The 230686-nt window shown below is 49.3% G+C and carries 247 protein-coding genes, 10 tRNA genes, 1 other RNA gene, 3 pseudogenes, 1 riboswitch and 1 other annotated feature (2 of these 263 only partly in view); of the genes and pseudogenes, 213 read left to right on the top strand and 48 right to left on the bottom strand.

What is annotated here, in order from left to right; translation table 11 throughout:
- The 8 genes and pseudogenes from B8987_RS20195 to ispF form a co-directional block, all read left to right on the top strand.
- Positions 1–8 (top strand): annotated as a pseudogene (locus tag B8987_RS20195) (hypothetical protein) (its annotated part extends 88 nt beyond the left edge of the window); the annotation flags it as partial.
- A gap of 6 nt (positions 9–14) precedes the next feature.
- Positions 15–581, top strand: coding sequence for an AAA family ATPase (locus B8987_RS04390; protein ID WP_051351123.1), 567 nt, complete (start codon positions 15–17; stop codon positions 579–581).
- Between the two features lie 108 nt (positions 582–689).
- Entirely contained in the window at positions 690–1307 is a 618-nt protein-coding gene (locus B8987_RS04385; RefSeq protein ID WP_139793462.1) for a hypothetical protein, read from the top strand.
- Positions 1308–1350: 43 nt separating this feature from the next.
- On the top strand, positions 1351–2043 hold the full coding sequence (locus B8987_RS04380; RefSeq protein WP_084660905.1) for a S16 family serine protease: 693 nt from the start codon (positions 1351–1353) through the stop codon (positions 2041–2043).
- Between the two features lie 195 nt (positions 2044–2238).
- Positions 2239–3252: a DNA integrity scanning diadenylate cyclase DisA gene (disA, locus tag B8987_RS04375; RefSeq protein WP_051351125.1), complete on the top strand. Its 1014-nt coding sequence runs from the start codon at positions 2239–2241 to the stop codon at positions 3250–3252.
- 203 nt (positions 3253–3455) lie between these two features.
- Positions 3456–4553 (top strand): PIN/TRAM domain-containing protein, encoded by a 1098-nt coding sequence (locus tag B8987_RS04370; protein ID WP_084660904.1) that lies wholly within the window; start codon positions 3456–3458, stop codon positions 4551–4553.
- Between the two features lie 106 nt (positions 4554–4659).
- Complete coding sequence (ispD, locus tag B8987_RS04365; RefSeq protein ID WP_037913081.1) at positions 4660–5358, top strand: 2-C-methyl-D-erythritol 4-phosphate cytidylyltransferase; 699 nt, start codon at positions 4660–4662, stop codon at positions 5356–5358.
- Positions 5351–5830, top strand: a complete 480-nt coding sequence (gene ispF, locus B8987_RS04360) for a 2-C-methyl-D-erythritol 2,4-cyclodiphosphate synthase (protein WP_028962677.1) — start codon at positions 5351–5353, stop codon at positions 5828–5830. The genes ispD and ispF overlap by 8 nt, the downstream gene beginning before the upstream one ends.
- On the opposite strand, the gene B8987_RS04355 is transcribed toward ispF, so the two are convergent.
- Complete coding sequence (locus tag B8987_RS04355; protein WP_176213146.1) at positions 5813–6490, bottom strand: N-acetylmuramoyl-L-alanine amidase family protein; 678 nt, start codon at positions 6488–6490, stop codon at positions 5813–5815. The genes ispF and B8987_RS04355 overlap by 18 nt on opposite strands.
- 220 nt (positions 6491–6710) lie before the next feature.
- Positions 6711–7898 (bottom strand): NHL repeat-containing protein, encoded by a 1188-nt coding sequence (locus B8987_RS04350; RefSeq protein ID WP_028962678.1) that lies wholly within the window; start codon positions 7896–7898, stop codon positions 6711–6713.
- A gap of 372 nt (positions 7899–8270) precedes the next feature.
- On the opposite strand from B8987_RS04350, the gene cysS reads away from it, so the two are divergent.
- From cysS to sigH, 3 genes are all read left to right on the top strand, one after another.
- Positions 8271–9683, top strand: a complete 1413-nt coding sequence (cysS, locus tag B8987_RS04345; protein WP_084660902.1) for a cysteine--tRNA ligase — start codon at positions 8271–8273, stop codon at positions 9681–9683.
- Positions 9622–10482, top strand: a complete 861-nt coding sequence (rlmB, locus tag B8987_RS04340; protein WP_051351126.1) for a 23S rRNA (guanosine(2251)-2'-O)-methyltransferase RlmB — start codon at positions 9622–9624, stop codon at positions 10480–10482. The genes cysS and rlmB overlap by 62 nt, the downstream gene beginning before the upstream one ends.
- A 209-nt stretch (positions 10483–10691) precedes the next feature.
- Positions 10692–11345, top strand: coding sequence for an RNA polymerase sporulation sigma factor SigH (gene sigH, locus B8987_RS04335; RefSeq protein ID WP_037913168.1), 654 nt, complete (start codon positions 10692–10694; stop codon positions 11343–11345).
- 47 nt (positions 11346–11392) lie between these two features.
- Here the strand turns inward: sigH and B8987_RS04330 are convergent, their stop codons facing one another.
- The 3 genes from B8987_RS04330 to B8987_RS04320 are packed head-to-tail and all read right to left on the bottom strand — an operon-like array spanning position 11393 to position 15647.
- Positions 11393–13513 carry a transglutaminase TgpA family protein gene (locus B8987_RS04330; RefSeq protein ID WP_084660901.1) on the bottom strand — a complete coding sequence of 707 codons (2121 nt, stop codon included), beginning with the start codon at positions 13511–13513 and terminating at the stop codon, positions 11393–11395.
- A gap of 26 nt (positions 13514–13539) precedes the next feature.
- Positions 13540–14655: a DUF58 domain-containing protein gene (locus B8987_RS04325; RefSeq protein WP_028962683.1), complete on the bottom strand. Its 1116-nt coding sequence runs from the start codon at positions 14653–14655 to the stop codon at positions 13540–13542.
- On the bottom strand, positions 14652–15647 hold the full coding sequence (locus tag B8987_RS04320; protein ID WP_084660900.1) for an AAA family ATPase: 996 nt from the start codon (positions 15645–15647) through the stop codon (positions 14652–14654). The genes B8987_RS04325 and B8987_RS04320 overlap by 4 nt, the downstream gene beginning before the upstream one ends.
- Positions 15648–15901: 254 nt before the next feature.
- On the opposite strand from B8987_RS04320, the gene B8987_RS04315 reads away from it, so the two are divergent.
- A tRNA-Thr gene (locus tag B8987_RS04315) sits at positions 15902–15977 on the top strand.
- A gap of 224 nt (positions 15978–16201) precedes the next feature.
- On the opposite strand, the gene B8987_RS04310 is transcribed toward B8987_RS04315, so the two are convergent.
- Positions 16202–16606, bottom strand: coding sequence for a hypothetical protein (locus tag B8987_RS04310; RefSeq protein WP_084660899.1), 405 nt, complete (start codon positions 16604–16606; stop codon positions 16202–16204).
- A gap of 376 nt (positions 16607–16982) precedes the next feature.
- Between B8987_RS04310 and B8987_RS04300 the strand changes: the two genes are divergently transcribed.
- From B8987_RS04300 to B8987_RS04285, 4 genes are all read left to right on the top strand, one after another.
- Complete coding sequence (locus B8987_RS04300; RefSeq protein WP_084660898.1) at positions 16983–18284, top strand: transposase; 1302 nt, start codon at positions 16983–16985, stop codon at positions 18282–18284.
- Positions 18285–18551: 267 nt separating this feature from the next.
- A tRNA-Tyr gene (locus B8987_RS04295) sits at positions 18552–18637 on the top strand.
- Position 18638: 1 nt separating this feature from the next.
- Positions 18639–18715: transfer RNA gene (locus B8987_RS04290), tRNA-Met, on the top strand.
- A 2-nt stretch (positions 18716–18717) separates the two neighbouring features.
- Positions 18718–18793: transfer RNA gene (locus tag B8987_RS04285), tRNA-Thr, on the top strand.
- A 7-nt stretch (positions 18794–18800) separates the two neighbouring features.
- Here B8987_RS04285 and B8987_RS04280 read toward each other — a convergent pair.
- Positions 18801–19169, bottom strand: coding sequence for a YidH family protein (locus tag B8987_RS04280; protein ID WP_020376727.1), 369 nt, complete (start codon positions 19167–19169; stop codon positions 18801–18803).
- Between B8987_RS04280 and B8987_RS04275 the strand changes: the two genes are divergently transcribed.
- The 8 genes from B8987_RS04275 (at position 19140) to B8987_RS04240 (ending at position 25672) form a co-directional block, all read left to right on the top strand.
- Entirely contained in the window at positions 19140–20039 is a 900-nt protein-coding gene (locus B8987_RS04275; RefSeq protein ID WP_084660897.1) for a DNA-methyltransferase, read from the top strand. The genes B8987_RS04280 and B8987_RS04275 overlap by 30 nt on opposite strands.
- A gap of 203 nt (positions 20040–20242) precedes the next feature.
- Positions 20243–20548 (top strand): hypothetical protein, encoded by a 306-nt coding sequence (locus tag B8987_RS04270; protein ID WP_139793461.1) that lies wholly within the window; start codon positions 20243–20245, stop codon positions 20546–20548.
- A gap of 67 nt (positions 20549–20615) precedes the next feature.
- On the top strand, positions 20616–21251 hold the full coding sequence (locus B8987_RS04265) for a cupredoxin domain-containing protein (RefSeq protein WP_028962689.1): 636 nt from the start codon (positions 20616–20618) through the stop codon (positions 21249–21251).
- Between the two features lie 44 nt (positions 21252–21295).
- Positions 21296–22108, top strand: a complete 813-nt coding sequence (locus B8987_RS04260) for a cytochrome c oxidase subunit II (protein WP_020376723.1) — start codon at positions 21296–21298, stop codon at positions 22106–22108.
- 44 nt (positions 22109–22152) lie between these two features.
- On the top strand, positions 22153–24024 hold the full coding sequence (locus B8987_RS04255; RefSeq protein WP_028962690.1) for a cytochrome c oxidase subunit I: 1872 nt from the start codon (positions 22153–22155) through the stop codon (positions 24022–24024).
- 15 nt (positions 24025–24039) lie between these two features.
- The gene (locus B8987_RS04250) at positions 24040–24585 is read left to right on the top strand and encodes a cytochrome c oxidase subunit 3 family protein (RefSeq protein ID WP_020376721.1); all 546 of its coding nucleotides are present in this window, start codon (positions 24040–24042) and stop codon (positions 24583–24585) included.
- Positions 24586–24617: 32 nt separating this feature from the next.
- On the top strand, positions 24618–24827 hold the full coding sequence (locus tag B8987_RS04245) for a hypothetical protein (RefSeq protein WP_028962691.1): 210 nt from the start codon (positions 24618–24620) through the stop codon (positions 24825–24827).
- Positions 24824–25672, top strand: a complete 849-nt coding sequence (locus tag B8987_RS04240) for a hypothetical protein (RefSeq protein ID WP_028962692.1) — start codon at positions 24824–24826, stop codon at positions 25670–25672. Before B8987_RS04245 ends, B8987_RS04240 begins: the two co-directional genes overlap by 4 nt.
- 55 nt (positions 25673–25727) lie before the next feature.
- Here B8987_RS04240 and B8987_RS04235 read toward each other — a convergent pair whose 3' ends face one another.
- Positions 25728–26210, bottom strand: coding sequence for a c-type cytochrome (locus tag B8987_RS04235; protein ID WP_020376718.1), 483 nt, complete (start codon positions 26208–26210; stop codon positions 25728–25730).
- A gap of 186 nt (positions 26211–26396) precedes the next feature.
- Here B8987_RS04235 and B8987_RS04230 point away from each other — a divergent pair, with 186 nt between their 5' ends.
- On the top strand, positions 26397–26762 hold the full coding sequence (locus B8987_RS04230; RefSeq protein ID WP_028962693.1) for a hypothetical protein: 366 nt from the start codon (positions 26397–26399) through the stop codon (positions 26760–26762).
- Here B8987_RS04230 and B8987_RS04225 read toward each other — a convergent pair.
- Complete coding sequence (locus B8987_RS04225; protein ID WP_028962694.1) at positions 26744–27130, bottom strand: DUF2231 domain-containing protein; 387 nt, start codon at positions 27128–27130, stop codon at positions 26744–26746. The genes B8987_RS04230 and B8987_RS04225 overlap by 19 nt on opposite strands.
- 300 nt (positions 27131–27430) lie before the next feature.
- Here B8987_RS04225 and rpe point away from each other — a divergent pair, with 300 nt between their 5' ends.
- The 3 genes from rpe to B8987_RS04210 all read left to right on the top strand — a co-directional run bounded on the left by rpe (position 27431) and on the right by B8987_RS04210 (position 29906).
- Positions 27431–28120, top strand: coding sequence for a ribulose-phosphate 3-epimerase (gene rpe / locus B8987_RS04220; RefSeq protein ID WP_101494350.1), 690 nt, complete (start codon positions 27431–27433; stop codon positions 28118–28120).
- A gap of 114 nt (positions 28121–28234) precedes the next feature.
- Positions 28235–29155: a CbbX protein gene (gene cbbX / locus B8987_RS04215; RefSeq protein ID WP_051005478.1), complete on the top strand. Its 921-nt coding sequence runs from the start codon at positions 28235–28237 to the stop codon at positions 29153–29155.
- A gap of 79 nt (positions 29156–29234) precedes the next feature.
- Complete coding sequence (locus B8987_RS04210) at positions 29235–29906, top strand: MFS transporter (protein ID WP_176213145.1); 672 nt, start codon at positions 29235–29237, stop codon at positions 29904–29906.
- A gap of 29 nt (positions 29907–29935) precedes the next feature.
- On the opposite strand, the gene B8987_RS04205 is transcribed toward B8987_RS04210, so the two are convergent.
- Positions 29936–30091 (bottom strand): transposase, encoded by a 156-nt coding sequence (locus B8987_RS04205; RefSeq protein WP_176213144.1) that lies wholly within the window; start codon positions 30089–30091, stop codon positions 29936–29938.
- A gap of 282 nt (positions 30092–30373) precedes the next feature.
- On the opposite strand from B8987_RS04205, the gene rpmG reads away from it, so the two are divergent.
- The 57 genes from rpmG (at position 30374) to B8987_RS03925 (ending at position 70570) form a co-directional block, all read left to right on the top strand.
- Positions 30374–30523: a 50S ribosomal protein L33 gene (gene rpmG, locus B8987_RS04200; RefSeq protein WP_076006950.1), complete on the top strand. Its 150-nt coding sequence runs from the start codon at positions 30374–30376 to the stop codon at positions 30521–30523.
- Between the two features lie 26 nt (positions 30524–30549).
- Complete coding sequence (secE, locus tag B8987_RS04195) at positions 30550–30765, top strand: preprotein translocase subunit SecE (protein ID WP_037913087.1); 216 nt, start codon at positions 30550–30552, stop codon at positions 30763–30765.
- 72 nt (positions 30766–30837) lie between these two features.
- Positions 30838–31368 (top strand): transcription termination/antitermination protein NusG, encoded by a 531-nt coding sequence (gene nusG, locus B8987_RS04190; protein WP_084660895.1) that lies wholly within the window; start codon positions 30838–30840, stop codon positions 31366–31368.
- 16 nt (positions 31369–31384) lie between these two features.
- The gene (gene rplK, locus B8987_RS04185) at positions 31385–31810 is read left to right on the top strand and encodes a 50S ribosomal protein L11 (protein WP_020376710.1); all 426 of its coding nucleotides are present in this window, start codon (positions 31385–31387) and stop codon (positions 31808–31810) included.
- 62 nt (positions 31811–31872) lie between these two features.
- A complete protein-coding gene (rplA, locus tag B8987_RS04180; RefSeq protein ID WP_020376709.1) occupies positions 31873–32580 on the top strand; it encodes a 50S ribosomal protein L1 in 708 nt (235 codons plus the stop codon).
- Between the two features lie 206 nt (positions 32581–32786).
- On the top strand, positions 32787–32963 hold the full coding sequence (locus B8987_RS19575; protein WP_020376708.1) for a hypothetical protein: 177 nt from the start codon (positions 32787–32789) through the stop codon (positions 32961–32963).
- 191 nt (positions 32964–33154) lie between these two features.
- Positions 33155–33289: a sequence feature (ribosomal protein L10 leader region), on the top strand.
- Positions 33290–33308: 19 nt separating this feature from the next.
- On the top strand, positions 33309–33830 hold the full coding sequence (gene rplJ, locus B8987_RS04175) for a 50S ribosomal protein L10 (protein WP_020376707.1): 522 nt from the start codon (positions 33309–33311) through the stop codon (positions 33828–33830).
- A 28-nt stretch (positions 33831–33858) separates the two neighbouring features.
- Positions 33859–34245 carry a 50S ribosomal protein L7/L12 gene (rplL, locus tag B8987_RS04170; RefSeq protein ID WP_020376706.1) on the top strand — a complete coding sequence of 129 codons (387 nt, stop codon included), beginning with the start codon at positions 33859–33861 and terminating at the stop codon, positions 34243–34245.
- A gap of 187 nt (positions 34246–34432) precedes the next feature.
- On the top strand, positions 34433–38077 hold the full coding sequence (gene rpoB / locus B8987_RS04165) for a DNA-directed RNA polymerase subunit beta (protein ID WP_028962698.1): 3645 nt from the start codon (positions 34433–34435) through the stop codon (positions 38075–38077).
- Positions 38078–38097: 20 nt separating this feature from the next.
- On the top strand, positions 38098–41571 hold the full coding sequence (gene rpoC / locus B8987_RS04160) for a DNA-directed RNA polymerase subunit beta' (RefSeq protein WP_028962699.1): 3474 nt from the start codon (positions 38098–38100) through the stop codon (positions 41569–41571).
- Between the two features lie 93 nt (positions 41572–41664).
- Positions 41665–41931 (top strand): ribosomal L7Ae/L30e/S12e/Gadd45 family protein, encoded by a 267-nt coding sequence (locus B8987_RS04155; RefSeq protein WP_020376703.1) that lies wholly within the window; start codon positions 41665–41667, stop codon positions 41929–41931.
- A 16-nt stretch (positions 41932–41947) separates the two neighbouring features.
- Positions 41948–42334 (top strand): 30S ribosomal protein S12, encoded by a 387-nt coding sequence (gene rpsL / locus B8987_RS04150; protein ID WP_020376702.1) that lies wholly within the window; start codon positions 41948–41950, stop codon positions 42332–42334.
- A gap of 20 nt (positions 42335–42354) precedes the next feature.
- Entirely contained in the window at positions 42355–42825 is a 471-nt protein-coding gene (gene rpsG, locus B8987_RS04145) for a 30S ribosomal protein S7 (protein ID WP_020376701.1), read from the top strand.
- A 35-nt stretch (positions 42826–42860) separates the two neighbouring features.
- Positions 42861–44936 (top strand): elongation factor G, encoded by a 2076-nt coding sequence (fusA, locus tag B8987_RS04140; RefSeq protein ID WP_020376700.1) that lies wholly within the window; start codon positions 42861–42863, stop codon positions 44934–44936.
- Between the two features lie 40 nt (positions 44937–44976).
- Positions 44977–46179 (top strand): elongation factor Tu, encoded by a 1203-nt coding sequence (gene tuf, locus B8987_RS04135; protein ID WP_028962700.1) that lies wholly within the window; start codon positions 44977–44979, stop codon positions 46177–46179.
- Between the two features lie 18 nt (positions 46180–46197).
- Positions 46198–46506 carry a 30S ribosomal protein S10 gene (rpsJ, locus tag B8987_RS04130; RefSeq protein WP_020376698.1) on the top strand — a complete coding sequence of 103 codons (309 nt, stop codon included), beginning with the start codon at positions 46198–46200 and terminating at the stop codon, positions 46504–46506.
- 13 nt (positions 46507–46519) lie between these two features.
- On the top strand, positions 46520–47170 hold the full coding sequence (gene rplC / locus B8987_RS04125) for a 50S ribosomal protein L3 (RefSeq protein WP_084660894.1): 651 nt from the start codon (positions 46520–46522) through the stop codon (positions 47168–47170).
- Between the two features lie 2 nt (positions 47171–47172).
- A complete protein-coding gene (gene rplD / locus B8987_RS04120) occupies positions 47173–47799 on the top strand; it encodes a 50S ribosomal protein L4 (RefSeq protein WP_020376696.1) in 627 nt (208 codons plus the stop codon).
- A complete protein-coding gene (gene rplW, locus B8987_RS04115; RefSeq protein ID WP_020376695.1) occupies positions 47796–48083 on the top strand; it encodes a 50S ribosomal protein L23 in 288 nt (95 codons plus the stop codon). The genes rplD and rplW overlap by 4 nt, the downstream gene beginning before the upstream one ends.
- Positions 48084–48101: 18 nt before the next feature.
- Positions 48102–48938, top strand: coding sequence for a 50S ribosomal protein L2 (rplB, locus tag B8987_RS04110; RefSeq protein WP_020376694.1), 837 nt, complete (start codon positions 48102–48104; stop codon positions 48936–48938).
- A 3-nt stretch (positions 48939–48941) separates the two neighbouring features.
- A complete protein-coding gene (rpsS, locus tag B8987_RS04105; protein ID WP_020376693.1) occupies positions 48942–49226 on the top strand; it encodes a 30S ribosomal protein S19 in 285 nt (94 codons plus the stop codon).
- A 13-nt stretch (positions 49227–49239) separates the two neighbouring features.
- Entirely contained in the window at positions 49240–49593 is a 354-nt protein-coding gene (rplV, locus tag B8987_RS04100) for a 50S ribosomal protein L22 (RefSeq protein ID WP_020376692.1), read from the top strand.
- Between the two features lie 9 nt (positions 49594–49602).
- Positions 49603–50280 carry a 30S ribosomal protein S3 gene (rpsC, locus tag B8987_RS04095; protein WP_020376691.1) on the top strand — a complete coding sequence of 226 codons (678 nt, stop codon included), beginning with the start codon at positions 49603–49605 and terminating at the stop codon, positions 50278–50280.
- A 1-nt stretch (position 50281) separates the two neighbouring features.
- Positions 50282–50716 (top strand): 50S ribosomal protein L16, encoded by a 435-nt coding sequence (gene rplP, locus B8987_RS04090; protein WP_020376690.1) that lies wholly within the window; start codon positions 50282–50284, stop codon positions 50714–50716.
- The gene (gene rpmC, locus B8987_RS04085) at positions 50706–50909 is read left to right on the top strand and encodes a 50S ribosomal protein L29 (RefSeq protein WP_026040841.1); all 204 of its coding nucleotides are present in this window, start codon (positions 50706–50708) and stop codon (positions 50907–50909) included. The genes rplP and rpmC overlap by 11 nt, the downstream gene beginning before the upstream one ends.
- Positions 50910–50924: 15 nt before the next feature.
- The gene (rpsQ, locus tag B8987_RS04080; protein ID WP_028962703.1) at positions 50925–51194 is read left to right on the top strand and encodes a 30S ribosomal protein S17; all 270 of its coding nucleotides are present in this window, start codon (positions 50925–50927) and stop codon (positions 51192–51194) included.
- A gap of 35 nt (positions 51195–51229) precedes the next feature.
- A complete protein-coding gene (gene rplN / locus B8987_RS04075) occupies positions 51230–51601 on the top strand; it encodes a 50S ribosomal protein L14 (RefSeq protein ID WP_020376687.1) in 372 nt (123 codons plus the stop codon).
- A 32-nt stretch (positions 51602–51633) separates the two neighbouring features.
- Positions 51634–51945: a 50S ribosomal protein L24 gene (gene rplX / locus B8987_RS04070; protein WP_020376686.1), complete on the top strand. Its 312-nt coding sequence runs from the start codon at positions 51634–51636 to the stop codon at positions 51943–51945.
- A 29-nt stretch (positions 51946–51974) separates the two neighbouring features.
- A complete protein-coding gene (gene rplE, locus B8987_RS04065) occupies positions 51975–52529 on the top strand; it encodes a 50S ribosomal protein L5 (RefSeq protein WP_020376685.1) in 555 nt (184 codons plus the stop codon).
- Positions 52530–52539: 10 nt separating this feature from the next.
- A complete protein-coding gene (locus B8987_RS04060; protein ID WP_076006947.1) occupies positions 52540–52725 on the top strand; it encodes a type Z 30S ribosomal protein S14 in 186 nt (61 codons plus the stop codon).
- Between the two features lie 11 nt (positions 52726–52736).
- Positions 52737–53135: a 30S ribosomal protein S8 gene (gene rpsH, locus B8987_RS04055; RefSeq protein WP_026040840.1), complete on the top strand. Its 399-nt coding sequence runs from the start codon at positions 52737–52739 to the stop codon at positions 53133–53135.
- A gap of 27 nt (positions 53136–53162) precedes the next feature.
- The gene (rplF, locus tag B8987_RS04050) at positions 53163–53702 is read left to right on the top strand and encodes a 50S ribosomal protein L6 (protein ID WP_084660893.1); all 540 of its coding nucleotides are present in this window, start codon (positions 53163–53165) and stop codon (positions 53700–53702) included.
- Between the two features lie 10 nt (positions 53703–53712).
- Positions 53713–54078: a 50S ribosomal protein L18 gene (gene rplR / locus B8987_RS04045; RefSeq protein ID WP_020376682.1), complete on the top strand. Its 366-nt coding sequence runs from the start codon at positions 53713–53715 to the stop codon at positions 54076–54078.
- 17 nt (positions 54079–54095) lie between these two features.
- On the top strand, positions 54096–54629 hold the full coding sequence (rpsE, locus tag B8987_RS04040; RefSeq protein WP_020376681.1) for a 30S ribosomal protein S5: 534 nt from the start codon (positions 54096–54098) through the stop codon (positions 54627–54629).
- Positions 54622–54825 carry a 50S ribosomal protein L30 gene (gene rpmD, locus B8987_RS04035; RefSeq protein ID WP_020376680.1) on the top strand — a complete coding sequence of 68 codons (204 nt, stop codon included), beginning with the start codon at positions 54622–54624 and terminating at the stop codon, positions 54823–54825. The genes rpsE and rpmD overlap by 8 nt, the downstream gene beginning before the upstream one ends.
- Positions 54822–55259 (top strand): 50S ribosomal protein L15, encoded by a 438-nt coding sequence (gene rplO / locus B8987_RS04030; protein ID WP_028962704.1) that lies wholly within the window; start codon positions 54822–54824, stop codon positions 55257–55259. The genes rpmD and rplO overlap by 4 nt, the downstream gene beginning before the upstream one ends.
- 1 nt (position 55260) lies before the next feature.
- On the top strand, positions 55261–56541 hold the full coding sequence (gene secY, locus B8987_RS04025; RefSeq protein ID WP_084660892.1) for a preprotein translocase subunit SecY: 1281 nt from the start codon (positions 55261–55263) through the stop codon (positions 56539–56541).
- 13 nt (positions 56542–56554) lie between these two features.
- Positions 56555–57208 (top strand): adenylate kinase, encoded by a 654-nt coding sequence (locus B8987_RS04020; RefSeq protein ID WP_028962706.1) that lies wholly within the window; start codon positions 56555–56557, stop codon positions 57206–57208.
- Positions 57201–57953, top strand: coding sequence for a type I methionyl aminopeptidase (gene map / locus B8987_RS04015; protein WP_028962707.1), 753 nt, complete (start codon positions 57201–57203; stop codon positions 57951–57953). Before B8987_RS04020 ends, map begins: the two co-directional genes overlap by 8 nt.
- A 105-nt stretch (positions 57954–58058) precedes the next feature.
- Positions 58059–58277 carry a translation initiation factor IF-1 gene (gene infA / locus B8987_RS04010; protein ID WP_020376675.1) on the top strand — a complete coding sequence of 73 codons (219 nt, stop codon included), beginning with the start codon at positions 58059–58061 and terminating at the stop codon, positions 58275–58277.
- 24 nt (positions 58278–58301) lie between these two features.
- Positions 58302–58415, top strand: a complete 114-nt coding sequence (gene rpmJ / locus B8987_RS04005) for a 50S ribosomal protein L36 (RefSeq protein WP_020376674.1) — start codon at positions 58302–58304, stop codon at positions 58413–58415.
- A 28-nt stretch (positions 58416–58443) separates the two neighbouring features.
- Positions 58444–58815: a 30S ribosomal protein S13 gene (rpsM, locus tag B8987_RS04000; protein WP_020376673.1), complete on the top strand. Its 372-nt coding sequence runs from the start codon at positions 58444–58446 to the stop codon at positions 58813–58815.
- A gap of 34 nt (positions 58816–58849) precedes the next feature.
- On the top strand, positions 58850–59245 hold the full coding sequence (gene rpsK / locus B8987_RS03995; protein ID WP_020376672.1) for a 30S ribosomal protein S11: 396 nt from the start codon (positions 58850–58852) through the stop codon (positions 59243–59245).
- 24 nt (positions 59246–59269) lie between these two features.
- Positions 59270–59893, top strand: a complete 624-nt coding sequence (gene rpsD / locus B8987_RS03990) for a 30S ribosomal protein S4 (protein WP_028962708.1) — start codon at positions 59270–59272, stop codon at positions 59891–59893.
- A gap of 51 nt (positions 59894–59944) precedes the next feature.
- Positions 59945–60892, top strand: a complete 948-nt coding sequence (locus B8987_RS03985; protein WP_026040838.1) for a DNA-directed RNA polymerase subunit alpha — start codon at positions 59945–59947, stop codon at positions 60890–60892.
- A 30-nt stretch (positions 60893–60922) separates the two neighbouring features.
- On the top strand, positions 60923–61258 hold the full coding sequence (rplQ, locus tag B8987_RS03980; RefSeq protein ID WP_242823820.1) for a 50S ribosomal protein L17: 336 nt from the start codon (positions 60923–60925) through the stop codon (positions 61256–61258).
- A gap of 5 nt (positions 61259–61263) precedes the next feature.
- Complete coding sequence (locus B8987_RS03975) at positions 61264–62040, top strand: energy-coupling factor ABC transporter ATP-binding protein (protein WP_084660891.1); 777 nt, start codon at positions 61264–61266, stop codon at positions 62038–62040.
- A complete protein-coding gene (locus B8987_RS03970; RefSeq protein ID WP_084660890.1) occupies positions 62028–62798 on the top strand; it encodes an ATP-binding cassette domain-containing protein in 771 nt (256 codons plus the stop codon). Before B8987_RS03975 ends, B8987_RS03970 begins: the two co-directional genes overlap by 13 nt.
- Positions 62777–63469, top strand: coding sequence for an energy-coupling factor transporter transmembrane component T family protein (locus tag B8987_RS03965; RefSeq protein ID WP_084660889.1), 693 nt, complete (start codon positions 62777–62779; stop codon positions 63467–63469). The genes B8987_RS03970 and B8987_RS03965 overlap by 22 nt, the downstream gene beginning before the upstream one ends.
- 1 nt (position 63470) lies before the next feature.
- Positions 63471–64214, top strand: coding sequence for a tRNA pseudouridine(38-40) synthase TruA (gene truA / locus B8987_RS03960; RefSeq protein WP_084660888.1), 744 nt, complete (start codon positions 63471–63473; stop codon positions 64212–64214).
- A gap of 21 nt (positions 64215–64235) precedes the next feature.
- On the top strand, positions 64236–65147 hold the full coding sequence (locus tag B8987_RS03955; protein ID WP_084660887.1) for a proline dehydrogenase family protein: 912 nt from the start codon (positions 64236–64238) through the stop codon (positions 65145–65147).
- 115 nt (positions 65148–65262) lie between these two features.
- Positions 65263–65676 (top strand): MarR family winged helix-turn-helix transcriptional regulator, encoded by a 414-nt coding sequence (locus tag B8987_RS03950; protein WP_076006941.1) that lies wholly within the window; start codon positions 65263–65265, stop codon positions 65674–65676.
- Positions 65677–65698: 22 nt separating this feature from the next.
- Positions 65699–66676, top strand: a complete 978-nt coding sequence (locus tag B8987_RS03945; protein WP_139793459.1) for a hypothetical protein — start codon at positions 65699–65701, stop codon at positions 66674–66676.
- A 4-nt stretch (positions 66677–66680) separates the two neighbouring features.
- Positions 66681–67301, top strand: coding sequence for a biotin/lipoyl-containing protein (locus B8987_RS03940; protein ID WP_176213143.1), 621 nt, complete (start codon positions 66681–66683; stop codon positions 67299–67301).
- Positions 67302–67338: 37 nt separating this feature from the next.
- Complete coding sequence (locus B8987_RS03935; RefSeq protein ID WP_084660885.1) at positions 67339–68898, top strand: DHA2 family efflux MFS transporter permease subunit; 1560 nt, start codon at positions 67339–67341, stop codon at positions 68896–68898.
- A 68-nt stretch (positions 68899–68966) separates the two neighbouring features.
- Positions 68967–69662 carry a biotin/lipoyl-containing protein gene (locus tag B8987_RS03930; protein WP_076006937.1) on the top strand — a complete coding sequence of 232 codons (696 nt, stop codon included), beginning with the start codon at positions 68967–68969 and terminating at the stop codon, positions 69660–69662.
- Between the two features lie 50 nt (positions 69663–69712).
- On the top strand, positions 69713–70570 hold the full coding sequence (locus B8987_RS03925; RefSeq protein ID WP_084660884.1) for a complex I NDUFA9 subunit family protein: 858 nt from the start codon (positions 69713–69715) through the stop codon (positions 70568–70570).
- Here the strand turns inward: B8987_RS03925 and B8987_RS03920 are convergent.
- Positions 70567–71415 (bottom strand): methyltransferase domain-containing protein, encoded by an 849-nt coding sequence (locus B8987_RS03920; protein WP_176213142.1) that lies wholly within the window; start codon positions 71413–71415, stop codon positions 70567–70569. The genes B8987_RS03925 and B8987_RS03920 overlap by 4 nt on opposite strands.
- 186 nt (positions 71416–71601) lie before the next feature.
- A complete protein-coding gene (locus B8987_RS03915; protein WP_028962720.1) occupies positions 71602–72027 on the bottom strand; it encodes a hypothetical protein in 426 nt (141 codons plus the stop codon).
- Positions 72028–72608: 581 nt separating this feature from the next.
- On the opposite strand from B8987_RS03915, the gene rplM reads away from it, so the two are divergent.
- The gene (gene rplM, locus B8987_RS03910; protein ID WP_028962721.1) at positions 72609–73043 is read left to right on the top strand and encodes a 50S ribosomal protein L13; all 435 of its coding nucleotides are present in this window, start codon (positions 72609–72611) and stop codon (positions 73041–73043) included.
- Positions 73043–73435: a 30S ribosomal protein S9 gene (gene rpsI / locus B8987_RS03905; RefSeq protein ID WP_020376653.1), complete on the top strand. Its 393-nt coding sequence runs from the start codon at positions 73043–73045 to the stop codon at positions 73433–73435. The genes rplM and rpsI overlap by 1 nt, the downstream gene beginning before the upstream one ends.
- A 99-nt stretch (positions 73436–73534) precedes the next feature.
- Here rpsI and B8987_RS03900 read toward each other — a convergent pair whose 3' ends face one another.
- Complete coding sequence (locus B8987_RS03900; protein WP_081700451.1) at positions 73535–74857, bottom strand: tetratricopeptide repeat protein; 1323 nt, start codon at positions 74855–74857, stop codon at positions 73535–73537.
- A gap of 319 nt (positions 74858–75176) precedes the next feature.
- Here B8987_RS03900 and B8987_RS03895 point away from each other — a divergent pair, with 319 nt between their 5' ends.
- The 6 genes and pseudogenes from B8987_RS03895 to B8987_RS03870 form a co-directional block, all read left to right on the top strand.
- Complete coding sequence (locus B8987_RS03895; protein ID WP_028962722.1) at positions 75177–75920, top strand: N-acetylmuramoyl-L-alanine amidase family protein; 744 nt, start codon at positions 75177–75179, stop codon at positions 75918–75920.
- A gap of 638 nt (positions 75921–76558) precedes the next feature.
- Complete coding sequence (rocF, locus tag B8987_RS03890; RefSeq protein WP_026040837.1) at positions 76559–77458, top strand: arginase; 900 nt, start codon at positions 76559–76561, stop codon at positions 77456–77458.
- A 91-nt stretch (positions 77459–77549) separates the two neighbouring features.
- Entirely contained in the window at positions 77550–78683 is a 1134-nt protein-coding gene (locus tag B8987_RS03885) for a M20 metallopeptidase family protein (protein WP_037913093.1), read from the top strand.
- A gap of 276 nt (positions 78684–78959) precedes the next feature.
- A complete protein-coding gene (gene argF, locus B8987_RS03880) occupies positions 78960–79919 on the top strand; it encodes an ornithine carbamoyltransferase (RefSeq protein WP_051351131.1) in 960 nt (319 codons plus the stop codon).
- Between the two features lie 424 nt (positions 79920–80343).
- Entirely contained in the window at positions 80344–80829 is a 486-nt protein-coding gene (locus tag B8987_RS03875; RefSeq protein ID WP_051351132.1) for a Fur family transcriptional regulator, read from the top strand.
- A 41-nt stretch (positions 80830–80870) separates the two neighbouring features.
- Positions 80871–81179 (top strand): annotated as a pseudogene (locus B8987_RS03870) (arsenate reductase family protein); the annotation flags it as partial.
- Here B8987_RS03870 and B8987_RS03865 read toward each other — a convergent pair.
- From B8987_RS03865 to B8987_RS03840, 6 genes are all read right to left on the bottom strand, one after another.
- Complete coding sequence (locus B8987_RS03865; protein WP_084660882.1) at positions 81176–82012, bottom strand: serine hydrolase; 837 nt, start codon at positions 82010–82012, stop codon at positions 81176–81178. The pseudogene B8987_RS03870 and the gene B8987_RS03865 overlap by 4 nt on opposite strands.
- Before the next feature lie 292 nt (positions 82013–82304).
- Entirely contained in the window at positions 82305–83552 is a 1248-nt protein-coding gene (locus tag B8987_RS03860; protein ID WP_084660881.1) for a molybdopterin molybdotransferase MoeA, read from the bottom strand.
- 41 nt (positions 83553–83593) lie between these two features.
- Positions 83594–84121, bottom strand: coding sequence for a molybdopterin-guanine dinucleotide biosynthesis protein B (locus tag B8987_RS03855; protein ID WP_028962726.1), 528 nt, complete (start codon positions 84119–84121; stop codon positions 83594–83596).
- 2 nt (positions 84122–84123) lie between these two features.
- Positions 84124–84699, bottom strand: a complete 576-nt coding sequence (mobA, locus tag B8987_RS03850; RefSeq protein ID WP_028962727.1) for a molybdenum cofactor guanylyltransferase — start codon at positions 84697–84699, stop codon at positions 84124–84126.
- Positions 84700–84740: 41 nt separating this feature from the next.
- Positions 84741–85655, bottom strand: a complete 915-nt coding sequence (locus B8987_RS03845; protein ID WP_084660880.1) for a DMT family transporter — start codon at positions 85653–85655, stop codon at positions 84741–84743.
- A complete protein-coding gene (locus B8987_RS03840; protein ID WP_026040833.1) occupies positions 85642–86493 on the bottom strand; it encodes a SirB1 family protein in 852 nt (283 codons plus the stop codon). The genes B8987_RS03845 and B8987_RS03840 overlap by 14 nt, the downstream gene beginning before the upstream one ends.
- Positions 86494–87297: 804 nt before the next feature.
- Here B8987_RS03840 and B8987_RS03835 point away from each other — a divergent pair.
- Entirely contained in the window at positions 87298–87891 is a 594-nt protein-coding gene (locus B8987_RS03835; protein ID WP_028962729.1) for a hypothetical protein, read from the top strand.
- Between the two features lie 253 nt (positions 87892–88144).
- Positions 88145–88714 (top strand): NUDIX hydrolase, encoded by a 570-nt coding sequence (locus B8987_RS03830; RefSeq protein ID WP_028962730.1) that lies wholly within the window; start codon positions 88145–88147, stop codon positions 88712–88714.
- Positions 88715–89074: 360 nt separating this feature from the next.
- Here B8987_RS03830 and B8987_RS03820 read toward each other — a convergent pair whose 3' ends face one another.
- Both B8987_RS03820 and B8987_RS03815 read right to left on the bottom strand, forming a co-directional pair.
- A complete protein-coding gene (locus B8987_RS03820) occupies positions 89075–89500 on the bottom strand; it encodes a hypothetical protein (protein ID WP_084660878.1) in 426 nt (141 codons plus the stop codon).
- The gene (locus B8987_RS03815; protein ID WP_028962732.1) at positions 89497–89766 is read right to left on the bottom strand and encodes a YtxH domain-containing protein; all 270 of its coding nucleotides are present in this window, start codon (positions 89764–89766) and stop codon (positions 89497–89499) included. Before B8987_RS03815 ends, B8987_RS03820 begins: the two co-directional genes overlap by 4 nt.
- A 375-nt stretch (positions 89767–90141) precedes the next feature.
- Here B8987_RS03815 and B8987_RS03810 point away from each other — a divergent pair, with 375 nt between their 5' ends.
- From B8987_RS03810 to B8987_RS03780, 7 genes are all read left to right on the top strand, one after another.
- Complete coding sequence (locus B8987_RS03810; RefSeq protein ID WP_028962733.1) at positions 90142–91272, top strand: glycosyltransferase family 4 protein; 1131 nt, start codon at positions 90142–90144, stop codon at positions 91270–91272.
- Entirely contained in the window at positions 91269–91694 is a 426-nt protein-coding gene (locus B8987_RS03805; RefSeq protein ID WP_020376631.1) for a GtrA family protein, read from the top strand. Before B8987_RS03810 ends, B8987_RS03805 begins: the two co-directional genes overlap by 4 nt.
- A 242-nt stretch (positions 91695–91936) precedes the next feature.
- A riboswitch (cyclic di-AMP (ydaO/yuaA leader) is annotated at positions 91937–92076 on the top strand.
- A gap of 9 nt (positions 92077–92085) precedes the next feature.
- Positions 92086–93210 (top strand): peptidoglycan-binding protein, encoded by a 1125-nt coding sequence (locus tag B8987_RS03800; protein ID WP_028962734.1) that lies wholly within the window; start codon positions 92086–92088, stop codon positions 93208–93210.
- A 139-nt stretch (positions 93211–93349) separates the two neighbouring features.
- Positions 93350–93688, top strand: coding sequence for an Mpo1-like protein (locus B8987_RS03795; protein ID WP_020376629.1), 339 nt, complete (start codon positions 93350–93352; stop codon positions 93686–93688).
- Between the two features lie 76 nt (positions 93689–93764).
- On the top strand, positions 93765–94271 hold the full coding sequence (locus B8987_RS03790; protein WP_028962735.1) for a hypothetical protein: 507 nt from the start codon (positions 93765–93767) through the stop codon (positions 94269–94271).
- A gap of 58 nt (positions 94272–94329) precedes the next feature.
- Complete coding sequence (locus B8987_RS03785; RefSeq protein ID WP_242823810.1) at positions 94330–95490, top strand: trans-sulfuration enzyme family protein; 1161 nt, start codon at positions 94330–94332, stop codon at positions 95488–95490.
- 105 nt (positions 95491–95595) lie between these two features.
- On the top strand, positions 95596–97005 hold the full coding sequence (locus tag B8987_RS03780) for an aldehyde dehydrogenase family protein (protein WP_084660877.1): 1410 nt from the start codon (positions 95596–95598) through the stop codon (positions 97003–97005).
- Here the strand turns inward: B8987_RS03780 and B8987_RS03775 are convergent.
- Positions 96980–98137: a pyridoxal phosphate-dependent aminotransferase gene (locus B8987_RS03775; RefSeq protein ID WP_051351136.1), complete on the bottom strand. Its 1158-nt coding sequence runs from the start codon at positions 98135–98137 to the stop codon at positions 96980–96982. The two genes, B8987_RS03780 and B8987_RS03775, sit on opposite strands and share 26 nt — an antisense overlap.
- A gap of 141 nt (positions 98138–98278) precedes the next feature.
- Here B8987_RS03775 and B8987_RS03770 point away from each other — a divergent pair, with 141 nt between their 5' ends.
- Positions 98279–100417 (top strand): RecQ family ATP-dependent DNA helicase, encoded by a 2139-nt coding sequence (locus B8987_RS03770; protein WP_084660876.1) that lies wholly within the window; start codon positions 98279–98281, stop codon positions 100415–100417.
- On the opposite strand, the gene B8987_RS03765 is transcribed toward B8987_RS03770, so the two are convergent.
- The 4 genes from B8987_RS03765 to B8987_RS03750 all read right to left on the bottom strand — a co-directional run bounded on the left by B8987_RS03765 (position 100388) and on the right by B8987_RS03750 (position 106099).
- Entirely contained in the window at positions 100388–101446 is a 1059-nt protein-coding gene (locus B8987_RS03765) for a tetraprenyl-beta-curcumene synthase family protein (RefSeq protein WP_037913097.1), read from the bottom strand. The genes B8987_RS03770 and B8987_RS03765 overlap by 30 nt on opposite strands.
- 346 nt (positions 101447–101792) lie before the next feature.
- Positions 101793–105008, bottom strand: coding sequence for a S41 family peptidase (locus tag B8987_RS03760; protein ID WP_084660875.1), 3216 nt, complete (start codon positions 105006–105008; stop codon positions 101793–101795).
- A 147-nt stretch (positions 105009–105155) separates the two neighbouring features.
- Positions 105156–105758: a pyroglutamyl-peptidase I gene (locus tag B8987_RS03755; RefSeq protein ID WP_176213139.1), complete on the bottom strand. Its 603-nt coding sequence runs from the start codon at positions 105756–105758 to the stop codon at positions 105156–105158.
- A gap of 146 nt (positions 105759–105904) precedes the next feature.
- Complete coding sequence (locus B8987_RS03750; protein ID WP_020376620.1) at positions 105905–106099, bottom strand: hypothetical protein; 195 nt, start codon at positions 106097–106099, stop codon at positions 105905–105907.
- Positions 106100–106431: 332 nt separating this feature from the next.
- On the opposite strand from B8987_RS03750, the gene B8987_RS03745 reads away from it, so the two are divergent.
- The 4 genes from B8987_RS03745 (at position 106432) to B8987_RS03730 (ending at position 110158) form a co-directional block, all read left to right on the top strand.
- Positions 106432–106725 carry a metal-sensitive transcriptional regulator gene (locus B8987_RS03745; RefSeq protein ID WP_020376619.1) on the top strand — a complete coding sequence of 98 codons (294 nt, stop codon included), beginning with the start codon at positions 106432–106434 and terminating at the stop codon, positions 106723–106725.
- Between the two features lie 66 nt (positions 106726–106791).
- Entirely contained in the window at positions 106792–108351 is a 1560-nt protein-coding gene (locus B8987_RS03740) for a CAP domain-containing protein (protein WP_084660873.1), read from the top strand.
- Positions 108352–108356: 5 nt separating this feature from the next.
- Complete coding sequence (locus B8987_RS03735) at positions 108357–109199, top strand: alpha/beta fold hydrolase (protein ID WP_084660872.1); 843 nt, start codon at positions 108357–108359, stop codon at positions 109197–109199.
- Between the two features lie 5 nt (positions 109200–109204).
- A complete protein-coding gene (locus B8987_RS03730) occupies positions 109205–110158 on the top strand; it encodes an alpha/beta hydrolase (protein WP_242823821.1) in 954 nt (317 codons plus the stop codon).
- Between the two features lie 136 nt (positions 110159–110294).
- Here B8987_RS03730 and B8987_RS20190 read toward each other — a convergent pair.
- Both B8987_RS20190 and B8987_RS03720 read right to left on the bottom strand, forming a co-directional pair.
- Positions 110295–110522 (bottom strand): annotated as a pseudogene (locus B8987_RS20190) (zinc ribbon domain-containing protein); the annotation flags it as partial.
- Positions 110523–110682: 160 nt separating this feature from the next.
- A complete protein-coding gene (locus B8987_RS03720) occupies positions 110683–112698 on the bottom strand; it encodes a S9 family peptidase (protein ID WP_084660870.1) in 2016 nt (671 codons plus the stop codon).
- A gap of 322 nt (positions 112699–113020) precedes the next feature.
- Here B8987_RS03720 and B8987_RS03715 point away from each other — a divergent pair, with 322 nt between their 5' ends.
- The 21 genes from B8987_RS03715 to rnr all read left to right on the top strand — a co-directional run bounded on the left by B8987_RS03715 (position 113021) and on the right by rnr (position 134996).
- Positions 113021–113500 carry an NUDIX hydrolase gene (locus tag B8987_RS03715; RefSeq protein WP_084660869.1) on the top strand — a complete coding sequence of 160 codons (480 nt, stop codon included), beginning with the start codon at positions 113021–113023 and terminating at the stop codon, positions 113498–113500.
- A gap of 15 nt (positions 113501–113515) precedes the next feature.
- Positions 113516–114256, top strand: coding sequence for a GNAT family N-acetyltransferase (locus B8987_RS03710; RefSeq protein ID WP_051351142.1), 741 nt, complete (start codon positions 113516–113518; stop codon positions 114254–114256).
- Positions 114247–115440 (top strand): o-succinylbenzoate synthase, encoded by a 1194-nt coding sequence (menC, locus tag B8987_RS03705; protein ID WP_084660868.1) that lies wholly within the window; start codon positions 114247–114249, stop codon positions 115438–115440. The genes B8987_RS03710 and menC overlap by 10 nt, the downstream gene beginning before the upstream one ends.
- On the top strand, positions 115424–116551 hold the full coding sequence (locus tag B8987_RS03700) for a M20 family metallopeptidase (RefSeq protein ID WP_028962743.1): 1128 nt from the start codon (positions 115424–115426) through the stop codon (positions 116549–116551). Before menC ends, B8987_RS03700 begins: the two co-directional genes overlap by 17 nt.
- A 281-nt stretch (positions 116552–116832) precedes the next feature.
- The gene (locus tag B8987_RS03695; RefSeq protein ID WP_037913101.1) at positions 116833–117744 is read left to right on the top strand and encodes an Asp23/Gls24 family envelope stress response protein; all 912 of its coding nucleotides are present in this window, start codon (positions 116833–116835) and stop codon (positions 117742–117744) included.
- Positions 117716–118411 carry a response regulator gene (locus B8987_RS03690; protein ID WP_028962744.1) on the top strand — a complete coding sequence of 232 codons (696 nt, stop codon included), beginning with the start codon at positions 117716–117718 and terminating at the stop codon, positions 118409–118411. Before B8987_RS03695 ends, B8987_RS03690 begins: the two co-directional genes overlap by 29 nt.
- Positions 118408–119790 (top strand): ATP-binding protein, encoded by a 1383-nt coding sequence (locus B8987_RS03685; protein WP_084660867.1) that lies wholly within the window; start codon positions 118408–118410, stop codon positions 119788–119790. Before B8987_RS03690 ends, B8987_RS03685 begins: the two co-directional genes overlap by 4 nt.
- Positions 119790–120617, top strand: a complete 828-nt coding sequence (locus B8987_RS03680; RefSeq protein WP_084660866.1) for a substrate-binding domain-containing protein — start codon at positions 119790–119792, stop codon at positions 120615–120617. The genes B8987_RS03685 and B8987_RS03680 overlap by 1 nt, the downstream gene beginning before the upstream one ends.
- The gene (locus tag B8987_RS03675) at positions 120614–121462 is read left to right on the top strand and encodes a PstC family ABC transporter permease (protein WP_051351144.1); all 849 of its coding nucleotides are present in this window, start codon (positions 120614–120616) and stop codon (positions 121460–121462) included. The genes B8987_RS03680 and B8987_RS03675 overlap by 4 nt, the downstream gene beginning before the upstream one ends.
- Entirely contained in the window at positions 121455–122318 is an 864-nt protein-coding gene (locus B8987_RS03670; RefSeq protein WP_084660865.1) for a PstA family ABC transporter permease, read from the top strand. The genes B8987_RS03675 and B8987_RS03670 overlap by 8 nt, the downstream gene beginning before the upstream one ends.
- A gap of 45 nt (positions 122319–122363) precedes the next feature.
- Entirely contained in the window at positions 122364–123140 is a 777-nt protein-coding gene (gene pstB, locus B8987_RS03665) for a phosphate ABC transporter ATP-binding protein PstB (RefSeq protein ID WP_084660864.1), read from the top strand.
- A 33-nt stretch (positions 123141–123173) separates the two neighbouring features.
- Entirely contained in the window at positions 123174–123830 is a 657-nt protein-coding gene (gene phoU, locus B8987_RS03660) for a phosphate signaling complex protein PhoU (protein WP_028962750.1), read from the top strand.
- A gap of 133 nt (positions 123831–123963) precedes the next feature.
- Entirely contained in the window at positions 123964–124971 is a 1008-nt protein-coding gene (gene gap, locus B8987_RS03655; RefSeq protein WP_028962751.1) for a type I glyceraldehyde-3-phosphate dehydrogenase, read from the top strand.
- A 1-nt stretch (position 124972) separates the two neighbouring features.
- Positions 124973–126175, top strand: coding sequence for a phosphoglycerate kinase (locus B8987_RS03650; RefSeq protein WP_028962752.1), 1203 nt, complete (start codon positions 124973–124975; stop codon positions 126173–126175).
- A 3-nt stretch (positions 126176–126178) separates the two neighbouring features.
- On the top strand, positions 126179–126943 hold the full coding sequence (tpiA, locus tag B8987_RS03645) for a triose-phosphate isomerase (RefSeq protein WP_242940615.1): 765 nt from the start codon (positions 126179–126181) through the stop codon (positions 126941–126943).
- A gap of 55 nt (positions 126944–126998) precedes the next feature.
- On the top strand, positions 126999–128525 hold the full coding sequence (gene gpmI / locus B8987_RS03640; RefSeq protein ID WP_242940685.1) for a 2,3-bisphosphoglycerate-independent phosphoglycerate mutase: 1527 nt from the start codon (positions 126999–127001) through the stop codon (positions 128523–128525).
- Between the two features lie 6 nt (positions 128526–128531).
- Positions 128532–129803: a phosphopyruvate hydratase gene (eno, locus tag B8987_RS03635; protein ID WP_028962755.1), complete on the top strand. Its 1272-nt coding sequence runs from the start codon at positions 128532–128534 to the stop codon at positions 129801–129803.
- Positions 129800–130810, top strand: a complete 1011-nt coding sequence (locus B8987_RS03630) for an HAD family hydrolase (RefSeq protein WP_084660862.1) — start codon at positions 129800–129802, stop codon at positions 130808–130810. The genes eno and B8987_RS03630 overlap by 4 nt, the downstream gene beginning before the upstream one ends.
- A gap of 175 nt (positions 130811–130985) precedes the next feature.
- Complete coding sequence (locus tag B8987_RS03625; protein WP_028962757.1) at positions 130986–132302, top strand: MFS transporter; 1317 nt, start codon at positions 130986–130988, stop codon at positions 132300–132302.
- A gap of 135 nt (positions 132303–132437) precedes the next feature.
- The gene (gene secG / locus B8987_RS03620) at positions 132438–132668 is read left to right on the top strand and encodes a preprotein translocase subunit SecG (RefSeq protein WP_020376594.1); all 231 of its coding nucleotides are present in this window, start codon (positions 132438–132440) and stop codon (positions 132666–132668) included.
- Positions 132669–132806: 138 nt separating this feature from the next.
- Entirely contained in the window at positions 132807–134996 is a 2190-nt protein-coding gene (gene rnr / locus B8987_RS03615) for a ribonuclease R (RefSeq protein WP_084660861.1), read from the top strand.
- Here rnr and B8987_RS03610 read toward each other — a convergent pair.
- Positions 134993–135868 carry a hypothetical protein gene (locus tag B8987_RS03610; protein ID WP_084660860.1) on the bottom strand — a complete coding sequence of 292 codons (876 nt, stop codon included), beginning with the start codon at positions 135866–135868 and terminating at the stop codon, positions 134993–134995. The two genes, rnr and B8987_RS03610, sit on opposite strands and share 4 nt — an antisense overlap.
- 142 nt (positions 135869–136010) lie before the next feature.
- Here B8987_RS03610 and B8987_RS03605 point away from each other — a divergent pair, with 142 nt between their 5' ends.
- The 20 genes from B8987_RS03605 (at position 136011) to yihA (ending at position 149193) form a co-directional block, all read left to right on the top strand.
- Positions 136011–136409, top strand: a complete 399-nt coding sequence (locus B8987_RS03605) for a hypothetical protein (RefSeq protein ID WP_028962760.1) — start codon at positions 136011–136013, stop codon at positions 136407–136409.
- Positions 136410–136652: 243 nt separating this feature from the next.
- The gene (smpB, locus tag B8987_RS03600; protein WP_020376585.1) at positions 136653–137114 is read left to right on the top strand and encodes an SsrA-binding protein SmpB; all 462 of its coding nucleotides are present in this window, start codon (positions 136653–136655) and stop codon (positions 137112–137114) included.
- 25 nt (positions 137115–137139) lie between these two features.
- Positions 137140–137495: a transfer-messenger RNA gene (ssrA, locus tag B8987_RS03595) on the top strand.
- Positions 137496–137562: 67 nt separating this feature from the next.
- A complete protein-coding gene (gene rph / locus B8987_RS03590) occupies positions 137563–138297 on the top strand; it encodes a ribonuclease PH (RefSeq protein WP_026040828.1) in 735 nt (244 codons plus the stop codon).
- Entirely contained in the window at positions 138290–138889 is a 600-nt protein-coding gene (locus tag B8987_RS03585) for a non-canonical purine NTP pyrophosphatase (RefSeq protein WP_020376583.1), read from the top strand. Before rph ends, B8987_RS03585 begins: the two co-directional genes overlap by 8 nt.
- Positions 138889–139380 carry a YfcE family phosphodiesterase gene (locus B8987_RS03580; RefSeq protein WP_020376582.1) on the top strand — a complete coding sequence of 164 codons (492 nt, stop codon included), beginning with the start codon at positions 138889–138891 and terminating at the stop codon, positions 139378–139380. Before B8987_RS03585 ends, B8987_RS03580 begins: the two co-directional genes overlap by 1 nt.
- A gap of 42 nt (positions 139381–139422) precedes the next feature.
- Positions 139423–140142, top strand: coding sequence for a COG4280 domain-containing protein (locus B8987_RS03575; protein WP_020376581.1), 720 nt, complete (start codon positions 139423–139425; stop codon positions 140140–140142).
- Complete coding sequence (locus B8987_RS03570; protein ID WP_020376580.1) at positions 140139–140324, top strand: hypothetical protein; 186 nt, start codon at positions 140139–140141, stop codon at positions 140322–140324. Before B8987_RS03575 ends, B8987_RS03570 begins: the two co-directional genes overlap by 4 nt.
- Positions 140325–140385: 61 nt before the next feature.
- Positions 140386–140462 (top strand) — tRNA-Pro (locus tag B8987_RS03565).
- A 9-nt stretch (positions 140463–140471) separates the two neighbouring features.
- Positions 140472–140548: transfer RNA gene (locus tag B8987_RS03560), tRNA-Arg, on the top strand.
- A gap of 16 nt (positions 140549–140564) precedes the next feature.
- Positions 140565–140641 (top strand) — tRNA-His (locus tag B8987_RS03555).
- A 34-nt stretch (positions 140642–140675) separates the two neighbouring features.
- Positions 140676–140751 (top strand) — tRNA-Arg (locus B8987_RS03550).
- 1 nt (position 140752) lies between these two features.
- Positions 140753–140836 (top strand) — tRNA-Leu (locus B8987_RS03545).
- A 6-nt stretch (positions 140837–140842) separates the two neighbouring features.
- A tRNA-Gly gene (locus tag B8987_RS03540) sits at positions 140843–140917 on the top strand.
- Positions 140918–141025: 108 nt separating this feature from the next.
- Entirely contained in the window at positions 141026–142342 is a 1317-nt protein-coding gene (tig, locus tag B8987_RS03535) for a trigger factor (protein ID WP_084660858.1), read from the top strand.
- The gene (locus tag B8987_RS03530; protein WP_020376578.1) at positions 142339–142965 is read left to right on the top strand and encodes an ATP-dependent Clp protease proteolytic subunit; all 627 of its coding nucleotides are present in this window, start codon (positions 142339–142341) and stop codon (positions 142963–142965) included. Before tig ends, B8987_RS03530 begins: the two co-directional genes overlap by 4 nt.
- Before the next feature lie 49 nt (positions 142966–143014).
- On the top strand, positions 143015–144286 hold the full coding sequence (clpX, locus tag B8987_RS03525; RefSeq protein WP_020376577.1) for an ATP-dependent Clp protease ATP-binding subunit ClpX: 1272 nt from the start codon (positions 143015–143017) through the stop codon (positions 144284–144286).
- A gap of 211 nt (positions 144287–144497) precedes the next feature.
- On the top strand, positions 144498–146186 hold the full coding sequence (lonB, locus tag B8987_RS03520; protein ID WP_084660857.1) for an ATP-dependent protease LonB: 1689 nt from the start codon (positions 144498–144500) through the stop codon (positions 146184–146186).
- Positions 146187–146291: 105 nt separating this feature from the next.
- On the top strand, positions 146292–148637 hold the full coding sequence (gene lon / locus B8987_RS03515) for an endopeptidase La (protein WP_242940614.1): 2346 nt from the start codon (positions 146292–146294) through the stop codon (positions 148635–148637).
- The gene (gene yihA / locus B8987_RS03510; RefSeq protein ID WP_028962765.1) at positions 148621–149193 is read left to right on the top strand and encodes a ribosome biogenesis GTP-binding protein YihA/YsxC; all 573 of its coding nucleotides are present in this window, start codon (positions 148621–148623) and stop codon (positions 149191–149193) included. Before lon ends, yihA begins: the two co-directional genes overlap by 17 nt.
- On the opposite strand, the gene B8987_RS03505 is transcribed toward yihA, so the two are convergent.
- The gene (locus B8987_RS03505; protein WP_028962766.1) at positions 149183–149782 is read right to left on the bottom strand and encodes a histidine phosphatase family protein; all 600 of its coding nucleotides are present in this window, start codon (positions 149780–149782) and stop codon (positions 149183–149185) included. The two genes, yihA and B8987_RS03505, sit on opposite strands and share 11 nt — an antisense overlap.
- A 2-nt stretch (positions 149783–149784) precedes the next feature.
- Positions 149785–150135: a hypothetical protein gene (locus B8987_RS03500; RefSeq protein WP_028962767.1), complete on the bottom strand. Its 351-nt coding sequence runs from the start codon at positions 150133–150135 to the stop codon at positions 149785–149787.
- Positions 150136–150370: 235 nt separating this feature from the next.
- Here B8987_RS03500 and B8987_RS03495 point away from each other — a divergent pair, with 235 nt between their 5' ends.
- The gene (locus B8987_RS03495) at positions 150371–150907 is read left to right on the top strand and encodes a GNAT family N-acetyltransferase (protein WP_020376570.1); all 537 of its coding nucleotides are present in this window, start codon (positions 150371–150373) and stop codon (positions 150905–150907) included.
- On the opposite strand, the gene B8987_RS03490 is transcribed toward B8987_RS03495, so the two are convergent.
- A complete protein-coding gene (locus B8987_RS03490; RefSeq protein ID WP_028962768.1) occupies positions 150883–151788 on the bottom strand; it encodes a hypothetical protein in 906 nt (301 codons plus the stop codon). The genes B8987_RS03495 and B8987_RS03490 overlap by 25 nt on opposite strands.
- 167 nt (positions 151789–151955) lie before the next feature.
- Here B8987_RS03490 and B8987_RS03485 point away from each other — a divergent pair, with 167 nt between their 5' ends.
- From B8987_RS03485 to B8987_RS03415, 15 genes are all read left to right on the top strand, one after another.
- A complete protein-coding gene (locus tag B8987_RS03485) occupies positions 151956–152222 on the top strand; it encodes a co-chaperone GroES (protein ID WP_020376568.1) in 267 nt (88 codons plus the stop codon).
- A 370-nt stretch (positions 152223–152592) separates the two neighbouring features.
- Positions 152593–155262 carry a valine--tRNA ligase gene (locus tag B8987_RS03480; protein ID WP_084660855.1) on the top strand — a complete coding sequence of 890 codons (2670 nt, stop codon included), beginning with the start codon at positions 152593–152595 and terminating at the stop codon, positions 155260–155262.
- Positions 155259–156512 carry a bifunctional folylpolyglutamate synthase/dihydrofolate synthase gene (locus B8987_RS03475; protein ID WP_020376565.1) on the top strand — a complete coding sequence of 418 codons (1254 nt, stop codon included), beginning with the start codon at positions 155259–155261 and terminating at the stop codon, positions 156510–156512. The genes B8987_RS03480 and B8987_RS03475 overlap by 4 nt, the downstream gene beginning before the upstream one ends.
- 142 nt (positions 156513–156654) lie before the next feature.
- Complete coding sequence (locus B8987_RS03470; protein ID WP_020376564.1) at positions 156655–156918, top strand: DUF4321 domain-containing protein; 264 nt, start codon at positions 156655–156657, stop codon at positions 156916–156918.
- A complete protein-coding gene (locus B8987_RS03465) occupies positions 156919–157500 on the top strand; it encodes a Maf family protein (RefSeq protein WP_020376563.1) in 582 nt (193 codons plus the stop codon). It begins immediately after the preceding gene.
- Complete coding sequence (gene radC, locus B8987_RS03460; protein WP_020376562.1) at positions 157497–158171, top strand: RadC family protein; 675 nt, start codon at positions 157497–157499, stop codon at positions 158169–158171. The genes B8987_RS03465 and radC overlap by 4 nt, the downstream gene beginning before the upstream one ends.
- A 54-nt stretch (positions 158172–158225) precedes the next feature.
- Positions 158226–159260 carry a rod shape-determining protein gene (locus B8987_RS03455; RefSeq protein WP_020376561.1) on the top strand — a complete coding sequence of 345 codons (1035 nt, stop codon included), beginning with the start codon at positions 158226–158228 and terminating at the stop codon, positions 159258–159260.
- Between the two features lie 23 nt (positions 159261–159283).
- A complete protein-coding gene (gene mreC / locus B8987_RS03450; RefSeq protein ID WP_020376560.1) occupies positions 159284–160153 on the top strand; it encodes a rod shape-determining protein MreC in 870 nt (289 codons plus the stop codon).
- Positions 160153–160668, top strand: a complete 516-nt coding sequence (mreD, locus tag B8987_RS03445; protein ID WP_028962771.1) for a rod shape-determining protein MreD — start codon at positions 160153–160155, stop codon at positions 160666–160668. The genes mreC and mreD overlap by 1 nt, the downstream gene beginning before the upstream one ends.
- 383 nt (positions 160669–161051) lie before the next feature.
- Complete coding sequence (gene minC, locus B8987_RS03440) at positions 161052–161636, top strand: septum site-determining protein MinC (RefSeq protein WP_020376558.1); 585 nt, start codon at positions 161052–161054, stop codon at positions 161634–161636.
- Between the two features lie 16 nt (positions 161637–161652).
- A complete protein-coding gene (gene minD, locus B8987_RS03435; RefSeq protein ID WP_020376557.1) occupies positions 161653–162450 on the top strand; it encodes a septum site-determining protein MinD in 798 nt (265 codons plus the stop codon).
- A 17-nt stretch (positions 162451–162467) separates the two neighbouring features.
- Positions 162468–162734, top strand: a complete 267-nt coding sequence (gene minE / locus B8987_RS03430; protein WP_020376556.1) for a cell division topological specificity factor MinE — start codon at positions 162468–162470, stop codon at positions 162732–162734.
- Positions 162735–163218: 484 nt separating this feature from the next.
- A complete protein-coding gene (gene rodA, locus B8987_RS03425) occupies positions 163219–164394 on the top strand; it encodes a rod shape-determining protein RodA (RefSeq protein WP_020376555.1) in 1176 nt (391 codons plus the stop codon).
- A gap of 22 nt (positions 164395–164416) precedes the next feature.
- Positions 164417–165040, top strand: a complete 624-nt coding sequence (locus B8987_RS03420) for an undecaprenyl-diphosphatase (RefSeq protein ID WP_020376554.1) — start codon at positions 164417–164419, stop codon at positions 165038–165040.
- Between the two features lie 44 nt (positions 165041–165084).
- Positions 165085–165246: a hypothetical protein gene (locus B8987_RS03415; protein WP_207651506.1), complete on the top strand. Its 162-nt coding sequence runs from the start codon at positions 165085–165087 to the stop codon at positions 165244–165246.
- 14 nt (positions 165247–165260) lie between these two features.
- Here the strand turns inward: B8987_RS03415 and B8987_RS03410 are convergent, their stop codons facing one another.
- Positions 165261–165521, bottom strand: a complete 261-nt coding sequence (locus B8987_RS03410; RefSeq protein WP_020376552.1) for a hypothetical protein — start codon at positions 165519–165521, stop codon at positions 165261–165263.
- A 158-nt stretch (positions 165522–165679) separates the two neighbouring features.
- Here B8987_RS03410 and B8987_RS03405 point away from each other — a divergent pair, with 158 nt between their 5' ends.
- From B8987_RS03405 to B8987_RS03340, 15 genes are all read left to right on the top strand, one after another.
- Positions 165680–166249, top strand: coding sequence for a hypothetical protein (locus tag B8987_RS03405; RefSeq protein ID WP_020376551.1), 570 nt, complete (start codon positions 165680–165682; stop codon positions 166247–166249).
- Between the two features lie 19 nt (positions 166250–166268).
- Positions 166269–167135, top strand: a complete 867-nt coding sequence (locus B8987_RS03400; protein ID WP_020376550.1) for a site-2 protease family protein — start codon at positions 166269–166271, stop codon at positions 167133–167135.
- Between the two features lie 110 nt (positions 167136–167245).
- Complete coding sequence (locus B8987_RS03395) at positions 167246–169162, top strand: Rne/Rng family ribonuclease (RefSeq protein WP_020376549.1); 1917 nt, start codon at positions 167246–167248, stop codon at positions 169160–169162.
- A gap of 23 nt (positions 169163–169185) precedes the next feature.
- The gene (gene rplU, locus B8987_RS03390) at positions 169186–169554 is read left to right on the top strand and encodes a 50S ribosomal protein L21 (RefSeq protein ID WP_020376548.1); all 369 of its coding nucleotides are present in this window, start codon (positions 169186–169188) and stop codon (positions 169552–169554) included.
- Positions 169555–169559: 5 nt separating this feature from the next.
- Positions 169560–169907 (top strand): ribosomal-processing cysteine protease Prp, encoded by a 348-nt coding sequence (locus tag B8987_RS03385; RefSeq protein WP_020376547.1) that lies wholly within the window; start codon positions 169560–169562, stop codon positions 169905–169907.
- 1 nt (position 169908) lies between these two features.
- Entirely contained in the window at positions 169909–170187 is a 279-nt protein-coding gene (gene rpmA, locus B8987_RS03380; RefSeq protein ID WP_020376546.1) for a 50S ribosomal protein L27, read from the top strand.
- A gap of 25 nt (positions 170188–170212) precedes the next feature.
- Positions 170213–170812 carry a Spo0B domain-containing protein gene (locus B8987_RS03375; RefSeq protein WP_020376545.1) on the top strand — a complete coding sequence of 200 codons (600 nt, stop codon included), beginning with the start codon at positions 170213–170215 and terminating at the stop codon, positions 170810–170812.
- A gap of 15 nt (positions 170813–170827) precedes the next feature.
- Complete coding sequence (gene obgE, locus B8987_RS03370; protein ID WP_020376544.1) at positions 170828–172093, top strand: GTPase ObgE; 1266 nt, start codon at positions 170828–170830, stop codon at positions 172091–172093.
- An 80-nt stretch (positions 172094–172173) separates the two neighbouring features.
- Positions 172174–172797 (top strand): nicotinate-nucleotide adenylyltransferase, encoded by a 624-nt coding sequence (gene nadD / locus B8987_RS03365; protein WP_026040824.1) that lies wholly within the window; start codon positions 172174–172176, stop codon positions 172795–172797.
- A gap of 154 nt (positions 172798–172951) precedes the next feature.
- Positions 172952–173209, top strand: a complete 258-nt coding sequence (locus tag B8987_RS03360) for an RNA recognition motif domain-containing protein (RefSeq protein ID WP_020376542.1) — start codon at positions 172952–172954, stop codon at positions 173207–173209.
- Between the two features lie 103 nt (positions 173210–173312).
- Positions 173313–173858, top strand: a complete 546-nt coding sequence (gene yqeK / locus B8987_RS03355; RefSeq protein ID WP_020376541.1) for a bis(5'-nucleosyl)-tetraphosphatase (symmetrical) YqeK — start codon at positions 173313–173315, stop codon at positions 173856–173858.
- Positions 173859–174003: 145 nt separating this feature from the next.
- Positions 174004–174357 carry a ribosome silencing factor gene (rsfS, locus tag B8987_RS03350; protein WP_026040823.1) on the top strand — a complete coding sequence of 118 codons (354 nt, stop codon included), beginning with the start codon at positions 174004–174006 and terminating at the stop codon, positions 174355–174357.
- A gap of 53 nt (positions 174358–174410) precedes the next feature.
- The gene (locus tag B8987_RS03345; RefSeq protein WP_020376539.1) at positions 174411–175391 is read left to right on the top strand and encodes a hypothetical protein; all 981 of its coding nucleotides are present in this window, start codon (positions 174411–174413) and stop codon (positions 175389–175391) included.
- A complete protein-coding gene (locus B8987_RS19570; protein ID WP_020376538.1) occupies positions 175388–175531 on the top strand; it encodes a hypothetical protein in 144 nt (47 codons plus the stop codon). The genes B8987_RS03345 and B8987_RS19570 overlap by 4 nt, the downstream gene beginning before the upstream one ends.
- Before the next feature lie 15 nt (positions 175532–175546).
- Positions 175547–177376 (top strand): APC family permease, encoded by a 1830-nt coding sequence (locus tag B8987_RS03340; RefSeq protein ID WP_020376537.1) that lies wholly within the window; start codon positions 175547–175549, stop codon positions 177374–177376.
- A 118-nt stretch (positions 177377–177494) separates the two neighbouring features.
- On the opposite strand, the gene B8987_RS03335 is transcribed toward B8987_RS03340, so the two are convergent.
- Positions 177495–179291 (bottom strand): thioredoxin domain-containing protein, encoded by a 1797-nt coding sequence (locus B8987_RS03335; RefSeq protein WP_020376536.1) that lies wholly within the window; start codon positions 179289–179291, stop codon positions 177495–177497.
- Between the two features lie 92 nt (positions 179292–179383).
- Between B8987_RS03335 and B8987_RS03330 the strand changes: the two genes are divergently transcribed.
- Together B8987_RS03330 and B8987_RS03325 are read left to right on the top strand one after the other, a co-directional pair.
- On the top strand, positions 179384–180109 hold the full coding sequence (locus B8987_RS03330) for an SDR family NAD(P)-dependent oxidoreductase (protein WP_020376535.1): 726 nt from the start codon (positions 179384–179386) through the stop codon (positions 180107–180109).
- Positions 180110–180141: 32 nt separating this feature from the next.
- Entirely contained in the window at positions 180142–182151 is a 2010-nt protein-coding gene (locus tag B8987_RS03325) for a chloride channel protein (RefSeq protein ID WP_020376534.1), read from the top strand.
- Here B8987_RS03325 and B8987_RS03320 read toward each other — a convergent pair.
- On the bottom strand, positions 182148–185357 hold the full coding sequence (locus B8987_RS03320) for an EAL domain-containing protein (RefSeq protein ID WP_084660854.1): 3210 nt from the start codon (positions 185355–185357) through the stop codon (positions 182148–182150). The genes B8987_RS03325 and B8987_RS03320 overlap by 4 nt on opposite strands.
- Before the next feature lie 400 nt (positions 185358–185757).
- On the opposite strand from B8987_RS03320, the gene leuS reads away from it, so the two are divergent.
- Positions 185758–188229, top strand: a complete 2472-nt coding sequence (gene leuS / locus B8987_RS03315; protein ID WP_020376532.1) for a leucine--tRNA ligase — start codon at positions 185758–185760, stop codon at positions 188227–188229.
- Positions 188226–188498, top strand: coding sequence for a hypothetical protein (locus B8987_RS03310; RefSeq protein WP_020376531.1), 273 nt, complete (start codon positions 188226–188228; stop codon positions 188496–188498). Before leuS ends, B8987_RS03310 begins: the two co-directional genes overlap by 4 nt.
- Positions 188499–188522: 24 nt before the next feature.
- On the opposite strand, the gene B8987_RS03305 is transcribed toward B8987_RS03310, so the two are convergent.
- Genes B8987_RS03305 through B8987_RS03295 form a run of 3 tightly spaced genes read right to left on the bottom strand, consistent with a single transcriptional unit; the run spans position 188523 to position 192062 of the window.
- Positions 188523–188930, bottom strand: a complete 408-nt coding sequence (locus B8987_RS03305; RefSeq protein ID WP_020376530.1) for an Hsp20/alpha crystallin family protein — start codon at positions 188928–188930, stop codon at positions 188523–188525.
- A 35-nt stretch (positions 188931–188965) separates the two neighbouring features.
- Complete coding sequence (locus B8987_RS03300; protein ID WP_020376529.1) at positions 188966–190339, bottom strand: ABC transporter ATP-binding protein; 1374 nt, start codon at positions 190337–190339, stop codon at positions 188966–188968.
- Positions 190340–190352: 13 nt separating this feature from the next.
- Complete coding sequence (locus B8987_RS03295) at positions 190353–192062, bottom strand: ABC transporter permease (RefSeq protein ID WP_020376528.1); 1710 nt, start codon at positions 192060–192062, stop codon at positions 190353–190355.
- Between the two features lie 197 nt (positions 192063–192259).
- Between B8987_RS03295 and B8987_RS03290 the strand changes: the two genes are divergently transcribed.
- On the top strand, positions 192260–193510 hold the full coding sequence (locus B8987_RS03290) for a sensor histidine kinase (RefSeq protein ID WP_020376527.1): 1251 nt from the start codon (positions 192260–192262) through the stop codon (positions 193508–193510).
- On the opposite strand, the gene B8987_RS03285 is transcribed toward B8987_RS03290, so the two are convergent.
- Genes B8987_RS03285 through B8987_RS03275 form a run of 3 tightly spaced genes read right to left on the bottom strand, consistent with a single transcriptional unit; the run spans position 193511 to position 197682 of the window.
- Positions 193511–194677: a GerAB/ArcD/ProY family transporter gene (locus B8987_RS03285; RefSeq protein WP_020376526.1), complete on the bottom strand. Its 1167-nt coding sequence runs from the start codon at positions 194675–194677 to the stop codon at positions 193511–193513.
- A 55-nt stretch (positions 194678–194732) separates the two neighbouring features.
- Positions 194733–195869, bottom strand: a complete 1137-nt coding sequence (locus B8987_RS03280; RefSeq protein ID WP_020376525.1) for a Ger(x)C family spore germination protein — start codon at positions 195867–195869, stop codon at positions 194733–194735.
- A complete protein-coding gene (locus B8987_RS03275; RefSeq protein ID WP_020376524.1) occupies positions 195856–197682 on the bottom strand; it encodes a spore germination protein in 1827 nt (608 codons plus the stop codon). The genes B8987_RS03280 and B8987_RS03275 overlap by 14 nt, the downstream gene beginning before the upstream one ends.
- A gap of 105 nt (positions 197683–197787) precedes the next feature.
- Here B8987_RS03275 and holA point away from each other — a divergent pair, with 105 nt between their 5' ends.
- Positions 197788–198768 carry a DNA polymerase III subunit delta gene (gene holA / locus B8987_RS03270; protein WP_157782430.1) on the top strand — a complete coding sequence of 327 codons (981 nt, stop codon included), beginning with the start codon at positions 197788–197790 and terminating at the stop codon, positions 198766–198768.
- Between the two features lie 31 nt (positions 198769–198799).
- Here the strand turns inward: holA and rpsT are convergent, their stop codons facing one another.
- A complete protein-coding gene (rpsT, locus tag B8987_RS03265) occupies positions 198800–199075 on the bottom strand; it encodes a 30S ribosomal protein S20 (protein ID WP_020376522.1) in 276 nt (91 codons plus the stop codon).
- 171 nt (positions 199076–199246) lie between these two features.
- On the opposite strand from rpsT, the gene spoIIP reads away from it, so the two are divergent.
- Positions 199247–200500, top strand: a complete 1254-nt coding sequence (gene spoIIP, locus B8987_RS03260) for a stage II sporulation protein P (protein ID WP_020376521.1) — start codon at positions 199247–199249, stop codon at positions 200498–200500.
- A gap of 52 nt (positions 200501–200552) precedes the next feature.
- Here the strand turns inward: spoIIP and fdhD are convergent, their stop codons facing one another.
- Positions 200553–201380 (bottom strand): formate dehydrogenase accessory sulfurtransferase FdhD, encoded by an 828-nt coding sequence (gene fdhD, locus B8987_RS03255; RefSeq protein WP_020376520.1) that lies wholly within the window; start codon positions 201378–201380, stop codon positions 200553–200555.
- A 127-nt stretch (positions 201381–201507) separates the two neighbouring features.
- On the opposite strand from fdhD, the gene B8987_RS03250 reads away from it, so the two are divergent.
- Positions 201508–201771, top strand: a complete 264-nt coding sequence (locus B8987_RS03250) for a hypothetical protein (RefSeq protein WP_020376519.1) — start codon at positions 201508–201510, stop codon at positions 201769–201771.
- Between the two features lie 272 nt (positions 201772–202043).
- Here the strand turns inward: B8987_RS03250 and B8987_RS03240 are convergent, their stop codons facing one another.
- Positions 202044–202760, bottom strand: a complete 717-nt coding sequence (locus B8987_RS03240) for an HAD family hydrolase (protein WP_020376517.1) — start codon at positions 202758–202760, stop codon at positions 202044–202046.
- Between the two features lie 398 nt (positions 202761–203158).
- Entirely contained in the window at positions 203159–203911 is a 753-nt protein-coding gene (locus B8987_RS03230) for a ferritin family protein (protein WP_020376515.1), read from the bottom strand.
- A 173-nt stretch (positions 203912–204084) separates the two neighbouring features.
- On the opposite strand from B8987_RS03230, the gene B8987_RS03225 reads away from it, so the two are divergent.
- On the top strand, positions 204085–204513 hold the full coding sequence (locus tag B8987_RS03225) for a DoxX family membrane protein (RefSeq protein WP_020376514.1): 429 nt from the start codon (positions 204085–204087) through the stop codon (positions 204511–204513).
- An 82-nt stretch (positions 204514–204595) separates the two neighbouring features.
- On the opposite strand, the gene B8987_RS03220 is transcribed toward B8987_RS03225, so the two are convergent.
- On the bottom strand, positions 204596–205480 hold the full coding sequence (locus B8987_RS03220; protein ID WP_020376513.1) for a hypothetical protein: 885 nt from the start codon (positions 205478–205480) through the stop codon (positions 204596–204598).
- A 216-nt stretch (positions 205481–205696) separates the two neighbouring features.
- On the opposite strand from B8987_RS03220, the gene B8987_RS03215 reads away from it, so the two are divergent.
- The 11 genes from B8987_RS03215 (at position 205697) to B8987_RS03165 (ending at position 215877) form a co-directional block, all read left to right on the top strand.
- On the top strand, positions 205697–206095 hold the full coding sequence (locus B8987_RS03215) for a carbohydrate-binding protein (protein ID WP_020376512.1): 399 nt from the start codon (positions 205697–205699) through the stop codon (positions 206093–206095).
- 140 nt (positions 206096–206235) lie between these two features.
- A complete protein-coding gene (lepA, locus tag B8987_RS03210; protein ID WP_020376511.1) occupies positions 206236–208035 on the top strand; it encodes a translation elongation factor 4 in 1800 nt (599 codons plus the stop codon).
- Positions 208032–209201, top strand: a complete 1170-nt coding sequence (gene hemW, locus B8987_RS03205; RefSeq protein WP_020376510.1) for a radical SAM family heme chaperone HemW — start codon at positions 208032–208034, stop codon at positions 209199–209201. The genes lepA and hemW overlap by 4 nt, the downstream gene beginning before the upstream one ends.
- Before the next feature lie 89 nt (positions 209202–209290).
- A complete protein-coding gene (gene hrcA / locus B8987_RS03200) occupies positions 209291–210304 on the top strand; it encodes a heat-inducible transcriptional repressor HrcA (protein ID WP_020376509.1) in 1014 nt (337 codons plus the stop codon).
- Between the two features lie 89 nt (positions 210305–210393).
- Positions 210394–211029 carry a nucleotide exchange factor GrpE gene (grpE, locus tag B8987_RS03195; protein ID WP_020376508.1) on the top strand — a complete coding sequence of 212 codons (636 nt, stop codon included), beginning with the start codon at positions 210394–210396 and terminating at the stop codon, positions 211027–211029.
- A 47-nt stretch (positions 211030–211076) separates the two neighbouring features.
- On the top strand, positions 211077–212195 hold the full coding sequence (dnaJ, locus tag B8987_RS03190) for a molecular chaperone DnaJ (protein ID WP_020376507.1): 1119 nt from the start codon (positions 211077–211079) through the stop codon (positions 212193–212195).
- On the top strand, positions 212179–213084 hold the full coding sequence (locus tag B8987_RS03185; RefSeq protein WP_020376506.1) for a 50S ribosomal protein L11 methyltransferase: 906 nt from the start codon (positions 212179–212181) through the stop codon (positions 213082–213084). The genes dnaJ and B8987_RS03185 overlap by 17 nt, the downstream gene beginning before the upstream one ends.
- The gene (locus B8987_RS03180) at positions 213081–213812 is read left to right on the top strand and encodes an RsmE family RNA methyltransferase (RefSeq protein ID WP_020376505.1); all 732 of its coding nucleotides are present in this window, start codon (positions 213081–213083) and stop codon (positions 213810–213812) included. Before B8987_RS03185 ends, B8987_RS03180 begins: the two co-directional genes overlap by 4 nt.
- 368 nt (positions 213813–214180) lie before the next feature.
- Positions 214181–214357, top strand: coding sequence for a 30S ribosomal protein S21 (gene rpsU, locus B8987_RS03175; protein ID WP_020376503.1), 177 nt, complete (start codon positions 214181–214183; stop codon positions 214355–214357).
- Between the two features lie 28 nt (positions 214358–214385).
- Positions 214386–214835: a GatB/YqeY domain-containing protein gene (locus B8987_RS03170; protein ID WP_020376502.1), complete on the top strand. Its 450-nt coding sequence runs from the start codon at positions 214386–214388 to the stop codon at positions 214833–214835.
- A 7-nt stretch (positions 214836–214842) separates the two neighbouring features.
- Positions 214843–215877, top strand: a complete 1035-nt coding sequence (locus tag B8987_RS03165; RefSeq protein WP_139793457.1) for a hypothetical protein — start codon at positions 214843–214845, stop codon at positions 215875–215877.
- A 31-nt stretch (positions 215878–215908) separates the two neighbouring features.
- Here B8987_RS03165 and B8987_RS03160 read toward each other — a convergent pair whose 3' ends face one another.
- Entirely contained in the window at positions 215909–216580 is a 672-nt protein-coding gene (locus tag B8987_RS03160; RefSeq protein ID WP_020376500.1) for a hypothetical protein, read from the bottom strand.
- A complete protein-coding gene (locus B8987_RS03155) occupies positions 216577–217419 on the bottom strand; it encodes a hypothetical protein (protein ID WP_020376499.1) in 843 nt (280 codons plus the stop codon). The genes B8987_RS03160 and B8987_RS03155 overlap by 4 nt, the downstream gene beginning before the upstream one ends.
- A gap of 205 nt (positions 217420–217624) precedes the next feature.
- Here B8987_RS03155 and yqfC point away from each other — a divergent pair, with 205 nt between their 5' ends.
- The 14 genes in view from yqfC to ppdK are tightly spaced (at most 39 nt apart) and all read left to right on the top strand, a layout consistent with a single transcriptional unit that may run on beyond the window.
- Positions 217625–217906 (top strand): sporulation protein YqfC, encoded by a 282-nt coding sequence (yqfC, locus tag B8987_RS03150; protein WP_020376498.1) that lies wholly within the window; start codon positions 217625–217627, stop codon positions 217904–217906.
- Positions 217903–219105: a sporulation protein YqfD gene (locus B8987_RS03145; protein WP_020376497.1), complete on the top strand. Its 1203-nt coding sequence runs from the start codon at positions 217903–217905 to the stop codon at positions 219103–219105. The genes yqfC and B8987_RS03145 overlap by 4 nt, the downstream gene beginning before the upstream one ends.
- A 39-nt stretch (positions 219106–219144) precedes the next feature.
- Entirely contained in the window at positions 219145–220128 is a 984-nt protein-coding gene (locus tag B8987_RS03140; protein ID WP_020376496.1) for a PhoH family protein, read from the top strand.
- Entirely contained in the window at positions 220112–222319 is a 2208-nt protein-coding gene (locus B8987_RS03135) for an HD family phosphohydrolase (protein ID WP_020376495.1), read from the top strand. The genes B8987_RS03140 and B8987_RS03135 overlap by 17 nt, the downstream gene beginning before the upstream one ends.
- Entirely contained in the window at positions 222234–222683 is a 450-nt protein-coding gene (gene ybeY, locus B8987_RS03130; protein WP_020376494.1) for an rRNA maturation RNase YbeY, read from the top strand. The genes B8987_RS03135 and ybeY overlap by 86 nt, the downstream gene beginning before the upstream one ends.
- Positions 222670–223167 carry a diacylglycerol kinase family protein gene (locus B8987_RS03125; protein WP_020376493.1) on the top strand — a complete coding sequence of 166 codons (498 nt, stop codon included), beginning with the start codon at positions 222670–222672 and terminating at the stop codon, positions 223165–223167. The genes ybeY and B8987_RS03125 overlap by 14 nt, the downstream gene beginning before the upstream one ends.
- 39 nt (positions 223168–223206) lie before the next feature.
- On the top strand, positions 223207–224484 hold the full coding sequence (locus B8987_RS03120) for a hemolysin family protein (protein WP_040767916.1): 1278 nt from the start codon (positions 223207–223209) through the stop codon (positions 224482–224484).
- A gap of 25 nt (positions 224485–224509) precedes the next feature.
- Positions 224510–224914 (top strand): cytidine deaminase, encoded by a 405-nt coding sequence (locus B8987_RS03115; RefSeq protein ID WP_020376491.1) that lies wholly within the window; start codon positions 224510–224512, stop codon positions 224912–224914.
- Between the two features lie 15 nt (positions 224915–224929).
- Positions 224930–225820, top strand: coding sequence for a GTPase Era (gene era, locus B8987_RS03110; RefSeq protein ID WP_020376490.1), 891 nt, complete (start codon positions 224930–224932; stop codon positions 225818–225820).
- A 1-nt stretch (position 225821) separates the two neighbouring features.
- Positions 225822–226622: a DNA repair protein RecO gene (recO, locus tag B8987_RS03105; protein ID WP_020376489.1), complete on the top strand. Its 801-nt coding sequence runs from the start codon at positions 225822–225824 to the stop codon at positions 226620–226622.
- On the top strand, positions 226619–227491 hold the full coding sequence (gene glyQ, locus B8987_RS03100; RefSeq protein WP_020376488.1) for a glycine--tRNA ligase subunit alpha: 873 nt from the start codon (positions 226619–226621) through the stop codon (positions 227489–227491). Before recO ends, glyQ begins: the two co-directional genes overlap by 4 nt.
- Positions 227488–229545 carry a glycine--tRNA ligase subunit beta gene (gene glyS, locus B8987_RS03095; protein ID WP_020376487.1) on the top strand — a complete coding sequence of 686 codons (2058 nt, stop codon included), beginning with the start codon at positions 227488–227490 and terminating at the stop codon, positions 229543–229545. Before glyQ ends, glyS begins: the two co-directional genes overlap by 4 nt.
- A gap of 10 nt (positions 229546–229555) precedes the next feature.
- Complete coding sequence (locus tag B8987_RS03090) at positions 229556–230368, top strand: pyruvate, water dikinase regulatory protein (protein ID WP_020376486.1); 813 nt, start codon at positions 229556–229558, stop codon at positions 230366–230368.
- A 2-nt stretch (positions 230369–230370) separates the two neighbouring features.
- A protein-coding gene (gene ppdK, locus B8987_RS03085; RefSeq protein WP_020376485.1) for a pyruvate, phosphate dikinase crosses the window boundary here: on the top strand, positions 230371–230686 show its start. It continues 2321 nt past the right edge of the window; the window shows 316 of its 2637 coding nt (coding positions 1–316); the start codon lies at positions 230371–230373; the stop codon falls past the right edge of the window.

The following is a 230686-nucleotide window of genomic DNA, read 5'->3' as shown; positions in this document are numbered from 1 at the left end:
GGGGATATAACACGATGGAACAAGAGATTGTCACCAAAAATTCTAAACCGTCGGCCCTTACTGCTGGGGACGGCCCCATCCCTATCGGGGCCGTGCAGTCTGAGCATGTTGAACGGATCTCTACGGGCATTGCTGAAGTCGATCGGGTGTTAGGGGGAGGCATGGTTCCCAACGGATATTTCTTGCTCGGGGGCGATCCTGGCATTGGTAAATCGACCTTGTTGCTTCAAATCGCCTCATTTGTGAGTCGCACGGGACCGGTCCTCTATATTACGGCAGAAGAATCTCAAGGTCAGACCCGCATTCGTGCCCAGCGTCTGGGGGATTTGCCTGATCGTCTTTATATTATGGCCGAAGGGAATATCGAGCGTATCGAACAGGCAATCCGGGCGCAGAAATGGCAATTGGTGGTCGTAGATTCGTTACAAACCGTTTATGATCCCGAGATCGAGTCCGCTCCTGGCAGTGTGGGACAAGTTCGGGGGATTGCCGCTCGCTTAATGCGATTGGCTAAAGAAGTCTGTCCCATTTTCTTAGTGGGACATGTGAATAAAGAAGGGTCAAAGCGGCCCGCGGCTTAAGGAAACTTAGGTCGAGTTACTGAGCTATATGCATGAAACATCGGGAGTGACGCGCGAGAGCCCGTCACAGCGATCAACGTGCAGGAAACAAAGAAAGCGGCGAATACTTTGGATCCTCAGAGACAATATGCTCAGCTCCTCACGTTATGGGCACAAGGTAATAAGATTCTTCGGCGTCAAACTAATGGCCAACCAGATGCCAGAGTGCTGCAAAGTTGGAAACTTGGGCAGAGTATGGCGAGCCATGGTATCGAGGTTCTTCCCCTGAGGCTCGAACCCGCTATTTTCTTATTGGCTCCTACACCAACGGATGCATTATGGTGTGTTTTGGTGGATAGAGATTATGGGATGCATAATTCTCAATTGTTTCGACGTATGCTGTGGTTGGACCATAAAGAAAAACCGGCCCTGCATGCGGGTCCCATTTGGTCTATATCTGAAAATTTGGCCAAAAAGTTGGGCGTGATGCAGTGGAAGATCTTATGCCAGTGGATGGATAGAGCGTGCGATGATGTGGAATGGCCAGAAAATTGGCAAGCCATTACGGTATTGGCCGGATTATCACACCAACCGCAATTAATTGGGCAGGCACCGGCTCAAGACTGGTTCGGTTTGTCGCAACTCTGGCGGCATCAAGGGACATGGCAACGGGTTCACCTGCAAAAAGATTACCCGTGGCTTCAATACGATCCGGTGCCGAAAAAATATCTCTGGCCGTGCTCCTAACGAAGGATGAAGACAGTGTCCAATTGCGCTAGCAGGTCCCCGCGTGGTCGAACATTTGGTGGATGTCGTGTTAATGTTCGAAGGCGACCGTCAACAAATGTTTCGGGTCCTTCGGGGCATCAAAAATCGTTTCGGATCTACGAGTGAACTGGGATTGTTTGCGATGGAAGGTGAGGGATTGGTCGGGGTTGAAGATCCTTCCCGATTACTGCTGGAAGAGAGACCCGTAGACCGCCCTGGGTCCATCGTAGTGGCGGCATTTGAAGGAACACGACCGCTTATGGTGGAAGTGCAAGCTTTGTTGGTGAGAAGTTTTGGGACCCCTAGGCGAGTTGTATCGGGCATGGATCCTCACCGCGTGGCCCTCGTCCTAGCAGTGATCGAACGGCATTTAGGGATAAAGATGTCGGAAATGGATGCCTATTTTAAGGTAACGGGCGGCATATCGCTAGATGACCCGGCGCTGGATTTGGGTGTGCTGGTGGCGGCGTTGTCCTCCTTTACGGGCAAAGCTGTGTCTTGTGAATGGGCAGTATGCGGTGAAGTGGGATTAACCGGGGAAATCCGCCGGGTGCCCCGGTTAGCGGAGCGGGTTAAGGAGGCCATGGGATTAGGTTTTACCCGAGTCTTGGTCCCTGGTGCGGTGTCCTCTGTTCAACCCGGTCTCGTTACGGTAGCAGCAACCCAGGTGAGTGAGGTTGTATCCCGATTAGGGCTCGAATTGTCAGAGGAATAAGTCGGTCAACCCCCGCTCTTAAGGTCTTAGGTTGCAAATAATCCCAGTAACCAGCCTTAGGGATCTGAGGATGCTCTGTGATTTCTGATTCTGGTACCGGCAGCACGGGTTAGCAGCTGTTGCAAGCACGTATGCACTAAGAAAGGAGCGAAGGCGGCTTTTTCTCCGCCCGCAAGGGCGGAGTCCCCGCCGACTATGATGGACGATCCGCTTCTGGAAGTGTTATCCCGAATTGCGCCGGGTACGGCTCTTCGGGAAGCGATAGACAATATTATTCGCGCGCGAACGGGTGCATTAATTATTATTGGCGGAGAACCAGAGATTGATGAAGATTGCGAAGGAGGATTTCGCCTCGATGTCCCTTTTCACCATGAATTTGTCTATGAGCTAGCGAAAATGGATGGGGCCATTCTCCTTGACCAAGACATCCATCGAATTCGTAAAGCGAATGTGGAGCTCATCCCCAAAAAATATGCCACATCAGCCGAAACGGGCATGCGTCACCGTACCGCGGAGCGCATAGCTAAAACGCGCAATGCTACGGTCATTGCGGTGTCGGAAAGACGAAGTATTGTCACGATTTACAAAGGACAATCCCGTTATGTTCTGCATGATTTAAGTTATATTTTGACGAAAGCGACGAGTGCCTTGGCCTCTTTAAGCCGGTATGATCGGTTATTTCGGAGCGCGGTGAGGCGCCTTGCCGAAAGTGAGGCCGAAGAAGCTGTTCCCTTAGTCGATGTCATCGAGGCTTTGCGGCGAGGATATATTGCCTTGAGCATTCGTCAAGAAATTAATCGATATGTGGTAGAGTTAGGGCGGGACGGTCATCTTATTGATTTGCAATTAGAAGAGTACCCCGATATTTTCCGCGATTGGATAGGGATTTGGAAAGATTATCAGGCTGAAAATATGCCCGTTCCCAATCCGGTGATACTCGATGCCGCATCATGGTCCCAGGAAATGTGGGCGAATCGTTTAGGTTATGATCAGTTGGACTACCGGATAGAGCCGCGTGGATACCGTCTACTACATACTATTCGACTGCCGGATGATGTCATTGAGATATTAATGCAAGAATATCGTACATTATCCGAAATGCGACAGGCTTCGCTAGACGACTTCAGCCAAATTTCAGGAATCGGATCCCAAAGAGCGCGAACTATCTGGGCTGCACTGCATGAGACATATAGCGATGCAAATTTTTAGGCACCGGACTGACCGGTGCCTTTTTGCCAAATTCTTTGCTTTTTCTCATCTATTCGGTGCTATGATATTACTCACGGAGGTATTGAATTTGTTTTCTGCACTTGTAAATTAGGGTATTTATTCCACACCTCCGGGAAAAACTAGAAATTGGGATGACAAACATCTTATGGGTCATCTGATTATGTCAGGGGGAGGTGGCAGATATGGGAAGAACTGTGCGCCAAATTCTCACGATCTTTGGGGGAGTACTCGGGATTGCGGGCGTATTCCAAAATCTTCATGCCTTAAAGGCGCTACCATATCTGAATGGACTAGGACCAGACCGCGGAGCCATTTTACTGGGCATTGGTCTCATTGGAGGCGGTTTGATTGCTTATATTTTGGGCCCTTGGCTGATTAATGGAGCCAGTAAGACAATGGAGTGGGGCGAAAGTCGGTTACAAAAAACGCCCACACAAGATTTATTGTCTGGCTCCGTCGGGTTGATTGTTGGGCTCTTAATTGCGTTTCTTTTAACGTCCGAATTAAATGGACTAGGCCTCGTTGGGGTTTTGATTCGTATTGCGATAAGCGTTGGGTTTGGTTATGTCGGACTTAGGGTATCCATTCGGAAAAAGGACGAACTGATGCGTCCGCAAAGCTGGTTGCCGCGGGTGAAACACCGTGTGAATGACAGCGTGAAACCGAAAATCCTCGACACGTCTGTGATTATTGATGGACGTATCGCAGATATTTGCCAAACCGGATTTCTCGAAGGTCCCTTGGTCATTCCCGGATTTGTCCTTGAAGAATTAAGACATATTGCCGACTCCGCCGATGTCTTAAAGCGTAATCGTGGGCGCCGGGGACTTGATATTCTCAACCACATTCAAAAAGAGTTAAAGACACAGGTACAAGTTTATGAACGTGATGTCGATCCCAGTTTGGAAGTTGACTCTAAACTGCTCAAACTGGCAAAAATCTTGGACGGCAAAGTGATTACGAACGATTTTAATCTCAACAAGGTGGCCGAACTTCAAGGCGTTCCGGTTCTCAACATTAACGAACTCGCCAATGCAGTAAAGCCGGTCGTTTTACCAGGAGAAGAAATGGTTGTGCACGTAATCAAAGACGGAAAAGAGTCGGGCCAAGGTATTGGATATTTGGACGATGGAACGATGATTGTAGTGGATGGGGGCCGTAAGTTTATTGGCCAAACGGTTACGGTGATTGTGACCTCAGTTTTACAAACAGCTGCAGGCCGGATGATATTTGCCAAACTCAAGTCCGCTTTAGGGGCTGTTGAACTGAGTGAAGCGTAAGCGACAGTTTTTCGTTCAAAGCCCGGCTAATGCCGGGCTTTTTCCTGTACAATAGCATCATGTGACAGGGGCGGACGATGTGAATCCCAGCTATTAGGGGTGTTCTGTGAAAAGTTTTGGCATATTGTTGGCGGCAGGCCAAAGTCGCCGCATGGGGGCTTTAGGTCCTAAATTATGGTTAATGGTGGGAGGGCGTCCTGCCTTTGCCTGGAGCCTGTGGCACTTTGCGGTTAAGGGTGAATTTGATGGGGGCGTAGTGGTGGCGCGTCCCGAAGATTTTGAGCGGATTGAGCACTGGTTCAACCAGTTTGGGTTAACACACTGGCGGTTGACGACGGGATCCACAGAACGTTATTTATCCGTACAACAAGGCCTTGCGGCACTTAAAGGGTTAGCCCAAGATCAGGACGTTGTCTTAATTCACGATGCGGCACGGATTTTGGTTCCCTTTGCGGTGATTGACCGGGTACGACATGCTGCATTTCAACAAGGAGCGGCAATGCCCGCACTGCCAGTGACCGATACCGTCAAAGGAGTCGTGGAAACACCCTCGGGAGTTGAAGTGATAAAAACCATTCCCCGGAGTCAATTGCGCCTCGCCCAAACTCCTCAAGGGTTTCACTACCGTATGATTCGTCAAGCTCATGAAGCCTGGCAACAAGGCGTGCCAACGGATGATGCGGAGGTCGTCGAACATTTTGGACACCGGGTCATGGTCGTACCAGGAGATCATGATAACCGCAAACTTACGACGCCGGATGATTTGAGCTGGTTTGAATGGAGGTTACAACAAATCCATGACTAATCGCATCGGACAAGGCATTGATGTGCACCCCTTAGTGGCTAACCGTCCCTTAATCTTAGGAGGGGTGCATATTCCCTTTGAGAAGGGCCTAGAAGGTGATACGGATGGGGATGTCCTGACCCATGCCTACATGGATGCCATATTGGGCGCTTTAGCAATGGGGGATTTAGGCACGTATTTTCATGCGGAGGATCCGGATGTCAAAGGGGCCTCATCGGTGGCATTAATGGCACGCGTTGTGGAGATGATGGCTCATGCACATTATCAAGTGATTTCGGCTGATTTGACTATCGTGGCCCAGCGTCCCAAAGTAGCGCCCTATATCCAGGCGATTCGCCAAAATTTAAGCCGGGCCAGCGGTTGTCCATTGGATTACTTTTCCGTGAAAGCGACAACCACCGATCATTTGGGAGCCTTGGGTCGTGAAGAAGGCATTTTAGCATTAGCAACCGTCTTATTGGCCCCGGTTTAAATACTGCATAATCCCTTCCGCAATGGCTGCTGCTAATTGACTTTGATATTGGGAATTGATAAGTCGGGATGTGTCCAAGGAATGCGTCAGGAAACCCACCTCAACATTGATGGCAGGGACTCCGACTTCTTGGAGGACGAGTTGCCGAATAGGGCGGGGAGTAATGACTTTGCCCGTGACTCGTGCCAAGGCGTTGGAGACCTGTGAGGCTAATTCCCATGATGATACGGATCCAGAAGCGTAATAGACGATTGGACCTTGTGCGATGCCACTTGGTTCGGCGTTGGTATGAATAGAAACAAAGATGGTGGCATGCCACTGGCGCGCTAAATAGGCGCGGTACCGTAAATCGCGCACATTATGAAAAGGAGGGGCACTAGGAGCCCGGTCGCTTGTCCGGGTCATATACACATGAATCTGTCTCTGGCGTAAAAGAGTGGATAAGAGAAGACCTATACTGAGATTAATATTTTTTTCATAGACTCCTTGGGCTCCAATGGCTCCAGGATCTTGACCTCCGTGGCCGGGGTCAATGACCACGATGGGGGTGGGAGTTATGGCTGGGCTTACGGGAAGTTGATAGCAGGTGATGAGGAACGCTCCCAGCAAGCCGACAATTGCAAGCCATCCAGAAATTTTGTGGGCGACATTCAAGAGCATCCGCCTCTTTCTCTTGGTTCTGACCCACATTATGTGATTGTGCGAGAAATTAGACATTTTTCCATGAAAACTGAGGCCAGAAAGTCTTGGCAAGCCTACCTGTTGTGGTAGCCAGCTCTGGCTAAGGTCCGCAAGTCGCGATCATCACTTTTGTCCAGAGCTGTGATAGCCATCTTGAGTTTTCTTTGCAACCCAAGCATCTCCTGCCCGTGGTCATCAATTAGGGAGAGGTTGGCTGAGGTGTGCTCTGTGCCAAGCTTCGGGGCGTTTCAGCGCGAAAATATGCCTGGCCGATATCTGTTCCATAACCGATTTCTAGGACATGATGAGGACCCATAGCGATATGGGGAATCGGAGGCCAGTCAGGAGGGGTATTCGAGCCATGTTGACTCCATGTGGAGGCTGGAGCGGGATAGGACAGTTTAGGCCATGACCACTGTTTTATCGCGTGGTGTGGCAACCACAGTGTCAAATGATGGACGGATGCTAACCACAGACCGTCATGGTCCGCTGTTTCTGCGGCAATAGGACTGAGGGACAAATGGGCAATCCACTGAATTTGTTGGTGTTGAATGAGGCCAATATTGCCGTTTGCATCCACGATCCATAGGCCTGAACGAAATTGCCCCATACTGACAAAGAAGTCTCCCGTCGGCGCCTGCGCTTCTGGGGTCCATTGATTATCTTGGGTGTTCAGTTCCCAAAGGGTATTCGCACTCAGAAGCCAGACATGCTGGGAACTATGCCCAAAGGCAATGGCGACGGGTGTGGCGTTACTGGGAAGAGGATAAGACTGCATCTGTTTCGTATTCACGTTCATAATCCGAACGAGCTGCGTTCCTTGAAAAGAGGTGTAGACAGAAGCTGTGTAGGGATTGCGATGTACAGTGGGTCCAGGAATGGCATAATCGCCGGGGACAAAGCGATTCTCATTGGTCCATCCTCCCACATATCCCCAGTGACGATACCACACCGTGTGGGCTCCGCTGACGATTAAATCGACAGCTCCCCAGTATGCCGACTGGCTCAGACTTAAATTGGAGGCTGATAAGCCCGAATGACTCGGAAAATATGGTGTCCAAGGGACGGTGCGCCATAGGTTTTGACCCGATTGCGGATTATACCAGCCAATTACCGTGCTATCCCCGAGGGGATTACTCGTTCCGTAATAGATACGTCCATCTGGTCCAGCTAGCACCGAAGAAATGGCCGTTCCTTCGTCCAAAAGCACTTCGGGTCCAACAGAAACCGGATGCCACTGAATTACCGGCATACTGACATATCGCGTGGCGCGGCTCGCGGTTTGGATAGGCTTTTTTGGCGGTTGGGATGAGGTGGCGTGACATCCGCTAAGGAGGATTGCCGAAGCCAGGATTAGACTATACTGCACATATTGCCGTATGTTCAAAAGACTGTCCCGCCTTCCTGCTGGTCAGTGGTGCGATCATTGCGGAAATCTCTATGTCATAATCCCGATTCAAGACCGGTTATAAGAGGTAGACCACACACGTCTTTAGAATGAACTTGAAGTTGATGGTGGTCATGTCGAATTCACAATGATATCAGATTTCGACACCTATTATAATCCCATTTTAAAAGAAGTGATGATTAAGCACCAAGTTTTAAGGACGTTCCCTATCGCTTAAAAGCTCGGCGAGGGTATGATTGTTGTCTATCTGGTGGATACTTTTGGGAAAGCGAGATTGACGCGGTTAGCAAGTTTTCCTAAAATGCGAGCATGATGCTGGGATGAAATGCGATTAGGAGAAAGGATCGGCCCATGATTCAAATTTATGATAGCTTGACCCGAACAAAACGCCCCTTCGTGCCTCTCCATGAAGGTGAGGTGTCGATTTATGTATGTGGGGTAACACCATATGCCGAAGCCCACGTGGGGCATGCTAGGCCTGCTGTCGTCTGGGATGTGATTAAACGGCACTTTATGCGCCGTGGTTATATTGTCCGCCATGTCCAAAATTTTACCGACATTGATGATAAAATTGTCAACCAATCTCAAAGCGAGAAGGTCCAAGCCAGTCAATTGGCCGCGAAATATATGGAACAGTACAATCAATTGATGCAACAATTGCATGTGCTGCCTCCAGATTTTGCTCCCCGGGTAACAGAAAATATTGCGGAAATTATTACGTTCATTCAGGGACTGATTGACCGGCAAAAGGCTTACGTTGTTGGCCATGATGTCTATTTTTCTGTGAATACCGATGAAAACTATGGACAGCTTTCTGGCAGGCGGATAGAAGAACTTTATCAAGGGGTTCGGGTCGAGGTTCATGAAGGAAAACATGATCCCGCAGATTTCGCGCTATGGAAAAGTGCCCCAAGAGACGAACCCGGTTGGGAGAGCCCATGGGGATATGGCCGGCCGGGATGGCACATTGAATGCTCCACCATGGCTTCGCGATATCTCGGTCGTCAATTCGATTTGCATGGCGGCGGCATGGACTTAATTTTTCCCCATCATGAGAATGAACGCGCTCAATCCCAAGGGCTATATGATTGTGAACCGGCACAGTTTTGGGTCCATAATGGGCTGATTACACAAAATGCCGTGAAAATGTCCAAATCCTTAGGTAATGGTCTTAGCCTCCAGGAGATCATTCACAACGTGGATCCTCTGGTGTTACGAACATATTTGCTCAGTGTTCATTACCGGACCCCGTTAGATTTTAGTTTACAAGGACTTGAAGAATGGGGACGAGGACTTCAGCGTATTTGGCGTCTATGGGAGGAGGCTAAAGATGCTCCCGCTCCAAGCGAATGGATTGACGCGCCGTGGGCCAAGCGACTGCGAACATTTGAGTCGAACTTTTTGAGTTTTTTGGATGATGACTTTAATACGGCACGGGCTTTTGCCGAGATTTTTGATATGGTTCACAATGCCTATCAAGGGATTGAACAAAACCACCGGGCTTATGCCTTAGGATGGGCACGTCATAACCTGGTTCAAGCCAACATGATTTTAGATTTTCTGCCGGCCCTTGCTACTGACCATCAGGGTGTGAACGACTTGGCCACACGCTTAATGGCTATTCGCGAGCAAGCCCGGAAAAATCGCGATTATGTCCAGGCGGATCAAATCCGTAATTTACTAATAAAGGCGGGATATTACATTGAAGACACGCCCACGGGACCGCGGATCATTTTCGCGGCGGAAAATGGCCAAACCCGCTAATCAACGCGAAGGCGTCCGTAAAAATACCGGGAGTCTGGAAGCTATTGCGCCGGCGACAGCAAATGAGTCTGTCATTGTGGGACGGCATCCAGTTCTTGAAGCGTTGCGCGCGGGGCGTTCCTTGCAACGGTTGTGGGTCCAAAATCAGCTGGCCGAAGGCAGCCTCAAAGAAATTCTCGGGATCGCCCGGGAAAAAGGTGTCGTGATTCATGAAGTGCCGCGGGCTAAATTGGACGAATTGGCTGGGGATCTGAATCATCAAGGAGTGGTGGGATTAATCAGTGTCGCACCGCTTGCGACGTTAGATGATGTGTATGCTTTGGTCACGGCTCGGGGATTTGACGCGTTTTTGATTGTGCTAGATCAAATTCAGGATCCACAAAATTTGGGAGCTATTATTCGTGTGGCCAATGCCGCTGGAGCGGATGCGGTGATTATGCCGAGCCGTAATAGCGCACCATTGACGCCTGCCGTGCGTAAAGCCTCAGCCGGGGCTACCGAATATGTTCCTGTGGCCGTTGTGTCCAACTTGGCGCAAACCATTGAGACCATCAAAAAGTGGGGAATCTTTGTTTATGCTGCGGATCCCCAAGGTGAGATCTTGTACACCCAGGCGAATTATCATGGTCCCACCGCGATCGTAATCGGAGCCGAAGGGCAAGGGATTCGCCCCTTAGTGAAAAAACGCTGTGATCAAACCGTGAGATTGCCCATGGTGGGCCAAGTGGCCTCGTTGAATGCGGCCACCGCATGCGCGGTCTTGGCTTTCGAAGTGGTACGACAGCGACAAGCACCCTAATCGTGTCATATTTTTTATGAATGTGGACAAAAAACGCAAAAGTTACACGTTTCGCCGTCAGAAGACTTGACGGCGATTTTCGTGCCTCGCTATAATGAGGCAGACATTAGCCGAAGTGAAGTTTCTTTAACATATTGTTATAGAATATTCTGATTTCTTTAGGCCTTGGTGATGGAGGCGATGTGAGTGTGTTAGGCCCCTCGTACGAAATGCCGAACGGCTTTGATAACATGACCGATGAAGATATCGTTCAAGATGCCCGCGAAGGCAGCGCGGATGCGCTCGAATATGTGATTCAAAAATATCGGAATTTTGTTCGTGCCAAGGCTCGCTCATATTTCTTAATTGGGGCGGACCGTGAAGATATTGTGCAAGAAGGCATGATTGGATTATATAAAGCCATTCGCGATTTTCGCAGTGACAAGCTGTCATCCTTTCGAGCATTTGCGGAATTATGTATTACCCGCCAAATAATTACCGCCATTAAAACGGCAACACGGCAGAAGCACATTCCATTGAATTCGTACGTGTCTTTGAACAAACCGATTTATGAAGAAGATTCTGACCGCACCTTATATGATGTTGTATCCACGGCCAAAGTGGCAGATCCTGAAGAAATGATTATTCACCGGGAAGAATTCGGAGATATCGAAGAAAAAATGGGTGAAATTTTAAGCGATCTGGAATGGAAAGTTCTTATGGCCTATCTTGACGGCCGGTCCTACCAGGAAATTGCTGTGGATTTAAGACGGCATGTGAAATCCATAGACAATGCATTACAACGTGTTAAACGGAAATTAGAACGGTATTTAGATGGGCGGCAAGTTCTCTTATTCCCTTCATCATCGTCGCGGGATATGTAACGCGATGAAAAAAGACCAGCACTCGCTAAAGGGTGCTGGTCTTCTTTTTATGATGCTTGTGATCTGGAGGAGGACTTTTTAATGGCAAAGCGCAGTCTCTTCCATAGATGTTGCGCTTGGTGAGCGTCGTCCAAGGACCATGAGTCGGGACCATATAGGCCGCGCTCGAGATATTGAACTAATTGCCGGCTTTCCCGTACATCGCTGGTCATCTCAGCCTGCCACAGAGCTAACCATTCTCGCGGTGTGAGGGTCTTGGTGGGGACACGCATCCTAAAGTGGGTCCACCATTTGATTTGACGCCACAAACTTACCGCTTGGGACTGTGGTTCGCGTGCTAGCCAGTATTTGCGTTTACGGATGCCAAACACCGCTATGAGGATAACCAGAGGTAAAAGGAGGAAACCCAAGATGTTTCTCACGGGCAAGAATCTACGGGAAGGGTGAACCCGGTGGGCGCTTTTTGCCGTAGGCGTTTTGAGTATGTGCTCACTGACCCCGGGGGGCGGATTGTAGTGGACTTTCGGCACGGCCAAAGTGACTGGAATGGATAGGGACGTTTGTGACGATGATGATGAAGAGGTTTTGGGAACAGACAGATCAGGAATGTTAAACCCAGGAGTCGGATCAATGGGAATCCAGCCAAAGGGTGCGATGTAAATTTGAGCCCATGAATGCGCATCGATGGCCCGGACTAAATAGCCATGATCATGGGCGTTATACTGGCCTGGGGCATATCCCGCGACCCACCGGGCCGGTATACCAATGCTGCGCGCCATCATGATGAACGCAGTGGAAAATTGGTCGCAATACCCGACTTTATCGTTAAACAAGAAATGGTTCACAACATTGTGTTGCGTCGGGGTGACGTGAAACGAATAGCCATAATGCGTGTCGAGATAATGTTTGATGTCTAAAGCGGCTTGCCATGGCCCTGAAGCGTGTTGGGTAATCTGATTGGCTAATTGACCAACTCGCGGGGAAAGATTACTGGGAATTTGTAAGTCTTGAGACAATGGCGGCGTGGGATATTCTCCAAAGGTGACATGATTGAGTAACGCGGCATTGAAATGGGGAATGATACTGGTGACGCGGTACGTAGAGATGGCGTTTGACACAAAATGTTCTTTATTAGGATACAGCACCAGGGATGATGGCGTATAACCAAAGGATAAGGGGACACCGGGATAGAACAGCGTGCGAAAAGGATGGCCGTTTACCGCTTGAAACGTTATGGTGTCGGTTGTGGTGGAGACTTCAGACGTATCAAAGGGAAGGCTAAATAACGGGATACCTGAATCTTCGGGGGTGATTTGCACGGCATTGGATCCGGGATTAGTCCATTCTTTGCCGGTAAACGTGTTGAAAATCTCTGCTTGCCAATAATGCGGCGATTTTGAATGGACAATCATCACGGGATTATAATTGGGCACAATCGAATGTCCGATATGATTGATGCCTTCTGAATATCCAGTTGTGGCACCTGTGCCCGTAAGAAATCGGAGGTCTTGGAGATTTCCCCCTAAAAACCCTAAACTGGCATGACCAGGACGCGGTGTTCCAGCCCATCCTAAACTCAACGGCACGAATATTGTGAGAGCGGCAACAACACTGGCCATGATGCTGGATGATCCCTGACGGGACAACGGCGCTAAAACATGGTGAGAAGACAACAATAATAAGCCAATGGCCGCATAGGCAAAAAGGGGGTGTTCCGCGGGCAGTTGCCAGAACACATGGTTAACCGCCAAAGCGGCAATACCGATGACCAAAAGGGTTGCAATGCGCCGGGAGTTATTGGCTTGACGAAACACATGCCAACCCAAAAGCGCCCCGATTAATAGTAAAGGGGTCGCAATATGGGCAGAGATTTGGTTCCAATTAGTGAAGGACAACTGGTGCAAAACCAGAACCGAACGCGAAAAGGTGATAAAGACATGGCGTAAGCTAGGCAATGATGCCCATTCGAGAGTGAGTTCGGCAACCATCATGACTATCCATGTCGTCCAGCGCAAAATCCACGAGGACCATAAATCCCCAAACGATAACCATAGGGGCGTCAGGGCTAATAAGGCGGCATCATGAAAACCGCCCCCATGCGTATAAGGCCAAAAGAGCGCGCTCATCCAAATTCCTCGTAATACAATTTGACTTTTATGGGATATCACGTGGATCCTCCTTTCGCACCACTCTTCTAATGGGATAGACCATACGCCTGCCGATGTAAGCGGTGTTCCAAATAGAACGACAAGTCCTCGAGCTGGTCTAATTCCTCGCCCACGCGAATCACGGGACCGGCATCAGATAAGGCAGGATGATTTCCGCGCATCGTAATCCACAAAGGGATGGCATCGTCGGGAATAAATGTCATAGAATTATAAGAATTGGGATGAAAACGGGGCAGGGCAGCCAGGTAATTGAGGATGGTTTCGTAATGTGTGCGTCCTGTACCAATGCCAATGCGTTGGTCCCCATCTCCAACCCAAAGAAATCCTAGAGGCTGAGTATAACGCGCTGCGACATCCGTTAATGACGCAGCAATCTGTATAGCCAACTCCCATTCTCTTTCCGTCTGAAATGCCTGCATATCATCCAATATAATCCGGATTTGAGGCTGAGTGGTGGGTTCAAATTGTTTGACCTTGAACTGACCGGTACGGGCGGTGGTTCGCCAATGAATTTGAGCCAGCCGATCACCACTGACATAATCGCGGATACCTAAAAGCAAACTGGTATCTTCAGAGATGCGGCGTGACATTTCCGTATTGCCGGCCCATTGTTGAAAAACATGTCCCAGATGTGTTAAAGCTGTGGTCTGAGGCCAGATAATCATCGACATGGGATCATTGGTCGCAAGTCGAGACTTTTCCCAAAGCCCTAACACATCGCCGGTCGCGATTCTAGGAGCCTTGAGTGTGTAAATGCCGCGCGGTACGTGTGCCAATTGGTAACGCACTGTCACAGTTCGTTTGGGCCACAAAGCCACAACAAAATGGGGATCGTGATCAGCATGTAAAGTTGCTGGCAAAGAATCCGTGACAGCGACCCATGCCCACGGCCACCACGTGTTTGCCTGGATCCTTAACTCAATGGTTACACTATCCCCTTCTGTAGCTAGATTAGGTCTAATGTGCCGTTCGATACGGACGCGATGTAAGGGGAATAAGACTTGGATGAGCGTTATGACGGCTAATAATTGAGTGGCATCCCAGATATGATAGGCTAAATAGCCCCCTTCAAAATAGGCAAAAGCCCATGCTGCCCCAATTGCCGCCATTACCACGACAATACGCCACGATATCTTTTTCATCGTTCCCGACGCTCGCGGTCCGGAATGGGTACTTGTTGAAGAATATCGTGAACGAGGTCTTCGATAACGGTGGTTTGTTGGTGGCGATTGCCTCCTTTAAGAATCAGGCGGTGTGCGATGATATCAGGAAACAGGACACGGATATCGTCGGGGATCACAAATTCCCTTCCGTGGATAAAGGCCCATGCTTGAGCTGCCCGTTGGAGAGCGATGGCGGCTCGAGGACTCATGCCTAAATAAATCCGGGGATGCTCACGGGTTTTGAGGGCTAATTGGGCTATATATTGCCGAATCGAAGGCGATAGGTAAACATTCGGTATGTGTTCCATGAGTGTCATAACCCTCTCATGTGACAACACCGGACGGATGGTGCTAAGAGGATGGCTATGCGTTACACGTTCTAACATTTGTGTTTCTTCTTCAATGGTTGGATATCCCAGATTAAGACGAAATAGAAAACGATCTAATTGGCTTTCCGGAAGCGGAAACGTTCCTTCGTATTCAATGGGATTTTCCGTAGCAATCACCATGAAAGGAGGGGCCAGGGGATGGGCAACGCCATCCACGGTCACTTGCCGCTCTTCCATCACTTCTAATAAAGCACTTTGTGTACGCGGAGAGGTCCGGTTGACTTCATCCGCCAACAAGAGATTGGTAAAAACGGGTCCCGGTTGAAAAATAAAAGCACCCTGGGCTGGATTATAAATACTCACTCCGGTGACATCCGTGGGTAATAAGTCCGGGGTGAATTGAATGCGAGCATAATGTAAATCTAAGGTGGCCGCCAAGGCTTTGGCTAAAGTGGTTTTGCCGACGCCTGGTACATCATCTAATAGCACATGCCCTTGTGCGAGCATGGCACACAAGAGTTTGGTAATCGTGCTGCGTTTCCCAACAATGACGCGTTCGATATTATCAATAACGGGCTGCAATTCTTCATGAATTGTTTCGTCATTGGAAAAATTTGAAGTGCGTCCGGGTGATTGTTTCACGAGAGGGACTCCTTCCTCCATACCGTCATGCCGTTTGAGCTGATCAGAATACTGACGACGAGTTCTGTATTCATCAAAAAGACCTTACCCATTATGATACAATAATGGCTTGTCTCCATTGGCTAGTAAACTGATGACCTCGCCCGTTTTTTTGGAATTCTTCAGAGATCCCAAAAAACCATCAAGTTTTGCTGCGTGGCCCAAGGACTTGAAATCCAAAGGTACCATATGATAATATTAAACACGCTAAAAATGCTGGCGTAGCTCAATTGGCAGAGCAACTGATTTGTAATCAGTAGGTTGAAGGTTCAAGTCCTTTCGCCAGCTCCATCGTAATCTATAACTTTCAAGAATTAACTTGAAGGTTTTTTATTTTGTAAAGAAATAGTGATAGTGGGCATTGTAGAGCATCCTTAGCCTTAGCAAAGCAACCACTCCATCGTGAGAGGGAATGGCCGCTTCGCACACATCCTAGATAGAGCTCTGGTAAGAATATGTCCTCTGAGAGTATCGGCATGATGATTCTATGTCTCATATATTGATGCTATCATGAGTTAGGGACGGGAATACCGCCAAATAGCATAGGCCTTGGGGGATTCGGGACGAAAACTGCCAGAAGGCAACAGACTCCAATAACTCCACATGGTTCGATTGTTGACCCGGATTCCAAAGCGATAGTTACCACGACGACGTTGGCGTTTTCGTTCGGGTTCGTTTTCCACCCAATAGACTTCACAACCCACAAATTGTCCACCTTGTGACTCGGCAAAATGATCAAGCTGGTTCCGAAAATCCTGAGGAATCTTGAGGGCATTATCACAGGGTTGCCAATGATTTCGTTGCATGAGAAATAAATAGGCGCCCATAATGAGACCTAATAAGAGGAAAACCGAAAGCGCGATAAAAAATAGCCACATCCAGGTACGCCAAAACTTATACCAAAACCAATACCGGCTCATGAAAGTCCTCCTTAATGGCAAAAGGCGTGGAGCAATCCCGCCACATCCATTAATTCGCCATGCGTTGGGACATTCCTTCTCATTGGCCCTAAGGAACCGAGGACAGTACTATGGCAAATTTTTATACCGAGGCATTTGCGCTGTCTTGAAACCGTAGAGGGGCGCGGGATTCGCAGAGGCTCATAAAGAATTTCCCCCATTCATGGACGGAGGAATGCGGCTTTTCGGTTCCCGGTCGGCCGCCGGCGGCCGATTTGACCCCACCCGCGGCACACCGTGCCGCGATCCCCGAAACCCGCAAAACCCTAAGAAAAACGGGCCGAGCTCTGGTAAAATTGAAGTACCAACCACAATTTTCCGAAAGGAGCTCTCCCGTATGGCTATCATACCACAACTTTCTCTCTTTTCGTGGCAAGATCTCGAAGAATTAGGCGACCTCGAACGCCTCGTGCTCGTCCTCGAGACGGTCCCGGATGAAACCCTCATGGCCCACCTGGAAGCCGCCCGTGGGCATGGGCGGAATGCGTACCCGGTCCGGGCGATGTGGAATTCGGTGTTGGCCGGGGTGGTTTTCCAACACCCCAGCATCGAGAGCCTTCGCCGAGAACTGGCCCGCAATGCGCAACTGCGCATGCTGTGCGGGTTCCGCAACGCGGCCGTCCCGCCCGCGTCGGCCTACACCCGATTTCTGCATCGTCTGATGGCCGAACAGGATACCGTGGACGGGATGTTTGAGCAGCTGGTGGATGACCTCGCCGCCGTGCTCCCGAATTTCGGTCAGCGCTTGGCCATGGACAGCAAGGGTATCTCGTCGCGGGCCGTGCGGCCCGCCAAAAACCCCACCGCCGATGGGCGCCGGGACGTCGATGCCGATTTTGGACGGAAGGAATACCGCGGTGTGCATGAGGACGGGACTACCTGGACCAAAGTGGTCAAGTGGTTCGGGTATAAGCTGCACCTGGTGGTGGATTCGACGTACGAATTGCCGGTGGCGTGGGAGGTGACGAAAGCGTCGGTGTCCGATGTGACCCGGGCGATGCCCATGTTGGATCATCTGCACCATCGCCACGGGGTGCTGCTGTCCCGTGCCGTCCTTTTAACGGCCGACCGGGGCTATGATGATACCAAATTGATCGCCGCCTGCTGGGATAGCTACCAGATTAAGCCGGTGATCGATATCCGGAATATGTGGCGGGACCCGGATGCCACGCGAGTGCTACCGGGCCATTCGACGGTGACCTACAATTATCGTGGCGACGTCTTTTGTCAGGATCCGGTCACGGGTCAGGTTCACACCATGAGTAACGGCGGATTCGAAGTCAGGCGCCAACGTCTCAAAAAGCGGTGCCCCGCCCGCTTTGCGGGCGTGTCCTGCCGGGGTCAAGACACCTGCCCCGTCGTCCAGGGCCTGCGCATTCCCTTACAGACCGATCGGCGGATTTTTACGCCCATGGACCGGGCCAGTTATCAATGGAAGCGCGAGTATGCCCATCGCACGGCGGTGGAACGGGTGAACAGTCGGTTGGATGTGTCGTTCGGGTTGGAACTCCATACCATTCGGGGGCTAAAGAAAATGCAACTCCGCTGCGGGTTGGCCCTCATCGTGATGTTGGCGATGGCGCTCGGGCGGATACGGCAACGGCAACCGGAGCGGATGCGCCGCCTCGTGGGGTCGTGAACCCCACCCCCATTCATCGAAATCCCGGAACGGCCCGTCGGGCCGCTGCTTCGGCGTCGATTCATCCTGTTCCGCCATAATTGAGGCCCATTCACCCTCTGGGATCTGCGTGACAAACGGCTGTGGAGTCGCCGCAGATTGACTGAAATCGGCTACAGCGGAAAAAACTCATACCAAATAGGGCTTGCATTTTCATGATGAGGTCCGTAAAATAGTAAAGGCACCGACGAAATGAATGACTGGTGCCGAACAAGTTAATAGGTTAATGGATGGGTGCCCGAGTGGTTAAAGGGGGCGGTCTGTAAAATCGCTGGCTAGCGCCTACGTTGGTTCGAATCCAACCCCATCCACCACCGCGGGGTAGAGCAGCCAGGTAGCTCGTCGGGCTCATAACCCGGAGGTCACAGGTTCAAATCCTGTCCCCGCAACCATTGCTCACGTAGCTCAGTAGGTAGAGCACGTCCTTGGTAAGGACGAGGTCACCGGTTCAATCCCGGTCGTGAGCTCCATTTTATGTCAACTACCTGATGTGTTGGTTAAATAAATGAAAACTCCCACACCAATAAGAATCATAACAATCCCCGTAAGTAAAGAAAATCGTATATCGGTGAGTGGATTACCTTGGTGTAACCGCAAAAAGTTCTTTCGAAATTGCCATGTCGCAAAAATCATGATGATAACTCCACCGGCCACGAGAACAAGGCCTAAAATACCATGTTCGGCTGGACGGTGAACACGAATTTGCAAAAACAGGTTAAATTTCGAAACGACAAATCCAAATGCCATCAGCGATATACCTGTACGCAGCCACGACAAAAATGTGCGCTCGTTCGCCAGTATTTCACGCGGGTCCGGGTGCTTAGCGATCGGATTACCTCCTCCCATCCTTCTTATCAGCAAACTCCTTATGTGATTATGCGTGGTTCTGCAAAAGAACAATTAAATTGGCTCGCGGCTCATGGATTTGCTAGCCGGTTTCAACTGATTTATTGGGATCCTCCATTTTTTTCTGGCCGGCAACAGACGGCTCCTCGCGGATCATTTGCTGACAGCTGGCCATCTTTGCCCGTGTATTTAGATTTCATTCGGCAGCATTTTGCTCTTATTATGCCCTTTTTAGCGCCCACGGGCTTTTTTGTACTGCACTGCGACTATCATGCCAGTCATTATCTGAAAGTATTAGGTGATGAGTTCATGGGTTATGACAATTTTCGTAATGAAGTCGTTTGGCATTATACCGGACGCCGCATTAAGGCCTCACACCGCGTCAATAGCAAGCATGATGTGCTCTTAATTTGGGCTAAATCGGAGAAATCGCGGATGATGCCTGTCTATGATCCATGGGACCGCGACTATTATGTGCGTATGAAAAAACAGCAAATCCACAAGGATCTAGATGGGCGGGAATGGATTTGGGGACATAAGGGGAAGGGACAATCCCATGCTTACCGTATTTATCTGGATGATGTGATCGAAAAAGGGCGTGCGATAGATAGCGTTTGGGACATACCTATTATTAATACCTCAGCGAAAGAACGTACAGGTTATCCGACGCAAAAGCCTCTTCAATTATTAGAGAGATTGGTGTTGCTCTTAACCCGACCAGGGGACTGGGTGGGCGATTTGATGGCCGGGTCGGGAACGACCGGGGTTGCGGCCTGGACCCTAAAGCGTCCGGTTTGGCTCGGGGACAACAATCCTGACGCCGTGGCCATTATGCGTCAGCGTATGAAAGCTCTCACCAACCTCACATAAGGGCAATATGCATTAAGCCGCTAGCGCGGCTTTTTTTTTATTGCCAAAAAAGTATAGAAGTCATCAATTCCACACATACCACCTCGTGGGAAGGCGACTCATGCTTTCAACAAGAGACCAAGGCAGCTGGGAAACGTAGGGGAGGCGGGGGAGAAATGGCGGAAAAAATTGGATCAATAACTTGGCAAAAGGGAGGAGATGTTATGAAAGGAAAATTACGACGAGTCATCGGAGTTATGGCGACATTGATGGCGATGGGAATGACTAGCCAGGCTGTAGCAGCCAATGTTCCTACTACGGTTCGAGCCTCGGAGTCCAAGGTTATTATTCGGGCCGATAGTGCCGCCACTTATGCCGTCCAAGGAGGACACGTGGTGAGTCTTGTCCCTTCAACGAACCACCAGGGGCGAACCTTTTTTACCATTGGAGTCCAAAAAGGGACGCATCTTTATCAAGTCGTCGTTGATCCGGTGACAGATCAGGTCCTAGCGGTAACCCAAATGCATTAACAGCAGTCCTTTAAGACACTGTGTTTTAGGTGTGTCTGAAGGGCTCGTATGGCACGAAGGAAAGGTGATGGATGTGGAAAATCACGAACCCACTGGTATTTTGCAGCAACAGTGGAATAGACGACAAGTGATTTGGGGCGGAGTCGGAGTCACGGCAGCCGCGTTAATTTCACTCTTTGCCAAGCCGCAGATTGTCAGTTTGGCGCGAAATCTTGTGGGATCCCCGGTCAGTTCAGGAAAAATCAACCTATATCAATTCGATTATTACTACATTCCCAACTATATGACGTGGCGAGTAGGAGACAAGCTTGAAGTTACTTTGCAAAACCAAAGTCACACCCATTGGCATGAATGGACCATCGGGCGAAAGCTGAATATGGATTATTTTCAAGGATTTGGCTACATGGATGCCGATGCCTGGGCGATTGATTTTTGGGATGGCGTTGATGTGACCTTGAGTGACCCCTATAAAATCGACAACTTTGTTCCGAATAAGGCCCATGTGACCTATGTGGGACCGAAAGGTCCTTACCAAATTACAACGGGCGGCGATTTTAGTCCCACTTTGCAACCCGGTGGCAGTTTGAAATTAACGTTTACGGTGCCCAACAAACCAGGACTTTGGCACTTCGGGTGTTTTGTCCAGGAGTTCATTCACTACCGTGATGGCATGCAGGGTTTAATCAATATTCTGCCGGCATGAGACCGTGTTAGCACGCATGTGCGGCGTTGAAAGGAGGCAGTACGGTGGGAGATGCTATTGTTTTCGTCGTGATTTGGGGAATCCTCACGACACTGGGAGAAATCTGGTTTCGATCTATTCGCGCCCATTCCATGTATTACACCATATCCAACCAGGGCAGTATCGCTTTAAGCGCCTTTAACTTTTTGTCTTCTTGGCTGATGCCCATATTCATCTTTGTGGCTTTGATGGTCATTTACACGTTAATTCGTTTTCGGGCCCCCACTAATGAACCCAAACCAAGTTTGGTGCAAGCCATGCGTAACAAATGGTACATCTTTTTCTGGGTGGCCGCGAGTTTTCTGTTAAATATTATGTTCTGGCTGCATCCGACCTCTGTTGACCTCGAAGCCATGTTTACCAACTGGCGACAAGAAAAAAAGCAGAATCCATTAATTGTCAATGTGACAGCAAGACAATGGGAATGGATTTTTAGCTATCCCCAATATGGGATTAAACAAGCGGTTAATGCCCAGGGCCTGGATGAAATGGAATTACCGGTGAACCGGCCCGTTGAGTTCTTTTTAAGAAGTTATGACCCTTTCCATACCTATGATGTCTACGCTGGCGTGATCCATAGTTTTTGGATTCCCGCGTTTGGCATTAAAGAAGATGTGATTCCCGGAGAAACTCGCACCGAATTTTTAGTTCCCAATCACGTGGCCAATTTCAAGACGAGTCCCCTAGTCCGGGTGCAATGTGCCGAGGTCTGTGGTCCCGGACATCCCTATATGGAAGCGCCGGTCTCCGTGGTGACCCAAAAGCAGTTTGCCCAGTGGATTGCGTATCAAAAGAAACTCCAGGCGAGTGGCGTTTAAACACCAACATGATTGATTAGGTCTTGTTTACGGGAGGAAGAAGAATGGAACAACGTATTGCACAAGCCGAGCCTCGCAACCATCCGCAACCCAAAGTCTTACGGATGGCGCCTGTGTTACGAGGGCTTATCTGGGCCACGATAGGTTTTGTGGTATTTGACCTTTTTACGGTGGCGGTTGATCCCTACCGTGGAAATCCCTTAGTGACAGAGCCGTCCGCAGTGATCGGTTGGGTTGGTGGGTTATTAGGTTGGCTCCTTGGTGTGGGCGGCTATGAAGAAATGATTTTGCCGCTATTTGGCTCTCCGAGCACGTGGGTTGAGCCTAAAGATTGGCGTCGGTATTTTGGATTAAGTACCAATCATAAAGTCATTGGCATTCAGTACCTCTTTTCCTCCAGTTCAATCTTTCTGATTGCGGGTCTTGATGCCATGGCTATGAGATATGAGCTGATGCAACCGTCCATGCATTTCTTTACTTATGTGGGCCAATATTTGACGGCGGTCGGAATTCATGGATCGCTCATGATGTTTGGGGTAGGAACTGTGGCCATGATTTCGGGGTTAGGCAATTACTTTGTGCCTCTAATGATTGGCGCAAAACGGACTGTCTTTTCCCGGTTATCGGGTATTGGTCATTGGCTCTTACCGGCCGGAGCTCTGACCTTGATCGCTAGTCCGCTCTTAGGCTATTGGGATACCGGGTGGCGAGGATATGAGCCTCTAGCCAGTCAAGATCCGGGCGGTATGGTGTATTACTATCTCGGGATCTTTGCGATGACTTTTTCCACGATTTTATCGGCTGTCAATTTGTCTGCCACGATTATCTTTCACCGCGCGAAAGGAATGACATGGGCCCGCTTGCCCTTGTTTGTGTGGGGTATTCTCACGGTCTCCCTGCTCAATTTAATTTGGCAACCGGAAATCGAAATGACATTTGTGATGGCGTTACTGGATAAGCTGATTCCTTTCCACTTCTGGGACGCTTTAGGCAGTCCTGAAACCTACTTGAGCATGTTCTGGTTGTTTGGTCATCCTGAAGTTTACATTATCGTGCTTCCGGCTTTTGCCATGTGGAACGAAATCATTCCGGTCATGGCGCAGAAAAACTTATTTGCCCGGGACTGGGCCATTATCGGGTTGATTTTCGTGATGATGTTAAGTGGGCTGGTTTGGGCGCACCACATGTTTACCAATATGCGCAACAGTGAAATGTTTCCCTTTGCGTTCTTTACCGAGATGATTTCTATTCCCACCGGATTTTCGTTTATGGCTGCAATTGGAACATTATGGAAAGCTAGACTGCGTTTAACTACCCCTTCGCTGTTGGTTTTGATGAGTTTGTTCAACTTCGTGGTTGGCGGATTGACGGGAGTTTATTTGGCAGACCCGCCGGTGAATTTGCAAGTACACGATACGTTCTTTGTTATCGCGCATTTCCATTACACCATCATTGGCGGCATGATTTTCACATGGATTGCGTCGATGTATTATTGGCTGCCGAAGTTTTCTGGACGCATGTATAACGAAACCTGGGGCAAGCTGTTAGCGATCTGGATTTTCATCGGGTTCAATGGGACGTTTGGTCAAATGTTTCTTTTGGGACTGGACGGAATGAACCGCTGGGTACCGGCTTATCCACCGTATTTAAAACCGGTGAACTACGAAGTCTCTCTCTTTGCTTTCTTCCTCGGGGCAGGCTTTATTGCCCATGCGATTCACATAATCTGGGCTTGGCGCAATGGTCCTAAAGCCCCGGAAAATCCTTGGCATTCTCGGACACTGGAATGGTTGACGACCTCTCCGCCGCCCGAAAATAACTTTGACGGAGAAGTCGAAGTGGTACGGGGATTCTATCGCTATGACCATGACGAACCCTCGGCATATTTGGTGAAGGATGCATCCGAATCACAATAAGGAGGAGAAGCCTTTATGGCAGCAACGTATGTGAAAGATCGGGAATTAGCGGCGTACCGTTGGGGATTGCGAATATTTTTGGTCAGTCAATCGGTGCCGTTCATCCTAATCTTTGCGGACTGGTACATGTTTGATGGGTATTATGTCAGTCCCAAAGTTAACGGCTGGTTAGGGGCCGCTGAAATTCTGCTGGATTTGTTATCAGGGCTTATCGCGTGGCAGGCCGTTGTGGCTATCCGTCACAATCGACTCATGGACATGGTTCAGGGATTTCGCCGTGCGGCCGTATTAGGGAGCTTGCAACTGTTTATCTTGGCTTATCAATGGGGGACGCGGTTTATTCCCCCGGGCACCCGTTATGGAGAGGTGTATTTTACCTTAACAGGTGTCTCCGGTTTTTATGAACTCGTGGGCATTTTTGTCTTAATTGCCATCAGTTTTCGGGCGGCACGGGTTCAGTTTACCGATGAATATCACTGGGATGCTGATGCTGCTTTATATTTTTGGATCTTTCAAATGGTTGGCAGCTTGTTGTCCTATTTGTTTCTGTATTGGATTTAAGACGCTATCCCCATTGATGAGGAGGTTGTACTATGGGATTTTTTCCTTACCTACCTATTCGGATACCGTATAGTCCCGGTATTGCACACTGGTGGGATCCATTTTGGTGGCTTTTTCAGATTATCGTGATGACTGTCCTGCTTATATCGTTTCGAAAAGTGGCCTTGCGTATCGATGATCAATTTGATGATCCGAAACCAAAGCCCCCGGGACATAAACATAAACCGGGATCGAACTCGTGAACATTTCGCAAAATCGTCAGATAATCTCGCCGATGATCTGGTCGCAAGGACCCGACAGACCCCCGCTAACACGATTTTCTTGGGGATTTGTCGCCGTCCTTTGGTCTATTAGTGTATTAATAGCCATAAGACATTATCCGTTGTCCCGGTGGTGGCCTACCCTGGCAAACATGTTGTGGGCTTGGGCAGAATCTCTTGTTAGCATGATATTAGTGATGTTAGCGTCGTATACGCCTTTGCCACGAAAACTCTTGGCGATTGCCATCGGGGGACAAGCTGTGGCCACGCTGTCTTTGTGGCCCTCGAGTCCTTTGATGGCCCAGCTGAGTTTAGGGATGTTTAATATAACGGCTATTCTTACCCTGCGATACCCGGGACGGCGGCGCGGGGGTGCCATTGCGGCGAGTCTTCTTGGGATCGTCAGCTCCTATGCAGGTCTGATGATAGGACGTCATCATATAGGGTTTGCGGAAATGTTGCTTTTGTTGGTGATTCCGGGGCTTTGGGCACAATCCTATATCCACGACATGTATTTTCTGTGGCACAGCCAGTACTGCCAAAAAATCCAAACAACTTTTCCGCGTGAAGAAGAGCGGTTGAAAGCCCGCATGTTAATGTGGTCAGTTCTCACCGCGCTCGTGGGTTTATTGCCTTATTATGTGGATCCCTTGAAACGTGAGTATTTGCTGGAAAGTTTACTGTTAGGCGCCGTCTATCTCATCAGTAACGGGCTTAGTCTCATCACGCCGTTTCCTCGCCGCATTATTCATCTCAAATGGTTAGAGCACATTGACCAGGCGTATTTGGTTGGCATTGTGGCGTTGTTTATCAATCAATTGGGATAAAGAAAAAGGCCCGTACACGCTTTAGCGTAATGGGCCTTTTAGCATAGCGGAATGATTATTTGCCTTCAGCAATATGCCAAACGTATTGTGATACTGTGGTGGCGTCTTTGGCATCCAGACTTCCCGGATGATTAGCCGGCATATGTGTGGCAATAAAGGTCTTCAGTTTGGCGACATCCCCGAAGGTGGACACCACACCACTCGGAGCGGCTAGTCTTGGAGCCCCGGTGGTTCCAATACCCTGGGGTCCATGACAAGACGCGCAATCTCTTTGAAAGACAATGGCACCCGCTTTTACGGCTTGAGGATTTTGCGGCGTTTTGGTGGCTGCCGACACTTTCTTAGCCCGTGACCGGTTGGTTTTGTGATCCAACAAGGGATTACGGGTATTATTCACGTCGGTCACACCCTGGGGTTGTTGCCCTTCTTTTCCCCGAGGAACATTGTTGTTGGGTCCACCTGCTCCATAAAGACCACATCCTGCGGTGAACGTGACGAATGCCATCAAAGCAATCCATGTCTTGGGGCTTTTTAGCATGATCGGTCCTTGCCTCCTCTCTTGGTTGAATGGGTTGGTGACTAATGGCTGCGGTTTAGGCAATAACCTGCTATCTGTGGTGTAGGAATAGCGTGCCGCAAAATTTTTTGGCTATACCTCATGGAGCCGGATAAAGAAAGAATGAGAGAGTCACACTATCTACAAGAAGATAAGGAGGGACCGTTTATGAATTGGAAGGGAGCCATAGCCCGTTTCATTATGACCTTAATGTTATTAGAGATTTTTCGCTATACCTTAAGTTTGTTTCCCGGCATCTCTTTGTCCGAGGCCGTCATCATTGCGCTGTTTGTCGCCGGTATTGGCTATTTAGTTGATGAAATGTTTGGGGGATATATTTCTCCACCCGGTCGTGGTTTTATCGGGTTTATTGTGACAACGACCGTGGTCAGCATTTACTTTACTCACTATGTCTACCCGATTGTCCATACTTTTGCTTATGTTTTTGATTCGATTGCCATTGGTGTCTTAGTAGGTTTAGCTGACGCATTGTTTGGCCGGGCTTATCAAAAAAGTCAGCGGACAAAAGCATAGACCATTAAGCCACCTAAAGTACCAATAGCGACAATTAAAAGACTCGCGGCGATCCAAATCACTGTGGTGATCACCGGATCGGGTTCATGGTCGTGGGTGAGGTAAAGATACAGCACACATCCCATCCAAAGACTGGCTAAACGCATATGCCAGGTTAACAGACGATCGGGAGGAGTTAATTGCGGTTGCGCTGCCACAAGACCCGAAACGATCGCAAGTAAGCCAAAGATGATGCTAAGCAATAATCCCATGCGAATGAAGCTTGGCGGAACCTGGTTGCTAAAGTTCCGGGCGACCGCGGTCAAGAGAAACAAAACAATGGGGAAATGGATTATCGCTGGATGAAAATGTTGAATTAGCCAGGCCATAGATCGTTGTCCTCCTTATACGAGGATATAATTTGTGGACACGTCAACCGGATCCCCGGTAAAGAAATGCTGCGTTACCGCGAAATAACCATGCGAGGCCTTTGGGTCATATATACTTGTCTTAGGGTATGAATAGACTTCGTCGTCGTTGAGGGGAAATGGGAGGGCGTTCGGTAAGTCGATATGACATTTGACCGCTAGAACTCTTGACACCGGATCTAATTTACTTGATAATTAGTGAGAAAATTCACAAGGTTACATCGCTGTAGGGTGGCTTTGTTATGTGAGAAGGGGGATATGATGAGGAATTCGCTAATTGCTCCATCTATTTTGTCCGCGAATTTTGCTCATTTGGGCCGAGAAGTACAAGATGTTCTAGCGGGCGGCGCGGACTGGATTCATATCGATGTGATGGACGGCCAATTTGTTCCCAACATCACCATGGGTCCTGTGGTTGTGGAGTCTTTACGCAAGGATACAACGGCACATCTTGATGTCCATCTCATGATTGTGAAACCAGAGCAATATATCCCCGATTTTTTAAAGGCAGGAGCCGACAGCATATCGATTCATTATGAGGCCACACCCCATGTGCAACGGGCCTTAGACATGATCCGCAGTGCTGGAAAAAAAGCGGGTTTAGCCCTGACGCCATCGACACCCATCCAGGTGGTGGAAAATGTCTTACCGGACTTGGACTATGTCCTCGTAATGACCGTAAATCCGGGTTTTGGTGGGCAAAAATATATTCCTCTTATGACAGAAAAAGTTCGAAATCTTCGACATTTGTTGGACACTTCCGGATATTCGCAGATTCTCATTGAGGTCGATGGAGGCATCAATCAGAACACGGCAGAAGCAGTAAGCCAAGCAGGCGCGGAAATTCTTGTCGTCGGCAGTGCGATTTTTGGGCAGCCTGACCGCAAACATGTGATTGCACAAATTCGTGAACAAGCCGAGCATGGCATGCGTCAATTGCAAACCCATTAGTCGCAATCTGCGTGAGAGCTCTATTTATCTCATCATCAGTCATTCCACGGAAACGTTACTATTAGCAAGGGAGGGAAGCGCGTCCGTGCCTTAATGGGCGGGCGGCACAAAATCATGACACAAGACGCCGCAAATATTCAACAAGAACCGTTCTTGGATTTCGATACGGTCCTCGGGGAATCCAAAGTCATGGACATTTTGGCTCAATTAGACCGTGAATTAATAGGATTAAAGCCTGTTAAGACCCGCATTCGCGAAATTGCGGCCCTACTGCTGGTTGATAAAATGAGAAAACAACTCGAATTGTCCTCGCAAACTCCGTCTCTTCACATGTCCTTTACAGGCAATCCGGGAACCGGAAAAACGACCGTGGCTATGCGGATGGCAGAAATTTTGCATCGGCTCGGATATGTTCGCAAAGGCCATATGGTGGCTGTCACCCGCGATGACTTAGTAGGGCAATATATCGGTCACACAGCCCCTAAGACCAAAGAAGTCTTGAAACGTGCCATGGGTGGCGTGTTATTTATTGATGAAGCCTATTACCTATACCGCGAGGAAAACGAACGCGACTATGGGCAAGAAACGATTGAAATTTTGTTGCAGGTGATGGAAAATCAGCGGGATGATTTGGTCGTGATTCTTGCCGGATATAAAGATCGGATGGATCGCTTCTTCAAATCCAATCCGGGAATGCGTTCTCGTATTGCCCATCATATTGATTTCCCTGATTATACAGCAGATGAATTGTTGCTCATTGCCGAACTCATGTTAGCGGAACAGCATTACCGGTTAAGTCAAGAAGCTCGTGAGGCTTTCCGCTCCTATCTAGACCGTCGAATGGCGATGCCCAATTTCGCTAATGCTCGCAGTGTACGTAATGCCCTGGACCGCGCACGATTAAGACAAGCTAATCGTTTATTTGCCAAAGGTGGTCGCCTGACGAAAGACGACTTGATGACGATTGAGGCCGAAGATATTTTGGCAAGCCGTGTCTTTACCGGATTACCCGATCAAGATCACGTTTCAGCTTAACGCGATGAAATAGAGTCCTTCTTGCCTGTGTCGACAAGAAGGACTCTATTTTTATGGGGATGGGTCGAGGAGAGAGACCGTGAATTTCTTAACGTTTATTGGGAGTGAGTTTGTATCATCTATTGGCAACGGCGTTTATCGCGTAGCCTTGAACTGGATTCTTGTTACGCGCTATGGAACGGTAAGGGTCCTGGCCATGGTTCAGTTTTTGAGCCTGTTGTTTGGCGCCATCGTGCAGATGTGGTCGGGTGCGCTCATAGATCGGTACAACGGAAAGCGTGTCCTTGTGCTCACCAATTTGATCTTGGGCGTGGTGGCGGGGATTTTTGCATGGGATGCAGAGATGCGTCCGAGTGAGTTTTCGACAAAGGTTGCATTGATTTGTGTTGTGCTTATTGGGGCAGTGGGCGCCACGGTGGAACCCGCATTTTTTTCACTGGTTATGCGGGTACAAGACAAACCGGATACCGATACGGCGAATTCGTGGATATTGGGAAGCTATGGGCTTAGCGGGATTCTCGGTCCGATAATTGGCGGTGTTTTTACCGTGACTCAAGGGGCTTGGTTGGGATTTGCTGTGGACGCCATGAGTTTCGTTGTGGCTGCGGGACTCATGGCACTCGTGAGCGTGAATCAACAGGATTATAATAAAAAAATCCTGTCCAAGCTGACGGACAAAATCCGTGGTGTTGGACATGGGAAACCACGACAATACGACGAATCTTCACGGTTGAACACAATGCCCGCTTGACCCCTTCTTAGGCGATAGCCAAGAGGGGGTCAAGCGGGCGGCGGCCTCTTGGCCGCCTTGCGGGGTTTTTCTTGCGTCCCTTGGGCTTCGACGTAACGTTTCACCGTCTCCAGCGAGGATTCACCGACGCTCCCGACATAATATGCGCGATGCCAGAAGTATGGCTTCCAATAGAATTTCGCCATGACGGTGAACGCCTTCCATTCGGTATGGATCATATTTGCTACGACGTGGATCATTGTTTCAACGTCGTTATTATTGACGCGCAAGACTTTGCCAAGTGGATCTGCCGCATTTTAGGTTCGTCAATCGAAAATTCCTCGTGTGTAATGTGTTTAAATGAACAAAACGGCCAACCATACGTGTTTTCAATTTGGCCTACAACCCAAGAAGGCCGGCGGCATATTTCATTGACAGCATCATGGTGATATGATAAAATCCTTGCGCATGAGTGGGAGGTAAGCAACATGCGAACAATTATTACTTTGGCGTGTTCAGATTGCAAACGGCGCAATTACACGACCACAAAGAACAAGAAAAATGATCCCAACCGGCTTGAGCGTCGCAAATATTGCCGGTGGTGTCGCACCCATACCATTCACCGTGAGACTCGGTAGGTTTTGGTTTCACAGAAATGGGGAAAATGATGGAAGCTAAGGGCAAAGCCACAGTATCCAATCGTGACCGTTCCCGAAAATATTTGCGGGAAGTGCGATCTGAATTAAAGAAAGTGGTATGGCCAACACCGCGACAAACCTTGTCCTACACAGGATTCGTGGTGTCGTTTTCAATAGTGGTGGCGCTTATTATCTCAGGGCTAGATGCGCTATTTAATCTTGGGCTCAATTTCATTCGCTAGTACAAGCGCCTTGGAGGCCTTACCCTGACGCCGGCTTGGCGCATTTTTTTGTGTGGGAAGGCGGCTGGTACAGTGGAGAAGAACTGGTATGTGATTCACACGTATTCGGGATATGAGAATAAGGTCAAAGCCAATCTCGAGAAACGTGTGGAATCCATGAATATGGAAGACAAGATCTTTCGAGTCATTGTGCCCATGGAAGAAGAACTGGAAGTTAAAGATGGCAAGAAGAAGCTTGTCAAAAAGAAGGTTTTTCCGGGTTATGTGATGGTCGAAATGATTATGACCGATGACTCGTGGTATGTGGTGCGCAATACACCGGGTGTGACGGGCTTTGTCGGCTCGGGTGCAAGACCGATACCTCTTTTAGAGCATGAGGTGCATATGATCTTGGGTAGCGACCTATCCGGAGTGCCGGAATTACCTAAGATTAATTTAGCGGTTGGACAAGAAGTGACCGTCAGAGAAGGGCCCTTTGAAGGTTTTTCAGGACGCATCGAAGAAATTTTCCAGGATCGCGGTAAGGTGCGCTTGACCGTGTCAATGTTTGGACGCGAAACACCTCTCGAGGTGGATTTTGGTCAAGTCGCCGAAATGGAGTAAGAAATGAGGGAAAACAGTGCCAAAGAAAGTTAGTGCCGTGATAAAACTTCAGATTCCTGCGGGGAAAGCGACGCCTGCACCGCCTGTTGGTCCTGCTTTAGGTCAACACGGTGTCAACATTATGGCCTTTGTTAAAGACTATAATGAGCGAACGCAAGGACAAGTGGGGATGATCATCCCTGTCGAAATTACTGTCTATGAAGACCGGTCATTTACATTTGTCACCAAAACACCCCCAGCTTCTGTGTTAATTAAAAAAGCCTTGGGTTTGGAAACGGCATCGTCAAATCCCAACACGAAAAAGGTTGGGACGTTAACACGTGACAAAGTGCGAGAAATCGCAGAAACCAAAATGCCAGACTTGAACGCCACGACGATCGAAGCAGCCATGCGTATGATTGAAGGAACTGCCCGGAGCATGGGTGTCGATATTGTTGACTAATTAAGTGGATGAAAAGCTTGGTGGGAGGTCATCGGACCGTTTAACCACAAGGAGGTTTTAGAATGAAGCCAGGAAAACGTTATTCCGAGTTGGCAGCGAAAGTTGAAAAAGGACGTCTTTACGATGCTCGGGATGCTGTACAATTGGCCAAAGAAACAGCCAAGGCCAAATTTGATGAGACAGTTGAAGTGGCTATTCGTTTGGGCGTTGACCCTAGGCACTCGGACCAGGTCGTGCGAGGAGCCGTAGTATTGCCGCATGGTATTGGGAAAACCCAAAAAGTCGTTGTCTTTGCTAAAGGAGAAAAGGCTCGGGAAGCTGAAGAGGCGGGGGCTGATGTGGTCGGAGCCGAAGAGCTGGCCGAACGCATTCAGTCCGGTTGGACAGACTTCGATGTCGCCGTAGCTACGCCCGATATGATGGCGTTGGTGGGGCGGCTAGGAAAGATTCTTGGACCCAAAGGACTTATGCCGAACCCGAAAACCGGTACCGTGACCTTTGATGTGGCCAATGCCGTTAAAGAAATCAAGGCTGGTAAGATCGAATTTCGTACGGAAAAGGCGGGAATTGTTCACGCTCCCATTGGCAAGGCCAGTTTTTCTGTGGAAGCTCTTGAAGAAAATCTTGCCGCCTTGGTGGATGCGCTCAATAAGGCGCGTCCGGCTGCCGCCAAAGGAGTGTATTTACGCTCCATTACCATTTCGACGACGATGGGTCCAGGAATTCATGTGAATCCGCAGTCAGCCCAGCGTACGGTTCAAGCAGTTTAATTGTTCTCATCAAAGCTGTAGCGTTTTTGCGCTACAGCTTTTTTGCATTGCTTTCGCGGTTTTGATAAAATATCAAGTACAACAGCTAAAGTCGGAATTTTCATCATAACTTCTCAACGTTGTTCATGGTCACTAGACCATGCTCTTCTTAACGCAGAGGGATCTGGTTTGGGCAATTGAAGCGATGCTTCAAGGAGGCGGTCCAAGTGCGTAACCTCATTAAACTCTGTATTGCGTTAGCTTCCATTCTGGTGATCGTTGCCGGAGGCAAGATGGAACACTTTCATTACTTGACCAAAGGCATGTTGCTCGTATCGACGGGAATTATCACATTAAGCGTCGTGACAGGCGCTAATACGATGGTGGACCGCCGCGAAATATAACTTCCTGGCCAAGAGGCGGTGGGCATTATTGCCCACCGCCTCTTGGCGAGCTGGGCTCATTGACGATTATAGTCAAAGAATGCGATTTAATTGGATAGGGCTGTAGTTTGGAGTTATCCGGTTAAGATAGCAAGGAAATGTCGCCGGTATCATGACTTTTATTTACTGCCTTGATTTCCTGACCTATTCATGATACAGTGATTCGCGAGCCCAAGACAGTGGGTGCCTTTACGGCTTAATACTCCCACTTAGGTAGAATTTTGGAGATGTTTGTTTCGTTAACAGATCCTCTCACCGTTCTTGGGTGGAGGTATTTTTTTGTAGTTTTTGCTAGGAGGTGATGGAATGCCAACACCGCAAAAAGCTCAAATCATCGAAGAAACGCGTGAGGAACTCGAAGGCTCGTCCTCGGCGGTTTTAGCCAATTACCGCGGATTAACCGTACAACAGCTCAATCAATTACGTGAGAACTTACGTAAGGGTGGCGTAACCCTCCGGGTTATCAAAAATACGCTCATTAAGCGTGCGGCTGATGAAGTGGGAATTGAAGGATTGGAACCGTATCTTGAGGGACCAACGGCCGTGGCGTTCTCTCATGATGATCCAGTAGCTGCGGCAAAGTTGATGACACAAGCAGCGCGCGAATTTCGCAAAATCGAGATTAAGGCCGGAATTTTGGGGAAACGTGCCATTGCGGCTCAAGAAGTGCGGAATTTGGCTGAACTGCCGTCCCGCGAAGTGTTGTTAGGCAAGTTGGTTGGTACATTAAATGCACCTATTCAGCAATTGGTTTGGGTGTTAAATGCGCCATTGACCAATTTGGCACGGGCTTTGGATCAGATTCGGCAACAAAAGGAACAGGCTTAAGCCTTACTGAAACAAGGAGGATGAAATCATGGCGAAGGTTGAAGAAATTATTGCAAGCGTAAAAGAGATGAATGTGTTAGAATTATCTCAGTTAGTGAAGGCCTTGGAAGAAGAATTCGGTGTAACCGCAGCGGCTCCGGTTGCTGTTGCCGCAGCTCCGGCAGCGGGTGGAGCAGCAGCACCAGCTCAAGAAGAAGCTGAGCAAACCGAATTTGATGTCATTCTAACCTCGGCTGGTGACAAAAAAGTCCAGGTTATTAAGGCAGTCCGCGAATTAACAGGATTGTCGCTGACGGAAGCTAAAGCCCTTGTGGATGGAGCACCCAAGCCAGTTAAGGAGAAGATTTCGAAAGCGGATGCCGAAGCAGCCAAAGCGAAATTGGAAGAAGCAGGAGCTACTGCTCAGATCAAATAAGGTTCCGACGAGTCGGCTGTAAAATAGCCCTCCCTAAGGTTAATGATTATGTTGACCTTTGGGTGGGCTTGTGATATTATTTTTAATTGCCATATTTTATAAGCCAATTCATACCAACGATGATGACGCATAACACGACTCGCGCCACCTATTGGGACTTAAATCAGGAACAAGGAGCTGACTGTGAATGGCTTATCCTCTCCAAACCGAGCACCCGCAGCGGGTGTCCTTTGCACGTATTAATGAAGTGCTTGACATGCCCAACCTGATTGAGATACAGCAAAACTCGTATCAATGGTTTTTGCGGGAAGGTTTGCGCGAAATGTTTCGGGATATCTCCCCTATCCAAGATTTTACCGGTAACCTCATTTTAGAGTTTGTCGATTACAATTTGAAGACCCCAAAATATTCGGTCGAGGAGTGTAAAGCTCGAGACGTCACTTATGCGGCACCGCTTCACGTGCGTGTGCGGCTGATCAATAAAGAGACCGGTGAAGTCAAAGAACAAGATGTTTTTATGGGCGATTTTCCCCTGATGACGGACAAGGGCACCTTTATCATTAATGGTGCTGAACGAGTCATAGTCAGTCAGCTTGTCCGTTCGCCAGGAGTCTATTTTGGCGAACAAATCGATCCCTCTGGGAAAAAACTGTACTTTGCAACGATGATTCCTAATCGGGGCGCGTGGTTAGAGTTTGAATCCGACGCTAATGATGTGTTATCGGTCCGCATTGACCGGACACGTAAACTTCCTGCCACGATCTTGCTGCGAGCTTTGGGCTTTGGTACCGATGCTCAAATTCTTGAAGCTGTCGGGGATGATGAACGCATTCGGACGACACTATCCAAAGATGCGGCTAAGACCCAAGAAGAAGCGCTCATTGAAATTTACAAACGGTTGCGTCCCGGTGAGCCACCGACGGTGGAAAGTGCTCAAAGTTTGCTACAGTCGCTGTTTTTTGATGCTAAACGTTATGATCTGGCGAGTGTAGGACGTTACAAATTTAATAAGAAACTTTCATTACGGCGCCGCATTGTGGGAACGACTGCTCTTGAGACGGTTGTTCACCCCGAAACCGGCGAAATTTTGGTTCGCGAAGGCGATCATATCGACCGGGACCAGGCGTCAGCCTTAGATCAGGCGCAAATTAAGACGATTCGGGTTGCATTGCCCAACGGTGAAGAGGTCATGGTGGTTTCAAATGGCCAACCAGACATGGGCTTAAAAACCATAACCCGGGAAGATATTATTGCCTGTTTCAATTACCTGACCAATCTTTTTGAAGGCATTGGTACGACTGACGACATCGACCATTTAGGAAATCGCCGTCTAAGGTCGGTTGGGGAATTGTTGCAGAACCAATTCCGAGTCGGTTTAAGCCGAATGGAGCGCGTGGTTCGGGAACGGATGACGATTCAAGATATCGAATCCATTACGCCTCAAGCGCTTATCAATATTCGTCCAGTCGTAGCGGCTGTGAAGGAATTCTTTGGCTCATCACAACTTTCACAGTTTATGGACCAGACCAATCCCTTAGCCGAATTGACTCATAAACGGCGCTTGTCTGCTTTGGGACCGGGGGGATTGTCTCGTGAACGGGCAGGGTTCGAAGTACGAGACGTGCACCACTCTCACTATGGACGGATGTGTCCGATTGAAACGCCTGAGGGTCCTAATATTGGACTGATTGGCTCGTTGTCCACCTTTGCCCGGATTAACGAATACGGTTTTATTGAGACGCCTTACCGGAAAGTGGATAAAGAACGGGGAGTCGTCACCAATGAAATTGTCTACCTGACCGCGGATGAAGAAGACGACATGGTTATTGCCCAGGCCAATGAACCGCTGACCGAGGATGGCCATTTCGTGGCACCCCGGGTTACAGTGCGTTCTCGCCATGAGATTTTAGAGGAAACCCCTGATCGGGTCGACTATATGGATGTGTCGCCGAAACAAGTGGTCTCGATTGCGACCGCTTTGATCCCCTTCCTGGAGCATGATGATGCGAACCGTGCGCTCATGGGAGCCAACATGCAGCGTCAAGCGGTACCTTTGCTCGTGACAGATTCTCCGGTCGTGGGAACAGGGATGGAAGCCAAAGCGGCGCGCGATTCAGGTGTTGTCAGTATTAGCGAAAAAGATGGTGTGGTAGACCGCGTACAAGCGGATAAGATTGTCGTACGCAATGATGATCATACCGTGTCCACCTACAAATTGTTGAAATTTACGCGGTCCAACCAGGGGACATGTATCAATCAAAAGCCCATTGTCCGTAAAGGAGAACGCGTCCACGCTGGACAAATTATCGCAGACGGTCCATCGACTGATCACGGAGAGTTGGCATTAGGTCGGAACGTCTTAGTAGCCTTCATGCCATGGGAAGGGTATAACTACGAAGACGCTATCTTGCTTAGCGAGAAGCTCGTCAAGGAAGACGTATTTACGTCCATCCACATTGAGGAATACGAATGTGACGCCAGAGACACCAAGCTGGGGCCCGAAGAAATTACCCGGGACATTCCTAACGTGGGTGAAGAAGTGCTCAAAGACCTGGATGATCGGGGAATTATCCGTATCGGGGCGGAAGTGCGACCAGGAGATGTGTTGGTTGGCAAAGTGACTCCCAAGGGGGAAACGGAACTGACCGCAGAAGAGCGGCTGTTACGTGCCATTTTTGGTGAAAAAGCTCGAGAAGTGCGTGATACCTCATTGCGCGTACCTCACGGCGAATCAGGAATCGTTGTGGACGTGAAGGTCTTTACACGTGAACAAGGTGACGAATTGTCTCCTGGAGTCAATCAATTAGTGCAAGTTTACATTGCGCAAAAGAGGAAGATCTCCGAGGGAGACAAAATGGCCGGCCGTCACGGGAACAAAGGGGTTATCTCACGCATTTTGCCCGAAGAGGATATGCCGTTCTTGCCCGATGGGACTCCGGTGGAAATTGTTCTCAATCCCTTGGGAGTGCCGAGCCGCATGAACATTGGACAGGTTCTGGAAACCCATTTGGGATGGGCTGCTAAGGCCTTAGGGATTAAAGTCGCGACCCCGGTATTTGATGGGGCCCGGGAAGAGGACTTGACCCGGATGTTTGAAGAAGCGCATCTTCCTCCGTCAGGGAAAACCGTTCTTTATGATGGTCGAACGGGAGAACCCTTTGATAATGAAGTGACCGTCGGGATTGTTTACATGCTGAAACTGGCTCACTTAGTAGATGACAAAATCCATGCACGTTCTACCGGGCCTTACTCACTGGTCACCCAACAACCTTTGGGAGGAAAAGCGCAGTTTGGCGGTCAGCGCTTCGGTGAGATGGAGGTTTGGGCGTTAGAAGCATATGGAGCGGCCTATACCTTGCAAGAATTGCTTACGGTTAAGTCTGACGATGTGGTCGGTCGTGTCAAAACGTACGAAGCGATTGTAAAAGGAGAAAATGTCCCTGAGCCGGGAGTGCCTGAGTCGTTTAAGGTGCTGATTAAAGAACTGCAGTCGCTGGGACTGGATGTCAAGATTCTGAATGAGCATGAAGAAGAAATTGAGATTCGGGAGCTTGACGATGAACCAGCCAACGAGGCGAGAACCTTTGATCTGCTCCCTGAGGGCATTGACGAGGCCGAAGGTCAAGAACTTCATCGCTTGATGGAAGACACCCAAGGCGGCTCGCCGGAAGAATTTGAGCCAGGCAGAGGGATGAATTTCGATCAGGAAGCGGAAAATGCGTATGCCATTTTACGCCGGGGATCGGAAGACACCTCGTTTGACGAGCCCATCGATGATGATAGCGAGGATACTGATGACCTTGATGGCGACGACGACGGCGAGGACTACTAATCCGGGAGGGATTCAATTCGATGTTAGACGTTAACCATTTTGACTCCATGCGGATTGCTTTAGCCTCTCCGGAACAAATCCGGGAATGGTCTAAAGGCGAAGTAAAGAAACCGGAGACAATCAATTACCGCACCTTAAAACCCGAACGCGAAGGGTTGTTCTGCGAAAAAATATTTGGACCGACAAAAGATTGGGAATGTCACTGTGGTAAGTACAAGCGCGTCCGTTATAAAGGCGTTGTCTGTGATCGCTGCGGTGTTGAAGTAACACGGTCCAAAGTGCGCCGTGAACGCATGGGGCACATTGAATTAGCGGCTCCGGTTTCGCACATCTGGTATTTCAAAGGAATTCCTTCCCGGATGGGATTAATTCTCGATATGTCTCCCCGGGCCTTGGAAAAAGTCCTTTATTTTGCTGCGTATGTGGTAATTGAACCCGGGACTACGCCCTTGATGAAAAAACAGTTATTAGTGGAATCCGAGTACCGCGAATACCGGGAGAAATATGGTGGGCATTTCCGTGCCGGCATGGGCGCCGAGGCCATTAAAGAGTTATTGATGGAACTCGATTTGGAAGAACTGGCGCAAGAACTCCGAGGTGAGTTAAATAGCTCGTCCGGTCAACGCCGAGTGCGGGCTATTAGGCGCCTGGAAGTGGTCGAAGCATTTCGGCAATCGGGAAACCGTCCAGAATGGATGATCTTGGACGTTATTCCGGTGATTCCGCCTGACCTGCGTCCTATGGTTCAACTCGATGGAGGACGATTCGCGACGTCTGACCTCAATGATTTGTACCGGCGGGTGATTAATCGCAATAACCGCCTCAAACGGTTATTAGATTTAGGAGCACCGGATATCATTGTCCGCAACGAGAAACGGATGTTACAAGAAGCGGTTGACGCGCTTATTGATAACGGTCGCAGGGGCCGACCCGTGACCGGTCCTGGTAATCGTCCGTTGAAATCGCTATCAGATATGCTGAAAGGAAAACAAGGGCGATTTCGTCAGAACTTGTTGGGTAAACGTGTTGACTACTCGGGTCGTTCCGTGATTGTGGTCGGGCCGAAATTGAAAATGCATCAGTGCGGATTGCCCAAAGAAATGGCCCTGGAACTGTTCAAACCCTTTGTCATGAAGAAGCTCGTGAACGAAGGGTATGCTCACAACATTAAATCCGCAAAACGTATGGTTGAACGTGTGCGTCCCGAAGTATGGGATGTTTTGGAAGATGTGATCAAAGAACATCCCGTGTTGTTAAACCGCGCACCGACCTTGCACCGTTTAGGGATTCAAGCCTTCGAGCCCGTGTTGGTCGAAGGACGGGCTATTCAGATTCACCCGCTTGTCTGTACGGCCTATAACGCAGACTTTGATGGAGACCAGATGGCGGTGCACGTGCCCCTGTCGGCAGAAGCTCAGTCTGAAGCGCGGGTGTTAATGCTATCAACCCAAAACATTTTGAATCCTAAAGATGGGCAGCCCGTCGTGACCCCAACTCAGGACATGGTATTGGGCTCGTATTATCTTACGATGGACAAAGAGAACGCCAAAGGGGAAGGGATGGTATTAGCCGACCTTCAAGAAGGTGAAATGGCGTATGCGGAAGGTGTTTTGGATCTCCATGCCCGGGTTACCATGCGCTATGATGGCGAACGCCGCACCTCTACCTTAGGACGGTTTCTCTATAATGATGCCTTGCCGAAAGAGCTGCGGTTTATCGATCAGACCATTGGGCGAAAACAATTGGCGAAGATCGTGGCGGATATGTTCCGGATGTACGGTAATGACGTGACCGCGCAGACGCTTGACCGCATTAAAGCATTAGGTTTCCAATATGCGACCAAGGCTGGCGTGACGATCTCCGTCTCTGACATCGTCATTCCCGAAGCCAAGAAACAGATTTTGCAAGAAGCCGAGCAAGAGGTTATGCAGGTTACCCGCCAGTATCGCCGCGGTTTGATCACGGCTGACGAGCGCTATGAACGGGTTATTGGGATTTGGACTCGGGCCAAGGAACGGGTTACGCAAGCCTTAATGGATACTTTGGATCGCAACAATTCGGTCTACATGATGGCGACGTCTGGTGCCCGTGGTAATGTGCAGCAGATTTCGCAGTTAGCGGGCATGCGGGGATTAATGGCCGATCCATCAGGACGGATCATTGAGTTGCCCATCCGAGCCAATTTCCGCGAAGGATTGACCGTGCTGGAATATTTTACGTCGACTCACGGTGCCAGAAAAGGACTCGCGGACACGGCCTTACGTACCGCAGACTCAGGGTATCTGACCCGGCGATTGGTCGATGTCGCTCAGGACGTGATTGTCCGTGAAGTCGATTGTGGAACGACGCAAGGAACCTTAGTCCGGGAAATTAAAGATGGTGGCCAGGTTATCGAAAGTCTGTATGACCGCCTAGTGGGACGAGTGGTGCCCGAGGATGTCTATCATCCTCAAACTGGCGAGATTATTGCGCATGCCAATGAACTCCTTGTGGAAGATACCGCTCGCGCGATTGTCGATGCTGGCATTACGGAACTGCGGGTCCGGTCGGTGCTGACGTGCCAATCCCGCTTCGGAGTCTGTGTAGCTTGTTATGGCCGAAACTTGGCGAAGGGCGGTATTGTGGAAGTCGGAGAAGCGGTGGGAATTATTGCCGCGCAAAGTATTGGTGAACCCGGTACTCAGCTGACAATGCGGACGTTCCACATGGGTGGAGTGGCTGGAGACGACATCACTCAAGGTCTTCCCCGTGTCGAAGAGCTCTTTGAGGCACGTAAACCCAAAGGTCAAGCGATTATTGCGGAGATATCGGGAACAGTGCACATGGGAGAGAACAAGGGACGCCGCGAAATCACGATTGTTAGCGACAAGGACAACGAAGCGCAATCCTATGTGGTTCCCTTTGGTTCGCGGATTAAAGTGCACGAAGGTGATCATATCGAAGCAGGTGAAGAACTCACCGAAGGATCTGTCAATCCTCATGACTTGCTGCGGGTTTTAGGTTTGACCGGTGTTCAAAACTACCTGTTGCAGGAAGTTCAGCGTGTTTACCGGGTGCAGGGTGTCGATATCAACGACAAGCACATTGAAGTTATGGTGCGGCAGATGATGCGTAAGGTGAAGATTGAGGAAGCTGGAGACACCTCCTTGCTGCCCGGCGCATTGGTTGACCGGTTTGAGTTTGAAGATCAAAATGCTGAAGTGTTGATGCGGGGAGGAACCCCGGCAGTGGCCAAACCTACCGTATTAGGAATTACCAAGGCGTCGTTGGCCACGGATTCCTTCTTATCCGCAGCGTCCTTCCAGGAAACGACTCGGGTCTTAACCGAAGCGTCGATTAAGGCGAAACGGGATCCGCTGTTGGGTCTCAAGGAAAACGTGATTATCGGTAAGTTAGTTCCGGCTGGAACGGGAATGTCGCGGTACCGCAACGTGATTATTCACGGGGCCGATGAAAATGCCGATAAATCGGTGGAGAACGAGTTGATTAAATAAGATTCCTAACGGGCGTGTCAATTGACACGCCCGTTTTCCGGTGATAAAATACCCAAGTGTGTCTAAGCCTGTAAGCGCCGGGAGGCCAGACCAATGGATATCGACGCATTAAAAAATCGTCGGCGCCGCGTAGTGGGTATGCGGGAAACTTTGAAAAAGATCGCTCAAGGAACGGTACTGTGCGTCTACATAGCTCAAGACGCTGAAGCCCGGGTCATCGAGGAAATCGTGAACCAAAGTACAACCCGAAATATACCCATTGAATACGTGGGTTCAATGGACGAACTGGGCCGGTTATGCGGGATAGAAGTGGGTGCTGCATGCGCAGCGCTGCTGCCAGAGCAAAGGTCATTTGCGTGAAAGGAGGTGGGGGCTGGTGCCAACAATCAATCAGCTGGTACGACATGGACGAAAAAAGACAACGAAAAAGTCCGCAGCTCCTGCACTGAGAGGAAACCCGCAGAAGCGTGGGGTATGTATCAGTGTGAAAACAGTAACGCCGAAAAAACCCAACTCAGCACTCCGAAAGGTTGCTCGTGTTCGTTTGACGAACGGGGAAGAAGTCACGGCCTATATTCCAGGAATCGGACATAACCTTCAAGAGCACTCTGTGGTGTTGGTGCGTGGAGGGCGTGTTCGGGACTTGCCGGGAGTGCGTTATCACGTTATCCGGGGAACTCTTGACGCTGGTGGCGTTCAGAAACGGGCGCAAGGCCGGTCGAAATACGGCGCCAAGAAGAATCAACCAGCTGGCAAGAAGTAAAGCGGAGAAGGAGGGAAAGCATGCCCAGACGTGGAGCGGCTGGTGTCCGCGAAATTGCGCCGGACGCTGTCTATAACAGCCCGCAAGTTGCAGCACTTATTAACAAAGTGATGATGAGCGGCAAGAAAAGTTTAGCCGAACACATTGTGTATCGTGCATTCGATATTATTGCCGAAAAAAGTCAAAAAGATGTGATGGAAGTTTTTGAAGGAGCCATCAAAAACGTCACGCCTCTTCTCGAGGTTCGTCCCCGACGTGTTGGTGGAGCCACCTACCAGGTGCCTATTGAGGTTCGCCCGCAGCGACGCATGTCGCTGGCTATTCGCTGGTTAGTTCAGTATGCGCGTGCACGCCATGAACGCACGATGGAAGAACGCCTAGCCAACGAAATATTGGACGCGTACCAAAACAGTGGTGGCGCCGTGAAAAAACGTGACGAAACCCACCGCATGGCCGAGGCTAATAAAGCCTTTGCGCATTATCGCTGGTAAAGCAGGTCAGTAGGTAAGAAGGGAGTTTCCCAGTTATGGCTCGAGCGTTTCCTTTGGAACGAACCCGAAATATCGGGATTATGGCCCACATTGATGCGGGGAAGACCACCACAACTGAGCGTATTTTGTTTTATACGCACCGCACCCACAAAATCGGTGAGGTTCACGAGGGAACGGCCACGATGGACTGGATGGTTCAAGAGCAGGAGCGTGGAATTACCATCACCTCCGCTGCGACCACAACGACGTGGCGGGACCACCGGATCAACATTATTGACACGCCCGGCCACGTGGACTTTACGGTAGAAGTGGAACGATCCTTACGCGTTTTAGACGGCGCCATTGCTGTCTTTGATGCCAAGGGTGGTGTTGAACCGCAATCCGAAACGGTGTGGCGACAGGCAGACAAGTACCATGTGCCCCGCATCGCTTATGTGAACAAAATGGATATCATTGGAGCGGATTTCGCCAACACCGTTAGCCAAATCCGTACGCGTCTTGGGGCCAATCCCGTGGCCATCCAGTGGCCATGGGGAGCAGAAGATCAGTTCAAAGGCATTGTTGACCTGATCAAGATGCAAGCCTATTTGTATGAAGATGACTTGGGGACGCGTGGGGAATATGTCGATATTCCTGAGGATTTACAAGAGGTGTGCAATGAGCGTCGGCAAATGCTATTAGAAGCGGTAGCCGATGTGGATGACGCTCTAATGGAAAAGTATCTGGAGGGTGAAGAGCTCACGGAAGAAGAAATCCGTGCGGCGCTTCGAAAAGGAACCCTTTCCAGTCAGTTGGTTCCTGTATTGTGTGGTTCGTCTTACCGGAATAAAGGTGTCCAGCCGCTGTTGGACGCGGTCGTAGATTATCTTCCGTCTCCTTTAGACATTGGTGCCGTTCGGGGTCATGATCCGGCAACGGGAGAAGAGATTTATCGCGAAGTTTCAGACGATGCTCCATTCTCGGGTCTCGCCTTCAAAATCATGTCCGACCCCTTTGTTGGTAAACTGGCATTCTTCCGGGTCTACTCCGGGACCTTGACCTCTGGATCGTACGTCTACAATGTCACCAAAGGACGTAGGGAACGAATTGGTCGTATTTTGCAAATGCACGCGAATCACCGTGAAGAAATCGATACCGTGTACGCCGGAGATATTGCGGCGGCGGTAGGACTGAAGGACACCACAACGGGAGACACCTTGTCGGATGAGCAAAAGCCGATTCTTTTAGAATCGATGGTATTTCCCGAGCCGGTTATTTCGGTGGCCATCGAGCCCAAAACCAAGGCCGACCAGGACAAAATGGGAACTGCCTTATCCAAGCTCGCCGAAGAAGATCCAACGTTCCGTATGTACACGGACCAAGAAACGGGCCAAACCATTATCGCTGGGATGGGCGAACTGCATCTTGAAATTATCGTGGACCGTCTACTCCGCGAATTCAAAGTGCAGGCCAATGTGGGTAAACCCCAAGTAGCGTACAAAGAAACCTTGCGAAAGAGCGTCGAAGCCGAAGGAAAATTCATTCGGCAAAGCGGTGGTCGTGGACAATATGGTCATGTGTGGTTAAAAGTGGAGCCCTTAGAGCCCGGTCAAGGATTCGAGTTTGTCAATAAGATTGTTGGTGGTGTCGTACCCAAGGAATATATTCCTGCGGTAGAAGCTGGTGTCAAAGAAGCGATGGAGTCAGGTGTGTTGGCCGGATACCCTGTCTTGGATGTTCGTGTTACACTATTTGACGGCTCCTACCACGAAGTCGACTCCAGCGAAATGGCATTCAAGATTGCTGGATCTATGGGATTTAAGGCGGCTGCTCAAAAAGCCAATCCTGTGCTCTTAGAGCCAATCATGGCGGTCGAAGTTGTGGTGCCAGACGAGTATATGGGGGACGTGATTGGAGACCTCAACTCGCGGCGGGGCCGCATTGAAGGGATGGAGCCTAGACCCGGTGGTGTGCAAGCCATCCGTGGCTATGTTCCCTTAGCCGAAATGTTTGGTTACGCGACGGATCTCCGCTCGCGGTCTCAAGGGCGCGGTACCTACACCATGCAATTTTCTCATTACGAAGAAGCTCCAAAGCATGTGACCGAGCAGGTCATTAAGTCGAGGCACTAAACAGATGGCGGATGCCAAATAACTCAAGGAGGATTTAGTAATGGCGAAGAAGAAGTACGAGCGCACAAAGCCCCACATTAACGTGGGTACAATTGGTCACGTTGACCACGGTAAGACCACTTTGACGGCGGCTATTACCCGCGTCCTATCCACCCAGGGTCAGGCAGAATTTACGGCCTATGACCAAATTGACAAGGCTCCTGAAGAGCGTGAACGCGGAATTACGATCGCGACAGCCCACGTCGAGTATGAAACCGACAAGCGGCACTATGCACACGTGGACTGCCCAGGACACGCTGACTACGTGAAAAACATGATTACCGGTGCGGCTCAGATGGACGGTGCCATTTTGGTAGTGTCGGCTGCCGACGGTCCTATGCCTCAGACCCGTGAACACATTCTCTTAGCTCGTCAGGTCGGTGTGCCCAACATTGTTGTGTTCTTAAACAAGGCCGACATGGTGGATGACCCCGAGTTGATGGAATTGGTCGAGATCGAGGTTCGGGAACTCCTGAGCAGCTATGAATTCCCGGGAGATGACATTCCCGTCGTAGCGGGATCCGCCTTAAAAGCCCTAGAATGCGGATGCGGAAAACGCGACTGTGAATGGTGCGGTAAGATTTGGGACTTGATGGACGCTGTTGACGACTACATTCCCACTCCCGAGCGCGACACCAACAAACCCTTCTTAATGCCTGTTGAGGACACCATGTCCATCACCGGACGTGGAACGGTTGTTACCGGTCGTGTGGAACGGGGAACCATTAAGGTTGGAGAAGAAGTTGAAATCGTCGGATTGACGGACACAGCAAAGAAGACGGTTGTGACCGGCGTCGAAATGTTCCGCAAGACCTTGGACCAGGCTGTGGCCGGAGACAACATCGGATGTTTGTTGCGTGGTGTGGATAAAGATGAGGTTGAACGGGGTCAGGTTTTGGCCAAGCCCGGAAGCATCCACCCTCACACCAAATACAAAGCCGAGGTTTACGTGTTAACCAAGGAAGAAGGTGGCCGTCACACCCCATTTTTCAACGGATACCGGCCGCAGTTTTACTTCCGGACCACGGACGTCACCGGTGTCGTCAAACTCCCAGAAGGCGTTGAAATGGTGATGCCCGGAGACAACATCCAGATGGAAGTCGAGTTAATTGCGCCAATCGCTATGGAAGAAGGTCTGCGTTTCGCTATTCGTGAAGGTGGACGCACTGTGGGCGCTGGTGTAGTGACCCAAATATTGGCATAAAGCAAGGGGGAACGGACAGTGGCCCAGCAAAAAATTCGGATTCGCCTGAAGGGTTACGATTACGAAGTGTTGGATAAGTCAGCAGCGACAATTGTGGAGACTGCCCGGCGCAATGGCGCCGCAGTCTCTGGCCCAGTGCCGCTGCCCACTGAGAAGAAGGTGTACACGGTTCTGACTGCACCTAACGGGGAGAAGGACATTCGCGAACAGTTTGAGCGTCGCATTCACAAGCGTTTGATCGACATCATGGATCCCAGTCAGAAAACGGTCAATGCGCTCATGCGTCTGGATCTCCCGGCCGGGGTGGACATCGAGATAAAGCTGTAGGCGGGAGGATGTTATGAAAGGGATTATTGGCATTAAGGTAGGCATGACCCAAGTGTTTGACGACGAAGGTCGTGCCGTGCCCGTTACGGTGATTCACGCCGAGCCTAACAAAGTCTTACGGTTGCGCACGCAAGCGAAAGATGGTTACGATGCAGTGCAGCTCGGCGTTGGAGCCATAAAGCCACATAAAGTGGCCCAGCCCCAGCGCAAGGATTTTGAGAAACTTGCTGTCGAACCCGTAAGATTCGTGCGTGAATTCCGGTTGCCTGGAGCAACAGATTTAGAGCCCGGATCGGTAATTAAAGTGGAAGATGCGTTCAGTCCCGGAGACATTGTTGACGTGACCGGAACGAGCAAAGGTAAGGGCTTTGCGGGGGTCATTAAGCGCTGGGGATTTCGTCGTGGTCCGACCTCACACGGTTCGAAATACCACCGTCGTGTCGGTTCTTTAGCGGCCCGAACCTCTGGTGGTGGCGGACGGGTGCATCCCGGACGAAAAATGCCTGGACACAAAGGGCATGCACGCGTAACGGTCTTGCGGCTTCGTGTCGAGCGTGTCGATGCTGACCGCAACTTATTATTGGTACGCGGTGCGGTCCCAGGACCTCGCGGCTCGTTGGTCATGGTGCGGGATTCTGTTCGAAATCGGAAAGGAGCGATGTAGGCATGCCGACTGTGAATGTATATGACCTTCAAGGACAGGTCGTCGGTGAACTGCAGCTCTCCGACACCGTGTTTGCCGCACCGGTAAATGAGGCGTTGCTGCATCAGGCCGTGGTGGCCTTCCAAGCCAATCAGCGTGCGGGTACCGCCGACACCAAGACACGTTCTGAAGTGCGTGGCGGTGGAAGAAAACCGTGGCGGCAGAAGGGCACCGGTCGGGCCCGAGCCGGGACAACCCGGGCGCCACATTGGCGGCACGGGGGCGTTGTATTCGGACCCCATCCCCGCGATTTTTCGGTGAAGTTCCCACGAAAAATGCGACGGGCGGCTTTGCGTCAAGCATTAAGCGCCAAACTGGCGTCAGATGAGTTGAAAGTCGTTAATGCACTAACGTTGCCGGAAGTCAAAACAAAACACGTTTTGGCGGCTTTGGATAACTTGAATTTGGGTCGCAATGTGTTATTCGTTACCGCGTCGCCCAATGAAACATGGAAGTTGTCCGCGCGGAATTTCAAGAACGTGCACACCATTACCACGGATAACTTGAACGCGTACAGCTTGCTTCGGTATCACCAAGTCGTTCTCGATACCGACGCGGTGGCACGAGTGGAAGAGGTGTTTGCGCGATGAAATCAGCTTACGATGTGATTATTCGTCCCATTGTCACCGAGGCTAGCACAGATCAAATGGCACTCAACAAATATACATTTGAGGTGTCGCCAAGGGCGAATAAGGTCGAGATTCGCAATGCGATTGAGGAAATCTTCAAGGTGCACGTAACCAAGGTCAACACGTTATGGCGGCCCAGCAAGGAAAAACGCCGCGGTATGGTGGTTGGACGGACGACACGCCGGAAAAAAGCCATCGTGACGTTAGCACCTGGAGAATCCATTGACATCTTTGAAGGTGTCTAACATTAAGGAGGCTGGATTGTGGCAGTTCGAAAAATGAAACCAACGTCTCCTGGTGTGCGGCATATGACTGTGTCAACCTTTGAGGAGATCACGAAAACCGAACCGGAAAAAAGTCTCGTGGTGGGTATGCACCGCAAGGCGGGTCGAAACAACTATGGTCGTATTACGACTCGGCACCGCGGCGGTGGTACCAAACGACTCTACCGGAAAATTGATTTTAAACGGACCAAAGAAGGTATTCCCGCGGTGGTTCAATCCATCGAATATGATCCGTTTCGAACAGCCCGGATAGCGTTGCTGAAATATGCCGATGACACTTTGGCCTACATCTTGGCTCCGGTTGGGTTAAAAGTGGGAGACACGGTGGTATCGGGTCCGACAGCCGATATTAAACCAGGAAACGCGTTAAAATTGCAGGATGTGCCCGTCGGAACCATCGTACACAATGTCGAATTGGTGCCTGGAAAAGGCGCGCAACTTGCCCGATCGGCTGGGGCTTCGGCTCAGTTGGCTGCTAAAGAAGGCAAACACGCCCTGTTGCGCTTGCCCTCTGGGGAGCTTAGACGCGTTCCCGTGACGGCGCGGGCGACGATTGGTCAAGTGGGAAATGTCGAGCACGAAAATATTGTCATTGGCAAGGCCGGACGAAATCGTCATCTCGGATGGCGCCCAACAGTCCGTGGTAGCGTTATGAACCCGGTCGACCATCCCCACGGTGGTGGTGAAGGGAAGGCTCCGGTAGGTCACAAGCACCCGATGACACCATGGGGTAAACCGGCTCTCGGTAAGAAGACACGGAAGAAGCACAAAGCATCGAACCGGATGATCGTGCGTCGGCGGAAGGCAGGGAGGTAGAGAATGAGTCGTTCAACCAAGAAGGGTCCATACGTCGATGAGAAATTGATGAAAAAAATCGCCGCGATGAATGCCAAGAACGAAAAGCGGGTTATTAAGACTTGGGCTCGTGCCTCTACTATCGTTCCCGACATGGTTGGTCACACCATTGGCATTCATGATGGGCGCAGACATGTACCAATTTATATCACTGAAGAGATGGTCGGACACAAACTCGGCGAGTTTGCTCCCACCAGGACCTTTAAGGGTCATGGGGACAAAACCGAGCGGTCCACGTCTTTGAAATAAGGAGATGGCATAAATGGCAGACGTAGCAGAAGCTCGCGCTCATGTGCGCCATGTCCGCATTGCACCCCGGAAAGTTCGCATCGTGGTGGACCTGATTCGGGGGAAGGATGTTCGGGACGCGGAGGCGATTTTGCGGCACACGCCCAAACGGGCCTCGGCGGTTGTAGCCAAGTTGCTCAAGAGTGCAGTGGCTAACGCCCAACACAACTATGACATGGACCCACGGGATTTATATGTGCATGCTGTGTGGGTTGACGGCGGCCCAACACTTAAACGGATTCATCCGCGAAGCCGAGGTCAAGCATTTTCGATTTTTAAGCGGACGAGTCACATTTCGGTTGTGTTACGACCCAAGCACAACAGCTAGGAGGGAACCATGGGGCAAAAAATTCACCCAAAGGGTCTACGCCTTGGGATTGTTAAGGACTGGGATTCACGTTGGTATGGCAACCGGAAAGAGACTCCTGAGTTATTAGGAGAGGATTTAGCCATCCGCCGTTTCATCAAGAAGAGGCATCACGCAGCTGGGATTGCGCGGGTGGAGATCGAACGGGGATCGGCGAATAAGCTCAAAGTTACGGTCCACACCGGCAAACCGGGAATGGTGATCGGTAAGGGTGGAGTCGGGGTTGAAGCGTTACGGAAAGACCTCGAAAAACTTACTAACAAGAACGTCAATCTCAACATTCTCGAAGTAAAGGCTCCTGATGCGGATGCTCAGTTAGTGGCGGAAAATGTCGCCAGTCAGTTAGAGCGGCGTATTGCGTTTAAACGCGCGATGAAACAGTCCATCACACGGACGATGCGACAAGCTGGGGTTCAAGGAGTCAAAATTATGGTCAGCGGCCGTCTTGGCGGAGCTGAGATAGCGCGCCGTGAATGGGCATGGGAAGGATCCATTCCCCTTCACACGTTACGGGCAGACATTGACTATGGATTTGCTGAAGCGCACACAACCTATGGCATCATTGGGGTTAAAGTGTGGATCTTTAAAGGCCAAGTCTTGCCTGCGGCGAAAAAGCGTGTGCTGGTAGCGCAAGAGGGAGGTCAGTAAAATGTTGCAACCGAAGCGTACCAAGTATCGCAAAATGCAGCGTGGCCGCATGAAGGGTACGGCGCACCGGGGAAATAAAGTTGTATTTGGTGAATACGGCCTCCAAGCCTTAGAACCGGCGTGGATTACAGACCGGCAGATCGAAGCAGCTCGTGTGGCCTTGACACGGTACATTCGGCGTGGAGGAAAAGTCTGGATTACGATTTTTCCAGACAAACCCGTGACGAAGAAACCTGCCGAAACTCGGCAAGGTAGTGGTAAGGGGAACGTGGAATACTGGGTCGCAGTCGTCAAGCCTCAGCGGATCATGTTTGAGTTGGCCGGTGTACCCGAGGAAGTGGCTCGTGAAGCGATGCGTTTGGCTGCTCACAAGTTACCTATCAAGACGCGGTTTGTAAAACGCGAGGAGTCGGGGGAGAATGCGCATGAAGCCTAAGGAGATACGAGAGCTCAGTCAAGAAGAGCTACAAGCTAAATTGCGAGCGTTAAAAGAAGAGCTTTTCCGGCTTCGGTTCCAACTTGCCACGGCCCAATTGGAGAATCCCATGCGCGTTCGCCAGGTACGCAAAGATATCGCAAGGGTACACACCATCATGCGGGAGCGCGAGCTCCGGCAGGACGCGAAATAGGAGGGCAAGAGCGACATGGAACAACCAACGGGTAAAAGAAAAGTACGCGAGGGAACGGTCGTCAGCGACAAAATGAATAAGACGGTGGTAGTTGCCGTAGAGTCGCTGGTGCGCCATCCCATTTATGGGCGTACAATGCGCCGGACAAAGCGGTACAAAGCACACGACGAAGAGAATCAGTGCCGAACGGGCGATATTGTACGGATCGAAGAGACACGACCTCTTTCCAAAGAGAAACGCTGGCGTGTCATTGAAATAATTCGGCGCGCTGACGAAGTCCAATAAGTATTTAGCGGATCGATGGAAAGGAGGACATTCTCATGATACAACCGCAAACACGTCTGACGGTTGCAGACAACACCGGAGCCAAAGAGATTATGTGCATTCGAGTACTGGGAGGATCGTTTCGGCGCTACGGAAACATTGGAGACGTGATTGTGGCTTCTGTTAAAGAAGCAACGCCCGGGGGCGTGGTCAAAAAAGGCGACGTCGTTAAGGCCGTGATTGTTCGTACCAAGACCGGTCGGCGCCGCAGTGACGGCTCATACATCAAGTTTGATGAAAACGCTGCGGTTATTCTCCGGGGCGACGAGAAAGAACCCCGCGGTACCCGTATTTTTGGACCGGTGGCGCGAGAACTACGCGAACGTGATTTTATGAAAATCATATCCCTAGCACCTGAGGTGTTATAACTCAGCAGACGGAAACGGAAGGAGGGACTAGGGTGCACGTAAAAAAAGGCGACTTAGTTAAGGTGCTCGCCGGCAAGGATAAAGGTAAGCAGGGCAAAATAATCCGTGCGATTCCCAAAGAAGATCGCGTGGTGGTAGAGAAGATCAATTTGGTCAAAAAACACCAAAAACCAACGCAGCAGTATCCGCAGGGCGGCATTATCGCGATGGAAGCTCCCTTACACGTGTCCAATGTGATGCTCATTTGCCCCTCTTGTAAAAAAGCCACAAGAGTTGGACACAAGTTTTTGGATAACGGTAAGAAAGTTCGGCAATGCAAGCGGTGCGGTGCCGCGATCGACTAAAGAGCGGGACAAGGAACAGGGGGTTAACAATGGCTGTGGTGTCGGAGCTCAAGGAACGGTACGAAAAAGAAGTCGTACCGCGACTGCAGGAGCGCTTTAAATACAAAAACCCGATGAACGTGCCCAGGCTTGTCAAAGTGGTCATCAATATGGGTGTAGGAGATTCGATCGGCAATCCCAAATTGCTCGAGGCGGCCGTCAACGATTTGGCCACGATCACGGGTCAGAAACCGCTGGTCACGCGAGCTCGTAAATCGATCGCATCCTTCAAGGTGCGAGAGGGAATGCCCATTGGGACCAAAGTGACGCTTAGGGGTCAACGGATGTATGATTTTGTGGAGAAGCTCTTTTTCATGGCGCTTCCCCGGGTTCGCGACTTTCGTGGGGTATCCACCAAAGGATTTGATGGTCGTGGAAACTATACCTTAGGAATTCGTGAACAAATTATTTTCCCGGAAATCGAGTATGACAAGGTCGAAAAAGTGCGCGGCATGGATGTGACACTTGTCACAAGTGCAGAAACCGATGAAGAAGCCAAAGAACTTTTGACTTTGCTCGGCATGCCGTTCACGCCACAACGTTAGGAGGGATGACATGGCCAAAAAGTCACTCATTGCTAAGGCCAAACGGACACCAAAGTATAAAGTACGAAAATACCATCGTTGCCAGGTTTGTGGACGACCGCATGGATATATTCGCGACTTTGGATTATGCCGCTTGTGTTTTCGGCAATTAGCGCACCAGGGACAAATCCCCGGTGTACGTAAAGCCAGCTGGTAAGTGAGAGGAGGATCGCAGTGACTGATCCCATTGCAGATATGTTAACCCGAATTCGGAACGCCAATGTCGTATACCGCGAACATGTGGATGTGCCCGATTCCAAGATAAAACGTGCTCTAGCACAAATCCTGAAACAAGAAGGATTCATTCGTGATTACGAATTGGTTGAAGACGGCAAGCACGGGATGATTCGCCTCCATTTGAAATATGGACCGAACCGAGAGCGCGTCATTTCCGGCCTAAAACGGATTAGCCGTCCGGGGCTGCGTGTCTATGCGGGGCACGATGAATTACCCCGTGTCTTGGGCGGACTGGGTATTGCCGTGTTATCCACGTCACGCGGCGTGATGACGGAAAAACAAGCGCGTGAGATCCACGTGGGTGGAGAAGTACTCTGCTACGTGTGGTAAGGCAGATTATGAGGAGGAGTATCCCGGATGTCACGGATAGGTAAAAAAGCGATTCCCATTCCTGCCGGTGTGACGGTTACCATCGACGGAACCAGGGTGCACGTGAAAGGGCCCAAGGGTGAGCTTGAGCGGACCCTGCGCCCTGAAGTGACGGTCACCATGGAAAACAATGAGTTGCGTGTTCTTCCGGTCGATGACAGTCCCGTAGCCAGAGCGCAATGGGGATTGTCGCGAACGCTCGTCGCAAACATGGTCGAAGGTGTATCTCAAGGATTCCAACGGAATTTGGAGATGGCCGGAGTTGGATATCGTGCTTCCAAGCAAGGCCCAAACTTGGTGCTAGCGGTCGGGTTTTCTCATCCGGTAAACATTGAACCGCCCGCGGGTATCGAATTTGAAGTGCCCAACCCCACCAACATCGTGGTCAAGGGCTATGACAAAGAAGCCGTTGGTGCGACGGCCGCTCGGATTCGCAGTGTGCGTCCACCGGAGCCCTACAAAGGTAAAGGGATTCACTACCAAGGTGAACGGATTATTCGCAAGGTTGGTAAGACTGGAAAGAAATGAGGGATAAGACGTGTATACACGTTTTGACAGGAACGCGGCTCGGAAGCGTCGGCACCTGCGTATACGGAGTAAGATTAAAGGAACGCCTGAAAGACCGCGCCTTAATGTCTTCCGCTCCAATTTGCATATTTACGCACAGGTAATCGATGACACCAAAGGACACACGATTGCATCGGCATCTACATTGGAAAAAGTCTTTGACAACATGGAAGGTCGGTTGACAGTAGCCAAAGCACGGGAAGTGGGCCGGTTGGTTGCGGAACGTGCTATCGCTCATGGCGTAAAAAAAGTGGTCTTTGACCGCGGCGGGTACCGCTATCACGGGCGTGTTCAAGCATTGGCTGACGCGGCGCGTGAAGCTGGACTCGAATTTTAGGAATTAGGGGGTACGTTATGGCAAGGCCAGCAGCCCAAAATCAAGAAACCCGAGGCGCAAGCGAATTCAAGGAAAAAGTGGTTGCGATTAACCGGGTCGCCAAGGTCGTGAAAGGTGGACGGCGATTTAGCTTTAGCGCGTTGGTTGTGGTTGGCGATGAAAATGGTCGGGTTGGCGTCGGATTAGGTAAAGCTGCCGAAATTCCGGATGCCATTCGCAAGGGCGTCGAGGATGCCAAAAAATCAATGATTACCGTGCCGCGGTTGGGAAGCACAATTCCACACCAAGTCACTGGAGTATTTGGAGCAGGACGGGTGTTAATCAAACCCGCTGGACCGGGTACCGGAGTGATTGCCGGAGGACCTGTCCGTGCCGTGTTAGAAGCCGCTGGAGTGCGGGATGTGTTAACCAAGTCCTTAGGTACTTCAAATCCCAATAACGTGGTGGCGGCCGCGATGGATGCACTCAAGCAGTTGAAGAAGGCGGAGCGTGTAGCCAAATTACGTGGCCGTACTGTCCAAGAAGTTTTAAGGGGGGCGCACCATGGCTAGATTACGCATTACGTTGGTGAAGAGCCCTATCGGTTACGCCAAAGATCAAAAAGATACCGCGAGCCGGTTAGGTCTTCGCAAAATGTGGCGGACCGTCGAGTTTGATGATAACCCCTCTATTCGGGGGATGATTCACAAAATCCGTCATCTCGTGCGCGTGGAAGAAATTCCAGAGGGAGAGGAGGCCACTAAATGAGACTACATGAAATTCAGCCTGCCCCCGGCAGCCGTACAAAAAAGACACGGCGCGGACGAGGATTGGGATCCGGACTGGGTAAGACAGCGGGCCGCGGTCACAAAGGTCAGAAGGCACGGTCCGGAGGAAGCATTCGCCCCGGTTTTGAGGGAGGGCAGATGCCCTTACAGCGGCGCTTACCTAAGCGGGGCTTTGTCAATCCCTTTCGCGTTGAGTACGAAGTGGTGAATGTTGGAGATTTGAACCAATTCGAACCCAACACAGTGGTTACCATTGATCTGCTGAAAAATCGCCGGCTCGTACGCCGCAATTTACCCGTTAAGATTTTAGGGGAGGGAGAACTGGACCGTCCCTTGACTGTACAGGTGAATGCATTTTCCAAGTCGGCCAAGGAAAAGATCGAGGCGGTTTCTGGACGGGCCGAGGTGATTTGACGTGGCACAAAATATGATGAATGCGTTCCGGGCGTCAGACTTGAACAGGCGTATACTGTTTACCTTCTTGATGCTGGTCGTATTTCGTGTGGGCGCCCATGTGCCAATCCCGGGCGTCCACGCATCCGTCATTCAAAGCCTGTTTTTACACGGGGCGACCATTTTTGCTTTATTGAACCTGTTTTCGGGTGGAGCGACGGCCACGTTATCAATATTTGCCTTGAGTATCATTCCGTATATTAATGCCAGTATTATCATGCAATTGATGACGGTGGTTATTCCCACAGTGGAAGAATGGTCCAAGGAAGGCGAAGAGGGTCAGAAAAAAATGACGAAGGTCACCCGGTGGTTATCACTGGGACTCGGGGCCTTACAGTCTTTAGGCATTGCTTACTATTTGTACAATTACTCATCAAATGGTGAATTTGCCTATATTCATCACACCATCGCCAGTTTATTGCTGACGGCCTTGTTGCTGTTGACCGGGTCCACCATCTTGATGTGGGTGGGCGAAGAAATCACTGACAAGGGAATAGGAAACGGCATTTCCCTTTTGGTGTTTTTCGGGATAATCTCCCGGTTACCGTTTGGTGTCGAGCAACTGTACAAGTACATTCAAGCCGGGATTATTAGCTGGCCTAAGATCATTATCTTCTTAATCGTGGCCGTCATTATCATTGCGGCAGTGGTTTTTGTTAATGAGGGTCAGAGGAAAATTCCGGTGCAATATCCCAAACGTGTGGTGGGGCGCCGGATGTACCAGGGGCAAAATACGCATCTGCCTATCCGGGTCAACCAAGCAGGGGTCATTCCGGTTATTTTTGCGATTTCGCTGTTGATTCTTCCCTACACGATTGGGCAGTTCTTTAAGGGTGGTTGGGTGTCCGAACTAGAACGCTATTTTGGATTCACCTCACCCCTTTATATTGTGGCCGAGTTCGTGCTGGTTGTCGTGTTCACCTTCTTTTACACGCAAGTGGTGTTTAAAGTCGATGATGTTGCTGACAATCTTAAAAAAGGCGGAGGGTATATTCCTGGAATTCGTCCCGGCCGACCCACTGCAGAATATTTGGGGCGGGTAAGTACTCGCCTAACCTTAATCGGTGCGATTTTTCTAGGCATTGTGGCCATCTTGCCGAGTTTCGTTACCATGGGCATGGGAGTTAATGGTCTGTATTTTGGCGGAACTTCATTGTTGATTATTGTAGGAGTTGCGCTCGATACATTGAAGCAGATGCAAGCGCAGATGCTGATGAAACAATATCAGGGATTTATGAAATGAGGTGGTACCGGTGATCAACTTGGTCCTGTTAGGGGCACCTGGGGCGGGTAAAGGTACCCAGGCAAAGCGCCTGGCAGAATACTATTCGATTCCGCATATATCCACCGGGGACATTTTCAGGCGCAACTTAAGTGAAGGAACGCCACTCGGAAAACGAGCCCAGAGTTACATGTCAGAAGGTCGGCTGGTACCCGATGACATTACCGAAGCGATGGTGGACGACCGTTTGCAACAAGCTGACACGCACAATGGCTTCATCCTTGACGGGTTCCCGAGGAATGTTCACCAAGCCGATGCCTTGGCTGGGATGCTTGCCGAGCGACAATTAAGCCTCACCGCAGTCATTTACATTGACGTGCCTCATGACATATTAGTAGAGCGCCTCGTCGGACGACGGGTGTGCTCTACCTGCGGCACGACGTTCCATGTAATCTTTGATCCCCCTGCAGTGGAGGGTGTATGTGAGGTCTGTGGTGGGACGTTGGTACAGCGTCCGGACGACCAACCCGAAACCGTAGAAACGCGGCTTAACGTTTATATGGAAGAAACTGCGCCCCTGATCGATTTTTATCGTGAACGAGGATTGTTGGTGAAGATTGATGGAACCGAGCCGGTTGATGTGGTCACACAAAATATCATTATCCGGCTGGGGGCAGAGCATGATTGAACTCAAGAGTATGCGGGATAAAGAAAAGATGCGTAAGGCTGGTCTCGTGGTGGCCGAAGTCCTGCAGATCCTGAAAAAAGCTGTCCGTCCCGGCATTACCACCAAGGAACTCGATCACATCGCCGATTCGGAAATCCGAGCACGAGGTGCTGTGCCCATCTTCAAAGGTTACCATGGTTATCCTGCCAGTGTCTGTGTGTCAGTCAATCATGAAGTCGTTCACGGCATTCCCGGGGCGAGACGGTTAAAAGAACATGACCTCGTCAGTCTCGATTTAGGTGCGGTCATGGATTCATTTGTCGGAGACGCGGCCCTGTCGGTGTTTGTTGGTGAGCCACCGGATGACCGAGCGGCTTTGCTTCTTCGGGTGACGGAGGAATCCTTGTACGCGGGGATTCAAGCGGCACAGCCGGGCGGTCATTTAGGAGACATTTCTCATGCAGTTCAAGAGCATGTGGAACGGCATGGGTTCTCGGTTGTCCGCGATTATGTGGGACACGGTATTGGCCACCAGATGCATGAAGATCCTCAAGTTCCCAATTATGGACCCGCTGGCCGCGGGATTTTGCTCAAACCTGGCCTGGCTTTGGCTATCGAACCGATGGTCAACGCCGGTGCTTACGATGTCGATGTGTTAGATGACGGCTGGACCGTGGTTACCCGCGATGGATCATTATCCGCGCATTTTGAACACACGATTTTTATAACGGACCACGGTCCTGAAATATTGACTCGAATTGATTGACGAATTCCGTTATAATAGATCGGATGCATTCAACAGGTTTGTTTTCCAGTTTACTGGGAAACATAGGGCAATAGTGGTGCGGAGTCTAAAAAAGGAGGGAATGCTGTGGCAAAAGAAGACGCGATTGAGGTCGAGGGAACAGTCATTGAGCCATTGCCAAATGCGATGTTTCGTGTTGAGTTAGCGAATGGTCATAAGGTGCTGGCGCACATCTCGGGCAAGATTCGTATGCATTTTATCAAAATTTTGCCGGGGGATAAGGTCACGGTCCAGTTGTCGCCCTACGATCTGACTCGCGGACGAATCACCTATCGGTACAAGTGATGGAACCACGAAGGAGGTGCGGCGATGAAGGTACGAGCATCTGTGAAGCCCATTTGTGAAAAGTGCAAAGTGATTAAACGGCATGGCCGTGTGTTGGTCATCTGTGAAAATCCCAAGCACAAACAAGCACAAGGCTAAGTAATAAACAGAAGAGAGGAGCTTAAGGGTGGCACGTATTGCAGGAATTGATTTACCGCGTGATAAGCGGATAGAGGCTGCACTGCCGTATATCTATGGCATTGGGTGGTCGGCATCGCGAAAAATTCTCGCTAAGACACAAGTCGACCCCGATACGCGGGTTCGCGATTTAACGGAAGACGAGGTAGCCCGCATTCGGGAACTTGTTGACCGGGAATACCGTGTGGAAGGGGATCTGCGCCGGGAAATTCAGATGAACATCAAACGGCTAATCGACATTGGTACCTACCGCGGTCTTCGTCACCGCCGGGGATTACCAGTGCGAGGGCAACGAACTAAAACCAATGCCCGCACCCGTAAAGGCCCGCGTCGCACCGTCGGAGCGAAACGCAAGAAGTAACCGATAATTTTCTTAGGAGGGACCGCAAGGAAATATGGCAGGCAGTCGTCGTAGCACTAAAACCCGTCGCCGTGACAGGCGCCACGTGGATCGTGGAACGGCCCACATTCGGTCGACGTTTAATAATACTATTGTCACCATTACAGATACTCAAGGCAATGCCTTATCATGGGCATCATCAGGTCAAGCGGGCTTTAAGGGATCACGGAAAAGCACACCGTTTGCCGCTCAAATGGCCGCCGAAACCGCTGCTAAGGCCGCGATGGAATACGGTCTGAAAGAAGTTGAGGTTCTGGTTAAAGGACCGGGATCGGGACGTGAAGCAGCCATTCGAGCACTTCAAGCCGCCGGTCTTGAAGTTAGTATGATCAAAGATGTCACACCTATTCCTCATAATGGGTGCCGACCGCCAAAAAGGCGACGAGTATAAACAAGAAAGGAAGGAGGCGGCCATATGGCACGTTATACAGGACCAGTTTGCCGGTTGTGCCGGCGTGAAGGAGTTAAATTATATCTAAAAGGGGACAAGTGTTACACCGATAAATGTCCGGTGACACGACGCGCGTATCCCCCGGGGCAGCATGGCCAAGGACGCCGTAAACTTTCTGAGTACGGGGTACAGCTACGAGAAAAGCAAAAAGCTCGTAGGACCTATGGAATCATGGAGGGTCAGTTCTCACGGTACTTCGAGAAAGCTTCGGCGAAGAAAGGTGTCACTGGTGAGCTTTTGCTTCAGCTTTTAGAGCGTCGCTTGGATAATGTGGTGTATCGTATGGGGTTTGCGTCGTCACGAGCCGAAGCCCGTCAATTGGTACGTCACAATCACTTCGCCGTGAATGGTCGGCGGGTGAATATACCGTCATATTCGGTTAAACCCGGTGACGTCGTCGAAGTGCGCGAAGGAAGCCGCCAAAAACCCCGGTTTAAAGCGATGTTGGAGGCCCCGGCACGGACAGTACCAGCGTGGCTTGAAGTTGAACGGGAGCAATGGCGTGGAACCGTGGTAAGATTGCCAAACCGTGATGAGATTGATACACCCGTTCAGGAGCAGCTCATTATTGAGTACTACTCGCGTTAGTCAATAGGGATCTGAAAGGGGGGACGCCTGCCTTTGGCGGGCAGTGAAAATATGACCGAGGTTGAAAAACCAGAAATTCGACGGATTGACGATGGGTCGGATCCGAAATATGGAGCATTTACGGTCGAACCGCTTAACCGGGGTTATGGAATAACCCTCGGGAATTCACTGCGGCGGATATTGCTGTCCTCATTACCGGGGACCGCTGTGACGTCCGTGCGCATTGACGGGGTTCTGCATGAGTTTTCTGTGATTCCCGGTGTGCTTGAGGATACCGCAGACATCATATTGAACTTGAAACGTTTAGCGTTGCGATTGTGGTCTGACGAACCTCATATCCTTCGTATTGAAAAAGAAGGACCGGGAGAAGTGGTCGCAGGAGATATCATTGCGGACGCCGATGTAGACATTTTAGAACCCGATCAACACATCGCCTATGTCGATGAAGGGCACTCGTTACGAATGGAATTAACCATCGAACGTGGGCGCGGCTATGTTTCCGCTGAAAAGAACAAACGTGCCGATCAAGCCATTGGTGTCATTCCCGTCGACTCGATTTTTAGCCCAGTTACTAAGGTCAACTGGCGTGTCGAAGATACTCGTGTCGGTCACATTACTGACTACGACCGTCTTACCTTGGAAGTGTGGACGGATGGGTCCCTTAGCCCCGAAGAAGCCATCTCTCGTGGTGCTAAAATCCTTTCAGATCACTTACGCTTGTTTATCGAATTAACCGATACGGTTTCGGGTGTAGAAATTGGTGTTCAACGCGATGAGGATTCTCGAGATCGCCTGTTAGAAATGCCCATCGAAGAGCTCGATCTGTCGGTGCGATCGTTTAATTGTCTCAAACGTGCAGGGATTAACACGGTCGGAGAATTGACCAACAAGTCGGACGAAGACATGATGAAAGTGCGCAACTTGGGGAAGAAGTCTTTAGAAGAGGTTAAAGAAAAATTAGTGGCGTTAGGTTTAGGCCTGCGTCCATCTGATGAGTAAGTCTTATGGAGGAGACGGTTTATGCCAGGCATGCATCGGAAACTAGGGCGCATTGGTGGACACCGGCGGGCAATGCTCCGTAATTTGGTGACTTCTACTCTGCGCGAGGAACGGATTGAAACCACCGTAACGCGGGCCAAAGAAGTGAACCGCGTTGTTGAGCACATGATTACCTTAGCCAAACGGGGCGATTTGGCGGCCCGTCGTCAAGCGCTCGCGTATGTATTGGATGAAGATGTGGTGACCAAATTATTTACCACGATTGGCCCCCGCTACCAGGACCGCACCGGTGGTTATACCCGCATTATGCGCACGGGTTTTCGCCGGGGCGATGCGGCACCCATGGCAATTTTAGAATTGGTTTAACATCGATGGATGTCATATTTGACCACGTTGTGGTTCGATATGATACGCAAAAGAGCAACGCACTTGGCCCCGTGGACTTGACGGTTCGCGGGGGTGAGTGCGTTTTTATTTCGGGTCCGAATGGTGGCGGTAAAACTACCTTCGCGCGCGTAATGGCGGGTATTATTGCGCCGTTTCGTGGAACCTTGAGACTAGCGGACGGGACCCCGCGGGACAAATGGCCTCGTGATTATGTCGGATGGTTGCAACAAGAGCCAGAACATCAAGTGGTTGGAATAACCGTAGAAGATGATGTGGGGCTTAGTGCACTATGGCATGCGTCGACACACCAAGAAGCCCAGGAACGGACGAACCGGGCCTTAGAGGCAACACAATTGGAACGTCTTCGCCACCGTGCTGCGGAGACGTTGTCTGGTGGCGAATTGCACCGGGCTGCTGTCGCCGGGATATTGGCCCAAAATGCCCGAATTGTGGTGGCCGATGAACCCGAGACAATGCTCGACGGATGGGGAAAACAACAAATCTTTGATATCTTGCGCCACGTAAAACGCCGTGGGCTCACACTGTTTATTATTAGCCATGATGCCCAGTGGGCGCAGCTTGCAGATCGCTATCTTTGGATTGAGGACGGAACCGTACATGAAATGAACTACCAGGCGTTAGCGACCCGTCTGGCCGATGAGTGGAGAGGGTTTGTGGAAGAGATGAAGAGTTTGACAGGCCGCCAAGATCTGGATATGTGGGACATTAAAGAAGTGAGTCAATATTTATGGCGATCGTAGTCCATGATGTCATTCTTCCCTATTCACAACTGCGCATACCCTTGTGGTCTGCCCCAGAAAAAGGCTTATTCGCGGTGGTGGGCCCGAATGGTTCTGGAAAGAGCCAATTTTTTTCGCTCTTAATGGGCGCCTTAAAACCCCTAACCGGATCGGTGACGAGGAACACCGCACGCATCGGGTATGTCATGCAACATCCAGAGCATCAATTAACCGAGACCACAGTCAAAGAAGAAGTCCTGTGGCCCTTTAAACGCGTCACGCAACAAGACCCGACTTTTATGAGCAAACTCGATGCGGTCATCAAGCGCTGGGATCTCAAGCCTTTGTGGAATCAATCGCCGTGGACATTAAGTACAGGCCAGAAACGACGGGTGATTTTAGCCATATACGATCTGCTAGACCCCGATATTTTATTGTTAGACGAACCGACAGAAGGACTCGATGGATGGTGGAAGAATGAATTAACCTTGTGGCTTAAAAGCCAGGAGTTCGCTCGTTTGACCTTACTTATCAGTCATGATTGGCCGTGGATGTTGTCCTTTATTGCCAGCGGATTTTGGTGTGAGAACGTTTTAAAATCCCAACCGGACGACCTCGGTCAGTTATGGTATGCGCATTCTTTGCCCACCACGAATCCTTTGGAGCTGTTATGGCGCGATCTCCTGACACGTCATGCGCCCGTATCCCCACGCGCATGGATCAATTCTCAAAGGGCGCGAGAAGAGGTGGTCAGATTATGGCGATTGCAGCATCCTTAAATCCACTAGTCCTGCTGCAAGCACTATTACTCGGCGTTATCATCCTTTTTGCTACCCACCAACTTTGGCTGCTGGTCGTGGAGATCGTTCTGCTTACGGTAGGTTATTATGGTTTGCGAATTTCTTTGAGTTACCGTGAAAAATGGGGTCTTGTGGTAGGCGCCGTTTTGTGGGCTATCTTGGCTTTCATCAACAACCCTCATAGCTCATGGCCCTCTGCCTTTTGGGATGGTATACGGTTTGGTGCTGTCTTAAGCTTTAGTCTTGCAATACTGAAGTTACGTCCACCAGTCCACATCATCCATTATCTAGAACACGCATTGAAAAGATTTATCGGTCCGAAACCCCTTATTGGCCAAATGGCCTTAATGGCCTTACTGGTCATGCGCTATATACCCGAATTGCGACGGAGTGCTAAACGGGTGACAACAGACGTCCGCATGCGGCGACAGTTAGTCGGCGATAGAGGTCAGTGGAGGGATAGGTTGCGGTTTTTGACACCCCTGATTATGATCAGTATCTTACGGAGTGATTATATTGCGGAATCCATTTGGGCCAGGGGGTGGCGACCTCATCTTATTCCTCAAGTGGCACCATGGACGGTACGGGATACAATAATCAGTATGATAATCTGGGTTATTTTCTTAATAACGTGGAAAGTGTTGATCTAAGATGTATTTGCGGCTTTTTATCGCCTATGACGGGACAGATTTCGCGGGATTTCAAAAACAACCCAACCGGCGTACCGTGCAAGGCGAATTAGAACATCATTTGCAACACCTCTTAGGCCCGGGTACGGTTTACGGCGCTAGTCGAACCGACGCTGGGGTCCATGCCCGAGGGCAAGTTGTGGTGTGGACCGGAAGAGTTGCGGTACCCGTTGAAAAAATTGTTGCCGTGATGAATCGAAGACTGCCATCTGATTTGGTCATTCGGCACGTTGATTGGGTGCCCGATACATTTCGGCCTACCTATGATGCTCAAGCCAAATATTATAGTTACCGGATATGGCGGGGATCATCTGTCCCATGGCCCGGAACGGCCAGGTATGTCGCGATAATTGAACGTCCTTTATCGTGGGTAACCCTTAACCAGGCGGCGCGCTTAATCGTGGGACAGCATGATTTTTGGGCTTTTCGCTCAGAAGGGTCTTCAGCCCAAACGACCATACGGCACGTATTTTTAAGTAAATGGACGATGGAGGACGAGGGCAATATTTGGCGCTATGATATTGGTGCGGATGGATTCTTATACCATATGGTCCGCAGACTGGTTGGCGCTATGATTCTTTGTGCGGAACGGGGCGATATATCCTTGATTCAGCACGGCCTTGAACATCCGCGCAGTACAAAAGTCGGGTTTGTTGCGCCTGCCAAAGGCTTAATCTTAGAACGCATTGACTATGACAATACATGAGGATGAACAAGGAGGCGTCTTGTGTTTAGGCAGCTTATTTTAGGTGTGGGCAATAATTGGTTGGTCTCACAAGCTATGCAACAATACGGCATGCGCTTGGGAGCCAGTCGCTTTGTCGCAGGATCAGAATTGGATGACGCCATTAAAGTGGTCAAAGATTTGAACCGTGATGGAATTAGGGCCACTTTAGATCATCTAGGTGAATCCATAACCCGAGCCGAAGAGGCGATACAAGCGCGTGACAGTTATCTGCGAATGCTTGAGGTGATTCACCAAGAAGGCGTTCAGTCCCATGTTTCTCTCAAATTAACCATGATGGGACTAAATTTATCCGTAGACATGGCCCGGGAAAATCTCCGGCAAATTGTCGCCAAAGCCCATGATTATGGAAATTTTGTGCGTATCGACATGGAGGATTCCCGGTTTACGACGGATACACTTAATTTATTTCAAGAGATTTGGTCGGAATACCCCGCTAATGTTGGGGTCGTATTGCAAGCCTATCTCTATCGGACGATGGATGATTTGAAGACATTATCCGGTGTCGGTAGAAACTTACGAATTGTCAAAGGTGCATATATGGAACCGGTGTCGGTGGCCTTTCCGTCAAAGCCCGATGTCGACGACAATTATGTACGCCTGGTCGAATATAGTTTGTCTCATGGAAATTATACGGCTGTCGCCACACATGACGAGGTCATTATTGGCCATGTATTGCGATATGTAAAAGATCATCACATTGCTGCTGACCAGTTCGAATTCCAAATGCTTTATGGCGTCAAATATTCAGTGCTCCGCGATCTCGCACGCGAGGGCTATCAAACCCGGGTCTATGTCCCTTGGGGACGGGATTGGTATGCCTATTATCTCCGCCGTATTGCGGAAAGGCCGGCAAATCTTTTGTTCTTTGCACGAAATCTGGTGAAGCGGTAACCGGAAAAATTTCTAAAAATTCATTGGTAGTGCTAACTTGACTTTTTAAGTTGTTAGTACTAAGATTACAGATCGTTAATAGTCAACATCACGAATAATCAAGAAGGTGAAGGACTTGGCTGACCGGGATTACTATATCGAGAGACTTGACCATATTTTTTCTCGAATCGGTCGTCGTATGCGTCAGCGCATGTCTCAGGAAACACTCACATTGGGACAGTATTCTTTGCTGAAGTTGTTATTTGACTCTGAACCCATGACAGTCGGGGAGATAGCGGAGGAACTGGAATTATCCCTAGCGAGTGCGAGTGCTATGATTGACCGATTAGTGAACCAAAAACTGGTGATCCGGTCGCGGTCCGAACTGGACCGGCGTGTTGTTACGGTCCGGTTATCGCCGACGGGCAGAGCGCAGGTCGAAAATTTGCATCAACACCGGCGAGAATTTTTGCGTCAATTGTTTTTGCGGATGTCGGAAGAGGATTTAAAAACGTTGTTAGCGCTCATTGAACGTTTAGAAGATTCGTAAGACGAAGACAGGGTAGGACCGGTTGACGACACTGAATTCCCAACCTTCACGCGTGACCCCAAGCGGGATAGGGTTAAGCGGACTTTTATCCCTGCTCGCTCGGGGAAGACGGCCCATCACGCATTTTGGGGTAGGGATTAAGAATCAAAGGGAGACGAGTCTTATGGGACTATTGGTTGCAGGTCTTATAGAAGCCGTCGTGAGTGTGGCCATAGGCCTCTTTTTATTGATTGCAGAACCTTCTATCAGCGCGATATGGGGACTTAGTCTGATCGGACTCGGACTCACAACGGCCATTTTATCCGTATTGCTGGGTCGAAACCGGGCGCTAGAAATCGTGTCGGGAGAGAATAATGGGACTCCACCCACGTCGGCTGAGCACCATCACGATCCCAAAGAGCCAGCGCCTATGTCCTCGGTTCATTCGTTGCCCGAATATCGGCCTTCTACCGAGGGCGCATTAGTCCCTCTCGGCACCAGTCTTCCCGAGCGTATTGGGTATTTACGGGAGCAAGTTTCGCGTACACGTTGGCGTTATAAGGCCAAAGACATTCAAGCGCGGGCGGCGGAACTGGCCGATATCGTGATGAAAAACGCGGGAAATGACGAGGCTAGTGGACAAGGAGAGCGTCCCAGGCAAATACGCCGATTGCTGGAATTATCCATATTGGCCCAGGGCTACGAAGCGTGGAGTAATGGCGAGGACCCGGTCTTCCATATAGACCGCTATCGGACCGTTTTCAGTGAACACGACATGACCGAACGGTTAGCGGATTTAAACGCTGAAGCGGATCTTCTTTGGGAAGAAATGAGTCATGGCGTTCCCACCAAAAGCATCGAAGACGACGCATACCGGCAAACCATTGATGTGCGCATTAGACTGGAACGGATTACTTCGGTTGAGGAACGGCTCGAAGAGATTGAATTACTCCGCTTAGGATATGCCAGTTTGCTCAGCCAATGGGAGCATTCCGACGCCAAGACAACAGAAGGAAGGTGAGTCAATGCCGAGGTGGATTTTCGGAGTGGTGGCTCTCATGGGCGTACTCGTATTGGGTGCGATTGCCGGATTTGATGCTTATGATCAGGCCCATTATGTCGATTCATCCTATGCCTATGTGACAGCACCCTATGTATGGGTGCCGGCATCAAGCCTGGGGACCGTGTCCCACGTCTTCGTTCACACGGGAGAACACGTCACTCGTGGCACCTTGCTGGCCGAGGTAACGACCCCTAGTGGCAACACGCACGATCTCTATGCCCGTAAGGGGGGCATTGTGGGGTCAATTGCTGTAGCCAAAGGCGCTAGTGTTGACCCCAAAGAGGATTTAATGGCCATTGTCCAATTGCAGAACAGTCAAATTGTGGCGGATATTCCGGAATCCCGCGCTCGCAAGGTGGCCATTGGACAAGCGGTGGACGTTACCCTCAGTGCTTACCCAGGCACGACATTTACTGGTCGAGTGACTCATATCGGGTCTGCGACTTTAAGCACGTTGTCACCCTTACTGCAAGTTGGAACCTTTTCTAAAGAACGGCAGTGGATACCGGTTACGATTACTGTCAATCCTGGCAGCGATCAGTTCCTCGCCGGGGAAAATGCATCGGTGCGTATTCACATTTAACACGACGTCTCGCGAAAGACAAGAAAGAAGGGAGTCTATGGCCCAACAACAGGCATCAACCATCACCGACAAATGGGGCGTTGCCCTGGCCGTTCTCATTGCCGGAGGATTCATGGCCATATTGGATACCTCCATTGTCAATATTGCCATTCCCAAGCTGGAGAGTGTGTTTTCGGTCGATACCGCCCAGGTCCAGTGGGTTGTCACGATTTACATGTTGACCTTAGGAGTGGTTGTGCCCCTCGCCGGATATCTGGGAGAACGGTTTGGCTATCGCCGTATTTATATTTTGTCGCTCGTGATCTTTACCGTAGGTTCAGCCCTTTCAGGACTTTCATGGAGCCTATCGATTCTGACGGTGTTTCGTGTTTTACAGGCTCTCGGAGGCGGTTTAATTATGCCCATTACCATGTCCATGGTCTACCGAATGGTTCCACGGGAGAGCATCGGGACAGCTATGGGATTTTGGGGGCTCGGCATTATTGTTGCCCCGGCCATTGGTCCAACCTTGGGCGGCTGGTTAGTGGAGTACGTCGATTGGCGTCTTATCTTTTATATTAATGTTCCTATTGGGATTCTTGGTGCGTTTTTAGCGCTCGCCTATGTGCCTAAGTTTCCGTCCTCGAACACGGGCCCCTTTGATATGGTGGGATTTGTCTTGTCGGCAACCGGATTATTCGGGTTGTTATTAGCCTTATCAGAAGGTCAGACATGGGGCTGGAATTCGGAACCGATTGTTTTGCTTTTGGTGGCCTCAACGTTGTTCTTGGTCCTGTTTACCTTATGGGAACTTACGGTGAAGCATCCATTATTAAATTTGCGGGTTTTCGCCCATGGGTCGTTCGCGATGGCTAATTTACTGGTCATCATCATTACGGTCGCTATGTATTCCGGTGTTTTTTATGTTCCCTTGTTCTTACAGACGGTAGTTGGATATGGTGCTTTGAAAACGGGATTAATGATGATGCCCGCCGCGGCAGCATCAGCGATTATGATGCCTATATCCGGTAGGCTTTACGACAAAATCGGGGCGCGGCCGTTGGTCTTAGGCGGACTCTTGATTTTGACGTACACCACATTTTTATTGCACCGGTTGTCAACCACGACACCGGTCTCGGATGTGGTGTTGTGGTTGACCCTACGGGGAATCGGAATGGGCATGGCGATGATGCCAGCGACAACAGCCGGGATGTCCGCCGTGCCCACAGAGCTTGTCGGAACCGGCTCGGCGATTAACAACATCATGCAACGCGTGGCCGGGTCCTTTGGATTGGCATTTATGACGGCAGTGCTACAATCCCAGGCGACCTTGCATGCCACGACCATTGCCGCGTCTTATACCCCTACCTCTCAACCAGCCGTGCAATTTATGCATCAATTAACAGGATTTTTGGTCCAACACGGCATGGCCTTAGGTCAAAGTGTTTCGTTAACCACTACAGAGTTATATGACTTAATTCAACAGCAAGCGTTTGTCATGGGGATTGACGATATTTTCGTGCTTGGAGCAGGCATTACCCTTCTGGGCGCCTTTTTGTCCTTGTTTTTGAAAACGTATCGTCACCAACGTGCATCGAACCAGATGATCGTCGATTAATGGGATGACCCCAAATGCATGGGAACTTGAGATTGGCCTATTAAAGGTTATTAAAGGAGCGAAAATCGGTGAAGCAGAGTCGATTGATACTGATTAACATCTTAATCATTGTGGCGTTAATTTTGATTGGGGGAGTGGTGGCATACTACTGGACTCAGAATTATGATTACGTGTCCACCCAAGATGCCTCCATCTCGGCTCCCAGCATTCCTATTGCTGCTGTAACCCCGGGCACTATAGAAAACTTGTCGGTCAGTTTAGGGCAACATGTGACCCAAGGACAAGTGATTGGTCAAGAACTCACCACGGTGACGACCTCAGCATCTCAAACGGGAAAGGGAAAGAGTGCGACGTCATCACCCACTTCGACCACAGTGAATATTGTTGCCCCAGTGAACGGGGTCGTGGCCAATTTAGCGGTCCATGATGGGCAAATGGTTAGCGCCGGGACGCCGCTTGTTACTCTGGTCCAACTATCTCATGTCATGGTCATTGCCAACATCCCTGAAAGTAAAATTCGGAATGTGTCGGTGGGCCAAAGTGCCACCATTTACGTGGATGCACATCCGGGTGTTGCGTTCTCAGGGACCGTCGAAGCAATTCAACCGACAACTCAATCCTTCTTTTCTCTTATTCCGACCGCTGCGACGTCGGGCACGTACACAAAAGTGACACAACGCATTCCGGTCGAGCTATCCATTGATGCTGCCGGATACACATTGTTACCAGGAGAAAATGCTGAGGTTCGTATTACTGTGCATTAAACCGATCCTTTTACCGTCTATAATAAACGGTAAAAGGAGGCTCATAGGTGATGCGGGTATTCGTCACGGGTGGTACAGGATATGTGGGTCAGGCCGTGCAACAAGCCTTATTACGGCATCATCATGAAATCAGCGTCCTTGCCCGCCATCCGTCGAACCTGGCTTCTGGTGTTCAATTTGTGTCAGGGGATATTCGCCAGGTCGATCTCACGGCTGTAATGCAGGGAATCGACGTGGTCATTCACCTTGTGGGGATCATTGAGGAAAAACTTAGCCAGGGCATCACCTTTGATGTCATGCATTACCAAGTCACCAAGCGACTTGTGGACGCCATGAGACAAAATGGGGTGCCACGGCTCATTCATATGTCGGCACTGGGGACGCGAGAAAATGCCCGGAGTCGGTATCATCAGAGTAAGTGGAAAGCCGAACAATACATCCGGCAGCAGGGCGTGGATGCCATCATTTTGCGCCCGTCCTTGCTCTTTGGGGGAGGCGCTCCCTTTTTTCAAATGCTCAAGACACAGTGCCATTGGCCGGTGGTTCCTGTCCCTGGCAGTGGGGACACATTACTGCAGCCCGTAGCGCGTCACGATGTTGCTGAATTAATCGCCCGTCTGGTCGATTTGCCCCAATACGGAGGAGAAACTTGGGAAATTGGGGGACCCACAGTATTTACCTTGAATGATTTATATCGTCATGTGGCCAAAACTATAGGACGGGAGCATCTGCCCTTATTTCACGTGCCTCTGCCCCTATTATTTGCGGCAGCCCGTCTTGGGCAAAATCTTCCCGGTTTTCCCGTTACGGTAGATCAATTATTCATGTTAAATGAGCCCAATGTGACAGAGGATACCCGCTGGCATCAAATTATCGCCCATCCTACGCCCTTAGGCACAGATTTTTAACCAGGGCGATGGGCGATAATTCGCAAGGTTGATGCACTTTGAAGCATCCATTTCCCCTCAACAGCCATCAAGTCTTTAAGGGCGGACTGCCATTGATCTGGGCTCAGCAAGTGCTCTTTATAGAGCTCGGGCAATACCTGTTCGATGCGTTCTCGCTCGAATTGGTAACTCAAATCATGCGGATTTTGCGCGGAAAACTGTGCCAGGGGATGGATTTGCACTGCGTCGACGACTAATCCCGCCTGGTGAAGGTAAAAAGGCAGTTTCCGGCCCACTTCGCGGTCGCCACCGTGGCGTGCTTGTAAAGTCCGAAATGCGTTCATAACATGCTGCCAAGATGGGGGGAGAGACGGGTATTCAAGAATGAGACCATCATCGATGTCTTCGATAACCATAATGGCCGATGGTTTGAGTACGCGAAAGGCTTCGTGAGCGACACGCTGCGGTTCATTAAGGTGTTGAAAAAGAAAGCGAGCGGTAATCCCGTCTAATGACTGATCTGCAAAGGGAAGATGATAAACGTTTGCGTGGATAAATTCAACTGGAGCTTGGGTTCCATAGATGGCTTGGCTAAGAGTCCGGGCGTAATTGAGGACTGTGTCATCAATATCAACCCCTATAACCTGAACTCCTAGAGCCTGAGCCATTTCTATGGCCATCACACCGTAACCCGTTCCGAAATCGGCGATGGTTTGTCCAGATTTAAAAGGAAGGGTGGGAATGACTTGCCGTCTTGACACCGCTGTATAAATAGTTTGACGTAACAACCACTTTTCATTTCCCGGCATGTCGTTCAAAAGGTTCCAGCATAATGAATCAACCCAATCCACAAAGGAAAAACTCACTGGGGCACACCTCAAATTGTAAATTGGACACCTAGAGATCATCGTGAGGAAAAGATCACGACACATGGGGAAATGTTCCCGACGCCTTTCCTCAGAGAAAGAATTTTATGAAAAGACGGCTCTTTTGATAGGTACCCGCTGGCGTTAGCATAGCGTGTTTGCGAGCTTGGGGCAAAGATTAACGACTTAAATGGCGCGTAAACTTTGATGATCCAATAGATGGTCCAACTTGTAGTGGCCATAGTATTCTAGCCAGGAATGAAAGCGCTGGTGACAATAGGGGCAAGTCCTAAACGCACGATTGGGGAATAGCTCTTTGGCACGTTCTTCATCTTTGGGAGTGACCAATGCCCCATTAATGGCAATGGTGAGAAGGGCCGAGCCTTGTTGGTAGAGCATATCAGTATACCCGTGTGCATCGATGACACTGAGTTCCCAGTATACCTCTCCGCGGGAATCAAAAACCCGATACTGGGACAGCATCTGACCCCGAATCCACTCAACTTGCAAATGGTGATGCACCATTTCTGCTAAACTGGGACTGGTTAAAGTGGCATCTACCAGGGTGTTAATTAACTTCCGGAGATAATAGGTTTGTAGTGGTTTGCGCATAAGCTCTCGCTCCCTCCTTCACTACATCGGCGCCTATTACGATAATGCCCGTATTCATAAAGTCTAGAGCGGTTTAATGATGTGAATCTATCAGCATGATGTCTACGAAGATTTACCGTGAGAAGATATGAACACGAACCCTTCTACCAACTCATTGACAATGGTATTCACAAAACCAATAGGTTGATACCATAAAACATCGAGAATCATCAGCCGAAAAGTCCCCAAGGTCTTTGACGACAGTCTACCTATTTTTCGACTCCTATGCTAAAATGCTTAACGGTGTGCCAGTGGTAGAAATACCTCGATGTTTCGGATTTAAACGGTGGCGATAACGACTATTTGAGTGATAAATATATGATTAGTGTCCTTATTATACTGTAAACGATATTTTGTTTGCATAATAGTAAACTCGCAAAAAACTAGGATTTTTAAAGAAAAAACTTAAGATGATTCCCATTTCTATGGTGCCAATGATATGCAGAGGCACCAAATTTCTTGACATTCGATGTCCATGCTCGTAAAATACTAATGTTCGGTTGTCGGCAGCGTCGCCGGCACACAAGGTAGGAGGTAATTTCATGTCCACTTATATGGCCCGGTCCCAAGATGTTCAGCGTACGTGGTATGTGATTGATGCTGCTGGATTACCGCTGGGGCGTGTTGCTACCGCTGCAGCAACGATTCTCCGTGGCAAGCACAAGCCCACGTATACTCCTCATGTGGATACCGGTGATTACGTAATTATTGTTAATGCGGCCGATGTTGTATTGACGGGACGTAAACTCGATCAAAAAATTTACTTCCATCATTCGGGATATTTCGGCGGATTAAAACGTACGGTTTATCGTCAATTGATGAAGAAGAAGCCAACTTTTGCAGTGGAAAAGGCTATCCGGGGAATGTTGCCGCATAATCGGTTAGGACGCGCCATGTTTCGGAAACTAAAAGTATATCCGAATGCGGAACATCCACACAGTGCCCAGCAGCCGCAAGTATGGGAGGTTAAAATCTAATGGCAGTTGCACAATTTTGGGGAACGGGACGCCGCAAAAATGCCATTGCACGGGTGAGGCTGGTTCCTGGAACTGGACGTGTATTGATCAATGGACGTCCGTTTGAGGAATATTTTCCCCTTCGCACCTTGCAAACAATGGTCATGGCCCCATTAAATTCCGTGGATCTTCAGGGCCGTTTTGACGTATTAGTGCGTGTTGAAGGTGGCGGTGTATCCGGTCAAGCTGGTGCGGTACGTCATGGTATTGCGCGGGCATTGCTAGCGGTGGACAGCAACTTCCGTATTCCTTTAAAACAACGAGGCTTTTTAAAGCGGGACTCGCGAATGAAAGAGCGACGTAAATACGGACTCAAAAAGGCTCGTAAAGCTCCTCAATTCTCTAAACGGTAAAAAGCCCATTTGGGCTTTTTTATTTTTGCGGGCTAATTGGCAGTCGCCAATATAAAAATACAGCCTCCACGTGCTGAGGCTGTATTTTTGATGTCGGATCTAATTAACCGCGCCAACCACTTCAGGTGCTGAAATGACCGGAAGACGGGGCGTGAATTTCCGCGGTTCTGAAGAATCATAGGCCGGGTCGGTTAAGTGCTTCCATAATTGGTTCAACGCATTGGGGTCACCGAGGTGACTTTGCACAATGTAATATTCACATTCCAAATCGCGTTGCTTACTCACGGGGCTCATGGCAAGGGCTTGACTCAAATATTCTTTGGCTTGTTCGTAATCGGCATGAGCCACCGCTCGGCGGGCTAATGCTCGTAATGCAAAGATTTTCGTGTCTTCCCATGGCCACCCATCAGGTGCTGCCAATACGCGATGTGCGTATTGATCCAGCATTTTGTCTGAACCGGGAATACGCAGCAAGGATTCTAGGATGACAGCCTGCCCTTCTTGGAAATGGACGCGGTCAAATACACTCAAGGAAGCCTGTAACAATTCGCGAGCCCGGTCAACGCGTCCAATATCAATCAGGACTTGAGCAATGTCGGCCTGCAGAGCGGCACGTTCTTCAGCACCCCGAATTTGCGGGAGCAAACTCATAGCTTCATCAACTGCTTGCGATGCTTCTGTATTGTGCCCAAGACGCCACTCCGCTGCAGCAATGCGGCTGAGTAACTCGGCTCGCCGGCAAGGGCTGAGCTGCTTTTGCTCTAAGGCCATTCGGTATAATTCCAAAGACGAAATCCATTGCCGCTGGCTGTAGCAGAAATCGCCATAGTGTTGTGCCGCTTCTGCGCGAATATTGGGTCCATCCCGTGTATCAAGACGTTCAGCATACTCTAATGCCTGCTGGAAGGAATTCATCGCCTTGTGGAATGAGCCGTGGCGAGCAGCAGCCATCCCTAAGGTATTGGCGATTTCAATCGCTTGTACAGGATGGTCGTCTGGATGAATTAGACTCAGGCTTTCTTCTAGGTGCGCCAAGGCTGCTTCCAAATTACCTTGTGACATTTCTAGTTTACCCATGGTCGCTTTAATGCGCGCTAAAATATCTTCACGACCTGTACGTTCTGCCAAGGTTAACGCTTCTTGTAGTCCCAACATGCCATCTTCAAGCCGCCCGCTATTCCACAACGCCTGCGCTGCCTTTAATAGGACCTCAATGGTGCGCATATCGTCGCCGTTTTCCAAGAAGTAACCTAAGGGTTTACCCAACCGGCTGGCGATAATTTCTAACGCTTTGTGGGATGGATGGATACGGCCCAATTCAACCTGACTAACATAGCTTTTAGTCAGTTCATCTCCGGCAAGTTGCTCTTGGGTTAATCCGAGTTTTTTCCTCAGGTCGCGAATCTTGGTCCCTACCATCATACATCCCTCCTAGGCATTAATGTACCATAAGTAAACCAAATATACATCATTAGTCTTGTAAAAAATTTAATAATTATCTTTTTGGTCAAATGCAAAAAGCATTGTGATATGAAATTATATCGAAGACACTAAACTAAACCAACAACACAAAAGGTTAATAGGTATAGTCTCATATTACTAGGCAATTGATACATGACTGATGACATCATATATATCAGGAATTTAGTGCGACATACTTGTTGCCAAATCGGTCTACACTAGGTTAAACAGACTAAAATAATCCGTTATGGTCCTTGACAAATTTTGAGAGGAGATTCTCGTGACAAATCGATTAAAACGACGCCTGTTTTATGGACTCCAGCTGGCTTGTTTTGCGGCATGTAGCAGTCTTTTACTGGGAATGGGAAATCTTCATGCTGCCCTAGCACCTGCTAATGGGATTGAAGGGGCATTATTGAGGGGACGAACCATTGTGATTGACCCTGGGCATGGCGGTTATGACCCAGGAGCTCGGGGTCGTATGGCCCGAGAAGATGAAATTAATTTGGCTATCGCCTTGGATCTTCGAAAATGGTTCGAGGATGCGGGAGCTCGTGTATTGATGACCTGGGAAAAACCCGGTCAAATACCCCCATCGCGTAAATATCGCGTCCAGCAACGTGTAATCTGGATTAACCGAACGGGAGGCAATGCGCTCATCGATATTCATTGCAACTCGGCGGGATCACGGTGGCGCGGTCCCCAAACTTTTTATTGGGATGGAAAGGGTTCTTATTATTTGGCGCATGATGTTCAAGAAGAATTGCAATTTTTTACTCATACGAATCGTCCCGTGACGCGCATCGATCAATACGTCTTGCGTTATGCGAAAATGCCGGCCATCAATGTTGAAGTGGGCTTTATTTCGAATCCGCAAGAAGAGAAACTCCTGATGAATCCTCAGTACCAACGGCAGATTGCCTGGTATATTTTTTTAGGGACGGAACGCTGGTTTCTCAAAGGACATTGGCCTGAAACGTTGTTGCAAACGCCACCTCCCACACATTTATTAGTTCGTGACTAGCCTAACTTCGATATAATGAATAGAGTCATCGAAAGACGGTCTATATCACGGAAATGGAGATAAACTGCGGTGGCCTGGTTAGGCCTGACCGGAATACTGCCAGCCAAGCGCTCATCGCCAGATAATGGCTGGAGAGAGTAAACCATACGAGGTTTGGGGAATGACCAAATATGACAAGTCCGATCGGAACTTTGTTTCGTCGTCGGGCTCTTGGGACTCCGACATCTTGGAAAAATGGGCCAGATAGTGGCTAAAGAGCGCATTATGACATCGGACCAACAGGGATTTTGATAATGATGGCCTCACATGAGTCGGATGGTGAACGCCATTTGATGAATCTTGGCCGGAAAATGTTGGGGCGTCTGTGCATTGGAATTTGTCCTATGATAAAGGACTTAGTTGGTGCTCGCCAAGGTGATCAAATCGGTCTCAGTCGGGAGGACTCAATCCGATCGCGAAGAGTGGAAGTATGTACCAGATGGTCCCCAACACGTTCATGATGGATTAAAAGTTTACCGAGATCCAGTGACTCGTCACCAAGCTTTGATCCAGTTATCCACCACTGAGATTAATCAATAAGGAGGGCGTGGTGCTACTTCCCGATCTGACGACTCGGGTGTTCGCACTGCAAATATCTTATGAAACTTAAGACAGTACGCATCATCGGTGTTCCCCTCGATTATGGAGCTGATCGCCGAGGTGTTGATATGGGACCTAGTGCGATTCGTTATGCAGGTCTTCACGAGAAACTGCGCCAAGTAGGGCACAAAGTCATCGATATTGGAAATCTTCCGGTACCGGTCCCTGAAAGTCGCACCAAAAATGAGACCCATCTGAAATATGCAGACGAGATCGTTAAGGTCAGTCGCGTGCTAGCGCGCGCAGTAGAAAAATCCTTGGATGAGGATAACTATCCTTTGATTCTCGGGGGTGACCATAGTATTGCCATTGGTACGATTGCCGGATTATTACGCAAATTTTCCCGTTTGGGCGTGTTATGGTTTGATGCACACGGGGACTACAATACCGATCAAACTTCTCCGTCCGGTAATGTCCATGGGATGCCCGTGGCGACGGCCGTAGGATTAGGTCACCCAGCTCTCAAAATTCCTTTTCATGGCCACTTTGTCGATCCACACAAAATTGTTTATGTTGGAGTGCGAACCTTGGATGCGGACGAAGCCGAAGCCTTACGGCACTCCGGCGCCACAGTCTTTTCAATGCATGAAATTGACCGTTATGGAATGCGTGATGTGATGGCCAAAGCGATCGATATTGTCACGGATCAAACCGATGGGGTGCATTTAAGTTTCGATATTGACGCGGTTGATCCGTTATATGCCCCCGGATCGGGTACGCCCTACAGTGGTGGCCTCACGGAACGCGAGGCACATTTAGCTTTGGAATTGCTCGCGGAAAGCGATATTGTTTCTTCGATGGAAATGGTGGAAGTGAATCCGATTCTTGATGAACATAACCGGACCGGAGAACTTGCGGCGAACTTGATTGCATCGGCCCTTGGGCACCGAATCATCTAAACGGTTGATAAAAATGTGGTAGGGCTGTCCTTCCCGAACTGGTATCATAACAGGGAGAAAGAAAATTTCGCCGATTGGGAGGGGTGCGACAATGGCCAAATGGGAACAAGACGTCATTACATATCGCCGTGATCTACACCAGATTCCGGAGTTAGGATTTCAAGAGACCAAGACGAGTCAATATCTGTTGGATACGTTACAGCAATTAGGCTTAGATCCTGTGCAAATTGCGGATACCGGGGTGATGGCCGATATTGAGGGCAATCGTCCCGGCAAAACGATTGCGATCCGGGCCGACATCGATGGGTTGCCTCTTGAGGAAGACACCGGCTTGCCATTTCGTTCCCAACATCAAGGCGTTATGCATGCCTGCGGACATGATGGTCATATGGCTATTGTCTTAGCTTTAGCAAGCCGGCTTCAAGCAACACGGGATTTTCCGGGCCGAGTGCGTGTGTTTTTCCAGCCAGCTGAAGAAAGACCTCCAGGCGGCGCCCCTAAAATGATTGAAGCCGGATGTTTAGACGGGGTCGATGAAGTGTTGGGCCTTCATCTCTGGGCCAGTGATCCTGTTGGTACGGTTGCCATTCGCAGCGGACCGTTTATGGCCAATGCGGATCAATTCACCATTCGAGTCAAGGGAAAAGGCGGCCACGGTTCGGAGCCAGCCGACACCAAAGATGCCGTACTTATTGCTTCGATGATTGTCATGAATCTGCAGACTATTGTCTCACGCCGTCTCAACGCATTTGATACGGCTGTGGTGAGCTGTGGTACGATTCGAGCCGGGGCAACGTTTAATATTATTGCAGAGACGGCGGAAATTACGGGCACGGTACGGACTCTTTCCAAAATCGTTCAAGATAAAGTCATACAGGAAATCGAGCACATTGCCAAGACAACCGCGGCATTATATGGTGCAGAAGCGACGGTTTCATACCAATATGGCTATCCCGCCGTGATCAATCACCAGCCAAGTGTCGAACGTTTAGAACGCTCCGTCACAGGACTCGTCGATATTCTTCATCCTGATCCGGCTATGGGCGGGGAAGATTTTGCCTATTATCTACAAAAAAAGCCTGGGACATTTCTCTTTTTAGGATGCCGGCCCGAAGGGGAAAGTTTTCCTCATCACTCGCCACATTTTCAGATCAACGAAAAAGCGTTACCTTTAGGTGTGGAAGTGCTGTATCGCGGTGCCATGAGCTTTTTACATGAAAATTAAAGGGCGTTGACCCTATGAAACCTCTCTTTCTGATGACGTCAGAAAGAGAGGTTTTAATGCCTGAAAGGACATTGTTCGCCTACGATGGATAGTATCGATCCGGTGATCGAGGAACATTGAGTCATTTCCGGGATACGCCAGGACCTGAAGAAATTTTTAAGAATCGATGGCGGTTGTCCAGTGTGAGGAAAGTTATGAATCCGATGCGAATATTAATTGATAGTTATTGCATAAATATCCCGTGCGATGTATAGTAATGCACAGGAGGCGGTTTGTGTGGTGGAGCGGTTATTAGCAAAGGAAGCACGGTTACAAGGTCGGTCCGTGGTGTCCTTAAAGGACTGGAGTCCCAGTGAAATTAAGCAAGTATTGATGACGGCCAAATGGATGAAAACAAATCCGAAAGTGGCAGAAATTCAGTATGCACTTAAAGGCAAGTCAGTGGCCATGATTTTTGAATTGCCGTCGACCCGCACACGGGTATCATTTCAAGTGGCCATTCAGGCACTTGGGGCAGCTCCCGTGATCTTGGACTGGCAAGATAGTCAATTAGGTCGTGGAGAACCGATTGAAGATACCGCTCGTGTCTTGTCCCGTTATGTGGATGGTATGATCGTCCGAGCAAAGAGTCATCAAATGGTTCAAGCATTACAAAAGTGGGCGACCGTTCCCGTGTTTAATGCTTTGACGGATATGGCGCATCCCTTTCAAGTCTTAGCGGATGCCTTAACAATATGGGAACATGTCGGTTATCTGTCTGGAGCAAAAATGGCCTATGTAGGCGATGGTAACAATATGGCGAATTCCTACATGATTATTGGCGCGAAACTCGGTATGCACGTTAACATTGCGTGCCCTGAGGCATGGCAACCGTCAGCGGATATCATTGCGTATGCCCAACAAGAAGCAGAAATGACGGGTGGCTCCATTCAAGTGATGACAGATCCTGTGCAAGCTGTGCGTGGCGTGGATGTCGTGGCTACCGACGTGTTTGTATCGATGGGTGACGTGGATAGTGCCAGTAAACGGCAAGCTTTGGCGCCATACCAAGTGAATGCAGCTCTGATGCAACACGCGAAAGAGAACGCGATATTCCTGCATTGTTTGCCTGCTCACCGGGGAGAAGAAGTCACTGAAGAGGTCCTAGAAGGTCCGCAATCCGTAGTATTTGATGAGGCCGAAAACCGGTTACACGTGCAAAAAAGTGTTTTATACCATACTTTAGCAGAATTCTAATTGGCAAGAGGACCGGATATTTGTGCCTATCCGGTGGCCAAGATGACAGAATGTCGTGCTCCAGGTGGATAAGCGAATGTTCCGGGAAGCCATCAGTCAAAGTGATGGGACTGAGGCTTCCCTTCTTGATCTTTGTTCCTATTTGGGGCATTTACTGTGATGCCCTCACGAGAAGCCATGAGAAAGTTTTCCGGAAAAATTTTGATCCGTTTAATAGAGAAAGATTTTCGATCAAGATTGAAGACGGGTGAGAACAAAACACGGGTATAGAGGTTAAACGGGATTTGACTGGGGCTATTTTCTGTGCAGAGAAATTGTTGAAGGTTTATGGGAAAACATCGAACAAATCACTCAATATGATCGTGCGATAATGCCGAGTAAAGTGGTAGACTATTCTCATAGATATGAGAATGAGGTGCTGCATATGGTACACCTGTCTTCTGTATACCGAAAACTTGAAGAGGGCGCCAAGCGGCTGACTCCTCAACGAGAACTTGTGATACGGATATTTGCTGAACATCCCGGAGAACATTTATCAGCAGAAGAAGTGCATCAACTAGTTAAAAAAGACTTTCAAGATATTGGGCTGGCGACAGTCTATCGCTCATTAGAACTTTTAACCGATTTAGAAATTCTGAACCGGATAAGTTTTGATGACGGCCGGGCTCGTTACGAGTTTAATCAAGAAGAGACGCACCGTCATCATCATCTCGTCTGCATTCGATGCGGCAAAGTCGACGAATATGGTGAAGATTTGTTAGATCCGTTAGAAGGGCGCATCCTCAAAGAGCGCGGTTTCCATGTTTTAGATCATGAATTGAAATTTTACGGGTTGTGCCGGAGTTGTGCGGCGAAGCGGGAGAAGACGGAGCGAACGGAAAAAGGAATCAAAGGAGAACGGATTCGATGACGACAACGTTATATTGCTATAGTCGGTGAACAACCTGTGCCAAAGCACGAGCGTGGCTCCGTGCCCACCAAATTGATTTTGAGGAACACGATTTAATTGCGGATCCCTTGCCGAAAGACCGCATTGCCGAGCTAGCCGAAAAAATTGGCGGCGTAAGCGCTTTATTGTCCAAAACAAGCCCATCCTACCGGAATTTGCGGCAGCTTGTTTCCTCAGACGCAGAGTGGATCGAGCATATGACAAAGGAACCTCGGCTGATTAAACGGCCCGTCTGGGTCATTGATGATCACTACATTGTGGGATTTTCTGAACCGGCTTGGCAAGATGCCTGGACCCGTTATGGTCATTAAGAGGGCTGTTCTGGGCTGAAATAATCAAAAATAATCCGGCTGAGCTGTGGGAGAATCACCAGTGCTTCATTGTCTATGTGGAAGCGTAAATCGCGGGAATGCTCACTGAGAATGGCCAACACATAATCACCCCACGGTGTGGTAATAATTCCCACATCATTTCGTATGCCTTCAAGCGAACCACTTTTGCTCCCAATTTGCACTTTAGGGGGATTATTATCCTCTTCGGTAATCCACTCGTAGGGAAGATGACGCGTCATAATAGTATTGTATTGTTGGCGACATAAGATATCCCACATGATGTCTGAGGCATCTTTATTGACAAGAGTCCGGTGATATAGCTGTGTTAATATCATACCGAGTTCTCTGGAAGTGGCCAGACCGATGGGACCAGGTATGGTAAAATCAATGCGTTTTAGCAGTCGCGTTTGGGAAAGACCAAGGGACTGGATAAAGCGATTGACTCGGGGGATGCCAACCTGACGTAAAATCATGTTGGTGGCCGTATTATCACTGACGATAATCATCAGCGTCATCACGTCTTTGATGGAGAGGGAAAGCCCAGGGGACAGGTGTTGCAAGATACCTGATCCGTCTACCATGTCCTCAACCTGTAACGTGAGCGGTTCGGACAAGATCTTGTGCTCATCGGCAAGATATTGAAAGGTAGCCGCCATAATGGGCAGTTTGATGACTGAAGCCGTTTCCATAACCCGGTCAGGCTCACGGGTTAGGGTCTCGTGCGTTTGCATATGTTCTGCATAAAAACTTATATGACCGCTAAATGCGTGAACAATGTCTTCAATTCTTTTCTCAGCCTCAGCTTTTATCATCAGTGTTCGGCGGAAAGCTCGACCTCTTAAACAAAGAGGATTGCGCCTTGTCCCCCTTTCGTGTTTTGATAGACCCCAATGAGATCCTAAGGACCACCGACAAATGTTTAAACGGCAGACGCCCTTTATTTCGCGATTCCTGGCACAGGTTGCAAGTTCCCTTGCTTTCTAAATGCTCTGTCTATACGCTGTGGGAAGGGCAGTATCATGTTCCGGGTCAATATTTGTCGCTGAGCAAAATGATCTGAGATACAAATTCCCCTTCCCAGCTTTCATGATGGATTAAAGCATCCTAAGATGGCGGGGATTCTCGATGATTTTGAGGAAGCCAATACAGGCGTTCTGGTCCGAGTCCGGGAATCATCAAGCCCGTAACTTCCGTGCCTGATGGGACCGGCGGACTACCCTCAGGAATAATCGCTAAAACCTCGGATTGCCGATATGCCGTAATTATATCAGAGCCTTGGGGCAACTGCGTATCAAAAAATATCTCTCCTTGCTCAACCTGGATGCGGGCGCGCAAATATCTTGTTTCCCGAGTCGGTTTCATAAACGGATGGCGTAATCGGCCGCTGATGTGACGGAGTGGAAGATAAGCGCCATACAACGATACCACGAAAGGCAGGCCGATCAGATACCAAGACATCATGGCCGCTCCGGGATTGCCTGACAGGGCTAGAATCGGTACATGATCTTTCTCAGCACCGGCAATGGACTTGCCCGGATGCATATCGACTCGCCAAAACAGAAGCCGGGTATGGTTGCGAAGAAATTGGATGACATGGTCCTTGTCGCCCACCGATACTCCGCCTGTGGTGATGACGAGATCGTATGGTGTCAGGTCGGATAAGGCCAGAGCCACAGCATGGGACGTATCTGCTGCCGGAGGAGCCCATGTCACATCAGCACCGGCTTCGGTTAATAACGCTGCGAATAAGTAACGGTTAACATTATAAATGTGTCCCGGCTGTAACGCTTGCCCAGGATTTTGTAATTCGTCTCCCGTTGTCACGAGTAAGACGCGAGGTTTTCGGTAGACTTTGACGGTGGCATAGCCGGATAAAGCGAGTAAGCCCATTTCCAATGAACCGATATACTGTCCTGGTTGGAATACCGTCGTTCCACGGGTGATTTCTGAACCTTGTGTGCTGACATTCCGCAGCGTTTTAACAACACGGGGAACCTCAATATGTTGGTTATGCCGGGTTACGGCTTCTTGTTCAATTACGGTATCCAATTCTTGAGGAAGGGGAGCTCCGGTCATGATGCGCACTGCATATCCTTGAGGGACATGCTGGGTAAACACTTCACCTGCATTGACTTGGCCGAGGATAGGTAAGGTGCCAGGTGTATCTTGAGCACGCAATGCATAACCATCCATGGCGGCGCGGTGAAAAGGAGGAGAATCACTAAAAGCTACAACCTCTTCGGCTAGAGTTCGCCCCCAGCACTGTTCAATGGGAATTTGTTCGCTGTCTTCAATGCGTCCTCGAACACTTTTCAGCAAATCCAGAGCTTCAGTTACGCTAATATAACTCATATCGTCTGCCTTTCTGCCCTATCTCAGTAATAGAAGAACGGTTATCCGCGAAATTCCGGATGAAAGACCATATGTGCGGAAGCATCGTTCCACTCGAAACTTAACGTCTGTTGTTTTTCAATGATGTATTCGGCCAGGTTGTTACGAGTTTCCTCGCTTAAGGGGAGACATGCTGGGTACACACAAATCTTAGAAAGTTTTCGAGAAGGCGGACCAATGATTAAACGAATGTTGGAAACGTGTTCCAGAATGTCCGCGGAATTGAAAACAATCTTCGGCGTTGGGAAATGTTTACCCCCTTCCCATATCATCCACTCAAAATGTTGAGCCACTTGCGGCCAATCAATGGGCAATGCTAGGGAACTCCGCCAGGTGGTTTGATTAGGCTGGATTAAGAGCGTGTCCGCACGATAAGCGGCAAAACGGTCGGTATCGGAACCCGGGCGATCAGATGGGGAATGATGGGAAAATTTTAACACCAGTACACGCCCGTTTAGGTGTTGACACAGGGATTCAATCAGGCGCGTTTTTCCGACATTGGAATAGCCGACGATATGGAACACGCGCATGATTAATCACGCTCCTGATGATCTAGCCATGATTGCCATTCGCGTGGGGTATTGACATTACTGAGCCAAGCATCGGGCACCGGAACCCATTTCACGGTATGCCGGTTTAAAAAGGTGTCGACTTTGCGACCTCCCATTTGGCGAAAACCGATAAGGTCCGATACTAAGTGTGTCGACCAAAATCCAGCCAAGGGCTGACGATGGCGAGCGCTTTGGGGCAATATGGCCTCAACGTGGGGTGACAAGTACGGTTTAAAGCGCTGATAAAAATCCATGGGAAGGTTGGGCAAATCAACAGCCATTACCGCTAAGAAATCCGCATGAGAAGAGGTCATAGCCCGTGCGATTCCCGATAAAGGGCCCTCAAAGGGTTCGATATCCAACAAATCATTGTCGCCTGGGGTTGTATAATTCCATGGCCTAGAGATCCATAACTGGCCGTTAACAACCGTTTGCAGCAATAAAACTGCTCGGTCAATGAGACGCATGCCACTAGGTAAGGACAACTGGGTTTTATCCTTGCCCATGCGCGACGATTGACCGCCTGCTAATACCACTCCATCTATGATTGGTTCCACGTTTCGCTCCTCCCCATAATTCCCATTATAATACACATGGTTTAGAGGTCGGAGTTCGCCGGAGTCGGTTCCTTGGTGGAGCGCAGGGTCATGACGATTCCTAGCGTGAGGAAGATCAGGCTGATCCAAACCGTCCACGAGGGCATTTGTCGAAGAATAAGCCACGCTAACATGGCAGACCCGGGGATTTCCCCAATCATGGCCATGGATACTTGTCCGGCCGGCATGAATCGCAATAACCAGTTAAATGTGGTATGCCCGCCCAGTGTGGGAATGATAGCCATAAGAAGATATAAGATCATCACATGCCCATTCACAGGTCCGAGGGAATGTTTCTGAAACATATTGATAAGAAACAAGAGGAAACTCGACATGAGATAGGTTCCGAACGAGTACTGGCTCGCGGATAAGCTTTGTCGCGAGTGCTTCCCAGCCATGAGATATAATCCTGCAAAGAGTGCGCCTAACAAGGCATCGACCATGCCAGCTGTTTGATGAAAGGACCAGGCTGCCCCAATGGGTAATATTACAAGACCTAGGGTAGCGCTTGCTAATCCTATCTTAATGCGCATGGGAAAGGGCTGTTTGCGCACGATACGCGTATATAATGCGATAAGTAACGGGTGTGTCGAGACTAACGCGGTCGACAAGGCGACCGGTAGAATCATGAGGGATTGAATCCAGAAAATAAAGTGCAACGCTAAAAATAATCCCGATATCGTGAAAAGTTTTAGATGCCTTAAGCTCAACCATGTTGGCGACTGCCGGAGCACGACGGGCATTAAAAGCAGGGCAGTAAGAATGAGTCGCCAAAAAGCAATGGCATTGGCTGGGGCAGGGGTTAAACGAATAAGCACGGACGCACTCGAAACAGACAAGACCCCAACTGCTACAGCCCCATATAGTTGAAGAGCAGTTGGGGTGTAAGGTGTCCGAGATGGCTCAGACTTTAGCATAAGACTGGGTTAACATATCCCGAAACGCGCTTAAGGAATCGGCACGGTCCGGATCTTGCGTGCTATAGATTTGAATAAGATTGGTCAACATGCGCACAAGCATAAAACGCGTGGGAGTAGGACTCAAATACGCTGGATGGAAGCCAAAACCATTGGTCATGAGAAATTGAACACATTCGCCCCGGTTCAACAATTGGCCTTTTTCAAAGGCATCAATGAATAGGCTATCATTATATTGGAGGAGAAAGTGTCCAGGCATGCTGATGCCGACCACTGGGATGCGTAAACGACGGGCAATTAATAGGTAGACTAAAGACAAACTAATGGGAATCCCTAACCGACGGTCCAACACTTGGTTGAGATAACTGTTATCGGGATCATAGTAGGCTTCTTTATTTCCCGTAAAGCCGAGCTCATCAAAGAAATAGTGGTTTAAACTCTCGATGAGTTCACGACCTTTGAGATTGTGCTGATCCATGTGAACTTTAAATTCTTGGGCCATGGAATCCAGCATGTCTCGATAATGTTGGCGATTAATTGTCGGGTATCCGGATTCAGCAATGAGAAAGGCACCTTCTTCCAGGTCGATCCAAGCGGACGGCATGGCCGCAAAACGTTGGAAGCGTTCTCCCAGTTCGTCAAGACGAAGTCGTTCGAGAATACTATAGACCCGCGTCCGAACATGTGGATCTAAAGACGTTCTGGCTTCTTCCAGATATGGCTGAGCCTCCTGACGAGATTCGATCAATCGCTGTCGGGCTATTTGCGCCGTCTTGATATCATCATCCCCCAAGAGACGAATCAAAGCTTTAATTTCTCTCTCAGTCAATGTTTTCATGGCCGCCGCTCCTTTCTCCATGGCTCAAATGCGGCCGAGGTATCAACGAGTATACCTCCATTATATGGAATAGCGATCCCCAAGGTTCGAAGCCGCTACCAGCCGTTAACATATTATTCGCGTTAGGTCGTGATTCTCCTGCCAAATTTGAATCTCGCTATAAGAAGTAGTCGAGATTGTATATTTATTATACAAGGCTTGGCAAGAGCATAGCACCGCATTTACCTAAGCTGTACCATTTTTCCCCGAATTTTCTAACAGCAAACCCGCTGGCAAGCCACTTTGTGTTGAGTTTGGGGATGCAATGTGAATCTCTTGCCGTAATGTCTACCGACCCGCAGGTTCTTCGGGACCCGAGGAGTTTTCATGGAGGAAACTTGGCATTGCTTTAAAAGCAATGATATCATAAGAATAAAGATGAAAAAAAGCCATCGCCCATGGAGGAACTATGGTAATAAACATCCGTCTGGGCCATATCTCCCGTATTTATGATGGTGCGGGAGTGTTGGCGTTTTTGTACATAAAAGGGTGTACAGTGTCTTCTTTGGGGCTGATGGACACAAGATGTCGCGGACACGTTTTTAGCGTGTCCGCAACGTGATTATCCCCAAACGCAGCGATCCACAAGGTGTTCTTGGGGGAAAGATGGAGTTTTCTATTTTCTAATATTGTCAGGATAGTCTTAGAAACCTTGAACATAAAAACTGGAACGTGCTGTCATGATTGAGCAGACGGCAAGTGGGAACCCTGATAAAGGATAGCGGTGTTTTGCATCAATCGTATACGGAAAGGAGGGTATGCTTCTTGGGCACAGATAATCAAAAAGTCCTTGTTTATATCGGGAGAATAGCCCAACAAAACCCTCTGATTCAAACCATTATTGGTTACTTAATGGCGGACCCGAGTCGCACACGCTTTGTTTATCAATTAAAAGACGAGTATGCCTTAAGCATGACGATGTCTATTCACCGGCGTATTGAGATTCCATTAGCTCCATGGCAGGGATTTATTCGGGGTGTGCCTGTTCCTGATCCGTTGACATGGATTCAGGCGGCGCAAGACTTTAAAGGGCAGCCGATTATGGTGCGTCTTTCCACTGATGATCCGGTCCTCTTGCAATTATTGAATACGTTACTCAAGGATGAAAAGGCTCAGGAATACCGGAACCAATTGTTGGACCGGATGGAAAGTGTCCGGAAGGAACTGGACCGGGCACTCGACCTCTATAATGAGGTGCGCCACATCATGGAAATTGACCATGAACGCCAGCCAGAACTTATAAAATTTCTGGCTATGGCAGAAGATCAAATGCAGGGGATGGGTCAAGAACTGAAGACCTTGAAAGCCCACTTGGAAAATACGCAATCATCGTCTTGGCCTGAAGGGAGCGATGAGTGATCAACCACGAATCGAATCGATTGCCTTCGACGACATGCGTCGTGTGAAATGGCTGGCACATTGAGGAGTCTGTGTTTTTACATTGGGATTCCCGGGGACCTTAGTTTTACCCGCAAATTTACAAAATATGAATTTAGCCTGGGTACTTGATATTTCGGTTCGCCTTTTTAGAATCAAACGTCCCGGTGCAATTTGCTCTCTGACACCTTTATCCATGGCGTCATAAACTGCTACAATAGCAACGGTGACGAATATGTCTGACGCGAACGAAGAAAAGCCTAATAATTTTGTGCAATGGCGGCATGCACCGGCCAGTCAATGGATCTATTGTCCATTATGTCGCGAACCCTTATTAAACCATACGTGGGATGGGCGAGAGCGTCGCTATTGTCCTCATTGTGGTTTTGTTTATTGGGAACGGGCATTACCTGCAGTGGCGGTATTAGTTTTCGAACCGTCACGTAAGGAAATTTTACTGGTGACCCGCCGGTATCCGCCTTTTGTCGGCGGATTAACCTTTCCCGGTGGCGGGATTGAACTGGGGGAAAGTGTGGCCGATGCCGCAGTGCGAGAGGTGGAAGAAGAAACCGGGCTCGTTGTGTCATTAGATCGGCAATTTGGAACCTGGTCGACACCTAGTAATGACACGATCATTACATTTTTCCGCGGGCATCCCATCGGGGGACAATTGCAAGCTGGAACGGATGCGCAAGAAGCCCGTTTCTACCCTTGGGAAGAGGCTCCTTCACTCGCGTTTAGTTTGCACAATATGGTTCTTCAACTGTTTCGCATGGAGATGCGGATGACAATCCCGACGTCTTAATGTTAAGGGATAGATGTCCGGAATTTGTACCGTTAAGGCATCGAGAACATCATGCATTAAGGTAATCGTTTGAAAAAAGTTTCGAGGATTAGGCTTTTGATGATAGTCGTCAGCTAATGTGACCAAAGTTTGTTGCAAAAACTGGATGAGAATATCGACGTGCCAGGGGTCTGATTTATCATGGACATTGTTTGACATCATGATCCCTCCCGCGAATTCCTGTTGTTTCACCCTATGTGAAAAGATGGCTTGGCGTGACCGGGCAGGAAATTTTTTGCTACAAACCGCAAACACAGGCCTCCCTCGCTACAGAACATCGCATCGGTTGATGGGAAGTCTGAGTACAAGGAAGGCCTGCAATCACGACGAGACACTGGATGATGGGGGAGACTGTTTGGTTTTGCGTCTTTTGTTCCACAATGAATAGCCTAAAGCCAGCGTTGATAACCACCACGGACGTACTTTGGCTTTCGGCGGAGAAGCTTTGAGGGTTTTCGCCTTACGGGATTCGATGAGTCCGGCAATGCTTGTGGCAATCAGTCCCATCCGATAGGCCGACGCCTTAAATTCCTGAACGGTTTGTCCGAGCCGGGACGATGATTCACGGGCTGTTTGAATCAGTTCACCCAATTGCCGGCGAAGAACGGATACTTCCTGAGTAATCGTCTTCTCTAGGCGGATGACGCGTAAAGTGACGATGAACAGCATGATGCCGAGCCCGACGACAATTAAGGTTAAGATGATAAAACAAATAGCAATAATCGTTAAGGCGGTGCTTATGGTCATGCACCTTGATCCTCGTGAGGATCTTCATTGTCATCGAGCGGAATCTCGGTTACGGATTTTTTAAATAAAGCTTGTCCTTTTTGCGTTAATGATTCGCGAATATCACGCACATTCTTTTGAATTTGATCTAAGGAATCCTGCGTTTTCTTTTTTATGCTACCCCGAGTTTCTGCACCGGCGCTGGGTGCCAAAAGTATTCCTGCGAGCACACCTAATGCCGCTCCGACAACTAATCCGCTTAACCGATCCCATGTGCGATCGTTCATAATCTCGCCTCCTCGATTTTCTTCTATTGTGACATATCTCGTGGCGATGGAAAAGTCCTGGAAGATAGCATTGTGAAAGACGCCCAGACATGCCATCATGTCGCTGCGACTTGGGTCAAGCTGACAGGATGCCTTATTGCGTTCATGGCACCATGTCCTAGGTCTTTGTGCGTGTATTACTCGAGGGTGCGACCGTGATGGGAAAATGGAAAGCGATTATGAATATTGGGAACGATTGGGACTAGATGATTGGGAGGCAAAAAGGACAGGACAGATCGGCTATGATATACTATGCTGGTTCATAGAATATTTGGCTCAACATAGATACATGGTGGGATTGGGTGTGCAAATAACGCACTTTTGGGCGTTGAAGATATGAGAATTGCATTTGTTACAGAAACATGGCGGCCGTCCACGGATGGGGTGGTAACCCGGATTACGGAAACGGTTCGGGAACTTAAACGGATGGGACACGAGTTATTTATTGTGGCACCTTGTGGCGGAGAACCTGTCTTTGAAGGGATTCCGGTAAAATCCGTACCCACATTTTCCGTGTCTTTTGTCTATGGAGGAAAGCCTTGGGGTATTCCGTTACCCCGCGTCCAAAAATTTCTCGACGAATTTCGCCCCGATGTGGTCCATGTTGTAAATCCGTTTGTCTTAGGCATTGCAGGTGTATACGCGGCGCGCCGCCGCCAATATCCATTAGTGGCGTCGTATCATACGAATATTGCGCAATATGCTGACTTCTATCATTTGGGATTTACCAAACCGGCCATCTGGGGACTTTTGCGCATGTTACATAACCAGGCTGTGTATAATTTGGCGACATCCGAAGCCATTATGAAAGAAATTACTCAGCATGGAATTAAAAACGCGCGGCTTTGGCGACGCGGCGTGGATCTCTCAGGATTTCATCCGCGTCACCGGAACGAAGCCATGCGTCAGCGATTAACCGGTGGACATGCTGATCGGCTTATTGCGTTATACGTCGGTCGGATCGCTAAAGAAAAGGGATTAGAACGATTATTATCTTTGTTTCCGGGAAATCCCGGTGTGCATCTGGCTTTGGTCGGCGATGGACCGGCTGTCGATTATTTCAAACAGCGCTTTGAGCGGACGCCTACGACATTTGTCGGAAAACTGTTAGGGGAAGAATTGGCAAGTGCGTATGCCTCAGCAGACTTTTTTGTGTTTCCGAGTACGACGGAAACATTAGGTTTGGTGTTATTAGAAGCGATGGCTTCGGGGTTGCCCATTGTGGCCGCAGAATCTGGACCGTCGCATGAACTAATTGATCCTAGTGGGGCAGGAAGGCTATTTCCGAGTACCCAACCTTACCAATTAGCTCAATTGGTAAGCGAATTGCTAAAGGACCGGACTTTACTGGCGGATCTTGGAGTGAAGGCGCGCCAAGAAGCGGAGAAATGGGGATGGAAAGAACCTACGCAAGAACTCGAGGCGCTCTACGAGGCGGCGATTCGTCACGTAAAGGGACATCAATGAGTCGGCTATGGCAATTTATCCAATTCGTATCGGTCGGATTGGGTAATGCCGTCATCGATCTCTTAGTTTTTAATGGGTTGTATTGGCTCATTCCTACAAGGAATGTCGATCAACTCGTGGTGTATAACACCTTAGCGGTAATGGCCGCCATCCTTAACAGCTACATCTGGAACAGCCGCTGGACTTTTCGGAAGAATGTTAAAAAACATGGGAAAGAAGCACTGCGTCAGCGCGTTCTTTTTATTGTGCAATCATTAATTAATATCGTGGTCAATGATTTAATTTTGTGGTTAATTGCTCCGTTAGTATTGCAGATCCATGCCATTCCCCATGTCATGGCCAATAATATTGCTAAACTCGCTGCCATGTTTTTAGCGTCCTTAACCAGTTTTATTATGATGAAATTGATTGTGTTTACGTAATTTGTGCGATCCAATTTGTTACATGTTTCTTTCCGTCAAATTCCAGAGGCTCGCAAATATCTCGCTCATACGTCATTTTTTACGGTCTTTTACACACCGTTTTAAACCCCGCACGCTAAAAATTGGAATGATAGCGCAATCATGGACAAATATTGCGATTGTCTTGAAAAGGGACAGACGATAGGGCAAGACGCAGGGATAACCAGCATTATGGCATCTGACAGTTTGTCCAATCTTTCCTAAACTGACGCCAGCCAAATTGTTGATGATTCAACAACCGGGGGATCCAAATCTGGGGTGAATTCGACCGTTTTCGGTCGAAGGGGCCACTCTCCGCGCCCTAACCCGTCAGCTAACTCCGGAGGCAAAATTGTTGAGGGGAGATTATTTAATGCATTATCGTTTTCTTGCCGGAGCCCTAATGACTGGGGCGACTGCAGCACTCGGCATGATGGTTTCTGGATCGGCTGAAGCGGCCTCGATTCCCGAAACCACACAAATGTTAGCGCAGCAACATCCTGCCATGAATCAAGTGCTCCAACAAGGTAGCGTGGGACACTGGGTCGCCACACTACAAGCCGATCTCTATTTATTGGGCTATCACAGTGTCGGCACGGATGACGGAATCTTTGGACCCAAAACATTGGCAGCGCTCAAGGCCTTCCAAGAAAATAACGGGTTTGCTCCGACGGGGGTGACGAGCCCACCTGTTTGGCAAGATATTTTAGCCGGATTTAACTTGACTCCGCGTTACACCGGCCCTATGACATTCTCCGTTAACGTGCCTCCCATTAATGCGCAAGAACACCCGGCACTTTATCAGAGACTTGCCATCGGATCCCAAGGACATTGGGTTGCGACTTTACAAGCTGATCTCAAGTTATTGGGCTACACTCAAGTGGGACCGACAGACGGAATTTTTGGGCCTAAAACGCAAGCGGCGGTGGAAGCTTTTCAGCGTGCGCAAGGGCTGACTCCTTCGGGTGTAACCACATACGATACCTGGAAACAGATTTTGATTGGGCTCGGCATTTTAGCCCCCAATAGTGAGCTGACGCCCGCAAATACGGCACAAAACAGTGTCAGCAATACGACCTCCAGTACGACTACCACCCAATCGGCTAACGTGTCAGCGGCGTCGCAAGTGTCCTCGTCGTCTTCATCTACGCCCAGTACGATTGATGGCCGCCCCGTGATTGCGGTCTATCATATGCGCGCAACGGCATATGGTCCGAGTCTTAAAGACAACTATCCCTACGGACCGGTCGATGCATTTGGCCAACCTTTGGAACCTGGAATGATTGCCGTGGATCCATCACTCATTCCACTAAAATCGTACGTTTACGTGACCGGATACACCGATCCCAATTTGCCGGCCGGCGGATTTTTAGGCCGCGCAATGGATACAGGTGGAGCGATAGTGGGACACCGTATTGACATTTTCATGGATGCCAATTCGCAGACCGTCTCTAATTTTGGCATCGAGCCCGTTACCGTCTATGTTCTAGGCAAATAATTTGGCAGTACCTCATGAGAGCAGTTATCCGCTGCTCTCATTTTTTATGGAAAAAAATAGTTTAAATTGCTGGTCTGTGCCTCTTCAAGGAAGGATTTTTCGTCATTCTCGCGAAATATTATGATGAGGTGAAAAACAGATGAGAATGCATTCATTTGAAGAGTTTTGGCCATATTATCTGGCGCAGCACCAGAAGTCTATGACGCGTCTCATGCATTTCATAGGCACGGGTACGGCCTTGATTGCGATTTTATTGGCTCTTCTAACCTTTAACGCCTGGTATTTATTGCTTGCCGTTGTCATGGGGTATGGGTTCGCCTGGTATGGCCATTTATTTATTGAACAAAATCGCCCAGCAACCTGGCGGTTTCCTCGGTATTCTCTACAAGCAGACCTGTTATTATTTTGGATTATGTTGACACGAGGCTTTGCTTTTGAAGATTTCTCCTTGCCGCGCAACCCGTTGAAAGGAAAATGAGGCTCAAGACCTGTCGACATGGCTAACATAGTTCGCTTCTCAACCGATATATATAGGGCAAGAGGAGGCGAGCGTGATGTCATCGTGGTTGCGCCATGGGCGGCGTCTAGCGTTGTTGATAGGTGTCAGCGTGGTTCTCGCCGGTTGTGGCAGCCCCAACAGCATTGGCAACATGCCAGGACCTGTGCGCAAGATTATCAATACCCCGACCTTATCCGGCCATAATATTGGGGCGAATATTTTGCAGGCAACGGGCAATGCGGAATATCTGGGTAGTGGTCAAATTCCTGGGTATTACAATTATGGGCCTAGTTATGATAATGGCTCAAACACATATTATGTGACGTTAGAAGTCCCAATCAATGTGGCGGGTCTTGAAAAGAGCCTCCATTATCTCCCCCATCCCATTGAATCAACAACGATTCCGGAAGAAGTCTATATTAATGTTCCGCCGCTACCGAATATGGCTTTTGATCGTCTTTATTTTGATCCCAGCACCCATTTAGCCCCGTTCTCCTTTAAACTATTGCCCAATGGGCAAGTGCTTGATGTTTCGTGGGATGCGGTCCTCGTCAACAGTTGAGTTTTCGTGTCCGGGTTGCTTAAATAGAAAGAGAACCACGGAACTATACGAAGGGGTGGTGGCGACCGCGAATCAATCTAAGAACCAGCACGAAGAATGGGGATTTAGCACTCGAGCCATTCACCAAGCGCAAACCTCTTTAGATCAATCTCGAGCGACAACAATGCCTATCTACCAAACCAGTACATATACCCAAGTGCTTGATGGAACACCTGTTCACTATGAATATGGTCGCGGCGACTCACCGAATCGGGAAGCGTTGGAAGACACCTTGACAGCTTTGGAAAACGGTCAGTTTGCTGTGGTCTTTGGCTCGGGAATGGCAGCTTGTGATGCCATTTTGCGGCACTTAAACCCGGGCGATCATATTATTGCGGGATTAGATCTCTACGGAGGAGTCTACCGGTTATTAGAACAGGTCTATCGCCAGCATCATATCGCGGTGGATTATTGTACGTTCGATACCGATGATTGGGTGACGAGGATTCGACCGACGACCCGTCTGGTGTGGTTGGAGACACCGACCAATCCCCTTTTACACGTGATCGATATTGAACGCGTAACTCAAAAGGCGCATTTGCATGATTTGACCGTGGTTGTCGATAATACCTTTGCGTCACCCTATCTGCAAAATCCGCTATGCTTAGGTGCGGACCTGGTGGTTCATTCGATGACAAAATACATCGCAGGGCACTCCGATGTCATCGGCGGCGTGGTGATTGGCGGTGATGCTCGCTGGCGCGAGTCTTTGCAGTTTCTTCGCAATGCCACAGGCCCGATTTTAGGACCTTTTGACGCCTGGCTCATTCTCCGCGGCGTGAAAACTTTAGCCTTGCGGATGCAGCAACATACGCAAAATGCTTTACACATTGTGCAGTTTCTGAAGACCCATCCTCGTGTCAGCCAGCTTTATTATCCGGAAGGACAAGTCGCCTATTCCAAACAAATGCGGGGTGGTGGTGGAATGATCTCCTTTGTGTTAAAAGATGCGGACACAACGCACGTCTACGAGGTTTTGCGGAAGTTTCGCGTGTTTGCAGTTGCTGAAAGTCTAGGCGGCGTGGAATCATTAGTCAGCCATCCCGCCACCATGACGCATAGTGCGATACCCGAAGAAGAACGAAATCGCCGCGGTATTGTGCCCGGACTGATTCGACTTTCGGTAGGTATTGAGGATGTCAAGGATCTCATTGCCGATTTAGAACACGCTCTGGATTGATATCTCAGGCGTTATTCCTGCCGTTCCCCCGTAAAAGCGCACGGGATGTTGGGGCAAAAAATATTCTACAACAGCGTCCAAAATCGGTTGAAGAGGTGAAAGAGCATGGCAGAGGTATGGATTGATGGGCAACGAGTGCCTGTCGCAAAAGCATACCCGGTCTATCACAAATATCGCCATCAGGTCATCGATATGGCGGGAGAAGCGGATGATACGGCGATTGCATTAGCAGTCGAAAGTGCCACGCGAGCGAGAACTAAACCCCTTAGCGTGCACGAACGCTACCGTATTTTAGAGAAGGCGGCCGATCTTTTGCAAGAGCGGCACGAAGAGTTTGCCACATTGATTTGTCAAGAAGCGGGGAAACCATTAAAAGATGCACGCACGGAAGTTAGCCGAGGGCAACAGACACTCCGTTATGCGGCCGTGGCTGCGAGAACCTTACATGGTGAAGAAGTTCCGGTGCGCGGTAATCCGGGATCGGAGAATCGGTTAGCCTTCACCGTACGAAAACCCTATGGCACTATGTTGGCCATTACGCCGTTTAATTTTCCTCTCAACCTCGTATTACATAAAGTGGCTCCCGCCATTGCTGGTGGAAATGCTGTCATTTTAAAGCCGGCTCCACAAACGCCTTTGACGGCTATGAAATTAGCAGAACTCATGGCGGATGCGGGATTACCTCCGGGTTGGCTCAATGTGCTTACCGGATCGGGCCCTGAATTAGGACAAAAGCTTGTGTCTCATCCCGGCATCCAACTGATTAGCTTTACGGGCTCACAAAAAGTGGGCCAAGAAATCCGAGCCCATGCAGGACTCAAACCTGTCCTCTTAGAACTGGGCAACAACTCGGCCAATATTGTGCACGAAGATGCAGACATGGACTTGGCGGCTAAGACCCTCGCTGCCCGCGCCTTCGGATATGCTGGACAAGTGTGTATAGCCGTTCAGCGCATCTATGTTCAGCGCAACATTTTTGAACCGTTTCAAGAACGCTTGATTGCGGCATCGAAGGCTTTGGTCGTTGGCGATCCCGAAGATCCCCGTACGGACGTAGGACCTATGATTACCGAAGATGCCGCAAACCGGGCTTGGGCCTGGTATGAAGATGCCTTACAACAAGGGGCTCAAGCTCTTTTGCCCGCAGAAAAACAAGGCGCTTTGGTGACTCCGACGATATTAGTCAACGTGGCTCCTTCTATGCAGGTTATGGCGGAAGAAGTGTTTGCGCCGCTCGCAGGCTTAGTTCCCTATGACACCATCGATGAAGCGATTGCTTGGGCGAATGAGAGTCGTTATGGCTTACAAGCGGGAGTATTTACCCGCTCTTTATCCATTGCCATAAAGTGTGCTCAAGAACTCGAAGTAGGAGGCGTCATCATCAATGATTCCTCCTCCTACCGAGCCGATAATATGCCATATGGCGGAATTAAAGATTCGGGACTGGGACGGGAAGGGCCCGAATATGCGATTTTGGAAATGACCTATCCTACCGTCGTGGTGCTAAACTTATAGGATTTTGGAGGACCTGAGCCAAAATCGTTAATCCTTGGGTCAGGTCCTCTTCTGATGAGGCCAAGGAAATACGCACATAATGGTCGGTCATGGAGCCAAATGCCGAACCTGGGGCTACGGCAACTTTTTCTTGTTCGAGCAGTTGCAGTGCAAAGTCTCGTGAACGCATGCCCGTGCGGGAAATGTCAACCAAGAGATAAAATGCGCCATCAGGGCGGTGACAAGGAATCTGATATGAGTTCAGCAAGTTGAGGGCGAGATCTCGCCGACGTCGGTAGTGTTCAAGACGGGTCGTAATGCCTGGGGAACCAGTTTTTAGGGCGGTGAGTCCCGCATATTGTAATGGCTCCGCAACGGATGACCATAGTCCCATCGCAATACGGTTCAACGATTCACTATAGGGCCATGGCAGGGCGACATATCCTAAGCGCCATCCGGTCATGGCATATGTTTTGGAAAAAGAATACACGGAGATGGTGCGTTCTGGTGCAAGTTGTGCGGGAGACAGCACGGTATCCGTATAGACGATTTGATCATAGACCTCATCTGAGATAATCCACAAATCATGGGTGTGAGCAAACTCAACAAGCGCTTCAATGACCGTACGCGGTGGAATGCTGCCTGCGGGATTGCCGGGAAAGTTCACCACGATGGCGCGAGTTCTTGGTGTGACTAATTCTTCCAAAACAGAGAGATCCGGCCAAAATTGGGGAGCTGGTAAGGGATAAAAAATCGGATCAAGATGTAGTGCACGAATCCCGCCTAAATAATCCGGCCAGCCCGGGTTGGGCACCAGAACCTGATCCCCAGCACCGAGCGTGCCAAGAAAGGCTAAAAAGAGACCGGGACTTCCTCCCGGGGTGACCAGAATTTCCTCGGGTGATCGGATTACATGATTCACCGAGCGAATTTTGTCCGCCAGCGCTTCCCGTAACGGCAGAATACCCCATGACGATGTGTAACGATTGTGTCCAGCACGGGCCGCTTCGTAAAATGCGTCGATAACGGCCGGATCGGGAGGAAAATTGGGTTCTCCGGTTTCTAAGCGGATGGCCCCGGACATTTGCAAAGCGATATCGAGGATTTCTCGGATTCCTGAAGTTGGCAGATTGTCTGGTTGGGCCCAGTACACAGATGTTCCCCTTTCTTGGTGCAAAAATGATTCAGTCACGGTAGACTCTAGTTTAAAACTTTATTGGGATTCGGAAAAGACAAAATTTTTCGTGCTGCTAAGGAAACAGGAACTTGTCGCGTTTATCGCGAATGATAGGTTATGAACACTATTGGCATTTCCGAATCATTGCACCGAAAAATCGAATGGACCTTACATAATGTTTTTCATTTGCCCGATTTCCGACCGTTACAACGGGAGATCATCAGTCATGTGTTTTTAAACACGTCGCAACTCGCCATTTTGCCCACTGGAGCCGGTAAATCGTTGTGCTATCAACTTCCCAGTGTGCTTTTGCCCGCTCCCACCGTGGTTATCTCACCGTTATTGAGTTTAATGCGCGAACAAACTAAGCGTTTGAATGAGTTGGGTATTGCGGCGGCGCACTGGAGCCATTGGGAACAATGGGGGGATGCTGACGAGGATGTCTTGACGGCATGGGCTCAGGGACGATTGCGGGTGATTTTTCTCGCTCCGGAACGGCTCAGGCATCCGGATTTGTTGAGACAAATTGACCGTTTGCCGTGCAGCTTACTGGTTGTTGATGAAGCGCATTCGATTTCGGAATGGGGGCATGATTTTCGTCCGGATTACCGTCGGATAAAACAGTTTCACCGCTTACTGGGCCAACCTCCGATTTTGGCATTGACGGCTACCGCAACACCGCAAGTGGAAGACGATATCCTCCGCCAATTAGGATTGAGTCCGGAAAAATGCTTGGTTACGCGACAATCTATGGATCGTGCCAATATTTTCTTAGCGGTAGAAAAGGTGGCCGGGAGTAAGCAACAGCATCAGGCCGTCCTTGACGCAATTCAGCAAGAATCCGGAGCCATTATTATCTATACCGCCACCCGTAGACAAGCGGAATATTGGGGGCGGTGGATTCAGCAAGCCATTCAAGAACCGATTGGTATTTATCATGCAGGGCTTATGCAGAAGGAACGGATGGTCGTTCAGGATGCATTCTCCACGGGTCGCTTGCGTATTGTGGTGGCGACCACGGCATTTGGAATGGGAATCGACCGCAGTGATGTGCGCGGGGTGTTGAACATTGGGATGCCAGAGTCGTTAGATTCTTATACCCAAGAATGGGGACGGGCCGGACGCGATGGCCAAAGGGCTTGGGCTCGCTTGGTTGTTACGCCGGCGGACATCAAACAGCGGCGCAGAATGTTAGAACGCGAACGTCCGCGGCAGCAAGTGATTCAGCAGGTTATGGAGATTGTTGGTCGCTGGCCGTTACACCGTGGGGTGTGGTGGGATCTTAACAGCGCGGGGGAGATGACACCAGGTGAGGAGACTTTAGATTTCGAAGCGATAGCGGAGGTGATTGTGACGGCGCTGGAAGACATGGATGTGGTCGAGGTGTTAGCGAAAAGAGCGCACCAAATGTTCGTGCGCGTCAAAAAACCCGTGGAATCATGGATGACCCAGGCATTGAACGACAGACTTCAACGCTTGTATGCTCACCGAACTACCCAATATGAACAAATGAAAGCGTATATTGATGCATCCCGTTGTCGGCGTGAAGCGATTCACCAATACTTTGGTCAATCTCTGATCGCCTCTGGGGACACACCCCACCTGTGCTGTGATATTTGTGCGCACTCTTCATTTTCTGGAGCACAACGGACTTTGAAAACCGCGGACCATGATGGGGTGTTGTGGGAAAAACTTCGAGCCTGGCGCCAACAACAAGCGCTGGATGAAAATGTTGCCCCGTATATTATTTTTAGTGATCGTGTGCTGCGCGAAATCTGTGAGCGCCGACCAAAAACGTGGGAAGAATTGCACCAGTGTCCGGGCATGGGACCCATAAAATTAAATCGCTACGGTCAAGCTCTGATAGCGATTTGTCGTGAGGTCGATGAAGACAATCCTCAAAAAGCATCTTACGGGGTCCGGGTGAAATCAGCCAAAGAACAAGCGTGGAGTCTTTTTGCCGAAGGATTGCCGGTGCCAGAAGTGGCTGAGCGTGTGAACCGCAAGCCATCCACTGTCATCGGATACTTAGAGGAGTGGATTATCCAAGATCAAAGCCGGGCATGGCGTTGGTATGGGGAGAGTCTGGTTCCTCCCCAGGTCCAACAACAAGTCGAAGAGTGTTTGACCCGTGATCCGAACCAGACGTTAAAGAGTTTATTTGTCGCTTTAAAAGGAAAATATCCTTATGACCAGCTGCGCATTGCCCGGGCGCTGATACAGCGGTCACGGAGCGCGCCCGACATGCGCCGCTAACCAGACTCCGATGCTCACACTGCCCCCGGTTGCCAGCAATTGACATGCTGGGCGGTTGAGTTCATGGTGGACTTTACGGTCGGATAGATAGAATCCGAGTAGCCCACGGGCAACATAACGGTGAAAAGCAGCGTCAGGAAAGTTGCGGGCCTCGCGCACAATATGATGGTAAATCCATTGAAGCCGCTGGGTTGCCTGCTCTGGACTGTGATAGTAAGTGACAAAATTCAAATCACCGCCTTCACGGTCCTCTTCTTGGTCAATGAGATAATCGAGTAAAATATGTAATGCACCAATCCAGGGAAAATAGAGACGAAACAAGGTTTCGATTTGTTTATCGTCAGGATCTTTTTCTAATGCTAAGGTGAGTAAAGCAAAAATGCCGAGGGTAGACCCTGTGGCGGCAGCAAATTCCCACCAAAATAAGCCATTTTCGGGATCCGCCTCCTTTTGAAACCATGTGGTGAGACGATCAAGACGTGTGGGCACAGGGCCATGTTTATATACTTGTAAGTCCACATAGAGTTCGACCAAGCGCGTGATCGCGGGTTGAACCGCGGGATAACCGGGGAAATGGCGTAAGGCGGCTTGAGAACGGTGCACCAAAGATGCCAAGTAACCGCCATCTTCACCATGGGGATGATTCCGGTAATAGTCCCGGACGGGGGCTAAGGGCGTAATGGCATCGATCAAGCCTTGGTGCAGTTCCCGCAAATTGTCCGGATCTTGTGAGGGGCCTCTATCGGTGACAGTATCCAAGTAGTCGCATAAACTTTGATAAGGGACCAGAAATTCTAAGAGATACCCGTGAGGATCCCGAGATGGTCCTCCAAATACACCTCCGCCTTCACAGTGAAATTGTTTGGTTTGCAGCGAACTCAAAGCTTGTTCACGCAAGACGGGATCGGGGATGTCTTGCGCCATTTGGTGTAACTCACCGATTAAATGCACGACACGGGGACGCACAACACGAAAATATTCGGTTCCCCATTGCCATGACCTGATGAAGTCTAGAAATTTTCCTGACATGGTATTCTCCTTAATTCGGCCTCCGTAATCGCTTACCACAGTGTATGTCTGACTAAGGCCGCTATGCTACGTGATTTAAGTGAGACTCACTGTGACAGGCGCTGAAACCGAAAGGACTCAAAACTAAAGAAATCGAAGAGACCTGGGTTCACCGCGCAACGAAAACAAGCGGGCATATATTTATGATGGGACATTGTTAACGCCATGACCCATAATGAAATATTATGCAAAATAGTACCACGCACGTTTTGCATGTTACTAGCCTCTTCGCCTATGTTCCGGTATTTCTTCGACCTTCCAACGCACATTTGAAGGTCTCTTACCACCACTAGAAAAAAAGCCGAGCTTAGGCTCGGCTTTGGGGTCTTGGTGGTAAATGTCCTGGAGTCAGCACAGGTTTTTGACTAAAATCCGGTACCTTGGGGGGATTTTCAGTGAGCAGGCGCATGCCCTCTTCAATGGCCCGGTCGAGCTGGCGGTCATAGCCATTTAGGTAGTCTTCAGGACGATTTTCTACGGGAATCGTCGGGTCTGTCCCATAATTTTCAACACCCCAACCCACATCTTTAAACCAAAAGGAAAATTCGGGTTGCGTCGTAATACTCCCGTCGACTAACCGGTGCCGGGCCCATATCCCAATGACACCACCCCAGGTTCGTTGGCCGACTAAGGGGCCAATTCCCATCAGCTTAAAGGAGTGTGAGAAGATATCGCCATCAGATCCCGCATATTCATTGGTGAGTGCCACAATGGGACCCAAAATACTGTCTTGCGGATAAGGTTCTGGCTGACCGTGACGAGGCACGTCATAGCCCAGACGTTGACGTTGCAAGTTTTCTAAAATCAACTGCGAGACATGTCCCCCGCCATTAAAGCGTACATCGACTATGAGCCCTTCATATTCCGATTCTTTTAGGTAAGCGCGGTAAAATTCGGCGAATCCACGGGGACCCATGTCAGGAATATGCACATACCCTAGTCGTCCCGAAGAGGCCTGATGCACCTTTTCGCGATTGCGATTGACCCATTGGCGATAATAGACGGGCATTTCTTGGGGTAACGCGATGACATCGGCGGTTTTAAGGGCACTGTCACCTGGACGAAGATAACTTAAGCGTACGGATTGCTTGGCCTTATTGATTAAATGCGCTTCGGGTGGCAACGATGGATCTAATGGCTTGTTGTCTACCATGGTGACAATATCGCCTTCCTGGATGTCAATACCCGGAGCCAATAAGGGAGAGTTTTCCCCCTCCGTGGTGCTGTCGCCACGTGCAATCTCTGTGATTTGATAGCCATTAAATTCCGGAACCCAACGCCATTTGGCCGCTAAGAAACCAATGCGGTTACTGGGCTCTTTGCGATAATCGCCACCGATTTCATAGGCGTGGGATGTGCCTAATTCGCCTTGCATTTCCCAGACCAAGTCGGAAAATTCAGAGCGGGTAGCAACTCGTGGAAGTAAAATTTGGTAGCGGTGGAAAATTTGTTCCCAATCAATCCCTGACATCGATTCGGACCAAAAGTTATCCCGCATCAGTCGCCAGGCTTCACGCAACATTTGTTCCCATTCGGCGCGCCGGTTGACAAATAATGAGATACGTTGAAAATCAACGAATCCTGTTTCTCGTCCCGGTTTTGTCGATGCTTTCTCATCCAGTTTGTCCCCCGCTTTGGCAATTCGCAGCTTTTTTCCCAAGCGGATAGCCATGGTGTTACGAAGGGCGTTGAGCGAAAAACTGGTGATGTGAGATCCTAACACGTCTTCCTTCAAGTCTTTCAGCGAGTATTCGTGCAGAGTCGCTTGGGCTGATTCACTGTCATAAAATGAGGTATGTAAACTGCCGTGGGGTTCCACGGTCGTCCAGTACACTTTATCGGGACCAGCTTCCAGCTGACGATACAGCCCTTCTTGGACGGGAAAAGGCACAGCCCGGTCTAATATTCCTTCAAAATCGATGGTGACCAGTTTGTTGGCATCCGATCCCTCTGTCTCCGATTTGTCATTGGTATCCACAACCGGACGCGGCTCTGGCATGAAGGGAGACCGTTGGTCTTTTTGTAACGGAATAAGATAAGGGTGCATGCCATTGGGGAAACCCAAATCAAAACGCAAATTATCATAAACGGGGTCAAAAACCCGGTACGACAAGAAATATAAAAATCTTCCCGCTGGATCAAAAACCGGATCGGAATCAATCAAAACCGGACGCGTGATCCACTGGCTTTCGCGACTAATTAAATTATACACTTTGATGGCACAAGTTTTGGAAGATTGATGCAATCCATAAGCGACCCAGCGACTATCGGGGGAAAAATTGATCCCGCGAACAGGACCATAAATCGACCCATCAATTTGCGATAAGGTAAAAGCCTTTAAATCCGCTAGCCATAACTCATGGCGTTGATTGGCTAGCACAGCAAACTGGCCATCAGGTGAGACTTTCAAAGCCGTAGCTTGACCAATACTGCCAGGAAATCGGGTGCGCGAATGGGTTTTGGGGTCCAGTAATTCGAGCCCTTCCTCACCCCCATCATCAGAGATGGTTAAGATCTGATCACTCCCCGGTATCCACTGACTTAAGCGGTACCGTACTCCTTCAAGAGCACCGAGCGGTTCAACTGGCCCTTCCCAGTTGCCCATCTGAAAGAGCTTACCGCGGGTCGTGATGAGCACTTTGTCTCCAGAAGGACTTAACGCATAGTCCGTCCAATAATCTTGAGCTTTGGCATAATAGGGTTCGACTTGAGTTTTTTGGCTATAGTACTCAATGGCCAAACGGGTATCTTCACCGCTTAGAGGATCGAGGACATATAAGTCGGCACCAGCATGATAGACAATAAAATGACCATCAGTCGAAGCGTTACGCACATAATAGGTTTCATGGTCGGTATGCCGTTCTAAATGGCGACCATCTGGTTCGATCGAATAAATATTGGCATAACCTTCATGGTCAGAAATAAAGTAAATGCGGTTTCCAATCCACATAGGGGAGGCAAAATTCCCATTGACCCCTTCATAGCGCTCAAAGTGGCCACTCCCGTCTTGGTCGATCCATAATTGGCCGCGTGTGCCGCCCCGGTACCTTTTCCAACGGGCAGGATCTGCGGTGTTGCGCCCTAATACCACTCCTTGATTTGGTCCAAAAGCAATATTATTAGCGGGGCCCAAATGCATCGGTTCAGGCTCGCCACCACTTAAGGGAAGACGATAAAGCATGAACAGCGAGCGAAAGGGCTGACCTGCATTGGATGAAATAATCAGGGATCCATCAGGATGAAAAGCCACAGGCTGAGTGTTAGCACCTAAATAGGTTAACCGGGTGACTTCTCCGCCTTCCTGAGGCATGATATAGACTTCATTGTCGCCTTCTTCGCGACCGACAAAGGCAATCCATTGCCCATCGGGTGACAGTAGGGGACGGGTTGCCGATCCCCAGCCCGCGGTGAGTCGCCGCGCCACCCCTCCGTCTTGGTCTACGGTCCATAAATCATCTTCGGAAACAAAAACGACGTGATGTTTAGCAATTGTTGGATACCGATAATAACCGGCAATACTCATAGTGACCTCCTTAATTGCGCCGTTTGAAACCTAAACTTTTTCCGTGCCTGTTACGTCCAGTTTTTGTTATAGGGAAAAAAGACATACTGCGGTGTCTTAAGGTTCATGGCGGGATCATCGTGCAAAACTTGACCACGCTGTGGGCTTTCAGTGGGACTCCCCTCGTTGTAACCATAGCCATATGGTGTCCAAGACGATACTAACTACCGTAATTTGATCTGTTAACCCCATACTCGCTATATGCCGTCTTGAGGCGGCTTGGCTGGGTAAAAGAGGTAAATGCAAGAATCCTGCGGGGATGTTTCTAGCGGTGTGGCGCATTAGATATAAAGCCTGATTGCACATAAATGCTCCCGCGGACAAGGACAATTCGATGGGCAAGCCGTGTTGGTGAACGGTTTCGACAATCTGACGGACGGGAAGCGTACTAAAATATGCTGGCGGACCATCTGGTACAACCATCTCATCATGATATTGTTCATGCCGATTGTCCTCAATACGGCTATCAATCAGATTGATTCCAACACGTTCCAGGGTGGGGACGACACGGCCTTCAGCCTGTCCTAAACCCAAAATGGCATCGGGACGGACTTTGGTGATCAATTCAGGAATTTGTTGTTCCACGTCGCGCTTACTGGTTTTGAGTTCAGCGCTTACAATATAGTCGCGCTGTGGAACACGGGTGGCAACTTCTTGGGACACATTGACTGTATCCCCACCAAAGGGATCAAAATACGTCACCAAAATCACAAGATTCCGTCCTTTCTTTGATAAACTATGCCCAAAGCAAAAATATACGGCAGATGTCGTGGGTACTCTGCCGTACGTTATACGTGTTCCCTATTCATCGACAAAAGCCCTTTTCTAGTATATGGAAGTGAACGCCAGAGGGCAACTTACGCCGTGTGACTCATCGGTGGTGTCGGATGTTCAGCGCTAATTAAGTCAATGGGAATCCACGGTTCTAAATCTTCCACATATGAGCAGATCGGGTAATTGTCACAGATTTTGTAAACGTCTCCCGAGATGTGGTTGGTGACCGTACGAAGAGGATGTCTGCGGCATTTGGGACAAATCATAATAGTTAGCATCTCATAACGCCTCCTTAGAAATTCACGAAATACGACAATCAGTGTCAGTTACTTCTCACAATCAAAATGTTTAAATTTTATAGTCGCCGTGTCATCTATTCATCAGTCAAGACTCCTTAGGAGATGGATGAATAAATCATGTTGTTGATGTCATTAAACACGGAAGTTGTTTCAAAGATGTTTCAAGTTTCAGAAGATCACCTGAAAAGGTCAAAATTGTTGAGGCTTCTCGTCTTCATACCGGGTAGGGTATATAATATGAAGGTGTAGTGGCATTTTTTCACGATGAGCCGGATATCCTAGAGACGGCAAAGGGCGGTGAGGTGTAAAGCATGGACACAGAAAAACGCCCTGTCATTGCGAAATATTGGGACCGAGACGATTTAATACGCCGTATGCGTCGGATCGAAGGCCAAGCTCGTGGCGTTCAGGCTATGCTCGAGCGCGACGAGGATTGCAAAGCCATTTTGACTCAGTTGGCGGCGATTTCTGGGGCACTTAGCCAAGTCGCTCGTGTCGTTAGCGCATGCGGGGTGGTAGATGGCATTGAACAGGCAGCAGGACCATTAGATCCAGAACAGATTCGAGCGATTTTAGCCGAACTCAATGCGAAAGGTCGGTTATAGGTCTAGAATAATAGCGGGAAAATTGACCTAAACTCAACCAGAGCAAAGACATTTCAGGAGGACTGAGTGGCTGGAATTCCTCGACTCGGCAAAATCGTTATCGTGTTGTTATTGGTTTTTGGCGGTAGTCGTCTTGATGCCGGCGTCACCAGCTTTGTGATACCTCCAGCGAGTGATGGCATTCTTCCCGCTCCGGCAACGATCTTTGGGCCGGATTCGACCCAAACCAATTATGGTTACGAATCTGCTAATACGATTAGCCCAATTATTCCGAATTCCTATACAGCGGTCCGCTCACCGAAATTTATCGGCGTTCAGTTTATTGGGGATAGTCCTGGAACGTTAAGAGCCGACAATTTTCAGTTGCAAGTGACCAGCAGTCACGGTCTTATTAGCACGGGCCCACTTTCTTATGAATCTAATGGATTTGTCGGGGTTCACTTGAAAAAACCCTTATTGCCAGGGCATTATACGGTTCGCTTTCTAACCCCAGGGTTTCAAACCCCGCTATCGACATGGTCGATAACCGTCAAGCCGTGGCCGGCGGCACAACAGCAAAGTCTCCATCCTTATTTAGCAACTGCTAATCAAGAGGATTATATTTCGGCGTTAAATACTATACGGAGCCGCTTATATGAAAGGCCGGTGACCTGGAGCCAGGCGCTGACGTGGGCTGCTGCTGCTCATGCACGGTATGTGCAGCAAAATGGTTATCATGCTCCCTCATTTCATCTGGAAGAGCCTTCTAAACAGGGTTTTACGGGACAAAATCCGTGGGACCGTGATATGACTTTTGGCTGGCCCACGCCACTGGATGGCGAAGTGGGCATTGAATGGAGTACTCCCATGGCGTCGGTGACGGTCATTCAAAATCTTGTTGATACGGTTTTTCACCGGTTATCGATTTTATCCCCCAATGCGGTAGCGATGGGAACAGGCGAAAGTACGGGTCCAACAGGAGCTGTGGTCATGGATCTCGGCTTTGGATATCGCTCCACATTGCCATTTGCTGTGGTCTACCCCGCATCTGGACAGCATGGAGTGCCCACGGGATGGATCGATATGGAAAGCCCAAGTCCGGTCGTGGGAGGATTTTCAAAGCAATTTGGATACCCTATTACCGTGGACTTTCCCACGGTGCAACAACTTAGTGACGTACATGCTGAGATTACATGGGGAAATGTCACGCTCCCGGTGATTGTTGATGAACCGGGTCTTCACGATATGGCCACTAATCAGGTGGGCATTGTTCCGTCTCAAGTGCTAAGACCCGATACCCAATATCAGGTATCGGTGACGGCCAATGCACATTTTAATAACCAAAGTGTGCACCCCATCCGTTTAAGTTGGCATTTTACAACCGGAGGCAGTGATCAATCAGTAGCCGTAGAACCGCGTGCTTCCGGCATCGTGACCATCTCGGTGGTTAAAGCGGGCAGTGGTGTGCCCATCCAAGGGGAAGCGGTACGCATATATCGTGCCGTTTCCCCTGAGCATTCCATGGTCGTGGGACAGGGAGTGACCAATGGTGAAGGTTTACTATCGTGCCGAATTCCTAAACCTCCTCGCAGGGAGATATTTGAAGCGATAACCGCTAGTGGAAACAGTGCGCAATTTTGGTGGTGACAAACGTGCTTGCCGATCCAAGAAAACAGACGACGGTCATTCTCTTAAGAGATCGCCCTCTTCGCCTGGTGTGGTCTTTGTGGCCCGCTTTGGGTGAAGGCCCGACGTGGATATTTATCCATGGCATGGGATCTTCGCGGTGGGCGTTTGCCGATCTGTTAGCCCAAAGGCCCGTGCCTGGACAATATCTCGCGGTGGATTTACCGGGATTTGGCGATTCCCAGTTGCCGCCTTTCGTACAGACATTAGATGATTTTCGGGATGCTGTCCATCAACTCATCCAACAATTACACCTCAGGCAGCCGATCTTGGTGGGGCATTCTTTTGGCGGCATGGTCGCAGGGCGCGTGGTCAGCGATTTTTCCAGCGATGTGGGGGGATTAGTGTTAGTAGCCAGTGCAGGCTATTTTCCGCCTGAGAATGCTATGAAAACCTTGCCATGGACATGGCTTAACCGCATTGGCATTTGGATAACGAGTTTTGATTTTTATGGTGACCGAATGTTGCAAGCTTTAGGACTGAATCCTTCAGAGATCCCTCCTAGCACGCGCGAACGGATGCGCTATGGGTGGCGACGGGCTAAAGAGATGGCGCGGATGCGAGAATTTTATCCCGCACCGAATTTTGTGGAGCACATTTTTCAGAGTACCGTGCCCACCGTGGCTATTCACGGGGATCGCGATATTTTGTTTCCGTTGCCAAAGGTGCGTGAGGCCATTGGTTCGGCATTTCCTCTACTTGTGCTACAGGGTGCTGGCCATCTTCCCTATGACTATGATCTCGATGGCTTTATCGTGCTATTAAATGAAGCCTACCAACGGATTCGGCATGAGGCAAACAAATCGTGAAGAGCATGGCACGCCTTCTCAAAAAAGGACTGATTATGGCAGTCGTGGTTTTTCTGGTGGCGACGGTATACGAGCTTGTCGCTGGATGGATGTTTTTACATCCCCGGCGTTCGCCGGTGGTGGGAAATCCTAAGGGCTGGGGCATGACCTACCAATCGGTGCAATTTGGACATCCTTTGGTGTTATCTGGCTGGTGGATTCCCCAACCGTCGGATCATTCTGTCACCGTCATTATTGCGCATGGTTATTCATCCAACCGGTCCGAACCTTGTATTCCGTTATTGGCTGTGATTCGGATTCTTCATGATATGGGCGTTAGTGTCTTAGATTTTGATTTTCGTGCCCATGGGTTTTCCCAAGGCAATATGGTGACGATTGGCGCGTTAGAGTCGCAAGACTTAAATATGGCGGTTGATTACACGAGGAGACATCTGGCACCAGGTACCCATATCATTTTGTTAGGCTATTCAATGGGGGCTTCAACAGCCCTTCTGACGGCCGAATCGAATCCTTACGTTTCTGGAATTATTGCCGATAGTCCCTATGATAGTTTGAAACGATACTTGGAAGAGGATCTGCCGATTTGGCAATACTTACCGCGCCGGATATTCCAACCCGTTCTTATGACGGTTTTACCCCGCGTGGCACATCTCTCTTTGGAGGATGCCAATCCGGCTTCCCATTTAAGGCAACTCGGCAAGCGCCCATTGCTCATTATTGCAGGGCAACGAGATCCACTAGTTCCCGTTCATAATGCCGTGGACTTGTATCACAAGGCTCAAAAGACCGATCCCCATGCGAGGTTGTGGGTTGTTCGAGGAGCGGGGCATATTCAGGCATTTAAGGTGGTTCCATTCGATTATGCTGCGCATTTATATGCGTTTTTATCTCGCTGGGACCATTTGCATGCTCCACCGTACCTGCCTGGTTTAAGGACCTGGGGGAGACGGACCGAGTAGTGAACTGCTTCCGCCTTCGCTTCGCTTAGAGGCGGAGAGTTTCGTGGTTCATTCACCATCACCCGCCGTGGCAGGTCTTACACGATCTCCACAAGCGTGAATTTGGCTCGTCCCATGCCTATGTGACGCATATCGGTTAGCTAACTGGCTGGAACATTGCTAACCCTCGATGCAAAATCTTGATCGCGGCGTTGACATCTCGGTCAATCTCCAGTCTACACGTCGGGCACTGGTGAATACGGATCGATAGGTCGTTTTCTACCAAAGTTCTGCAACCGCCATTACCAAGTTGTGACGTCTGATGCGGCGACACTTTAATCAGGGGCTTTCCGGCGTTTCGGGCTTTGTCGTTCAGGTAAACACCGAGTCGGTCCCAGCTGGCATTGGCTAAAAATTTTGCTAGTCGATGATGGCGCGAGAAATGTTAAAACGTGTCATAAGAAGAGTCTTCGTCCTTGGGATTCAGGCGTTCGCGAGAGGTGCCCAGCTGCATAAGATGGCAGCTGGGCACAGGATAGAACCGATTAGACATATTGGGCTAACCAGTCGGTGAAACTGTTAAGGCGAAAGATGCGATGCCAGGGTTTGCCATTACGGCTCATGCCATGAAATTCCTCGGGATAGCGGATGAATTTCACGGGAGCCTTATTGAGATACTTGACCGCAGTATACAGGATTTCCCCTTGTTCTATTGGGCAACGCAAGTCGCCTTCTTGATGCTCAATGAGCAAAGGCGTGGTGATATTCTCGACATAAGTAATCGGGCTTTGTTGACGGTACCAGTCGTCATCCGATTGCCATGGCTTTTGATCATGAGCACGGCGCATCCAGTGCCATCCTCCATCTCCGGTGCCGACCATGGCTTTCCAGTCGACAACAGAACGCATGGTGATAGCCGCCTTAAACCTTTGGCTATGACCAATAATCCAGTTGGTCATGTAGCCCCCATAAGATCCCCCAGCGACAGCAAGACGGTCCTTATCGATCCAGGGGTTTTTGGCTAGTGCGGTTTCTAGACCAGCCATGATGTCCTGATAGTCAAGATTTCCCCATTCGTGTTGGATAGCCAAGCAAAATTCCCGCCCATAACCTTGGGAACCACGGGGATTCGTGTAAATGACCCCATAACCGTGAGCAGCCAACCACTGAAATTCGAGGAAAAAGCTGTCGGCATACACCATCATGGGTCCACCATGAATTTCAAGGACTGCAGGATATTTCTTCCCCTCTTCACGGTCAACAGGGGGCAGAACCCATCCATCGATCTCCGGGCCGTTTTCGGCATGATAATGGAATCGTACTGGGGTTGAAAGCTTTAAAGATGCTAACAGCTCTTGATTGGGATTAGTTAATAATTGGGTGTCATAAGAAGACGCGGATGATTCCAACCATTCAATTTGTGAAGGGTTGGTGGGATTACTTTTCGCCAGAATCGCCAATTGTGCATCGGAGGAAATATCGTAACTGTAATAGACATGATCGCCTTTGGTAAGCAATTCGACTTGGTCATGTTGCCAGTCAATGCGGGCCAATTGCACGGTGCCGTTATAGCTGGTTAACGAGAAAATATGGGAGCCATCGGCATCAAAGCGCAAGGGATTGCTAGCGGGTCCTAACATATCGGATAAGGATTCGTCAGCAAAGGGTCGGTCCCACCATGGAGCAATCATGCGGATTTGATCGGGATGAGACAAGGGAATGACATACAAAGATGGATTATCATATCCCAAATCCTCAGTCCGTGTCCCGATAAAGAAAAGATGCTCGCTATCAGGATGCATGGCGGGAGAACTGGCACTAAGACCTGGCGGCGAGATGCGCTGGGGTTGCCCAGGTTTAGACGATTGTGTGTCCGATACATCAAGAACATAGATGTGATGTTCAAAGGATTCGCGGTCGTAGTCTTCGCCATAACGCGAGCTAAAAAATAGTTGGCGGCCATCTGGGGAAATAGCCAGTTGGCTATGGCGGTAGGGGCCAAAGGTCAACTGCACAGGTTCCCCCCCATCGCGGGTTAAGCGGATAATATGGGGACGTCTTGGCCCGTAGAATCCAATCCCATCCATTTTATGTGATAATTCTGTGATGACTTTAACATCTTTATTGAATTTTACATAGTCGTCCTCATTATCCGTAGCGTTCTCGTCAACAATACCGGCATCTGTTAATAGCGCCGTTGCATAAAAGGTGCGGGAATCGGGCGCCCAAATAAACGACTCAATGCCGCCATCAATATGGGAAACTTGTTGGGCTTCCCCGCCTGCGGTTGACATGACCCAAATTTGTTTTTGTCCACTGCGCTTGGAAATGAAGGCAAGCCACTTCCCATCAGGGGAAAATTGGGGCGATTGATCATGCGGGCCGTGTGTAAAGGGTTCGGGTTTTTCTCCCGGCCAGATTTTTATGATGCGGGTATGATAACTGTTTGTCTTGCGATCGGCCTGATTTTCTACATAGACGGCAAGTTTCTTCCCGGGACAAATCTGGATATCACCGCCTAACTTAAAACGAAATAAATCCTCGCCTGCTATGGTTCTCATCTTCTGTGATGCCTCCCAATATTGGCTGTTTTTTAACGGGCTTAGGTCCTTATGCCTGATCCTCCCTAAGTATGGAAGGAGTCTTCACCTTAGGTGCGGGCTCAGGATGTTTTCTCAAAAGACCTTAAAGTCATCTCATCACCGATTTTTCTGGGTTGTTTGTTTTTTGGTACATGACCATATTACCGGAAAAAAGAGGATGGCGACCACGGCAGAAAAACCAAATGATGAAGAGATTTCCCCCATTTGTTTAGAGTGAGGATGCAGGTGTTCGGGACTTTGTTAAAATAATAGCGAAGGGTTGATGTGAGGAGCTAACACAGTGTGGGATCCACCGCCAGGATTTAAGGTCGCTTCGGTCAGTGTACTTGTTGCCTATGATCATGATGATTGGTGGGTGCTCTTTATTAAGCGGCCTTCTTGGATGCGGGAGCATCCTTTGGAGATTGGTTTTCCCGGCGGGAAGAGGGAGGCCGGGGATGAAAGTTTATGGGAGACGGCACGGCGAGAAACGGAAGAGGAAGTCGGAATCTTATTGACACCCTCTCAATGTTTGGGATGTTTAGCCCCAGTCGTCGTGAAGGCGTCGAAATATTGGATATGGCCATGGCTTATTGCCATCTCTCAAAAGGTTGTGTTGACCCCTAATCCCCAAGAGGTGAGTGAAGCGGCTTGGATTTCTTGGCGAGATCTCCGCGAGGGAAGCTATAAGGGTCCTTACGGCATAGCGTACCGGAGTGATTTCGGCACAATTTGGGGAGCTACGGCTCGCATTCTTCAACAACTACTACCATTGGCGTGAATTGAGGTCTGGATTATGCCCGTGACGATTCGGCCGTTACAGACGCATGACGAATTGCAACAAGTTCAGCATATAGAAGAAAGCGTGTGGCACCATGCACATAGTACTCCCGTGAGCTTGTTAAGGGTATTTGCGGATCATGGAGGACTTATTTTAGGTGCATATGATGAAGGGCATAACATGATTGCCATGTCTGTCGCCTTTCCTGGCCAGTATCATGGATTATGGTATTTGCATTCCCATATGATGGCCGTGTTACCAGCCTACCGTAGTCAAGGGATTGGTCGGCAAATGAAATCGTATCAGCTTAATTGGGCCCTTGACCACGGTTATGAATTTGTGGGATGGACCTTTGATCCCCTCCAACGGCGTAACGCCCAGTTAAATCTCGGTATATTAAAAGCTCACGTTTTAGAATTTTATCCCAATTATTATGGTGTGTTAAATGACGCCATTAATGGGGCCTGGCCTACCCATCGCTTTTTTGTGGGACTTCATCCGAATTGGCCAGCGATGTCGAAAAAGACGGCCAAGAAACTTATACCCATTCCGGAAAATATTGCGGTATTACGACAACAAGACCCGGATAAGGCCATGTGGTGGGCGGAATATTATGTGACCCAGTTTTCACACGATGGCTATTCGGTGCTGGGGCTGGCACGATCACCACAAGGACGATTGTGTTATGTATGCGGTGATAAACCAAAGCGCGCTGGTGCCGCGAGAAACGTTAAGGGGATAAATGTATGCGTTTAGAAGAAATTCAATTACAATTCATATCACTGCCATTGAAAACACCCTTTGCCACCTCATTTGGGCGAGAAGACACCAAGCGTGCGTGGATTATTACAGTGCGAGGAGAGGGTATTGAAGGTTATGCGGAATCGGTAGCCTCAGATTTGCCGTTATATAGTGAGGAAACGCATGCCTCCGTCTATTACGCTATCCGCGATGCCATTATTCCCCACTTACAAGGGAACATCACAGATCCGCAGGAGATTTCCCTCCGCTTACAAAGTATCCGCGGTAATCGCATGGCCAAAGCGGCTGTGGAAATGGCGATATGGGATTGGTTTGCCAAATCTGAGCGCCAGCCTTTGTATCGCTTGTTAGGAGGTCGTGACGTAGACCGGATCCCTGTTGGGGTATCGATTGGCATTCAAGACAGTCCCGAACAACTCGGCGCGGTTGCAGAAAGCTATTGGAAGCAAGGCTACCGGCGACTGAAAATCAAAATTCGACCGGGATGGGACGTAATCCCACTTCGTCTGTTGCGCGCACGTCTTGGCGACGAGGTTCCGATAATGGCCGATGCGAATTCGGCATATCGTCTCGCTGATCGAGATCATTTCAAAGAATTTGAGGACCTGCATTTGATGATGATCGAACAACCACTCGCCTATGATGATATCGTTGATCACGCGACCTTAGCCAAAACGCTGTCAACCCCAATTTGTCTCGATGAGTCCATCCATTCTGTTGATGATGCCAGAAAAGCATGGGAGTTAGGAGCGCTCGGCATCATCAATTTAAAAGTGGGACGTGTAGGCGGTTATGCCCCGTCACTAGCCATTGAAGCATTTGCGCGGCAACATCATATCCCATTGTGGTGCGGAGGCATGTTGGAAACAGGAATTGGACGGGCTCATAATCTTCATTTAACGACTTTAGCGGGATTTACCTTGCCAGGCGATACCTCGGCCAGTGACCGCTATTTCTGGCAAGATATTATTACGGAACCTTTTGCATTAAATGCCGATGGAACCTTAACGGTCCCGACAGGACCTGGTATTGGCGTGGATTTGGATCCCAAGCGCATGCAAGAAGTCTGTACGTATGAAGAAACATGGAAAATTCCTCTTGGACAGGATGATCATCTTAATCCCCACCTGAAGATTAATCGTGAAAGGAGGTTTCCAGAACTTGACTTGGGACGATAACCAGGCGAAAAGGCTATTGGCGGACTTGGTGCAGATTGAATCGCCGTCGCGATATGCTGAAGGGATCCGTCAAGTGCAGGAACGAGTCCTTGACGCCTTAACACCTCTTTCTCTTCAATACCAATGGCATTTTACTGAGCGCGGTCCAGTTCTTGAGATTTTCCGCAACGTTCCCGGACGCCAAGGGGCCCTATTACTCGCTCACGCGGATACCGTCTGGCCGCTTGGTACCCTGGACACGATGCCCTTTCAGGACCAAGGAGACCGAATTTTTGGCCCTGGCGTTTTGGACATGAAAGGCGGTTTAGTGATTGGTGTGGGGGCTTTATATGATGTGCCTGCCGATATTCCTTTTTGCTGGTTGATTACACCAGATGAAGAAATTGGGAGTGATCTTAGCCGACAGCTGATTGAAGAGAAGGCTCGAAAGGCGTCGGTGACACTCGTCTTAGAACCCGGGGGCGAAGAGGGTGCCTTAAAAATTGGTCGATCCGGTGTTGGCAATTTCCGCATGGAGATTACTGGCATTGAAAGCCATGCGGGTCTTCACCCGGACCAGGGGGCGAGTGCGATTCGGGAATTGGCTCAACAAATATTGTGGCTGGCGAGTTTAGAAAATCGAGTTCTCGGCACAACAATCAATGTGGGGGTGGTCAAAGGGGGCACGACGACCAATGTTGTGGCGGCATCGGCGGTCGCTGAGATCGATATCCGGGTCAAAACGCAAAAAGAGCAAGAGCGGATCGAAAAGACCTTGAATGCGCCACCCCAGTTTGATACGAGGACCTCAACCCGGTACGTTGGAGGGTTTAACCGGCCACCGATGGATCATGGACCTGTGGCCGAGCAGTGGTTTCGTCAAGCTGCTGAAATCTGGGAAAGCATACGGGGAAAGCCATTGGCGGGAATTAATGTGGGCGGGGCCTCAGATGGGAATTTTACGGCGGCTATCACGCCAACTCTAGACGGGTTAGGCGCCGTAGGGCAAGGAGCGCATGCGCGCCACGAACACATTGACTGGCGATTCATGCCTTGGCGTCAAAGACTCGTTCAAGAGCTGGTTGTCCGAGCAGGACAAGAAGCCATGGCTTCCTCAGCGCCCTCTTCCTGAAGGGTGAACGAGAAAGTTTCGATGATTTCTCTTCTATCCGGTAAGATGGAGTTGGTGGCCCATATTCGCCCCAGACAGAAGGATAGCAGGGCTCAGGACGCAAGGCTCATAAGGGAGAAGGAAAAATCATGACCGTGGTCACGAACACATGATCAAAGATGGGCAGCGATGGGCTCGTTGGCCCAAGTACCATCGACAAAAGGAGGAGCGGGAATGGAGAAGGCTCGGTCTGTCGCGCTATCTCTCCTAGGCTTTCTTGCCGGGGGTTCTCGCGCAAGGGAATGAAAATTTACGCCTTAATTGGTCCGAGCGGTACAGGCAAAAGCCACCGGGCCTCGATGGTGGCAATTGAAAAAAATGCCGAAGCGATAATCGATGATGGGCTATTGATTGCCGACGGTCGCATTGTTGCCGGATATTCTGCGAAACGGGAAGCGACCCGAGTTGCAGCCGTGAAACGTGCCATTTTTTCCGATCCCGAGCATGCGGCTTCGGTTCGCCAAGCGATTGCTCGTTTAAATCTGTCATCTTTATTGATTCTCGGTACCTCGGTGAATATGGTGAACCATATTGTGCGTGCTCTCCATTTGGATCCCGATTCGGTGATGTGGATTCCCATTGAAACAATCGCATCACCAGAGGAACGAGCTTTAGCCCAAAAGATCCGTCGGGAACAAGGCAAGCATGTGATTCCTGCCCCGACGATGGAAGTCCGGAAAAGTTTTTCCGGGTATTTAATCGATCCGTTGCGGTTTATTTTTCGGCGCAAGGGTCGGTCGGTGTTTGTGGAAAAATCGATTGTGCGTCCGACCTATTCAGGACTGGGACGATTTTATATTTCTGATACCGTTATTACAGCCATTGTCGTCCATGCGGCACGCCAAAGTCTTGATGTGTCTCACGTTTACCGGGTGGTCGTTCAAAGTACGCCTGCCGGAGTGAGTATTACTGTGGAACTCGGCGTGAGTCGTCAATGCCAGTTGTTTGCCCTATTGGAAGATGTGCAAACTCGTATTCGCCAGGCGATCGAGGAGATGACAGCATTAAATGTGCTGGCATTAGATATTGAAGCCAGGCATTTCGTGGTTAGGACACGCTCTGAGACCATGACGAGCGACTCCTCGCCTGAAGTCGTACCTTCCCCCAACGAGAGAGGAGGATATCATGCCGCAACGGGTATTGGTCGTGGATGATGAAAAAGCCATTGTCGAATTAGTTGCCTATAATTTAAGACGCGAAGGCTTTGACGTGCTCACAGAATATGATGGACAACAAGGGCTCAAACGGGCTTTGCAGGATAAACCAGACCTGGTTGTTCTCGACGTCATGTTGCCTGGTCTATCAGGACTTGATGTGTGTCGTTCGATTCGGCACGAAACCGACATTCCCGTTATCATGCTGACAGCCCGGAAAGACGAACTCGACCGGATATTAGGATTGGAACTCGGAGCCGATGACTATGTGACGAAACCTTTTTCTCCGCGGGAATTGGTGGCCCGGGTCAAGGCGATTCTTAGACGCGTAAAACGGCCCACGGACAAAGAGACGACAGAGCCCGAGGTGGTGGAACATTCCGGCTTGAAAATCGAATTCGACAAACGGGAGGTTTTGCTGGACGGGACGCCTTTGCCGTTAACGTTTACAGAATTTGAATTATTATCAATTTTAGCGAAGAACCCGGGGCGGGCATTCACGCGGGATGATTTGCTCATCAAAGTCTGGGGACAAGATTTTTTTGGGGATGCCCGCACGGTCGACGTCCATATCCGCCATCTGCGGGAAAAATTGCAAGAGGATTTGCAATCGCCGCGTTTTATTGAAACCGTTCGAGGAGTGGGATATCGGTTTAAAGAGCTATGAAAAAATGTAACCGGTGCTTTTTATTACCTTTAGCCATTTTGCTTGTTGCGACCCTGGCAGGACTGATTATGCGGACACCGCATGGTCCCGTTGAGGCCATTATTCTCTATGCGGTGGCGTGGATTTGGGCCTTTCATTTCTCTGAATGGTTAAGACACCGAGACCGGTTACTTGATGAAACCGTGATCCAACTGACAGAGACTGTAGACCGCTGGGCTTCGGGGGATTTACAGGCGCGGGTCTACCTCGATCAAGCCGATCCATTAGATTCTTTAGCTCATGGAATGAACCGGGTCGCGGAGGTATTAGCGGAACGGACTGAAGATTTGCAACAGGATAAAGAGCGTCTAGAAGCGATCCTGAGTAGTATGGCGAACGGCATTATTATTTTAGGGCACGGGTTGACCATTACTCTCATTAACCAGGCAGCCTATGAACTGTTTGGATTGGGAGATGAACCCGTAACTGGCAAACATCTTTTGGAAGTGATTCGGGATATGGCCCTGGATGATGCCGTGACCAAGGTGACCCGGGAAGGAGGTACGGATACGGTTTTATGGAGTCCTCCTGATAATGATAATTTCGTTGTCGAGGTCACGGTCGGCGCATTAAATCAGCCTATAGGGGGTCTTGGCGCCGTTCTCGTGGCTCGTAATGTTTCTGCACAAAAACAGGTTGAACGGATGCGTCAGGACTTTGTGGCCAACGTGAGTCATGAACTGCAAACGCCTTTAACGGTCATTCGAGGATTTACGGAAACTTTGTTGGATAACCCCGATGATCCTTCGGCACGACGGTTTTTGGAACTTATTCATGAGGAAGCCACACGCATGAGCCGTTTGGTCGATGATTTGTTGACATTATCACGCATGGAACATCACTCTATGCCCATGAGACGCCAAGGTGTGGATGTTCCCGTCTTAATCGAATCTGTTACCGTCAAATTGTCCCCCCGGATCCACAGTGCGGGTTTAACCTTGGAAAATCACATTCCGGCACATATGCCTCTGGTGGCCGGTGACCCCGATCTGTTGGCCGAAGTCTTTATGAATTTGGTATCTAATGCCGTACAATATACCCCTGTGGGTGGATGCATTAGCCTGGATATGGCACTTGATGTGCCTAACCATATGGTTGGTATTTCGGTGAAAGATACCGGGATTGGTATCCCGGCTCAAGATGTTCCTCGTATATTTGAACGATTTTACCGTGTGGATCGCGCTCGTTCTCGGGCTTCTGGAGGGACCGGATTGGGCTTGGCCATTGTAAAACATATCATGGAACTTCACCACGGCCGCATAGAAGTAAAAAGTACGGTAGGTGTCGGCACCGAATTTTTGCTATGGTTGCCAGAATTCGAGAGTGAGCGCGATGATTAATGATTTCACGTCGTCAATTCGTTATCGGGATGCTGAGCGCCCCGTTCCTCTATGGAACTCTTCGACTGACCCATTTGCTTCATGCTCCGAGGCCCGTCTTGCATTTAACGATTATGGGAGCGAGCTCGTGTATGGGCTATGTGAAAGCGGTGCTCCCAAAGTGGGAGCAAGGGCATAATTCTGTTCATGTGGCGATCAGCGGTGGGGGTTCTTATGCTGGCTTAAAGGCTTTAGCCCATGGACAAGTTGAGTTGGCTATAGCGGATGTGATACCTCCACCGGGCTATATCGTCGTTCCCTTACGGCGATATCCTTTAGGGCGGATTCCTATCGTGATCGCAGCGCATCCTGGCGTGGGGATTACGCGGGTATCATGGCGACAGGCCCGTCAACTGTTTCAAGGGATAATTCGAAATTGGCGACAAATCGGGGGCCCAGATATCCCGGTTGTGGTGGTGTCCAGGCCTTTAAGTTCTGGAGCCCGTGACGTCGTGCAAACCAGATTGTTGGGGGAAAGCGAGTTTTCACCTCATGCTATTATTCAATTGTCCAATGGTGCGGTAGCGAAAACTGTACGAGAAACTCCGGGGGCGATTGGGTATGTGGAAGCGGTCATGCCGTTAGGTAATCTGCACATCATGTGTCTAGGCCATCATTGCTATCAGAGGAATGATCCCGGACAGTGGGTGTTATTTGCAGAACCTGCTATCTTCATTCGAGAAGACGCCGAAGCCTTGGTTGTGGATTTGGCAGAATATCTCGCTCAGGATCCCAGGCGTCCTGCATTCGGCATTTATCCGGAGCCTGCCCAGGGAGGTAGGGGATGATCACGATGGATAAAATCATGGACCAGTTAACCCATTTCAGTCTTGCCTTGTTTGTGGTGGTATGGCTCTTTGTCGTGGGGATTATCATACAGGGTTCATGGCAATTTATCCACCACCACGGCCTTTCTCCTATTGTTTCGTCGCAGTGGAGTCCCTTGCACGGACAATTTGGACTGTGGTCTTTTATCCTGGGAAGCATTATGGTGACGGTATTAGCCCTAGCGCTGGCTTTACCCTGGAGTCTTTCTTTAAGTGTGTTAGGAGCCAGGATCTTACGAGGAGTGTGGCAGAAACAATTTGTCCGCTTTTTAACTTTATTTGTATCCATTCCTTCGGTCCTTTACGGATGGTGGGGGTTAACGGTGATTGTGCCGTGGGTCAGACGTCTTAGCGGGACGTCCGGCTATGGTCCCTTTTCTGCCAGTGTGGTATTGGCGTTGATGATTTTGCCCACATTTAGCATTTTGTCTCTTGAAGCCTTACGGCATGTGCCACCATCGTATATTGAAGGGTCCATGGCGTTAGGCGCCACGGAAGATCAAACGCTGTGGGCTATTATTTTGCCGACAGCCAGGCCCCGTATTATTCAAGCAGCATTAATTGCCCTGGCGAGAGGACTGGGAGAGACCATTGCGGTGCAGATGGTAATCGGGGGCCAACCCCACCTGAGCTCAATATTTCACCCTGCGGCGACATTGACGACTCAGCTTCTTACCGATCTTCCCTTATTGCCTCCAGGAACTGAGGGGCATCACGTGCTCGATTTCATGGCCCTGTGGCTCATGATCTTGATGCTCGGAATTGTGTGGATGGAGTCCCGGTTTCGAGGTGTTCACAATGACTAAACCTCCTTTGTATCCGCCTAAAGTGTTGAAACCGACACGTCAAGGACGTACATGGCATACCCTGTTGACGATTATGGGCGCCATGGCTATAGGATTTCTGCTCTTGGTGATTATTCCTTTGATTGTCCAAGGAGCTCCTCGTTTAACCCCAAAATTTTTATTCTTGCGTCCTCAAGAACTAGGGGGCGGAGGCATCGCGCCAGAAGTGATCAATACGCTGGCGATGGTGGGAATCAGTCAAGGGATTTCGCTACCGTTGGCACTTTTGATTGCGATATACCGGGTTGAGTATGATCATTATTCCCCACTGATCCGGTGGTTTGATCAAGGGTTGCAAATCTTGTTAAGTTTGCCGACTATTGTAATTGGACTCATTGTCGTGGATGTCGCCATAGTCCATTGGCATTGGCCGGTTTCCGTTCAAAGTGGCATAGTGGCCTTGACCCTGATCAATTGGCCCTTTGCCATATCGGTTCTTATCACCGCCTTACGACGTATTCCCGGTAGTTGGCGGGAAGGATCGTGGGCTCTTGGAGCATCGCGTTGGCAAACCATATGGTATTTGATTTTACCCGTCGCTTTGGCGGATATGATTGAACAGGTAGGATTGGCCGTGGCTCGCTTGATGGGCGAAACGGCGGCGTTAATTTATACAGCAGGTCTCAACGTGGGAAACCATTTCACCTTGTCGGCACCGGGGGAAACTTTGGCTGTTCACTTATGGTATGTCAGAACTGAGGGACTCATGCCGGATGCGGGTCAAGAAGCGGCGGCCACGGGTGTGGTATTGCTGGTAGTGGTTTTCGTTGTGCTATGGGCAAGTCAGAAATTGGCGCAGTGGGTGAAAGGCCTGTAAGAGGTGTGCGGGCAATTGGCTGGGAATGAAGGAAAGGAGAGAAAATTGGGCAACGTGGGCGAGCGTTCTGTACCCGATATTGAAGTCCACCATCTTTCTGTCTGGTATGGCCATACGCCAGCATTGAAAAACATTAACTTACGGGTTGACGCCGGACAAGTCTTAGCCATTATTGGTCCTTCGGGCTGTGGAAAATCCACATTTTTAAGGGTGTTAAACCGGATGATTGAGCGTTTGGCCCTGGTCCGGGTTGAAGGGAGCGTGCGGATCGGGCGTTTCGATGTTCTCGATGATCATGTCGATGTGACGCATTTGAGACGTACTGTGGGCATGGTCTTTCAACACCCTAATCCCTTTCCTATGACGATTTTTGATAATGTGGCTTATGGTCCACGGATTTTTGGCATCAAATCCTCGACACAATTACGGAAAACCGTGGAAGATAGCTTAAAGCGAGCCGCGTTATGGGATGAAGTGCGGGGAAAGTTGCGGCGAAGTGCCGGCACACTATCGGGCGGCCAGCAACAACGCTTGTGCATTGCCAGGGCATTAGCGGTCGATCCACAAGTCTTATTGTTGGATGAGCCTACGGCTTCTTTAGATCCGGTTTCTAGTGCCAAGATTGAGGAATTGATTGTGCAATTAAAGTCACAATATACGATGATTATTGTGACTCACAACTTGCAACAAGCGGCGCGGGTGTCAGATGTGGTGGCTTTTTTTGAACAAGGGCAGTTAATTGAAATGGGTTATACCCAAGATATCTTTACCGCCCCAAGAGAAAAAAGAACCGAAGAATTTTTGACGGGCCGATTTGATTAATCCCTCCAACAGGGTCTTGAGGAGTCTTTAGGCATGGTGCGGCAAACGTTTCATCACCAATTAACCGAACTTGAACAGGAATTAATTCGCATGGGGGCACTGGTCGAAGACCAACTGCGACGTGCGGTGAGGTCCTTAACCGAACAAGATGTGGCCTTGGCGCATCAAGTAATTGCTGATGATGACCGGGTTGATGCCATGGAAATGGATATCGAACGCCGCTGTTTGACGCTTTTAGCTCTTCAGCAGCCCTTAGCCAGTGATCTGCGTGTGGTCTCGACGGTTCTTAAGATTATTACCGATCTTGAACGGATGGCCGATCATGCTTCGGATATTGCTAAGGTGACGGTGAGACTGAATCATGAGCCCCCTATTAAACCCTTAATCGATATCCCGGAAATGGCCCGACTGACCAGTTCCATGGTTCGCCTAGCGTTAAATGCCTATATTCACCGTAGTATTGAAGAAGCCATGACCATGATCCGGTTGGACGATGATGTTGATCATCTTTATGCCCGGGTGTTTCGAGAATTGCTAGAAATTATGCGGGCCCAGCCGGAAACCATTGGACAAGGCACCTATCTTTTGTTTGTGGCCAATTACATTGAACGGGTAGCGGATCATGCGACGAATCTTGGCGAATGGGTAATATATATGGTAAGTGGTCAGCGCCAAGAATTAAATGACTAGCGGTTCACCTCGAACACGACGTAAAATTGGCAAAAGTCAACTCATTTCACCGAGAAAGTGATGCCAAATGCCGTTGTTTTCGTTACAATATTCACGAGCGTCATTTCATCCCATGTCTATAGGAGGTTATACAGTGGTAAGAGTTGGTATCAATGGATTTGGAAGTATTGGGCGTAGGTTTTTCCGAATTGCGCAAAAACAAGATATTTTTGAGATAGTTGCCATCAATGATTTGACGGATGCCACGACCATTGCTCATCTCCTTAAATATGATTCCAATTATGGAATTTTTGATGCGGATGTGAGGGCAGAAGGTTCAAATCTGATTGTAAACGGAAAAGAAATTGTCGTCTCTGCGCAAAGAGACCCTGGGGCAATCCCGTGGAAACAATATGGCGTTGATATCGTGATTGAATCGACCGGATTGTTCACCGATGCCAATAAGGCACGAGCACATATTGAAGGTGGCGGAGCCAAAAAAGTCATTATTTCCGCTCCAGCCTCTCATGAAGACCGAACGATCGTATTGGGTGTAAACCAGCAACTTTATGATCCTTCCCGCGACAATGTGATCTCCAACGCCTCTTGCACCACCAACTGCTTAGCCCCTGTAGCCAAAGTCCTTGATGAGGTGTTTGGTATCGAATCGGGTATGATGACCACCGTTCACTCGTACACCAATGATCAAAAATTATTAGATCTCCCGCATAAAGATTTGAGGCGGGCGCGAGCCGGTGCCATTAACATTATTCCCAGTAGTACAGGCGCAGCTCGAGCGCTGCATTTAGTTCTCCCTCAGTTGAAAGGCAAACTCAATGGCATGTCTTTACGCGTTCCGACCCCGGTGGTTTCGATTGTTGATTTGACTGTCAATACCCGCGAATCGGTTTCGGTTGAAGCCATCAATGAATCCTTCCAGAAAGCCGCTGAAACCTCATTGAAAGGGATTTTGCAATTTACTGACAAGCCTCTGGTGTCATCTGATTTCAAAGGCAATCCGCACTCCAGTATTGTCGACGGGTTAGAGACCATGGTTGTAGGGGATCATATGGCCAAAGTCTTGGCGTGGTACGACAATGAATGGGGTTATGCCAATCGGTTGGTCGAATTGACCGAATTGGTTGCGGAAAAGGGCGTGTAAGATGACAAACGTATTTCGTCGCATGGAGGAACTGGGCGATATTTATGGAAAGCGTATTCTTGTGCGGGTAGATTTTAATATTCCTATCGACCCAGCTACGGGAAAAATTACAGATGACAGTCGCATTCAAGGTTCATTGCCCACGCTGAAATCCCTACTGCAAAAGGGCGGTCGCGTGATTGCGATCAGTCACCGGGGTCGCCCCAAGTCACCCAATGCGCAAGATTCATTGCAACCGGTGGTCGACTATTTACAAGAACACCTGGACTTTCCCGTGCATTTTGTGAATGAGGTCATGTCGCCAAAGGTTACGGAAGCCAGTCAGGCATTAAAACCCGGAGAACTTTTGATTTTAGAAAACTTGCGCTTTCATCCGGGCGAAAAAACCAATTCCCGTGAATTTGCTAGCTATCTGGCGAGTCTTGCCGACATTTATGTCAATGATGCCTTTGGTACATCCCACCGCGAAGATGCTTCGATTGTCGGGGTGCCAGAATTTTTACCGGCGTACGCGGGCCTTTTAATGGCCGAAGAATTAGACACATTAGATGAGATTCTTACCCACCCTGAACGTCCATATTGGGCGATCATTGGAGGGGCCAAGGTCAGTGACAAGGTAAAATTGTTGGCCCGTTTACTGGATTTGGTTGATGGGCTCATCATTGGCGGAGGAATGGCTAATACCTTTTTGTATGCTGAAGGCTATGATATGGGAAAGTCCTTGGTTGAACCGGACGCCGTGGCTACGGCAAAAGACTTAGTCGAACGGGCCAAGTCCAAAGGAATTCCTGTCATTTTGCCTACAGATATGGTTTTAGCGAAAGAATTTAGGGCGGATGCACCGTTTAGGGTTGCCAAAATAACCGATATTCACTCTGATGAAATGGCTCTGGACATTGGGCCTGAGACGATCAAGGCGATTGTCCAAGCACTGCAACCGGCCAAAACGGTTTTGTGGAATGGGCCTATGGGCGTTTTCGAATTTGAAGCGTTTGCTCAAGGAACATTGGCTGTGGCCCGTGAATTGGCTCAACTTAATGCCGCGGTGGTGGTTGGCGGAGGCGATTCCGTCGCGGCGGTGAACAAAGCGGGTGTCAAAGACAAGCTTACCCACATTTCCACAGGTGGTGGCGCCACCTTGCGCTATCTTGAAGGTGAAGATCTTCCCGGCGTGCGTGCCTTGAAACATGCCGTGCATGAATAGGGGGTGAACTATACGCGCGAGACTTTTCTCATTGCGAACTGGAAAATGCATAAAACGGTGGAGGAAGGGCGTGCTTTTGCTAGGGAATTGGTTCGCCGTTTAGAGAATGTGTCCCCAAAGCATCAATTAATTATTTGTCCGACAGCCTTAAGCCTTTGGGCTGTCGGACAAGAATTGGCCACCTCGCCGGTTATGCTAGGAGCACAAAATCTCGATTTGGGGCGAGAAGGTGCTCTCACCGGGGCCTTATCAGGCTACTTAATACGTGAAGCGGGGGCTCGGTGGGTCATTGTCGGCCACTCTGAACGACGCAACCTTTTTGGTGAAACCGATGCTTTAATCGGGCAAAAAGTCGCTCAAGCCTTTGAAGCCCATTTGCGTCCCATTTTATGCGTTGGTGAATCCCTCGATGATTACCGTTCTGGGCAAACTTTTGCTGTTATTACCCGTCAAATTGAGGCGATCTTTCCTTATACGAATTCAGAAGTTTTGAAATCCCTCGTTGTGGCCTATGAACCGGTGTGGGCGATTGGTAGCGGGGAAGTCCCCGAACCTAAACAAGCGAATGAAGTGGCCGGCTTGATCCGGCAAATCCTCTCCAAACAAATTTCTGACGATGCCAATACTGTTCCCGTGTTATACGGGGGAAGCGTTTCTTCCAATAACATCCATCAATTTCTCGAGCAAGCACATATTGACGGTTCGCTGGTTGGCGGCGCATCATTGCAAGTGGATGAATTTCTTAAAATGGCGGATATTGGCCACTAACCAGACGGAATGACGGAAAGAAGGGTTCAGCAACGTGGTACGACCTACGGTGCTGATGGTATTGGATGGTTGGGGGATTGCTCCCCCCTCTCCATCTAATGCCATTTCAGAAGCACCTGATCGCAATATGCAGGCATTGCAACAAACATATTTGTTTACCCAAGTTCAAGCTCACGGGCGAGCCGTTGGTCTCATGGACGGACAAATGGGTGATTCAAATGTCGGGCATTTGACTATTGGTGCCGGCCGCATCATACCCCAGAATTTAGTGAGAATTTTCGATGCCATAGACTCTGGAGAATTAGCTAAGAGCCCGGTTATTCAAGAGGTGATCCATCGCGCTCAGCATCACCGGTTGCATGTAATGGGATTGTTATCTCCTGGAGGGGTTCATAGCCATCAAGAACACCTCAAAGCCCTCTTGAAGATTTTTTCTGAGGCTGGCCTAAAAGAGGTGTTTTTGCATGTTTGGCTGGATGGCCGAGATGTTGATCCCCATAGTTCCCCGGCTTCTTTGGCCTTTTTAGCGGGAGTGATGAACGAATTCGACATAGGGCGCATTGCGAGTGTCTCCGGACGGTATTACGCTATGGACCGCGACAAGCGCTGGGACAGAACGGAGAAAGCCTATCGGGCGATGGTTTTAGGAGAAGGACAAAAGGCACAAAGTGCTGTAGAAGCTGTGTTAGCATCATATGAACACGGTATCAGCGATGAATTTGTCGAACCTACGGTGCTGGTTGATAGCCATGGAGCACCCGTGGCCACGATTGATCCGGAAGATGCAATCTTTGTCTTCAATTTCCGGCCGGACCGGGTTCGTCAAATAACTCGGGCGTTAGCCGATCCCGATTTTAATGCCTTTGATCGCCCCAAGGGAGCGATGCATTATGTGGCCGGTATGACCCAATATGACGAAGAGTTTATTTTACCGCACGTTTTCGCCCCCATCACGGTTGAGAACAATATGGCGGAGTGGTTAAGTCGGCAAGGTTTGACGCAGCTTCATGTTGCGGAAACGGAAAAGTATGCCCATGTGACATTTTTCTTTAATGGTGGGGTCGAACATGTGTATGATGGCGAGTCGCGTATCCTGATCCCGTCGCCGAAAGTGGCCACCTATGATTTAGCACCAGGGATGAGTGCCCCCCTTATTGCTGATGCCGTCATAGAGGCTTTGGACCAAGGGCACAACGATTTTATCTTGCTGAACTTTGCTAATAGTGATATGGTCGGGCATACGGGTAACTTAGAGGCGACCAAGGAAGCCATTCGGATTGTTGATGAACAAATTGGACGCATCGCGAGGAAGGTGCTAGAGCACAATGGACTCTTGGCGATTGTGGCCGATCACGGCAACGCCGAAATTATGGTGGGAGGTCATGGCGAAATTCACACCCAACATAGCACGAGTCCGGTTCCTTTTATATTAGTTGGACATCCTAGCGTATTAGACAGCTGGTCACTAAGAGCCGGAGGCGGGCTAAAAGACGTGGCGCCCACCGTGTTAGAGGCTATGGGTGTGCCTATACCCAATGAGATGACAGGAGAATCCTTGCTCGTTAAAGGAGGCCGGAATTAATTCGATATGAGAGAAAGTATAAGCAAAATACAAGCGATGGAAATTTTGGATTCGCGGGGCAATCCCACCGTGGAAGTCTACTTGGAACTCGAAGATGGGACGGCTGTGGTCTCACGTGTTCCGTCCGGCGCCTCAACGGGTGCCCATGAAGCGGTGGAATTGCGAGATAATGACCCTTCACGGTATGGCGGTAAAGGAGTCAGCTTGGCGGTGAAAAACGTCAATGAGGTGATTGCTCCCGCGTTTATGGGGTTGCCCGTGACAGACCAAAGGGCAATGGATCAGCGACTTGTGGAATTGGATGGAGACCCCCAAAAAGCTCGATTGGGAGCCAATGCGATTTTAGGAGTATCGCTAGCCATTTTGCAAGCGGGTGCGAAGGTCCATAACCAACCGCTATATCGCTATATTGGTGGACTTGGAGCTCAACTGCTTCCCGTACCGTTATTGAATGTCCTAAATGGCGGAGCACATGCGGATAATAATGTCGACATTCAGGAATTCATGTTAGTCCCGGTCGGGGCCGCGACGTTCCGCGAAGCGATGCGCATGGCCCAAGAAACCTATCAAATGCTTAAAAAGATTTTGCAAGAGAAAAATCTCCGTACAGCAGTCGGTGACGAAGGGGGATTTGCTCCTGACCTCAAGTCCAACCGGGAGGCCCTGGATTTGCTTTTGCTGGCGATGGAACGCGCAGGGTTGAAACCGGGTCAAGACATGGTCTTGGCGCTAGATGTCGCCGCCACAGAAATTAAGCAAGATGAGGGATATATTTTTGAAGGTACTCTCAAAACCGGAACGGAACTCATTGATTACTACCATCAGCTAATCCGCGACTATCCCATTATTTCTATCGAAGATGGTTTGGCAGAAGATGATTGGGATCATTGGCAACTGCTCACGGAGCGGCTTGGTGATCAGGTTCAGTTGGTGGGTGATGACTTATTTGTGACCAATACCCAGCGCATTCAGCGCGGAATTGAAGAGGGTTGTTCCAATGCGGTTTTGATTAAATTGAACCAAATCGGTACGGTCTCTGAAACCTTAGACGCTATTCGCATGACACACCAAGCTGGGTGGAATGCAATTGTGTCACACCGTTCAGGCGAAACGGAGGACACCACCATTGCAGACTTGGCCGTGGCCGTCAACGGCGGTCAAATTAAAACAGGGGCACCCGCTCGCGGTGAACGGATTGCTAAATACAACCGGTTGCTAACGATTGAACACAATGATCCCGGATTAGAGTATGCCGGATGGGAGGCCTTTCGCCGTTGAATTTAGAGCTGCGACAAGTGGGAGATGGCGTCTTTGCGACCAACCGGGCGGCGATGCAGGCGGAAGTCGCCGATGTCATTGTCTTTGATATGGACGGGGTCTTAATTGATGTTCATGCGTCCTATCCGATTGTGATTTGTCAGACCGTCACCCATTACCTAAAAGAGAACGGTTTTGTGGGAGAAGGACTCGCTGTCACGCCGGAAGAGACCGCCTATTTCAAAGCGGCTGGTGGCTTTAACAGTGACTGGGCGTTGGCTCAAGGTATCGTGCTCGTCTTTTTAGTGAAGGGAGTGATGGCGGGCAGTCGGGATTTTGATGGCCTCAGGCATCTTGCCCCGGACTTTTTAAGTCTTTCGCGTGCTGTCGCACAACAAGGTGGCGGGTTGAACGGGCTTGCACGGGCACTAGAAACCTTGGTGGATGAAAAAGATTTTGAGACCATTACACAGTCGTGGGACCGCAAACGGATCACTCGTCTCGCTATGGAGTATTATGCGGGAGACGAAGCGGCCCAAGTTTTTGGAATTTCCAATGATACCGTCAAGGGGCAGGGGCTTATGCATGCGGAGCGACCACTTGTCAGTCGGGAAGATCTGTTAAAGTCCCCTTTTCGTTATGGATTATATACGGGGAGAAATCTCGGAGAAACCCAGACCGCGATCCGCATTGCTGGGCTGGAAGGGATTTGGAGCGAGGATGCGATGATTACCGAGGATCGCGGCATACATAAACCCGATCCCCAAGGACTGGTGGCCATTGCGCAAAGTTTGTCGCCCCGTTTGATGATATATGTGGGAGATAATTTGGATGATTGGCAGGCTGCAGCCCGCTATGAAGCGGAGCGGTCGTTAGATGATCCACCCTGTCTGTTTTGTGGAATGTTGGGAGGCTCGCCTGGCCCTCTTGCCTACGCCTTATTCCAAGATCGGGGTGTGGATTTGATGGCACACAGTGTGAAGCAATTGCTTGCCTGGTTAACCCATCGGCGGCAACGCACAGACTAATTGCTTATAAAGGATTTAGGCACTCTACATTCTCGGATCGACTAGACCTCTGTTGGACAAACAGAGGTCTTTTTTTATTTTTGCCGCACAGGATCTGATGGTCTAAAGCTTGGCAGCACGCACATTTGGTTATCCCGTTCGTATGATGGAGTATTGCTAAGGAGGGCAAAGAACAATGCAACTAGAACAAGATCTTGACGCGTTAAATATGACGCGCTTTCATTACCGGCTTATTACTGTGGCGGGATTAGGAACCTTATTCGATTCGATGGATGTTGGGATTATTTCGTTTGTCCTGGCCGCATTGATTGGGGCATGGCATTTAAGCAATGTGATGGTGGGCATCGTCGCCTCTATCAGCTTGGTCGGTATGGCCATTGGTGCGGCGTTGGCTGGAACCGTAGCGGACCGGTTGGGACGGCGAAAAATTTTTATGTTGACGCTGGCGATTTACAGTATTGCGACGGGGCTTTCCGCCGCCGCTTTGGCGGTGTGGATGTTAGTTCTCTTTCGCTTTATTGTGGGCATTGGTCTTGGAGGTGAGTTGCCTGTTACCAGTACCATGGTGACGGAATTCTTGCCGCGAAAGGACCGCGGCCGCGGAATCGTCATGTTAGAAAGTTTTTGGGCTATCGGATGGTTGATTGCGGCATTAGTCTCGTATCTATTGATTCCTCGTTACGGTTGGCGGATTGGCTTTCTCTTTGGTATGTTACCGGCTTTGTATATTTTATATTTGCGCCGGCATATTCCCGAATCACCACGATTTCTACTGCGGACGGGAAGAGTTCAAGAAGCCCAGCACGTGATGAGTTTGGTGGCAGGACATGAAGTTGCGGCGACCATGAGGTCCCCGGTTACAGCCCGGGCGAAAGGGACAGTTCTGGATCTTTTCCGCCGTGGGCAAAGCTCCAAGACCATTATGCTGTGGGTCTTGTGGATGGGGATGAACTTCGCCTATTACGGAATGTTCTTGTGGTTGCCGTCGGTTTTGGTCACCCATGGGTATTCCTTGGTAGATTCGTTGAAATATACGTTGATTGTCACCATTGTTCAATTACCCGGATACTTATCGGCAGGATTGCTTGTGGACCGTCTCGGCCGCAAACCGGTGCTGGTGTTCTATATTCTTATGTCAGCCCTATCCGCCTATCTCTTTGGGCATGCACATGGAGTCGAACAGGTTTTGATATTTGGTTCGATGCTGTCCTTTTTCAATTTGGGAGCATGGGGTGTTACCTACGCGTATACGGTTGAACAATATCCCACGATGAACCGAGGCACAGGTGCGGGATGGGCCATGGGCATTGGACGCATTGGCGGCATTATCGGACCGACGATTGTCGGCGTGTTGCTCGCTATGAAATTGGGTCTGGTGTCAATTTTCGGTGTATTTGCTGCAGCCTTGCTCATTGCGGCATTAACCGTGATGATTTTGGGCAAAGAGACCAAAGGGAAATCCCTAGAGATTGTCAATACGCCGGAGAGTTAAGATATTTCCCGTCATATGATTTATAAGACAGTCGAGACTCTAGACAGAGTCTCGACTGTCTTTGTCATGATTGTGGTATAATATGATGACTTATAAAGCGGGCCTAGCTTGCGCATAATGGGGAAGGATGTTTCGGTGATAACCTTATTGGCGATTTTAGAAGTGGTCTTATCAGTGGCCGTAATTGGTTCGATTATTTTGCAAACCGGTTACAGTGCGGGAATTTCCGGAGCTTTTGGTGGAGGCGGACCGTCGCCTTATACGGGTAAAAAACAAGGAGTCGATCAACTTCTTGAAAAAATTGCCCTGTATCTGTCTATTGCCCTAGCCATTGTTACCCTGTTAATGGTTCATTATTGGCGGTAGAGAATGGATACATTTGTGAGACGAGACCCTTTAAGGAACCTCTGAAACGGCGGTTAACCGGACAGAGGTTTTCTGTGTTAAGTCAGGGAATGTTCCATAGGGGTCTTCCCATTTGTTGAGAAAAAGGAGGTGGAAAAAATGCCCAAGAAAAAGAAAGTTGTGCATCAAAGACCGCGCCATCATCTTAGCCCAAAGACACAGGGGGCGCATGCGGATCCCAAACGGTTGCCAGAAAGAATTTTTGCGATTTTGGCGAATGGACAACCTCTCTTAGAAGAGCAGTTATTGAAAAAACTCAATAAAGGCCGTAGTCCCGACAAGTCACTGTTCCGGATTTATGCGCAATATCGCAAGGAAGGGTGGCTCGTGCGCACCGAAAGTGGTCATATCAGCATATTAGTTCGTCCTGGTCACTTGCGTATTAATCCTCGGGGATTTGGGTTTGTGATGAATTCCGAATATCCGCAAGATGATATTTTTGTTCCCGCCCGGTGGTTTCAAGGGGCCCGGCATGATGATGAGGTACTAGTTTGGTACCGTAAAACGCCGGACGGGTTGGAAGGGCGCGTGATGGATGTGTTGTCCCGGGCGACAACTCAAGTCACAGGTCGGTTAGATCGAAACCGTATGGGTTGGCGGGTCATTCCTGATGATCCACGCAAACCAGAAGTGGAAGTTGTAGTCCCCAAACATGAAAAGGTGCGGCCTGGAGATATGGTCCAAGCCACCATTACGGAGTGGCCGCTAGATCCCAGACGGTCGGTCCGCGGCGAACTGACGAAAAATCTCGGAAACCCTTTTATGCCGGGGGTGGATGTGTCGGTGGTAGCACTTGAACACCACCTGCCTTTGGAATTCCCTCCTGCCGTGCTCAAGGCCGCAGAATTATTGCCAGCTAAGGTGCGTCCAGAAGATTATGAAGGGCGCCTCGATTTAACGGATGAATTGATTGTCACGATCGATGGTGCTGATGCAAAAGACTTAGATGATGCGATATCGGTGAAAGCGCTAGACCATGGTTTGTTTGAAGTGGGAGTACACATTGCCGATGTGAGTTATTATGTGGAGGAAAATTCACCGTTAGATCTAGAGGCCATGGAACGAGGTACTAGTGTTTATTTAGTTGACCGCGTAATTCCGATGTTGCCTGAACGTTTATCCAACGGTATAGCCAGTTTAAATCCAGGTATCCCCCGCTTGACAGTGTCAGCGATTATGACGATGGATGCGACAGGAGAGGTGCAACATGTCGAATTCCACCGTTCGGTCATTCGGTCGAAATTTCGTCTCACCTATGAAGGGGTGAATGCCCTCTTAGCCAATCAACAAGACGATGTCCATCACTTGCGACCATTTTTAGAAACTGCCGTGACCGTTCGTAATATCTTGCGAAACCGTCGTATCGCCCGGGGCGCGATTGATTTTGATGTGCCTGAATCCAAGGTAATTTTGGATGCCAATGGTTTTCCCGTTGACGTCGTTCTCAGGGAGCGGGGTTTAGCCGAAAGTATCATCGAAGAATTGATGTTGTTGGCTAATGAAGTGGTGGCCCGAGAAATGATTGACAAGAATCTGCCAGGACTTTTTCGGGTTCATGAACCGCCAGGAGAACGCATGGAACAATTCCGGGAGATGATTGGGGCCCTCGGTTACCGGTTACCGGAATCTCTCACTCCAAAACATTTACAAGACTTGATTAACCGGGTTCAGGATAAACCGGAAGAACGTGTGGTCAATACCGCATTACTGCGGGCGATGAAACAAGCGCGTTACCAGAGTGAAAATACCGGCCATTTTGGGCTGGCTGCTGATGAATATACGCATTTTACCTCACCGATACGTCGGTATCCCGATTTATGGGTTCACCGCGTGCTGACGACGTATTTGGAGGGACGCCTGGATGAACAGACCCTCTCCCGGTGGCGCTCTAAAGTGAGTGTGGTGGGCGAGGTTTCCTCATTGCGTGAACGCGAAGCCATGGATGCCGAGCGCGATTCGGTGGCACTTAAAGAGGCCCAGTTCATGGCTGATAAATTGGGTGAGCAGTATGATGCGGTGATTTCGGGGGTGACCAATTTTGGACTTTTTGTTGAATTGCCCAATTTAATTGAGGGCTTAGTGCGACTTGAGGATCTTCCCTCCGATTACTGGGTGTTTGATCCTGTTCGGTACCGGCTCAAAGGTCAACGTACCGGCCGGGAATATCAACTCGGACAGACGGTGCGCGCTGAAGTTATTCGCGTTGACGTGGCAATGAAACGCATCGATTTTCGGTTGGTGCAGGACAATGAAAGTCGGATCAAACCCAAGCGCCGACAGAAAGTTTAATATCGTTTGGCGGCAAGGCGTTGTGCTTTCCGCATAGCGCGTACGAGTGATCCCAGCCCAACGACGAGGACGGTAAAGGCCACGAGAATAAACCCAATCCCTAGCGTGTGCAAATTATGGACATGGATAGGCGTGATCCATGCCACATTTTGCAACGCGGGGAACATCAGGCTTAAGCTTCCGGCGAGCACGAAAGCTATGCCTCCGTAGAGCAATGTCGCACTGGCTGTACTTTGAGCAACACTTTTAGCCATATCGGCAGGAATATGGGCGCGACTCATCCAATGACCGAAGAGCGCCCCGGCACTGGCTTGAATCGTCATGGTGCCCAGTCCAAAAAATGCCCCGGGCACCCATCCCCACCATGCGCTATGCATTCCAGGCGCGAGTACCGTATAAATGATGATGGCAAAGGCCCCAAATCCCCACCCTGCTAAGAAGCCATGAAGCATCGCCATTTGTGGTGGGATACTGCGCATGGGCTCAAAGTTCTCGTGATGATGGCTTTTCAGCCCATGAATATGGAATACCCGACCTTGCGACCGAATATATTTTCCTGCGAAAAACATGGCAATCCCCACAATGATATAGACGACCGCATCGATGCGCGGATTTTCCATCCATTTCGCTAAGGCTAAATATGCCAGTTCTGAGGCGAGGGCCCTTTGAACAGTAAAGGCCAATGAAAAGGACAATCCGGCTAACAGACCGCCCCGGGTGGAATAGGCTCCAATCGCGTAGCTAAAGGTAATGGGCCAAGTGTGCTCATCGGGCGTAATCCCATGGACCATGCCTAAGAGAAAAGCGGTGACAATAATGATACTCATAGGCAGTCCGCTATGAGGATTCCACAGATTAATGTCCCTAAACATGCTCTGATGCTCCTTTTCATTAGGCAGTATGAACAAAAACCTCTCCGAACTTTCCCATAATTTTTTGGAAGTTCAAAGGAATCCGGATGAGTGTGAAACCTTTTTGCAGATGCCGGCGTTATGTGTGGTAGAGGTGAGTTCCATGCGGATATGGAAAGAGTGGTACATCGGCAATCCCAAAAATGCGACCCTGCCATATAAAGCGCATGTGGCATTGAGTTTTGAGAATACACGCATTTTATGGACGGAATTTGGTTCAGCGCCCTTATGGACAGTGGGAAAAATTATTTGGAAAAAGGAATCTCCTTCATGGAGTCGCTTACACTGGGGCAACAGTACATGGTGGTGTGGCCAACGAGGCAATGTAATGGTTGTTATTGGCCGCGGTCGTCGTCCTGCGGTCGTCCTAACACAAGGGCAGTGGACGGGAATCATTCCTCCCGGACGCGGCTCATGTAGCGGGATTATTCCCTCTGATGATCCCTGTATGGCAAAATTTCAAGAACCGAAGCTGGTTCATCACCAATGGGCTGCCCGGTAATTGTGGAACTCATTATTTTTAGTCCTAAACCAAAGGCTATGGGGTATTCTCAAGTGACAACAGTGATATACTGCTAAATTGTAAAGAAAAAGGGATTACCCGCGAAAGTTGGGTCTATCAATAGCTTATAGCCGTACCGAGTGTTCCATACACACGCCTATTGTACCTCATGGACTGGGGATTTGATATTTTTTGCGAAGGATCATATAATTTTAAGGCAATACGTGACGGGGGTTATGTTCAATGGCGAGAAATGAAAAACCCATTGCCGAGAACCGAAAGGCTCGTCACGATTATTTTATTGACGAGGTTATCGAAGCTGGAATGGTGTTAACGGGCACAGAAGTCAAGTCGTTGCGTGCAGGGCGTGTCAATTTACGGGACAGTTTCGCTCGATTTGACAAAGGAGAATTGTTTCTTTTTAACTGCCACATTGCACCATATGAGTACGGTAACCGCTATAATCATGATCCGTACCGGAGTCGGAAACTGTTAGTGCACCGCAAGCAGTTGCGGGAATTGGCAGCTCGTGTCCAACAAGAAGGGATGACTTTAATCCCTGTCCGGATGTATTTTGATAAACACGGACGCGCAAAATTGGCGCTCGGAGTGGCCCGTGGTAAGAAGAATTATGATAAACGGCAGTCGATAGCACAACGTGACGCGAATCGGCGGATTGAACGAGCGCTCAAACAACGGGTATAACCGTTGGATGGTGTTGATATTGCATGGGGGCGAACTAGATTCGACGGGGATGAACGGGGTGTTGGAACGCGAGCCGAGGTCCTGTGCCTCGTTAAACAGCAGGAAACCATTAAGTGCCAACAACACTGAAGAAAACTACGCTTTAGCTGCTTAATCCCAGCTAACGCCTGAGTCCCAAGTTCCTACCTTCGGATTCGTGGCGTAAAAATGTAGGATACCTTGGTATAAGGTCCGAGATATCAAGGGAAATTAAGGACTGGCCATGCAGATGCCGCGCTGTGTACGACACTGCTTGGTGAGACGAATTTCACAGCTACGCTCGTAGGGGTCCGGCACGACGTGTCTTCGGACGGGACGGGCAGCACGTCCCCGCCTCCACCAAGTTTTTCTCCCGCCAACAGGGTGGGAGTTTTTTTTAGAACGTTTTGAGAGGGGTTGTCTCATGGGGTTGCGTCAAGATGGACGAAGTAATGATGCGATTCGTCCCGTAGATTTTCAACTGGGTTTCAATGCCTGGGCTGAAGGATCATGTCTCATTTCTGTTGGCAATACACGCGTTTTGGTCACCGCAACGGTTGAAGACAAAGTTCCTCCATTTGTTCGTGGAAGTGGTCAAGGTTGGGTATCGGCTGAATATGGGATGCTACCCCGGGCGACCCATGAACGTACGATGCGCGAGGCTGCGAGAGGGCGTCAACAAGGTCGAACGATCGAGATTCAACGTCTGATCGGTCGGTCTTTACGCGCGATACTAAATCTTAAGGCCTTAGGCGAAAAGAGCATTTTGCTGGACTGTGATGTCATTCAAGCGGATGGGGGAACGCGCACGGCGGCCATTACGGCGGGATTTATGGCGTTGACACAAGCGTTGACGAAAATCCATAAAACTTCGGCCTTCACCACCAAACCGCTGAAAGATTGGATGGCTGCGATTAGTGTCGGCTTGCATGGTGATGAAGTGTATCTTGATCTCAATTACCATGAAGATTCTCAGATTGGCGTGGACATGAATGTGGTAATGACCAGCAAACACCAGTTGATCGAGATTCAAGGAACGGCCGAACATGGTCTTTTCTCGCGAACCCAGTTGGATTTATTGCTTGACTTTGTTGAGCCAGCGATCGATGAATTAATTGCGCTTGAGAAATCGGTTCTGCCAGAAGGAGCGTTGTTGATTGGATAGGGTTCACCCGCCTATTATTTTAGCTTCGCACAATCCGGGAAAGTTACAAGAATTTCGGCGATTATTTGCCTCTACCAATATTCGTCTGATTTTAGACGATTTTGGCGGCAAGGAAATTGTTGAGGAAACCGGGACGACTTACCGCGAAAATGCTGAACTCAAAGCACGGGCGGTTGCAAGACGGACCGGGCATTGGGCTTTAGCCGATGACTCCGGGGTAGAAGTCGATGCATTAGGAGGCCAACCTGGAATTCATTCGGCTCGTTTTGTGAGTGACAATAGTTGGGAAAATACGCGCGAAATTTTGCTGAGATTACTCGATGTGCCCTGGCCTCAACGGACGGCTCGAATGCGCGCGGTTCTCTGTTTAGCTTCCCCGGACGGCTTGGTATTTTTTGCAGAGGGAGTGGTTGAAGGCCGAATTCTAACCTGGCCGAAAGGACAAGCAGGATTTGGAGTGGATCCTATTTTTAGTATCGACGGGGAGACTTCATTTGCTCAGTGGAGTCAGGAACTCAAAGATCGCGTATCCCACCGAGGTATGGCCGTTCAAGGCATTATTCCTATTATTCAGCAGGTGATGGCTCTTTAATGCGGTATCTGGTTGTGGCCGATATTCATGGGCATCTCGAACGGCTGAAACCACTCATGGATTCCACCATGTTGCTTGATGGGGTCATTGGGGCTGGGGATTTTTACCGGGATGGACAATGGCTAGCCGACAATTTTGGTGTGCCCTATTATGGAGCTCAAGGGAATAACGACCACGAAGAAACTGCGGCCTGGATAACGATGTGGGCTGTGGATCATATCCGCTTTGGCGTCATTCATGGGCATCAATGGGTATCTTCCCGCAGGCAACAAGGTCTTTGGCATTTTGCCGAGAGTCATCGTTTGGATGTCGTGATTTTTGGTCACACGCACCGTCGACAACATTTTGTGCATGGTGAAACGATCTTTTTCAATCCCGGGTCGGTATTTCGGCCGCGGGGATTTCCGCCTGGAGTAGGTTGGATTGCCGGGGAAACTAAAGATCAGCTGAAGATTTGGTGGGAAGACCTACCTTTTTCATCGAAAACATAATAAATAGTATAATATGGTTTAGTTTACAAAGGGGGCACTTAAGTGAATTTTTATGTCTTAATCGCGTCACTTTTGGCCTCGTCGGTCGAATTTATTGAGGCATTATCGATTGTCTTGGCCGCGGGAGTCGTTTATGGGTTTCGCCCCGCTCTCAAAGGGGTATTTTATGGTATTTTAACGCTGGCATTATTAGTCGCTGTTTTAGGGGAAGGAATATTGCGCGTTATTCCTTTACAGATTCTGCAGGGAATTGTAGGCATATTACTTCTTCTCTTCGGACTGAAATGGATTCGAAAGGCGATATTACGTTATGCGGGCTTAAAAGCTTTGCACAATGAAGAAGAGGCCTATGAAAAACAGATCAGCCGGTTAAAGGCGAGTAATAAAGGGAGTTTTGAGGCCCAAGCTACTGCGTATAACGGCGTGGTGTTAGAAGGTTTGGAAGTCGTTGTTATTATTTTAACTATGGGTTCGGGAGCGCATGCTTTTGGTAGCGCGATCGCTGGCGCAGCGATTGGGCTCGGGCTTGTCTTATTGTTGGGCATTTCGCTACGCGCTCCTTTAGCCAAAGTACCTGAGAATACTTTGAAATTTGTTGTCGGTGTGATGTTAACCAGCTTTGGTACATTTTGGGCAGGACAGTCGATGGGAATAAGCTGGCCGTTGTCTGATGCGACTTTGCTGCTCTTGATTGCGGGTTATGTGTTCATTAGCCTGCTCTCCATTCGTATGTTAAAAAAGGAGGGAGTGCGGGCCTCATGACCATGAAATGGATAAAGAAAGTTTATGGTTTGTTTGTCGATGATCCCCTTTTAGCGGTATTGAGCCTTATTGCCTTGGCTATCGTATTTTTACTGGCCCATATTGGATTATCGCGGTGGTCCGGTCTGATACTTTTTGGTCTCATAGCGGGTTCTATTATGTGGAGTGTGCGCCGGTCTTGAGAGATTTGCCTCTTACGTTGACGAAGTGATAAAACCATGATATAGTGTTTATGCTTCGAATCGGGGCGTGGCGCAGCTTGGTAGCGCACTTGCTTTGGGAGCAAGGGGTCGCAGGTTCAAATCCTGTCGCCCCGACCAGACAGAGGCGTCCCCGTAGCTCAGTTGGATAGAGCGCGGGACTTCTAATCCCGGCGTCGCAGGTTCAAGTCCTGCCGGGGACACCAAGAATTGTTTGACATGGTGGATGTAGCTCAGTTGGTTAGAGCACCAGGTTGTGGCCCTGGGGGTCGGGGGTTCAAGTCCCCTCATTCACCCCAAAAAGTTTCTTTCCCCGGTGTGCCGGGATTTTTTGCGCCCGTAGCTCAGTGGATAGAGTGACGGACTTCGAATCCGCAGGTCGTAGGTTCAAATCCTACCGGGCGCACCAGGCGAGGGTGATGGAATGGCAGACATGCGAGACTTAGGATCTCGTGCCGCAAGGCGTAAGGGTTCAAGTCCCTTCCCTCGCACCATTCAATGCGGAAGTAGCTCAGCGGTAGAGCATCGCCTTGCCAAGGCGAGGGTCGCGGGTTCAAATCCCGTCTTCCGCTCCATTTGCCGAGGCGATAGAGCGCCTCGTTTTTTGCATGGCTTGGATACTGTCCCGGGGCGTGTTATAATGAGTTTATTTGTAACGGGTATTGAGGAGGAATTACACAACAATGCAAGTGGCATTACAGCGGTTACCGAATTCAGTCGCAAAGGTTTCCGTCACCATTGACCCCAGTGATCTTTCTAAAGCGATGGATAAAGCTTTTCGCAACGTCGTAGGTAAGTACAATATTCCCGGATTTCGTCGGGGCAAAGTTCCCCGCCCAATTTTTGAACGTTTTGTGGGTCGGGAGGTTATTCTCCAAGAAGCTGCTCAGCAACTGGTCGAGAACCGCTATTATGAAGCATTAAGTGAAGTATCCGTTGAACCCGTGGCAGAGCCGAAAATCAACATTGTGAAACTCGATGATGGCCAGCCCTTTGAATTTGATATTGAGGTGGAATCAAAGCCCCAAATTGATTTGCCAGATTATCAAGATCTTTTGCAAGAACCTTTAGAGATTCCGGTACCAACTGATGAGCAGATTGATGCCGAATTGGCGTTGGTTGCTAAGGGCCAAGCCCAGATTGTGCCTGCTGATGATGAACCCGTCGCCAAAGGTAACCGGATTGTTGTCAGTCTCAAAGGGTTTTTGGATGATGGCGAAGACGATTCTGAACCGTTTGTTGATGATGATGCCTATACGATTGAGGTCGGAGCCGGGACCGTCGTAGAGGGATTGGAAGACCAGCTCGTTGGCCTTAAAGTCAATGAACCTCAGGTGATTAAACTGACTTATCCAGAAAATCATCCTGATGTTTCGTTAGCAGGGAAACCTGTCCGATTTGAATTGACAGTTGTCGAGAATAAAAGGCCAGACATCCCGGAAGTCAATGATGATTTAGCCAAAGCAGTTGGTTTGGAATCATTGCAGGAATTACGTGAGCAAGTGACGAATAATTTAAAAACCAGATTGGAAGAGCAAGCCAAAAATGCTCGGTTACAAACCATCTTGGGTAAACTAAAAGAGCGTGTATCCGTCGAAGTGCCTTCGGCTCTGGTTGATCAAGCCATTCACAACCAGTTGCATGAATTAGAAAACACGCTTGCGCGTATAGGAGCCAGCACGCAGGAGTATTTGGAAAGCCGACAAATCACACCTGAGGCCTTACACGATGAGCTCCGACCTGCCGCTGAAGAGCGCGTTAAAGAAGAGTTATTGCTTGAAGCCATCGCAAAGCAACAAGGGTTTGAGGTCAGTGACGAAGAGGTTATTCAAGCGATTAAACCTGTTGCCGATATGTACCGGCAACCCTTAAGTGATATGGTTCGCCTTTTTAGAAGTTCCGGTGAATTTGAGGCTTTGCGAACCAATATTCTGTTGTCTAAGGCCAGCACGTATTTGGCCTCTACGGTGGCCGGCGGACAAGGGGAGAGTGAACAATGAGTTTTGGTTACCTCATTCCGATGGTGGTTGAGCAAACCAACCGCGGAGAGCGTTCCTATGATATCTATTCGCGACTGTTAAAAGAGCGAATCATTTTTCTGGGAAACGCTATTGATGATGATGTGGCGAACTTGGTGGTTGCTCAGTTGCTCTTTCTAGAAAGTGACGATCCCGACCGCGATATTCATCTATACATCAATTCTCCTGGCGGCTCAGTTAGTGCTGGTTTGGGAATTTATGATACGATGCAATATATTAAACCTGATGTCTCGACCATTTGCGTCGGTATGGCTGCCAGTATGGGAGCATTGCTCTTGGCTGGTGGGGCAGAAGGTAAACGGTTTGCCTTGCCGAATTCGCGGGTCATGATTCACGAGCCGTGGATTAACAATCTCGGCGGTAAAACCACAGATGTGGAAATACAGATGAAAGAGCTATTGCGGAGTCGAGAGGCTCTGGCCGGAATTTTAGCCAAGCACACCAATCATTCAGTAGAACAAATTTTGGAAGAGACTCAACGTGACTACTGGATGACAGCGGAGGAAGCGAAAGCCTATCATCTCATTGATGAAGTGGTCACTCCCCGCAGCAAGGCAGATTCGGAACAGAAGTCTGAAGAATAACTTATGGTCAGCTTGGTGATTGTAGGGGTGTCAAAGAGGGGGGCTTATAATGTTCAAGTTCACCGATGAAAAAGGTCAGTTAAAGTGCTCGTTTTGCGGTAAATATCAGGACCAAGTCAAGCGATTGATTGCTGGACCTGGCGGTGTCTATATTTGTGATGAGTGCGTCGAGCTGTGTTCTGAAATTATTGAGGAAGAACTCAGTGATGACGTGGAATTCGAATTAAAGGACATCCCGAAGCCGCAAGAAATCCGAGCTATTCTCGACCAGTACGTCGTGGGACAAGACCGTGCCAAAAAGACCCTGTCGGTCGCGGTATATAACCACTACAAACGGATTAACCTAGGGAGTAAAGTCGATGACGTTGAACTGCAAAAGTCCAATATCTTGATGTTAGGCCCTACCGGTTCAGGTAAGACGCTTCTGGCTCAGACTTTAGCAAAGATCTTAAATGTGCCGTTTGCCATTGCCGACGCGACGTCGTTAACGGAAGCGGGATATGTTGGAGAAGATGTGGAGAACATCTTACTCAAGCTCATTCAAGCGGCCGACTACGACGTGGAGAAAGCCGAAAAGGGTATTGTGTACATCGATGAGGTCGACAAAATTGCCCGGAAATCGGAAAATCCGTCAATCACACGCGATGTTTCCGGTGAAGGTGTGCAGCAGGCTCTCTTGAAGATTTTGGAAGGCACCGTTGCGTCTGTTCCCCCTCAAGGTGGACGGAAACACCCTCATCAAGAATTTATTCAAATTGACACCACCAACATTCTCTTTATTGTCGGTGGAGCATTTGATGGCATTGACAAGATTATCAAGCGCCGGATTGGGCGTAAGGGTCTTGGTTTCAATGCAGAAATTCAAATGCCTGAAAACAATATTGGTGATGTGCTCGCCAAAATCATGCCGGAAGATCTCTTAAAGTTTGGTTTGATTCCGGAGTTTGTTGGCCGCTTGCCGATATTGGTGACCTTGGATGCGCTCGATGAAGAAGCTTTGGTCAAAATTTTGACCGAGCCGCGTAATGCCTTAGTCAAACAGTATCAGAAGATGTTGACTTTGGATAATGTGGAACTCGAGTTTAAAGAAGAAGCTGTTCGAGCGGTTGCGCGCGAAGCCATGCGCCGTAATACCGGTGCGCGTGCCTTGCGAGCGATTATCGAGGATATTATGTTGGATGTCATGTATGATATCCCGAGTCGGACCGACATCGCGAAGTGTATCATTACCCAAGATGTCGTCGAAAAACATGAAGAACCACTCTTGGTCACGCAAGATCGAGCCAAACGTGCCAAAAAACAGAAAGAAGAAACCGCTTAAATTCGGTTAGGCCCTCGCCTCCCGCCCAAGGAGTTCCTTGGCGGGAGGTTTTTTTGTGCATAACGTCGGCAGAAACTGGGCATAATTCCCATAGGGAAGAGATCCATGATGTCCATCAATTGACCGTCTGCTCGTCCCCATTTTCGGTCACTCTATCTTATGTGAGCGAGGACTCGAAAAATTTTCGCCAAAGCGCGGAAGGAGGGGTACGGTGAATCTCACCAACATCGTCACCTTTATTCAATTCTTTTTTGCGATTGTCATAGGGTTATATTTTTGGAATTTGTTGAAATCCCAGCAAGGTAACAAGGTTGCCGTGGAACGGGAATCAAAAAAGGAAATTGAGAAGTTGCGGCGCCTTCGCTCGATCCATCTCAGCGAACCGTTGTCCGAAAAGACCAGACCCACTCGGTTTGATGAAATTGTCGGACAACAAGAAGGCATCCGGGCCTTGAAAGCGGCGCTATGTGGCCCCAATCCCCAGCATATTATCGTTTATGGACCACCTGGCGTTGGCAAAACAGCCGCGGCCCGGTTAGTTTTAGAAGAAGCCAAGAAAACGCCGTGGACACCCTTTCAACCTGACGCCAAGTTTGTCGAATTGGATGCGACCACAGCCCGTTTCGACGAGCGCGGCATTGCCGATCCGCTCATCGGATCCGTGCACGATCCCATTTATCAAGGTGCGGGGCCTCTAGGAATGGCCGGGATTCCGCAGCCGAAACCCGGTGCGGTGACGAAGGCGCATGGCGGCATTCTCTTTATTGACGAGATTGGCGAACTGCATCCCATTCAACTCAATAAGTTGTTGAAGGTGCTAGAGGACCGCAAAGTGATGTTGGAATCCGCGTATTATAATTCCGAAGATAGTAATGTCCCGACTCACATTCAAGATATTTTTGAAAATGGCTTACCAGCGGATTTCCGGTTGATTGGCGCGACAACCCGGCAACCGCATGAGATTCCGCCAGCCATTCGTTCTCGGTGTGTGGAAGTATTTTTCCGGGCCCTATTGCCCGATGAAATCCAAGTGATTGCGACCAATGCGGTGAACAAACTGGGCATGGAGGCCGAACGCGGCGCTATTGATGTCGTTAAGCGGTACGCCACCAACGGCCGGGAAGCGGTCAATTTGATTCAAATAGCCTGTGGGCTTGCGTTGACCGAAGGGCGGCGGAGGATGACCCAGGCCGATGTGGAATGGGTTGTCACTTCCGGGCAATACAATCCCCGTCCGGACAAAAAAGTGGGATCCGAGCCCCAAGTGGGGGTGGTCAACGGATTAGCCGTTTATGGGCCCAACCTGGGGACGGTCATAGATATTGAGGCTGTCGCCAATCCCGTGAGCGAAGGCAGTGGACAATTGTATGTCACCGGGATCGTTGACGAAGAAGAGATGGGGACATCGGGACGGACTATTCGCAGGAAGTCGATGGCACGCGGATCGATTGAAAATGTGTTGACCGTATTACGCAACCAATGTGGCGTGGAACCGAGAAACTTTGATCTGCATGTCAATTTTCCGGGCGGGGTTCCCCTCGATGGTCCCTCGGCAGGGGTCGCAATTGCCACAGCTTTGTACTCTGCCATGACGGGCAAGCCCTGTGACGGGCGCCTGGCGATGACTGGTGAGTTATCGATTCGTGGCTATATCAAGCCCGTTGGCGGGATTGTTGCGAAAGTGGAAGCGGCTAAACAAGCTGGCTGCACCCGCGTCCTAATTCCCCGGGATAATTGGCAACAGGCATTCGCTGATCATCCTGGGATTGAGATTATCGCGATTGACCGTTTGCAGGAAGCTATCGATATGGCATTGGCTGTTGAATCTACCAAAGGCACAACAGCTTTGGTGCCCACGGACTTGCTCACTGCCAGTCCCTCTGCAAGCATGCCTTCATAGCCTTTCCGAAAAGTCTGAGACGACCTTATTGAAAAGGGTCGTCTCTTTTCATGTATTTGAGTATTATGGTTAGGATAGAAGAGGATAGGTCTATCAGATAGGGGGATGCATGACGTGGAAACTCAACTGCCATTGCTTCCGCTAAGGGGTGTGCTCCTTTTCCCGTATATGGTTGTACCCTTGGAGGTTGGTCGCGAACGCAGTTTGAAAGCGCTCGAACAAGCGATGCTGGGTTCACAAGAGTTGATTTTTGTCGCGCAGAAGGATACGCGCCTCGATGAACCGCACGAAGATGATCTATATCGGGTCGGGATTATTGGAGAAGTCAAGCAGCTTCTGAAAATGCCGACAGGCGGCGCGAAAGTGGTTGTGGAAGGTCGGTCCCGGGCTATCATACATAAGATTACCGATGAAGGAACATATTTTGAGGCTCTTGTCGAAGCGGTGGCTGAAGATAACGAAATCACCGATGAAACTGAGGCCTTGATGCACGCTGTGGTGGATCTGTTCGAACTCTACATTAAAAATTCGAAAAAAATGCCTGGCGAAGCATCTTTAAGTATGAATGTCGATGATCCGGGACGGCTTGCTGACACCATTATTAGCTATTTAGATATTCGCACCGCGGAGAAGCAAGAAGTACTGGAAATTTTTTCGGCAGATGAACGGTTAAAAAAAGTGTCGGATATCTTGTCCCGTCAGATGGAATTGTTGGAGATTGAAAAACGCATTAACATCCGGGTCCGTAAACAAATGGAGCGGACTCAAAAAGAGTATTATTTGCGCGAGCAACTCAAAGCGATTCAAAAAGAGCTCGGTGAAGCTGACGACCATTTAGGTGAAGTGGAAGAACTCCGACAGCGCTTAGCCGAGACTCAGGGATTAACCGACGAAATTCGTGAGAAAATTTCTCGCGAAATTGACCGGTTGGCAAAAATGCCCACGATGTCCGCAGAAGCTGTGGTCGTTCGCAATTATGTCGATTGGTTATTAAATCTCCCGTGGGGCATTGAAACCGATGAACGGGTTGATGTAGCCGAGGCTGAACGCATTCTTAACGAAGATCACTATGGGCTGAAAAAGGTTAAAGATCGCATTTTGGAATATTTGGCGGTGCGTCAGCTGTCTCAAAGTCTTAAAGGACCCATTTTGTGTTTAGTAGGCCCGCCAGGGGTCGGAAAAACCTCGTTGGCCCGTTCCATTGCCCGGGCGACCGGTCGCAATTTTGTCCGGGTATCGCTGGGAGGCGTACGGGATGAAGCCGAGATCCGTGGTCATCGGCGTACGTATGTTGGGGCCTTACCGGGACGGATTATTCAAGGCATGAAACAGGCCGGATCCAAGAATCCCTTATTTTTGCTCGATGAAGTCGATAAAATGGCAATGGATTTTCGTGGGGATCCATCGGCAGCCCTTTTGGAGGTATTGGATCCCGAACAGAACTCCCATTTTTCGGATCATTACATTGAAGTGCCTTTTGACCTATCACACGTCATGTTTATTACGACGGCCAATGTCTTGCACACCATACCCAAACCTTTGCTGGACCGGATGGAAACGATTGTGATTCCTGGCTACACTGAAGAAGAAAAACTGCATATCGCCCTTCAATATTTGTGGCCTAAACAGATGGAAAATCATGGCTTGAAACCGGACATGGTGGAAATTAGCCAGCATGCCATTGCCGACGTTATTCGCCACTACACCCGCGAAGCAGGGGTACGGCAGTTAGAGCGCCAGTTAGGGGCCATCTGCCGCAAAGTGGCACGAGAAATCGTTCAGGGCTACCAGGGGACGGTGCGAGTTACGGTGAACAATCTTGAAAAATATTTAGGACCTCACCAAGTCCATCACCGTACCAAAGAATCCCAAGATGAGGTGGGAATTGTCACCGGACTTGCGGTAACCGAGGCTGGCGGGGATGTGATGCCTATTGAGGTCACGACCATGCCCGGCAAAGGCCATTTAAACCTGACCGGTCAATTAGGGGACGTGATGCAAGAAAGTGCTCGCGCAGCCTACAGCTTTATCCGTTCGCGTGCGCGGGAATTTGGCATTGATCCCTCGTTCCATGAAACTTTGGACCTACATGTGCATGTGCCCGAAGGTGCAATACCCAAAGATGGCCCGTCTGCGGGGATTGCTATGGCGACGGCCATGGTTTCGGCTCTGAGTAATATTCCGGTCAAATCCCAAATTGCGATGACGGGTGAGATTACCCTGCGTGGGCACGTGTTACCAGTGGGCGGGATTAAAGAGAAAACGTTGGCGGCTCACCGCGCTGGGATTCGGGAAATTATTTTGCCGAAAGAAAATGAGAGTGATTTAGAGGATTTGCCGCGCAATGTCAGACGCTCCATGCAAATTCATCTTGTTGAGCATTTGGATGAAGTGCTCGAGTTTGCTCTCACTGAGAAGATTGTGAGGGAAGAAATTGCCCCCCAAAAGTAATCGCCTCGTCGCGTCATGCTTGACAATGGCGGAAATGCCCAAAGATGGCTTGCTTGAACTAGCTTTTTTAGGGCGGTCTAACGCGGGCAAATCATCACTGATTAATGCTCTCACCCGCTCCAAAATGGCGCACGTGAGTAGTAACCCTGGGAAAACCCAGCGAATCCATTTTTATCAGATGGCAAACTGGTACTTAGTGGATTTACCCGGCTATGGGTATGCAAAAGTATCCAAAACCGTCCGGGATCAATTTGGCCAAGCGGTCGAAGAGTATTTGTCATCCCGGCAACCGTTAATTGGCGGGATTCTCGTGCAAGATATCCGGCGTGATCCTGAAGACGAGGAAAGACAAATATTACAATGGGCTAGCGACCGCAATCTGTTTTTGGCCGTGGTGGGGACCAAATTGGACCGTCTTAACAAAACCGAACAGAAAATGCGGATTCAACGGTTGGAAGAGATCTACCAGCGCCCCATATATCCCGTATCGAACCGAACGGGTGAAGGCCTAAACAAAGTCAAAGAGGCGATTATGGGACTGGGTCTTACGATTTAACCCAGGTATACCTGGTCGGACGGCCAAAACGAATGGACGGGAGAAATGGGCCCTTGATCCGGTGCTGCTGATGCAGCATGGTAATTAATAACGACAAAAATCCAGCATGGGACACCAGCGCGATGCGTTGGTGTCCTTCTTGATACGCCAGCAAGCGCGTGATGGCTTCCTGGGCTCGTTGACGGGAACGAGTTTTACCTTCTGGACCCTGATCGCGAAACCAATTTAGGCGCAAATAACTCCACCAAAATTCTTCGGGCCACCGACTTTTGAGAAATTTTGTAGACGCGTCAGGGAGCCAGACAGGAATTTCCCGAAAAGTGGGGTCGACAATGATAGGAGATGACCGAGCAAAGAGCTCGGCAGTGGCTTGAGCTCTTGGCAAATCCGAACAGATAACCAAATCGGGAACCGGATATTGTTGAAATAATGCGGTTAAGCGCTGTGTTTCAACGTCACTTAAAGCGGCCCGGTCATAGGCTTCTAAATATCGGTTAAACTGGTCGTGATCCATGAAAAATGGGTTACGGGGTAAGTCAGGGCGACCATGCCGCATAACCCAAAAGGTGCGTGACGCAAAAGTGTCCATAGTTAAAAACTAACGAATTGGTATCCTTCCGTCAAGGCTTTGACCAGATCTTCACCAACATAGTGCAAATCGATAGTTGGTTGCTCCTTGCGAATCACATCATCCAGATGCTTTTGCTCGGCATGTAATTGACACGCCATTGTAAAGATTCCCAACTCCTGGACCTTATGTATAAGGGATTCAAATGGCTGGATGGCTCCTGGGGCTAGAACTTCCACGCCGTCAGCAAAGAAACAAATTTTGACATCGTCTACTTGTTCGCTTTGTTGGGACACTATAGAAAAGCCTAACCCGGCTTTAACCTTAGCGGGATCATTGGGACCAGAAACAATCAAGACTAATAATTTGGCCATGATGATAGAGCCTCCTTTGTTGGTGGGAGTATGACATCGATTATACCGAATGTTGAGAGGTTCGGGCAGTGTGCACATTCCACTATGGTGTTGACTATGATAACTGAGAAAGATGGGAGGTCGAGATTCCCAGCCTTACCAGAAGAAAGTCCTCCGCGTCTCACTCGAGAAAACAGGAGACGAGCTCTCTTCTGTCGAATTGAAGAAGTGAGATTGAGACGAGGTGAAGAAATACATGGTGTTGGATTTGGAAGGTCGTTACCGCTATATCCGGGAATTAAAGGATGACGACCTCGCAATGTTGCTTTTGTGGGATGAAGATGAAGAAATTACGGAGCTCAGTGGGAAGAAATTTGGACGGGCTAACCAGATTGATCTCGGCTGGTGGCGCGATTTAATGACCAGTCCCATTCGCTTGGGATTTGCGATTCAGACCGAAGAGGGCCAGTTGATTGGGGATGTGGAATTAGAGCATATCACCTGGCGCAATGGCCAAGCTGAGCTGAGAATTTCTATCGGCGATAAAAGATATTGGAATCAAGGCTATGGCTCTGGGGCCATCCGCGATGTGTTGGATGTGGCTTATGTTCGCTATGGACTCAATAGGGTTTATTTACGCGTGAAAAAAGATAATTATCGAGCAATTCGCGCCTATGAAAAAGCGGGATTTAAAAAGATTGCCATGTTAGCCGCATCAGGACGTCTAGAAGGCAGCACAGAACTGGTGCTTATGGAATCATGGGCTCGTCAATATGCTGCACTTAAGGCTTGAGTCGCTAATTTTTTATCGACGCCCTCGTAATAAGGGGGCCATGTATCCTGAGTGGTTAAACTATATAATGCCCGTCCCCGGTTATATTCACTGGGGGAAATATAGGTGGTCACGGGCCACAATCCATAATGGAGTCCCTGGGCGATTTGTTGTGGCAAAGATTTTTCCTGCGGATTGGCGAGAATACCGGCAATGGTTTTCGGAGATGATGTATGAATGTACCACAATGCCAGGTTGATAGCCCGCAGAAATGGCACGCTGTTTTTACTGTGCCCGCTAAGAATGAGGGCAGGAATGGGACCAGTGGATGCTCCTAGCCAGTTTAAAATCACGGTGTGCGGATCTTGCTGGCGTAGTTGATAAAATTGATGAAGAGTCACGATGGCCCAGGGCAAGTGACGCTGTCTCCACAAATTTTGAATATGTTTAAAGGATACGGTTTCCAAATAGGGATGGGTACGATTAAGCGTCATGATACTCTGCAGTAAGTTCAGGGAGATTTGCAGATTATCGGCATATTCTACGGGAAGACGGTCTAAGGCTTTCAAACGAAAATGCGGATCGGGGGCGGGTGCGACCAAAAACAAATCAGGACGACTTGCCAAAGAGCCTAAAACAGGCCATGATTTGACCGTATCCGAAATCATAAGTTCACTGTGATTGGCTGGTACGATGTCTACGCGAATATGTTCATCTTGAAACAAGTGAAGGTTTTGGGCAACATAAAGGGGCAGTGCCAGGAAAGATGATGACACATTCATCGACACACGCACCACAGGCCAGGATGGTTGAGCTGACTTTGGTGTATGTTGTCCACAGGCCGTTAAGGTGAGCGTTAGCCATGGAAGGATCCATTTCTTCCATTTTCGGGGATTTTTCATCACAGCATCCTCCTCAGCGATGGATATCAATCCACACTATGCATAGAGGACAGGTTTGAGACCAGCGGGCAGGTGGGTTCATTGACACACTAAGGCTGTACGATATAATGTTAGATGCCACGATTTTTGTGGAACATCAGATACACCATCCAAGGGGGATATTTCCAATGCAGGTCAAGCCGTTAGGGGACCGCGTTCTGGTAAAACTGGTGGAGGAACAGGAACGGACTCAGAGTGGTATTTACATACCCGATACTGCCAAAGATAAACCCCAGACCGGTCTTATCGTAGCAGTCGGCGATGGTGAAGACATTAAGGTAAAGGAAGGCCAGCGGGTCTTATTTGCCAAATTTGCCGGCACCGAAATCAAGATTGGCAATGAGGAACACCTCATTCTGTCGACTGACGATATTCTGGCTGTCGTGGAAGACTAATCATATCTTTTGCCGATGACGGGAAGAAGCGGGACACAAACGCGTAGAGAGCGAAGTAATATGGTGAAATCTTCGTGCGTGATGACTTGCAGGTGGACCCCGAGGTGTTTTAGTGAGCCAAGGTTGGCCTTGGCAATCTAAAACGGTTTTGCCCGTTATCGCAAAAGAGGCCCTAACAATTTTAGGGCGAATTAAGGTGGTACCGCGAAAGAGACTCTTTTCGCCCTTAGCGAAGAGGGTCTCTTTTTGGTGATCGTGAAAAATTTTGAACACATTTTGCATGGAATTTTCATGGACGTTTGAGACGATCTAGCCGTCTTCTGGCTCATGGTGTTTAACGACGTTTTCTCGTATCATCAGCGTTGTAACTATGCTCAGAGGACCAGAATCAAAGGAGGAATTTCGCGTGGTTGAGCTCAGTGCTCAATATTCGCCGCATGAAGTCGAACAAAAGTGGTACAGCTTTTGGAAAGAGCAGGGATACTTTAAACCCAATATGAATCCTGAAGCTCCGACCTTTAGCATTGTTATGCCACCTCCCAATGTGACAGGGATTTTGCACGTTGGACATGCTCTAAACAACACCTGGCAAGATATTCTGATTCGCTTTCACCGGATGCTGGGGGATAATACCTTATGGCTGCCAGGAACAGACCACGCGGGAATCCACACCCAAATGAAGGTCGAGGAATTATTGCGGAGTCAGAATATTGACCGACGCAGTATTGGACGGGAAGCCTTCATTCAAGAGGTTTGGCAATGGAAAGAGAAGTATGGAGGAGAGATTCTCCGGCAGGTAGAAAAATTGGGCGCTTCGGTGGATTGGGATCGTCTTCGATTTACGATGGATGAGGGTCTTTCCAAAGCGGTTACCGAAGTATTTGTCCGCCTGTATGAAGAAGGACTCATTTATCGGGGCAACTATATAACCAATTGGTGTGTTTCGTGTCGCACAGCGTTATCAGACATTGAAGTCGAACATGACGATGAAAAAGGGACGTTAACGTTTATTCGTTATCCGTTAGTCGATGAACCAGGAGAAATTGTGGTCGCGACAACCCGACCTGAAACCATGCTGGGAGATACGGCGATTGCTGTTCATCCCGATGACCCGCGCTGGAACCATTTGGTGGGACATCAGGTCAAAGTCCCTCTAGTGGACCGTATTATTCCTATCATTGCTGATACCTATGTTGATCCTGAATACGGAACGGGTGCGGTCAAAGTGACTCCGGCTCATGATCCCAATGACTTTCAAATGGGTGAACGTCATCAACTGCCACAAATCCCTGTGATTGGCGAGGACGGGCGCATGACCGAGGCCGCTGGACCTTATCAGGGGTTAGACCGGTATGAAGCACGCCAGCGTATTATCAAAGATCTCGACGAACGGGGTGCGATTGAGAAACAAGAAGATCTCATTCATTCGGTAGGACATTGTGAAAAATGCGGAACCGTCATTGAACCCCTATTGTCTTTGCAGTGGTTCGTAAAGATTAAGCCGCTAGCCGAACCTGCCTTAAATGCTGTACGCATGGGGGCCATTAAATTTGTTCCCGAACGGTTTGAAAAAATCTATACGAACTGGATGGAAAATATCCGGGATTGGTGTATTTCCCGGCAAATTTGGTGGGGACACCGCATTCCTGCATATTACTGTGATCATTGCGATCACGTTATGGTGGCTCGAGAGGCTCCAGAACATTGTGATGTATGCGGTGGTCCCGTGCACCAAGATGAAGATGTATTAGACACATGGTTTTCTTCAGCATTATGGCCATTTTCGACATTAGGCTGGCCGGACCAGACGGAGGATTTGAAAACCTTTTACCCGACGTCTGTCTTGTCTACGGCCTATGACATCATCTTTTTCTGGGTCTCACGGATGATTATGCAAGGGATCCATTTTACGGGTCAAAAACCCTTTACCACCGTGTTGCTGCATGGCTTGGTCCGCGATAGCCAAGGCCGTAAGATGAGTAAATCCTTGGGGAATGGCGTTGATCCCATGGACGTTATTGAACGTTATGGAGCGGACGCATTGCGGATGGCATTAGTCCTGAGTTCGGCGCCTGGTAATGATCAGCGTTACAGTGATGAACGCGTGCAAGCGGCGAGTCACTTTGCAAATAAGATCTACAATGCGATTCGGTATGTGCGCATGAATTTGCCGGAGAATTTTGTGCTCAAGCCGCTTAATCCCCACCACGTCGAAGATGTGTGGATTATACAGCAACTAAATCAAACCATAGAAAAAATGACAGCTTGGCTGCATGAATTCGAATTTGGGCAAGCCGCGCGAGCTATTTATGATTTTCTATGGGATGATTATTGCGACTGGTATATCGAGTTAAGCAAAATTCGCATGCGTGAGTATCCGAGTGACGCGGACGAGGTTTTAAGCACACTCATTTATGTCGCGGAACAATCACTAAAACTGCTGCATCCCTTTATGCCCTTTGTAACGGAAGAGTTGTGGCAATCCATTCCCCATGAGGGTGAGAGCATCATGATTGCGCCTTGGCCCGAGGTGATGCCTTTATCTCATCAGGAACAGGCTTTAGCCACCATGGACAGGGTGAAAAGTCTCATCCGTGCTGGACGCAATTTACGTGCCGAAGTCAATCTCCCGCCTGGACAACGGGTGCAATTTTTTGCGGTAGCGGATAACGCCTCGGTTCTTGGGGATTGGCGGCAGGAAGAGGTAGCGATTCGGGAATTGTTACGAGCCCAGGATATTGCCTGGCATGTAAAAAGTGAGGATGTTGCCAAGCCGCACCATGCCCTGACCGGGGTCGCTTTAGGGGGAAGTCTCTCATTATTGTTGGAAGGGGTCGTGGACTTAGAAAAAGAAGCGGCTCGTGTCAAAAAAATGATGGATCAAACGCAAGCAGAATTAGAGCGTGTCGAGCGGCAACTGGGTGACCAGAAATTCCTCGAACGCGCCCCCGAACCCGTGGTGGCTAAAGCCAAGGCGCAACGCGAAGAACTCGTATCGCGGATAACCCGTCTCAAAGAGCGCTGGGAGGATTTACAGTGAAAGAAAACTGGTGGGAAGACCTCGAACGCGTTCGGATTCGCCCGGGCCTCGAACGCATCCGGGACCTTTTAGAGGCCCTCGGCAATCCTCAAAAAGGCTATCCCATCATTCATGTGGCGGGAACCAATGGGAAGGGCTCTACCGCGTCGTTAATTGCGGAGGCGTTGCAGTCACAAGGTTTACGCGTCGGCTTAACCATCTCACCGGACATGGGACATATTAATGAGCGGGTGATGCTCAATCGGCAACCTATGCCTGAACCGTTGTGGGACCAATTAGGGGAAGAGGTAGAACATGCTGGCCGGAAACTTCAGGATGTTCCCACGTTCTTTGAGGCGGTCACGGCTTTGGCTTTTCTCGCCTTTCATCACTGGAACGTGGATATTGCGGTGGTGGAAGTGGGACTCGGTGGCCGGCTTGATGCCACCAATATTATTGATCCCCCTTATTTGGCCGTGATTACGCCGGTAGCCTTTGACCATATGGATCGCCTGGGGAACACGATTGAAGCGATCGCTTTTGAAAAAGCTGGGATAATCAAGCCCCGATCACAATTGGTGTTGGCGCGTCAACCCTATCCGGCTGCCCGGGACGTGATTATGGAGCGAGCAAAACATGATGGTGTTAGGGTCGTGGAACCGTCATGGTTTCCCAATGTGGATGAACGCGGCGTGTTTGGGCAGAGTCCGGCCGGACCATTATTTGTGCCCCTTTTGGGCGCGTATCAAAAAGAAAATGTCGCGACAGCTTTTGCTGCCGTAGAGGTCATGGCTCAAGACGGATTAATCCGCGATTGGTCACGGGTTTTGCAGGCATGGGCAAAATTTTCATGGCCGGGACGGTTTCAAGTGCTTCATCGCCACCCATTATGGATTATTGATGGCGCACATAATCCTCATGGAATTCGCGGCGTGCTTGAGACTTTAAAGCTGGAACCGTACCGAGAGTACCAATGGACCATCGTGTTTAGTGCGTTGGTCGATAAGCCAGCGGAAGAGATGTTACAGATGTTAGTGCCCTATGCGCGTCACGTTATTCTCACGCGGGTACCATCCGAACGGGGAGGAGATCCCAAACGTCTTCAGTCCATCTATCCCGAAGCAGATTTTGTCGAGGACCCATGGGATGCGGTGCAACAGGCTTTTGATCGGACTCCGGAAAACCAGGCGATTTTAACGACGGGTTCATTAGCGCTGCTTAGTTATATCATGGAACAGCGCCGCAAACACGCGGGAAACCTCGTCAAATAATGCAGGAGAATTTGTCCAGTGAAGGAATCTTTTCCATGATTGCCGTGAGTATCTCACGAATGTTATGCTGAACAAGGCCTAAGTTTTTGTCGAGGAAACAGGCGAAGCGTCACGAAATGCCGGGATACCGGAGGAGTTTGTCATGCACGGTCGAAAAAGTTCAGGATGGATTGCACTGATTTACGTCCTGATTGGAGGACTGGTGGGCTCATTGTTGGGGCACTTTCTTGCACCGTTATGGCCGCCTTTGGGTCACTCCTATTTTGAATTGGGGACGTCTCGGGGTCCTTGGACGTTAAATCTGGGAGTGTTTGGCCTGGATTTAGGAATATGGCTCGACTTGAATCTTGGCGGAATCATAGGTCTTTTAGGTGGTTTGTGGTGGTTTCAACGGAGGAAGGCTTAGATGGCACGGTGTTATGTCCTCGCGTCTTCCTCGCCCAGGCGCCGTGAATTATTGGCGAAAGTGGGTTTATCATTTATTGTTGACGCCGCGGACATTGATGAAACGGCCAGATCTTCGGAAACACCCCATGATTTGGTTAGGCGCCTGGCAGCGCAAAAAGCCATCGTGGTGGGCACACGTCATCCTCAGTGTCTCATTATTGGATCGGACACCGTTGTTGCCTATCAGGGCCGGATATTTGGCAAACCGCGGTCGATGGCGCATGCCCAGGATATGCTTCGTCAACTGTCGGATCATCGTCATCAGGTGTTTACCGCCGTGGCGATTTGGGATCCACTATGGCAACGAGGCTATGTCCAAGTGGACTGTACCGCGATCACATTTCATGCGTTGTCTAGTAGCGACATTGATGCGTATTTAGGTACGGAAGAACCCTGGGATAAGGCAGGAGCCTATGCCATTCAAGGCCGCGCTGGAGAGTGGATTAAAGAACTCACAGGCGATGTGGAAACCGTCATTGGATTACCCACTCGTCTTGTCAAAAAGTTGTTATCCCACTGGGATAAGGAGCGTGGGGTGTGAGCCGGGTCCAAGACCTGCCAAGCGAGGAGCGTCCCCGAGAGCGTCTTATGCGGCACGGGGCAAAAGTATTAGGCGACCGGGAGTTATTGGCCGTGCTCCTTGGAACAGGAACATCGGGCCAATCGGTCTTAGAATTAAGTGGGTCATTGTTACAAGATGGATGGCAGGCCTTAAGCCGGCGGCAGGCTCAAGAATTGCTGCAGATAAAAGGGTTGGGACAAGCCAAGGTGGCTCTTTTATTAGCAGCATTGGAGATTGGGAACCGGGTGCGGCGTCAAGAAATGGGAAACCGAATTACCGGCCCGGAAGACGTTGTAATTTTGATGGAAGATATGATTCGACTCAGTCAAGAAGAATTTCGTGTGTTATTTTTAAACACCAAAAATCAGGTGCTAGCGATCGAAACCATTTTTCGAGGGGGACTCGATAGCGTTGAGGTGTTTCCACGCGAAATCTTTAAGCGAGCTGTTGGATGGGCTTGTGCTTCCATTATCGTCGTACACAATCATCCTAGTGGGGATCCTTCCCCCTCTAGGGCCGACCGGTCTTTAACCAAAAGGTTAGAGGATGCGGGAGATTTATTGGGGATTCCCGTATTAGACCACGTGATCATGGGGAGAGCCCGTCATGTGAGTGTCCATCAAGGACAACTGACAGAACTAACAAATTAAGTGTTTGAACCTAGGGGATCTAGGACCTATAGGATCTAAAGGGAGGATTATTCTGTGCCCATAAGAAGTTTATTTGGGTCTTTTGCAAAAGACATGGGAATTGATTTAGGAACCGCCAATACGGTGGTCTATGTCAAGGGTCGAGGGATTGTCTTGCAAGAACCATCCGTGGTGGCCATTGACACCATGACGGGTGAAATTATTGCGGTAGGACAAGAAGCTAAACAGATGGTGGGGCGGACTCCGGGTAATATTCGTGCCGTCCGACCCTTAAAAGATGGGGTAATCGCGGATTTTGATACTACCCAGGCGATGCTCAAATACTTTATCAAAAAGGCCTCGAATAACTCGCGCATGATTCACCCTACCGTGGTGATTGGCGTACCTTCAGGAGTCACGGGTGTGGAAGAACGAGCGGTTAAGGATGCTGCCGTACAGGCCGGAGCCAAAGAGGCTTTAGTCGTAGAAGAACCTATGGCGGCCGCCATTGGTGCCGGTTTGCCAGTCAATGAGCCTACAGGCAATATGATTGTCGATGTGGGTGGTGGGACCTGTGAAGTGGCGATTATTTCTTTGGACGGTATTGTGACATCGCAATCTATTCGCGTAGCCGGTGATGAGATGGATGATGCGATCGTGAATCATATTAAAAGGACATACAATATGATGATTGGAGAACGGACAGCCGAAGAAATCAAGATTACCATCGGCTCGGCGTATCCTCCCGATCATGAAGAAACGATGGATGTGCGTGGACGGGACTTGGTGACGGGGCTACCGAAAACCTTAAAAATTAATTCCACGGAAATCCAGCGCTCGTTAAGTGAAACGGTCAATACCATTGTGGATGCGATTAAAGCGACGTTGGAAAAGTCCCCACCGGAACTCGCAGCGGACATCATGGACCGGGGGATTGTGATGACAGGTGGGGGATCTCTCTTGCGCAATTTTGATAAGTTGGTGAGCTCAGAAACCGGAATGCCAGTGCATCAAGCGGATGAACCCTTATTAACCGTTGTCCGGGGAACGGGAATGGTTTTGGAAGATATGCACCATCTGGAAGCGCTCCGCCGCCGTAATCGACGCTAAGAGGAGGAAGGGGAGGTAAGTAAGTGGGCGGATTCATATACCGTTGGCGACGGTTGCTCATCACGGTGTTAATCGTCATGGTTGTCACGGTGAGTTTAAGCTTGACCGCCCGCATACGCGGTAAAGTTGTCGGGTTAAGCAACATCATTAATACCGTCGTGTCTCCTGCGGAATCCAGTATGGCGTTTATTGGGCGTGAAACCGGATTAGGGGTCAGTACCATAGGGGACATTTTTACACTCCAGCAACAAAATCGCGAGTTGAAACGGAAGTTGCTGGAGTATAACAGTATGAAGTTGGAACTCTCGGAAGTTCTGGCGGAAAATGGTCAATTACGGGGCTTATTAGGACTAGAACATTCCTTGGGAAGCTGGAAACTGGATCCGGCCAGCATTATTGCCAGAAATCCCGATAGCTGGTTTGACACAGTGGTCATTGATCAAGGCACCAACAATGGGGTGCATCAGGGAATGGCTGTGATTGTCCCGCAAGGCGTGGTTGGGCGGGTGTTATCTGCCGGTCCCGATACAGCCACCGTGATGTTGATTTTGGATCCGAAAAGCGGCATTGGAGCTTTAGATGTCCGCTCTCAATCCACTGGAGTGGTATTGGGCCAGGATCCGGTTACGGGCCTACTGCAGTTCCAACTTTTCTCGAGTAAACCTGATGTGCTCCCCGGTGATGTCATTGCGACATCAGGGTTAAGCCAATATTATCCGAAGGGATTACTCATTGGGCAAGTTGTCTCAGTGTCGCACAATCAATATGGGTTAACAGAGACGGCAACTATCAAGCCGGCCGTTGATTTCAACCGATTGCAAACGGTGATGGTGGTGGAATCGCATCCTTCCGGAGCGAGTATTCCTCCCGTATTTGGTGGAGGAAACAGTTAATGGACCGGTTGCGGATAGGAACATGGCTTGTCCTTTATCTTCTTGCTTTGTTGATTCAAGTTGCGTTATTGCCGCAAATATTTCCAGGCGGTTATGTACCCAACGTGGTGCTTTCGGTGACGGTGCTGATTGCTTTGCATGAAACGCCCAAGCGAGGCATGTGGGCTGGCCTGTTGGGAGGACTCATGCAAGATTTGTGGGCGGGCCGATTAATCGGATTAAATGCCCTAACTTTTGCCTTGTTGGGCTATGCGGTGGCAACGGTCCAGCAAAAAATTGTTCGTGATCCGATCTTTGTGCCGGGTCTGATTGCTGCGTTAAGCCAAGTGGTGGTACTGCCTTTTCAGTGGTTACTTTTATATGTGTTTGGATACCATTTTTCATGGTTTGTGTTTTCCCGGCCCTTACCGGTCTGGATTTTGTTCTCGATGCTGTTTACCCCGGCTTTAGGGGGGATTATTGGGTTTGGTACGCGGGGCCGTCGCCGTTCACGTTATCGGTCATTTTCGTCATAACCTTGGTACCTACACCGAGCGCGTGGCTGGTAAAGAGGGCAAACGGATGAGAGGGATTTTTCCCTCACATCAAAAAGGCTCAGCGTTTGGTCTCTGTGAGCTGGATTCAAGGGCCAATTTCCCCATCTCTCAATCTTTCGTTTTTTAAGCGTTGAACAAGAAAGGCTGAGGACAGCAAAGATATCCATGCCTCAAACACATGACGACATTGTCCATGTACCGACGACATCTTTGAATGATGCCGTCGGTTTTTGTCCCTTTACTAGAACTTTTGACCGAACAGCAAGAGAAAATCTTCTATATAGAGGTCGAACGATTGGCAGGAGTTTAGACATCAATAGAGAATGTGTTAGATGCTGAGTGAAAAGAGGAGGGACAGCACCGTGGCGCGCCGTTTATCCCAAAACCTTTCCGGCGATAGGTCAAAAGACTCTAGCTCGTTTCCTTCGTTAAGCAGTTACGGTCAGCAACGCACTGAATTTTCGCCCGATTCCGGTCGAGTCGCTCTATTAGGATTAGGGGGCGGAAGCATGCACAATGGACAAGACAAACCTTTTATTGAACATTATGTTGAACGGCGCAATGCGCGAGATTGGGAGGATGAAGCCCGCAGACATCCAACCTTGTTGATTCGTAAAACATTAAGATCTGGGCAACATGTGCGATTTTACGGTAATGTAGTAGTGTTGGGTGATGTTAATCCTGGCGCGGAAATCACGGCAGGCGGCGATATTATCGTGATGGGATGGCTACGGGGATTAGCTCATGCCGGTGCCGAAGGGAATCAGGACGCGGTAGTCGCCGCGTTTAGACTGAGTCCCACCCAAATTCGCATAGCCCATTTTATCGGTCGTGCACCAGATAGCGACGAATCAGCATTACCGACGGTGCCAGAAATTGCTGAGGTGCGGGACGGACAATTAATCATTGATCAATGGCAGCATAGTACACTGGGAAACATCAAGTAAGGGGGAGCCTTTAGTTATGGGGGAAGCCATCGTCATTACATCAGGGAAAGGAGGCGTGGGAAAAACCACGACCACGGCGAATTTGGGTGCCGGTCTGGCTCAAATGGGACAAAAAGTTGCATTAATTGATGCAGATATCGGTTTGCGCAATTTGGACGTCGTGATGGGACTAGAAAACCGGATCGTGTATGACTTGGTTGACGTCGTCGAAGGTTTTGCCAAACTTAAGCATGCATTAATTAAGGACAAGCGATTTGAAAACTTGTATTTGTTGCCAGCCGCTCAAACACGGGATAAGACCGCGGTATCGCCGGATCAGATGCGTGAACTCGTCTCGCAGATGAAAGAAGACTTTGATTACGTGCTGATTGATTCGCCAGCCGGTATCGAACAAGGGTTTAAGAATGCCGTCGCGGGAGCAGACAAAGCGTTGGTTGTGGCGACACCGGAAGTCTCGTCGGTCCGGGATGCTGACCGCATTATTGGTTTACTCGAGGCACAAGAAAAACATAAGCCCTTCTTGATTATTAATCGAATTCGTGCCAGCATGGTAAAAAAAGGCGACATGATGGACATTGATGACATGATAGAAATTCTTGCCATTGAATTGTTAGGGGTTGTGCCTGACGATGAGTCCATTGTGGTATCTACCAATCGTGGTGAACCGGCCGTGCTGAACCCGCAATCGAAAGCGGGGGAAGCCTATCGCAACATTACGCGGCGCCTTCGGGGGGAGAATGTGCCAATGATGAAACTGGATGATGGGTCTGGATTATTTAGTAAGCTGCGGAAGTTTATGGGGTTTAAGGCATGAGTAGGGGAGGGCGGTCCATGTTTGATTTGTTCGCACGGGTTTTCGGGCGTGAGGATGCGAGCAAGGACGTGGCAAAAGAGCGGCTTCGTCTGGTTTTGGTGCATGACCGTGCAAGCCTCTCACCTCAAGCGCTCGAAAATCTGAAAAACGATCTGCTTAAGGTCATATCGGAGTATATGGATATTGATGACCAGGGATTTCGGGTCGATTTTTCCAGACATGATGATGCCATGGCTCTTGTAGCCAATATTCCCATACGCAAAGTCAAGCACCATTCCGTATAGGACGTTGTAATCATATTGCGACTTTGCTGCAACCTCTCTTCCAAATCCATTGAGGGAGAGCTTGCAGCTTTATGATTTTGTGCGGGTTTCTCGTTTTCCCGAGCTTTTTCTGATGCAAGCTGAATGATGAGATGAAAAAATCTTTTATCCCCTTCTCATGTGCATCTCATGCGGTTTTTTAGTCGCTGCTCTAAATTAAAAGGCAGGGTCTTGATAGCACCTGCCGAACACCAGGAAGAAGAAGGAAAGGCGTTTGCTTCTTGAATCCTTACGGGCGCCAAGGTATGATTAAGGCAATCTGAGCATAAGCACGGACAAGTTCGGTTCGGGTTTACAATATCCCAATCGAACAATTTATTTGTCATGACGTCCCACTAGCAGCAATCCGTGTCGTCATATTTTGCGGTTGCAGAAATCGTGGGTATCCTCTTGAGAGAAATCGGGATGAGACGCACAAGGTGAATGGATTAAGCGAGGTTAAAGCATGCACTCGAAAAGCATCTGGAAAAACATTGATATCCTTACCGTTCTGATTGTGCTGTTGATATCAGGATTAAGTCTCTTTGTTATTGGCAGCGCAACCAAACCCTTATTATCCCCGGGATCACAGCTCTATTTCGTCCATCGCCAACTCGCCTGGATATTTCTCGGTCTTTTGACCATGGCCATTGTGGCCTGGGTCCCTTATGAAAAGTTCCGGGTCATTAGTCCTTATTTATATTGGACATCAGTCCTCCTGTTGGCTTTTGTGCTGGTCAAAGGTCATACGGCACTCGGAGCCCAGCGCTGGATTAATGTGGGGCCCTTTCAGCTTCAGCCTTCAGAGTTTGCGAAAATCGCCATTGTTATTACGCTCGCAACTCATCTGAGCCAAAAACAGCGACTGACGCATTGGAAAGATTTTATCTCGCCGGGACTCCATGTGCTTCTCCCGATGTTGCTGGTGTTAAAACAGCCGGACTTGGGAACAACACTGGTCTTTGTGGCGATAACAGCGGGTATGTTGTTTATGGCAGGAGCCTCGTGGTGGAAATTGGTCATTATTTTTCCAGGCGGTCTACTGATAGTTATTTTGTGGATTTATCTGCACTACCGGTTTCATATTCCTATTCCGATGCATCAATATCAATTGAACCGGCTCATTATTTTTCTTAATCCTAACAAGGATCCCTTAGGAGCCGGTTTTAACGTGATTCAATCGCGCATCGCGGTCGGCAGTGGCGGACTTTTCGGGACAGGAATCTTTACCGCGCATTTTAACCAGCTAAGCTTTTTGCCCGAATCGTATACCGACTTTATTTTTGCGGTCGTCGCTGAAGAGTTGGGATTTGTTGGGTCAATGGCGCTTTTGTTGGTATATCTCTTGTTATTGGCACGGGGCATCTACATTGCGAATCAAGCCAAAGATCGCTATGGGATGTTACTGGCCACCGGGGTAGTTTCGATGTTTGCGTTTCACGTGATTGAGAGTGCGGGAATGGTTTCGGGTATTATGCCTGTGGCCGGCGTGCCTTTGCCCTTTATGAGTTATGGGGGTTCGGCATTTCTTGCCGACTCGGCTGGCATTGGCATTTTACTCAATGTTTACATGCGCCGGCATGATCTATCCTATAACCGTAGTGCTCCTGTCACACAGGTTGTGTATAGCAAGAACACTTAAATTCATTAAAGGTGGCAACGGATTGACGACTAATTTTCCTATTCCGGCGTTTGACCGACATTGGTTTCATGTGATTAATTCGTGGGCGACCATTAGCCCATTACTCAACGATCTCGCGATTGTTCTCGCGAAAGATGCCGTAGAAATTTGGGCCGGGATTTTCTTATTGTTGTGGTTTTGGCCGCCCTTGCGGCAGAACCGTGCACGGCGCGCTGTGGTGTATGCGACCGTGGCTGGTTTTTTAAGTCTGGCAGTGTCTATGACTTTATCCCATGTTTTACCGTATCGCCCGAGACCCTTTGTCTTTGAACCGAAAATGGTGCACTTATTGATTTCCCATGCTCCGGATACCTCATTTCCTAGTGATCATGCTACGGGCAGTTTTGCCTTTGCGATCGCACTATTTTATGCGGGACGGCGGGATGGTTGGTGGGCCACATTGTTGGCAGCAGCCATTAGCATAGCTCGGGTCTTTGTGGGTGTTCACTGGCCGACAGATGTCCTAGCGGGTGACGCGATCGGAATGATTGCTGGCTTTATTGTGCTGGCATGGCATCGGCATTTAGAAGGTCTCGTGATGTGGCTATTTCGGTTATTTCGCTTTCGACCCCAAGTGTCTCAACGCTATGGTCGGCGTCTTGGCTAATCCCATACAGGGCAAGGGGGATGAAAGAAGGGGATAGTGAGTTGATGACATGGATTATTGTGCTCTTAGCCGTGGATGGTGCGCTCTTCTTAGCCATTTTTGCGGTACTTGCCCGCATTGAACAACGCTTAACGCATCTCGAAAAGAAGAAGGCACGGTCTGCACGCCGTGCCACTAAAAAGTCCTCGAAATCGGTAGATTTTTAGACCGCACCCTGTGACTAATCTTTACATGCTTCTTCCCAGTCTGCTTGGCGTCCCCCCAAAAAGCCGATGACGGTACCATAAATGGGTGCTAACCAACCATAGCCCGTAATGGAGGGAAACCCGAGTACAATGATGGTGACTAACATTAATGAGTAACGAACCCAGCTTTTGGCCAGATACCGCGGCATTTGCCATACCCTAAACGCCCGCTTTTGTAAATATGTCCCGACAAAAACAAAAACCAGTGCAATTGTTAACGCTAACCATGGTGCCATACAGATCTTCCCTTCTTGCTTGCATCATACCATCTGCGTTCCGGGAGAATCAATGACCGGTGTGAAGAGGCCTGATTGCCCAACTCAGAACAAGGCGACGCATGAATGGCTGCAGAACGCATATGATGTGGTGACGGATAGGACAAGGAGGCCGAACAATGCACGGGACACCGGTTATCAAATCCTCCGCGCACAAGGCGAAACATTGGAAGTGGTGGCTGGCTCTCGGATTGATCAGTGTTATTTACCTGACGAAGATCTTCCCACCCGGATTGTCCAGCGATTTTCGCACATGGGTTCACCGCGTAATCAGCTCAAACGGCTCATGGTCCCATGTTCGGTTTCAAACTCCAGCAAGTCACCCATTAACCGCCCCTCTCAGCCAGCCTGCAACTTTGGGTGTCGCCTTTGGCTGGCATAAAGATCGAGGAAGCGTGCGCTTTGTTCCACGGATTACGGTATACACCCCGGGCATCAGTAATGTACTAGCGCCCGCTTCAGCTAAGGTACTCTCGGTGAATGGTCATGACCTGACCCTAAGTCTCGGGACTATTCGCGTACAATTTTTAGGATTGCGGAAGGTGTGGGTTCATCCGGGACAAGTTGTGTTGGCACGCCAAACTCTCGGACAGATGAATGGCGTTATCCAGATTGCTGTGACGCGCGATCAGTTACCGGTTAATCCTTTGGCACCAGAATACTTTGGCACCGATTGGTTACGCCACTAGACTCTAGGAGGATGCTGCTATGGGTTTGTGGCGTAAGATTTCGGTTAATCCATGGTTTGTTGTGCTTCTTCTTGTCTATATATTTGTGGGTCAGGGCCTTCGCATGGCTTTGGCTTTTTTTGTGGTGACACTTCATGAACTCACTCATGCTGTCATCGCTGAAAGTTACGGGACCACCGTGGAACGCATAGAAATTTGGCCATTCGGAGGTATTGCCCGGATTGCTGGGATGAATCACCAAGAACCTTATGTGGAAGCCATGATTGCCGTCGTGGGCCCGTTACAAAACTTTATTTTGGCTTCTGTCGCATGGCTCGCTGCACCGTGGCTGCCCGTTGAGCCCCGGTGGATCCACGAATTTATTCACTTTAACTTGGCTATTGGCCTTCTAAATCTCTTGCCCGTTGCTCCGTTGGATGGAGGCCACTTGGCCCGTTTGTTTTGGGCGCGAAAAATTGGATATGAAGCCGCTCAACAACGCGTGATTCAAGGCGGAGTTTGGCTGGCACGGATCCTTTTTGTGATCACGGTCTTATCTTTTTTAACTCCCCGCCCTCTTTTAAGCTTAGGACTTTTCGCGTTGTTTCTTCATTGGGGGGCTCTCCATTCGGATGATACTGCCCCTTATCTTATCGTACGGGATTTGAATTTGAGGGCGGGATGGTTCCAAAAAAAGCCGATTTGGACGTTAGATGATTTCGCCGTGCACTGTGATACACCCCTTAAAGATGTGTTAAAAGTGATGCGGCCGATGAAATATCACCGGGTGGTGATCTTATCCCCTGATATGAAAAAAATGGGCATTCTATATGAAGAGGACTTATTGCAGGGGCTTCATGATTATGGGCCAGGCATAAGTCTTCGCGAATTGTTGACGCATCGTTGACCCATTACCAGGTCATGGTATGATAGAAACAAGGCATTGGTGAAGAAGCCCTATAATTTAATGCCTAAGATTTTCATTTTTTTGTCACTGTTGTGGAAAGGGGTCCATTCATGACACGGCGCAAACGTCGCCGTTGGGGGATTCTTCCTGCAGAGTCGATGGACTCTATGGGAGCGGCTAATAGGGACGCTGGCGTCGAATCCCCAGGGGCCGCCGCATCGTTAAATCAAGATGATAGCGCTCCTCTGGCGCCGGAACCAAAAGTTTTCAAGGAACTGTTGGTAAATTATGAGCCTCACGAAAGTCGCTTGGCCATTTTAGAAGCCGGACAGTTGGTTGAATTTTATATTGAACGCGATGATGAAGAACAATCGGCAGGCAATATTTACAAAGGCAAAGTCGAAAATGTTTTACCCGGAATGAGAGCGGCGTTCGTCAATCTGGGGTTAGAAAAGAATGGTTTTCTTTACGTGGATGACGCTCATGCTGAAGAACGGGATCATAAGAAATCCCGGCCCATTCAAGATGTCTTGAAAGTGGGCCAGGAAATTGTTGTGCAGATTGTTAAAGAAGCCATCGGCAACAAAGGGGCTCGTGTGACGACCAACATCAGTCTGCCTGGGCGTTATCTGGTGCTGACGCCATATTCGGAAACGATTGGGGTCTCCCGGCGGATTGATTCTGAACGGGAACGCGAGCGGCTGAGAAGTATTGCGGAAAAGATCCGCCCCAAAGGAATGGGATTGATTGTCCGCACTGTGGCTGAAGGGGCTTCTCAAAAGGCGTTGATTCGCGATTTAGCCTACTTACGGCGCATGTGGACACGCATTAAGCATAAGGCGCGGGTCATGAAAGCTCCAGCATTATTACATCGCGAAGCGAGCTTGATTGCCCGAACCATTCGGGATCATTTGGATGAATCGGTCGATCGTTTCGTGATTGATGACGAGCAGGCATTTTACCGAGCCCGGGAAATCGCGGAAACTATTTCTCCCGCCTTAAAGCACCGGATTGAACTCGATAATGGCACAGTACCACTCTTTGAATTGCGGGGGGTGGAAGCCGAGCTTGATCGCGCGGTCAAACGCCGTGTCTGGTTAAAATGCGGGGGATATTTGGTTATTGATGAAACTGAAGCGTTAACGGTCATTGATGTGAATACCGGAAAAAATGTGGGATCGACGGATCTTTCCGACACTGTCTTAGCCACCAATAAGGAGGCGGCAATTGAAATTGCACGCCAACTTCGGCTACGGGATATTAGTGGGATTGTGATTATTGACTTCATCGATATGGAAAATGAAGAAGACCAGGCCGAAGTCTTAAAGACATTCCAACGTGCTTTACGCCATGACCGCACCCGGGTCACCGTGTTAGGGCTGACCCGGCTCGGATTACTGGAAATGACCCGGAAGAAGGTCCGGGAGTCACTCCTTAATCAATTAACACGAGTTTGTCCACAGTGTGATGGTCGGGGACATGTCTTATCTGAAGAGGTGATTGCTCGCCGCCTGCGCCAGCGAATCGTCGAGCGCCTCAAAGAATCGGGTGCAGAAGCAATCCTGGCGGAAGCGAATCCCGCCATTGCAAGCCACTTGATTGGTCCCGGTGGGACAAACCTTAAAGAACTGGAACGGAACACAGGACGCGCTGTCTTTGTTCGTGGGGCCCAAGACTGTGAGATGGAAGAGATTAAGATTATCAAAGTGGGAACCCGGGAGGAAGTGGAACGGCTGGCACTTCCGGTTCACGAGGGTCAAAGGTTAGAGGTCTTGGTTCAAGAACGTCATGCCAGTAACGCGAAAGACGGAATTGCTCGCCTCGAAGGCTATGTTGTAGACATTGAGTCGGCGGGGGACAAAGTGGGCGAAGTGGTTCAAGTCGAAATTGTGCGCGCGTTGAGGACATTCGCGACGGCGCGCATCGTTGAGGACCATAAAGAGTCTCTCATCGATTTGGCCCCAGTACCTCTTGACGAGGTAGAAACCTATTCGAATATGTTGCCACCGCCTTGCTCTGAGGTTTGACGATCTTCAAGATTTATGGTAACATGCATTGGATTAATGCCACGGTGATGGATGGAATAGGGGGATTTAGTGTGTACGCGGTAATTGAGACAGGGGGAAAGCAATATCGGGTGACCCCTGGACAAGAACTTTTGATAGAAAAATTGCCCCTCGATGAAGGCAATGAATATACATTTGATCGTTTGCTATTGGTTGTCGATGATAATGGACAGCCCATTGTGGGGACACCATATGTCCAAGGCGCCAATGTGGTGGGCACCATCGTCCGACAAGAACGTGGTGAAAAAATCTTGGTATTCAAGTATAAGCCCAAGAGTAACTACCGACGTCGCCAAGGTCATCGCCAGTACTTAACCCGGGTTCGCATTGACCGCATCAATGCGACGGTCTAAATTCTGTGATCAAGGTGAAAATTGGCCGGGACACCCATGGTATGGTGCAGGAAATCACGATTACCGGTCATGCTGGCCAAGGACCTTATGGTCATGATATTGTCTGTGCTGCTGTATCCGCTTTATCCGAAACCCTGGTGTTGGGATTAACACGGATTGCCCCCATCTCGATGGATTACCATTTAGATGAAGGGGATCTCAGTATGGTATTTCATGAAGCTCCATCGGAAGCTGCACAAGCGATAATTGATACCTTTTGTTTAGGATTGCAAGATTTGGCCAATACCGAACCCAAATTTGTGCAATATCATGAGCACACGATAAATCGTCACAGATCGCGAGGGAGGGATTAGCATGCGTTTACAACTCTTTGCTCACAAAAAGGGAGGCGGTAGTTCCCGTAACGGCCGTGACTCCAAGCCCAAAATGTTGGGAGTAAAGCGCCATCAAGGTCAGTTAGTCACTGCCGGAAGTATTATTGTTCGTCAACGGGGCTCAAAGTTTCATCCCGGAACGAACGTAGGAATGGGCCGTGACTTCACGCTCTATGCCAAAGTTGACGGAACGGTAGCTTTTGTCCGGAAAGGGCATGATCGGCGCGAAGTGCGCATCTTGCCCGTCAATGAGGGTTAAGGGCGGTTCGAAGGGGTTTATTGGTGTGTATGGCCTAGCCATGCGGTTCATAATTCTTCTTGCGCTGGGAGTGGGCGTGTATTGGAGTACCCACTTCTGGCGTATTATTTTTCTTATCTTTTTTGCTTTATATCTAGTCATTTGGGTACGTCTCGCTAGCCAAGCCCAAGCCGTCGAAATTATCCGGCGATACCGACATCGTTATGCCAACCATCTGCAAGTGATCAGTGGATGGTTGCAGTTGGGACAATATGAACGGGCCGACAAGTATCTGATGGATCATGCGTTGGCGAGCGTTCATCCCGGGATTTTTCGTGGGTTGCCTCTTAGATGGACGTATCAAATGATTGCGTTAGACGCCTATGCGGAATCTCTAGGAAACATGATTCTCTGGCAAAATCCAGAACATATTGCTGGTACCTACATGATGCTGTGGAAATTACGGGCGGTTTTACGCTGTGTCATCCCATTGGCCAAAGGTACCATCGTGGTGCGGTTCGAACCAGGCCGGTTTAATGTGGAAGTTGAGGAAGGGGGCATGAAGGCATTGCCCCGTAAGCACATTAAAGGCGTAAAGTGGAATCGACAACAAGGGATGATTACCGCATCATGGGGGCATCGGTAAAGGGGGGACAAAGACATGTTTGTCGACGAAGTAAAAATTTTTGTGCAAGCTGGCAAAGGGGGTAACGGCGCCGTAGCCTTTAGGCGGGAAAAATTTGTTCCCAATGGAGGACCGGCTGGCGGTGACGGGGGGAAAGGCGGTAGTGTGATTTTTGAAGTGGATCCAGGACTCAACACGCTCATGGATTTTCGTCATCAAAAGCATTACCGTGCCCAAGATGGAGAACCGGGCGGTACCAATAACATGTATGGACGTGATGGCGAGGATATCATTGTGCGCGTACCCCCTGGCACAATTGTTCGTTCGGAACAGGGCGAACTCATTGCGGATTTGACACAACCGGGCCAGCGGGCAGTGATTGCTCGTGGTGGGCGCGGAGGTAAAGGCAATTCGCATTTCGCGTCCTCCCGGCACCGAGCTCCCAGGGTGGCAGAACGTGGTCAAGCGGGTGAGGCACTTTGGGTCACATTGGAATTAAATCTATTGGCTGACGTTGGGCTGGTGGGATTCCCCAATGCGGGTAAATCGACTCTGATTTCGGTGATCTCTGCTGCTAAGCCCAAAATCGCAGACTATCCATTTACAACCCTTGTGCCGAATTTGGGAGTGGTTAGCCAATACGGGGAACCGTTTGTGGTTGCCGACGTACCAGGACTGATTGAAGGTGCTCATCAAGGTCAGGGACTGGGAGATACCTTTCTGCGCCACTTGAATCGTACTCGCGTGTTGTTGCATCTGGTCGATATGGATCCGCAAAATGGTCACGATCCGGTGAATGACTTCCGAATTATTCGCCACGAACTGGAAGCGTTTTCTCCAGATTTGGCCGCCAGACCCCGCCTCATTGTTGCGACCAAAATGGACGTGCTAGGAAGCCAGGAGAATCTTCAACGATTACAAGACTATGTGGCGCCCTTGAAAGTATGGCCCATTTCCTCGTTAACCCGGGAGGGCGTGGATGCGTTGATGTGGGAAGTGCGAAAAATTTTGGATGAAACGCCTAAACCCGTCTTTCAAAAACCAGAACCCGTGATTAAACCTGTTGTCCGCGGATTTTCCCTGGAACCTTGTGAAGAGGGCGTCCGCGTGGTCGGGGACGTGGAAGAACGTGCAGGAATGACATTATGGGGTAATCGCGATGCCGAAGAATATTTTCTGGAATATTTACGGCGCCGCGGACTCGAAAATTTATTACGACGCCAACAAATCCCAGATGGCTCGGCGGTTATGGTGGGAGAAGGGACATTTTATTGGAGAGAAGGAGAACTCGTGTTAGAATGACAATACTAGTTGGAGGAAATTTGCGGTTTATTTGGGCGGTAGCAGGAATTTGCCAACGGACCGCGAATTCATAGTGAAGAATGGGTAAAGAGACACGAGCCATAGGGCTTATGGGAGGAACGTTTAACCCGATTCATTACGGACACCTGGTGACTGCGGAAGCAGCCCGGGATGCATTCCATTTGGATCGGGTCATTTTTATCCCTTCTGGGCAGCCACCGCACAAACCGCCTTCGGTATTGGCGAGTGCGGAACACCGGTTCTTGATGACATTTCTGGCGATTGCTCCCAATATGCATTTTGAGTTATCTCGAGTAGAAATCGATCGTCAAGGCCCATCCTATACCAGTGAAACTCTTGCCTATTTTCACCGGCTAGATCCCGATGTCGATTGGTACTTCATTAGTGGTGCCGATGCTATTCTCGAAATCGCCTCGTGGCATTATCCTGAGGATATTTTTCGGTATGCTCATCTTATTGCCGCAAGCCGCCCGGGCTATTCGTTGTCGCGCATCCATGCCCTGGCTCGTGAGCTTGGCGAAGAAAAAGTGCAACGGATCCATCAATTAGAAGTGCCGGCGCTAGCCATTTCATCGAGTCAGGTACGGGAACGGTTGCGTTTGGGATTGTCGATAAAATATCTCGTGCCTGAGGCTGTTGAGCATTATATCGAGAAAAATCATTTATACGAACATGGCCCATAAGGCTGTTCGCATGTTTCCTTGTTGAGCCGTTCATAATACCACTTGATCGTCAGAGGTTTCCCAGCATCACGGGGTCGGTTTTCCTTGAGTGAGGTATTCCGGGTGCCTGGGTCCCTGGTCAGGTACCTTTGTTGATATACAGGGAGGAAAAACAATGTCGAAAACATTATATGTCGGTAACTTACCATGGGCAACAACCGAAGAAGAATTGGCTCAAGCCTTTGCCCAACACGCCCATGTTATTAGTGCCCGAATTATTATGGACCGTGAGACGGGACGTTCGCGGGGGTTTGGATTTGTCGAAGTGGCGGATGAAGATGTGGACCGTGCCGTTGAGGCCATGAACGGTACGCAGTTAAATGGCCGTGACATTATTGTCAATGAAGCACGTCCTCGTCAGAACCGGTATTAATGACCTGGCAAAGCTGAAGCGATTTGTCTTCAGCTTTGCCCTTTTGCTTTATGCATCTTGGGCCGAAGCTCAAATTGGGGTAGAATGACGAGCAGGTGATATCATGGGATTTTTAGAGGATCGCTTGGCTCAGTTAACAACACACCGGCAGCAGCATGTTTGGCGCGTCGCCCAATTGATGGAGGAATTAGCCCAGATTCATCATTTGCCCGCGGAAGATGCCCGACTTTCGGCATTGGGGCATGACCTCGCTCGGGAAATGTCTCGCGATGCCCTACGCCTCGAGGCCCGGCGCCTGGGTTTGCCCATTAATGCTCCTGAGGAGGAGGAACCGATTTTGCTTCACGGCCCAGTGGCCGCAGCGTGGTTGCAACAGGAAAATTTGGGAGGGCCCGAGGTCTGGGAAGCCATTTATTATCACACCACAGCGGCGCCCGATCTTTCGCCATTAGCGAAAGCTTTATTTATTGCAGATGGGGTCGAACCAGGCAGGAAATTTGATGCCCGGGCGAGAATCGAGCAGGTGGCGAAAGAACAATCATTGGACGACGCCTATATTTTGTTGTTGAAAGAAACGATGCAATACCTTCAATCCCGCCGTTTAAAACCGCATCCCCTGATGCTCAAAACACTGGAGTCTCTGAGATGACCGCACTAAACGCCAGGTGATAAGCGGTCAGGAAATCGTTTTGGATATCCCAGGTGCCAAGAGAGGTCCCGGGATTCAACAAGCAGCTCTAAGACGAGAAGAAGACGACGAGGATTGACACCAAAAACTAGGGTAGGAGGGATAGATTATTCCTGAGGACACACGGAAATGGGCAGAATTAGCTGCGAAGACGGCCTTAGAACGCAAGGGCGAAAATGTCGTAGTCTTAGATATGCGGCAAGTGACATTGGTGGCGGATTATTTTGTGATTGTCTCCGGGCATACCGTCATTCAAGTGGCGGCGTTAGCTGACCATATTGAAGAGGCATTAAGGATGGCCCAGGTTCCCCTGCTTCAACGGGTAGGCGGGGATAAAGCGCACTGGGTGCTACTCGATTACGGAGCGGTGGTAGTTCACATCTTTACGGATGAAGAGCGCCGGTATTATGATTTAGAACGCCTGTGGGGCGATGCGGAAATCGTACCCATTGGGGAATGAATCCTAGACATGCGGGGTATCCTGGCTAAAAAGGCCGAGGAGATGCCCAGTCGATGTCATTAGTGACGAACTATTATCAAAGCTTGATTGATGTCGCCTTATTTTTGTTTTTTGTCATCGGTGCTAAAGTCATTATTTTATTTACCATCCATACCGAAAAACCCACGGTCTTACGCTCACGCTACCTTTTATGGTTGGGATATGGGGGATGGTGGCTGTTATCAGCCGTTTTACAAATCTTTCCTTGGGCTGTGACCACCCATACCCATCAATTGATTCAGGAAATGTACCCAGCACAACCGTCATGGGTGATTCAATTGTTCCGGCCCATTGCGGTGACCTGGACGACACAGCCCGTCACCTGGAACATTTTATTGGTGGTTTTTCAGTTTCTTATGGGGATTATGCTGTTAACTGAGCGAGAAAATATCGCGGGATGGATCTCATTACTGTTAGCCACTCTTTTTTCTTTTACAACCTGGGCCACCACCGAAGCTTTTGGTGGACTCTTCTCGCCGCGGTTAAGCATTGTGCCAGGCAGCCCAGGCCCTGGTTTGTTGGCCGCTATTGTGGGCGCTTTATTATTGTTACCCAATGATTATTGGGAACGAAACCATGTTGTCTTTTACATTCGTCACGCCATGGCCATCATGTATGGTCTGGCGGCTCTGGCCCAATTACGGCCCAGGTTTTGGACGTCCCATATTGCGATAATTTTTGGTCGTTCCCCCTATTCTCCCATGGCACATTTTGTCGACGGCTTCATATCCATAGCTCAAAATAACCCAGTGGTAATCAATATCATATTGATAATGTTCCTGAGCATACTAGCCATTATCACCTGGAAAAATTGGTCCTCCTGGTCTATTCTCGTGATTTCTGCGATCTTGTTATTGTGGTGTTGGATTTTTGGCCAGGATTTAGGCTTGCTACCGGCAATGGGAGCGAATTTATATAGTGCGCCGCTATGGTTTCTTTTGACGTGGATTTCGGTAGGCGATACGTCGCGCAAGATAAAGGGGCAACGATTATGACACACCAACCTGAGCTAATAGATTTAATTCACCGGCTAACTACGCTACACTTAGAGGGAAAAATGACCTCTACAGAATATTATGTGTGGTTAAGACAAGCCGCCATTGATCCTGAGTTTGTCTTGGCACTCTGGCGGTAAGCTGGTGGTGACTCATTGAACATTTGGCACGCTCTCATTGGGCGACCCCTCAAAGACCGTGAAGAGCAAGCGGTCCGTGTGGGCGTGATTGAGGGATTATCGGTTTTGGCGCCAGACGCTTTGTCGTCGGTCGCGTACGGCACGCAGGAAATTTTGATTGAATTGCAGCGCGCAGGAATTACGGCCTTATGGTATGTCTTGCCCATATCGGCCGTCATTGTGGTTTTACTCACATTTTTGGTGATCAGTTACCGGCAAATTATTCGGTCCTATCCGGGCGGTGGCGGAGCCTATGTTATTGGGCGAGACACACTAGGGGCGGACGCGAGTTTAATCGCGGGAGCAGCACTTCTTATCGACTATACGCTAACCGTGGCGGTTAGTGTCACAGCGGGCGTTGCGGCTGTTGTTGCGGCGTTTCCAGTTTTGACCCCATGGACCGTGGGACTTTCCGTAGCGATTGTGATTGTGTTAGCGATTTTAAACCTCCGCGGTCTCAGGGAGTCGGCACGTGCCTTTGCCTTGCCGACTTATTTGTTCATTTTTATGATCTTGTTGATGGCCGTGGTTGGCCTCTTTAAACCCTTGCCCGAAGCTCCACCCTGGCATAGTTATATCACCCCGCCACTGGGGGCGGTGGGGTTATTCGTTGTGTTGCGAGCTTTTAGTTCCGGATCTTCAGCCTTAACAGGGATTGAAGCGATATCCAATGGTGTCCCGATATTCCAAGAACCCGCACCAACCAGAGCTCGGACGACATTGTTGTTGCTGGGATTGTTTCTCGGCAGTATGTTTTTGGGAACCTCGATTATTTCATATCGCTATCATATCATTCCGTCCGCCAACACCACGGTATTACAGCAATTGGCGGCCGACATTTTTGGACGCGGCATCTTTTTCTACGGATTATCTTTTGTGACCATGGCGATTTTGGCGATCGCAGCGAATACCAGTTTTGCGGGATTTCCGCAGTTGTCAAGCATTATGGCGCGCGATCAGTGGATGCCGCGAATGTTTTTGAGTCGCGGAGATCGTCTGGTCTATCAAAATGGCGTGATCATTTTAGCGCTCGTGGCCATTATCCTCATCGTGGGATTTGGCGGAAATACCACCAATTTGATTCCCCTTTATGCCATTGGGGTCTATTTAAGTTTTACCATCGCGATGCTCTCACTTGCCGTAAAAACGTGGCGGAACCGGACCCAATTCTCGAAACGGGCAGTCATTATATTAGTGGGTATGGGTCTTATGGGAGCTACCTTGACGGCTTTGGTGGTTATCGTCTCGCTGATTACAAAATTTACCCAAGGGGCATGGATTGTTGCCTTGGCATTACCCTTGTTGATATGGGGTATGCGTAAAATAAGACGGCATTACCGGGCTGTGGCTGATGAATTGCGTGTTACGGATTATTCCTTGAAGCCCGTCCCGGCGAAAATCGTCGCAGTGGTGCCGGTCAATAGCATTAACCGCTTATCCATTAAAAGCCTATCGGTGGCCTTGGGACTCGCTGAGGAAGTGGTGGCACTGCATGTGGTGCGCAGTCAAGAACCGCCTCACCAGTTTGAAGAGCGTTGGGAAAAATGGAATCCTGATCCCCGGATCAAATTGGCGGTTGTTCCTACCCAGTACCGCTCGGTCGTGCGACCTGTTGTACGCTATGTGGATTTATTGTCACATCAAAATCCCGAGAACCATGTGGTAATTATTTTACCGGAACTGATCGTTCGTTACGTTTGGGAACATTTCTTGCATAACCAGCTCGCGTTAACACTAGAAACGGTGTTTATCTTTCGCAAGAATGTGACCGTCATGATCATGCCCTATAAGCTTCAAGGACACTAGTTTATAAAGACATCTGCGGATAATGGAAGGGGCGGGGCTATCCCAAACAGGATAGCCCCGTTTGTTATGGTCTCCGAAAACCTCGGGGCTTTATCATCATCACGTCAGGTGGAGGGGTTTAAGCCTCCGGGGAACTGCCGCCTGGGTTTGGAACTTGGGCGGTGGCTGCTTGTTGCAATTGTTGAAGAGCGGGCAAAATGCCTTCAGGTTCTGTGATGGGCTGAGAACAGGTCTGGCCCTGACAAATATAAAGAGCCGGAACGGGAATTTCTGGATAACCACTTTGAGCAAATTCAGGACTCCCCACAGGCCACGTACGCACAACCCGATTACGATCATAAAGACCATAAATCGCTTGCCGCAGGGCTGTTCCGGGCCGGTGATGGGACTGTACGACGGTCGCGCTCAGTACAGGAGCATGGGCCCGATCCGCGACAATAGCCCAAAGCGCACCAAAAACTCCTTGCTCTTCGGCCATCGGGGAGAATTCCCCAACAAGGGCCTGGCCACGACGAGTCCACTGGTCGTCTTCGAAAAGTGCTCCTAGGCGGAGAAATGCGCGGGCCATTAACGCGTTTTCATTCAGGGGTTGTTGACGGTGTTTGAGTCGTCCCGGAGCGCCAGGCATTTCGATTTGATCGTAGAAGCCGTTATTTTCACCTTTTAAGACCCGATCGGCATAGGCAATAAGGGTCTCGGCCCGCTCTAAGTAAATGGGATCGCCCGTAAATTCATAGCCATCAATCAGCGTGTTGGTGAAGTGGGCGACATCGATTAATTGGCCTGGCAACTTGGGGCCCTCATTATCATAATGATAGAGTCCCGCATTTTCATCCCACATCCTATCCCAGAGCGCTTCTAACGCGGTTAGGGCAATGGGCGCATAAACGGTGGGATTAATGAGCGATGCCGCTAATAACTGGGCTGATATCATTTGTGCATTGGCATGGGTGTACATAATGGGATCAACAAAAGGTGCCGGTCTCTTGTCTCGTTCTTCTTGCGGTAGCCGGTAGTACTCTTCATCGGCGTCTTGAGAGCCGCCCCATAAACCATTGAGATTTAACAGATTCTTATTGGCCCAATTGAGCACGGCGTCGGCGATTTGCCGGTACGTGTCATCACCCAAAACCTGGTACGCGTGCAGATATAATTTGGCCAGTTGCGCGTTATCATCCAGCATCTTTTCAAAGTGGGGAATCGTCCATTCGCGGGTCGTGGAATAGCGGAAAAATCCCCCGCCAATGCCATCGAATAGCGCGGAACCCGCCATGGCATCCAAGGTTCGCACGGCCATTCCTGCCGCCCAGCCATCCCCTGTGGCGGTAAAGAAGAGCAACGCTAAGTCCCAGACATCCACTTGCGGAAATTTGGGCGCGACTCCAAGACCCCCGTAAGCCCGGTCGAATTGTTGACGAATCGCCTCCATAATCTTGGTAACCGATTCCGGAGAGGGGATCTCCGCATGGGGATTGATTTTCGGGGGCGCAGGCGGATTTAATTGGTCAGCAATTTCGCTTTTGTGCTCATTCCAATAGCTAATAACTTGATCTAGCAAAGGCGCCATTTGCTCCGGGGCAATATACGTCCCCCCCGTAATAATTTCTCCAGCCGGGGTCAAAAATGCTGTCGTCGGCCAGCCGCCCATATTATAACGTTGATTGATGTCGGGTCTTTGATCATTATCGATCCGAATTGGTATAAAATCGGAATTAATGCGGGAAATGATTTGAGGGTCAGAATATGTGGTTTCATCCATGACATGGCACCAGTGGCACCAGACTGCCGAAATGGACAAGAGAATCGGCTTGTCTTCGGCCTGGGCCTGTTGAAAAGTGTCTTGGGTCCACTCATGCCAATGAATGTCTCCCGCCCGGTTAGGACGTGGACTAAAACGGAAAGTAGGTTCTGCCATGATACTCATCCTTTCTCGAAATCAACAACACACTGGCTATCATACCAATCTTTGCCCTAAATTGGCGAGAATATGCTTAGGAGGCAGAAGTTGTGAATAATCCTTCTCCGGTTTTATTGGCCACCGGTTTAACCGGCGCAATTGGGCAAGCCCTTGTGGCTTTAATGTATCCGTCGTGGCATATCATAGGAATTCGCCGGTCCCCCGTCAACGTGAATACATCCATTGAATGTGAATGGATTGAAGCCGATTTAAGCGACTATGACACCTTGGCTCGCCGCGTAGAACAAGCGCTCTTAGATCGGCACATTACCCGCATCAATGGGTTTGTTCACGTGGCCGGAGTGGTATACAGTGATGATATTGTCCATACAACAGGCTTCGAGTGGGAGAAGACCTTGAATGTGAACTTGCGAGCGGCTTTTGAGCTCGTCAAAGTCGTTAAACCTTTTCTTTTCTCGCCTGCCAGTATTGTTTTCGTATCCAGCGTTGACGCTCTTATGGCCAGCACACTGGGCCCTGCGGCTGCGTATGGGGCGTCCAAAGCAGGCTTGGAAGGACTGATGCGGCATTTAGCCGTGGAATGGGGCCACGAAGGGATCCGCGTCAATTCCGTGATGGTTGGTGCTCTCAGAGAAGGTATGGGTGTGGCTGATCCTCAAGAAGCTCATGGATTGTCAGAGCATACGGCTTTAGGCCGTTTAGGATGGGCGAAAGAAGTGGCACCGGCTATTCAATTTTTATTGGAAGAACACCTGTCGTCCTATATTACGGGACATACCTTGCGGGTAGATGGCGGGCTTAATTTGGCCTATTAACGTTAACGACAACAGAAAGTGGAGTGGAAGGTATGACAAATGTAGAGCGCGCAATTCCCCGCCTGTTTTATCCAAAATGGGAACCTTGGATTGTGAGCCTACTGGCCATGGTCACCGGCGTCGTAGGCGGGTTTGGCGCTATCGTCTTTCGATGGATGATTAAAGAAGTCCATAATTTGTTGATTGGTGATGTTTTGCAAAAAGGTCCTCATCCTCTTTTAATCTTTGGACCCGCGTTAGGCCTCTTAATTGTTAGTCTGATTACCCATTATGGCGCCAGAGAAGTCAAGGGGCATGGAGTGCCTCAAATTCTCGAGGCGTTAGCTTTGCGGGGAGGGAAAATTAGACCACGGGTCGGTATTTTAGGTATTATTGCCCCTGCTGTGACGATCGGTAGTGGTGGCTCGGTCGGGCGGGAAGGACCTATTGCGTTAATTGGAGCCGCGTTTGGGTCAACCCTGGGTCAACTCTTGACCCTGCCCGAAAAATACACGTCATTGTTATTAGCTGCAGGCTCTGCCGCCGGAATTGCGGCGACATTCAATGCTCCCATTGCTGGCGGATTTTTTGGATTAGAAATTGTGTTAGGCAGTTATCAAATTGGGGCTATTGTCCCGGTGTTTTTGGCTGCCGTCACCGGGACAACCGTGTTCGATGCCATCATGGGATCGCAGGCGGTGTTAGCGACACCCCCCTATCATGTTATTAATCATTTTGCCCTGCTCTTTATGATGGGGCTTGGACTGATTATGGCTATTGTCGGCGTGTTATACACGAAGGGTTTGACAGCGTCTGAAGATTTCTTTGACCGACTCTCGCTTCCTTTTTGGGCCAAAGCATTGCTTGGCGGCATGGTTGTTGGACTTATTGGATTATTTGTGCCCGAGGTGTTAGGTGTCGGATATCCCACAATGCACCTGGCCCTCACCAATCAAATCTTGTGGGGAGCTTTGGCCCTATTGTTTGTCTTCAAATATGTCGCCACGTTGATAACCATCGGAGCAGGCGGTTCGGGTGGTGTTTTTGCGCCCTCGCTCTTTTTAGGGGGCATGGTGGGGGGGGCCTTTGGTAATCTTCTCTATCATATTTCGCCGAATTTAGCTCCCCATCCTTCCATTTATGCCATTGCCGGTATGGCTGCGTTGTTTGCGGCTGCAGCCCAGGCCCCATTTGTCGCCATTACCATTCTATTAGAGATTACCGGAGATTATCACCTGACTGCTCCGGTAATGGCTTGTGCGGCGGTCAGTTATTTAACTTATACGTTCTTTACACGGGATTCGATGTATACGGTGAAATTGCGTCGGCGAGGCATAAAGATTTTGCGGGGCGATGATATCCGGCCCATGGCCGCTATTTCGGTGTTGTCGGCCCTTCAGCCCCTCGGTGACGATGCTGTGTCGCCATCGACCTCGATTCATGAGGCGTGGCAGAAAATGACCGCATTAAGCCGCAGTTTTCTGCCAGTCATAAGCCGTTCTCAAGGCTTAGACGGGATTGTCACCATGCGGGATATTGTGGCCGCCATGCAGCAGCAAGATCGCAAAAACAATACGGTGGCATCGATTATCCAGCCGTTACCCAAACCTATCATGAATAACGATTCTTTAGATGAAGCCATTCGTTACTTATCGATTTACGATGTCGAGGTTCTGCCCGTCCAGGATTCTCAAACACACCATATTGTCGGCTTAGTGACCCGTTCTGGCGTCCTAAAAGCCTATAATGCGTCAGCGGTTCATGCGGTGGACACGGCTCATCAGGTCGAAGCCTTGAAACGCACGGCTGACGATGGGGTTTTTGTAGAGGTCGAAATTCCTGATGATTCGCCGATGGTGGGTAAGCAACTGAAAGATCTCTATCTCTCGGAAGATGCGTTAATCGTCTCCGTGACGCGCCAACAAGGTGCGGTCATACCCCACGGCAATTTTGCCATTAAAGGTGGCGACCGCTTATTGGTCTATGTGGCCCCCGCATCGCGCCGGGAACACGTGATTGAACAATTGCAGGCCAAAGAAATTGTGTCCTTTCACGGGGTCTAGGATTCAGGCATGATCTCAAGATGACCTGAACCTTGACTATGCAAGATTTGGTAGGCTGTCCGAATAAGGTGTTGCAAGCTAATCCGGCGGGGCTCGGGAATGTAAAGCGAGACCCAGCGAAGAGGCAGTGGGGCATTCTTTACGAGCCGTTTGGTTTCCTTTTTTAATGTGGTTGCATCGATATCGGGATGTAATAGGATAAACTCGTCACTACCAAGCCGGCCTACCACGCCGTCATAATTCATCGCAGCACTCAAATATTGGGCTAATTCGGTGAGGCGATGGTCCCCGGCTTGTTCTCCATAAGCTTGATTAATATGGGAGAGTCCCACAATATCCAGCAGGATGCATCCCGCACCCGGATGGACCGACATTTCTTGCAGTTGACGGTAGTATTCTTCGATGCCTAAATCATTGGGCAATTGTGTCACGTGATCGGTATGCGTGGCATGTTGCTGTTGGCGGCGCATTTCAAGAATCTCATAGATTGAGGCAGCAAAGGAAATGAGCATTTCCATGCGGTGGCTTTGTGATCGGGTAAAACCTTCAGATTTTGCACTGCTTACCACCAAAAAGAGGTGTTGTTGCAAGCTCGGGAAAGAGAGTCGGAAACCGACCAGATGTTTTATTCCCCATTCTTTGAGTGCCAAGGGAATGTCCGCTTCAGCGAGAGTGACTCGTAATTGGTCATGACGCAAGGGCTGGGGAACGAAATAATAATGTTTCGGCACTTGCCCAAATGCCATCCGTGGGCATTGGGCATCATCTCCTTCTATTAACCATCCCCCATCGGCTCCGACGAGGTTGGTTAAGGTGTTGGCCACTTCTTGCCATAGGATATCATCTGAGGCGACCATGGGCAGCGTTTTAATGACGTCGAGCATAGCATCCATTTGCTGCTGCTCCTGGGCAATCTGCTCTTGTAACAGAATTTTGGATAACGCGGTGCCCAAGGAATGAATGTATGACTCTAATTCAGGCAGCTGGATGTCAATCCCATTATGGTCACGGGAAAAGAGAATGACGGCCATATCGGGAATTCCGACGCCAATGACGGCGTAAGAGAGGAATCCTTGACGCTTGGCAAATTGGCTTAAGGCATCACTTCGGCTTTCCTCCGCATTGATGAAAACGCTTCGTTCTTGTTGGAGGGCCTCCGTGACAGCATGCCGATCGTGGCGCGGCAGCATAAATCCTGCAGCCAGAAGATTGCCATTGCCTGCAGGCGAGGTCGCGACAGGAATATACACACCTCCTTGAGGCTTAACGACGACCACCAGAGGGAAGGGGCCATATTGTTCAAGGGTCGACACGAGAAGATTTAAAATCTCATCGCGCGTTTTGAGATAATTGATTTGAGCGAGACACTGTGCTAAAAGCGTTTGTCGTCTGGCGCGCTCTTCGGCAGCCAAGGAATTTAACGAGCGTTCAATGAGAGCGGTGGCGAGAGAGCTTAACGCATAGAGCCGGCGAATGCGACCGGGGGTAAAGCCTCCCATTTGGCTGTGATACACTTTTAAGATACCAAGCAATTGGTCTCCTGAAATCAAAGGAATTCCTGCAGCAGACTGGATGCCTTGAGCACGCATTTGCTCTAACCACGGATTTAATGTGGGGTCATTCATAATATTAGGGATAATTCGAGGTGTGCGCGTCTGAAGAATTTGGCCGACGGGACCTTGCCCATCATCGGTTGAGGGATCAAATAAATCGTCGCGCGACACATCAAACGCTTGGCCGTCCGGCAGCACGCAATGAAGCACGGTCTTTTGAAGGATGCCAATCCACCCTTCATGTCCGCCAGTTACAGCCAGTGCTGCCGAAATCGCTTTGGCTAAGAGATGTTCTAAATCGGCGCTGTCGGCTAACGCGGAGATGGCTTCAAATAAGGGTTCGCCCAACATGCCTTGATCGCTGAAGGCTTCTTCTTTTTGAGTGTAACCGACAGCTAACACGATGAGGGCAGCAATGCCTTGAGCCATATGAATTAAGTCAGAGCGGATTTGATTGGGTTCATGATAGCCTAAATGCAGAAGACCCCAGCATCCTAAATTGTCACAAATGGGGACGGCAATCGCTGAGTGAATATGAAAACGATCGGCCCAGATGCGCGGACCATTGGTGGGCTGTTGAAAAATCGTCGGTTCTCGCGTCAAAATAGAATGATATAACGCGGAAGACTGGGGAATGACCGTATGGGTAAAGAACGCCTCATCTTGAGGAGAGAGCCGTTCGGTAGATTCTAGATAGCGTAAATCATTGCCTTCCACCTTAAACAGGGCGACGACATCAGCTCCGGTGAGTTTTTTGGCTAACGACAGTAAATAGGCATATCGTCCTTCCCCGTGAGCCAAACCTTGAACCATCCTTCGCGTTGTACTTAATAACGTGTCGAGCTGGTAGGTGGCAGAAGGTCTCGGGAGAGGAGTCTTGGTGAAATCAGCGGCAGTCAAGGTCGTATGAAATGTCATTTCGGGTTTTCCTAATAAATAACCTTGGCCATATTCCACCCCGATTTCTTGGAGTGTGTAAAGTTCTGCAAAGGTTTCAATACCTTCGGCGATGAGGGATGTGGCTGCCGTTTTCTTGGCGAACCTGGCTGTACTTTCTAATAGGGCGAATTTGATGGGGTTCTTATCCACGTCACGGACCAAGCTTAAGTCGATTTTGGCAAAGTCAGGCTGCAATTCAATGAGCCGAGTTAATCCGGAATATCCTGAACCCAGATCATCTAAGGCAATGCGGATGCCCATTTCCCGAAATGGGGCCAGGTAATCGTGCAGTTTATGATCACCCTCGCTAATCGTTTCCCGCTCCGAGATTTCTAGCACGATTTGCTGCGGTTTGATCTGATCGCAATGTTGTAATGCGCGCAAAAAGGGTAACGGACTTAATAGGCTTTTCGGCAAAATATTAATAAAGAGAATCCATGTGTCCGGACAGCCACTATGACAAAACGCATCAAGAATTTGTTGAAAAGCCAGTTGATCAAACATAAGTAACCCGTCATGCCCTTCGGCAGAGGCCATAAGATCTAAGACTGAAACAGGGTCGCCATCTGGCATCTGGGGTCGACTGAGTCCTTCATAGGCTAATACCGAACCATCACGCAAGGACACAATGGGCTGAAAAGCGGCATGTAAAATCTTGCTACGATACCACTCGGGCCATAGATTGTCGCGGTAGCGATTTGCCGTCTGATTCATTTTGGACTCCTCCAACCTCTTTCGACATTTAATCTATGCCATTTCGTTGCCAACCTGTGAAATCCTTTATTGCCTTCCAAAAAAATTCCAGGATTTTATGCATCCCACCAGGGAAATCGGGGAGCATTTGCATTTGTTGAGAATTTCAGGGTAAAATTATCCTGATAAAAATAGTGGAAGCTTAATGACCACGGACTTAAAAGAACCGAAAGGTACCAGAGAGCTAGCGGATGGTGTGAGCTAGTCCTATTAGATTCTTTGACTCACCGTGCGAAAGCTACGATTCAGCTCGTTATCGCTGGTTTAAGAGAGTGCTGGTTGAGCACTAAAATGGGTGGTACCGCGGGTTAATTCTCGTCCCTGTTAACTAGACAGGGGCTTTTTTATTGGAGGGAACACCATGACGATCAAGGAAGGACAATCTTCCACGATTTCTTCGCCCGATCGCTATAATGTGCGTGCGGTCGAAGAAAAATGGCAAAAAATCTGGGAAGAGGAACATCTGTACGAAACCAAGGATTCTGACAAAGAAAAGTTCTATTGCTTAGAGCAATTTCCCTATCCATCCGGGCACTTGCATATGGGCCATGTGCGGGTTTATACGCTCGGTGATGTGATCGCCCGTTACCGGCGCATGGCGGGATATAATGTGTTGCATCCGATGGGTTGGGATGCCTTTGGCATGCCGGCTGAAAATGCTGCCATTAAAAACGGTATTCCACCGCGGACTTCGACGATGGCTAATATTGCGTACATGAAGCAACAGATGAAACAAATGGGGTTGTCATTCGACTGGTCGCGCGAAGTCACCACATCGGAACCCGAATATTACCGTTTTACGCAAGAATTATTCTTGTTGTTTTACGAACGAGGTTTAGCCTATCAAAAAGAAGGCGCGGTCAATTGGTGTCCGAGTTGTGAAACCGTCTTAGCTAACGAACAAGTGGAGGACGGCTTGTGTTGGCGTTGTGATTCGGTGGTGACTAAGCGCGATTTGACGCAGTGGTATTTCCGGATTACGGACTATGCAGAGCGGCTGTTAACGTCCTTAGATGCTTTAGACTGGCCGCAGGAAATTAAGACCCAACAATTCAATTGGATTGGAAAAAGCATTGGGGCCGAAGTCGTGTTTGATGTGCTCAGTATCGGCCAAAAGATTGCGGTCTTCACGACCCGCCCTGACACCTTATATGGGGCGACGTATGTGGTTCTGGCCCCGGAACATCCTTTGGTTGAACAACTCATTGCGAATTATCCGGAGGCCGATAAAGTCCGGCAGTTTATTGCGGAAGAACGGGTGCATAGCGATATTGAGCGAACGGCAGAAAATACGGAAAAACGGGGTATTTTTACGGGCAGCTACGCTATTCATCCCTTAACTGGGGAGAAACTGCCTATCTGGATTGCGAATTATGTATTGGTTGATTACGGAACCGGTGCCGTTATGGGGGTGCCAGCGCACGACCAGCGCGACTTTTTGTATGCACAAAAATATCACTTGCCGATGAAAGTCGTGGTCCAACCTGAAAATCCTGGTGAGGATTTTGATCAGCAAGCCTATACGGGACCCGGAAAATTAGTGAATTCCGGACCTTTTACGGGGTTCGATAATCAGGAAGCGAAAGCCCTCATTGCCAGTGCGTTAAAAGAACAAGGCAAGGGAGGTCCCCGGGTCAGTTACCGCATGCGGGATTGGTTGATTTCCCGGCAGCGCTACTGGGGAGCTCCGATTCCCATTATTCATTGTCCTAAATGCGGGGCGGTACCCGTTCCTAAAGACCAATTGCCGGTGCTTTTACCGACCAATGTTGAGTTTACGGGTCAAGGCGCTTCGCCTCTGGCCGGCGCTAAAGATTGGCTTCAAACAACTTGTCCGGTTTGTCAGGGGCCTGCTACGAGAGAAACGGATACCATGGATACCTTTGTGGATTCGTCATGGTATTATTACCGCTTTACATCGCCCAATGCTCCCCGTCCTTTTAACAAGGCCGATGTCGATTATTGGATGCCAGTGGATGAATATGTCGGTGGTAAAGAACATGCGGTATTACATTTATTATATTCGCGTTTCTTTACCAAAGTCCTTTACGATGCGGGCTGGGTGTCCGTCGATGAGCCCTTTAAGCGCCTGTTGGCGCAAGGCATGGTGGTCTATGGTGGGGCCAAGATGTCAAAATCGAAGGGGAATACTTTAAGCCCGGAAAATATCATGAAAGAGTGGGGCAGCGATGCGACACGGGTATTCATGCTGTTTGCCGCCCCGCCCGATAAAGATTTCGAATGGTCCCAGCAAGGCGTTGAAGGTGCCTATCGGTTCTTACAGCGGGTGTACCGTTTGGTGATGAAGCAGCGACCGGAATATGCTGGCCCATCGCCCGAAGAGGCCAAGACCCGAGTATGCAAGGTTGTCCACCGCACGGTGAAAAAAATCAGTGAGGATATCGGCGAACGCCGGGCTTTTAACACGGCTATCAGCGCCTTAATGGAGCTGACGAATGCTTTGTACCAGGATTTAGATGCTCTGAATACGGAGGATCAAATCCGGATCTTAGGAATTTTAGTGCGGTTGTTGGCGCCATTTGCTCCGCATTTAGCGGAAGAATTGTGGCATCAATTAGGTCATGACACGAGTGTGCACTGGGCGTCGTGGCCGCAGTATGACGACAAGTGGTTGCAAGATGAGGAGGTTACCATTGCTTTACAAATCAATGGTAAGGTGCGTAGCCGGTTGACGGTTCCTGTAGACATGACTCCCGAGACCCTGCGGGAATTGGCGTTGGCTGACGAAAAAATCCAGACCCTCACGGAGGGACGGACGATTGTTAAAGTGATTGCCGTTCCCGGGCGTCTTGTCAATGTGGTCATCCGTTGAGGACGACGTTAGCCCTGGCTATTGCGGTCAGCTCCGCGGTCATCGGTGCGATTTTTGGTCGCTCTTTAAGGCCTCAGGGTCCCATTTCCATAATGTGGACCATGATTGTCGCCGCAGTCGGTGCCCTTTTGGCGGAAGCCGCTTCGGTAATCTGGGTCGGACCTCCTCCACAAGGATGGCAGCCTCTTGTGGGGGGCATTCTCATTGGGGTTATGGCTGGCATTTTCTCGGGCAAAAAACGCCAACCTCCGGATAAACCAGAATCATAAGGGGCCTTTTGGCCCCTTATGGATTTAGTGCGCAGCGTTGCTAATACTGATTTTCTTACGGCGGCCGGTGGCCTTATAGACTTTGACCCGGAGTAAGCCGTATTTATACTCGGCCTCTGCGGATTCAGGATCAATTTCGGTGGGAAAACCCACCACGGCTTGAAATTCCTCTCCCTCGCGTTTATCTTGTTCCAAGGGCGAGGCAGGAAATGTTCCCTTAACACTAATGGATTCCTCGTCGACTTCGATATTGACCAAATCCGGGTCGACCCCCGGTAATTCAAATTCCGCCATGTACCCATTTTCGATTTGATGTAAATGGGTGCGCGGTTTAGTGTCATCAAGATTCCAATCGTCACGCATCCGGTTCCAGACGCGGGACATATCATTGCGGAAGTGCTGGATATCAGTAGGATCCCAGCGCATGAGCATAGTCATCACCTCCGATTAGAGTATGTCCCAATGCCTCACTTTTCTTGTAACGGAACTGTGCCATTATTATCTTGTTCTTGCTGGTCTTGTGCTAGATATAAGAGTTCGGTATCGGTATCATAATGGAATAAATCGGCAAAACGTCCCCAGTTAATGGCCGTCATCAGCTGACGCTCGGCTTCGTCTACGGAAAAATGTTCTTCAAGAATGTCATTGAAAAATTCTTTCGGCATGGCGTGATTAGCTTTACTGCGCAAAACGCGGTCAATAAGCCGAAAAAGTGGAACATCACGTAATTGCTCGCGAATGATCCGCTTACGCTCATTGACATCAGCCTCAACAAATTGGCGGCCCAAATCGGTTAAGGTTAGGTCTCCTTCTTTGACATCGGCGAGATGAAAGAGTTCTGCGGTTTCGGTGACGGGCAACAAATCATCAACTTCTAAAAACAGTTCTGAGCCCAAATGATATAAATCGTCTTGCCCGCCGCGGTCGGCCACTAATTCTAACAAGCCGCTTAACATCGACAAGTGACCATAGGGAATCGGTTGCAAGGTGGCGCGGTCTGTCAAGACGGCTTGGGCGCTTGGATTGTCAGATTCTTTATCGGAGCGTTTGTCATCATCTCGTCCCGTTACGACTTTATAGACATAGTCCACGAGATCGATGAACTCTAGGGATTTGCGGTTGCGGGGATAGGGCAGAGGGACCGGCAAATCCGCAATAATTCGTGCGGGATTTTTTGATAAAATCACAATCCGGTCGGCCATAAACACCGCTTCTTCGATTCCGTGAGTGACCATCAAAATGGCTTTTGTCGGAATTTTCGATTCCAACCATAAATCCAGAAGCTCCGAGCGGAGATTTTCTGCCGTCAAAAAATCGAGAGCTGAAAAAGGCTCATCCATACACAAAAGTTCCGGGTCGACGGCGAGGGCCCGGGCAAATCCCACACGTTGGCGCATTCCCCCTGAAAGTTCCTTGGGAAAGGCATCCTCGTATCCGTTAAGCCCAATTAAATCGAGGAGTTTTAGGGATTTGTCCCGCCGTTCCTTTAAATTTTCCCCTTTAGCGACCAGACCAAGTTCGACATTTTGTAAAATCGTCAACCACGGGTATAGGGCAAAAGACTGGAATACCATGGCGGCTTTGGGATTGGGACCGGTGACAGGTCGTCCCCGGTATAAAACCGTGCCAAAGGACGGACGGGAGAGCCCGGTGATAATGCGGAGTAATGTGGATTTTCCCGATCCCGACGGTCCTAAGAGGGCGACAAATTCCCCGGGATAGATATCCAAGGTAATGTCGTCGAGCACCAGAATATCGTATTTATCGGGTTGCTCATACATCTTGGTCACGCCTAAGAGACGAATCAGGCTGTTTTTTTCGATATGGGGTGCATGATTCATAATCGTTCCTCACTTATGACAAGGAATAGCGTTCCGAAGCTCGGTTATATAATGGCCGCCAAATTAATCGATTAATCAGGACCACGGTTAATGCGAGGGTTCCTGTAGCCAGCAAAAGCAGCGAAAACTGGCCTTTTTGGGAGGTTTCAGCAATTAACGAACCGACACCAAAGGTCGTGTAGGTACGATTGTGAAAGCTCACATATTCGGCCACAATACTCGCATTCCAGGCTCCACCGGAAGCCGTAATGAGTCCAGTAATTAAATAGGGATAGATGGCAGGCAGAATTAATGTTTTCCATGCTTGCCAGCCTTTTAACCGGAACATCACAGTGGCCTCACGTAAATCTTCGGGAATAGCCGATGCGCCCGCAATGACATTAAACAAAATATACCACTGAGTCCCTAGCACCATCAGGAGAATGGAGGCCGTTTGAAGACCGCCATGAAGCCCGATTAATAAGGCAACCAGCCCTGGAAACAACGCGGTGGCGGGAACAGAGGCGGCAATTTGGGTAATCGGTGTTAGTGCCTGTGCCCATTTGGGATGAGAACCAATGAACACGCCGACAGGGACCGTCCATAACACCGAGATGAGTAAGGACATCATAACCCGAAAGAGGGTGGCTCCTACCGCTAATAAAACCATTAGGACTTGTGACCATGTCCAGTGCGCCATGAGGTGAAAGGCCCCTTCTAAGGCGCTGAATAGGGCAATCAACGAAAAGGCCAGAAGTAATGAGCGAAAAAGACCCATGATACTTTCCACCGGTTGTTTGTGGGTGATCTTTGGAAGCGTTCGGCTAAAAAGGCGGTCGGTCCATTCCGTCAAGGGTGCAAACACTTTTTGGCCCAACCATTCCAATAAAATCGAGCGCCGGAGTATCATCAACACGGCAGAACGGGGTTTGACCGCTCCTTCAACCAGTTCCATTTTAAACTTGTCCGACCAGGCTAATAAGGGACGCCAGACCAATTGATCCATGGCCACAATGACGGCAATCAATACAACCAGTCCCCAGATTTCCTTGTTCCAATTTCCCTGGTTGGCTGCTGTTTGCAGGTATGAGCCTAATCCTTGTAATTGGTAGTTGCGATTACCCAGCGAAAACATTTCGGCAGCCATCAAAAAGAACCAACCGCCGGCCCATGACATCATGGAATTCCATACCAGTCCCACCATGGCATAGGGAAGTTCTAGGGTGCGAAAGCGTTGCCAGGGAGACAGGTTCAAAGATAGCGCTGATTCTCTCAAATCGCGGGGAATGGTAATGAGCCCATGATAAAAAGCGAAGACCATATTCCAGACTTGTCCGGTGAAAATCAGCAAAATCGAGGCCAAATTGACTCCCAGCCGGGAACCCGGAAATAAGGCGATAAACGCTAATAGGACTACCGGAAGAAACGATAATACGGGTATGGACTGTAATATGTCTAATAAGGGAATCAAAATTTTTTCTGCGCGTTTGTTATAGGCCGCCTGATAAGCATAAACAAATGTAAATATAATAGAGAGAAGATAGGCAAAGAACATGCGCAACCACGAATATAAGGCATAGAGAGGAAGTTTTGCATACGCGAGTGAGATCCCACCAGTTTCGGGACGGTAATGATGGGCATGGGTGGCCCAAGCGAGTATGAGGGAAAGAATTGCGATGATGACGGCTCCAACCAGAATATCCGCGTAATGAAAGCCGCCCCGATTTTCTCCATTATCAGCCATATGGTCACCCCTTGGGTCCACTGCCAAATTTATTCGCCTGTACATGTCACGTTCTCTATCGTACTCTATTTAACGGGCATTCGGAAGTTTATGATTGACGAACAACTTTCTTGGAAGCAAGAGAAGGACTTTTTTTACCTTGCGTCGAATATCAAATTGGTTTCTATCTGATACCATAGGACAGGAGATGCGCCAGCGTGCCTCATACGTTTCATATTTTGCCCCATATCCAGGTTACTAATGACTTTCTTGTGGGCAAAGAGGTTCTGGATCGTCTTCCGTTACCCATCTTGTTTGTGGCGCCAAGCCGTCACATTGTTTGGCGAAACCGTTATGCCAGCTGGTTTTCAGCCAATCGCAAAACCGTACGGGCTTTACTTCGTCAGGTTGTCGAAAAAGAAGAATACCAACGGCTCGATCCCGTCGTTTTGTCTTCTGGTGTGAACGTGACGGTGGAGAGCCAACCCGTTCGCAACCTCACGGGCACTGTGGAAGGCTATCTGTTATGGGTATCCGATAATCTTTCGGGCTTGGCAGGGGATTTTTTACAAACAGGGATTGCCATCGCCCAGGACGGACAATTTGTTTTGGTGAATTACCATGCGCGCCTGCTTCTAGGTGAGAACATTGTGGGACAACGCTGGAATTCGGTGGCATGGTTGCCTCCTTGGCACGTGGTGATCCGTAGAGGTCAGCAGTCCTTTTTTGCCTTGACTCAAGAGGGTTTTGAGATTCGCATTCACACTCATTACCCTTGGGTGATTTTTGAGGCGGTTCCGCAGCGGCTTATTGAGCAAGATAAAATCTCTGTGCAGTTTGCCTCGGCCATGATGCATGAGGTGCGTAATCCCCTGGCAGCGCTAAGCGGTTATGTGGAATTGGCGCTGATGCAGGTTGGCGAAGGACCCGCGAAGGAATATTTATCGCGTGCCATGGGAGAGATTGATCGTCTGTCCCGCTTAACGTCCGATCTCATGTGGCTGTCTAGAAGCCAGGAAATCCAAAAACAGTGGTGTTTAGTGAGCACGCTAGTCGATAAGGCATGGTCCGTTATTCGCACAACCACATCTGAGACGTTGCAGCTCCAAACGCGGTTTTCCCCTGAAGACCGCATTTATGTGGATCCGGACCGTTTTGAACAGATATTGATCAATGTCTTCAAAAATGCTGCCGAAGCGATGCCAGAGGGTGGCCGGATTACCGTTTTTGTCGAACAAGATGACACCTGGCAATATATCAGGATTCATGACAATGGTCCGGGAATTCCCGATGAGGTTATGCGCACCTTATTTTTAGAACGGCGTACAACCAAGCAAGATGGACACGGACTAGGACTTTTTATCATAAAACAACTGGTGGATGCGCATCATGGTCGTCTTGATATTTCATCCAGTCGCCAAGACGGTACCACTGTGAGCATTATTTTGCCATATCCTGAACCCAATTGATTAGCCGGGTGTGGGCGGTTCTGGCTCGGTTTTCTGCCGTAATTTCCTCACAGTGGGTTTGCGAAAATGAGCGACGGTCAAAATTAATAAAGGAATACCAAGCAAATACAAGAAGCCTAGGGGTAGTAAAAAGGTTTGCGTAATATAATCGGTGATTTTGGCGTTGGGAATCCAGATGGAAAAAACAAAGATAATAATGGCACCGATCAGTAAAAATGTCGGATAACTATACCGCGAATGCCAGTGAATCATTGCTGCCATATCATGAGCCAAGCACCACAGGCGGATAGCGATAAAGGCGACCACGGCAATAGTCCATAACACCACGACTAACATGCCCCATTTGCTTATGAAGAAGCCATTCACAGCCAGAATGCGCATGAGGCTGACGACAGGCCAGCGCATAATCGGAATAAACGCGGGACCAAAAGTCGCCATGGTGGCCTCATACATTATGGTGCCAATGAATACCATCAGTAACAGCCCAAGATATGCAAAGCGCTCGCCCTTACGCCGTTCTTCATTACGAATAAACGGATAGAGGGTGACGCTGACTTCAAATCCAATGAAGAGAAAATATTCCCGGTATGCCCCTTGCAAGATAGGAATGACTTGAATGTTGACAGGCGGTTCCAACAGGACAGGATGACGGATGACTCCCATAGCCAGCACTAAGGTGAGGATGGTCAAAAGCACCATAGGAATATAACCGGACTGCAGGGTTCTAGCGAGCGAAGAAATGCCCAAAGACGCAATATACAAGCTAGCAAGAACGAGTGCTCCGGTTACACCCCATACTGGGGTATCGGGGAGAAAAATATTGCTGAGGACATAGCCAAATAAAACGGCTGCAACGATAGCGAGCGCTAGATGATAGACGACCGTGTAAAGCCCGATTAAAAGACCGATGGGTGTCGAAACAATTTTGGGGGCAAATTCGCCCAAGGTCTCATTCGGAACCAGCCGGTTCATGGCAAAGGTTAACCGCATAAGAAAGTAGGTCACCAAACCTTCGAGCCAAAAAGACCAAATGGCATCACGTCCTGCGGCGGTAACCATTTCCCGGGGAAAGTAAAAAATTCCCATCGCCATGTATCCTGCGGTGACGACGGTTCCAAACTGCAAACCCGAAATTCGAGGCAGGCGCTGACTTTTTCCGAAATCCATGTCGACATTCCTCCTTTCTTTCCGTCGTATCATTCCAAGTCCGCATGTTTTGGTATTATTTGATGTCTCCCATCTTATCGATTCTCAAATCGACATGGACGCTCATATGGACTTTAGGATATTCTTGATGCCAGTGTTTAAAAGCGGTAAATTCCATGGGATAACGCCAGTCAAGCTTCCGTCCAACGCCAAACGGATCGACATCCATTTTTTGTGTTTTTTGCAACAAGGCCAGGCAACGGTGCGCGAGAACAGCCGAGCCTTCACGAGATAATTCGGCGAGCTGCCCTTCCGTCTCGGTTTGGGTTTTAATGCCTTCTAAGGTGCTATACAATTTCAGGTAAAACGATGCATAGACAATGCCGTTGCGTTCTTTGACGGTGAGATGGCTTGGACCATGGATAGCTCTTAATGTGGCTTGTTGCCGGGGAAGAAACAAGCTGACTTTATGTGCTTCTCCCTTTAATAATCCAAAAGTCATGGTTTGGTTGGCGTCTAACGTTCCCACATAACGCAGATGCTGGTATAGCGCTATGCGATCGACATCAATTTGTTTGGTTTTTGCATCTACGGTAACTTGAGGCAGAGAGGGATCGATCCCGGGTGTGGCTGCATTGGCGGCAAATTGCCATAAGCGAACCCCTAAGGCATCAGTTTGACACCGTTGACAGGAAAATAGCGTCGTATAGTACAACGTCGGAAAGTCTTCTTGATCGGTATCCACCGATGCGACTTTTTCCAGTGGTTGGGAAGTCACAAACAAAAAGGGTGTTTTGTCTAATGTGCCGATACGTTCCAAGGATTCAAGAGCCCGTGTTAATAAGGGAGCGCTAAGATGGGTGGAAATGGCAATGAGTTGGATTTGCCCCAGGTATAAGTCCCGAGATACTTGGGATTGCGCTGCATTAAAGCATTGGGCAACGCTTTTGCCCTGACCTACCACATCGGCTACGGGAGGGGTTTGCGAACTGCCGCCAGAACCCTTGGAATATTTGGCCATGGCAGGAGGCGTGGGAAACTGAAAGAGCATCCGGAATTCCTCGGGGTTGGAACTGGGCTCCAATCCCAGTGTGAACACTAACGCCCGCGAATCGACAGGCCGGTTGTCCCAGCATCCTGTCAGACTAATTCCCAAAAGAAGCAGAAGCAATACTTTTTTCCAAGAGCCAGGGACTTTTCTAAACGTCATCATCAACCCGATCCTGTTGTGTACTGTAAAGTTGCGGATTTTTCATCGGTTTGGGAATATTGGATCCCATTTTGCGTGTCTTTACCGGGCGCAGGTAGCTTGGCCGCTTCTTGAGAAGCGATAAGGGTAAGCGAAGCCAAGAATCTTGCAGGTCTCTAAGACGCATGGGACCGAACGGGGATAAATAGGCCACACCAAAATTTTCCAAACTGGTCAAATGGGCCAAGATCATCATAATAGCCAGGACCATGCCATAGAGTCCTAAGAAATATGCGGCAAACACTAGGACCCAGAACAAAATTCGCCATGGGGTGGCCATCTCATAGACAGGAGAGGTGAATAATCCCAGTGCCGTTAAGGTTATGATGACAATCATGATGCTATCGACAATACCGGCTTTGACAATAGCGGTTCCCACGACAATAGCGCCGACGGTACCGAGCGTGGTTGAAAGTTCTTTGGGTAAGCGGATGGCCGCTTCCCGCAAGACTTCTACAATAATCCACATAATTAACACTTCTAGCACGGGCGGAAATGGGACTGATTCCCTTGAACCGGCAATCGTGATAACAAGCTTCAATGGCAGCAAATCGGGATTTACCGATACAAAGGCCACATAAAACGGCGGAAGTAAAAGCCCCACGAATAGACCAAAGAGACGAACCAGGCGCTCCAAGGAGGCTTCCCAAAAATTCCCGGTATAATCATCCGTCGTTTGATAAAAGTCCATGAACGTGGAGGGAACTGTCAATGGATAAGGGGTATTGTCGACTAAAATAACCACTTTCCCTAAAAGGAGATCGCGGACAATGATATCCACGCGTTCAGTAGACCTAACTTGGGGAAACAAGGACAGGGGATGGGTGGTCAGATAGGGGACCAACGCGTTCGAATACTGCAACCCATCCAGTTTTACCCCACGTAAACGGCGTTTGACGGACATGACCAGTTCGGGATTAGTGATGCCTTCAATATGGGCAATAATGACCACCGTTTTGGTATAGGATCCGATGCTTAAGGGATCAAAATGTAGCGCGGGACTTTTAATGCGGCGCCGAATCAAATTCATTTGGGTCAGCACCACTTCATTAAAGGATTCTTGAGGTCCTTTAACGGCCCGTTCCGTATCTGGGGTTTCGATGGCCCGGGCTGGATATTTGACGGTATCGAGCACTAAGACTTGGGAAGCGCCTTGGATAAAGACAAGCGTATTACCGCCCATCATGTCCGGCAACAACTTGGTCCAACGATTTTCGACGGTCACGTGGCCTACGGAAACGATGGAATCATGGACGTATTGATGGATTTTGGGACCGTCCTTCCAGAGTTCTTCAGCATTTTGGTAACGCTGCATAAGAAAAATGGTATCTTGATCGACCATCTGGTTATCCGCTAAGCCATCATTAAACACCAAAAGTGCGGGAACACGGTGCTTTCGACCGAGAAAGAATCGACGGATAATGACATCGGGCGATTGTCCCACCGTATTTTGCAAAATGTTATAGGCATCTTCAACACTGCCATTATAGGTATCTAATGATTGCGTGGCAGACCCTTGTTGTTTGACCGTTTTTTCTAAGGTTTCCAGTTCTTTGGCGAAGGTTTTGGTTTCGGTGATAAGATCTTGCAGAAGTCCCAAGTCGACTCCGGTAATGTCTTCTAATGTTTGCTGGGTTGTCACCAGGTTGTCCATAAGTTTCTCACTGCCAGGCGGGGTCTTTAAAGGCCTTTTGTCATCCAGATGATCCTCAATAACCGGTGCCTTGGGGGCCGGGGTGTGATGAATGCGGCGTTTAAGCCGAGAAAATGGCCACATACCCTGTCCTCCTTCCTGAAGCATGGGTGATCTTTTCTTGCGTCTTTGTTCTTTGGTACAATGTGGCCACTAATGACAGGGTTTATGCATGGGGAGATTGGAACCGTGGATATTGTGGAAGCGTTGGCGATTGTGGAACATGGAAGTCTTGCGCCCTGTTATCTCTTGCATGGGGATCATAGTTACTGGGCGCGGCGCTGGATTGAAGGCGTTCGTAAACGCTTTTTGGATGCGGGATATCAAGATGGATTCCTCATCAAAGATCACGTGAGTAGCTGGGCAGAACTCGACATGGAATTGCGCACGACAGGATTTTTTAGCCAGCGCCGCATGGTGGTGGTAAAGGACGCGACGTGGGCCAAAAAAGACGAGAGTTTAAGTGCCTATCTCATGCATCCAGACCCCGAAGCCTTATTGATTGTGTGGGACAAGAAAGCAAGCCCCGCCTTAATCAAAGCGTTTGGCCCCACCAGGACCATCGAGCTCAAGCCGCTTTCTCCGAACGTTTTTCGGCGTTTCGTGCATCAAGAAATCAAAAAACGGCGGTTGATGTTGACATCCGAAGCGGTGGAGTTGCTGTCGGAACTGGTCTTACATGATGAGCAACAAGTGTTATATGAACTGGATAAAATGGCGCTCTATGATCCGACCCGCAAATGGGACGATGAGAGTGTGCGCCAATTTGTTCCGCCGTTGCCCCATGATACGCAACTATGGCGGCTTACCGAACCCTTAGCCCAGCGTCAAACGGCCAAGACGGTGGCGCAGACAGAGGATTTATTGCGAGAAGGGAAAGCCCCTTTATTGATTTTTATTGTCGCGGTTCGGCACTTAATCAAATTGCACCGGGCCTTAAAAGCCAGGCAACAAGGCATTTCCGTGCAGGAATTTGCGCGACAGGAAGGAATGAAAGAATTTCCGGCTAAGAAAGTTTGGCAATACTCGCAGTACTGGTCATTAAACGAATTACATGATTTATTACGTCGCGCAGCCTTTGTGGACCGGGCGCTTAAAACGGGATTTGGGGATCCTGAATCGTGGGTCCTCAGCTATCTGGCATTAACCGGAAAGGATTCGGGAAAATAAAAAACCCCGAATCAGCGGGGTTTTTCTCCTTTTATGCAGACGCTGATTTCAGTTTGTTCAGGCGCTGCGTTAACCGAGATTTCTTACGAGCTGCGGCATTTCGGTGAATGGCGCCCTTTTGTGCAGCCCGGTCTAAACGAGCATAGCAAAAACGTAAAGCCATCTCAGCAGACTCTAAATCATTCCGGTTTAAGGCATCTTCAAAGCGCCGTACAGCCGTTCGTACCATGGTTTTCCGGATCTTATTGCGCAAAGTCCGAACCTGTGTTTGTTTGATGCGCTTTTTGGCAGACTTAATATTGGCCACGGTTATACCTCCTGACGGTTGATTATAGCATGGTCCAAAGCCTGGGTAAAGTCTTGATATCCACCGATTTTCCCTAAACCTATGGATGTTCGACTTATGATGAACTCACTAATACGGACCCGGTCTATTTGTCCAAGATTTACCATACATATTAGTGAGGAGGGAAGCCGTATGCGTCGACCGTTTCGTTGGCGATTTCCACGGGTCATTTGGATTCATTGGACACCGGGAAGGTCTAAACGGCCTAAGGACTGGAAAAGGCGTTTGCGTGTCGCGGGAATGCCCCACCATGAGAAGCCCTTTCAACCATTCTTGCCCAAGCGGATACCGTGGACAAGTCTTGGCTTATATGCGGGTGTACTCGGATTAGCGGGAATGATTTTTTTCAATGTGCCTGCCCGAACGGGCCCGGCATTGCCGGTGACGGGGCATGTTGGCATTCCCACCAAGACGTCATGGTTAAGCCGCAACCTGGAAAAGTGGAAAAATAATCCGTCCACCTTGATTAGCTGGTTAGACCAAGGATTACCGCTTGCGAAGATATCAAAAGAATCCTCCCACACCTTTTCTTGGCATATTCGTTCGATCATTATGACGGCCTTGTCCGATATCTCGGGGATTGAGTTAAATAGCTTGGAACGCATTTTGCAGGCCGAAATTCCGGCCTTAAGCCAGGTTCCCTCGCATGTCGAGGGATTGACGACTCATTCTCGTCCTTTACCTCGTCCCAAAGAGCAAGATGCCACTGATGCCAATTTACCCGGGGACAACGGCCGCATTTGGGCGGAACTGGGTACAAAACCCCTAGTGGGCATTTATCAAACACACAGCCATGAGGCATTTTGGCCGGCGTTACCAAAAAATTCTCCCACAGCGTATTCCACTGATTGGTCCAAGACCGTGGTACAGGTGGGATGGTGGTTGGCTCAAGATTTGAATAACCGCGGGATTGCGGTGGTGCAATCCCGGGTCGATAACATGTCCCAAGGTCTTTTGCCCAGTTATAATGAGTCCTACCATACCGCCAAACGCCTGTTAAAATGGTATCCGAGTGTTCACATTTTGTTGGACATTCATCGCAGTGACAAACCCTTAGATGAAACCACAGCGGTGATTCATGGGGTCAAAACGGCCCGCATCTTATTAGTTGTGGGTAGCAACAAATTATTGCCCAATCCGTATTGGCATCAAAATTTGGAATTGGCCATCCATATCGCGCATCATCTGCGGAGTATTGCGCCCGGTATCCTTCAAGGCGACGGGATTGACATGGTTCCCTACCGTTATAATCAGCAGCTAGCACCGGGAGACTTATTAATAGAAATTGGAGGCGCTTACAATACATTAGCCGAAGAAAGATATGCGGTGAATGACCTAGCTAAGGCAATCAGTCAAGTGATCCGTGATAAACAGTACCCATCCTAAGCCCAAATCCCTTAACGCCAAAAACACCAGCATATCGACAACTTTCTAATGACTATAAGGTGGTGATAGTGGACAAGCGTTCTTCGTGCGTATAGATGCTCATCTCATCATTGCGAACAAAACCAATCACCGTAATGCCTAAAGCGTCAGCTAATTCGAGACCCATGGTTGTCGGCGCGGCATTGGAAATAATCAAGGGGACGCCCATTCGACCTGTTTTAATGATGACTTCAGCTGAAAGACGTCCAGAGAACACAATGACTTTATTGTCACGAGTAATCTGATGAAGTAGCGTGTATCCATAGAGTTTATCCAAGGCGTTGTGGCGGCCGGCGTCAAAACGGACGGCAATCATGTGTTCGCTGTCGGCTAATCCCGCAGCGTGAAGACCACCTGAATGCTGTTGATGTGTGTATTGTGTGAGCTCTAGGAATAAGTGATTAATCCTGTGGACATCCAGGTGATATGGTCGTGTTGGAAGATGAAGGGGCTCAACGTCGGCATCATCCGCAAAATAAAAGCCAGGGCGGCCACGCCCACAACAACCACTTAAATATCTTTTACCAAATTGATTAAGCTGCTCTTCCTTAAGATGGGGTACTCGAATCCATACTTGCTTATCATCCGGGTGATATTGAAAAACCCGAATTTCCTCGGCGTTTGTGATAAAACCTTCAGCGGCTAAAAAACCCACGATTAATTCCTGAATGTTAGTAGGTGTCACCACCATGGTGACAAATTCCCGGCCATTAATAAACAGGGTCAGGGGTTCTTCAATGACCACTTCCGCCGGTTCTTGATGCCACTGTCCATGCGCATAATGCTGGCGCGGATAAATGCGAATCGCATCGTCAAAGAAATTGGCTGGTAATGGTGTCATGAAAATCCCCCCGTTATCGGTTGCTCACTCATTACTATCAGTATACGCAAATCAGTCAAGATCTCGCATATTTTGTCGGACGAGGTGAATACTTCCTATGTCCCGAAGAGGATGGGGGGAAATCAAAATGCTCATCGTGACGTTAGCCATGTATACCGTGACCTTGGTGGTGGGATTGGGCTTCTTTTGGACATTTGACCGCCAAAATCGGCGGTTACCATCCAAGTGGTTGATTACGCATGTTTTCTTAGCGATATTAACCTTTATCCTGTGGACGGCGTCATTATCCGGATATTCTTGGCAAAAGCCTAAGCCCGTGCATCCATCGAACTCTCCGTGGAGTAATGATAGAAGACATCAAGAATTGCGCCGTCGCTATCATCAACCGTAAAGGAAGAAGAAAGGGCAGGACTTCGTATTGTCCATGTATGCTGGGAAAATCCGTCAGTTTATCATCGTTAGCGAGAGGAAAATGTTCATGATTTATGACCCCTTTGTGTTTTACGGATATTTTAGTTTGTTGATAGTTGCGGTTCTAGGCGGCATCATTTTTTTCTGGATCGTGCTGGGTAGAAGCAGAGTTCCCCAAGGATTGATTTTTGCTCATATTACCATGGCCCTTGTGACGTACGTCTTTTTGATCTGGATTGTCATCACGTCTTCTTATGGTAGGGGAATCCACTGACTATGTAGGAGATCTGAAAGTGTATGAATTTCTTGTAACACCATCTGAGGAGTGGGACAAGGACGATGGTAGGGATTAAACCATAGACAAGGAATATGAGCGTTATAAGCACCTAATACATCATATTCCCAGGAATCTCCAATATACAGGGCGTCTTGAGGGGCAACCCCTAACGCGGTTAAAGCCTTTTGGAATATTTCCGGGTGGGGTTTGAAGAATCCGGCACGCTCGGCGGAAATCCGGCATTGAGCGGGGAAATAGGAGTCCAGACCTATGGCTGTAAGACGCCGATTTAAAAGATCTTCCGGGCCATTGGTGACAATCCCTAACGGGTAGGACTGGGCCAAGGTAGGTATGACGAGGGAGGTTTCCTCAAAGGGGATGCAAAACATCATGGCGTCCAGGTGGCGCGAGTTCATCTCATGCGGGTCAATAGGGATATTTAACACCGCACCGAGTAGTTCCCACCGTAATTGCCGACCTAAACGGCCGGGAAGATGGCCATGATCGACATGAGAAAAAATCACGCGGTTAATACGTTCAAAAATTCCCCATAATTCGGGAACGGGAATTTCCTCTTTGTGGTGAGCCTCTATGAGCTCCTGCACCAGGGGATAAGTGGCTTGAGTCCACGTTGCGGTAAAATCATATAAGGTGTTATCTAAATCGAATAAGATGGCTTTGGGACGAGACATGGGCTGATACCTCCTCATCATGATGGATGGCGAGACCTTATCCATATTTCATCATGAGGTATTATCGCATATGCCGCGAGCCCCAAAACTCGTCACGGCCGATAACCAGGGGATGTGGGGACAGCCGTTTGACTCATCGCTGGATTGGGAAAGGGCAAGGAATGTCATCCACAATGCGGTGCTGTTGCCAAACCTAGAAAAGCGGCATTTAATCAGATTTTGTTTTCATGGCTGGAATAAGATCAAGATGTCGGGTTACGACGATTGGGTATAGACATGGTGGTCGTTAGAGGACCTTTTAAGTGAGGACCACATGTGCTCAAAGGATTTTTTATTCTTGGAAAATGCGCATAAAGAGAGCAAAATTCCCACCGCGTGGACGCGGCGGGAAGGGGGACTTATGACGGTTGAGCTATGTAAAGACGGTTGACCCAACGCTCGGTGTCTTCGAACAGTTCTTCTAAGAATGTTGACGGTTCCCAAGCCAGGGTCAGCATCGGGTCTTTGAGCCGTTCACCAATGGCTTCCATGATTCGAAACAAATCATCGCGCAAGATAAACAACTGCCCTTTCTTGTCTTCATCCATGGTGGGTAGCCGTTTTTCCAAATAACGCTCCGAGAATGCTTGATGGCGAGCTTCATCTCGCAAAGTGCGGCGTGCTAACCGACCTACTAGAGTATCGGGGAAACGTGAATAGAGTCCGCCATAAAAATGCTTGGCGAACAGGTCACTGATTAAAATTCCCCAAATCCACTCAGTTGAATCTTTGTGACTGAGCAAACGCGCGTGATACCGAAACATTTCCGGAATGCGATGACGCGATGCCGGCTCTTCTTGGAATATGCGGTAGAGCTTGTGTAAATTGCGGAAATGCCGAGCCTCATCCAAACCCATACTGCTAAGATATAGGGCTTCTTCGTGATGCCCATGGCCTAACATGTCCGGGAGAACGGCGCTCACTCCAAACATTGCCGTTTGTTCGCCAAGGTAGACAGGCGTTAAGATTTGCGCAATGGCATGCCGCTGTTCTGGTGAAATACGTTCCATATCCCCCCAATCGATGGCATCTGGTGTCCATTGTCCCAGGGTTCCCTTATCAAAGAGCCGTAAAAGTTGCTCATCGGTCAATTCGGGATTCACCCGTATCACACCTATCCACTCCTTTGGTTAGACATAGCCCTAGTATGGCGGCCGAGGTAAAAGCTGTCTTGGGCCGAAAGTCGCTAAATGCGTAGTCTGTTTGGCCTATTTTTATGCAAAAGTGCTCTATAGATCGTACAGTGCGATAAGATGCAGTCAAGGGATGTCAAGGAGGCATGGGCATGAATCGCTATCAGATTGTTGACATGCGCTGGATAACAGTCTTACGCATTGTTGACGGATTGTATTTTCTGTGGCGGGGTATTTTTAAAATGTATACCCCCACCAGTGTGTGGTTGATTCCCCGCGTAACCCAAGCGCTGCCGACGACGCCGCTCGCGCCGATCATTCGCACGTATATTTTTCCTCATGTCGTGGTTTTTGGTTATGCGGTCGGGGTTCTTGAAATTTTTGGTGGAGGACTGTTAGTATTGGGTCTCGGAGGACGCATACCTCCATTTATTTTATTTATCTTAAACACGGTATTCTTTTTGACGCTAGGTTTCAAAGAACCGCATGATATGGAACTTAATTTGCTGATGGGGATTATGAATCTTATGTTTGCCATGAGCGTACAGCAAAAGGCGACAAAACAGTCGACTGCCACTTAACCATCATGAATAGAGCAAGAGAACTCCCCACGAAATCTTATCGATCCCTAAACAACAGGTTGCGATGATCCGGGAGGTTGGCTTATCCAACTTCCCGGGAGGGCGGGAGTTTTGATTGGCTGATTTCGTGAAGGCTTTTAATGAATGAAATCCATGCCACTGAGAAGAGAACGATAACAGCAAGAACGAAGCCAATACCTAAGTGATCGAGATTATGCACTTTAATTCCTGTTGTGATTTGCCAACTTCCAATCACGGGAAATACGATCCCCAAAAACCCAGCAAGAACAAATGCCAAACCGCCATATAACAAGGTACGGCCACTCACTTTCCGGGCGACATAGCTTTTATCTTCTTCACTTAAGTGACGCTTTTCCATCCACAAACCGACCATTGAGCCTAAAAGGATTTGCATAAGCATCGTCCCTAATCCGAAGAATAAACCGGGCAAAAATGCCAAGTACCAGTGATGCATAGCCGGGGCTAGCACGGTGTAGACGATAAGCGCAAAAGCGCCTGTCCCCCATCCGGCAATGAAGCCATGAACCAAGGGCATGTACATGGGAATGGGTCGCGGATCTTGGGAATCAGGGGATGGCAAATGATCAGCAAAGTGGAAGAAATGAAAATGACGATTCCATTTTAAAATGTAGGCTCCCGAGCCGACCATAACAATTCCGACAATGCTGTATACGATATACTCCCAGGAACCGTTAAAAAGAAAGCGGGCGAGAGCGAGAAACGCTAATTCGGAAGCGATGGCCCGCTGAAATGTGAAGGCAAGTGAAAACAAAAATCCCGCTTTCATTCCTCCACGGCTGCTATAACTGCCAATGGCATAACTAAACGTAATAGGCCAGGTATGTTCATCGGGTGTAATTCCGTGAATCATGCCGAGTAACACGGCCGTTAACAGAATCAAGCCAATGCTGAGTCCAATAGCATGAGGGTTCCAGAGATTAATCATGGCCTATCCCTTCTTTAAATGCAAATTATTTGCATTTGCATTATACGATGACCCGGCTGAGTTTTGCAACAGTTAAATTTTGCGGATAATATTTTTCGTGTGCAGTTAAATGGATTTAATCTTGAACCTATGACACGATTGGTTCAAGTGAGTGATTGCCGAAGTTTGTAACGAGACGATTATAATGAACTAATACTAAATAAAGGAGGGTAATTTATGACGAAAGCCGCTAAGGTTTTATGGGTAGCAGGCGGACTTGTGGTGATTGTGGGCTCATTTTTTCTCACCGATGCTGTTCGCGTGCGCGGATTAGCCAGGCGTTATGACCAATCATTTTTAAATCCGGAAATTGGAGCGGCTTCAAAATATGATGTGGAAGTTTTAGTTCCGCCAGGCAATGGTACTGCGCAATATGATGTCTTTCATGCCAATCACAATACCTATGTCAGCGTAAGGGAGACGCCCAGCGCGCATTGGGCCAATTTAGGGGACTTTGACAGTGACGACAATGGTACCTTTAGTGTCCGATTAATGAAAGCACACCCTGAACGTAATGATGGATATCATAATGGGCAGATGGAACCACAAAGTGTCAAATTCTTGCCTGTCGCCTAATTAAAAAGACACACAACACGAGGAGCTGGCCGATGGATCCCCTGATAGGTGAGTGGGACCATCGGTCTTGCCTTTCTTTTCATTGATACAGCAAACCAGTAAAATAGGTAAGATAGGAATTGGGATGCTGGAGGGCAAACGTGAACCAATCGGAAATTCGGAACTTCTCAATTATCGCCCATATTGATCATGGCAAAAGTACTTTGGCGGACCGTCTCATTGAACGAACCGGAACATTAACGGCGCGTGAGATGGCTCCCCAAGTGTTGGATTCGATGGATCTAGAACGCGAGCGCGGGATTACCATTAAAGCGCAAGCGGTGCGTTTGGAATATGAATATCAAGGGCAGCGTTACGAACTCAATTTAATTGATACCCCGGGCCATGTTGATTTTACCTATGAAGTCTCACGAGCGTTGCAAGCTTGTGAAGGCGCTTTATTAGTGATTGACGCGGCACAAGGCGTTGAAGCCCAAACATTAGCGAATTTGTATTTGGCCTTAGAACATGATCTGACCGTTATCCCGATCATCAATAAAATTGATTTGCCTAACGCCAATCCCGAGCGTGTCCAAGAAGAATTAATTGAAATCGGTTTAGACGGGACCGAAGCCATTTTGGTTTCGGCTAAACAAGGCATCGGTATCGATGAGACGCTGGCAGCTATTGTCTCCCGCATTCCGCCTCCTGTTGGCAACCCAGAGGCCCCATTAAGAGCTCTAATTTTTGATTCTCGCTTTGACAGTTATAAAGGCGTCTTGGTATATATTCGGGTTGTTGATGGATCCCTTCATGTGGGAGATAAGATCCAATTTATGGCGACCGGGGCATCCTTTGAAGTGACGGAAATCGGTGTATTTCGTCCTCATCCTACGACGGTTTCGTCCCTGTCGACCGGAGAGGTGGGGTTTTTTGCGGCATCCATTAAAACGGTCCAAGATACCCGTGTCGGGGATACCGTCACCCTCGCCGACCATCCGGCCAAAGAAGCATTACCGGGCTATCGCCCCGCGCAACCGATGGTATTTTCCGGCTTATACCCCGTTGACACCAGTGATTACGGGCGGCTTAGAGAAGCCTTAGAAAAATTGCAACTCAATGATGCCTCGTTAACATTTGAACCAGAAACCTCTGCTGCCCTAGGCTTTGGATTTCGGGCGGGATTTCTTGGTCTATTACACTTAGACGTCATTCAAGAACGGTTGGAACGTGAGTACAATTTGTCCTTGATTACCACCGCGCCTAACGTGGTCTATCAAGTGCGGCTCGTTACAGGAGAAGAAATTCGGGTCGACAATCCAGCACTCATGCCGCCAGCGGGCGATATTGAGGAAATTCGGGAGCCGATGGTGAGTGCCAGTATTATTACTCCCAGTGAATATATTGGGGCGGTCATGGAACTGGCACAGGAACGCCGTGGCATTTATAAAGATCTTTCCTATATTGATAGCCAGCGAGCCATGTTGTCCTATTCTCTCCCCTTGGGAGAAATTATGTTCGATTTCTTTGACCAATTAAAATCCCGAACCCGGGGGTATGCCTCTTTTGATTACCAGTGGAGCGGCTTTGCTCCCTCGGATCTGGTGCGTCTTGACATCCTCATCAATGGGGAAGTCGTGGATGCTTTTTCCATGATTGTGCACCGGGACAAGGCTTATTACCGGGGACGAACACTGGTGGAGAAACTACGCGATCTGATTCCCCGTCAGTTGTTTGAAGTACCACTGCAAGCAGCAATTGGGGGACGGGTTATTGCCCGGGAAACGGTCAAGGCGATGCGCAAGGATGTTTTGGCCAAATGTTATGGGGGTGACATTACCCGTAAACGAAAGCTTCTCGAGAAACAGAAAGAAGGAAAAAAACGGATGAAAGCCGTGGGCAATGTGGAAATTCCCCAGGAAGCCTTTATGGCCATTTTACGAGTGGATGATAATAAATGATGGATCCGGCCTTATCGGATTGGGGGCTATATATTCACATTCCGTTTTGCCAGGCGCGTTGTACCTATTGCGACTTTAATACCATTACGGGAATGGGTGAAGACGATTACCGGCGGTATGTCAGTGCCTTAATAAAAGAGTGGGATCAGCAAATAGAAATACCTGCTGGAAATCTGGTCTCCATCTTTTTAGGCGGAGGCACTCCGTCGTTGTTGGAACCAGCCCAGGTTGCCAGCATCCTTGAGGCCGTGGCCAAGCGGCTACCGCATACCGGGCAATCCATAGAGATTACGATGGAGGCGAATCCCGGAACTGTTAATGTCAAACGATTACGTCAGTACCGTATGGCAGGCGTTAATCGCCTGTCATTAGGTGTGCAGGCATGGCAAAATCATCACCTGCAACAACTTAACCGGATTCATACCGCCCAAGACGCTAGGATTGCCATGGAATCTGCTCGTGAGGCGGGATTTGAAAATGTCAATTGTGATTTAATTTATGGGTTGCCGCAACAGAGCTTAGCCGAATGGCAAGAATCTCTGGAAGCCGTGTTGGCCCTAAAACCTGATCACTTATCCTTATATCAATTACAAATTGAGGAAGGCACTCCTTTAGCCACCCAATTGAAAAGGGGCCTCTTGTCCTTACCCGCTACCGATTTGACTGCCGATATGGCCGATATTGGGCGCATGACGTTATTACGGGCAGGTTTTATGCCTTATGAAATATCGAACTATTGTCTTCCGGGAAAACATTCGCGGCATAACCGTCTATATTGGACCATGAATCCTTATTTAGCTTTAGGCGCTGGGGCCCACGGATATTGGCATGGACGTCGGTGGTGGAATATTCGCGGCATTAGACGCTATATGGAAGCGATAGAGGCCGGTGAAAACGTTAAGGCAGGAGAGGAATGGTTGGATCGCCAAGAGGAAATGCGGGAATATGTGTGGTTAGGCTTGCGAGAAGAGGGAGGATTCTCCCGTACGCGATTCCATCATAAATTTGGGGTAAATCCCGAAGGACTCTTGGGTTCTATATTTCGTCGCCTGCATAATCAAGGTCTTATTGAGCGGGACAAGGACCGGATTCGGCTGACTTCACGCGGCCGGGATATGGCCAACTATGTGTTTCGGGAATTTGTCGGAACTGACCAATATGCTTGACAGTGATGTGAATCCCAGGCTATTTTACCTAATAGGGTATATTAGCACTCGGCATATGAGAGTGCTAACACGGGCAGGAGGTGACTGGGGTGGATACACGGAAACGAACCATTTTGCAAGCTTTGACGGAAGACTACATTAATTCGGCAGAGCCTGTGGGTTCACGCACTTTAGCAAAAAAATATAATTTGGGCATTAGTCCGGCGACCATCCGCAATGAAATGGCGGATTTGGAAGAATGGGGTTTTCTGGAACAGCCGCATACATCGGCTGGCCGAGTACCCTCGGATAAGGGTTACCGTTTTTATGTCGATGAGTTAATGTCCAAAGCGCCAATTGGCCATGAATTGCTGGAGCGCATCCGGTCCACGTACCAGTCACGTGTGCGAGAACTGGAGTGGTTTATTCACCAGACCGCCAAGTTAGTCAGTGATATTACGGGGTATCCTTCTATTGTCCTGGCTCCATCGTGGGAACAAGGAATTTTTTCCGCGTTGCATTTTGTGGGGGTGGGAGAAGATAGTGCCCTATTAATTATTCGCACAGCGGATGGATTTACACAAAATAAGACTGTGTCGATTCCCAAAGAGCTGAGTTTGGCCCAGTTAAATGCCCTCGCTCAAGATTTCTCGCGCCAATTTGCCGGGGTTTCGATGCGCGATTTGCAAAATTATATATTAGATCCGTTATCGACGAGCCTCTTCGAACATGCTGCCTTATGGCAAACCGTACTGGGATGGTTCTTAACGGAGGGATCCGATGATGAGCGGATGACCGTGGCGGGTCCCTTAACCATCCTCAATTATCCGGAATTTAATGATATCAACAAAGTACGCAGAGTCTTAGGGTTTTTGGAGCAAGATAAAGCTGTCGAACAAATTGTCCATTCGCATCCTGCCGACGGGGTTATGGCATTGATTGGTTCGGAGACGTCCATTGAAGATATACAAGATTGTAGTGTGGTCACCGCGTCCTACCGGGTAGGACAGACCGTGGTGGGACGCGTGATGGTTGTCGGGCCTAGACGGATGCAATATGCTTATGTGATGACGGTTTTGGAAGTGGTTTCGGACGAACTGTCTCAAGCGCTCAAGTGGGCGTAATGAAAAGCCACCGCGGTATTAAAAATAAGGAATGCTAAGATGAGATGGAAATCTCAACAAGAGCTTAGTCAAATGGGGAGGATTTTTTAATGGCGGACGAGCGCGACAAGAAAGCGCAAACAGATAGGGAACCATATGATGAAGAACAACAAGACACCGAAGGACTCGTTGATGAAAATCAAGAACAGGTGGATTCTCAAGGTGAGGCGGAAGACCAAGAAGCCGCTGCGAATGACACTGAAACCAATTGGCAGCAGGTAGCGCAGGACCGTTATGATCAGTTAGTGCGCCTTCAAGCAGATTTTGATAACTACAGGCGCCGGGTAGACCGAGAACGGGAAGAGCTCCGCGGATATGTAACGGGCGCGATCTTGGGAGATTTCTTGCCCGTCTACGACAACTTAGAGCGGGCGTTGAAATACATGCCGGACACTGATGAAGCCAAAGCGTGGCGCATGGGAGTCGAAATGACTCTGAAAGGCTTCAACGATGTCTTGACCAAATTTGGGGTGACCCCGATTCCCACAGTGGGAACCATCTTTGATCCCAGAGTGCATGAAGCCGTCCAACGGGTTGACAGCGATGAGCCTGAAGGGACCATTATCGAGGAATTATTAAAGGGATTTCAATGGAAAGACCGTGTCTTGCGTGCGAGCTTGGTCAAAGTTTCCACGGGGCAGGGCACGCCAGAAGCCCAAAAATCGCAAACGGATTCGGCGTCATGAAGTCTTGCGACTGGCATTGAGGCAGAGAAGAGGAGGGAATTTAGCGAATGGCAAAGCGCGATTATTATGAAGTGTTGGGTGTCAGCCGCAATGCGAGTCCTGACGAAATCAAGCGTGCCTTTAGACGCCTTGCCGCCAAGTATCACCCCGATGCCAATCCTGGAGATAAGACGGCGGAAGAGCGATTTAAAGAAATCAATGAAGCGTATCAAGTGCTACAGGACCCCGAAAAACGTGCACGTTATGATCAATTTGGCGCCGATGGCCCACAGATGGGAAACCCCTTTGGCCAAGATTTTGGCTTTGGCGGGTTTGGTGACATTTTCGATATTTTCTTCGGCAATGGGTCTTCGCAAGGACGCCGCAGCGGTCCTATTAAAGGTCCTGATTTGCGCTACGATTTGACCTTAACCTTAGAAGAAGTGCTCACCGGGAGTACGCAGACGATTCGGGTGACACGGGATGAAATCTGCCCGAGATGTCACGGCAATCAGGCGGAACCGGGGACACGGCTCGAAATGTGTCCAACTTGTCATGGTAATGGTCAAGTCGAACGGATTCGAGAAAGTTTCTTAGGACGGATTCGGCAGGTGGAAACTTGTCCAAAATGTCATGGCAGTGGACGCATCATTCCGGTGCCGTGTAAAGAATGTCACGGTCGCGGTCAAGTTCGTGCTGAAAAAAGTTTAAGTGTTACCATTCCTGCAGGTGTCGATGAAGGCACACGGCTTCGGGTGGCTGGTGAAGGTGGGGCTGGACAGCATGGAGGGCCGCCGGGAGATTTAATTGTGTTTGTGCACGTGAAAGAACATGAGCGATTCACCCGTGATGGCGATGACATTTGGGTGGAAGAACCCATTACTTTTGCGCAAGCAGCGTTAGGCGCGGATCTGAAAATTAAGACGTTGAATGGGGAAGAAACCTTGCATATTCCGGGTGGCACCCAAACCGGCACCGTCTTTAAGCTGTCGCGGCAAGGATTGCCAAGATTGGGGAATGCCAGTATTCGCGGTTCGTTGAATGTCAAAGTTAAAGTCATGGTGCCGACATCTTTGACCCATAAAGAACGGGAATTGTTGCATATGTGGGCTGAAATGCGCAAAGAAGATGTTGCGCACGAAGACAAGAGCATATTCAAGAAGGTGAAAGATGCCCTGGGTCGGTAATTCATCCTCTTCTCCTGATTATATGGCGGTAACCTGTTTTGTGTCCCCTGATGATGTGGAAATGGCTGCCCAGGTGTTGTTAGATTTTGGCCTTAGTGGGATTGAATGGGAAGATGGTCAACCCGTGCAAGCTCCTTTTACGGATATTCCCTTAATTCCCGGAAAACCGTTTGTTCGCGGCTATTTTCCTGATGAGCCGGGATTTGGCAAGATTCGGGCGGAATTGGAACGTTTGGCTAATGAGCACGGCTGGACTATAACAATGGACCGGATCCGTACAGAAGACTGGGCTAACAATTGGAAACAATATTATCACCCGATTTATTTAAAGGATCACTACGTCGTCGTCCCGGCCTGGCAAGATGTGGACGGCATTGATGAGGACCACCAGATTATTTTGGATCCGGCGATGGCGTTTGGCACCGGAACACATCCGACCACCTTTATGTGCTTAAACGAAATTATCGAGATCAATCCTCATAGCTTGCGAGTTTTAGATTTAGGAGCGGGATCTGGCATTCTCGCCATATTAGCCGCAAGAATGCAGGCCCATGAAACTTGGGCTGTGGAACCCGATCCGGTGGCGTTTCGGGCTTTGGAGTCAAATATTGCCCTCAATCATTTGAAAATCCATACGCTTTTAGGGACCTTGAAGGATGTACCCCCAGATAAGGTGTTTGACCTGGCATTATGCAATTTGATCGCGGATATTATCATTCCCGAATGGCCGTCATTGATTCAGCACTTGCACAAAGGAAGTCAAGCGATATTATCGGGGATTTTGTGGGACAGACGTGAGGAGATTGTCCGGGTTGTGGAATCTTATGGTGGACGCATTACCAAGATGGTAGAACGAGAAGGCTGGGCGATGATGGTGGCGGCACCATGATCCGGATTGTGGTGAGCAGTGAGCAAATAATCCCCGACAAGAGGATTATTTTAACACCAGAGCAAAGTCACTATCTGGGTCATGTGATGCGGGTGCGTCCCGGAGAGAAAATTGAAGCCTTGTTAAGCGGGCAAGCGATTTTTGAGTGTGTAATGACGCAAGATAATCAGGTACTCGAGTGTCTTAGAACTCGGGAAGTTTTCGAGGATGTCTCGCTTTTCTTGGCGCAATCCCTGATTAAGAAAGATTTATTTAGCGATATCATCGAAAAAGGCACTGAGGCAGGGATTGCGGGATTTTATCCAGTACTGACCGAGCGAACAATTGTCCGGGAAATTTCACCAAGCAAATGGAACCGCTGGCATAAAGTGGCTAAAGAGGCCACCGAACAGGCACACAGAAGCCGTGTCCCGGAAATTTTTCCCTTGACCACGCTTAGCGAGGTGATGGATTTAAAGATTCCGCACAAGTTGGTATTAGACGCGCAAGGGAAAAATCTCTGGGATTGGCTAATGGAACACCCCATGTCGCCTTTATCCGCTTGCCTTCTCGTGGTAGGGCCCGAAGGTGGGTTAACACCATCAGAACGAGACCAATTGACCCGCAACGGATTTGACGCCGTATCATTAGGCCCGTATATCTACCGGGCTGAAAACGCTGGCGTTTTTGCGGCAGCATTACTTAGGGCGTGGATGTCCTCTCATTACTTTGCGCACGGTCAATCCTAACGCGGTGGAGGACGCGTTGGAGTGGGAAAACTGGGGTGCTTGTCGACAAATTTGGTGACGATTTCTAGGGTTTTAACAGCAGCGTTTCGGCCATCCTATGGGCAGGAGGTCGAGACGATGGGCAAAGTCGTAGAACTAAAGTTTTGTGATATCTGTCATAAGCCGGTGGTCAAACGAGAGGCGACCTCTATGTCCACCGGTTTTCTGGAAAGCACCTTGTGCAAAGAATGTTTATCCAAATACGGGCACCTTTATCGACCATGGTAATCTTTAACGTTTGACATAGGAAATTTGACACACTTTTCCCCCGACACATATAATAAAGAGAAGCGTACCCCGACCCGTTCGGGTGGAGGGGAGGGAGAACTATGTCAGAGGTTAAAGTCGGTAAAAACGAAAGCTTGGATAGCGCGCTGCGGCGTTTTAAGAGACAAATCCAAAAGGCTGGAGTCCTTGCGGAAGCTCGCAGGCACGAACATTATGAAAAGCCGAGTGTGCGCCGGAAAAAGAAATCCGAGGCCGCACGGAAGAAGCGTGCGAAATAATAAATATGGTTTCTAAGGGGGTTCTCCCTTGTCTCTCCGAGAACAATTGAATGAGGACCTTAAATCGGCGATGCGGGCTAAAGACCAAGCCCGCTTGTCGGTGATCCGGTCGATAAAAGCCGGCATCCTAGCACAAGAAACACGATCCGAGCGAACCACCTTAGATGACGAAGGAATCCTTCAGGTGATCGTCAAGGAAATCAAAGAACGCAAAGATGCCAATAGCGAATTTGAAAAAGCCGGAAGGCAAGATTTAGTCGAGAAAAATCTCAAAGAAATCGAGATTTTATCGTCATATTTACCAGAGCCCTTATCTGAAGATGAACTGGCGCAGTTAATTGACGCCGCGATCACGGCCTGTGGAGCGACCTCACCGAAAGATATGGGCAAAGTCATGGCGATCGTCAATCCTCAGATTCGGGGGCGGGCTGATGGCCGGCATGTAGCGGATCTTGTAAAAGCCCGTTTATCCCGTTAAGAGTCCTATGAAGAAGCAGCGCCTATTTTCTCGCCCATGGTTATGGAGGAGAAAGTGGGTCGCTGTTTTTGTTATTTTTATGGGCATAGGATTGAGCGGTTGTGGGGGGAATAATTCTCCCCCGGATCTGGCTATTGCCTTTGCCCGCACGACAGCTACCGGGACCGAAGATCTCTTGGTGGGGCGATATACGGCTCAAGGACACCCTCAAGGACATCTCATCAATTTGGGATCCTTGGGGTTGGTGGCCCAATCACAAATCATGGCGAGTCATGGTCGTCTCTTATGGGTCACTACAGGATCGGCTTTGTACCAGTTGACGCCTTCTGGCCATGACCACCTTATTTGGAAGGCGCCATCCCATAGAACGATCTTGTCAGTTGATTACATTTCTGGGCGTTTGTGGGCTGTCGTTGAAAGAGTAGACGGTCAGTCTGTTGATTTATATTGCCAGCACCACGGGCATTTTGTTCAAGTATTGCAGGGACCATTGGCCATTACCACGTTATATCCCGCGCACCAGGGTCAAATGGTCATTCTTCGGGTATGGCCGGATAAAGCCCAGGTGACGCTATGGGGATATACGCGGGGAGTTATTCAACAGTGGACTGTGGCTCATGTGCCCCAAGGATCGGTCGCTGTCGGTACTAGAGATGTGTATTTACCCGTTACGGAAGGACTGCGGAATTTTGGCATAGAAATTTTACCGTTAACGCATTTGGGGCACCGTCAGCTCCATATGTTTTCTTCCGTGAAGGACGCTGTGATTGAAGTGATTCCTTCTCATCCGGCCTATGGACTCACCCTTAAGGGGCTTATTCCCCTTACTGGTGTTTCGTTTTCCGATCAAGACTTGGTGAAATGGCCGCAACCTTTACAGACGACCGTCACCTCCGTTCTGAGTGCTTCCTGGGTTATCATTTTGGACGGTCCAAGTCAAGGTCTGTGGTTTAATGCACGGGGGGACCGTTTTGGTCCAGCATTTCAGGTTATAGCTCCGCCCAACACTTTTCCTCGGGCTGTACAACCATGGAACGCTTAAGGACGGGAGACGGATTCGTAACCCTCATTTTTTAGAGGTATCCGGGATAAATAGGAAGCTTGTCCATATTCCAAAGAGACTCGTGGTCCATGGCAAAGGTGGGGAGATAGGGGACCAAAATAGGCGCCCGACCACTGAAGTCAGACAAAAATACGCGACGGTTTAATTTTTGAGCGATGATTAAGAGCTGATCTAACCCCTGATCTTGCACATTAAAGGGCTGAACGTCCGGAAACACTGCCAGTAAATAGGCTAGAGCTTCCCAGCCTATGGTGACTTGATCCAACCATAATGGAATCCCAGGCAACACGCTCAAAAGTTGTTCAATGCTGTGGATGACAGGTAATAATCCCTGGCCGCTAGCCCTGTAGAGAATGATTCGGGTTAACCGAGATGTTTCGGATAACGTTTTAAGAAGATCGAAGGGAATATGCTCAAGCGTTATCGCCATTTCTATAGGTCCGTTGAAGTCGCCAATGTCCTCGGGATGAGTCGTAAGATCATAACGAACATGCCATAACACTCCTGGTTTCGGATGCCAAAGAGAAAAGGACGGGATCGGTTTGTAGGTTTCGGAACTCCACAGGACATGACCTCGTTGTAGATGGCCTTTAAGAAAGAGTTGAACAATATGGGTTTCGTAGGCCGGATATTGTAAGCGGGGAACCTGTAACCAAGGAACCCAAAGAATGTCGTTCATCACGCGTCCATTTCCTCCTGGGTCACTAATGCGCGCGATACCCCGTGTCCTCGCAGCAGATCGCGCATGTCATGAGAAATATGGTCAATATTGATTTCAATAAGTACGTGCGGCAATTCTTGGCGGATCAGTTGTACGACGGCTAAAAGATCTAACGTATGGGGATGGTCCACGGTGAACAGAGGTGTCGGGCGAAATGGTTTGATCTCTATTACAGATAATCCCCGAAGTTGCTTGAGAACCGCAAGATGATCGTGAACATGCCGCCCTGTTATGCCGGGAAATACCATAAGACTCGCACGGGATTGGAGACCACAGGATTCAGCGAGTTGGTGAATGCGAAGCCATTCTTTTGCGCTGAGGCGTAGTGGAGCTACATCTTGGCGCCATTCATCCCAGAGCAATTCACTCCCGCCTGGGCCCAAGCTCGATGCACCTGCCCATCTTAGTTCTTCCAGCAGTTCTTGAAATGGCTTTTTTTCTACACGGTGAAAATGCATCAGTTCTACCGCGGACAAAGCTTGGATGGGTGCGGGGTTACGGGTATGAATATGGCGAATGGCCGAGCGGAAATAGCTCCAGGGCTCAAAAAAGCTTAATCCCCCACGAATTTTAACGAGATCATAGGGGCCGTCTAATCTGGGATCAGTTTGTACAAGATTTAACAGGGCTAAGGGTTTGACGGGATTGTTTCCCACGAGCGGGACAAAGTGGCTAAAATCACAGAACCGACACTGCATCCAGCAAGCCCGGGTCGTGGTGATTTTTAAAACATGTATGATTGTCCATGACGACGACAATTTGTCGGGCTTTACGGGTGTATACTGCAAAGTCTCTTCCATTTTTCCACTCAATTCTTGCTATCTGACAATCACTATTGACAAATAGGCAAATTTTTCATGCGTTTTTAGGCTGGTTAGGATCCTCTTTATCTGAGTTATACGCGGTTTTATCAAAGATTCCTGCTCGATCCGAACATTTCTTTCATCATGGCCTATGAAAGCCAAGCATACCATGAACCAGAGGATGGACGGGGGAGGAATCCGGATGAAAAGAGGAAAGAATCTAACCCGGGTGGCACAATGGCTTGAAATTCCACCTGAAGTGTTGGTGAATGTTCCTCGTATTGAAGTGGTAGGACACCTCCAGTTCCGCGTGGAGAATCATCGGGGTCTTCAAAAATATGGGCCAGAACATATTGTCTTGCGTTTGGCAGAAGGCTATCTCGTCGTGCGGGGGAAGGACTTGGTGATTGGATGGATTGACCGGGGAGAAATTCTCGTTACCGGTCAAGTCCACTCTTTGGTCTTTCAGGAGGGGCAACGGTGATCGATTTTTTATACCGATTATTTTTTGGGTGGGTTGAAGTTACCCTGGTGGGGCGGCATCCTGAAGAGATCATCAGCCAATTGGCCTTATCAGGACAACGCTTGTGGGCTGTGAAGAATACGTCTAAAGGCTACCGCTTTATTGCACCGCTCAGCAGTTTACGTATTTTGCGTCAAGTCTTGCGGGGCAAACATTATCATCTTCATTTTGGTCGGCGTGGGGGCCTGCCTTTTAAATGGCGGCAGTTTACAGCGCGCCCTTTTCTGGGAGTGGGGGCATTAACCGCGGTGGCTTTAATTTTTGTAACAACGAGTCGGATTTGGATTATTAACGTACCTACCGCCAACATTACGCCAACAGCCAAAACCCAATTGATTCAAGCGGCAAAAGCGGCAGGTATTCATGTCGGTACACCTTCTCGGGCGATTAATTTGAGCAAATCTCGCTTGATTATGCAACGGATTTTACCGCAGTATGCCTTTATTGGATTGTCCCTTCACGGTGTGTTGTTGACGGTACAAGTTGTACCTTTAGTCACTAAACCTTCAAACAAACTCCCTCGTAAAATGATTGCTGCGCATAGCGGGACCGTGACCAGTGTTTTAGTTTATATGGGCGATCCCGAAGTCAGTCCCGGTGAAGTGGTCAAAAAGGGTCAAACCCTCATTTCGGGAGCGGTTAGTGCTCCGGTGCCCATACAGCCCGAAGGGGCTACCAAGCCTCTTACGGATGCGGTGCAAACTCCTGCGCGGGGCGAAGTTTACGCAGATGTGCGTTATCAAGCCACAGTGGTCCAGCCATACCAGTTTCATGAATGGGTTCCCTCGGGACATACCTTCACCCAAACTTTTATCCAAATTGGCGACAATGCTCCTGTGCTCTTGCAGGGATATGGAAGCATTCCCTTTCGTTCCTACAAAACCCACAAATTTGTGGAGCCGTGGCGCTGGCAAGATGTCAACTTGCCAGTAGAGACAGTCAAAATCGTATATAATGAATTACAAAGGCGACGTGTTATGTTATCGAGAAAACAAGCTTTGGCGCGAGCCATCGATCACGTATCACGTCGTATGCACAACATGGTGCATGGGGGAACCAAAGTTCGGGAACGTCGGATTATTCATTGGTCAAATCATAGCGTGTCGGTACAATTGATATGGGTCGTGAATCAAAATATTGCAGTGCCCGTGACCAATTGATGGACATTGGGTAATCTAAGCAGAAAAAGGGGGACGCCATTGCCACTTTCTCAGTGGGTTATTACTGACAATAATGCCGTGACAACATTGGTTGGTCGCGGCGATGAACATTTGAAGCATATTGAAAATACGCTACATGTGAAACTTACAGCTCGTGGGAATGTCATTGCTATCCAAGGACCGGATCAAGACCAAGCACTGGCTCGGCAAGTTCTAGACTTATTAGCACAGTGGGCGTATGCGGGTCAGCCTATCCGGCTCGATACAGTCGATGCAGCGGTAACGGCTGTGCAAGAAGGCACCCAAAATGAATTCCTGCATTTGTTGACGGAATCCGTCTATACCACAACTGCGGGGCGGATAATCCGTCCGAAGACCGTTGGTCAACAAGTATATATTGAAGCCATTCGGCAAAATACTCTGGTGTTTGGCATTGGCCCTGCCGGTACGGGAAAGACCTATTTAGCCATGGCAATGGCGGTGCAAGCGTTAAAAACGCATGAGGTTGAGCGGATTATCTTGACCCGACCCGCAGTGGAAGCCGGAGAAAAGCTAGGCTTTTTGCCCGGCGCATTGGAGGACAAAGTGGATCCCTATTTGCGTCCGCTCTATGATGCCCTTTTCGAATTTCTCGGACAGGAAGCGGTTGAACGTTACCGGGAACGAGGACACATTGAAGTGGCGCCGCTGGCTTATATGCGTGGAAGAACATTAAATTCGAGCTTTATTATTCTCGATGAAGCGCAAAATACCACGTACGAACAAATGAAGATGTTTTTAACCCGTCTTGGTTATGGTTCCAAAATGGTCGTAACAGGAGACGCGACGCAGGTGGACTTGGCACGAGGTGAACGATCAGGACTGTATGAAGCAGAACGTATTTTGGAGGGGATTCCTGGTATTCGCACGATTCATCTGGGCAAGCGCGATGTCGTTCGTCATCCCTTAGTAGGAGAAATTATTGCGGCCTATCAACGGTTTGAAGGAGAGCAAGGAGCCAATAATCATGACCACAAAACGTAATGTGGGAAAGTGGCTGTCACATGTTCGCGCATTGAGGTGGGATCTAAAAGAACCATGGTCCTTACACTGGCAACAGCTGGTTGTGGCATTAAGTGTCTGGCTGTTGACCACGATCGTGTTTACCGCCACATTATTTGCGCAACGCATTGATGTGTCGGTGGGCGATTTAGCACCCCGAACGATTGTGGCCCCTTATGGTGTGGTCGATTGGGGGGCTACTGCTAAAGCGAGAGAACAAGCGGCTAAATCCGTTCCGAATGTGTACACGACGAATAATCAGGTGCTGAAAAACCAGGAAAACACCATTCGGAAGGATTTTTCGCTGATTTTGTCTCTGTCTCTCGATCAAGCTGCGCCCTTGTCTTTGCGGGAACAAACCGTGGCCCAGGCCATTCCTGTGGGATTGCCCAATAGTGTTTGGGGTGAAGTGCTGCAATTATCCCCCTCAAGTCTCTCCCAACTCCAACAAGATGCCCTGGTTATTGTGTCGTCGGTAATGGGGAACGGCAACGGGGTTAGAAATAATCAGGTCGGTTTAGCAGAAGCCAAAGGCTTTGCTGCGCAGCTGGCCTCCCAAGAAGAGTCTCAATCAGGACTCCGCTTGTTTTTGGCGGACTTTACAAAAAGTCTCATCGTTCCCAACACCTTTTTGAATGTCCAAGATACGCAGGCCAAAAAAGCGGCTGCGATGGCGCGCGTGCCCATTGTCAAGATCTTAAAAGGCGAGCAAGTTTTACAAGCTGGCCAGGTTGTGACTCCTGCGGATATCAAAGTCCTTCAAGAACTCGGATTATTAGACCAAGGCTTTAACCCGGCTCCTGTTGTTGGCTCGGCTCTTGTGTCGTTGGTATTGGTTGCTCTATTGAGTGGGTACCTGTGGTTTTTAAAACGTCCTTTATTAAATTCTCTGCCGTCGACAATCATTACCGGCATTATTTTCACGGCTTCCTTGATTGCTGCGGATGTCATGAAAGGATTGCCGGCTTTAAATTATCTGGTGGTGCCCACCGCCGCGATTATGGTGACTGCTCTGGTAGATTCTGGTCTTGGGATGGTTATGGCTGGAGTTTTGGCTTTGGGGATGGCCACATTGACGGGGGCAGATCTCAATGTGGCGCTAGTATCATTCTTTGGTGGGCTGGCTGGAGTTTTCGGAGTGAGCCGTTTGTCCCAACGTTATGACATTATCCGTGCGGGACTCCTCGTGGGAATTGTCAATTTGATGACGTTATTGGGACTCGACATTATGGAAGGGGCGGGAATTGCCCAAACGCCTACATGGGAAACGTTGTTATGGGGACTCTTAGACGGAGTATTGGCGGCGATTTTGGCGATGGGCTCCATTCCATTTTTGGAAGGGCCATTTGGCATTATCACCTCGATGAAGTTGATTGAGTTGAGTAACCCTAATCAACCGCTATTACGCAAGTTGCTCGTGGAAGCGCCTGGTACCTATCATCACAGTATTATGGTGGGAAATTTGGCGGAACAAGCCACGGAAGCCGTAGGTGGTAACTCGCTTTTGGCACGGGTGGGCGCCTACTACCACGATATCGGAAAGTCAAAGCGCCCATATTTCTTTGTGGACAACCAATTTGGGGCGGACAATCCCCACGACAAATTAGCGCCAGCATTATCGGCGCTTATCATCTCCTCCCATGTTCGCGACGGGATTGAGTTAGCTCGCCAATATCATATTCCCGATGCCATTATTAACTTTATCCGGGAACATCACGGAACCACATTGATTAGCTTTTTCTACCACAAGGCGTTACAGGCGGATACGGGAGACGGTGTGCTGGAAGAGGATTACCGTTATGACGGGCCAAGGCCACAGAGTAAAGAAACCGCGATTGTCATGCTAGCGGACGCTTCTGAAGCCACTAGCCGGACATTAAAGCAGCCGACGCCGCAAGCTATCGAACAAGTGGTGCGTAAAATTATTAAAGACCGTTTGGAGGATGGCCAACTGGACGAATCCAATCTTACACTAAAAGAGTTGGACATTATCGCACGCACGTTCGTGCGAGTATTAACCGGTGTGTTTCACCAACGCATTGAATATCCTGAAAAAGTTTTAAAGGAAATGGAGAGGAGTCATAGTCATGGACATATGGGTGGAAAGTCCTCCCGGTTCATCCGCCGAATTGGAGGAGACCGTTCGACGGGTAGCCATCGCAGCTCTCGATAATTTAGGTGGGCTTGAGGACGCAGAGCTCAGTATTGTTCTGACGGATGATTCGACAATTCATGAGTTGAATCGAACGTATCGGGGCGTGGATCGCCCGACGGATGTCTTGTCCTTTAGTCAACGAGAAGGAGAGGATGCGTTTGACGACCCGGTTTTAGGGGATATCGTGATTTCGTTGGACCGGACGCGTCAACAAGCTCTAGAATACGGGCATAGTTTTGAGCGGGAACTGGGATTCTTAACAGTGCATGGCATCTTGCATTTGCTGGGCTGGGATCATGAGACACCCGACGAAGAACAGCGAATGATGGCCAAGACGGAAGAGATTTTAGGAGGCATCGGCCTGAGTCGTGAAACGCGCTGAAAACCTTAAAGAATCTTTTCGGTACGCGTTTTCAGGCTTGCGCTATGCGTTCGTCACACAAAGGAATTTACGCTTGCATTTTTTTACTGCCGCGTTTGTGATGACTTTGGGCTGGATACTGAATTTGCCTAAACGCGAGTTTATTGTTGTATTAGCCGCCATTATGGTGGTGATGGTGGCCGAAATGCTAAACACGGCGGTAGAAGCCGTAGTGGATTTGGCGAGTCCAGAGATTCATCCCTTAGCCCAGACGGCGAAGGATGTTGCCGCTGGCGCCGTTCTACTAGCCGCTATCGGAGCCGCCTTGTTGGGTTTATGGGTTTTCGTGCCACGGTTGCCGTCATTTGGCGAGGAATTTATGGTACGATGGAACAATGAGCGGGGGGTAACCATTTTATTGTTGCTAGTACTGGTGGGAATTCTGTTGATGGTTATTTGGCTGCCTCGTACTTGGCATGGTCACCCGACATCGCAAGATCATTGAAAACTGACCGGGACGGCGAAAGGGGAAGGACAAAAACCGGTGAGAGCTATACGGTGGGGCCCGATAGTAGTACTAATTGTTCTTGTGGGCCTCTCGGCAATGTACTCGATGACGGAAACCGCGATGATGTCCTTATCGCGGGGAAAGGTCCGCAATCTCGTCGAGGAAGGGCATAAACAGGGACGTTGGCTAGAGCGTTTAGTAGAACAGCCCAACAGGTTACTGGGAACGGTGTTGTTCGGTAACAATTTAACCAATATCATGGCATCGACAATTGCCACCGGCGTATTTATCTATTATTTTGGCAGCAATGGGATTGCTATTGCCACCGTGGTAATGACGTTGTTCATTTTGTTAGTGGCAGAAATTATTCCTAAGACCTATGCAGCGCATAATTCTGAACGTGTGGCATTGCGTTTTGCCTTTTTCCTTGAAGCCTCGGCCCGGATATTCTATCCGGTCGTGCGTGTGCTCACCTGGTTTGGGGTGGGCATTATTCGTCTGTTTGGGGCTCGCGCTCAAGGCGGCCGTCTTTTGACTGAAGAGGAAATCCGGAGCATGGTCGAAGTCGGCGAGGAAGAAGGTTTATTAGAAGCTGACGAGAGACAAATGATCCAGGGTATCTTTGATTTAGGTGAGACGGTGGCCCGTGAAGTGATGGTACCACGAATTGACGTGAATGCCTTGCCTGATACGGCACCTTTGCGTGAAGCATGGGATGCGGTCATTCACTGGGGCCATTCTCGGCTGCCGGTGTTTCGCAAAACGATTGATGATGTGGTAGGAGTTATTTATGCCCGGGATATTTTGGCTTATTTGAAAGAACGCGATCCGCAAACGCCGATTGGGGAATTGGCTCGACCTGTGTTATACATTCCTGAAACCAAAAAAGTGGATGAATTACTGGCAGACTTTAGGCGTCAACGGACTCAGATTGCTGTCGTGCTTGATGAATATGGCGGAACCGCTGGTATTGTCACTATTGAAGATCTGCTCGAAGAAATTGTTGGCGAGATCCAAGATGAATACGACCAGGAAGATCAACCGATACGTCAGCTCGATGATGGAGTCATTGATGTGGCAGGGATGGTTCAATTGGAAGAAGTGAATGATATTTTAGATGTGGATTTGCCGCATGAAGATTTTGATACGGTAGGCGGATTAATTCTTCACTTGTTAGGACGAGCGCCTGTGGAAGGGGAAATTGTCCGCTGGGATAATCTCGAGTTTACGGTATCCAAAGTGGTTGGTCGGCGCGTTGCCCGTGTGATTATCAAAGCGCAAAAGCCTGAGCAAACCACTGATGAGGATGACTGAATGGCGAAAAGGAGACGGTAGTCAGGTGTCGACAATATCACCAGACGTTCTTCGTGAAAAGGCGATTGCAGTCCGTCAGCATGCCTATGTGCCTTACTCCCATTTTCCTGTGGGGGCGGCCTTGTTGAGTCGTGACGGGCAAATCTTTACGGGATGCAATGTCGAAAACGCAAGCTATCCTTTAAGTTTATGTGCGGAGCGAGCGGCTGTAGCATCTGCCGTGTCATCAGGCGTACGTCAATTTGATGCCATTTTTATCGTGGGTGAAAAGAGCTTGGCGATGCCGTGCGGGGGATGTCGACAAGTCCTCAGCGAGTTTGGCGATTTGCATGTCTATGTCTCTTATGGAGATGGACAAGAAACCAAGCATTTTTGGTTACACGAATTGTTGCCCGAAAGTTTTCAACTCAATCCGTCTTCTTTGGAATAAGCAAGGAGCGAAAGTATGGCATATAAATCAGGATTTGTGGCGCTGGTGGGACGTCCCAATGTAGGCAAATCGACCTTACTTAATGCGCTGTTGGGTCGAAAAATCGCTATTACCACCCCCAAACCCCAGACGACTCGCAACCGCATTCAAGGGGTTTTGCACGATCCTCAGGGGCAAATCGTGTTTGTCGATACTCCAGGGGTTCTGCGCCCGAAGCATAAATTGGATGAACGCATGGTCGCTACCGTGATGCGGGCGCTCAAGGAAGTGGACATTATCGCTCATGTGGTGGATATTTCCAAGCCCCCACGGGATGAAGATCTTCAGATTGCACGAACGATTCGGCAATCGGGACAAATGGCGGTCCTCATTGGAAATAAGAGCGATCTTGTCGCCAACACAACGGGCCGATTGGATCCCTACTTGGCGTTGGCGCCGTACCGCCATCATTTCGTTGTGTCTGCCCAGTTAGAATCAGGATTACAACCGCTGATGGATACATTGTGGGAATTACTGCCGGAAGGGATGCCTTATTTTCCCGAAGATATGGTCACCGATCAAACTGAAGACTTTTATGTTTCGGAAGTCATTCGTGAAAAGATTTTGGAACAAACACGCGATGAAGTCCCGCATTCTGTGGCGGTGACCATTGAAGAAAGACAACCTCGGTCCGATCATCTGATGTATATTCGCGCTGCAATTTATGTCGAACGAGACAGTCAGAAAGCCATCATTATTGGCAACCATGGGCAGATGTTGAAACAAATTGGGCAACTTGCCCGGAAAGACTTGGAAGAATATTACAATAAACAGGTATACTTAGACCTGTGGGTGAAAGTCCGAGGCCACTGGCGGGATCAGGACGCATGGTTGACTCGTTTTGGTTATCCCAAAGTGGAGTCATGATATGGCGCAGTATCAAGACCACATGTTAATCTTAAAATCTAGGCCTTACCGTGAAGCCGATTTGCTTTTAACCCTATTTGGCATCAAATCGGGAAAAATTGGCGCGGTGGCGAAAGGGGCCAGGCGACCGAAAAGTCGCTTGGCCGGGATTTATCCTTTGTCCTATGCCGTGTGTCAAATTTATCATGGGCGTTCTAATTTAGACACGTTAACCGCTGTCGACTTGGTGGATGGTTTCCCCAGTTTGCAAAAAGATTTAGATAAGTTAAGCTGGGCCATGTTTTTAGCCGACTTCGTCGATGAAATGTTTCAAGAACGCGACGCGAATCCCGCCGTTGTGCCGTGGCTTATTGCCGCGTGGGAGCGGCTTGGCGTGGCTCCAGGCTCTTTAAGCATTGCCTTGACTGCAAGTTGGCACTTGCTCAAGTTGGCGGGATATACGCCGAAATGGGATACCTGCGAGATTTGCCATAAGCCGCCTGTTCCCCCCACTGTCGTGGTGGATTGGGAGAATGATGTGTTGTATTGCCATGAACATAGCCCTGCCTCGCATAGGGAGAATAACCATTATGGACATTTTGGAATGGAAATTTCTTTTGGGACACTGCGTACCTGGCAGCAGTGGATGACACTGGACGTCAGCAAAATTGGGAATTATGATGCCAAGGGACTCATTGCTGAGCAGTTATTTGCTCTTTTTGGCCGATATGTCGAGAGTCATATTGGCCGGATGCCACGCTCTTTGCAATTCGTGCGTGAAGTCGAGAATATGGTAGAGAAAGAGAGGAATAAGCCACTTTGACCCTACAAGATATTGTGATGGCCCTGAAAACTTATTGGAAAGATCATGGCTGCATGATTGCTGAGCCCTATGATGTGGAAATGGGGGCAGGAACGATGAGCCCGTTAACATTTTTTCGTGCGCTAGGACCAGATCCCTGGCGAGTGGCCTACGTTCAGCCATCCAGACGTCCGGTCGATGGGCGCTATGGGGAGAATCCCAATCGCCTGTACCAACATCATCAATTTCAGGTATTACTCAAGCCAGCTCCGGATGACGTCATTGAGCTTTATCTTGGGAGTTTGGAGCATTTAGGCTTAGACCGACGGCAACACGATATTCGTTTTGTCGAAGACAATTGGGAAGCACCGAGTCTTGGGGCCTGGGGACTAGGATGGGAAGTCTGGCTTGACGGCATGGAAATTAGTCAATTTACTTATTTTCAGCAAATGGGTGGACAAGAATGCCGACCAGTTTCTGCCGAATTAACCTATGGGTTAGAACGCCTGGTGAGTTATCTGGTTGGTGTGGATGAAATTTGGTCGATTGAATGGGCACCAGGTGTCAGTTACGACAGCTTATTTCGCCGGGCAGAATGGGAACAAGCGTCCTATAGTTTTGAATACGCTTCGGCCCCGGTCTTATTTCAATTGTTCGACTTATATGAGTCCGAAGCTAAACGGCTGTTAGAACAAGGATTAGTCAGGCCCGGATACGAATATTTAATCAAATGTTCCCACGTTTTCAATACGTTAGATGCTCTAGGAGCCATTTCGGTGACAGAACGGCAAGCCTATCTCGGACGTATGCGAGCCTTAGCGCGCATCGCCGCCCAAAAATATTTAGACCAGATCCAAAACCCGGCAGCAAAGGAGGAGGCCTTGTCATGATTGATTACGACATTTCTCCAGATATGCGCCAGGTTTTAGTGGAAGTGGGAGTTGAAGAAATTCCCAGCCAATATTTGCGAGACCTTGTCACCAATTTTGGTAACCTAATTGTCGAAGAATTAGAAGCACAGCGGATTGTTGTACGCAATGTGAAGGCTCTGGCGACGCCAAGGCGCTTAGTTGTCATGGCCCAGGCACGCAAAGAACAAGATCCTTTACGTGAAAGAATTCGCGGACCTCTTTTAGCTAGCGCCTATAAGGACAATATGCCTACACCAGCCTTGTTAGGATTTTGCCGGCGAGTGGGTGTGTCGCCTGGTGAGGTTGAAACGATGACAGAGGGCGATAAAGTCTATGTCTGTGTGGACATTGACCAACCTATTCGGCCATTGGAAGACTTGTTGGCCCCAGCTGTTGAAAAAGCTTTTTCCCGGATTCCTTTGCCGCGTAGTATGCGCTGGGGAAGTGATGACTACCGCTTTATCCGTCCGGTTAGATGGTGTAGTTTATGGATAGATGACACCTTTGTGCCCGTCACCATTGCGGGCGTGATAGGGGAACCGAAAACCTATGGAAACCGCACCGACCATCCCGGGGCGTTGGCGATTCACAGTATTGCCTCCTATGAACAAGCCCTGGCACGGGGCCTCGTCATGTTAGATGCCGACCGGCGTAAACAAGTGATTGAAAATGAAGCCAATGACCTCGCTGACAGTGTCAGGGGACACATTGATCGGGATGAAGACCTGCTGGAAGAGGTGACGGAGCTTGTGGAATGGCCCACACCCTTTCTTGGCCACTTTGATGAAGCCTTTCTAGAGGTTCCTGCGCCGATCGTGGTGACATCGATGCGTGTTCATCAACGGTATTTCCCCGTTTGGAGCGAACAGGGTACGTTGTTGCCTTATTTTGTTGGGGTTCGCAATGGAATTGGCAATGACTTGGATTCGGTACGCCACGGAAACGAAAAAGTCTTACGGGCCCGTCTTTCCGATGCCTTATATTTTTACCGGGCGGATCTTCATCATCCTTTGAGTGAGCACCGTCCCCAACTGGATCGGGTCATCTTCCATGCCAAATTGGGAACTTACGGTGATAAGATCCAAAGAGTCCACGCCCTATTTGAAGCCACCCGGGATCGATGGCCTTTGAATAACACACAACAAGAACATTTTAAGACGGTCATCGAGTTATATAAGGCCGATTTGTTAACACAAGTCGTGCAAGAATTTCCTGAGCTGCAAGGCATTATGGGGGAAATTTATGCCCGTCATGAAGGTTTAGCGGACGATGTCGCCACCGCCATTGGGGAACAATATCACCCGGGTTTTCAAGGAGACCATATTCCTCAGTCGCCTATGGGTCAAATCCTTGTCTTGTTAGATCGCCTGGATACGGTTTTGGAGGGCGCGGCCCATGGATTAAAACCGACGGGTTCGGAAGATCCTTTTGGCTTACGCCGGGCGGCCTTGGCTATTGGGCGAATTTTAGCGGAATCTGCCATTTGGCAATATCCGGCCTATGAGTTATTTGCTTTGGCAGGGCAAGTATTAGCGGTGGACAAGACGGCCGTGGATGAATCATATGACTTGGTCATGGCGCGATTAGAACATTATTTAGATGAGGTTCATCATATCCCCGAACAGAGGGCTCACGCGATTTTATCGGTATCTTTGCCCTGGTATACCTACCAGGCCAGATTAGATTTCCTGACCAAAATTATTCACGATCCCAATTGGGAGACCGTGGCTTTGGCTTTTAAGCGTATTGACCGGGTCATTAAAGATGCCCATGTGCCTGAAATGATGCCTGAATGGGAATTGCCCATTGAACAAACAGTATGGGAGGCGACCCAAAATGTGTTAAATCATGGCGGGTCTATGGATGAATGGTGGATTGCCATTCAAGCCTTGTCTAATGCTGTGGACGCCTTGTTTAATGCCGTGTTGATCAATGATCCAGATCCTGCCGTAAGGATGCGTCGGGCATCACTGTTGGCGTACGCCCGGGAAGCTTATAATCGATTCTTCGACCTGAGGCAAATTTCGGTTTAGGAGGAAACATATGGCCCATCGTGGAAGAATCTATATCGTCTCCGACTCTTTGGGCGAAACGGCTGAACGCGTTGCGCACGGGGCGGCCATTCAGTTCGAACAAGCGGAAATTCGTATTGAACGGCTATCCAATGTGTCGGATTGTCGTGGTATCGATGCTGTTTTGGAACGGGCAGCCGGCGAGACAGCCATCGTAATTTATACGATTGTGCGTCCTGATTTAAGCGCGTATTTAAAACAGCGTGCCCAAGAACTTGGGATTCGCACCGTCGATGTCATGGGACCCGTCATTCAGGCCTTGGAGGACACGCTGGAATTGAAGCCACAGCTGGTTCCTGGTCTTTCGCACCGGCTTGATCGCGAATACTTTGACCGGGTCGAAGCTATCGAATTTGCGGTGAAATATGATGACGGCAAAGATCCTCGGGGCATCCGCGAGGCCGATATTGTCTTGTTAGGTGTTTCTCGCACCAGCAAAACTCCCGTCAGCTTATATTTGGCTAATCATCGCCTGAAAGTTGCCAATGTGCCGCTGGTCCCCGAAGTCCCAGTTCCGCAAGAGGTGTTTCAAGAGGGACGAAATAAAAGTATCGGTTTAGTCATTGACGCCGAGTTATTAATGAGCATTAGACGGCAACGACTAAAATCTTTAGGATTAGGATCGTCAGCACAATATGCCACAATGGAACGAATTGTGGCAGAATTAGACTATGCGTGGGACATCTTCAATCGGTTAAAATGCCCGGTGGTTGATGTTAGTAATCATGCCGTTGAAGAAACGGCGACAAGAGTATTAGAGATCAGACAAGGAGGACACCACTAGAAATGTCTCGGTATGTGTTTCCGTTCGAACAAGGACGGGCCAATCAGCGTGACTTATTGGGAGGAAAGGGCGCCGGCCTAGCAGAAATGAGTTACATAGGATTGCCGGTCCCTCCCGGGTTTACGATTACGACAGAGGCATGTAATCTTTACCAGGAGTTAGGCCAGTTTCCTGACGGCATGATGGATGAGGTTTGGGAGAACCTGCGGTTGTTGGAACAGAAATTATCCCGAACACTGGGGGATCCCGAAAAACCCCTTTTGGTTTCGGTTCGGTCAGGAGCTCCCATATCCATGCCCGGCATGATGGATACTGTGC

The organism is Sulfobacillus thermosulfidooxidans DSM 9293 (assembly GCF_900176145.1).
Lineage (GTDB): Bacteria > Bacillota > Sulfobacillia > Sulfobacillales > Sulfobacillaceae > Sulfobacillus > Sulfobacillus thermosulfidooxidans.
The sequence above is the reverse complement of the archived record's forward strand: the minus strand, read 5'-3'. Positions and strand labels throughout refer to the sequence as shown.

Excerpts from the sequence above, each read along its gene's own strand:
- B8987_RS04390 (WP_051351123.1), top strand. The coding sequence starts at position 15 with ATGGAACAAGAGATTGTCACCAAAAATTCTAAACCGTCGGCCCTTACT.
- disA (WP_051351125.1), top strand. The coding sequence starts at position 2,239 with ATGATGGACGATCCGCTTCTGGAAGTGTTATCCCGAATTGCGCCGGGT.
- B8987_RS04370 (WP_084660904.1), top strand. The coding sequence starts at position 3,456 with ATGGGAAGAACTGTGCGCCAAATTCTCACGATCTTTGGGGGAGTACTC.
- ispF (WP_028962677.1), top strand. The coding sequence starts at position 5,351 with ATGACTAATCGCATCGGACAAGGCATTGATGTGCACCCCTTAGTGGCT.
- B8987_RS04355 (WP_176213146.1), bottom strand. The coding sequence starts at position 6,490 with ATGCTCTTGAATGTCGCCCACAAAATTTCTGGATGGCTTGCAATTGTC.
- cysS (WP_084660902.1), top strand. The coding sequence starts at position 8,271 with ATGATTCAAATTTATGATAGCTTGACCCGAACAAAACGCCCCTTCGTG.
- sigH (WP_037913168.1), top strand. The coding sequence starts at position 10,692 with ATGCCGAACGGCTTTGATAACATGACCGATGAAGATATCGTTCAAGAT.
- B8987_RS04325 (WP_028962683.1), bottom strand. The coding sequence starts at position 14,655 with ATGAAAAAGATATCGTGGCGTATTGTCGTGGTAATGGCGGCAATTGGG.
- B8987_RS04310 (WP_084660899.1), bottom strand. The coding sequence starts at position 16,606 with ATGAGCCGGTATTGGTTTTGGTATAAGTTTTGGCGTACCTGGATGTGG.
- B8987_RS04300 (WP_084660898.1), top strand. The coding sequence starts at position 16,983 with ATGGCTATCATACCACAACTTTCTCTCTTTTCGTGGCAAGATCTCGAA.
- B8987_RS04280 (WP_020376727.1), bottom strand. The coding sequence starts at position 19,169 with ATGGGAGGAGGTAATCCGATCGCTAAGCACCCGGACCCGCGTGAAATA.
- B8987_RS04270 (WP_139793461.1), top strand. The coding sequence starts at position 20,243 with ATGAAAGGAAAATTACGACGAGTCATCGGAGTTATGGCGACATTGATG.
- B8987_RS04265 (WP_028962689.1), top strand. The coding sequence starts at position 20,616 with ATGGATGTGGAAAATCACGAACCCACTGGTATTTTGCAGCAACAGTGG.
- B8987_RS04255 (WP_028962690.1), top strand. The coding sequence starts at position 22,153 with ATGGAACAACGTATTGCACAAGCCGAGCCTCGCAACCATCCGCAACCC.
- B8987_RS04250 (WP_020376721.1), top strand. The coding sequence starts at position 24,040 with ATGGCAGCAACGTATGTGAAAGATCGGGAATTAGCGGCGTACCGTTGG.
- B8987_RS04245 (WP_028962691.1), top strand. The coding sequence starts at position 24,618 with ATGGGATTTTTTCCTTACCTACCTATTCGGATACCGTATAGTCCCGGT.
- B8987_RS04235 (WP_020376718.1), bottom strand. The coding sequence starts at position 26,210 with ATGCTAAAAAGCCCCAAGACATGGATTGCTTTGATGGCATTCGTCACG.
- B8987_RS04230 (WP_028962693.1), top strand. The coding sequence starts at position 26,397 with ATGAATTGGAAGGGAGCCATAGCCCGTTTCATTATGACCTTAATGTTA.
- B8987_RS04225 (WP_028962694.1), bottom strand. The coding sequence starts at position 27,130 with ATGGCCTGGCTAATTCAACATTTTCATCCAGCGATAATCCATTTCCCC.
- rpe (WP_101494350.1), top strand. The coding sequence starts at position 27,431 with ATGAGGAATTCGCTAATTGCTCCATCTATTTTGTCCGCGAATTTTGCT.
- cbbX (WP_051005478.1), top strand. The coding sequence starts at position 28,235 with ATGACACAAGACGCCGCAAATATTCAACAAGAACCGTTCTTGGATTTC.
- B8987_RS04205 (WP_176213144.1), bottom strand. The coding sequence starts at position 30,091 with ATGGCGAAATTCTATTGGAAGCCATACTTCTGGCATCGCGCATATTAT.
- rpmG (WP_076006950.1), top strand. The coding sequence starts at position 30,374 with ATGCGAACAATTATTACTTTGGCGTGTTCAGATTGCAAACGGCGCAAT.
- secE (WP_037913087.1), top strand. The coding sequence starts at position 30,550 with ATGATGGAAGCTAAGGGCAAAGCCACAGTATCCAATCGTGACCGTTCC.
- rplA (WP_020376709.1), top strand. The coding sequence starts at position 31,873 with ATGAAGCCAGGAAAACGTTATTCCGAGTTGGCAGCGAAAGTTGAAAAA.
- rplJ (WP_020376707.1), top strand. The coding sequence starts at position 33,309 with ATGCCAACACCGCAAAAAGCTCAAATCATCGAAGAAACGCGTGAGGAA.
- rplL (WP_020376706.1), top strand. The coding sequence starts at position 33,859 with ATGGCGAAGGTTGAAGAAATTATTGCAAGCGTAAAAGAGATGAATGTG.
- rpoB (WP_028962698.1), top strand. The coding sequence starts at position 34,433 with ATGGCTTATCCTCTCCAAACCGAGCACCCGCAGCGGGTGTCCTTTGCA.
- rpoC (WP_028962699.1), top strand. The coding sequence starts at position 38,098 with ATGTTAGACGTTAACCATTTTGACTCCATGCGGATTGCTTTAGCCTCT.
- B8987_RS04155 (WP_020376703.1), top strand. The coding sequence starts at position 41,665 with ATGGATATCGACGCATTAAAAAATCGTCGGCGCCGCGTAGTGGGTATG.
- rpsG (WP_020376701.1), top strand. The coding sequence starts at position 42,355 with ATGCCCAGACGTGGAGCGGCTGGTGTCCGCGAAATTGCGCCGGACGCT.
- fusA (WP_020376700.1), top strand. The coding sequence starts at position 42,861 with ATGGCTCGAGCGTTTCCTTTGGAACGAACCCGAAATATCGGGATTATG.
- tuf (WP_028962700.1), top strand. The coding sequence starts at position 44,977 with ATGGCGAAGAAGAAGTACGAGCGCACAAAGCCCCACATTAACGTGGGT.
- rplC (WP_084660894.1), top strand. The coding sequence starts at position 46,520 with ATGAAAGGGATTATTGGCATTAAGGTAGGCATGACCCAAGTGTTTGAC.
- rplD (WP_020376696.1), top strand. The coding sequence starts at position 47,173 with ATGCCGACTGTGAATGTATATGACCTTCAAGGACAGGTCGTCGGTGAA.
- rplW (WP_020376695.1), top strand. The coding sequence starts at position 47,796 with ATGAAATCAGCTTACGATGTGATTATTCGTCCCATTGTCACCGAGGCT.
- rpsS (WP_020376693.1), top strand. The coding sequence starts at position 48,942 with ATGAGTCGTTCAACCAAGAAGGGTCCATACGTCGATGAGAAATTGATG.
- rplV (WP_020376692.1), top strand. The coding sequence starts at position 49,240 with ATGGCAGACGTAGCAGAAGCTCGCGCTCATGTGCGCCATGTCCGCATT.
- rpsC (WP_020376691.1), top strand. The coding sequence starts at position 49,603 with ATGGGGCAAAAAATTCACCCAAAGGGTCTACGCCTTGGGATTGTTAAG.
- rplP (WP_020376690.1), top strand. The coding sequence starts at position 50,282 with ATGTTGCAACCGAAGCGTACCAAGTATCGCAAAATGCAGCGTGGCCGC.
- rpmC (WP_026040841.1), top strand. The coding sequence starts at position 50,706 with ATGAAGCCTAAGGAGATACGAGAGCTCAGTCAAGAAGAGCTACAAGCT.
- rpsQ (WP_028962703.1), top strand. The coding sequence starts at position 50,925 with ATGGAACAACCAACGGGTAAAAGAAAAGTACGCGAGGGAACGGTCGTC.
- rplN (WP_020376687.1), top strand. The coding sequence starts at position 51,230 with ATGATACAACCGCAAACACGTCTGACGGTTGCAGACAACACCGGAGCC.
- rplE (WP_020376685.1), top strand. The coding sequence starts at position 51,975 with ATGGCTGTGGTGTCGGAGCTCAAGGAACGGTACGAAAAAGAAGTCGTA.
- B8987_RS04060 (WP_076006947.1), top strand. The coding sequence starts at position 52,540 with ATGGCCAAAAAGTCACTCATTGCTAAGGCCAAACGGACACCAAAGTAT.
- rplF (WP_084660893.1), top strand. The coding sequence starts at position 53,163 with ATGTCACGGATAGGTAAAAAAGCGATTCCCATTCCTGCCGGTGTGACG.
- rpsE (WP_020376681.1), top strand. The coding sequence starts at position 54,096 with ATGGCAAGGCCAGCAGCCCAAAATCAAGAAACCCGAGGCGCAAGCGAA.
- rpmD (WP_020376680.1), top strand. The coding sequence starts at position 54,622 with ATGGCTAGATTACGCATTACGTTGGTGAAGAGCCCTATCGGTTACGCC.
- rplO (WP_028962704.1), top strand. The coding sequence starts at position 54,822 with ATGAGACTACATGAAATTCAGCCTGCCCCCGGCAGCCGTACAAAAAAG.
- map (WP_028962707.1), top strand. The coding sequence starts at position 57,201 with ATGATTGAACTCAAGAGTATGCGGGATAAAGAAAAGATGCGTAAGGCT.
- rpmJ (WP_020376674.1), top strand. The coding sequence starts at position 58,302 with ATGAAGGTACGAGCATCTGTGAAGCCCATTTGTGAAAAGTGCAAAGTG.
- rpsK (WP_020376672.1), top strand. The coding sequence starts at position 58,850 with ATGGCAGGCAGTCGTCGTAGCACTAAAACCCGTCGCCGTGACAGGCGC.
- rpsD (WP_028962708.1), top strand. The coding sequence starts at position 59,270 with ATGGCACGTTATACAGGACCAGTTTGCCGGTTGTGCCGGCGTGAAGGA.
- B8987_RS03985 (WP_026040838.1), top strand. The coding sequence starts at position 59,945 with ATGACCGAGGTTGAAAAACCAGAAATTCGACGGATTGACGATGGGTCG.
- rplQ (WP_242823820.1), top strand. The coding sequence starts at position 60,923 with ATGCATCGGAAACTAGGGCGCATTGGTGGACACCGGCGGGCAATGCTC.
- B8987_RS03975 (WP_084660891.1), top strand. The coding sequence starts at position 61,264 with ATGGATGTCATATTTGACCACGTTGTGGTTCGATATGATACGCAAAAG.
- B8987_RS03970 (WP_084660890.1), top strand. The coding sequence starts at position 62,028 with ATGGCGATCGTAGTCCATGATGTCATTCTTCCCTATTCACAACTGCGC.
- B8987_RS03965 (WP_084660889.1), top strand. The coding sequence starts at position 62,777 with ATGGCGATTGCAGCATCCTTAAATCCACTAGTCCTGCTGCAAGCACTA.
- truA (WP_084660888.1), top strand. The coding sequence starts at position 63,471 with ATGTATTTGCGGCTTTTTATCGCCTATGACGGGACAGATTTCGCGGGA.
- B8987_RS03940 (WP_176213143.1), top strand. The coding sequence starts at position 66,681 with ATGCCGAGGTGGATTTTCGGAGTGGTGGCTCTCATGGGCGTACTCGTA.
- B8987_RS03935 (WP_084660885.1), top strand. The coding sequence starts at position 67,339 with ATGGCCCAACAACAGGCATCAACCATCACCGACAAATGGGGCGTTGCC.
- B8987_RS03925 (WP_084660884.1), top strand. The coding sequence starts at position 69,713 with ATGCGGGTATTCGTCACGGGTGGTACAGGATATGTGGGTCAGGCCGTG.
- B8987_RS03915 (WP_028962720.1), bottom strand. The coding sequence starts at position 72,027 with ATGCGCAAACCACTACAAACCTATTATCTCCGGAAGTTAATTAACACC.
- rplM (WP_028962721.1), top strand. The coding sequence starts at position 72,609 with ATGTCCACTTATATGGCCCGGTCCCAAGATGTTCAGCGTACGTGGTAT.
- rpsI (WP_020376653.1), top strand. The coding sequence starts at position 73,043 with ATGGCAGTTGCACAATTTTGGGGAACGGGACGCCGCAAAAATGCCATT.
- B8987_RS03900 (WP_081700451.1), bottom strand. The coding sequence starts at position 74,857 with ATGATGGTAGGGACCAAGATTCGCGACCTGAGGAAAAAACTCGGATTA.
- rocF (WP_026040837.1), top strand. The coding sequence starts at position 76,559 with ATGAAACTTAAGACAGTACGCATCATCGGTGTTCCCCTCGATTATGGA.
- B8987_RS03885 (WP_037913093.1), top strand. The coding sequence starts at position 77,550 with ATGGCCAAATGGGAACAAGACGTCATTACATATCGCCGTGATCTACAC.
- B8987_RS03875 (WP_051351132.1), top strand. The coding sequence starts at position 80,344 with ATGGTACACCTGTCTTCTGTATACCGAAAACTTGAAGAGGGCGCCAAG.
- B8987_RS03865 (WP_084660882.1), bottom strand. The coding sequence starts at position 82,012 with ATGATAAAAGCTGAGGCTGAGAAAAGAATTGAAGACATTGTTCACGCA.
- B8987_RS03860 (WP_084660881.1), bottom strand. The coding sequence starts at position 83,552 with ATGAGTTATATTAGCGTAACTGAAGCTCTGGATTTGCTGAAAAGTGTT.
- B8987_RS03855 (WP_028962726.1), bottom strand. The coding sequence starts at position 84,121 with ATGCGCGTGTTCCATATCGTCGGCTATTCCAATGTCGGAAAAACGCGC.
- B8987_RS03845 (WP_084660880.1), bottom strand. The coding sequence starts at position 85,655 with ATGCTAAAGTCTGAGCCATCTCGGACACCTTACACCCCAACTGCTCTT.
- B8987_RS03840 (WP_026040833.1), bottom strand. The coding sequence starts at position 86,493 with ATGAAAACATTGACTGAGAGAGAAATTAAAGCTTTGATTCGTCTCTTG.
- B8987_RS03830 (WP_028962730.1), top strand. The coding sequence starts at position 88,145 with ATGTCTGACGCGAACGAAGAAAAGCCTAATAATTTTGTGCAATGGCGG.
- B8987_RS03820 (WP_084660878.1), bottom strand. The coding sequence starts at position 89,500 with ATGACCATAAGCACCGCCTTAACGATTATTGCTATTTGTTTTATCATC.
- B8987_RS03815 (WP_028962732.1), bottom strand. The coding sequence starts at position 89,766 with ATGAACGATCGCACATGGGATCGGTTAAGCGGATTAGTTGTCGGAGCG.
- B8987_RS03810 (WP_028962733.1), top strand. The coding sequence starts at position 90,142 with ATGAGAATTGCATTTGTTACAGAAACATGGCGGCCGTCCACGGATGGG.
- B8987_RS03805 (WP_020376631.1), top strand. The coding sequence starts at position 91,269 with ATGAGTCGGCTATGGCAATTTATCCAATTCGTATCGGTCGGATTGGGT.
- B8987_RS03800 (WP_028962734.1), top strand. The coding sequence starts at position 92,086 with ATGCATTATCGTTTTCTTGCCGGAGCCCTAATGACTGGGGCGACTGCA.
- B8987_RS03795 (WP_020376629.1), top strand. The coding sequence starts at position 93,350 with ATGAGAATGCATTCATTTGAAGAGTTTTGGCCATATTATCTGGCGCAG.
- B8987_RS03790 (WP_028962735.1), top strand. The coding sequence starts at position 93,765 with ATGTCATCGTGGTTGCGCCATGGGCGGCGTCTAGCGTTGTTGATAGGT.
- B8987_RS03780 (WP_084660877.1), top strand. The coding sequence starts at position 95,596 with ATGGCAGAGGTATGGATTGATGGGCAACGAGTGCCTGTCGCAAAAGCA.
- B8987_RS03770 (WP_084660876.1), top strand. The coding sequence starts at position 98,279 with ATGAACACTATTGGCATTTCCGAATCATTGCACCGAAAAATCGAATGG.
- B8987_RS03765 (WP_037913097.1), bottom strand. The coding sequence starts at position 101,446 with ATGTCAGGAAAATTTCTAGACTTCATCAGGTCATGGCAATGGGGAACC.
- B8987_RS03760 (WP_084660875.1), bottom strand. The coding sequence starts at position 105,008 with ATGAGTATTGCCGGTTATTATCGGTATCCAACAATTGCTAAACATCAC.
- B8987_RS03750 (WP_020376620.1), bottom strand. The coding sequence starts at position 106,099 with ATGCTAACTATTATGATTTGTCCCAAATGCCGCAGACATCCTCTTCGT.
- B8987_RS03745 (WP_020376619.1), top strand. The coding sequence starts at position 106,432 with ATGGACACAGAAAAACGCCCTGTCATTGCGAAATATTGGGACCGAGAC.
- B8987_RS03730 (WP_242823821.1), top strand. The coding sequence starts at position 109,205 with ATGGCACGCCTTCTCAAAAAAGGACTGATTATGGCAGTCGTGGTTTTT.
- B8987_RS03720 (WP_084660870.1), bottom strand. The coding sequence starts at position 112,698 with ATGAGAACCATAGCAGGCGAGGATTTATTTCGTTTTAAGTTAGGCGGT.
- B8987_RS03710 (WP_051351142.1), top strand. The coding sequence starts at position 113,516 with ATGCCCGTGACGATTCGGCCGTTACAGACGCATGACGAATTGCAACAA.
- menC (WP_084660868.1), top strand. The coding sequence starts at position 114,247 with ATGCGTTTAGAAGAAATTCAATTACAATTCATATCACTGCCATTGAAA.
- B8987_RS03695 (WP_037913101.1), top strand. The coding sequence starts at position 116,833 with ATGAAAATTTACGCCTTAATTGGTCCGAGCGGTACAGGCAAAAGCCAC.
- B8987_RS03690 (WP_028962744.1), top strand. The coding sequence starts at position 117,716 with ATGCCGCAACGGGTATTGGTCGTGGATGATGAAAAAGCCATTGTCGAA.
- B8987_RS03685 (WP_084660867.1), top strand. The coding sequence starts at position 118,408 with ATGAAAAAATGTAACCGGTGCTTTTTATTACCTTTAGCCATTTTGCTT.
- B8987_RS03680 (WP_084660866.1), top strand. The coding sequence starts at position 119,790 with ATGATTTCACGTCGTCAATTCGTTATCGGGATGCTGAGCGCCCCGTTC.
- B8987_RS03675 (WP_051351144.1), top strand. The coding sequence starts at position 120,614 with ATGATCACGATGGATAAAATCATGGACCAGTTAACCCATTTCAGTCTT.
- B8987_RS03670 (WP_084660865.1), top strand. The coding sequence starts at position 121,455 with ATGACTAAACCTCCTTTGTATCCGCCTAAAGTGTTGAAACCGACACGT.
- phoU (WP_028962750.1), top strand. The coding sequence starts at position 123,174 with ATGGTGCGGCAAACGTTTCATCACCAATTAACCGAACTTGAACAGGAA.
- B8987_RS03650 (WP_028962752.1), top strand. The coding sequence starts at position 124,973 with ATGACAAACGTATTTCGTCGCATGGAGGAACTGGGCGATATTTATGGA.
- gpmI (WP_242940685.1), top strand. The coding sequence starts at position 126,999 with ATGGTATTGGATGGTTGGGGGATTGCTCCCCCCTCTCCATCTAATGCC.
- eno (WP_028962755.1), top strand. The coding sequence starts at position 128,532 with ATGAGAGAAAGTATAAGCAAAATACAAGCGATGGAAATTTTGGATTCG.
- B8987_RS03625 (WP_028962757.1), top strand. The coding sequence starts at position 130,986 with ATGCAACTAGAACAAGATCTTGACGCGTTAAATATGACGCGCTTTCAT.
- rnr (WP_084660861.1), top strand. The coding sequence starts at position 132,807 with ATGCCCAAGAAAAAGAAAGTTGTGCATCAAAGACCGCGCCATCATCTT.
- B8987_RS03610 (WP_084660860.1), bottom strand. The coding sequence starts at position 135,868 with ATGTTTAGGGACATTAATCTGTGGAATCCTCATAGCGGACTGCCTATG.
- B8987_RS03605 (WP_028962760.1), top strand. The coding sequence starts at position 136,011 with ATGCGGATATGGAAAGAGTGGTACATCGGCAATCCCAAAAATGCGACC.
- smpB (WP_020376585.1), top strand. The coding sequence starts at position 136,653 with ATGGCGAGAAATGAAAAACCCATTGCCGAGAACCGAAAGGCTCGTCAC.
- B8987_RS03580 (WP_020376582.1), top strand. The coding sequence starts at position 138,889 with ATGCGGTATCTGGTTGTGGCCGATATTCATGGGCATCTCGAACGGCTG.
- B8987_RS03570 (WP_020376580.1), top strand. The coding sequence starts at position 140,139 with ATGACCATGAAATGGATAAAGAAAGTTTATGGTTTGTTTGTCGATGAT.
- tig (WP_084660858.1), top strand. The coding sequence starts at position 141,026 with ATGCAAGTGGCATTACAGCGGTTACCGAATTCAGTCGCAAAGGTTTCC.
- B8987_RS03530 (WP_020376578.1), top strand. The coding sequence starts at position 142,339 with ATGAGTTTTGGTTACCTCATTCCGATGGTGGTTGAGCAAACCAACCGC.
- clpX (WP_020376577.1), top strand. The coding sequence starts at position 143,015 with ATGTTCAAGTTCACCGATGAAAAAGGTCAGTTAAAGTGCTCGTTTTGC.
- lon (WP_242940614.1), top strand. The coding sequence starts at position 146,292 with ATGCATGACGTGGAAACTCAACTGCCATTGCTTCCGCTAAGGGGTGTG.
- B8987_RS03505 (WP_028962766.1), bottom strand. The coding sequence starts at position 149,782 with ATGGACACTTTTGCGTCACGCACCTTTTGGGTTATGCGGCATGGTCGC.
- B8987_RS03500 (WP_028962767.1), bottom strand. The coding sequence starts at position 150,135 with ATGGCCAAATTATTAGTCTTGATTGTTTCTGGTCCCAATGATCCCGCT.
- B8987_RS03495 (WP_020376570.1), top strand. The coding sequence starts at position 150,371 with ATGGTGTTGGATTTGGAAGGTCGTTACCGCTATATCCGGGAATTAAAG.
- B8987_RS03490 (WP_028962768.1), bottom strand. The coding sequence starts at position 151,788 with ATGAAAAATCCCCGAAAATGGAAGAAATGGATCCTTCCATGGCTAACG.
- B8987_RS03485 (WP_020376568.1), top strand. The coding sequence starts at position 151,956 with ATGCAGGTCAAGCCGTTAGGGGACCGCGTTCTGGTAAAACTGGTGGAG.
- B8987_RS03480 (WP_084660855.1), top strand. The coding sequence starts at position 152,593 with ATGCTCAGAGGACCAGAATCAAAGGAGGAATTTCGCGTGGTTGAGCTC.
- B8987_RS03470 (WP_020376564.1), top strand. The coding sequence starts at position 156,655 with ATGCACGGTCGAAAAAGTTCAGGATGGATTGCACTGATTTACGTCCTG.
- B8987_RS03465 (WP_020376563.1), top strand. The coding sequence starts at position 156,919 with ATGGCACGGTGTTATGTCCTCGCGTCTTCCTCGCCCAGGCGCCGTGAA.
- mreD (WP_028962771.1), top strand. The coding sequence starts at position 160,153 with ATGGACCGGTTGCGGATAGGAACATGGCTTGTCCTTTATCTTCTTGCT.
- minD (WP_020376557.1), top strand. The coding sequence starts at position 161,653 with ATGGGGGAAGCCATCGTCATTACATCAGGGAAAGGAGGCGTGGGAAAA.
- minE (WP_020376556.1), top strand. The coding sequence starts at position 162,468 with ATGTTTGATTTGTTCGCACGGGTTTTCGGGCGTGAGGATGCGAGCAAG.
- rodA (WP_020376555.1), top strand. The coding sequence starts at position 163,219 with ATGCACTCGAAAAGCATCTGGAAAAACATTGATATCCTTACCGTTCTG.
- B8987_RS03415 (WP_207651506.1), top strand. The coding sequence starts at position 165,085 with ATGACATGGATTATTGTGCTCTTAGCCGTGGATGGTGCGCTCTTCTTA.
- B8987_RS03410 (WP_020376552.1), bottom strand. The coding sequence starts at position 165,521 with ATGGCACCATGGTTAGCGTTAACAATTGCACTGGTTTTTGTTTTTGTC.
- B8987_RS03405 (WP_020376551.1), top strand. The coding sequence starts at position 165,680 with ATGCACGGGACACCGGTTATCAAATCCTCCGCGCACAAGGCGAAACAT.
- B8987_RS03400 (WP_020376550.1), top strand. The coding sequence starts at position 166,269 with ATGGGTTTGTGGCGTAAGATTTCGGTTAATCCATGGTTTGTTGTGCTT.
- B8987_RS03395 (WP_020376549.1), top strand. The coding sequence starts at position 167,246 with ATGACACGGCGCAAACGTCGCCGTTGGGGGATTCTTCCTGCAGAGTCG.
- rplU (WP_020376548.1), top strand. The coding sequence starts at position 169,186 with ATGCATTGGATTAATGCCACGGTGATGGATGGAATAGGGGGATTTAGT.
- rpmA (WP_020376546.1), top strand. The coding sequence starts at position 169,909 with ATGCGTTTACAACTCTTTGCTCACAAAAAGGGAGGCGGTAGTTCCCGT.
- obgE (WP_020376544.1), top strand. The coding sequence starts at position 170,828 with ATGTTTGTCGACGAAGTAAAAATTTTTGTGCAAGCTGGCAAAGGGGGT.
- nadD (WP_026040824.1), top strand. The coding sequence starts at position 172,174 with ATGGGTAAAGAGACACGAGCCATAGGGCTTATGGGAGGAACGTTTAAC.
- B8987_RS03360 (WP_020376542.1), top strand. The coding sequence starts at position 172,952 with ATGTCGAAAACATTATATGTCGGTAACTTACCATGGGCAACAACCGAA.
- yqeK (WP_020376541.1), top strand. The coding sequence starts at position 173,313 with ATGGGATTTTTAGAGGATCGCTTGGCTCAGTTAACAACACACCGGCAG.
- B8987_RS03345 (WP_020376539.1), top strand. The coding sequence starts at position 174,411 with ATGTCATTAGTGACGAACTATTATCAAAGCTTGATTGATGTCGCCTTA.
- B8987_RS19570 (WP_020376538.1), top strand. The coding sequence starts at position 175,388 with ATGACACACCAACCTGAGCTAATAGATTTAATTCACCGGCTAACTACG.
- B8987_RS03335 (WP_020376536.1), bottom strand. The coding sequence starts at position 179,291 with ATGGCAGAACCTACTTTCCGTTTTAGTCCACGTCCTAACCGGGCGGGA.
- B8987_RS03325 (WP_020376534.1), top strand. The coding sequence starts at position 180,142 with ATGACAAATGTAGAGCGCGCAATTCCCCGCCTGTTTTATCCAAAATGG.
- B8987_RS03320 (WP_084660854.1), bottom strand. The coding sequence starts at position 185,357 with ATGAATCAGACGGCAAATCGCTACCGCGACAATCTATGGCCCGAGTGG.
- leuS (WP_020376532.1), top strand. The coding sequence starts at position 185,758 with ATGACGATCAAGGAAGGACAATCTTCCACGATTTCTTCGCCCGATCGC.
- B8987_RS03305 (WP_020376530.1), bottom strand. The coding sequence starts at position 188,930 with ATGCTCATGCGCTGGGATCCTACTGATATCCAGCACTTCCGCAATGAT.
- B8987_RS03300 (WP_020376529.1), bottom strand. The coding sequence starts at position 190,339 with ATGAATCATGCACCCCATATCGAAAAAAACAGCCTGATTCGTCTCTTA.
- B8987_RS03295 (WP_020376528.1), bottom strand. The coding sequence starts at position 192,062 with ATGGCTGATAATGGAGAAAATCGGGGCGGCTTTCATTACGCGGATATT.
- B8987_RS03285 (WP_020376526.1), bottom strand. The coding sequence starts at position 194,677 with ATGGATTTCGGAAAAAGTCAGCGCCTGCCTCGAATTTCGGGTTTGCAG.
- B8987_RS03280 (WP_020376525.1), bottom strand. The coding sequence starts at position 195,869 with ATGATGACGTTTAGAAAAGTCCCTGGCTCTTGGAAAAAAGTATTGCTT.
- B8987_RS03275 (WP_020376524.1), bottom strand. The coding sequence starts at position 197,682 with ATGTGGCCATTTTCTCGGCTTAAACGCCGCATTCATCACACCCCGGCC.
- spoIIP (WP_020376521.1), top strand. The coding sequence starts at position 199,247 with ATGCGTCGACCGTTTCGTTGGCGATTTCCACGGGTCATTTGGATTCAT.
- fdhD (WP_020376520.1), bottom strand. The coding sequence starts at position 201,380 with ATGACACCATTACCAGCCAATTTCTTTGACGATGCGATTCGCATTTAT.
- B8987_RS03250 (WP_020376519.1), top strand. The coding sequence starts at position 201,508 with ATGCTCATCGTGACGTTAGCCATGTATACCGTGACCTTGGTGGTGGGA.
- B8987_RS03240 (WP_020376517.1), bottom strand. The coding sequence starts at position 202,760 with ATGTCTCGTCCCAAAGCCATCTTATTCGATTTAGATAACACCTTATAT.
- B8987_RS03225 (WP_020376514.1), top strand. The coding sequence starts at position 204,085 with ATGAATCGCTATCAGATTGTTGACATGCGCTGGATAACAGTCTTACGC.
- B8987_RS03220 (WP_020376513.1), bottom strand. The coding sequence starts at position 205,480 with ATGATTAATCTCTGGAACCCTCATGCTATTGGACTCAGCATTGGCTTG.
- B8987_RS03215 (WP_020376512.1), top strand. The coding sequence starts at position 205,697 with ATGACGAAAGCCGCTAAGGTTTTATGGGTAGCAGGCGGACTTGTGGTG.
- hemW (WP_020376510.1), top strand. The coding sequence starts at position 208,032 with ATGATGGATCCGGCCTTATCGGATTGGGGGCTATATATTCACATTCCG.
- grpE (WP_020376508.1), top strand. The coding sequence starts at position 210,394 with ATGGCGGACGAGCGCGACAAGAAAGCGCAAACAGATAGGGAACCATAT.
- dnaJ (WP_020376507.1), top strand. The coding sequence starts at position 211,077 with ATGGCAAAGCGCGATTATTATGAAGTGTTGGGTGTCAGCCGCAATGCG.
- B8987_RS03185 (WP_020376506.1), top strand. The coding sequence starts at position 212,179 with ATGCCCTGGGTCGGTAATTCATCCTCTTCTCCTGATTATATGGCGGTA.
- B8987_RS03180 (WP_020376505.1), top strand. The coding sequence starts at position 213,081 with ATGATCCGGATTGTGGTGAGCAGTGAGCAAATAATCCCCGACAAGAGG.
- rpsU (WP_020376503.1), top strand. The coding sequence starts at position 214,181 with ATGTCAGAGGTTAAAGTCGGTAAAAACGAAAGCTTGGATAGCGCGCTG.
- B8987_RS03165 (WP_139793457.1), top strand. The coding sequence starts at position 214,843 with ATGAAGAAGCAGCGCCTATTTTCTCGCCCATGGTTATGGAGGAGAAAG.
- B8987_RS03155 (WP_020376499.1), bottom strand. The coding sequence starts at position 217,419 with ATGGAAGAGACTTTGCAGTATACACCCGTAAAGCCCGACAAATTGTCG.
- yqfC (WP_020376498.1), top strand. The coding sequence starts at position 217,625 with ATGAAAAGAGGAAAGAATCTAACCCGGGTGGCACAATGGCTTGAAATT.
- B8987_RS03135 (WP_020376495.1), top strand. The coding sequence starts at position 220,112 with ATGACCACAAAACGTAATGTGGGAAAGTGGCTGTCACATGTTCGCGCA.
- ybeY (WP_020376494.1), top strand. The coding sequence starts at position 222,234 with ATGGACATATGGGTGGAAAGTCCTCCCGGTTCATCCGCCGAATTGGAG.
- era (WP_020376490.1), top strand. The coding sequence starts at position 224,930 with ATGGCATATAAATCAGGATTTGTGGCGCTGGTGGGACGTCCCAATGTA.
- recO (WP_020376489.1), top strand. The coding sequence starts at position 225,822 with ATGGCGCAGTATCAAGACCACATGTTAATCTTAAAATCTAGGCCTTAC.
- glyS (WP_020376487.1), top strand. The coding sequence starts at position 227,488 with ATGATTGATTACGACATTTCTCCAGATATGCGCCAGGTTTTAGTGGAA.
- B8987_RS03090 (WP_020376486.1), top strand. The coding sequence starts at position 229,556 with ATGGCCCATCGTGGAAGAATCTATATCGTCTCCGACTCTTTGGGCGAA.